A 229,316-nucleotide genomic window follows, 5' to 3' on the forward strand; every position below is an offset into this window, starting at 1 on the left:
GACCCGCGGCACCGGCATCGCGCACTCCATCTTCGAGGGCCACGAGCCGTGGTTCGGCGAGCTGCGCACCCGCAACAACGGTTCGCTGGTCGCCGACCGGTCCGGCGCGGTGACCGCGTTCGCGATGACCAACCTGCAGGAGCGCGGCGTGCTGTTCGTCGACCCGGGCACCGAGGTCTACGAGGGCATGATCGTCGGCGAGAACTCGCGCTCGGACGACATGGACGTGAACATCACCAAGGAGAAGAAGCTCACCAACATGCGGTCCTCGACCGCGGACGTGACCGAGTCGATCGTGCCGCCGCGCAAGCTCTCTCTGGAGCAGTCGCTGGAGTTCTGCCGGGACGACGAGTGCATCGAGGTCACTCCGGAGACCGTGCGCATCCGGAAGGTCGTCCTCGACCAGAAGGAGCGCGGCCGCGCGGCCGCACGCGCGAAGCACGCGTAGCGTGCACTTTTAGGGGCGCGGGGAACTGCGCGAGTAACCCTCCCCCAGAGCTTCGCATGGGAGGTGCCCCCAGCGGGCCGCAGGTCGTCACCGGCCCGGAGGGGCTGATCGGTTCGCTCCGGACCACCCGCCCGGTGGTGGGTTGCTCGCGAGGAGTCCCCTCTATGCGCACCATTGTACCGTCCGCAGAGGTCGCCCGATAGAGGTACGCGCCTTCTGACCTGCACAAACAGGCTCATGCGCGCCTCGGAGGAGGTGATGCGGCGCGCTGCTTCGGCCGGGCGTCACGAGGGAGGGGCCGCCCGATAGCCAGCCAGCACCAGGGGTCCGGCAGGCGGTCAAGAGTGAGCTTGCTCATCGCGTAGCGACGCCGTAGGCGCTCTTGAGGGCCTGGCGGAGCCCGTACCGTCAGAGAGAGGGCGGCCCCGGTCTGTCAGTTCGCAGGTTCCGCCGGGGCCCTGGGGAGCCAGCTCAGTCCCGGGCCGCTCCTTGGGGCCATACGACCCGGACGGGTACGGAGTGCTTCTGGGCGTAGCGGACGACGTCGGCGGTGCCGCCGTATCCGCGGGCGGGCTGTCCGTCCCAGACGGCGATCACCTCGTCAGCGAGGTCCACGAGGATCTCGCTGCCGGCCATGTGCGCACGGGAGTCGGAGTCCCGTAGCCCGGTGGCGTGTCGCTGTGTGGACCGGGTCAGCAGGTCGTCGTACGCGGCGTGGTGCCACTGCGGGAGGCAATCGCGGTACCCCTCGGCGGGGATGACGACCTCCAGGCTGCCTCCGTGGCTGAGGACGGCTTCCGCGAACCAGGTGTCGGGCCCGTCCGCGATGCAGGACACGCCGATGAGTTCCGCTGCGGGGTAGCTCGCGACGACCTCGTGGAGCGCCTGTTTCACCCGCGCCTCGACCTCGTTCGGCAGGCCGCGGTGCCCGGTGATTCCGACTCGCGTCACGTTCCCGTGCTCCTTCACATGTAGACGCCGTGCAACTTCTCGTCGAAGTCCCGGACGATCCTCGGCGGCGTGTGGGAGGAATAGGCGCGGCGGAATACGCGCGCGCGTTCCACGACCCGACCGGACCGGTATCGCAGCCCGGTCTCCACGGCCTGGGTGGCCAGAACATAGCCGACTTCGAGACGCCCTGCCGCCAAGTGTCCGGATGCGATGTCGAGTTGGAGCAGTGCGCGCTGCTTGGAGTGGGACGACGCACTGATTGCCGATGCCTCGTCGCCTCGGGTGAAGATCCAGCCGGGAATACCCAATCGCGCGCCGCAGGCAAGGCGGCAGGCCGCGACCTTGGCCTCGTTGAAGTTGAACACCCACGGCCACGGCGGGGGTTGTTCGTGGGAGATCCGCGTTACCGCTGCGCCGCTCCGGACGAGGGCGTGGTCGCATGCCCGTTCGTCGCCGACTGCGGCGTACGCGAGAGCTTCGACGGTGCACAACCAGGCGTCGGTCACCGCGTGAGCGCTGGCACCAAGCTGCCTTCTCGCGGAGTCCGCGAGGCTGAGTGCCTGCGCTCCGTTGCCTGTTTCGGCTTCCATCTGGGCGAGGCTACCGATCTGGTACGCCGCCAACAGCTTGTTCCTCGACCGATGCGCGGCTTTGATCGCTGACCCGTACCAGGTGCGCGCCGATCCCATGTCGCCCATGTCCCAGCTGAGCCAGCCGGCCAGGCTGGCGGCCTCACTGCCGACTGCGGCCAGGGCTTCGCGCTGAGCCTCGTCACCGGTGTCCCGGGCTACGTGTTGGATGAGCTTGAGATGGGCGAGTACAACATCGGACAGTTGACGGGCGGGGGTCGCGCCGTCCATGCGGCGAAAGGCGGTGGTGGCGACACGCAGGGTGTCGGCTTGGCCGGTCGTCTCGTGTTGTCGCCGGTTGGGCAGGGAGGCAAGGGCGGGGGCGGTCACCGCAGCCGCTGCCCCGGCCAGGAATTCTCGGCGTTCCACTGGGTCTTTCCCGTCCGTGCGTGCGGTTGCGGCCGCGGCTGAGTCGGCGAGGCCGACCAGGTGGGGTGGGATGCCCAGATAGGCGGCTGCTTTCGCCAGGGTGTTCATGTTGTAGGGGCCGGTCGTATGGGCTTCGAGTCGAGAGATGGCGGACTGGGTTATGCCGCACACTTCACCGAGTTGCCGTTGGCTGAGTCGTAAGTCCTTGCGGGCGAGCTGGATCACTCGTCCGTAGTTGCCGCCGCGTGATGCTTCGCGGATTGCCTGCCTCGGCACATTCATGCGTGTTGCTCTCCCGGACGGTAGGTCCATCGGCGCTGGTGGCCCATCACGTGTATGCGCAGCGCGCATACGTCGATGCGCTCTGCTCATCAAGTGTGGCCCAGACGCAGACTCCACGGCTTTGGTTCAGGCAGACAAGAACCCCCGCGACCGTGCGACCGGCCCGGGGGCATGGCCAACGCCTGCGAGGAGCGTCGACATGCAAGAGCCTAACCGTCATCCGTTCATGTATTCGGGGTCGGAGTGAAGACCCCCGCCGAGAGGGCGGAGATCGGCGAGGAGTGTCCGTCCGTCGTCCAGAAGTTGTGGCCGCCCGCTGCCCGATCCGTCGGAAGGGTACGCAAGTTGCTGGCACAGCACCTGGGCGTGTGGGGGCTCTCATCGGTCGCGGACAGCGCGGATGTCGTCGTCTCGGAGTTGGTGACGAACGCGATCACGCATGCGCATCCGCCGTACGGGAATCTGATCGCGACGCGGTTCGAGCGGTTGGCGGACGGGGTGCGGATCGAGGTGCACGACGCCGGGGACGGCAAACCCGAACCCCGCGATGCGTCGGTGGAGGAGGAGTCCGGGCGCGGTCTGGGCCTGGTGGACGCACTGACCCGCGGGGCATGGGGAGTCGCGGACCGGGACGGGCCCGGCAAGGTGGTCTGGGCGGTTTGCGCCGGGGATCAGAGTGAGGTGCGTTCGTGAAGTCCTCGGAGGACAGCGGGCGCGGATGCGGGCCGGGCGCGCGGGCGGCCCGTACGTGGGCCGTGTCGACCACCAACGGTGAGGTCGTGCGCGGCTATCTGCCGTGGTGGGCGGAGGACGACCCGAGCAGGAGCGGCGTGCGCCCGGAGCGGCTGCACCTGGAACTGGCTGCCATCGGGCATCAGGCCAACCGGGGTGGTCTGATCGTCCCGGTGACCCAGGGCGTGGACCCGGCGGTGGACGCGGGCGTGTTCGTCGTCACCATCGACTGCCGGCCGTTCGGCGAGGACGGTGATCCGGAGCTGCCGGTGGTCAACGTCCAGGTCGTGGACGACTGGTGGATCACCGATCTGGACCCGGCGGGCGTCGCCGACCTCGGCCGGCGGTTACGGGCCCTGGCCGACCACCTGACCGACTCCGTCGCCCCCGAACTCACCGCCGCCCGCGAGGACTGGGCCACCCGGCACCGCACCGACGACCCGACCGGCTGACCCTTTCCGACCGGGGGTGCGCTGTCGGGAGACTCGCCCGCACCAGGCGATAAGCCGTTGACGGCCGCCGACGTGTCATTCCATGCTCAATGCTTATCAGGATGAGTCGCGACCTAGTGAGTGGTTGCCTCGTCGTGCGCCGAGCGAAGGGACGATCAAGATGGTGGGTTCGCGTTCGCGGGACGGACTGCGCGCGCTCGTGCTGGCCGTGGTGCTTGCGGTTGTGGCCTTGTTGAGTGTGCAGGCGGCGTCGGCCTCGGGGCTGCCCGAAGTGGGGAGTCGTGCACCTGTCGCTGTGCCGCGCGTGGCGCGTGCTCCGTCGTACGGGGTGGCGGACAAGTCTCCGACGCGGGTGCAGTATTCGTCACCGCGCGTCAACGGGCTGCGGTTCCGCACGAAGTCCAACTTCCGCGGCTACGTGCGGGGGCAGTTGTACCGCGGCGACCGGGTGCAGGTGCTCGGGTGGTCGGGGCATTGGATGCACGTGCGGCTGACCAAGCGCAGCCACGGGGGTCTGCGGGCGGGATCGGCCGGCTGGGTCTGGAAGGGCTACCTGTATGGACCGGAGTGCCGCTCCTACAAGTCGTGGCCGTGCACGGCTTGGCGGTAGGAAAGGCAAGGTGAACACCGCGCGGCCCTCCTGTTGATTGGGAGGGCCGCGTCCGTGTCTGGGGCGTCAGCGCATGTGATTACCTGACGTTATCTCATACGGTAGGCAGTTCGTCATTCTGTGCTACTGTCGACGGTCCCTTATCTAGCGGAAGTGTCCTTGGCACGTGCCAAGCGGCGGAGGGTGCATGTTCCATGCACGATGACGACGAAGAACACCCGAGCCCCTGGGATCGGGAGTTGAGCGAACTCGACTGGTCGCCCGATGTGGATTACCTCGGGGACTGGAAACAAGCACGCGAACTAGCCGCGGAGTTGCGAGACACTCTGGTGAGCATGGGAGTTCCCGCCCAGGCGATCCAAGCCGAAGCAGGTACCGGTCCTGCTGGTGCGGGAACGGTGCGCATGGTCGCGAACCTCAAGCTGGTCCGCGGCATGATCAATGTATTGCAGCACCTCGATGTCGACTCCTTCCCGCAGATATGCGATCTGGGAGGCGGGAGTCGAGAAGTCGCAGCAGGCTTATGAGCGCTCGCCGTTGGTGCGGCGCTGGCGTCGAGACTGGCAGACCTCGGCTCGATCCTGGCTTACCGGTGTGGCCTCGCGTGAGGAAAGGTCTCGGGGTATGAAGCGCAAGACGGTTGGCCCGACCCTGCGGACACGTGGGCGCGGAAAGGTACGGGTCGAGGAAGACGACCGCGGTCACCAGTGGGTGACGTGCTCCGGCTGCCGCTTGAACGAGTTCGCGCCCGGTGTGACACCCGCGAAGTTCCGGGCTCGCCAGCACGCCGAAACCTGCACCCGTTGACTCCCTGAGCGCCCAAGCCCCCGCCGAGAGCGACCCGGCGGGGGCTTGGTGTCGTGCGGGGTGGTCGTGAGCGGTCAAGCGGTCCGGGCGCCCGGCCGGGACCGGCCGCCAGGCCGCAGCCCGGCCGGGCGCCCGGACCGCTTGGCGCGCCCGGCGAGCCCTTGAGGAAGTGAAGAAATTTCAGACCGCGTGGCCGCTCAGTCGCTCCTGCGTGCGGGGGCTCGTCCGGCGCTGTGGGGGTAGGCGAACCGGGCTTGGTCGGCGCTGGTGGCGAAGACTTCGAGGATCAGCGGATGGCCGTTGCTGTCGACGGTGACGCGGTGGACCACCAGGAGGATGGCGGGGTCCGTCGCCCGCAGGGTGGTGCGCTCGTCGGGTTTGGCAGGGCGAGCGCTGATGTCGTCGGCCCACGTGATGGTGTGGCCTGCGGCCGTGAGCAGGGCGTAGATGTCGGCGGGGTGGGTGTCGGGGTGTTCGGCCAGTTCCGGGATCTCGTCGGCGACATCGAAGGGGATCACGGTGCGGTGGGTGACGCGCAGCCCGGTGCCGGGGTCGAGTAGCAGGCGTTCGACGGTGAAGGCCGCGGCGTCTTCCCTTTGCAGCAGCACGGCTTCGGTGCCGGCGGTGTGGGTGCGGGTGATCTGGCAGTCCTCGACCTCGGTGAACTGGCGCTCGTGGGCGTGGTACTTCCTGCCGGCGCGGGTGATCGACTGGTCGATGGTGGCCGTGGGCTCGGTCCTGCGGCGTACGAAGCTGCCCTTGCCGTGCTGGCTCTCCACCAGCCCCAGGTTGCGTAGTTCGGCGACGGCGGCGCGGACGGTGGGCCGGGAGACGCCGTACCGCTCCATGAGTTGGGTCTCACTGGGCAGGACTTTGCCGGGTGCGTAGACGCCTTGTGCGATCTCGTCGGCGAGTCGTTCGGCGACCTGCCGGTACATGGGGGTGGGGCGAATGATGTCGTCCGCCATGGCTGCCCTTCCGCTGGCCCGGTTGTCGGCGGGTCGTGTTATAAGCACGTCTCCCGCGCACTCGACAGGATAAGTGCTGGCGTCGCCGGGTCAAGCTGCGTGATACTCGTGTCTCATCAGAATGAGTGATAACCGGACGTTGGTTCGGTGCTCTCGTTCGGTGTGGAGAGAGGACGTGGGGCCGTGCAGAACATCCCGGTGGACACGTCGCGGCTCGGACTGATCATGTGCGTGGTCGGTCCTGAGCCGCGGATGAACACGGAGACGGGGCAGGTGCGGACGGATCGGGACGGGACGCCGATGTACAGCGTCGGCGTTGTGGTCCGGCAGGTGGAAGGACGCCGGGCGGAGACGATCGAGGTGAGTGTCCCTGGTCAGCCGCAGGGCATCGCCGAGGGGATGCCCGTGACGATTCTCGGGCTGACAGCCATCCAGTGGCAGATGGGCGGCAGGAGCGGCACGTCCTTTCGGGCTGCGGCGATCACTCCGGCTGCGGGCCCGGTAGCCGGTTCCTCGGCCGGTGCAGCCTCGGCGGCCAAGGGGAAGCCCGCGCCGGGGGGTGAGGGGTGATGGCGGAGGAATGGCGGGATCTGTCGGGTCGCCGTGCGCCGGGGAGCGGGGCGCGCATGCCGGTGGAGGCGCACATCCTGGCGCAGCGGCTCGGTCGTGATCTGGACGCGCTGACCGGGGCGCGGCTGCTGATGGAGACGGTCGGGGACCGGGAGGTCACCGCGACCATGCTGCGGCTGGTGATCCGGCACGGGCAGACGGCGGCGATGCGTGCGCGGGCCCTGCTGGCGGAGTTGTCGGGCGAGGACGGCCGGGGTGAGCGGTGATGCCGTGGAACCTGGTCTTCTGGTTGTGCCTGGGCGGTGTGGCCGTGCTGGTCGTCGTCCAGCCGTCGTGGAACTACCCGGGTTCGGCGTGGGTCCGGCGGCTCAGTGATGGGCCGGTGCGCTGGTACCTGTTCGGGTTCCCGGCGACGGTGGTCCGGATGTTCTACACCTGGCGTCGGTTGTGCGTGGAGACCGGCCTGGCGGTGATGAAGCGGTCCAAGAGTGTTGTGCTCGGCGGTGATCTTCTGGTTTCCGGGGCGGAGTTGCGGCCGACCGTGCCGCGGCTGGGCATTCCGCGCCCGACGCCGACCGGTCTGAAGGTGCGGGTGCAGATGGAGCCCGGTCAGACGCCCGCGCAGTATCTCGCGGCGGCCGACGCGATGGCGCACGCCTGGCAGGCGCACGCGGTGCGGGTCGTCTCTCCGCGTCGTGGGTGGGTGCTGGCGACGATGACGGCGCGTGATCCGCTGACCGGGGACGGTGGTTCGCAGGTGCCGGGTCCGCCGCGGTTGCTCACGGCGGTCGTGGGCCGTACCGAGGACGGCGGCCCGTGGGTGATGGACTTCCGGATGGTGCCGCACTGGCTCGTGGTCGGAGCGACGCGTTCGGGGAAGTCCACTCTGATCGCGTCGTTGGTGTTCGCGCTGGCTCCGCAGGCGGTCGCGCTGGTGGGTGTGGACTGCAAGGGCGGCATGGAACTGTCCTTGTTCGAGCCGCGGTTGTCGGCTCTGGCCCGCGACCGCCGGGAGGCTGCGGCCCTGCTCCGGGCGCTGGTCGATGAGATCGAAGTGCGGATGGACACCTGCCGGGCGGTGGGTGCCCGTTCCATCTGGGAACTGGGCGACGGAGTACGGCCGGTGCCGCTCGTGGTCCTGGTCGATGAGGTCGCGGAGCTGTATTTGTCGGACGGGTCCCGCGAGGACAAGCAGTTGTCCTCGGCCTGTTCGACGGCGATGCTCCGGCTCGGCCAGCTCGGCGCGGCCCTGGGGCTGCATCTGGTCGTCGCAGGTCAGCGGGTCGGCTCGGAACTGGGGCCGGGCGTGACCGCGCTGCGCGCGCAGCTCGGCGGTCGGATCTGCCATCGGGTCAACGACGAACAGACAGCGTTGATGGTGCTCGGTGACCTGTCGCCGGATGCCGTCGCGGTCGCGCAGTCGATCGGGGAGGACGAACAGGGCGTTGCCGTCACGACCGTTGGCGGTGTGTGGATGCGGGCCCGCTCGACCCACACCACAGCGGAGCAGGCACGGCACACGGCCGGCACCTTCGCCAAGCGGACTCCCGGGCTGCCCCGGCTGGTGCAGGCGATACATCACGTGCGGGAGGCGGCGTGAGCACCGCAGGCGGCTCGCTGTCGCTGGTGGTCGTGCTGGCAATCGTCACGATCATGATCGTGCGGTCACGTGAAGTGCCTTGGTGGCAGGCCGCGTTGATCTTCCTGTTCGGGTTCTACGTGGCCCTGACCCCGGCGATGTACCTCGTCCTGGTCATCGTCCAGTCCATCACCGGACGCCTCTGACTCCCCTCGTGCCAGAGGGAGGCACCCCGCATGTCCGGATCGGACGAACCACGTTGCCCACAGTGCCTTCGGCCCCGCGAACGCGGCCGTGGCGGCCGCCTGTTGCGGTGCCGCTACTGCCGTCGCAGTCGTCGTCGGCGCAATCCCCGCTCGCGCCGTAAGCGTCGCCGCTGAGCACATCGGGCCGACCCCGACACATCCCAGACCTACCGCCGACCCATCGCATATCCCCTGAACGGAGGCGTACCCGTGACTTTCCGCACCTCGGTCTCTGCCCGCATCCGGGCGGCTCGATCGGCTGCCCGCCGCGAAAGGTCACCGCCTCATGACCGCTGCCCTCGACGGCACCACGGGGGCGCGGCGCTACGTTGCGCAAACGGCGGAGCGCACGCGCCGCCTGTCGGACCTCGACCGCGACCTGATCCGCCTCGCCTCCGAACCGGGATACCCGCGCTGGGTCGACCAGGTCAGGGCGACCGGCGGATGCGCTCGACCGGTCTACCTGGCCGGGCACACCACCACCTACGATCGGGCTACCGGCTCGGTCCTGCGCCACTACGACACCGCGAGCGAACCGGGCGGACGCCTGGCCGTGCGGTGCCGCAACCGCCGCGCATCGCGCTGCGGACCGTGCTCCCGCGAACACGCGGGCGACACCTTCCACTTGGTACGGGCCGGGCTGTCCGGCGGCAAAGGCACACCCGAAGCCGTCGCCGATCACCCGCGGCTGTTCGTCACGCTGACCGCTCCGTCCTTCGGGCCCGTGCACCGGGCCGGACCCGACCGGTGCCGCCCCCGCCGCGACGGCGAGACCTGCCCGCACGGCCGGGCGCTCGGTTGCGGTCGAACTCACCCGGACGACGATCCGGCGGTCGGTCAGCCGCTCTGCCAGGCCTGCTACGACTACACGGCGCACGTGCTCTGGCACGCCCACGCCGGGGAGCTGTGGAACCGCACCTGCCGTGCGATCCGCCGGCACCTCGCCACCGCCGCCGGGATCACTCAGACGCACTTCGCCCGGCACGCCCGCCTGGCCTTCGCCAAGGTCACCGAGTACCAGCGGCGCGGAGCGGTCCACTTCCACGCGGTGGTTCGCCTGGACGGCCCCGCGGGTCCCGGCACGCCCCCGCCCTCTTGGGGCACTGCCGACCTTTTGGCGGACGCCGTACGTGCTGCCGCTTCTGCTGCCCGCGTCACCCTCGACGCGTCCGCGGCTCTCGGCGAATACGCCTTCGGCTGGGGTGTGCAACTCGACGTCCGGCCGGTTCGGGCTTTTGGCGACGGCCCGGCGGTCACCGATGATGCGGTCGCCGCGTACGTCGCCAAGTACACCTCCAAGAGCGTCGGCGACTCCGGCGCCCTCGACCACCGGATCACCAGCCGCGCGCAGATCACGTACGCGGCCGTCAGCCCGCACCTGCGTACCCTCATGGCGGTTTGCTGGCGGCTCGGCGACCTGCCGCAGCTGGCACACCTGCGGCTGCGGGCCTGGGCACACACCCTCGGCTACCGCGGTCACTGCCTGACCAAGTCACGCCGCTACTCCACCACCTATCGCGCGCTGCGGGCCGCCCGCACCGCACACCGCGCGGGTCAGCCGCTGGCGCAGGGGCCGACCCTCGTGGTGGAGGCGGCCTGGCGATACGTCGGTTCGGGGCACACGGCCGGCGAAGCCGCCGTCGCCGCGGGCATCGCCGAAGACCTGGCCGAACTCCGCACGCTGCGCCGCGCCATGTCCGCCTCCGGGTGGCCCGATGGCTGAACCGACCGTCGGCAGCTTCCACTACACGCGTACCGACCACGGACGGACTACAGCCCTCGCCACGTGGCGTGTCACCACGACCGACGAGGCGATCGCCAACGCAGTTCGCGCCCTCGCAGGGGGAACGATCACGGTCACGGACGGAGGGTTCCTGGACGTGCAGACCGGCGCGACGGCCGTACGCGTGGCGATCCTCGACACGGACACGGCATGCCTGCGATTCCACCTGCGCGACCGCCCCACACTGGGCGTGTTCTCCTTCACCGCCCGGCCGTGGACCCTCGACGAGCTGACCCGCGACGGGCAGGGGCGACCGGGGGTGGGCGGGCGGGGCCCGGCGGACCTGGTGATCCGGGACGTGAACGTGACGACCCTGACCGGCCTGCACGTCCGGCACCTGGTCCCTGAGCTGCGCCTGCGGAGGCGTCCAGGCAGACCAACGCACGCAAACCCCGCCGCGTGATCCGGCGGGGCTCGCGTGCGCCCGGTCGGGTTACGCGGCCAGGTTCAGGAGGTCCTGCGCCGTGATGACGAAGCGCTCTGCGGCCCCCCGGGGGTAGATCAGCACCCGCACGCCGTAGGAGGTGAGGATCTCGCGTCGCGCGGCGTCGTCGTGCGCCTGCTCCCACTGGTCGGCGATGGTCTGGCCGGTCGGGATCATGCGCATCCCGGAGGGACGGTCCGGCAGGGACCGAAGATCGGCGATCTCCCGGCCCATCCGTGCGTACTCGACGCGGAACCACTCGGTGTCGTCGGGCGCGTCGTACAGTCCCGCCCGGCGGTCGTCGCGCAGCCTGGCCCGGTCGGCTTCCAACTCGGCGATGCGCTGGGCGTGGCCGGTGCCGGGGTCGAACTCGCGCCGCATGACCTGGCCACTGCCGTAGCGGTCCAGGAACCACCCGGTGACGGTGGCGTCCGCGACGCTTCCGGTGACCTGCGGCGCGGGCTTGCAGTCCGCCGACTCCGCCCACCCGGACATGCGTCCGATGCACCGGTACGTGTGCTCACCGCGCTTGTTGCCGACATACGCCCGCTGTCCGCACACACCGCACACCATCACCGCCGACAGCAGACGCTCCCCCTTGGGCGCACGCTGCTGCGTACCGGTCTCCTTCGGGGCCGTGGCGGTGATCAGCGCGCTGCGGGTGGTGCGGTCCCACAGCCCATCGGCGAGCCTCACCGGGTGCCCGTCCCTGCCCAGCACCGCCCGGCCACCGTGGATCAGGTAGCCCAACGCTGCCTCGCTGATCAGGATGTCCCGCAGCGTGCGGCGGTCCCACTTCACCCCGCGCGGCGCGCGCCCGTACATCACCGCACGGTGGTCACTGGGCGACAACACCCCCTCGCGGTTGAGCCGGGCGGCCTCGGTGTGCACGGTGATCTTCCCCGTGCGGTCGGTGAGAATCCTCTTCGCCACGTTGCGGATCACCTCCGCCGCAACCGGGTCGATCTCGACATGATCGACCTTTGCGGTCGGGAACAGCCGCACGAACCGGTACCCATAACTGTTCTTCTGCTTGGGCTCACCCGCCGCCCGCGCACGTACCGTGTCGTCCCGGTTCCGCTTCTGGATCGACCGAAGCTCCATCTGCGCCCCGAACGACTCCATGGACAACCGCATCTCGTCCATCGGGTCGTCCAGGTCCCACGGCCCGTCGTGCCCAAACGTGACCAGCAGCCGCCCCGACTCGTGGATCGCGTACGCGGTGTTCAACACGTCCCGCTGGTTGCGCCCGATACGGTCGACCGCCGCCCCGGCGATCCCCGAATACGGCCCCATCTCGTCCCGCAGCCATGGCCCCAGAGCAGGCCGAGTCCGCGGGTCGGTCGCCCCCGAGATTTCCCAGTCGTCCGCCCACGCGATCACATGCCCACCGATCGCGGACACCGCCGACAAGACCTGCTGCTCCTGCCGCTCCGGCGACGAGGTGGCATCCGACTTCCGACTCAGGCGGCGCACGCCCAGCATGCACTTCCCGCAGCCGCAGTACGCACCAACCATAGAATCCATGGTGAGCGCTCCATCCCCGCACGTCATGTGCGTTTTGCGGGGGCTCCCGGCGCAGTTCCCCGCGCCCCTGCGTGCTCACGCACGTCCGGATAGCGGACGTCTTACACCGGAAACCGGTGTCAGGTATCTCACAACGCACCGTGCGAACGTGTCTGCGTACGTTGCGGAATGTCCGGATTCCGGACGCCGGATCATGACCCATCGTGACCTTGCCGAGATCAGAGCGGTTCTGACCGCCTCCCACCGTGTCGGATTATGGGTGGAGTTGAGCTCGGGTCAATGGGTCTGGCCCTCCACCGGAGGCCGCCGACTCACGAGCCGGAGGACCGCGGTCGCTGTCAGGGGTGTCAGCACGCTGCCGGTCTTCCTTTCACGTACCGACAGTGACTCCTGAGGAGGCAACCCATGCGTGGTGCCAAGAGCGCCAAGTGGGTCGTGGGGGCGGCGGTCGTCGCCCTCGCAGCGACCGCCTGCGGTTCCGGCGAGAGCTCGGACACCAAGGCCGGCGGTTCGAACGACGGCATCGTCCGCGCGTGGTGGGGCGACCCCCAGAACCCGCTCGAGCCGGCGAACACCAACGAGGTGCAGGGCGGCAAGGTCCTGGACATGATCTTCATGAACCTCAAGGAGTACGACCCGCGGACGGGCAAGGCCAACCTGGAGGCCGCGGACTCCATCACCACCACCGACCAGCAGAACTTCACCATCAAGATCAAGCCGAACCTGAAGTTCTCCGACGGCACCCCGGTCACCGCCTCGTCCTTCGTGGACGCCTGGAACTACGGTGCGCTGGTCACCAACAAGCAGCTAAACTCCTACTTCTTCGCGGACATCGACGGCTACGACGCCGTGCACCCGGAGAAGGAGGGCACCGCGCCCACCGCCAAGACGCTGTCCGGGCTGAAGGTCGTCGACGACCACACCTTCACGGTCAAGCTGAACCAGAAGTTCTCCACCTGGCCGGACCGGCTGGGCTACAAGGCGTTCGCGCCGCTGCCCAAGTCGTTCTTCACCGACCACGCGGGCTACCTGAACAAGCCGGTCGGCGACGGCCCGTACAAGGTCGTGTCGTACACCAAGGGCAGCAGCATGAAGCTGGTCCCCAACCCGTACTACACCGGCCCGAGCAAGCCCAAGAACAAGGGCGTGCTGCTCAAGGTCTACACCGACAGCAGCACCGCCTACGCGGACCTGCAGGCCGGCAACCTCGACGTGCTGGACGACATCCCGGCCGAGGACCTCAGCCACGCCAAGACGGACCTGAACGGCCGCTACCTCAACCAGCCGGCCGGCATCATCCAGACCATCTCCTTCCCGCTGAACCAGAAGGCGTGGAACGCCCCCGGCATGGACAAGGTCCGGCTCGGCCTGTCGATGGCGATCGACCGCAAGACCATCACCCAGAAGATCTTCCAGGGCACCCGCACCCCGGCCGGCGACCTCACCTCCCCGGTGCTCGGCGCGGCCGGCGGCTACAGCGCGAACCTGGCCGGCGAGGCCACCACGTACGACCCGGCCAAGGCCAAGGCGCTCATCCAGCAGGGCGGCGGCATCCCCGGCGGTCACATGACCATCGGCTACAACGCCGACTCCGGCTCCCACAAGCAGTGGGTGGACGCGGTCTGCAACAGCATCAACAACGTGCTGGGCGACAACAAGGCGTGCGTCGGCGCCCCCACCGGCACCTTCGCGGACTTCCGCAACCAGATCACCAAGGGTGAGATGAAGCAGCCGTTCCGCTCCGGCTGGCAGATGGACTACCCGCTGATCGACGACTTCCTGACGCCGCTGTACGCGACCGGCGGCAGCTCGAACGACTCGAAGTACAGCAACCCGCAGTTCGACGCGCTGATCAAGCAGGCCAACGCGGAGCCCGACACCGCCAAGGCCGTGCAGACCTACCAGCAGGCCGAGAAGCTGCTCTTCAAGGACATGCCCGTGATCCCGCTCTGGTACCAGAACGGCGAGGCCGGCTGGTCCTCCCGGGTCTCCCACGTGACGGAGAACGCGTTCAGCTACCCCGTCTTCACGGACATCACCGTCAACAACGGCTGACGGACGCCCCGGCCGGGGCCCGACCACGGGCCCCGGCCGGCGTCTGCCCGATCCCTGGAGGGCACATGGGGCGCTACGTCATCCGACGACTGCTCCAGATGGTGCCGGTCTTCGTCGGCACCACCTTTCTGATCTTCATCATGGTGTACGCGCTGGGCGACCCGGTGGCCGCGATGTTCGGCGACCGCGCGCCGGACCCGGCGACCGCGGCCGCGATCCGGCACGCGATGTACCTGGACCACTCGCTGCCGGCCCAGTACGTCCACTACATGGGCCAGATCTTCACCGGCGACTTCGGCACCGCGGCCAACGGCCAGCCGGTCACCGAGGTCATGGGCACCGCCTTCCCGGTGACCATCCGGCTGACCCTGGTGGCGTTCGTCTTCGAGGCGGTCATCGGCATCGCGCTGGGCCTGCTCGCCGGGCTGCGCCGGGGCCGGCTGGCCGACAGCGGCGTGCTCGCGCTGACCCTGCTGGTGGTCTCGATCCCCACCTTCGTCACCGGCTACCTGCTGCGCTACTTCGTCGGCGTCAAGTGGGGCCTGGCGCACCCGACGGTCGCCGAGGGCGCGCCGATCGGCGACCTGGTCATGCCCGGCCTGGTGCTGGCGGGCGTGTCGCTGGCCTACGTGGCCCGGCTGACCCGCACCTCGGTGGCCGAGAACGGCCGCGCGGACTACCTGCGCACCGCCGTCGCCAAGGGCCTGCCGCGCCGCCGCGTGGTCACCGTGCACCTGCTGCGCAACTCGCTGATACCCGTGGTGACCTTCCTCGGCACCGACATCGGCGGCCTGATGGCCGGCGCGGTCGTCACCGAGCGGATCTTCAACATCCACGGCGTCGGCTACCAGCTCTACCAGGGCATCCTGCGGCAGAACCCGCCGACCGTGGTCGGCTTCGTCACCATCCTGGTGCTGATCTTCCTCGTCGCCAACCTGCTCGTCGACCTGCTCTACGCAGTCCTGGACCCGAGGATCCGGTATGCCTGAGACCACGCAGACTCCCGTGGCCGCCCAGCCCGCCGCGGCCCCCGCGCTGCCGGAGACCGCCGAGAAGTCCCGCAGCCTGTGGAACGACGCCTGGCACGACCTGCGCCGCAAGCCGGTGTTTTACATATCCGCGCTGCTGATTCTCTTCCTGGTGGTCATCGCGATCTGGCCCGGCTCGATCGCCACCCAGGACCCGCTGGCGTGCAACCTGTCCAACTCCCAGCTGGGACCGCGGGCCGGGCACCCGTTCGGCTTCGACACCCAGGGCTGCGACGTCTACACCCGCACGGTGTACGGCGCCCGCGCGTCGGTGTCGGTCGGCATCTTCTCCACCCTCGGGGTGGCGCTGCTCGGGTCGGTCTTCGGCGGCCTGGCCGGCTTCCTCGGCGGCATCTGGGACACCCTGATCTCGATGCTCGGCAACATCTTCTTCGGCATCCCGATCCTGCTCGGCGGCGTCGTCTTCCTGTCCGTGGTCAAGGGCGGCTCGGTCACCACCGTGTCGGCGTTCATGATCCTGCTGGGCTGGCCGCAGGTGGCCCGCATCGCCCGCGGCGCGGTGGTCACCGCCAAACAGCAGGACTACGTCCAGGCCGCCCGCGCGCTCGGCGCGAGCAACACCCGGATGCTGCTGCGGCACATCGCGCCCAACGCGCTGGCCCCGGTGATCGTGGTCTCCACCATCGCGCTGGGCACGTACATCTCGCTGGAGGCGACGCTGTCCTACCTGGGCGTCGGCCTGAAGCCGCCGGCGGTCTCCTGGGGCATCGACATCTCCGCCGCCTCCGAGCAGATCAACAACGCGCCGCACATGCTGCTGTGGCCGGCCTGCGCGCTGAGCATCACGGTGCTGGCGTTCATCATGCTCGGCGACGCGGTCCGCGACGCCCTCGACCCCAAGCTGCGCTAGGGAGGCGTACGTTGACTGTCATCGACGAGACTCCGGGCGCCGCCGCGCCCGCGGCCGGCACCGCACCGCTGCTGGACGTGCGCGACCTGCACGTGGAGTTCCACACCCGCGACGGCGTCGCCAAGGCCGTCAACGGCGTCAGCTACTCGGTGAACGCCGGCGAGACGCTCGCGGTGCTCGGCGAGTCCGGCTCCGGCAAGTCCGTGACCGCGCAGGCGGTGATGGGCATCCTGGACATGCCGCCGGGGCGCATCCCGCACGGCGAGATCCTCTTCCAGGGCCGGGACATGCTGAAGATGTCCGCCGAGGAGCGCCGCAAGATCCGCGGCCGGAAGATCGCGATGATCTTCCAGGACGCGCTGTCCTCGCTCAACCCGGTGCTGTCGGTGGGCTACCAGCTCGGCGAGATGTTCCGGGTGCACGAGGGGCTGTCCCGCAAGCAGGCCAAGGCCCGCTCCATCGAGCTGATGGACCGGGTGCGCATCCCCGCGGCCAGGGAGCGGGTGAACGACTACCCGCACCAGTTCTCCGGCGGCATGCGCCAGCGCATCATGATCGCGATGGCGCTGGCCCTGGAGCCGGACCTGATCATCGCCGACGAGCCGACCACCGCGCTGGACGTCACCGTGCAGGCCCAGGTCATGGACCTGCTGGCGGAACTGCAGCGCGAGTCCACGATGGGCCTGATCCTGATCACCCACGACCTCGGCGTGGTCGCCGACGTCGCCGACAAGATCGCGGTGATGTACGCGGGGCGGATCGTGGAGACCGCGCCGGTGCACCAGATCTACCGCTCGCCGGCGCACCCGTACACCAAGGGCCTGCTCCAGTCGATCCCGCGGCTGGACCGCAAGGGGCAGGAGCTGTACGCGATCAAGGGGCTGCCGCCCAACCTGCTGCACATCCCCTCCGGCTGCGCCTTCAACCCGCGCTGTCCGGTGGCGCGGGACGTCTGCCGCACCGAGGTGCCGGCCCTGCAACGGGTCGGCGAGGGCCGCGGCAGCGCCTGCCACTTCTGGAAGGAGACCCTCGGTGAGTGACCCGACGCAGGAGCCGATCCTCCAGGTGCGGAACCTGGTCAAGCACTTCCCGCTGACCCGGGGGATCGTGTTCAAGAAGCAGGTGGGCGCGGTCAAGGCGGTCGACGGGATCTCCTTCGACCTCTACCGGGGCGAGACGCTCGGCATCGTCGGTGAGTCCGGCTGCGGCAAGTCCACCGTCGCCAAGCTGCTGATGAACCTGGAGCAGGCCACGGCCGGCGAGGTCTTCTACAAGGGCGAGGACATCACCCGGCTGTCGGGCCGCGCGCTCAAGGCGGTGCGGCGCAACATCCAGATGGTGTTCCAGGACCCGTACACCTCGCTCAACCCGCGGATGACGGTCGGCGACATCATCGGCGAGCCGTTCGACATCCACCCCGAGGTCGCGCCCAAGGGGGACCGCCGCAAGCGGGTGCAGGAGCTGCTGGACGTCGTCGGCCTCAACCCCGAGTACATCAACCGCTACCCGCACCAGTTCTCCGGCGGCCAGCGCCAGCGCATCGGCATCGCCCGCGGCCTCGCGCTCAACCCCGAGGTGATCATCTGCGACGAGCCGGTCTCGGCGCTGGACGTCTCCGTGCAGGCGCAGGTGGTCAACCTGATGGAGAAGCTCCAGGACGAGTTCGGGCTGTCCTACCTCTTCATCGCGCACGACCTGTCGATCGTGCGGCACATCTCCGACCGGGTCGGGGTGATGTACCTCGGGCGGATGGCCGAGATCGGCACCGACGAGGAGATCTACGAGCACCCCACCCACCCGTACACCCAGGCGCTGCTGTCGGCCGTGCCGGTCCCCGACCCCGAGGCCCGCGAGCACCGGGAGCGCATCATCCTGGCCGGCGACGTGCCCTCCCCGGCCAACCCGCCGTCCGGCTGCCGCTTCCGCACCCGCTGCTGGAAGGCCCAGGAACGCTGCGCGAGCGAGGAGCCGCTGCTGGCGGTGCCCGAGGTGTTCGCTGGGCGGCCGACGCCCGCCGCGCACGAGTCGGCGTGCCACTTCGCCGAGGAGAAGCAGGTGGTTCCGGCGGCGTGACGCCGCGGCGCGGGATGACGACGCCGTGTCGTGACACTGTGGCCAACGCATTGGGTGTCGCGACACGGGTCTGAATAAGTGCGTATTAGTCCTCCTTGATGTGTCATGGGTGCAAAGTGGCATTTGTTACCCTTGAGGAGGCACCCGATGCGCGGAGCCACGCGCGTGAAGTGGGCCGTCGGCGTGACGGCGGTCGCCCTGACGGCTACGGCCTGCGGCGGCGGCACTGACAGCGGGAGCGGCGGCGGCAGCGGCGGCGGCATCGTCCGCGCCTCCTGGGGCGACCCGCAGAACCCGCTGGAGCCGGCGAACACCAACGAGGTGCAGGGCGGCAAGGTCCTCGACATGATCTTCCGGGGTCTGAAGAAGTACGACCCGAAGACCGCCAAGGCCGAGAACATGATCGCCGACTCGATCACCAGCAGCGACTCGCAGAACTTCGACATCAAGCTGAAGTCCGGCTGGAAGTTCAGCAACGGCGAGCCGGTGAACGCCGACTCCTTCATCAACGCCTGGAACTACGACGCGCTGCTGAAGAACGCGCAGCTCAACGCCTCCTTCTTCAGCTACATCGACGGCTACGACAAGGTCCACCCGGACGCCGCCGGCGCCAGCTCCAGCGCCACCAAGCTCTCCGGCCTGCAGAAGGTCAACGACCTGGAGTTCAAGGTCAAGCTCAATCAGAAGTTCTCGCTGTGGCCCGAGACCCTCGGCTACTCGGCCTTCTACCCGCTGCCCAAGGCGTTCTTCTCCGACCACGCCGCCTGGCTGAAGAAGCCGATCGGCAACGGCCCGTACGAGATCTCCTCGTACACCAAGGGCAGCCAGATGAGCCTGCGCAAGTGGGACGGCTACAAGGGTCCGGACGCGGCCCAGAACAACGGCGTGGACCTGCGGGTCTACACCGACAACAACACCGCGTACACCGACCTGCAGGCCGGCAACCTCGACCTGGTCGACGACATCCCGGCCAACCAGCTCAAGAACGTCAAGTCCGACCTCGGCAGCCGCTACATCAACGAGCCGGCCGGCATCATCCAGACCATCGCCTTCCCGCTGTACAGCGCCAAGTGGAAGCCGGCCAAGACCGCGCTGGTCCGGCAGGGCCTGTCGATGGCGATCAACCGCGAGCAGATCACCCAGCAGATCTTCCAGAAGACCCGCACCCCCGCCACCGACTGGACCTCCCCGGTGCTCGGCGCGGCCGGCGGCTACCAGGCGGGGGTCTGCGGCGACGCGTGCACCTACAACCCGACCAAGGCCAAGCAGCTCATCCAGCAGGGCGGCGGCCTGCCCGGCGGGAAGATCACCATCACGTACAACGCCGACACCGGCTCCCACAAGGAGTGGATCGACGCGGTCTGCAACAGCATCAACAACGCGCTGGGCAACAACAAGGCGTGCGTCGGCGCCCCGGTCGGCACCTTCGCCGACTTCCGGAACAAGATCACCAACAAGCAGATGACCGACCCGTTCCGGGCCGGCTGGCAGATGGACTACCCGCTGATCCAGGACTTCCTGCAGCCGCAGTACTACACCAACGCCTCCTCCAACGACTCGCACTACAGCAGCGCGGCCTTCGACAACCTGGTCAACCAGGCCAACGCCGAGTCGGACAGCTCCGCCGCCGTCGGCAAGTTCCAGGACGCGGAGAAGGTGCTGGCCAAGGACATGCCGGCGATCCCGCTGTGGTACCAGAACGGCAGCGCCGGCTACTCCAGCAAGCTCAGCAACGTGCTCCTCAACCCGTTCAGCGTCCCGGTCTACAACGAGATCAAGGTCAAGTGACGCCGGCCGGAGGCCGCACCGGGCACCCCCGGCGCGGCCTCCGCCCGCCTTCTCGGGAGGCTCCATGGGACGCTATGTGATCCGGCGGCTGCTCCAGATGATCCCGGTGTTCATCGGCAGCACCTTCCTGATCTTCTTCATGGTGTACGCCCTCGGCGACCCGGTGGCCGCGCTCTTCGGCGACCGGGCGCCCGACCCGGCGACCGCGGCGCAGATCAGGCACGACCTCTACCTCGACCACTCGCTGGGCGCGCAGTACCTGCACTACATGAAGAACATCTTCCTCGGCGACTTCGGCACCGCCTTCAGCGGACAGCCCGTCACCGAGCTGATGGGCCAGGCGTTCCCGGTCACCATCCGGCTGACCATCGTCGCCATCCTCTTCGAGATCGTCATCGGCATCGCGCTCGGCGTGATCACCGGCATGCGCCGCGGCAAGCCGGTCGACACCGGCGTGCTGCTGCTGACGCTGGTGGTCATCTCGGTGCCGACCTTCGTCACCGGCTACGTGATGCAGTACATCTTCGGCGTCCAGCTGAAGTGGACCGCCTCCTCGGTCTCGCCCAGCGCGCCCTTCAACGAACTGGTCCTGCCCGGACTGGTGCTGGCCCTGGTCTCGCTGGCCTACGTGACCCGGCTGACCCGCACCTCCATCGCCGAGAACACCCGCGCCGACTATGTGCGCACCGCCGTCGCCAAGGGGCTGCCGCGCCGCCGGGTGGTCATCCGCCACCTGCTGCGCAACTCGCTGATCCCGGTGGTCACCTTCATCGGCACCGACATCGGCGCGCTGATGGGCGGCGCCATCGTCACCGAGCGGATCTTCAACATCCACGGCGTCGGCTACAACCTCTACCAGGGCATCCTGCGCAACAACTCACCCACGGTGGTCGGCTTCGTGACCATCCTGGTGCTGGTCTTCCTGGTGGCGAACCTGCTCGTCGACCTGCTCTACGCGGTCCTGGACCCGAGGATTCGCTATGCCTGAACGCGGCACCCCCGGCGGCCCGGGCGCACCCGGCGGCCCCGGAGACCCCGGCAATCCGCTGGACCCGCAGCAGGGCGCGATCGCCCCCGGCGGCGGCTACGGCGGCAGCATGGACCTGGCCGCCGCCGAGGCCGACACCCTGGAGAAGCGCGGCGGCGACGGCCAGGCGGCCGGCGGCCCCACCGGCAAGCCGCGCAGCCTGTGGTCCGACGCCTGGCGCGACCTGCGGCGCAACCCGATCTTCATCATCTCCGCGCTGATCATTCTCTTCCTGGTCTTCATCTCCATCTGGCCCGGCGCCATCGCCACCCAGGACCCGCTGAAGGCCAACCTCGCCAAGTCCCAGGCCGGGCCCGCCCCCGGCCATCCCTTCGGCTTCGACGAGCAGGGCCGCGACGTCTACACCCGCGTCGTCTACGGCGCCCGCGCCTCGGTCACCGTCGGCGTCTGCGCGACGGCCGGCGTGGTCATCCTCGGCAGCGTGCTCGGCGGCCTGGCCGGCTTCTTCGGCGGCTGGTGGGACGCGATCCTCTCCCGGATCAGCGACGTCTTCTTCGGCATCCCGGTGGTCCTGGGCGGCCTGGTCTTCCTGTCCGTGGTCACCAACTCCACGGTGTGGCCGGTGGTCGGCTTCATGGTGCTGCTGGGCTGGCCGCAGATCGCCCGCATCGCCCGCGGCTCGGTGATCACCGCACGGCAGAACGACTACGTGCAGGCCGCCCGCGCGCTCGGCGCCGGCAACTCCCGGATGCTGCTGCGGCACATCGCGCCCAACGCGGTCGCGCCCGTCATCGTCGTCGGCACCATCGCGCTGGGCACGTACATCGCCCTGGAGGCGACGCTGTCCTACCTGGGCGTCGGCCTCAAGCCGCCCACCGTCTCCTGGGGCATCGACATCTCCGACGCGTCCAACCAGATCCGCAACGCGCCGCACATGCTGCTGTGGCCGGCCGGCGCGCTGAGCCTGACCGTGCTGGCGTTCATCATGCTCGGCGACGCGGTGCGCGACGCCCTCGACCCCAAGCTGCGCTGAGGAGCACGCGATGGCCACCAGTGCCGAGATGACCCCGGTCCCCGAGCAGGACCCGGTCGCCGAGGGCGGCCCGCTGCTGGACGTGCGGGACCTGCACGTGGAGTTCCGCACCCGCGAGGGCATCGCCCACGCGGTCAACGGCGTCAGCTACTCGGTGAACGCCGGCGAGACGCTCGCGGTGCTGGGCGAGTCCGGCTCCGGCAAGTCGGTGACCGCGCAGGCCGTCATGGGCATCCTCGACACCCCGCCCGGCTACGTCACCGGCGGCCAGGTGCTCTTCCAGGGCCGCGACCTGCTGACCATGTCGGCGGAGGAGCGGCGCAGGGTCCGCGGCGCCCGGATGGCGATGATCTTCCAGGACGCGCTGTCCTCGCTCAACCCGGTGCTGTCCGTCGGCGAGCAGCTCGGCGAGATGTTCCGGGTGCACCGCGGGATGTCCCGCAAGGACGCCCGCGCCAAGGCCGTGGAGCTGATGGACCGGGTACGCATCCCGGCCGCGCGCGAGCGGGTCAGGCAGTACCCGCACCAGTTCTCCGGCGGCATGCGGCAGCGGGTGATGATCGCCATGGCGATGGCGCTGGAACCCGAACTGATCATCGCCGACGAGCCGACCACCGCGCTGGACGTCACCGTGCAGGCCCAGGTGATGGACCTGCTCGCGGAACTCCAGCGCGAGTACAACATGGGCCTGATCCTGATCACCCACGACCTCGGCGTGGTCGCCGACGTCGCCGACAAGATCGCGGTGATGTACGCCGGGCGGATCGTGGAGACCTCCCCGGTGCACGACATCTACCGGGCGCCCGCCCACCCGTACACCAAGGGCCTGCTCGACTCCATCCCCCGGCTGGACCAGAAGGGCCAGGAGCTGTACGCGATCAAGGGGCTGCCGCCCAACCTGCTGCACATCCCGCCCGGCTGCGCCTTCCACCCGCGCTGTCCGCGCGCCCGGCAGGTGTGCCGGACCGACATCCCGCCGCTGTACCGGGTGAGCACCGAGCGGGCGAGCGCCTGCCACTTCTGGAAGGAGACGCTCGATGACGCAGGCGCCGACCAGGACTGAGCCGGCCGCGCAACCGGCGGCGGCCGGCCGCGAACCCGTCCTGCGGGTGCGGGGCCTGGTCAAGCACTTCCCGCTGACCCGGGGGATCGTCTTCAAGAAGCAGGTCGGCGCGGTGCAGGCGGTCGACGGCGTGGACTTCGACCTCTATCCGGGCGAGACGCTCGGCATCGTCGGCGAGTCCGGCTGCGGCAAGTCCACCGTGGCCCGGCTGCTGATGAACCTGGAGCAGCCGACCGCCGGCGAGATCATCTACAAGGGCGAGGACATCACCCGGCTGTCCGGGCGGGCCCTGAAGGCCGTCCGCCGCAACATCCAGATGGTGTTCCAGGACCCGTACACCTCGCTCAACCCGCGGATGACGGTCGGCGACATCATCGGCGAGCCCTACGAGATCCACCCGGAGGTGGCGCCCAAGGGGGACCGCAGGCGCCGGGTGCAGGAGCTGCTGGACGTCGTCGGGCTCAACCCGGAGTACATCAACCGCTACCCGCACCAGTTCTCCGGCGGCCAGCGGCAGCGCATCGGCATCGCCCGCGGGCTGGCCCTGCGCCCCGAGATCATCGTCGCCGACGAGCCGGTCTCCGCCCTGGACGTCTCGGTGCAGGCGCAGGTGGTCAACCTGATGGAGAAGCTCCAGGACGAGTTCGGCATGGCGTACATGTTCATCGCGCACGACCTGTCGATCGTGCGGCACATCTCCGACCGGGTCGGCGTGATGTACCTGGGCAAGATCGTGGAGCTGGGCGCCGACGAGGAGATCTACGAGCACCCCACCCACCCGTACACCCAGGCGCTGCTGTCGGCCGTGCCGGTGCCGGACCCGGAGGCCCGCGAGCACCGGGAGCGCATCATCCTGGCCGGCGACGTGCCCTCCCCGGCCAACCCGCCGTCCGGCTGCCGCTTCCGCACCCGCTGCTGGAAGGCCCAGGAACGCTGCGCCCTCGAAGAGCCGCTGCTCGCCGTCCCCGAGGTCTTCCGCGCCACCGCGGGCCCCGCGGAGCATCCCTCGGCGTGCCACTTCGCCGAGGAGAAACAGGTGGTCCCGGGGGACTGACCCGCCGGGCGCGCGAAACGGCCCGTACCCGGGGTGGTGCTGGGGTGTTCCGGGTACGGGCCGATCCGAGCGGAGGTCGAACTGAGCCCGGGTCAATGGGCGGAAGACGTCAGTCCTCCTCAGTCCGCTCCTCCTCGATCGCGGTGAGCGCGGGGTCGAGGACGATGTCCTCGTCGCGCGCCGCGACCGTCGGCTCCTCGGGGAAGTGGCACGCCGTCAGGTGCCCGTCGGCGTTGCCGCCGATCTGCACCAGCGGCGGCTCCTCCGTCGCGCACTTGTCCTGCGCCTTCCAGCACCGGGTGCGGAAGCGGCAGCCGGACGGCGGGTTGATCGGCGACGGCACGTCGCCGGCCAGCCGGATGCGCTCCTTGCCGTCGTCGTCCGGGTCGGCCTCGGGCGCCGCGGACAGCAGCGCGTGGGTGTACGGGTGCCGCGGCCGGGTGTAGATCGACTCCCGGTCCCCGATCTCCACGATCTTGCCCAGGTACATCACCGCGATGCGCTGCGAGAAGTGCCGCACGATCGCCAGGTCGTGCGCGATGAACAGGAACGCGATGCCGAGTTCCTTCTGCACCTTCTGCAGCAGGTTCACCACCTGCGCCTGGATGGAGACGTCCAGCGCCGAGACCGGCTCGTCCGCCACGATCAGCTTCGGGTCCAGGGCCAGCGCCCTCGCGACCCCGATGCGCTGCCGCTGGCCGCCGGAGAACTCGTGCGGGAAGCGGTTGTAGTGCTCCGGGTTCAGGCCGACGATCTCCAGCAGCTCGCGGACCCGCTTCTCCCGGCCGCCCGCCGGGTTGACGTCGTTGATCTCCATCGGCGAGGAGATGATCGTGCCGACCGTCTGCCGCGGGTTGAGCGAGGCATAGGGGTCCTGGAAGATCATCTGGATCTCGGACCGGATCGGCGCGAGCTGCTTGCGGTTGGAGTGGGTGATGTCCTGGCCCGCGTAGCTGACCCGGCCGGCGGTCGGCTCCAGCAGCCGGGTCACCAGCCGGCCGGTGGTCGACTTGCCGCAGCCGGACTCGCCCACCATGCCCAGCGACTCGCCGGCGTTGATGTGGAAGTCGATCCCGTCCACCGCGCGCACGTCGCCGACGTGCCGCTTGAAGATGAAGCCGCCGTTGATCGGGAAGTACTTCTGCAGGCCGGAGACCTCAAGCAGCTTCTCCCCGGTGCCGGGACGCGGCGTCGGGACCTTGTCCAGGGTCTGTTCACTCATTGCTGTTCCCTCGACTCCTGGTCAGCGCAGCCGCGGCTGGATCTGCTCGATGAAGATGTCATGCTTCTGGTCCGCCGTGAGGTGGCACGCCGCGCCCCGCCCGGCCGGAAGCAGTGGCCGCTCGGTGCGGCACCGGTCGCCCGGTACCTGGTCGCTGAAGGTGCACCGGGTGTGGAAGGGGCAGCCGGGCGGCGGGTTCAGCAGGCTCGGCGGAGAGCCGGGGATCGGCGCCAGCGGCACGTTCACATCGGCCGACAGCCGCGGGATGGAGCCCAGCAGGCCCCAGGCGTACGGGTGCTGCGGCGTCTTGAGGATGTCGCGCACCGTGCCGCGCTCGACCGCCCGGCCCGCGTACATCACCACGACGTCGTCGGCCGTGTTGGCGATCACGCCCAGGTCGTGGGTGATCAGGATGATCGCCGTGCCGGTCTCCTGCTGGAGGTCCTTGAGCAGGTCCAGGATCTGCGCCTGCACGGTCACGTCCAGCGCGGTGGTCGGCTCGTCCGCGATCACCAGGTCGGGATCGCAGACCAGCGCCATCGCGATCATCGCGCGCTGCCGCATACCGCCGGAGAACTGGTGCGGGTAGTCGTCCACGCGAGTCTGCGGCTGGGGGATGCCCACCCGGCCGAGCATCTCGATCGCCCGCGCCCTGGCCTCCTTCTTGGACGCGCCGGTGTGCTTCATGTACGGCTCGGAGATCTGCCGGCCGACGGTGTAGTACGGCGACAGGGCGGTCAGCGAGTCCTGGAAGACCATGGACATCTTCTTGCCCCGCAGTCGCTCCAGCTCCCTCTCCGAGGCGCCGGTCAGCTCCTGGCCGTCCAGCACGATCTCCCCGCGGATGGTGGTGTTGCGCGGGTTGTGCAGGCCGAGGATCGCGAGGTTGGTCACCGACTTGCCGGAGCCGGACTCGCCCACGATGCCCAGGGTCTTGCCCCGGTCCAGGTCGAAGGACAGCCCGTCCACGGCCTTCACGGTGCCGTCCTCGGTGGCGAACTGCACGTACAGATCGCGCACCGAGAGGAAGTGCTCGGATCCCTGAGGTGCGGGCTCGGCCTCGGGCTTCGTCAGAGTGGTCACGGCGGGTTCTCCTACCGGCTGGTGCGCTGGTGTTCGCGGCGGGGGGTGGCTGCCGCGGTCACGAGAGCCGGATCCGCGGGTCGATGATGGCGTATGCGGCGTCGACGATGATGTTGAAGACGACGATGGCGCTGGCGCTGACCAGCATCACCGCCATCTCCATCGGCAGGTCCTCCTTCTGGACCGCCCCGACCGCGAGGGTACCCAGGCCGTGCAGGTTGAAGGTGGCCTCGGTGATGATCGCGCCGCCGAAGACGCTGCCGAGGTCGATGCCGAAGATCGTGATGATGGACGCTGCCGCGCCGCGCAGGGCGTACCGGTAGAAGACGTACTTCGACCCCATGCCCTTGGCGCGCGCGGTTCTGATGTGGTCCTCGGACAACTGCTCGACCATCAGGGAGCGGGTCTGCCGGCTGTAGTTGGACCAGAAGATCACCGACATCACCAGACAGGGCAGGATCAGTCCGTTGATCGACGCGCCGGGATTGGACGTCCAGGTGGGGTCGGAACCGTTCTTCAGCCAGCCCAGGTTGTTCACGAAGAGCGCGATGGCCAGCGGGCCGATGAAGTAGATCTGCACCGAGTTGCCGAGCAGCGAGACGGAGCTGGCGACCCGGTCGAAGGACTTGCCCTGCTGCCAGGCCGACAGCATGCCCAGGCCGACGCCGATGATCAGGAACGCGGCGGAACCGCCGAGCGCCAGCGACAGCGTGGTGGGGTAGCGGTCCTTCAGCTCCGGCCAGATCATCTGGCTGTCGGCGAAGGAGTAGCCGAAGCACGGCGCCGGGCAGTTCTGGCCGTCGGGCATCTTGCGGCCGGTGAAGATGCCGCTCATGTAGTGCCAGTACTGCAGGTAGATCGGGTCGTCCAGGCCCATCCGGACCTTGATGTCGTGGACGACGTCGGGGTTGGCGCAGTTCTTGCCACAGGCCAGTTCCGCCGGGTTGGAGGGCAGAACGAAGAAGAGGAAGTACGTGACGGCGCTGATGGCCACCAGGATCACGATCGCGCCCAGAACGCGTCGTGTGAGGAAACGGAGCATCGGTGAGGCTCTTCCGTGGGGGCGCGGGCGGCGGCCGCGCGGTCAGGTCCGGGGGCGGCCGGTCCCGGCTGGTGCGCCGGGACCGGCCGCCCTTGCGGCGTGTTACTTCTTGACGTACACGGTGTTGGCGTTGATGACGCCGGTCACCGAGTTGTAGGTGACGCCGCCCAGGCCCTCGCCGTAGATGTTGAAGTACTTGTCGTACAGGAACGGCACCTGCGCGGTGTCCGTCTGCAGCGAGTACTCCGACAGCTTCTCCCAGTCGGCGGTCTGCTGCTTGAGGTCGGTCTCCGCCTTGATGCGGTCGATCTCGGAGTTGATGTGCGGGTCGTTCAGGAACGAGTAGTTGTTCGTCCCGTCCTGCAGGTTGCGGCCGTCCATGGTCGGCGGGACCACGGTCGAGGCGTTCGGCCAGTCCGCGCCCCAGCCGGTGCGGTAGATGTCGTACTGGTTGTTCACCTTGCCGACCACCGTGTAGTACGAGGTCGGGTCGATCGCCTTGCGCACGACCTGGAAGCCCGCCTTCTGCAGCGCGTTCGCGATGGTCAGCGAGATGTTCTGCCAGCGCGGGGTGTTCGCGTAGGCGAAGACCAGCTTCGGGTGCGGCTGGCCGGCCTCCTTCAGCAGCTCCTTGGCCTTCTCGACGTCACCGGTCGGCTTGTCGAGCTTGCCGAACGGGTCGAACTTCTTCCAGCCGGCGATGGTCGGGCTGAGCAGCGTGGTGCCGAGGTCGCCCTGGGCCGCGCCGCCGAACGCCTGCTGCACCTGCGACATCGGGAACGCGTAGGCGATCGCCTGGCGCACCTTCGGGTCGGTGATGCGCTTGGTGTTGATGTCGAGGGTCTCGACGTACGGCTGGTACTGGTTGATCGACCGCGACTTGTACTTCGGGTCGGTGACCAGCGACTGCATCACCGACGGGTCGGCGACACCGGACAGGTCGAGCGCGTACTTGTCCGAGCCGGCTCCGGCCTGCAGCCGCTGCGACAGGCTGGGCTGCTCGATGCCGAGCTGGAAGTTCCAGGTGTCGGGGTACGCGTTGCGGATCGGGTCGGTGGCCGGGTCCCAGTTGGGGTTCCGCTTGAAGACCAGCGACTTGCCCGGCTTGTACGACGCGATCTCGTAGGGGCCGGAGGAGACCGGGTGGTTGTTGTACGCGCCCTTGTCGTCCTTGGCCTTCGGCACCGGCGCGGTCACCGGCATCGCCATCGCGTACGGGGCGTCCGCGTGCGGCGTCTTGAAGTGGAAGACGATCGTCTTGTCGTCCGGCGTCGCCAGAATGGTGTCCGGGATCTCCTGGCCGGAGTACGGGCCCTTGTACAGCTTGCGGTAGTCAGGACCGTACAGCCACGACTGGATGTACTGCGGACCCTGCGTCTCGAAGTCGGCGAAGAGCCGCTCGATGCTGTACTTGATGTCCTTGGACGTGATCGCCGAGCCGTCCTGGAACTTGATGCCGTCCTTCAGCGTGTACGTCCAGGTCTTGCCGCCGTCCGACATCTTGCCGGTGTCGGTGGCGAGGTCGCCGACCAGCACGGTCTTGCCGCTGGTGGGGTCGATCTTGTAGCCGGTGAGCGTGCGCGCGTAGAGCACGGATATCGACAGCTGGTCGCTCACGTACTGCTGAGCGGGGTCCAGGTAGTCGTCGCCGGCCTGGTTCAGGTCGTTGACCGTTCCGCCCTTGACCGCCCCCGGGACGGCGGGCGCCGGGCCCTTGGAGTCCGCGGCCGTGCCGAGGCCGTAGTTCGGCACCGGAGCCTTGGTCGGAGCCGCACTGCCCCCCTTGGTGCCGGTGTCGCCACCGCCACCGCCGCCGCTGCTGCACGCCGCGGTCAGCGACAGTGCGCTGGCCGCCACGATGGCAGCCGCCAAGCGAGCTCTGCTGTTTCTCATGAATTCCTGCCTGTCAGTGGACTGAACTGCCATCGATGCCGAGGTCCGTGCCCGCAGGAGACCGGGCCGGTTCCGACGACCTGGACAACTTGATTCGAGCTAGCGCACTAGCGGAGGGTCTTGGGGTCGAGAGCGTCCCGGACCGAGTCCCCCAGCAGGTTGAAGGCGACCACGAACAGGGCCATCGCGATGCCGGGGAAGAACATGAAGGTGATGTCGCTCTGGTAGTACTCGGCGCCGGTCTGGAAGAGCAGACCCCAGTCCGGGGTCGGCGGGAGCATGCCGACGCCGAGGAACGACAGACCGGCCTCGGCGGTCACGAAGACCGGGAGCATCAGCGTGGTCTGCACCAGGATGGTGCTCCACAGGTTCGGCAACAGCTCCTTGGTGATGATCCGCCAGGAGGACGCGCCGCTGATCCGGGCCGCTTCGACGAACTCGCGTTCGCGCAGGCTCAGCACCTGCGCGCGCACCAGTCGGCCGATGCTCATCCAGCCGAGCAGGAACTGCACGCCGACCAGCACCACCGGGCGCACCCACCACGGCTCCTGATCGCCGACCCCGACGAACAGCGCGATGGCCACGGGGGAGAAGGCGATGAAGAACAGCTGCGACGGGAAGGACAGCATGAAGTCCGAGACCCGGCCCATGAAGAAGTCCGTCTTGCCGCCGAGGTAGCCCTGCGTCAGGCCGAACAGCACACCCACGACCACCGACAGCAGCGTGGTCGCCGCCGCGATCCCCAGGGAGTTGCGGATGCCGTAGAGCAGCAGGGTGAACACGTCGCGGCCGAGCTGGGGCTCGATGCCGAACCAGTGGTCGCCGCTGATGCCGCCGTTGGGCGCGATCGGCAGGCCGTAGCTGTTGAGCAGGCCGTCGTCCTGCCCGTACAGGTCGTAGGGGTTCTTGCCGTACAGCTTCGCGATCAGTGGTGCGCCGACCGCGATGACGATGAAGAACAGAACGATGAAGGCACACACGATGCCCGTCTTGTCCCGCTTGAAGCGCACCCACGCGAGCTGTCTCGGCGTACGTCCGGCGAGCTCCGGGGCGCCCTTCGCGCCCGGGCTGCCGGGCGTCCCCTCGGGCTCGAGGGTGAGGCCGCCGGTCTCGTCGGCAGCCTGGCTTGGACTCGTCATTGGTTACATCCCCCGGGACCGAGAGCGTGCGTTGCGACGCGTGTTGTGCGTCGCGGGTTGAGCGGACTTTCGCAATGGAATCAACTTCCAGTCAAGGGGGGACGGGAGGAAGAAACCTTGTTGTTTGGCATCTTGAGCGAAGGTTTGGCAGATCGTCCTCCATATGTGCTTGACATTGCTTCATCAGAACGGACAAAGGGGATATGTCCGTACGAAGCGCGTTAACATGTTGGCAACTTGACTGTCGTGACTCCGATATACGGACCGAGCAATCTGAACAACGTACGGCCGTGCGGGTGCCGTCGGCCGGCCGGAGCTCCTGTGGGGGGCTCCGCAGGCTCCTTGTGGCCCGGTTGGGCCCGGGAACGGACGAGCCCCGCACAGCGGAGGCTGTACGGGGCACGTATACGGCGCGCGGCCGGCGGCTGGCGCCCGCCCGGGACCGGCGCGCGGCGCGGCCCGGGATGCGGGTGGGGTACCAGTGGGGTACTAGAGGCCCAGGGAGCGCTTGAGGAAGTCGACCTGGAGCAGCAGCAGATTCTCCGCCACCTGCTCCTGCGGGGTCATGTGCGTGACGCCGGACAGCGGCAGCACCTCGTGCGGCCGGCCCGCCGCCAGCAGGGCCGTGGACAGCCGCAGCGAGTGGGCCACCAGGACGTTGTCATCGGCGAGGCCGTGGATGATCATCATCGGGCGGGCCGGCTCGGCGGCGCCGACCAGGCCGGCGTCGGAGATCAGCGAGTTGCGCTCGTAGACCTCCGGCCGCTCGGCCGGGTGGCCCAGATAGCGCTCCTGGTAGTACGTGTCGTACAGCCGCAGGTCGGTGACCGGGGCGCCGACCACGCCGGCCCGGAAGACGTCCGGGCGGCGCAGCACCGCGTTCGCCGCCAGATAGCCGCCGAAGGACCAGCCGCGGATCGCCACCCGGGCCAGATCCAGCGGATACTCCCCGGCCAGCGCGTGCAGCGCGTCGACCTGGTCCTCCAGCGACACCGCGGCCAGCTCGAACGCCACCGCCTTCTCCCACGCGGGGGACCGGCCCGGGGTGCCGCGGCCGTCCGCCACGATCACCGCGAAGCCCTGGTCGGCGAACCACTGCGAGACCAGGTGGGCGTTGTGCGCGCGGACCACCCGCTGGCCGTGCGGGCCGCCGTACGGGTCGAGCAGCACCGGCAGCGGGCCGTCGCCCTCGCGGTAGCCCTCCGGCAGCAGCACGGCCGCCGGGATGCGCCGCTCGCCGGCCTCCGTCAGCACCGGGCGCGCGGTCAGCGAGGGCGTCTCGGCGTGCGAGGCGATCACCGCGATCTCCCCGGAGTACGTCAGGTCGCCCGCGTGCGCGCGGGTGCCCGCGTCCTGCCCGGGGCCCTGCCGGCGGTCCTGTGCCGCGGCCCCGGGGTCCTGCCGGGGGTCCTGTGCCGCGGCCCCCGTGCTCTGTCCGGCGTCCCCCGCGGCCCCCGCGTCCTGCCCCGCCTCCCGCAGCACCCGGGTCCGGGTGCCCGGCCGCTCCAGCACCGCCGACGTCAGGACGGTCAGCCCGCCCGCCCGCACCGCGTTGTGCACGCCCGGCTCGGCGGAGACGCGGACCGCGCCCGCCTCGTCCACCCGGTACACGTGCACCTCGCCGATCTCCGGGTCGGCCGCCGCGGCCCCCGCGGAGGCCGTGACCAGGATGCCGGGGCCGCTCACGTCGAGCACCGCGCGGACGTGCAGCTCGGGCCCGGTCAGCGTGCGCTCGCCGACCTTCAGCACCCGGGCCGCGCCGGACCCGCCCGGCGGTTCCTCGTCGACGATCCGGACCAGCTCGCCGGCCGGCGTCCAGGCCGGGACGCCGCCGAAGAGATCCAGCCAAATTCGATCTTCGTCCACGGCGACCGTCGCCGTGGCGCCCTTCTCCAGGTCCACCGCCAGATACCGCGTCTCGCGCTGGTCGCGGCTCACCACCAGCAGCAGCGGCGGGCCGCCGGCCGACCAGTGCACGCGCGCGAGATACGGATACCGCTCGCGGTCCCAGCGGATCTCGCGCCGCGAGCCGTCCAGACCCAGCAGGTGCAGCGTCACCTCCGCGTTGTCGGTGCCGGCCAGCGGATAGCGCACCGCGGCCGGGGCCCGGTCCGGATGCGCGGGCTGGGCGATCCACACCTCGCGCACCGGCGCCTCGTCCACCCGCGCGGCCAGCAGCGCCGAGCCGTCCGGCGCCCACCAGAAGCCGCGGCTGCGGCTCATCTCCTCGGCCGCGACGAACTCCGCGAGCCCCCACGAGACCGTCGCCGCCGCACCGCCGTCCGTCGCCGCACCGCCGTCAGCGCCCGCGGCACCGCCGGAGCCGTCCGGGCCCTCCACCGGGTCGCCGGGCTCGGCCAGCGCCCGGTCGCCGGTGCCGTCCGCGTCGACCACCCGCAGCGAACGCCCGCTGACGTACGCCACCCGGCGGCCGTCCGGCGACGGCCGCGGGTCGATCACCGGACCCGGGACCGCCAACTCCCTCGCCCCGTGCGCCTCCCCAGGGCCCGCCGCGCCCGCCGGCCCCTCCAGCGAGGCCGTGAAGAGCCGCCCGGACAGCGCGAAGGCGGCCATGGAGACTGCCCGGTCCACCGCGAAGGCCACGATCCCCGCCGAGCCCTCCCGGCTGCGCTCCCGCCGCGCCCGCTCGGCCGCCGGCAGGTCCTCCTCCGCCCCGCCCAGCAGCACCGCGGGATCCGCCGCCACCCGCTCGCGGCCCGTGGCGACGTCCAGCACCCACAGCAGGTGCTCGGCCTGCGCGCCCGAGCGCGCCCGGGTGAACACGACCCGCCCGGCCGCCGCCCGGTCCGCTCCCTCCCGCGACCCGTCCTGCGGCGCCCCGCCGGACGGCGCCACGACGAAGCCGCGCGGCGCCCCCAGGGTGAACCGCTGCGTCCGGGCGTGCTGTCGTGGGAATGAGAGGTACGTCATAGTGGTGACCCTAGAGGGTGCCACCGACAACCGCCGCCGGATTACCTCCCGGTCCGGCCCCGCGCCCCGCCCCACCGCCGCTGACCTGCGGCACCCGCACCCCGCGCGGCGCGCGCCCGGCGGCCCGTCGCCGACCGGCCGGCCCCGCCGGATGGCTTGAACTGTTCATGCGCCCCCGCGTGCTTCCGTGCTCCGAGATATGCGGTGGCACGGAAAGTTATGATCCGTAGCCGAGGGTGGGTAATAAGCATGTGGCAACTGACTCGACCGACGACCGGTGCCATGACCGCTGCGCTACTGCCATGACCGACGTGACCGACGTGTCCCTGCGTACTGGGAGGTGAGCCGCTGTGGCACTTTCGATTTCGGCGGTGCTGCTGCTGCTGATCATCGTGGCCCTGCTGATCCGCAGGTCCGGACTGAAGCCGGGACATGCCGTCGCCTGTGTCCTGCTCGGCTTCTACCTCGCCGGTTCCTCGTGGGCGCCGCAGATCACGGATCTCACCAACAACGTGGCGGGCATGATCTCCGACATCAAGTTCTGAAAGCCACGGTCGCCGCCGCCCGGGTGCGGCCCAGGTCGTAGGCTCTCCACCATGACCGACGTCATGACCGACCTCCCCGCGCGACGGCTGCTGCTGGTTCACGCCCACCCGGACGACGAGACCATCGGCACCGGCGCGACCATGGCCAAGTACGCCGCGCAGGGGGCTCACGTCACCCTGGTCACGTGCACGCTCGGCGAGGAGGGCGAGGTGATCCCGGCGGAGCTGGCGCACCTGGCCGCCGACCGCGAGGACCGCCTGGGCGAGCACCGCATCGGCGAACTGGCCGCCGCGATGAAGGCGTTGGGCGTCACCGACCACCGCTTCCTGGGCGGCCCGGGCCGCTACCGCGACTCGGGCATGATGGGCGTCGCCACCAACGAGGCGCCGAACTGCCTGTGGCGGGCCGACCCGGACGAGGCGGCCGGCCACCTCGCGGACGTCATCCTGGAGATCCGCCCCCAGGTCCTGGTGACCTACGACTCCAACGGCGGCTACGGCCACCCCGACCACATCCAGGCGCACCGGATCGCGATGCGCGGCTACGAACTGGCCGCCGAGCGCGGCCACCGGGTGGACCGGGTCTACGAGATCTGCATGCCGCGCTCGGCGGTCCAGGCGGGCTTCGACGAACTCGCCGCCGAGGGCAGGACGTTCCCGTTCCACTCCCTCGCCACCGTGGACGACGTGCCGGGCGTGGTGGACGACGACGAGGTCACGGTCACCGTGGACGCCTCCGCGTACACCGACCGCAAGACGGCCGCGATGCGGGCGCACGCCAGCCAGATCGCCGTCGACGGCCCCTTCTTCGCGCTCTCCAACGACCTCGGCCAGCCCTACTTCGGCACCGAGTACTACCGCCAGGTGCACGGCGAGCCCCCGGCCGACCGCACCGACCTCTTCGGCGGCGAGAGCTACCCGCCCCCGCGGGCCGGAGCGTCCGCGTCGACCGCCGCCGCCCCCGGGGGCCACGCGTGAGGCCCGGCGCGCCGCGCATCGCGGCGTACGTCCTGCTGGCGGTCCTGGCCGCGCTGGTCGCCGCCGCCGGAGGGCTGGTCTCGGGCGGCCTGTTCCCCGGCGGCCTGCTGCTGGCCCTCGCGGGCTGCGTGGCCCTGTTCTACGGCGGGTTGAAGCTCACCGGGTCCCGGATCGGCGTCGCGGTGCCGGCCGGGGTGTGGGCGATCTGCGTGGTCCTGCTCAGCTCCACCCGGCCCGAGGGCGACTTCCTGTTCGCCGCCGGCATCGGCCCGTACGTCTACCTGCTCGGCGGGGCGCTGGCCGCCGTGATCTGCGCCACCGTCCCCCAACTGCCCACCCAGGGCCGCGGCACCGTCTGACGAGCGTGCGCGGGCCCGCCGGGGACCGCCGACTTGGCGGCCGGGGGCCCGCTCGTGGTTGGGTGAACGCAAGCGATCCGCCGTGCGGGGGCTGCCCTCCGGCGACGCTCGGTATGGTGGTCGCGCCGGCGAGCCGCCCGCGGAGAACCGCGCGGGGCGGCGAAGCTAACCGGGAGAGCCTGCTTTGAGTCGTGAATCTGACAGTTCGTCCTCGGCGTCCACGGGTCCGTCCTCCGGCCCCCAGAGCCGCGGCGGCGCCGCGTACCCGTCCGGCACCCCGCCGTACGGCACGCGCCCGTTCCCCTCGCTGCACCCCCAGGAGCGGCCGCGTCCCGCCGGGGAGCCGGAGCCTCCCGAGGCGGAGGCCGAGGCGGCCGCAGCGGCGGCCGAGCCGCGGACCGAGACCACGCTGACCACGCGCATCCGCATCAACATCCCCGGTTCCCGGCCGATCCCGCCGGTCGTCGTCCGCACGCCCGTCGAGGAGGGCGCCGTGCCCGCGGCCGATCCGGCCGCCGCGGAGCCGGACGCCGCGGGCGCCTCGCCCGCCGAGGCGGACGGCACGGGCGGCGCGGACACCTCGGGCGGCGCGGGCGGGTCGGGCGGGTCGGGCAAGAAGGAGACGAGCGACTGGTTCGCCCCGCGCAAGCCGGTCACCTCCCCGCCGCCGGGCGCCGATCCGGGCGCGGGCGCGCTGCCCGGGGCGGGTTCCGCTCCCGGCCTGGTCCCGGGTTCCGCTTCCGGCGCGGACCCGGGCTTCGGAACGGGCGGCGCGGGCACGGCCTTCGGCGCCGACCCCGCGTTCGGCACGGACCCGGCCTTCGGGACGGGGGGCGCGGGGACGGACTTCGGCGCCGACCCCGCGTTCGGCGCGGACCCGGGTTTCGGCGGCCAGGACTCCGACACCACCGCGACCACCGCGATGCCGGTCATCGGCGAGCCGGGCCCCGGCGGTTACGGCACCGGTCCCGGCACGGGTACGGGCGCCGGTACGGCCGCGGGCCGCGGTCCCGGCGCGGGCGCGCCCGGCGGGCCCGACCCCTACGTCGACCCGTTCGCCGAGGCGTTCACCTCGCCGCCGCTGGACCAGGGCGGCCCTGGCGGCGTTCCGGGGGCCCCGGGCGGCGCGCGCGGCGGTGTTCCCGGCGGCAGCCCGTTCGCCGACCCGGACACCGGCTCGACGCAGGTCCCGACCCCCACCCCGTACTTCGGCAGCGGCGACGCGGGACCGTCCGCGCGCGGCCCGCACGACACCCCGGCCGCCGGCACGCCCGTCTTCGGCACCGAGGACTTCCCGCCCGGTGTGCCGCGGCCGACCGACCCGTTCGCCGACCGGCCGGCTCCCGGCCCGGGCCCGGCCGGGCCCACCAGCGGCCCGGCGACCGGCCGGATGCAGGTGCCGCCGGTGGCCGGCGGAGCCGGCGCACCCGCGCGCCCCGGAGCCCAGAGCGGCCCCGCGGGCCCCGACGGCCAGGGCGGGCCCGGCGGCTTCCCGCCGCCCGAGGAGCGCGTCTCCGGCGACACCCTCGTCAGCGGCATCCCGCGCGTCCCGTCGGGCCCCGGCGACGGCCGCGGCCCGCGCCCGGCCCCCACGGGGAGCGGATCCCGACCGGCGGCCCGGCCGCCGCGTCGCAGGAGCAGGAGCAGCAGCAGAAGCCGGCCGCGGCGAGACCGGCGAAGAAGGGCCGCTCCAAGCTGGTGCTGCTGGCCGCCGGCATCGGCGTCATAGCGGCCGTCGCCTACGGCGCGGGCCTGCTGATGAACCACGCGGACGTGCCCAAGGGCACCACCGTCCTCGGCGTGGACATCGGCAACATGAACCAGGACGCCGCGGTGAAGTCCCTCGACACGTCGCTCGGCAACCGCGCCACCGCGCCGATCACGCTCACCATCGGCGGCAAGAAGGAGAGCCTGAAGCCGTCGGTCGCCGGGCTGTCCATCGACACCGACGCGACCGTGCGCAAGGTCGCGCACGCCGACTACAACCCGGTCTCGGTGATCGGCTCCCTCTTCGGCGGCAGCCGCGTCGCCGACCCGGTGTACCTGGTCGACAACGACAAGCTGAAGTCCGCGCTCAAGGAGATGGCCGGACGCGACAGCAGCGCCAGCGACGGCATGGTGAGGTTCGAGGACGGCCAGGCGATCGCCGTCCCCGGCAAGCCCGGCACCAGCTTCGACGTCGACTCCGCGGCCACCCAGGTCGCCGCCGCCTACCGCACCCGCGCCGAGACCGGCGCGGACCAGCCGGTGGCGCTCCAGGTGACGACCGTGCAGCCCAAGGTCACCCAGGCCGCCCTGGACAAGGCGGTCGACGGCTTCGGCAAGACCGCGATGGCCGGGCTGGTCACCGTCCGGGCGGGCGGCCACGAGATCCAGTTCGGTCCGAACAAGTCGCTTCCGAAGTTCCTGACGATGCTCCCGGACCAGACCGGCACGCTCCAGCCGCACATCGATCTGGACGTCATGAAGTCCCTCTACGGCAAGACCTTCGACGACGTCACCCTCAAGCGCGCGGACGGCTCCGTCACGCCGGTCACCCCGCAGGACGTGGCCACCGCCGTGATCAAGGCGCTCAGTTCGACCACCGACCGCGTCGTCACCCTGCCGGGCGTCGTCGGCTAGCCACCGCCGAACCCCACCCGCACGGCCGGGGGCCGCAGCGGCCCCCGGCCCTGCGTCGTCGGGGGACCGGGGCTCAACCCCGTTGCCACCAGCGGCGCTTGTGGCGCGGGGTGACCGCGTGGATGGCCGGGCGGAGCAGGTCGAAGGTGACGACGGTGGGGGCGGCAGCGGCCGTGGCGGCGTCGGCGGCCGGGTCGCCGGGCAGCGCGAGGCCGAGGCAGACGAGCTTGGCGCGGCCGTCCTCCATCGGCAGCACCGTGAACACCGGCGCGCCCGCGAGGCCCAGCGGGAACGGCCCGGTCCAGCGGACCGGTTCCGCGTCCTGACGCGACACCATGCCGGGCAGCAGCACCTGCGGCCGGTCCGCGTACCGGCCGCCCGGCTCCTCGTCCACCTCGTGCCCGAGCACGTACGCGGGCAGCGGCTCGGTCCCGATCAGCGCGATGTCGTCGGGCTGCGCGGCGAGGCCGGAGGTCACCTCGTCGGTGCTCCAGCTCCAGCCCTTGCGCTCGGCGTGGATGTGCAGGTCCGTGGTGGGCATCACGGCCACGCCCAGGTCGCCGAGCGCGGTCCACTTCTTCGCGAACGACGGCAGCACCAGCTCGTCCGCCGGCAGCTCGGGCTCGGCGAGGCCGTCCCGCAGCGTGAACTGCCCGATCTCGTACCGGGTGCGGGCCTGCGCCGTCACCAGATACTGCCGGATCACCTCGTGGTTCGCGTTCGTCGAGACCAGGTCGTTGTACCAGAACGCCGTGGCGAAACTCCGGTCCTGCCGGGCCGCCTGAAACGGCAGCGTGGCCCGCGCCGCGGCCCGCAGGATCGCCTCCTCGACGGAGCTGCCGGAACCGCCGGCGCCGTCGGAACCTTCGGGGCCGTCGCGGTCGTCCTCGTCGCCGGGCCCGGCTGCCGGGGATTCCGCTTCCGGGTCCGCGGCGGGTTCCGCTTCGGTCCGTGCCCCGGCCTCTGCCGCCGACTCGGCCGCCGGCTCGGCCACGGGCTCGCGGGAGGGGGAGGTCTCGGAGGTCTGCGGCGTCTCGGAGGAGGACGGGGAGGACGGGGAGGACGAGGAGGAGGACTCGGGCGTCTCAGGGCTCTCAGGCACGCCCCGGACCCTACTACCCCCGCGGCGCCGCCCTCGGCAGCCCCTGGGGCCCGCCGGACCCGCCGTCCCGCCCGCCTCCGGCTACCGCCCGCCGGGAGCGCCCGGCCGGCCCGGCGGGCCCGGCGCGGCCACCGGGGCCGGCTCCTGGTCCGCCGGGACGGACGCCGTCAGCCGGAAACCGCCGTCGCCCGCGCGTCCGACGTCGAGCGTGCCACCGGCGAGTATCAGCCTTTCTGCGAGCCCGGTCAGCCCGTTGCCCAGCCGGACCTCCGCGGCCCCGCCCGAACCGCTCTCCGAACCCCTTCCCGAAGCGCTCCCGGAAGCGCCGCCGCCCCTCGTGGCCGCGCCTGCGCCGGACGCCGCGCCGGACGCCGCGCCGGACGCCGCGCCGGACGCCGCGCCGGACGCCGCGCCGGACACACCGGCCGCCGTGTCCTGTGCGGTCCCCGCCGCCCCCGCCCCCGCCGCCGTCCCCGGCCCGCGCCCGTCGTCCGAGACCGTCAGCCGCGCCACGCCGTCCGCCACCGCGAGCGCCACCACGCACGTGGCCGCGCCGCTGTGCCGTACGACGTTGGTGACCGCCTCGCGCAGCGCCCAGGCCAGCGCCCCCTCGCCCTCCGGCCCGAGTCCGGGCGGCGGACGGTCGTCGACGTGCAGCCGCGCGGCGATCCCCGCGGAGGCGAGCGCGCTGCGCGCGGACGCCAGCTCGGCCGGCAGCGTCGGCCGCCGGTAGCCGCTGACCGCCTCGCGCACGTCGACCAGCGCCTGCCTGCTGACCTTCTCGATGTCCGCGACCTGCTGCGCGGCGTCGTCCGGCCGGTCCGGCAGCATCCGACCGGCCAGCTCGCTCTTGAGCGTGATCAGCGACAGCGAGTGCCCGAGCAGGTCGTGCAGGTCGCGGGCCAGCCGCAACCGCTCCTCGGTGGCCGCCAGGTGCGCCACCGTCGCCCGCGCTTCGCGCAACTCCCGCATCGCCTGGACCAGTTGCTTGACGCCGACCATCGCGTAGCCGCCGAGCAGCGAGGGGATCAGCAGCGCCGGGTAGAGGTCGCTGCCGGGGTCCGTCCACATCCCGACCAGGAACAGCAGCAGCGTGACCGCGGGCACCGCCCAGCGCGACTGCCGCGACGGCAGCGCCGCGCCGCACGCCACCGCGACGTACACGAACAGCACCAGCCAGTCCTTGCCGAGCGCCCCCGACAGCAGCAGCGACAGCGCGGTCTGCGCGACGAGCACCTCGTAGACCCACCGCTCCGGCCGCTGCCCGGTGTTGGTGCGCAAGAACACCAGCGAGAGGTACCCGGTGACGAAGACGGTGAGGCCGAGCGCGGCGCACGCGGTCACCACGCCGGTGTGGCGCCCGCCGGTCAGGTCGCTGACCGGCGAGCCCAGGTAGAGCAGCCAGATGGAGATCCAGGCGAGCTTGACCAGCGCCTGCTTGCGGTTCTCCGGCGCGCGGGCCATCGGCGTGTCGTCGGCGTCCTCGATCGCCCGCCGCCACGGCGGCCACAGCTCCTGCCGGGGGTACCGCGCCGCGCGCGCGTCCCGCCGCTCCCGGTCGCGCTGCCGGTCGTGCTCGCGGTCGTGCCCCCGGTCGTGCTCGCGGTCCCGACCCGCGTCCCGCCTCGCCATCGGCCGGCTCACGCCTTCCTGGTGTCCTTGCGGTACAGCCACGCCGCGGCGCCCGCGAAGAGCAGCAGGTAGACGACGAGCACGGTGACGTCCTTGGCGTGCGGGGCGTTCCCGGCCTCGATGGCCTGTCCGAGCGAGGCGTACGGCCGTCCCGGCAGGTAGTCGAGAACCTGCTGCACACCGTGCGGCCAACTGGTCAGCGGCCCCCACAGCCCTCCGAGGCCGGCGAGCGCGAAGTAGCAGATCATCGAGATCGGCCGCGCGGCGTCGGCGGTGGCGAGGTAGCCGATCGCGACGCCGAGCGCCGCGAAGACCAGACTTCCCGCCCAGGTGCTGAAGGCGAGCGCCACCCACTGCCAGGCGGCCATCCGGACGTCCTTCGCCGCGGCGCCGATCACCAGCACGATCAGGATGGACGGCAGGCTCACCGTGGCCGCCGAGGCGATCTTCGCGGCCACGTAGCCCCGGCCGGGCAGCGCGGTCAGGCGCAGTTGCCGCACCCAGCCGCGCTCCCGTTCCCGGGCGATGCGCTCGGCGTTGCCCATCAGCACCGCGGTCATCGCGCCGAAGGCGGCCATGGCGACCATGTAGTAGGCGACGTACGTGATGCCGAGCCCGTCGACCTTCTTGTCGGTGCCGATGCTGCCGGCGAAGACGGTGAAGAGGATCGCCGGGTACAGCACCGAGAAGAACATGAACTTGCGGTTCCGCAGGGTGCGGGTGATCTCCAGCCGGATCAGCGTCCTCATCGGTTCCCCGCCTTCCCGGCGCCGGCGGTCCCGGCCCCTCCCGTGGTGTCCGCCGCCGCGGTTCCCGCGGTTCCCGCGGTCTCCGCCGGCCCCGCCGCGTCCGTCGCCTCGGTGATCGCCAGGAACGCCTGCTCCAGGCCGAGCCCGGCGACCTCCAGGTTGCGCGGGTAGAGCCCGAGCCCGTACAGCGCGTGCACGGTCGCGTCCGCGTCGTCGGAGCGCAGCCGCACCGTGGGCCCGGTGACGTCGATGCCGACCACGTGCGGCAGCGCGGCGAGCTGCTCCTCGTCCGGGCCGCCGGTGCCGTCGGGCGCCGCGGGCAGGTCGAACGTGATCCGGCGGGCGCCGGCCCGCGCCTTGATCTCGGCCGCGGTGCCGTCGGCGATCAGCCGGCCGCGGTGCATGACCAGCACCCGGTCCGCGATCGCGTCGGCTTCCTCCAGGTAGTGCGTGGCGAACAGCACGGTCCTGCCCTGCTCGACCTGGCCGCGCATGGTCGCCCAGAACGCCTGCCGGGCGCTGACGTCCATGCCGGTGGTCGGCTCGTCGAGCACGATCAGGTCGTTCGCGCCCGCGGTGGCCAGCGCGAAGCGCACGCGCTGCTCCTGACCGCCGGAGAGCTTGTTGACCATCCGGCCGCCGATCCCGGTGAGGTCGGCCGCGGCCAGCACCTGGTCCACCGGGTACGCCTTCGGGTGCAGGTCGCAGGCCAGCGAGACCAGCTCGCGGACGGTCACCTCCTCCATCAGGCCGCCGCTCTGCAGCATCGCGCCGACCCGGCCGCGGGCGATGGCCTGCGCCGGGGTGCCGCCGAACAGGCGCACCGCGCCACGGTCCGGGTTCTTCAGCCCCAGCAGCAGGTCGAGCGCGGTCGACTTGCCCGCGCCGTTGGGCCCGAGCAGCGCCACGGTCTCCGCGGGGCGCAGCGTCAGGCTCAGCCCGGCGACCGCGCGTACGGCCCCGAAGCTCTTGTCCACGTCGGTGAAGCTCACCACGGCGGGCCCGTGGGCCCTGCCGCCCTCGGAGCCCTCGGCGTCCCCCGTGTCCCCTGTGCCGGGCTGCCCGGCCTTCGCGCGTGCGGTGGATGGTGCGGTCATGCCACTCAGGTTCGCCCACGAGCGCGGGCCTGTGCAGTGCGGGGGGTCGTGTTTTCCGGATGACAGATGTCATACGGCGGCAGCGTGCGTCGTACGGCCGCCGTGGGGCGGCCGGAGCCGGGTCGTGGCCGGCGCGGCGGCGGAGCCGCGGCGTGGCGGGTTGGCGGGTTGGCGGGTGGGGTGGGTGGGGTGGGTGGGTCGTGTCGCGACCGGTGGGGCGGGCGGGTCGCGCGTATAACGAAAGGCATGACCACCTCGCCGCCCCCGCTGCCCATTCCCGTCGCCGCCGCGCTCGAAGCGGCCAACGCGGGCAACACCGAGGACTTCCTCGCCGCGTTCGCCGACGACGGCGCCGTGGACGACTGGGGCCGCGTCTTCCGCGGGCGCGAGGAGATCCGCGGGTGGAGCGACGCGGAGTTCATCGGCAAGCAGGTCACGTTGGAGGTCACCGCGACGCAGACCGACGGCGACACCACCACGGTCACCGCCCAGGTCGGCGGCAACGGCTTCAACGGCCCGTCCACGTTCACCTTCCACCACCCGTCGCCGCGGCTGGCGCTGATGCGCATCACGGCGTGACGGGCGGCGCGGTGCGGACGGGCGGGGCGGCGTGACGCATGGCGTGAGGGGGGCGGCGCGGCGTGTGGGGCGGCCGGCCTGGCGGGTGCGCGGCCTGGCGGGGGGCACGGCCTGACAGGCGTCAGGACGTGCTCTGGCGCCAGGCGCGGTCGGCGAGCAGCCGCAGGCCGTTGAGGCCGACGACGACGGTGGAGCCCTCGTGCCCGGCGACGCCGAGCGGCAGCGGGAGGTGGCCCGCCAGGTCCCACACCACCAGGCCGGTGATGAACGCCCCGGCGATGACGAGGTTCTGCGTCACCAGCCGCCGGGCCCGCCGGGACAGGGCGACGGCGGCGGGCACGGTCGCCAGCTCGTCGCGGACCACGACCGCGTCCGCGGTCTCCAGCGCGAGGTCAGAGCCGGCCCGGCCCATCGCGATGCCGGCGTGCGCGGCGGCCAGGGCGGGCGCGTCGTTGACGCCGTCGCCGATCACCAGCACCTTGCGGCCCGCCGCTTCCAGCGCGCGCACCGCGTCCACCTTGTCCTGGGGCAGCAGCGCGGCGCGCACGTCGGCGATGCCGACCTCCGCGGCCAGGCGCGCGGCGGCGCGCGGGTTGTCGCCGGTGAGCAGGACCGGGCCCGCGCCGGTCAGTCGGGCGAGTGCGGCGACGGTGGCGGCGGCGTCGGGGCGCAGCCGGTCGGCGATGGCGAGGACGCCGACCGGGCGGCCGTCGCGCCGGACCAGCACGGCGGTGTGACCGCTGTCCTCCAACTCGGCGGCGATCGCCGCGGCGCGGGCCGCGGCGGCGTCGGTCGGGGACGTGGCGTCGGCCCTGGGCGCGGTGTCGGTCGGGGGCGGGGCGGGCAGCCGGGCCGGGGCGCCGACCGCGACGGTGGAGCCGTCGACCGTGGCGGTCACGCCGATCCCGGGCGCGGAGGAGAAGCCGGTCGCGGTCGGCAGGACGAGGCCGCGCTCCCGGGCGGCGGCCACGACGGCGCGGCCCAGCGGGTGTTCGCTGGCGTGCTCGGCCGCGGCGGCGAGGGCGAGCAGGGCGTCGGCGTCCGGGAGCTCCGCGTCCGGGGACTCCGTGCCGGCGGTGACGGGGGCGCCGACGTCCAGGGGTCCGGCGTCCGCGCCGGCGGCCTCCGGAGCAGCGGTCCCACCTGGGCCGGGCGCAGCAGCGTCCTCGTCCCGAGCCGGAGCGGCTGCCCCCTGCGCCGCAGCGGCTACGCCCCGCGCCGGAGCGGTCGGCGCCGCAGCGCCCGGCAGGCGGACCGCCGTGACGCGGGGCGTGCCCTCCGTCAGCGTGCCGGTCTTGTCGAGGGCCACCGCGTCCACCTGCCCGAGGCGCTCCATCACCACGGCGGACTTGACGAGCACGCCGTGCCGGCCGGCGTTGGCGATCGCCGACAGCAGCGGCGGCATCGTCGCGAGCACCACCGCGCACGGCGACGCGACGATCATGAACGTCATCGCGCGCAGCAGCGCACCGGACAGCGCCGCGCCGAACGCGAGCGGCACGGCGAACACCGCGAGCGTCGCCGCGACCATGCCGAGGCTGTAGCGCTGCTCGACCTTCTCGATGAACAACTGCGTCGGCGCCTTGGTCCGCGACGCCTCCTCGACCATGGCCACGATGCGGGCGATGACCGAGTCCGAGGGGTCGCGCTCGACCTTCACCCGCAGCGCGCCGGTGCCGTTGAGGGTGCCGGCGAAGACCTCGTCGCCGGCCCGCTTGGCCACCGGCAGCGGCTCGCCGGTGATGGTGGCCTGGTCGACCTCGCTCGCGCCGTCCAGCACCCGGCCGTCCGCGCCGACGCGCTCGCCGGGCCGTACGAGGACGGTGTCGCCGACCGCGAGCCGGGCGGTGGCGACGGTGGTCTCGGCGCCGTCGTCGCCGAGCAGGGTGGCGGTGGCGGGCGCGAGGTCGAGCAGGCCGCGCACGGCGTCCTGGGTGCGGGCGGTCGCCAGCGCCTCCAGGGCGCCGGAGACGGCGAAGATGACGATCAGCAGGGCGCCGTCCATGACCTGGCCGATCGCCGCGGCGCCGAGCGCGGCGGCGACCATCAGCAGGTCGACGTCCAGCGTCCGGTCCTTCAGCGCCCGCAGTCCGGCCCAGCCCGGCTCCCAGCCGCCGGCGGCGTACACGAGCGCGTACAGCGCCCCCCACGCCCAGGCCGGGGCGGCTCCGGTGAGCTGGAGCGGCAGCGCGATCAGGAACAGCGCGAGGGCGGCGGCGGCCCAGCGGGCCTCGGCCAGGGCGAGCACCCGGGTGCGGCGGCGCGGCGCGGCGTCGGCGGGCATGGCGGCGGTCCCTCCACGGGAAGACGGGGCGACCGCCCCACCGTAGCAGGAACGAATGAATAAGCGTTCATGTATTCATTATCTACGATGGGTGCCATGGGCCACGGAGCGAACACCCGGCACGACGGCGGCGACGACGGCGCGGCGCCGCGCACCCGCCTGACCGCGGCGAACGCCGCGCAGGTCGCCACCACGCTGCAGGCGCTGTCGACGCCCTCGCGGCTGCTGATCCTCGCCCGGCTGCGCGAAGGCCCGTGCGCGGCGACGGAGTTGGCCGAGACCGTCGGCATGGAGCAGTCCGCGTGCTCCCACCAGCTCCGGCTGCTGCGCAACCTCGGGCTGGTCACCGGCACCCGCCGGGGCCGCTCGGTCGTCTACGCGCTGCACGACAACCACGTGGCGGCCCTCCTCGACCAGGCGGTCCACCACATCGAGCACCTGCGCCTGGGCGTCACCGACCCGCCGGCCGCCGCGTCCGCCGGCGCCGGGTCCGACGCGTCCGCCGACGCCGACGCCGACGCCGACGCCGAACTCTCCCTGTCCTGAGCGCCGTGTCAGGCCCCGGTCAGAGCCAGCCCTTCTCGCGGGCGATGCGGACCGCCTCCGCGCGGTTGCGCGCGCCGGTCTTCTGGATCGCGGTCGACAGGTAGTTGCGGACCGTGCCCTCGGACAGCAGCAGCCTGCGGGCGACCTCCGCGTTGACCGCGCCGTCGGCCGCCGCGATGAGCACGTCGCGCTCCCGCGCGGTCAGCGGGTCCGCGCCCTCCGCGAGCGCCTCGGCGGCGAGCGTGGGGTCGATGACCCGCTCACCGCGCAGCACCCGCCGCACCGCGTCGGCCAGCTGCGCCGCGGGCGCGTCCTTGACCAGGAAGGCGTCCGCGCCGGACTCCATCGCGCGGCGCAGGTAGCCGGGCCGCCCGAAGGTCGTGACGATGACGACCTTGACGCCGGGGGCGTGCTCGCGCAGCTGCCCGGCCGCCTCGATGCCCGTCGTGCCGGGCATCTCGATGTCCAGCAGCGCGACGTCGGGGGAGTGCTCGCGCACCGCGTCCAGCACGAGGTCGCCACGCGCGACCTGCGCCACCACCTCGATGTCGTCCTCAAGGCCGAGCAGCGTGGCCAGCGCCTCCCTGACCATCGACTGGTCGTCGGCCAGCAGCACCCGAATCGTCCCCGTCACCCCGGCAGGGTACCGGCCGACCGCTCGCCGACCGCTGCCGCCTCGTACAGCGTCCAGCCGTCCACCTCGTCCGTACGGTCGCGGCAGGTCAGTCCGCCGCGGGACAGCAGCGCGTCGAGCAGGGCGCGCACGGTGCCGGGCTCGTGCAGGTTGAGCCACGGGCCGCGCCGGGTGCCGACCGCCCCGGACGGCGTCGCGCCGCCGTCCGGCACGAACCGGCCGGGCCCGCCGGCGAACACGATCCGCGCCACCCCGAGGGCCCCGGGCCGCCGCACGGTCAGCACCTCCCGGCAGTCGTCGTACAGCCGGCCGCATCCGTGCTCGCGGTGCTCCTGGTGCTCGTGCCGCACCGACCAGAGAAACGTCTCGCCGTCGACCACGAGGTGCCGCGGCGTCCTGCTGCTGCGGGTCATCTGTCGACTTTAAGCCCGTGCGCCCGCCGCCCTCCGCGCAAAACCGGCCACCCGCGCGGCCGACATCCGCTCCCCGCAAGACCGGCGGGCCGGCGGCTGGCGGCGCCGCCGGCCGCGGGCCGGGGGCCGGGGGGGCCGTCAGTTGAGGTTGGCGCGCGCGGCGCGGGCCTCGGCGCGCAGCACCTGCGCGGAGGGCGGGTCGAAGGTCGCGATCAGCTCGGCGTAGTCCTCCAGCTCGGCCGCGCCGCCCAGGAAGTCGCCCATCGCGACCAGCAGCCGGGCCCGCTCGTAGCGGAGCTTGGCCGGGTGCCGGGGCAGCAGCAGCGCGAGGTCGATCGACCACAGCTGCACCGCCCGGTGCTCCGGCCGGGTCGCCGCCCAGGCGCGGATGTTGTTCAGCACCCGCTGCACCGTGTCCAGCGGATCGGCCGGCGCCAGCATCGCCGGCGAGAACGGCGTGCCCGCCGCGCCCGCCACCAGCAGCTCCGCGTCCGCGTCCGTCAGGATCCGCCCGCTGTCGTACGGGTCGACCAGCACGTGCGGACCGCCCGCCTCGCCGAGCCCGACCACGAAGTGGCCCGGCAGCCCGACCCCGTAGACCGGCGCGCCGGCCCGCCGGGCCACCTCCATCCACACCACCGACAGCAGGATCGGCAGCCCGCGGCGGCGCCGGAGCACCTGTTGCAGCAGCGACGACTCCAGCTTCTGGTAGTCGGCCGCGGTGCCGTGGAAGCCGTGTTCCGCGCCGAGCAGCCGGCCCAGCGCCCGCGCCCAGTCCAGCGGCGCGGCCGGCCGGTACGGCAGCAGCCCCGCCAGCCGGTCCAGCTCGATCTCCGCCTCGTCCATCGCCGCGCCGTCCAGCGCCGGGTCCGCCTCCGCGCCGATCAGCAGGCACAGCCGCGCCAGGTCGGGTCGCTCCTCCCGCGCCTCGGCGGCGAAGCGCTCGCGTACCGGCGGTACCGGCTCGGGTCCGGTCATGCGCCGGGACGCCGGTAGCAGTACGTGTGGTGGTCGGTGAAGCCCAGCCGGTCGTAGAGGGCGCGCGCGGCCGTGTTGTCCGCCTCGACCTGGAGGTACGCGGCGGTCGCGCCCTCGGCGTACGCCTGCCGGGCCAGCGCGCCCATGATCGCCGTCGCCAGCCCGCGCCGCCGCAGCGCCGCCGGCACCTCGACCGCGCCGAACAGCGCCCAGCGCCCGTCCACGACGGCCCGCCCGATCGCCACGGCGCCCGCGCCCGCCTCCGCGCCCGGCGCCGCCTCCGCGCCCGGCGTCGCCTCCGCGCCCGGCGTCGCCTCCGCGCCCGGCGCCGCGACGCTCGCGAACCACACCGACGCCCCGCCCGTCACCACCTGCACCGCCGCCTCCGCCAGACCCCCGGTGAGGTGGTACGCCGCGAGCCACCGCGCGTCGATCTCCCGCGCCACCCGCACCGGCCCGAGCCCCGGGGACCGTATGCCCGGGCGGACCGCCCCGGACGCCGGCGCGGCTCCCGACGCCCCGGCTTCCGACGCCCCGGCTGCCGCTGCCGCCGCTCCCGCCTCGCCCGCGTCCGGCAACGACGTCAGCGGCGCCAGCGGCGCGACCCGCACCACCGTCTCCGCCTCCCGCGTCCACCCCGCGGCGTCCAAGTCCGGCCCGTACGGCGAGGAGTCGGGCACCTGGAGCCACGGCGTCAGCCCCCGCTCGCCGTACCAGGCCACGACACGCCGAAGCGCCTCCGCCGCCGGCACGCCCGGATCGCCCGCGACCAGCACCGAGTTGGCGCGCCGGGTGAACCCGCCGGCCGCCCGCAGTGTCCAGTCCCCGAGACGCTCGCTCTCCAGAGGCGGCCAGGCCCGCGCCGCGATCTCCTCCAGCTCCTCCGCGGCCACGGCGGGCACCGAGGGCCCCGGCCGCCGGGCCGGCGCGGCCGGCACGGTCTTGCCCGCGACCAGCGTGGACTCCTCGATCGTCACCGTCTCCCCGGTCCTGCGTGTGACCCGGAGCACACCGGCATCCCAAGATGCGAGAACTCCGATGGTGTCGGCAAACGTAGGATAACCGTCTGCAACACTGGTCAGCCGCCGTACCGATACACGTTTTCCCACGTCAGCGGGGGTGATCCGGACTTCGAGCCGTGCGCCGGCCGAGAATTCCGCTGGCATGGGGTGCCCCTCCTGTTCGGATCGTGCTCAGGAACGGAGATACTAGGTGCGGGCATCGACGACGCCGCGCTCCCGCGCGAGATGAGCCCTAACGAGGAGGAACGACAGCGTGACCTACGTCATCGCGCAGCCTTGTGTCGACGTCAAGGACAAGGCGTGCATCGAAGAGTGCCCGGTCGACTGCATCTACGAGGGCTCGCGGTCCTTGTACATCCACCCGGACGAGTGTGTCGACTGCGGCGCGTGTGAGCCGGTGTGCCCGGTCGAGGCCATCTTCTACGAGGACGACACCCCGGAGGAGTGGAAGGACTACTACAAGGCCAACGTGGAGTTCTTCGACGAGCTGGGCTCGCCCGGCGGCGCGTCCAAGCTGGGCCTCATCGAGCGCGACCACCCCTTCATCGCCGCGCTGCCCCCGCAGAACGGCTGACCACGGGCGCACGGCGCGCGGTGCGCAGGACGCTGCGACAACCGATCCCACCGGGCTCCGTACGGCCACGACGGCCGTACGGGGCCCGGCGTCCGTACCGCCCGAAAGCGCGTACCGCCTGAATCACCCGCATCACCCGCACGACGCAAAGCGAGAGTGAGCACGTTGAGCATCTCCGCCCGCCTCCCGGTCTTCCCGTGGGACCGCCTGGAGCCCTACAAGGCCGCGGCGGCGGCGCACCCGGACGGCGTGGTCGACCTGTCGGTGGGCACGCCGGTGGACCCGGTGCCCGAGGTGGTGCGGCAGGCGCTCACCGCCGCGGCCGACAGCCCCGGCTACCCGCTCACCTACGGCACCAAGGCGCTGCGCGAGGCCGCCGCCGGATATCTGCGGCAGTGGCACGGCGTGACCGGCGCCGACCCCGCGCACATCCTGCCGCTGATCGGCTCCAAGGAACTCGTGGCCTGGCTGCCGACGCTGCTCGACCTCGGCGAGGGCGACCAGGTCGGCTTCCCGCACCTGGCCTACCCCACCTACGAGATCGGCGCGCTGCTCACCCGCGCGCAGGCCGTCACCTACGACGACCCGGTCGCCGACCTCGACCCCGCGCGGGTACGCCTGCTGTGGCTCAACAGCCCGTCCAACCCGACCGGCCGGGTGCTCGCCGCGGCCGAGCTGCGCCGCATCGTGGCCTGGGCGCGCGAGCACGGCGTCCTCGTCGTCGCCGACGAGTGCTACATCGAACTGGGCTGGGAGGGCGCGGAGCCGGTCTCGGTGCTCCACCCCGACGTGTGCGGGGACGACCACCAGGGGCTGGTGGCCGTCCACTCGCTGTCCAAGCGGTCCAACTTCGCGGGCTACCGCGGGGCGTTCCTGACCGGGGACCCGGCCGTCGTCGCCGAACTGCTCGCGGTGCGCAAGCACGCCGGCATGATCGTGCCGCAGCCGGTGCAGGCGGCGATGACCGCCGCGCTCGGCGACCGCGCGCACGCGGTGGAGCAGAAGCAGCGGTACGCCCGCCGCCGCGCCGCGCTGCGCGACGCCTTCCGCGCGGCCGGCTTCCGCATCGAGCACAGCGAGGCGAGCCTCTACCTGTGGGCCACCCGCGGCGAGCCCTGCTGGGACACCGTCGGCGACCTGGCCAAGCTCGGCGTCCTGGTCGCCCCCGGCGAGTTCTACGGACCCGCGGGCGCGCAGTTCGTGCGGATCGCCTTCACCGCCACCGACGAGCGCGTCGCGGCGGCCGTCGCCCGGCTCGGCTAGCGGTTCGGGGTTCCGGGGGCGGCGGCGCCGCCCCCGGGCGACCTCGATCGCCGGCGGGCTCGGGGCCTGCTCAGACCAGTCCGCTGAGCGGGAGCCGGTCGGCAGCCGGGAGGGGAGGCAGCGCGCCGAGGTTGGGCACCAGCGAGGTGGTCGGCAGCGCCTGCGTCGCCGGCAGGTCGGCCGTCGCGGACTCGGCGGCGCCGCCGAGCAGCCGGCCCGCGGAATCCGTCGCGCCGCCGGCCGCGTCCCGGACGTCCGGCAGGGCGTCGTGCCCCGCGGTGCTCAGCACCTGGTCGGCGGTCGGCAGGGTCGTCTTCATCGCGTCCGTTCCCGCGTTCGCGGCCAGCACGGTGGTCTGGTGCGAGGCGTTCTCCACGGCGTCGCCGAGGCCGTCGCCGTCCAGCGCGGTCAGGCCGCCGAGGCCCGGTCCGGCCGGTGCGGCGGCCTCCGCGGCGTGCGCGGCGCCGGCCGCGAGCAGCGGCGCGGTGGCCGCGGCGCCCACGAGCAGGACGGTCCTGGCGAGGCGGCGTGGGAGGGAGAGGGACATGACTCCTCGTTTCGTCTGACGGCTTGCACTTCCCCCTGCCTACCGGTCCGACCGCCTCCGAGGTTGCGGCCGTTCGAGTGAAGCTCCGCGAAGTCCGCCCGCGTGGGTGAATCGGCGCCTGCCGCTGGGCATCGCCGGGGCCCCGGGCCGTGCGCCGCTCGGCCGCCCCGGCTGCGGGGACGGCTCGGCGCGCGGCGGTGATCGGAACGGCTCAGCGCGCGACGGTGATGCGGACGTCGTCCGGGGACGGGCGCGCGCCCGACGCGTGCGCGGACTGCTTCTGCTTCTGCCAGCCCTTGCCGGAGCGCGCCGCCTGCCAGCGCATGTCGCCGAAGGCGACCTCCTCCACCTTGAGGTCGTGCGCGTGGGCCACGGCCCACTGGGCGACCTCCCAGCCGCGGCGCGTCCCCGCGCCCTCCGCCGAACCGCCGGACGGCGCCGCCGGGACCGCGACGGTGCGCGGGCTGGCCGCGTCCTCCCGCGGCCGCACCCGCGTGCCGAACTCCCGGGTCAGCCGCGCCGTCACCTTCGCGGTGCTCCCGAGCCGGCCGCCCGCGCTGTACGGCGTGTCCGCGCCGGTGGTGCAGCTCAGCGCGCCCGCGTCCTGCCCGGTCAGCGCGCCCGACAGCAGCGTCGCGTCCGCCTCGTGCTTGGCGTACGCCTGCGGGTAGCCGCTCTTCTGCACCTTCTGCGCGGCCACCGTCAGCGGCAGCCGGGTGTAGCCGTCGATCTTCACCAGGCTGTCGAAGAAGGAGTTTGAGGAGTAGACGGGGTCGAGGATCTGCTGCGAGGTGCCCCAGCCCTGGGAGGGGCGCTGCTGGAACAGGCCCAGGGAGTCCCGGTCGCCGTGGTCGAGGTTCTCCAGGCGGGACTCCTGCAGCGAGGTCGCCAGCGCTATCGTCACCGCACGCTCGGGCAGGCCGCGGGAGGTCGCCACGGCGGCGATCGTCGCGGCGTTCGAGGCCTGTTCCGGCGTGAGCTTCAGGACGTCACCGTCGGCGGTCACCGTGCAGCCGGCCCCCTCGGGGGAGGTGCGGCTGAAGTGGTACGCGAGGAAGACGCCGAGGGCCAGCAGCGCGATCACCGCGGTGAGGAACGTGAGGCAGGCCCCGGGTTTGCTCTTCCCCGCGGGCCTGGACGACGTGGGCACGGCGGAAGGTTACCGTCCTCCGGCCCCCCGTCCGTCCCCCTCGACGCTGGGCGCCGGCCCATCAGGGGCGCGGCCCCTGTACGTCGGCTCAGCGCTGGGCGCCGGCCCATCAGGGGCGCGGGGAACTGCGCGCTCAGCCCTCCACCGGCGGGTGGTCCGTCTCCGGCAGGAACAGCCCCTTTGACAGGGGGGCGCGGGCCTGAAAAGCACGCCCGGCGTCGGGCCGGGCGGGTGGGGCCCGAGCGGGAGGCGACTAAGCTCGCGGGATGCGCAACGGACTGGATCTGACCGTCGACGCGGGGTCCCTGACCGCGCGCCTGGTGGACGTACCGTCCGAGAGCCGCCAGGAGAAGCCCCTCGCCGACCTGGTGGAGGGCGCGCTGCGCGCGGTCCCGCACCTGACGGTGGACCGCGACGGCGACGCGGTGGTCGCCCGCACCGCCCTCGGCCGCGCCGAGCGCGTCGTGCTGGCCGGCCACCTGGACACCGTCCCCGTCGCGGACAACCTGCCCTCCCGGCTGGACGCCGACGGCGTGCTCTGGGGCTGCGGCACCTCGGACATGAAGGCGGGGGTCGCCGTGCAGCTGCGGCTCGCCGCGACGCTGCCCGCGCCCAACCGCGACCTGACCTTCGTCTTCTACGACGCGGAGGAGATCGCCGCCGAGTTCAACGGCCTGCGGCGGCTGGTGGAGCGCCACCCCGACTGGCTCGCCGGGGACTTCGCCGTGCTGATGGAGCCGACCGGCGGCCGGGTCGACGGCGGCTGCCAGGGCACGCTGCGGGTCCGGGTGACGACCACCGGCCGCCGCGCCCACTCCGCGCGCAGCTGGCTGGGCGAGAACGCCATCCACAAGGCCGCGCCGATCCTCGCGCGCCTGGCCGCGTACCAGCCGCGCCGGGTGGAGATCGACGGCCTGGTCTACCCCGAGGGCCTGAACGCCGTACGGATCGAGGGCGGCCACGCGGGCAACGTGATCCCGGACTCCTGCGCGGTCACCGTGAACTACCGCTTCTCGCCCGACCAGAGCGAGGCCGAGGCGCTGGACCGGGTGCGCGAGGTCTTCGAGGGCTTCGCGGTGGAGCTGACCGACAGCGCGCCGGGCGCGCTGCCCGGACTGTCGCACCCGGCCGCGGCGGCGTTCGTCGAGGCGATCGGGACGCCGCCGGCCGCCAAGGAGGCGTGGACCGACGTCGCGCGCTTCTCCGCGCTGGGCATCCCCGCGGTGAACTACGGCCCCGGCGACCCCGCGCTCGCCCACACCCGCGAGGAGCACGTCGCCGTCGCCGCGGTGCTGGAGGCCGAGGAGAAGCTCCGCCGCTGGCTGACCGCCTGACCGCCTGACCGCCGCACCGCGCCGCCGGCCGGGCGACCGTACGCGGCCGGGCGTTCGTACGACCGTCCCCCGGCCGGGCGACCCGCCGCGCCCGTCCCCGGGGCCTCCCCGGTCACGCCCGCCTCCTGCGTTCCCGCCCCCTATGTCACACCCTCCGTGAGCAACCGAACTGGGGTGCGGAAGGGTCCTCCTACCCGGCATGGTGTGTGGTCGAGGGATCACGGGAGCACCTCCGCGCGGACGGACGCGGGGGGTGGCGGGACGAGGAGGGGGAGAGGCGCGTCGTGGGGCTGACCAGCACGTGGTTCACGGCGCTGCTGTTCGTCGCGGCCATCGCCGCGGTGGCGGGCGCGGTGCTGCTGTGGCAGCGGGTGCGCGGGCCGCGGCCCGTGCGGCTCGCCGCCCGGCTCGGGATGATCGTGATGTGCCAGCTCACCGCGATCCTCGTGGTCATGGTCGTGGTGAACAATCAGTACGGCTTCTACGCCTCCTGGGACGACCTGCTCGGCAGCGCCAACAGCGGCGGCCGGCCCACCGCCGGACCCGGCGCGCCCACCACCCCCGCGGTGCCGGACTACCGCGCGAAGTTCACCGCCTACTCGCAGGGCTTCGAGCGGGCCACCGTGCGCGGCTGGCACTCCGGCACCAAGGGCGACGTGATCGTGTGGCTGCCGCCGCAGTACGGCAAGAAGGAGTTCGCGCACACCCGCTTCCCGGTGATCGAGGTGCTGCACGGCATACCCGGCACGCCGCACAGCTTCCTGCGCGGGATGCGGCTCGGCCGGATCATGGAGGACCAGATCACCGCCGGGCGCGCCGAGCCCGCCATCCTCGTGCTGCCGACGATCACCCCTGACCGGGTGAACACCGGCTGCGCCGACGTCCCCGGCAAGAGCCGCGTCGCGACCTGGCTCACCGACGACGTGGTCAGGACGGTCAACCGCAACTTCCGTACCCTGCCCGCGCCGCGCGGCTGGGCGGTGATGGGGATATCCACCGGCGGCTACTGCGCGGCCCGGCTCGCCCTGGAGCATCCCGAGACCTTCGCGGCCGGCGCCGCGCTCGCGCCCGACGACCCCAGCCGCGGCGTCCGCTCCCCGGTGTGGCTGGCGCACCACACCGTGCCGGCCCCCGACGTGCAGCTGCTGGTCGAGTCCAGCGACCAGGACCCGGAGAGCCCGCCGAAGTTCGCCGCCGCGATCACCGGCGCGGTCTCCCCGCCCACGCACGTCACGACGATCCGGATCAGCAACGGCGGCCACAACTGGAAGACCTGGGGCCGGATGTTCCCCGAGGCGTTCACCTGGGTCAGCGGCCGGATCGAGGCGCCCAGGGTGGTCCCGCTCGCCCCCTCCGCCGCACCATGAGCCGTGCCCCGCGCCGACCCGCGGTGCGTACCCTGCCGGTATGACAGACGACGTGAAGGAACCACGCGACGGCCAGGACGACGCCTGGCAGGACGCGGCCGCGGCGGCGGCCGCCGCCGCGGAGGGGTACCCCGACGGACAGGGCTACCCCGAGGGCCGGGGCTGGCCCGAGCGGCACACCGGACCGGTGATCAGGAGGCGCGGCCAGGTGCAGTCGGGGACCACCGACCAGAGGCTGCTGGACAGCCGCGGCGAGACCGACTGGGTGCACAGCGACCCCTGGCGGGTGCTGCGCATCCAGTCCGAGTTCGTGGAGGGCTTCGGCGCGCTCGCCGAACTGGGGCCCGCGGTCAGCGTCTTCGGCTCCGCCCGCACCCCGGTGGACTCACCGGAGTACGAGGCGGGGGTGCGGATCGGCCGGGCGCTGGCCTCGACCGGGCACGCGGTGATCACCGGCGGCGGCCCCGGCGCGATGGAGGCCGCCAACAAGGGCGCGCTGGAGGCCGGCGGCGTCTCGGTCGGCCTGGGCATCGAGCTGCCCTTCGAGCAGGGGCTCAACCCCTACGTCGACATCGGCGTGAACTTCCGCTACTTCTTCGTGCGCAAGACAATGTTCGTGAAGTACGCCCGCGGGTTCGTGGTGCTGCCCGGCGGGTTCGGCACCCTGGACGAGCTGTTCGAGGCGCTGACCCTCGTGCAGACCAAGAAGGTCACCCGCTTCCCGATCGTGCTGTTCGGCGCCGACTACTGGGGCGGGCTCGCCGACTGGGTGCGCGGCACCCTGGTCGCCCAGGGCAAGGCGTCCGCCGCGGACGTCGAGCTGTTCCACCTCACCGACGACGTCGACGAGGCGGTCAAGCTGGTCACCAAGGAGTCCGCGTAGCGCGTGCCGCGGTCGCCGCCGCGAGCGGGGGCTCAGGCGAGACCCCGGCGGGCCACCGCCGGGGGCCGGTCGCCGCGGATCGCGGCGACCATGTCCAGCACCTGGCGCGTCTCGGCCACCTCGTGCACGCGGTAGACCCGCGCGCCGAGCCACGCCGAGACCGCCGTCGTGGCGAGCGTGCCGATCAGCCGCTCCTTGACCGGCCGGTCCAGCGTCTCGCCGACGAAGTCCTTGTTCGACAGCGACACCAGCACCGGCCAGCCGGTGGCCGCCATCTCCGGCAGCCGCCGGGTGGCCTCCAGCGAGTGCCGGGTGTTCTTGCCGAAGTCGTGGCCCGGGTCGATCAGCACCCCGTCCCGCCGCACTCCCAGCTCCACCGCCCGCTCGGCCAGCCCCACGGTGACGCGCAGGATGTCGGCCATCACGTCCTGGTAGCCGATCCGGTGCGGCCGGGTGCGCGGCCGGGCGCCGCCCGCGTGCGTGCACACCAGGCCCGCGCCGTGCCGCGCGGCGACCTCCGCGAGCGCCGGGTCGACGCCGCCCCAGGCGTCGTTGAGCAGGTCCGCGCCGGCCTCGCAGGCCGCCTCGCCGACCTCGTGCCGCCAGGTGTCCACGCTGATCACCACGTCCGGGTGGCGGCGGCGCACCTCGGCGACGAACCCCGCGGTGCGGCGGATCTCCTCCTGGGGCGAGACCTCCTCGCCCGGCCCCGCCTTGACCCCGCCGACGTCGATGATCTCCGCGCCCTCGGCCACCGCCCGCGCGACCCGCTCCAGCGCCGGCTCGTCGGTGAACGTGGCGCCCTGGTCGTAGAACGAATCGGGCGTACGGTTGACGATCGCCATGATCACCTGGTCCCGCTCGCCGAATTCCCGGCTGCCCAGCCGAAGTGCCACTGCCGCTCCTCATCTCAGACTCATGCGATCGTGGCACGATCGTGCCTGACACGTAGCACCCGCACCGCGGCACCCGCTCCACCGGCTCTGCCCCGCACCACCCGCAGCACCCGCTCGACCCCGCACCACCTGTTCCGCCGCTCCACCGCTGCACCGCGTTCCACCCGCCCGTAACCGCCCGTCCTTGAGTTCCTGGGGAGATCGACGTGTTCTGGTTCATGCTCATCGCGCTCGTCGCGGTGGTCGCCGCGGTGGCGATGGCCGTACTGGGCGACGGCGGCGCGCTGAAGGACGCCGACCCGGACCGCATCCACGACCGGCTGCCGCCGGACCGCCCGCTGGTGCGCGGCGACATCGACGCGGTCCGGCTGCCGACCGCGCTGCGCGGCTACCGGATGCTCGACGTGGACGAGGTGCTCGACCGGCTCGGCGCCGAACTGGCCGAGCGCGACGCGCGGATCGCCGAACTGGAGTCCTCGCTGGCCGGTGTGCACGCGCACGGCTCGACCCTCGCCGACGAACTGCCGCCGCCGGTCCACGGGGACGACGCGCATGAGTGAGCCGACCCCGGCCGCCCCCGCCGAGGGCCCGGCCGTCTCCGCCGAGGGCCCGGTCGCCGACGCCCCCGACGCGGCGGGACCGGTCGTCGGCGAGGACGGCGTGGCCCGCTGCCCGTGGGGGCTGTCCACGCCGGACTACGTCGCCTACCACGACGGCGAGTGGGGCAAGGCGGTGCACGGCGACGACGCGCTCTTCGAGCGGATCTGCCTGGAGGCGTTCCAGTCCGGGCTGTCCTGGATCACCATCCTGCGGCGGCGCGAAGGCTTCCGGGCCGCCTTCGACGGCTTCCTGATCGACAAGGTCGCGGCGTTCACCGACGCCGACCGGGCCCGCCTGCTCGCGGACCCGGGCATCATCCGCAACCGCGCCAAGATCGACGCCGCGATCTCCAACGCGGCCGCCGCGCGGCAGGTACGCGCCTCCTACGACGGCGGTCTCGACGCGCTGATCTGGTCCTACGCGCCCGACCCGGCCACCCGCCCGGCGCCGCGCACGCTCGCCGACGTCCCCGCGGTCACCCCGGAGTCGACCGCGCTGGCCAAGGACCTGAAGAAGCGCGGCTTCCGGTTCGTCGGCCCGACCACCGCGTACGCCCTGATGCAGGCGTGCGGCCTGGTCAACGACCACCTGGCGGGGTGCGGCGCGCGCTGAGAGCCGGGACCCGGGCTCCCAGGGCTCAGCGGCCCTCGAAGACCGGCTTCTCCTTGCGCAGGAACGCCTCCACCGCCGCCCGGTGGTCCGCCGAGGCGCCCGCCCTGTTCTGCAGCGTGTCCTCCAGCGCGAGCGCCTCCGGCAGCGTGTGCGACGCGGCGTGGGCGAGCGCGGACTTCACCGCCGCGTAGGCCAGGGTGGGCCCGGCGGCCAGCTTCCGGGCCAGCGCGAGCGCCTCGCCCGGCAGGTCCGCGTCCGGCACCACCCGCTGCACCAGGCCCAGCGACAGCGCCTCGGCCGCCCGCACCGGGCGCGGGAAGAGCAGCAGGTCGGCGGCGCGCCCGTAGCCGGCCAGCCGCTGCAGCGTCCACGACATGCCCGAGTCCGCGGCGAGGCCCACATCGGTGAAGGCCGTGGTGAACGACGCCGACTCCGCCGCCACCCGGTAGTCCGCCGCGAAGGCGAAGGCCGCGCCCGCGCCCGCCGCGACGCCGTTCACGGCCGCCACCACCGGCTTGGGCATGGTCGCGATGGCCAGCGCGATGGGGTTGTAGTGCTCGCCGACCGTGGTCATGCCGCCGCCGGCCGCCAGCACCTCGGCGTGCTCCTTCAGGTCCTGCCCGACGCAGAAGGCGCGCCCGGTCCCGGTGAGCAGCACCGCGCGCACGTCCTCGTCGCGCGCCGCCCCGGCCAGGGAGTCCCGCAGCGCCTCCTTGGTCCGCGTGTCGAGCGCGTTCATCGCGCCGGGCCGGTTCAAGGTGACGGTGGCGAGCCCGTCGACCACCTCGTACAGCACGCCGTCGGCCATGGCACTACCCCTTCGTCGCGGTGGGTGTCCCGGCCAGAATGCCCGACCCGGCCCGCGGCGCACCCCGCGCGGACCCGTGCGGCCCATGTGACGAACATCAAACAATCAGGTGTCGGCCGGGTCCCGCGCGGACCCCGCCCGCCGGGCCCGGCCGGTGAATTGGCCGGTTATGCGCAGGCCCGGCCGCGAACGGACCGCTCCGGCTATTGGTCATCGGGTCCCGGGATGCGGGATAATGGCCGAGAACCAATGTGTTCGAGTCCGAGCTGGTTTCAGGAAGGGGAACGAGCATGGCGGCCATGAAGCCGCGGACGGGTGACGGCCCGCTCGAGGTGACCAAGGAGGGGCGGAGCATCATCATGCGCGTTCCGCTGGAGGGCGGCGGGCGGCTTGTCGTCGAGCTGACCCCGGACGAGGCGGATGCCCTCGGCGATGCGCTGAAGAAGGCCATCGCCTGAGACCAGCTTCCCCGGAAACCCGACCGCGGCCACGCCCCGTCACCGTACGGGAAGCGTGGCCGCGGTCGTCGTGCTCGGTCGTCGTGTGCGGTCGTCGTGCGCGGGCGGCGGCCCAGGCGCGGCGCGGGCCCGGACGCGCCGCTCAGGGGCGGCGGCGGACCGCGCAGAGCAGGCCGTCGTCGGTGGGCAGCAGCACCGGGGACAGCCGGGGGCTGTCGCGCACCGCGCGCAGCAGCTCGCGCAGGTGCTGGGACTCTGCGTCCTGGTGGGAGGCGTCCAGCGCCCGGCCGCGCCCGAAGGCGCCCTCGAAGCACACCACGCCGCCCGGCCGCAGCAGCCGCAGCGCCTCGTCCAGGTAGTCCAGGTACTCCAGCCGGTCCGCGTCGCAGAAGACCATGTCGTAGCCGCCGTCGGTGAGCCGCGGCAGCACCGCGAGCGCCCGGCCGCAGATGAACCGGGAGCGGCTGCCGGTCAGGCCCGCCTCGGCGAACGCCTGCCGGGCCAGCTGCTGCCGGTCCGGCTCGGAGTCCACCGTGGTCAGCACCGCGTCCTGGCGCATGCCGCGCAGCAGGTGGATGCCGGAGACGCCGGCGCCGGTGCCGATCTCCACCACCGCCTTGGCGTCGCTGGCCGCCGCCAGCAGCCGCAGCGCCGCGCCGGTGCCGGGGGAGACCGGCCGCAGACCCTCGGCGTGCGAGCGCGCGCGGGCGCGTATCAGCACGTCGTCCTCGGCGACGAACGCGTCGGCGAACGCCCAGTCCGCCTGCCGGTTGCCGCTAATGGCCCTCTCCCCGATCCGTGGTACCGCCGCTGCGGTCCCGCCGGGGCGACTGTATCTGCTGCCGGTTCGCGGACCGTCGGGAACCTGCTGATGGGGCCGCGCGTTGGGCACAGAGAAGGCACACGGACGGGAGAGCAGAGGTGTTCACCCGTCTTCGGCAGCACTGCGAAAAGTACGACCACGAATGCACTGCGAGAGCTGCGAAAGCACTGCGAGCAGTACGTTTATCCGGAGCTAACGGGCGAGGTGGATATGGTAGGGGCTCTACTGGACACCACCAGAGCCGACAGGGGAGGTGCGGCTGCGGCCGGTGACCGGAAGGCGCTCATCCGCTTTCGCCGGTCGGCCGGACAGCCCAAATCCGTGACCAACACCGCTGACGACCGTTCACGCGACAACGGCGTGTCCCTCGAATCCGACGACGACGCCGCGAGCAGCGCCACCGCGACCTTCGCTGTCGACGGGGACGCCCAGTCGTGGACGCCTCCCTCCTGGGAGGAGATCGTCAGCACGCACAGTGCCCGGGTCTACCGGCTGGCCTACCGCCTGACCGGCAACCAGCACGACGCGGAGGACCTCACCCAGGAGGTCTTCGTGCGGGTCTTCCGATCCCTGTCCACCTACACGCCCGGCACGTTCGAGGGCTGGCTGCACCGCATCACGACCAATCTCTTCCTGGACATGGTGCGCCGCCGCCAGCGGATCCGCTTCGACGCCCTCGGGGACGACGCGGCCGAGCGGCTGCCCAGCCGCGAGCCGTCCCCCGCGCAGCACTTCAACGACACGCACTTCGACGCGGACGTCCAGCAGGCGCTGGACACCCTCGCCCCGGAGTTCCGTGCCGCCGTGGTGCTCTGCGACATCGAGGGGCTGTCGTACGAGGAGATCGCCGCGACCCTCGGCGTGAAGCTGGGCACGGTCCGCAGCCGCATCCACCGCGGCCGGTCCCACCTGCGCAAGGCTCTGGAACACCGGGCCCCGGCGGTCGCCGCTCGACCCGTCCCGGCCCCCGCACTCGCTGCCACCGCACCCAAACCTGGCCTGGAGGGCGGGAGAGCGTGAGCAGCAGCGGTTCTGGCGAGGCGCGTCCCCAACGCACCCAGCGTTCTGCGCCCGCCGAGCAGCACCTCGGAGACCGGCTCGCCGCGTTCGTCGACGGCGAGCTGACCGACGACAGCCGTGACCGGGTGCTCGCCCATCTGGCGACGTGTCCGCAGTGCAAGACGGCCGCCGCCGAACAGCGGCGGATGAAGTCGGTCATCGCGCAGTCCGAGCTGCCGGCCATCTCGGCGGGGCTGCTGGCGCGGCTCCAGGGGCTGCCCGGCATGGGCGCGGACACCGGTCTGCCCGGCGGCTCCGGCGGTCCCACGCTCCCCGGCGGACCCGGCGGACCCACGCTCCCCGGCGGCTCCGGCGGACCCGCCCTGCCCGGCGGCGGTCCGCTCCGCCCGGCCGAGGCGGACGACGACCGGGCGGCCCGCCACGGTCCGCTCGACGGCGGCCTGCTCGGCTCGGGCCCCGGGCTGTTCGGCGGCAGCCGCCGGGACGACTACTCCTACCTCGGCCCGGGGCGCGACCTGACCGCGCCCGCGGGCTCCCGCTCCCGCGGCTTCCGCGTCCACCAGGCGATCCGCGCGATCACCCCGGTCAGCCCGCTGGCCCCGGCGGCCGGCCGCGGCCGGCCGGTGGGCGCGGGGGCCGACACGCGCGGCGCCCACGGCGCGACCGCGGTGGGCGCGTCCGGCACGCCGGGCGGCTCCGGCGCCGGGAGCGCGCCCGCCTCGCGCGGCCGCAGGTTCGCCTTCGCGGCGGCCGGCGCCTTCTCGATGGCGGCCATCGCCATCGGCGGCGCCCTGCCGATGGAGGCCGCGGTCGACGGCGGCGCCCACCCGGACGACGGCCCCGCGGTCAGCCCGCTGGGCGCCAGCACCAGCACGGTCTCCGACACCCGCGGCGTCACCCCGCGCGGCATGCTCGACGCGGAGGAGCGGGCCGGCCGCCGCACCCCGGCCGCCGCGGTCCCCTCGACCTGGCCCGACGCGCCCCGGCCGCAGCCCTACCAGGCGGTGGTCAGGTCCTCCCCGTCCTCCCCGTACGCGCTGTCCGCGTCCTCGGTGGTCCTGCACTGAGGCCGCGCGCCGGGGGCCCGCCCGAGGACCCGCGCCGGGGCCCGGCACGGGGACCCGCGCCCGGCCCCACCCGCGATCCCGCCCGCGCACCCGCACGCGGGACCTGCTCCGAAGGGCGCGGCGAGGGGTCAACCTTTACCGCGCGGCGACGTAGTGTTGGCCTGGGCCACTCCCGCGCCCCGGGTGCGGGCGGGTACCGTAAGTCCGCCGGACTCTGCCCATCCGGGCGCACCCGGCCGTGGTCGTCCCAAGGAGCTGCAAGGTGTTCTTCGACATAGGCCCGCTTGAGCTGGTCGCGCTCGTGGTCCTTGCCGTGCTCGTCTTCGGCCCCGACAAGCTGCCGAAGGTCATCCAGGACACGATGGCGTTCATCCGGAAGGTGCGCGCGTTCTCCGACAGCGCCAAGGAGGACATCCGCCGCGAGCTGGGGCCGGAGTTCAAGGACTTCGAGTTCGAGGACCTCAACCCCAAGACGTTCATCCGCAAGAACCTGATGAGCGACGACGATGAGTACGGCCTGAACGAGCTGAAGGAACTGCGCGACAGCTTCGACCTGCGCAAGGAGATGGCCGAGGTCGCCGACCTGCGCAAGGACATGGCCGAGGTCACCGACGCGGTGAACGGCGTGGAGCCGGCCACCGCGACCGGGTCCTCCGGCGCGCGCGGAGCGTCGGGGTCCGCGGGGTCCGCCACGCCCGACCGGCTGACGAAGAAGGACCGGCTGGACCCGGGCGAGGCGCCGCCCTTCGACGCCGACGCCACCTGACCGGCCCCACCTCGGGTCACGCCCCCGCGGGGTCCGTCAACCCCATGGCCGCTTTTCATCCGTTCGGGTGCGGTTTGACCGTGTGTTCGCCGTCACCCCACGCCGTTTCTGGTCCCGAACCCCCCCAGGGTCGGGCAAGATGGCGAGTCGCCCATGTGTGGGCATGGAGGAGGCGCGACCCAATGGAGACGAAGACCGGCACGGCACAAGGGGCGGTCGACGGCTACCTGATGGCCGACTTTCCGTGGTACGGGCTGGACGAGGCCTTCACCGGCCCGCGCTGGCTCGGCGCGGTGGGCGTCAGCGCGGACGGCACGGTCGAGCACGGCTCGATAGGGCACGGCGACGAGCCTTCCCTGAAGGCGGAGGCCACCGAGCCCGAGGGGCAGCGGTTCGCGGTCGTGGTGACCGTCGCGCGCCTGCCGGCTGGCGCAGCGCGGACGGCACGGGGCTGCTGGAGGCGACCTCGGTCTCCTCGGCGGCCTGGCTGGCCGGCTCCGGCCTGCTGTCGTGCACGTGGCCCACGCACATGGAGCGGGCGCTGCGGCAGGACTGGATGGACCAGCAGACCGCGGCGGCGTGGGAGCTGGCGGACGACCTGACCGGGCCGAGCTGGTCGACGCTCACCCTTCCGGTGGACGGGGAGCCGACGGCGTTCCACTACCGCGAGTCGGAGTACGGCTGGGTGATGGCGGGCGCGGCGCGCGGGGTGCACCTGGGCGCGTACGGACGCGGGCTCAGCGCGTACGGGCTGGCGCTCAGCGTCGTGCGCGACCTCACGGAGTACGGGGCGGCATAGGGCCGTCCGGGCTGCCCCGTGCGGGTGCTGACGCCCGGCGTCAGCACCCGCAGCCGCGCCTCAGAACTTGTTGCGGGGGGTGATCCCCAGGGACATGCCCGCCAGGCCGCGGGCGCGGCCTCCGAGCTTGCCGGCGATGGTGCGCAGCGCGGCGCCCGCGGGGGAGTCGGGGTGCGAGAGCGTCACCGGGCGGCCGTCGTCGCCGCCCTCGCGCAGCCGCACGTCGATCGGGATGCGGCCGAGCACCGGCACGGTCGTGCCCGTGGTGCGGGACAGGCCCTCGGCGACCCGGTCGCCGCCCCCCGTGCCGAAGACCTCCACGATCTCGTCGCAGTGCGGACACGGCATGCCCGCCATGTTCTCCACCACGCCGACGATCTTCTGGTGCGTCTGCACCGCGATCGAGCCGGCCCGCTCGGCCACCTCGGCCGCGGCCTGCTGCGGGGTGGTCACCACCAGGATCTCCGCGTTCGGCATCAGCTGGGCCACCGAGATTGCGATGTCGCCGGTGCCGGGCGGCAGGTCCAGCAGCAGCACGTCCAGGTCGCCCCAGTAGACGTCGGCCAGGAACTGCTGCAGCGCGCGGTGCAGCATCGGGCCGCGCCAGACCACCGGCGCGTTGCCGGGGGTGAACATGCCGATCGAGATGACCTTCACGCCGTTCGCCGACGGCGGCATGATCATGTTCTCGACCTGGGTGGGACGGCCGTCCGCGCCCAGCATGCGCGGCACGCTGTGGCCGTAGATGTCCGCGTCGACGACGCCGACCTTCAGGCCGTCCGCGGCCATCGCCGCCGCCAGGTTGACCGTCACCGAGGACTTGCCGACGCCGCCCTTGCCGGAGGCGACCGCGTAGACCCGGGTCAGCGAGCCGGGCTTGGCGAACGGGATCTCCCGCTCGGCCTGGCCGCCGCGCAGCGACGACGCCAGCTCACGCCGCTGCTCGTCGCTCATCACGTCCAGCGTGACGCGCACCGAGCTGACGCCCGGCACCCGGCCCACCGCGGTGGACACCCGGCCGGTGATCTCGTCGCGCATCGGGCAGCCGGCCACGGTCAGGTAGACCGCGACCGCGACCGCGCCGTCCTCGGCGATGTCGACGGACTTGACCATGCCGAGGTCGGTGATCGGTCGGTGGATCTCCGGGTCGTCCACGGTCGCCAGCGCGGCGCGCACGGCTTCGTCGGTCGGCTTGGTGCCGGCAGGGGGAGTGGTCGTAGCCATAGGTCGATGGTACGGCGGTCCTACCCGCCGGTTCAGCGACCCCGGCCGTCGCTTTCGTCACCCGCGGGGCGCGGCCGGCCCGCGGGCGCGCGCGGGTGGGGCGCCGGCAGGCCGTGGTTCTGCCGCTCCTCGATCTCCTTGACCAGGTCCTGGAGTTCGGAGCGGATCCAGTCGCGGGTGGCCACCTCGCCGAGGTTCACCCGCAGCGCGGCGACCTCCCGGGTCAGGTACTCGGTGTCGGCGATGCTGCGTTCGTTCTGCTTGCGGTCCTGCTCCAGGTTGACCCGGTCCCGGTCGTCCTGCCGGTTCTGCGCCAGCAGGATCAGCGGGGCCGCGTAGGACGCCTGCAGCGACAGCATCAGGGTCAGGAAGATGAACGGGTACTGGTCGAAGCGCAGGTGCCGCGGCGCGAAGACGTTCCACGCCACCCACACCAGGATGACCACCGTCATCCACGCGATGAACCGGCCGGTGCCCAAAAAGCGCGCGATCCGCTCGGAGAACTTGCCGAACGCCTCCGGGTCGTACGACGGCAGCAGGCTGCGCCGCGGCGCGCGCGGCTGGTCCAGCCGGGTCCTGGACCGTCCGGTGGCGGTCGCGCCCGCCGGGTGGTGCCGGCCGCGCTCGCGGTCCCGCTCCTCAGCGGTCATCGGCGGCCTCCTCCACCGGACCGCGGCCCTCGTCGTCGGCGTCTTCAGCGTCCTCGGCGCCGTCCGGGCCCTCCCGCGGGCCGCCGTCCGCCCGGTCCCCGTCCGGGCCGCCCGCCGCGTGCGCGCCCACCGCGCCGTGCAGGTCGGTCTCCCGCCAGTCCTCGGGCAGCAGGTGGTCCAGCACGTCGTCCACGGTGACCGCGCCGAGCAGCGAGCCGCTGTCGTCCACCACGGGCGCGGACACCATGTTGTACGTGGCCAGGAAGCTGGTCACCGACGGCAGCGCGGTGTCCGGCGGCAGCGGCTGCAGGTCGGTGTCGACGATCGAGCCGACCAGCGTGAACGGCGGATCGCGCAGCAGCCGCTGGAAGTGCACCAGGCCGAGGTACTTGCCCGTCGGCGTCTCGTCCGGCGGCAGGCACACGTAGACCTGCGCGGCCAGCGCCGGCGACAGGTCGGGGTTGCGGATGCGGGCCAGCGCGTCGGCCACCGTGGCGTCCGGGCGCAGCACGATCGGCTCGGTGGTCATCAGGCCGCCGGCGGTCCGCTCCTCGTACGACAGCAGCCGCCGCACGCCGGCCGCGTCCTGCGGCCGCATCAGCGTCAGCAGCCGCTCCTGGTCGGCGACCGGCAGCTCGGCCAGCAGGTCGGCGGCGTCGTCGGGGTCCATCGCCTCCAGCACGTCGGCGGCGCGCTCCTCCTGGAGCTTGCCGAGGATCTCCACCTGGTCGTCGTCCGGCAGCTCCTCCAGCACGTCCGCCAGCCGGTCGTCGTCCAGCGCCGCCGCGACCTCGCCGCGCCGCTTGGGCGACAGGTGGTGCATGACGTTCGCCAGGTCCGCCGGGCGCAGCTGCTCGAACGTGGCCACCAGGTTCTCCGCGCCCTGGCCCTCCTCGGTCAGCCAGAACCCGCTGACCGCCGACCAGTCCACCGTCAGGGTGCCGCCGCGCCGTCGCAGCGCGCCCTTCTTGCCGCGCCGCACGAAGACCTTGTCGATCTCCCAGTCCCGGCGGGCCGGCAGCTGCACCATCGACACGTCCAGGACGGTGACCTCCTCGCCGCTGCCCTCGGCGCCGCGCGGCCCCTCCCCGGAGTCCTCCGCGACCAGCCGCACCCGGCGGTCCAGCAGCTCGCCCAGCACCAGCGTCTCGGTCTTGCGCTGCTCGAAGCGCCGCATGTTCACCACCCCGGTGGTGATCACCTGCCCCGACTCCACGCCGGTCACCCGGGTCATCGGCAGGAAGATCCGGCGCCGGCTGACCACCTCCACGACCAGCCCGAGCACCCGCGGCGGGCGCCCGCCGACCCGCAGCATCACCACGACGTCACGGACCCGGCCCACCTGGTCGCCGGTCGGGTCGAACACCGCCACGCCGGCCAGGTGCGACACGAAGACCCGCGGTGCGCCAGCCACCATCAGGGCCTCCCAGGGCTGCTCCGGTCCGCACCTCGTACCGCTGCCAGGCTACTCCGGGCCGATCTTGGCCGCCCTGCGGGGTGCTCCCCGGGGGTACGCTGCGGTAGCTTCTGCACCGCCCGCCCGCCACCCCACAGGAGGACGACCCGCCGTGCACTCCGGCCGCAGGACCGCCATCGCCGCCGTCGCCGTGCTCTGCGCGGGGCCCGCGCTCGGCGGCTGCCTCGGCATCGGCGGCGACCCGGACGCCGGCACCAACGGCGTCGGCAAGCTGCCCGCGGCCTCCATCGAGCGGCAGGCCAAGACCGCCGCGGCCGGCGCGCACGCGCTGCGGCTGGCCGGCACCGTGGTCAGCGGCGGCCAGTCCTACCGCCTCGACATGCGGCTGCGCGACAACGGCGGCGTCGGCGAGGTCTCCTCCAAGGCCGGCACCTTCCAGCTGCTGCGCGTCGGCGACGACCTCTACCTCAAGGCCGGCGCGGACTTCTACGGCGACGGCGACGACAAGGACAGCCAGGCCGCGGCGGCCAAGCTCAACGGCAAGTACGTCAAGGTGCCGCCCGGCGACCCGGCCTACCAGCAGTTCAGCGGCTTCACCGACAAGAAGGTCCTGCTCGCGGACCTCTTCGTGCTGGACGGCGAGGTCTCCGTCGGCGACCACCGCAAGGTCGACGCCGTCAAGACCATCGCGCTCAACGGCTCCCGGGGCGGCTCCCTCGACGTCTCCCTCAAGGGCACGCCCTACCCCCTGCGCTACGTCCGCGCGAACGGCGCGGGCACGCTCACGCTCTCCGACTGGGGCCAGGACTTCACGCTCGCCGCCCCCGCGAAGTCCCAGGTCGTGGACTACGGCTCCACGGTCGGCACCACGCCGAAGAAGTAGCCGGCCGGGTCAGCCCTTCCCGCGCCGCCGGGCCAGCAGCTTCGGCAGACCCGCGGGGATCGGCCGGCGCGTCGTCGCCCGCGTGGCCACCGGCGCGGCGGCCCCCGAGCCCTCCGGCATGGCCCCCGGATACTCCACCGGCCCTCCCACCGGGACCAGCCGGAACACCGAGCACTCCCGCGCCCAGCGCTCGGTGATCGCCTCGCCGTCCGGCGAGTTCAGCCGCTTCCCCTTCAGCTCCGCGGCGGCCACGCCCCACGCCTCCGCGTCCGGCGCGAGCACCTCCACGCGGGCGTTCCACGTCACCAGCCGCCCGCCCTTGTCCTTGCTGCGCGCCACCACGGACGCGGCCCCGCCGTCCACCAGTCCCGGCGCGGGCTGCTCGCCCGGTCCCGTGACCAGCACGACCGCGCCGTCCGCCCAGGCGTGCCAGACGGCCTGGCCGTTCACCCACACGAGCCCCGATTTCCGAGCGCTCTCCTCGACCAGCCCACTCACCACGTCACCCATCCCCCCACTTTAAGTTCCCTCGACGCTGCCCCTTTCCCGCTGTCGCCCTTGACGGACCGGCTGAGCGTCTGCCCCGTCCTCGCCGTCCCCGTCCAGCGGTCCGCTGTGGCTGGTGGGGGCACCTCCCGGACGGAGTCTGGGGGAGCAGTTCCCCGCGCCCCTGAAAAGCCGGCCGCCCGGCTGCCCCGAACAGTCCGTCCCCGTCCGCACCGCCGTCGTGGCTTGTCGCGCGGTTCCCCGCGCCCCTGATGTGAACGCTCAGCGTCCAGCCGACCAGAAGCCCCGCGACCCCGGCCTGCTGACCTCCGGCGCCACCGGGACGCAGAAAGAGACCCGCAGCGCACATGCGGCCCGAGGGGGCGGTCCGGGGGTGTCCCCGCAGGACTTCGAAAACAACACCGGCGGAAAGCAGGCAACGAAAGCCGCCACTTTCGAAGTCCGAGGAGATACCCCCGGGGCGACCCCGACCCGTACACGCAACGCAGCGCACCCGGCCGAGGCAACGCCCAGCGCCACGCCGACGCAGCCGCACCCGGCCGAGGCACCGCCGGGCGTCGGCGTCACACGCCACGCTTACGCTGGACGCGTGACCGTCCCCGCCTCGCACGCCGCGCCCCCCGCCGCGACCGCCCCGCCCCCCACCCCCACCCCCGCAGCGCCGCAGGCACCCCGCACGCTCGACCTCACCCTCCTCACCCTCGCCGTCGCCGGCGTCTCCCTCTCCGCCCCCCTGATCGCCGCCACCACCGCCCCCGCCCTGGCCATCGCCTTCTGGCGCAACGCCATCGCCGTCGGCGTCCTGAGCCCCGTCGCCCTGTGGCGCCACCGCACCGAACTGCGCACGATGGGCCGCCGCGCCACCCTGCTCTCGCTCGCCGCCGGCCTCCTCCTCGCCCTGCACTTCGGCCTCTGGCTGCCCAGCCTGGACATGACCTCCGTCGCGACGTCCACCGCGCTGGTCACCACCACGCCGATCTGGACCACGCTGATCCTGCGGCTGCGCGGCCACCGGCCGCCCGGCATGGTGTGGGCGGGCACCGGCCTCGCCGTGGCCGGCGTGCTGATCCTGACCGGGATCGACCTGTCGACGGACGGCCGCGCCCTGGAGGGCGACGCGCTGGCGCTGGCCGCGGGCGCGGCGGCCGCGGTGTACATGCTGCTGGGCTCGGAGGTGCGGCGGACCGCGAGCACCACCGCGTACACCTACGTCTGCTACTCGACCACCGCGGTCGCGCTGCTCGGCGCCTGCCTGGTGTCGGGCTCGGCGCTGGGCGGCTACGACGGCCGCACCTGGCTGAAGATCGCCGCGCTGACCGTGGCCGCGCAGCTGCTGGGGCACTCGCTGCTCAACCGGGTGGTGCGGGGCCTGGGCCCGTCGACCACGTCGACCGCGATCCTGCTGGAGACGCCGGGCGCGGCGCTGGTGGCCGCGCTGTGGCTGGGCCAGACGCCGCCGGCCGCCGCCTACCCCGCGCTCGGCGTGATCCTCGCGGGCCTGGCCCTGGTCATCCTCGCCGACCGCAGGAGGACCCCCGCCGTGGAGCCCGCGGCCTGAGCCGTACGGCCCCCGCGGGCTCCCGCCGCCCCTGCTGTCCCCGCTGTCCCCGCGACGCCTACAACCACCCGTTGCGCCGGAATCCCCGGTGGATCGCGTAGCAGATCGCGAGGATCGCGCAGAGCACCACCGGATAGCCGTACTTCCAGCGCAGCTCCGGCATGTGGTCGAAGTTCATGCCGTAGACGCCGGTGATCATCGTCGGCACCGCCAGGATCGCCGCCCACGCGGTGATCTTGCGCATGTCCTCGTTCTGGACGACCGTCGCCTGCGCGAGGTTGGCCTGGAGAATCGAGTTGAGCAGGTCGTCGAAGCCGGTGACCTGCTCGTGCACGCGGGCCACGTGGTCGGCGACGTCGCGGAAGTACTTCTGGATCTCCGGGTCGATCAGCCGCATCGGCCGCTCGCCGAGCACCTGCATCGGCCGCAGCAGCGGCGACACCGCCCGCTTGAACTCCAGGACCTCGCGCTTGAGTTGGTAGATCCGCCCCGCGTCGCCGCCGCGGGACGCCTTGCCGGGTCCGCCGCTGTTGCCCGCGGAGAAGACGTCGATCTCGACGTCGTCGATGTCGTCCTGGACCGCCTCGGTGACCGCGAGGTAGTCATCCACCACCTGGTCGGCGATCGCGTGGAGCACCGCGGAGGGGCCCTTGGCCAGCAGCTCCGGGTCGCCCTCCAGCCGGTGCCGCAGCGCCCGCAGCGAGCCGTGGCCGCCGTGCCGGACGGTGATGACGAAGTACCGGCCGGTGAAGACCATCACCTCGCCGCTCTCCACCACCTCGCTGGTGGAGGTGAGTTCGGCGTGCTCGACGTAGCGGATCGTCTTGAAGACGGTGAACAGCGAGTCGTCGTAGCGCTCCAGCTTCGGCCGCTGGTGGGCGTGCACCGCGTCCTCGACGGCCAGCGGGTGCAGGCCGAACTCCTCGGCGATGCCCGCGAACTCCTGCTCGGTGGGCTCGTGCAGACCGATCCACACGAAGCCGTCGCTGCCGTCGCAGCTCTCGGCCGGCCGCCCGCGGCGTACCGTCCGCAGCGCCTCGCGCAGCCCCGAGCTGTCGCAGCGGACCCCGTCGCGGTACACCGCGCAGTCCACCACGGCACTGGATGCGGCGATGTCCTGGGCCGGGCCGTAGTCGTACGAAGCGGTGGACTTGCGCAGCGCCGGGCGGACGACTGCGCGCAGATCACGGATCATCGACATGGCAAGCTCCTTCACGGACTGGCCGACGGCAACACGCCGCACTGGATTGCTGGTGGGGGGTGGCTGATCGCCATTGATCGCCGGTCGATCGCCAGGCAGTCCAGCAAGCTCCTCCGACGCGCGGCACTGCTCGCGCGGGTTCCCGGGAGCCCGGGGTTCACAGCAGGAGAATCCCGCGTTTCACGGTCCGGGGACCGGGTATGGAACGCGGAGGCTCAGACCGCGGAAGGGCGCCACGTGGAGGAGCTGCCGGTACTGCACGGTCGACTTCGATCCATGTCAGTCCCACCTCCTCCGGCCGTTCCCCGCTGAGGGATGACGTTGTGTGAACGCTCCACCTTAGCAAGACGGTGGAGCGCCGCCGTCGCGCTTTGCCGCTTCCATACGCGTTCTATGCTCGCGGCATGATCCGATCGGCCGATCTGCCCGCCCTGGTCGAGGAGCGGCTGTGCTCCGTCTTCGGCCCGCCCGACGCCCGCGCCGCGGTCACCTTCGTCGGCGCCGACCGCATCGAGGTGCTCCGCTTCGCCGACGGCGACCTGCTGCGCTACGCCACGCTGGGCATGTCCGCCCAGCCCATGGCCGACCCGCTGGCCACCGCCGTCGACCCGGTCCGCGGTCCGCGCGCCGAACTGCTGCTGAGCGTACGGGCCGGGGCCGTCGACACCGCGGGCGTGCTCAGACCGCTGGCCGTGCTGGCCGCGTCGCCGCAGGTGGAGGGTGTCGTGGTGGCGCCCGGCAACTCCCTGGACGTCGGCGAGCCGCTGTGGCCGGGCGCGCCGTTCTCCGCGGTGCTCGTCGGCGAGGGCGGCGGGCTGGTCGACGACCTGGTCCTGGCGGAGCCCATGGACCCGGTCCGCTTCCTGCCGCTGCTGCCGATGACCGCGAACGAGGCCGCGTGGAAGCGGGTGCGGGGTGCGGCGGCCCTCCAGGAGCGCTGGCTCGCCGCGGGCACGGACCTGCGCGATCCGCTGCGGGGGTCCGTGGCGCTGGACTAGGGCGTGTCGGGGCCTTGTCGCGGCCTGGTCGGGGCCTTGGCCGGGGCCTTGTCGCGGCCTGGTCGGGGCCTGTGGGGCCTGTGCGACGGCCGCGCTCGGGGACGCTTGCCGGACCCGCGGGAGCGTCCGCCGGACCCGTGCGCGGAGGCGGGCCCGGACGGGTGATCGTCCTTGACGCGGGCAGGGGCCAGGAGGACCGTTGAACCTTATGAGGGGCGAACCCAGGTGCCCGAAGTGCGGAGGCAGGGTCCGCGCGCCCGGACTCTTCGCCGACACCTGGCAGTGCGCCGTCCACGGCGCCGTGCACCCGCTCCAGCCGGTGGTGCCCCCCAGCGTCGAGGCGCTCGGCGTCGTCGTGAACCGCTCCCGGGTGCCGGTGTGGATGCCCTGGCCGCTCCCGGTCGGCTGGCTCTTCTCCGGCGTCGCGTCGGTGGGCGACGACCGCAGCGGGGGCCGCGCGACCGCCGTCACCTGCTCGGGACCCGGACCGCTCGGCGGGCCGGGGAGCTGATGCTGATCGCCGAGGAGCTGGGGGTCGGGCTCGGCGCCCGTTACGCCGGCATCGAGGGCCCCGACCCCGGCCCGGCGATGTGCCTGGACCGGCCCGCCCACGCCAAGGTCCTCGCCGCCGGGCGGCCCACGCCGCTGTGGCACGTGGACGGCGCCCCGGACGACCGCGTCGTCTTCGCGGGCGAGGCGCGCGGCCTGTGGCTGTGGGCGGTGGTCTGGCCGGAGGAGACCGGCCTGCTGATGTACGACGAGCTGGTCCTCACCGATCTGCGCGACGCCGGCGCGGAGGTCGACCTGCTGCCGTGCGGAGCGTTGTCGCCGCGCCTGCTGTAACTGCGGCGGGGGGGGGGCGGCCGGGGCAGCGGGGCGGGTGAGCGTCCGGGGCGGGGCGCGACCGGACGAGGCCCCGCCGGCCCGTGGCGTTATGCTGGCCGGGCGCGGGCCGGGCCCGCCTTTCCCGTCCCGCCGTCCCCCGTCAACGGAGTGCCCTCGTGCGAATCGACCTGCACACGCACTCCACCGCGTCGGACGGCACGGACACCCCCGCCGATCTCGTACGGGCCGCCGCCGCGGCCGGGCTCGACGTCGTCGCGCTCACCGACCACGACACCGTCGCCGGCCACGCCGAGGCGGCCCGCGCCCTGCCCGCGCTGGACCGGCCGCTGACCCTGGTCACCGGGGCCGAGCTGTCCTGCCGGATCGACGGCACGAGCATGCACATGCTCGCGTACCTCTTCGACCCCGCGGACCAGGACCTGCACCGCGCCCGCGAACTCGTCCGCGACGACCGGGTGCCGCGCGCGCAGGCCATGATCGCCAAGCTGCGCGACCTCGGCGTGCCGGTGACCTGGGAGCAGGTGGCCGCGATCGCCGGCGACGGCTCGGTCGGCCTGCCGCACATCGCCGCCGCCCTGGTCGACCTGGGCGTGGTGCCCTCGGTCTCCGACGCGTTCACGCCGCAGTGGCTGGCCGACGGCGGTCGCGCGTACGCGCCCAAGCACGAGCTGGACCCGTTCGAGGCGGTGCGCCTGGTCAAGGCCGCGGGCGGCGTCACCGTCTTCGCGCACCCCGGCGCGAGCAAGCGCGGCGCGACCGTGCCCGACCCGGTGATCGCGGAGCTGGTCGCCGCCGGGCTCGACGGCCTGGAGGTCGACCACGTCGACCACGACGCGCCGACCCGGGACCGGCTGCGGGCGCTGGCGAAGGACACCGGCGCGCTGGTCACCGGCTCCAGCGACTACCACGGCACCCGCAAGACCGTACGGCTGGGGGAGTGCGTCACCGACCCCGAGGTCTATGTGGAGATCGCCCGCCGCGCGACCGGCGCGCAGCCCATCTCCGCGGTCTAGCGCCCCCGCCTCCGCCCCTTCTCCGCATCCCCGCCCCCGCCCCCGCCCCCGCCTCCACCGGCGCACCGCCGGCCCCAGCCTGTCCCCGCGCCACCGCGCACCCACCCCACCCCGCTGCCACCGGGGCGCTCACCCCCGTCCGGAAAGACTCGCCATGTTCGACCTCACGCTGTTCGGCTCCGTGTTCGTCACGCTGTTCGTGATCATGGACCCGCCCGGGATCACGCCGATCTTCCTGGCGCTGACCTCGGGCCGCGCCACGAAGGTGCAGCGGCGGATGGCCTGGCAGGCCGCGTCCGTCGCGCTCGCGGTGATCACCGTGTTCGGCATCTGCGGCCAGCAGATCCTGGACTACCTGCACGTGTCGGTGCCCGCGCTGCGGGTGGCCGGCGGCCTGCTGCTCCTGCTGATCGCCCTCGACCTGCTCACCGGCAAGGCGGAGGAGCCGACCCAGACCAAGGACGTCAACGTCGCGCTGGTCCCCCTCGGCATGCCCCTGCTGGCCGGCCCCGGCGCGATCGTCACCGTGATCCTCGCCGTCCAGCACGCCGACGGCTTCGCCGCGCAGACCTCGGTCTGGCTGGCCATCATCGCGATGCACGCGGTCCTCTGGCTGACGATGCGCTACTCGCTGGCGATCATCCGCCTGATCAAGGAGGGCGGCGTCGTCCTCGTCACCCGCCTGTCCGGCATGCTGCTGTCCGCCATCGCCGTCCAGTCCGTGGCCAACGGAATCTTCGGCTTCGTCCACGGCGAGGGCTGAGCGGCCCCCGGGAAACGGCCCCGGCGAAACGGCCCCGGGGAAACGGCTCCGGGAAACGGCGCCGGGGATGCGAAAGCGCCCCGTACGTCCTTGCTGTACGGGGCGCCGTTGCGTGCGCCCGCGCGGGCGGTCGGGCCGCCGCGCGGAAGCCTTGGGGTCAGTCCGCGGGGCGGATGAGGATGCGCTGACCCAGTGCTGCGGCCTGCTGCACCATCTCGTCTACCGCGGAGGCGTCCACGACGGTGCTGTCCACAGCGTTGCCGTCGGCGTCGTCCAGTCGGAGGATCTCAAAGCGCATGGGGCTTCTCCCTTCGTCGCGCGTTACATGTGTGGTCAACGAACACCCCCTTCTAACTATTCCTTACGCTAAAGAAAAACTTCTTGCCCTGAACTACTTACCGGTAACGTCACCGGTGGCCCGCGGATCGCCGGCGGTGTCCCGGTCCGCGCCGGGGGCGGCGCCGCGGTGCGCGTCGGTCCAGAACGCGGCCAGCGCGGCGGCCGTCTGCGCGGGACGCTCGGCGTTCGGCGAGTGCTCGGCGCCCTCGATCACCACACGCCGGGCGCCCAGGCGCACCGCCATCTCGTCCAACTCCGGGACCGGCCACGCGTAATCCACCTGGCCGGAGAGTACGAGCTTCGGCAACGGTACGGCGGCGAGTTCGCCCACCCGGTCCGGTTCGGTCATCAACTGGCGCGCGGTGGCGATCAACTGCTCGGGGACCGTGGTCACCCAGCGGCGGTGCAGGAACTCCTGGAGCCCCGCCGGCTCGTCCGGGCCCGCGTCGCCGGCGTCGCCCGCCCCGCCGGCCTCGCCGGCCTCACCGTCCATGGACCGCAGCATCCGCCACGCGGTCTCCATGTCCGTGGTCGGCAGGAAGTCGATGGCCAGCTGGGTGCGGACCTGCTGCTCGGCGCTGATCGCCGCGGGGCCGGAACTCATCAGGGTCAGCGAGGCCCAGGGGCCGCGGCCGGGTTCCTCCAGCACCGCGGCCCGCACGATGTGGCCGCCCAGCGAGTGGCCGAGCAGGTGCACGGGGTGCTCCGGCGTCGCGCCGATCGCCGCGGCGACCGCGCGCACGTCGGCGGCCAGCTCCTTCTGCGCGTACGCCGCTTCGTCGCGCGGGCCGGACGTCTCGTGCTGGCCGCGGCCGTCGATCGCGACCACGCGGAAGCCCGCGGCGGCGAGGGGGGCGAGGAGGTCGAGGAAGTCCTCCTTGCTCCCGGTGAACCCCGGCACCAGCAGCGCGGTGCCGGCGGGGCGCCCCGCCGGGCGCGCCTCCAGCGCGGCGAAGGCGCCGCGTGCGGTGGTCAGCTCGTACGACGCCGCGTTGTCCGGCAGCGTCAGCCTTTTCGGTCGGCTCATGCGGGAAGGCTACGCGCCGCGTATGTCCCCCACGTTGCGCTCACGCTCGGCGTCGGTACATCAGGGCCCGGCCCCTCTCCGTCAGCTCAGCGCTGGGCGGTGCCTCAGCGCTGGGCGGTGCGCCCCGGGGGGCGCGGCGAGACGCTTCCCAGACTCCGTCCGGGAGGGGGTGTTCGGATCCGGTCCGGACCTCCCCAGAGCTTCGCCTGGGAGGTACCCCCAGCCGGAGGGGGGCTGAGCGCGCAGTTCCCCGCGCCCCTGAGGGCCGGCGCCGAGCGTCGTGCGGGGCGATGCCGGCGCGCCCGCGCGGCGCCGGCCGCATGTGGGACGCGGCCCCCGTCCCTGACGGCCGGCGCCGAGCGTTTTGTGGCTCAGCGCTCAGCGTTCAGCTCGGGTCGGAGGGGGCGGGGACGGCCGGCTTGCGGGTGCGGCGGCGGCGGGGGGTTTTCGGTGCCGCGTCGTCCGCCGAGGGGGCGGAGTCGGTAGCCGGCGCGGCGACCACGGCCTCGGGGACCGCCGCGGACTTGCGGGTCCGGGTCCGGCGGCGGGGAGCCTTCGGCGCGTCCTCGACCGAAGCCGAAGCCGAACCAGAACCGGAAGCCGCGGGCGACGACGCGGCCGGCACGGTCGCCGGGGCGTCGGACGCCTCGGGCGCGACCTCGGCCCCGCCGCGGGTGCGGCGCCGCTGCCGGGGCGTCCGGGTGCGCGCGGGCCGCTCCTGCACCGGCGCGGCCGCCTTGCGGCCGCCACGCCCGCGCCCGCCGCCCCCGCGCCCGCCGGTCTCGCCGAGGTCCTCGACCTCCTCCGCGTCCAGCCCCGCCCGGGTCCGCTCGGCCCGCGGCAGCACACCCTTCGTGCCCTCGGGGATGCCGAGCAACTCGTACAGGTGCGGCGACGTGGAGTACGTCTCCTCCGGGTCGTTGAAGGTCAGCTCCAGCGCCTTGTTGATCAGCTGCCAGCGCGGGATGTCGTCCCAGTCGACCAGCGTGATCGCGGTGCCGGACGCGCCCGCCCGGCCGGTGCGGCCGATCCGGTGCAGGTAGGTCTTCTCGTCCTCGGGCGTCTGGTAGTTGATCACGTGCGTGACGCCCTCGACGTCGATGCCGCGCGCCGCGACGTCCGTGCACACCAGCACGTCCACCTTGCCGTTGCGGAACGCCCGCAGCGCCTGCTCGCGCGCGCCCTGGCCGAGGTCGCCGTGCACCGCGCCGGCCGCGAAGCCGCGCTTCTCCAGCTGCTCGGCGACGTCCGCCGCGGTCCGCTTGGTGCGGCAGAAGATCATCGCCAGCCCGCGGCCCTCGGCCTGCAGGATGCGCGCGACCAGCTCCGGCTTGTCCAGCGAGTGGGCGCGGAAGACGTGCTGCGTGGTGTTCGCCACCGTCGCGCCCGTGTCGTCCGGCGCGGTGGCGCGGATGTGCGTGGGCTGCGACATGTAGCGGCGGGCCAGGCTGATGACCGCGCCCGGCATCGTCGCGGAGAACAGCATGGTCTGCCGGCGCACCGGCAGCATCGACATGATCTTCTCGACGTCCGGCAGGAAGCCGAGGTCGAGCATCTCGTCGGCCTCGTCCAGGACGAGGGTGCGCACGTGCTTGAGGTTGAGCTTCTTCTGCCCGGCCAGGTCCAGCAGCCGGCCGGGGGTGCCGACGACCACGTCGACGCCCTTCTTCAGCTGCTCGACCTGCGGCTCGTAGGCCCGGCCGCCGTAGATCGCGGCGACCCGGACGTTGCGCACCTTGCCCGCGGTGAGCAGGTCGTTGGTCACCTGCTGGCACAGCTCGCGGGTCGGCACGACGACGAGCGCCTGCGGGGCCTCGGTGAGCTGCTCGGGGGTGGCGCGGCCGGCCTCGACGTCGGCGCCGACGGTGACCCGTTCGAGCAGCGGCAGGCCGAAGCCGAGGGTCTTGCCGGTGCCGGTCTTGGCCTGGCCGATGACGTCGTTGCCCGCGAGGGCGACCGGGAGCGTCATTTCCTGGATCGGGAAGGGAGTGGTGATGCCGACGGCCTCAAGGGCCTCGGCGGTCTCGGCGAGGATTCCCAGGCTGCGGAAAGTCGTGGTGGTCAGGATGTTGCCTCTTCTGTGAGACGCGGCACTGTGCGGCAAGGGGGGTCGAGCAGCCGGTACGCCGGAAGGAAACGGCGCCGGTCACTGACCGCGCAGAGATACGTACGGCCGTTGGGTGGCCGCGAAGCGCGGGACCGCTGCCCTCGCTCATGCCGCGAGTGGGCCCCTCCCGATGGCGGGAGGGCGGTCGGTTCGGAGCCGATCGGGCCACCGACCGGGCATCCAGGTGCTGCACACGTCGCCCGCCGATGCGCCGGGACGCGCCACGGACGCGTCGGCTACCGACGGGTGCAATACCACTCTACCCCCGAAACGCGTAGTTGCACCCGATCAAATGTTTCGTTCGGGACGTCGCCGACCCCGCGACCGGGTGTTCCCGGCTCCGCGACCTGGTCGTACGGCCGTCGCGCCGACCGTGTCCCCGCCCCCGGCCCGGGCGTGGCCGGACTTGGCTATTGTGCGCAGCATGGAGACGCCAGACGAGACCGGGACCGCAGCCACGCCCGACGCCGACGCCGGGGCCGCGGCCGAGACCGCCCAGGAGACCGCCGCGACCGGGATCGCCGCCATGGACTGGGCCGCGGCCTCGGCCGAGCCGCAGTACCGCGCCGCCGTGGTCGACCTGCTCGGCGCGCTGGCGTACGGCGAGCTGGCCGCGTTCGAACGGCTCGCGGAGGACGCCAAGCTCGCGCCGACGCTGGAGGACAAGGCGGAGCTCGCGGCGATGGCCGCGGCGGAGTTCCACCACTTCGAGCGGCTCAGGGACCGGCTGGCCGAGATCGGCGAGGCCCCGCACCAGGCGATGCAGCCGTTCGCCGCCGCCCTCGACGGCTTCCACCGCCAGACCGCGCCGTCGGACTGGCTGGAGGGCCTGGTCAAGGCGTACGTCGGCGACTCGATCGCCTCCGACTTCTACCGCGAGGTCGCGGTCCGGCTGGACTCCGACACCCGCACGCTGGTGCTCGCGGTGCTCGACGACACCGGGCACGCCACCTTCGCGGTGGAGAAGGTGCGCGCGGCGATCGCCGCCGAGCCGAGGGTCGGCGGCAGGCTGGCGCTGTGGGCGCGGCGGCTGATGGGCGAGGCGCTCTCGCAGGCCCAGCGGGTGGTCGCGGACCGCGACGCGCTGTCCACGATGCTCGTCGGCGGCGTCGCGGACGGCTTCGACCTCGCGGAGGTCGGCCGGATGTTCTCGCGCATCACCGAGGCGCACACCAAGCGGATGGCGGCGCTGGGCCTGGCGGCGTAGTCCGTACGGCGCTCAGGGCACACGGGTGAGGTGCCCCGAGCACGTGGCGGGGTGCCCTGAGCACGCGGCGCACGCGAGCAGCCCCGGGCACCCAGGGCGGCCAGGGCACGCGGGACGCCCAAGGCGCCCGGGACGGCCAGGGCGCCCGGCGCTCACGCGCCGCTCAGGCGTTGGACGCGCGCACCTTGGAGTGCCGGCCGCGGGCCGGCGGCCGGGCCAGCAGGCTCAGCAGCGCGGCCGCGGTCCCGAACGCCGCCGGGAGCGTGGCCTCCGGGTGCCCGCCGCCCACGATGGTGTGCGTCACCAGCCCGCCGACCAGCCCCGCGACCGGGCCGGTGGCCAGCAGCAGCGGCCCGAACTGCAGCCGCGCGGAGAAAATCCGCCCGCCGGCGTACGCGGCGAGCAGCCCGAGCACGGCATACGCGACGCCTTCCCCATACAGCATCGTGACCCCTCCCGTGGTGCGGCGGTGCGACGGCTTGGACGGACCGGTCGGTTCGTACCGCTCCTACCCGCGCGACCGCCCACGCCAAACGGAAGGCTCGCCTCACGCCCCCTCAGGAGTGACGCACCACACGGCACTTCGCCCCCGGCCGCGGGCCTGCGTGAACCCCGCGGCGGACTTCGGGCAACAGGGGATGAGCGCCACGACCGGCGCTCGGCGACACCCGACCGAACGGAGTTGGAGAACGGCCGCAGGTCGGCACCCGTGGTGGTGGACACGGCCGGCACCGTGCCGGGCGGCGCGCGCTGGAAGCCGTACCCGCTGCCGACGCCCGGGCCGGTCGAGGGGCGCTGAGGCCGTCGGCCCGTCGCGCGGGGCAACGGGAAGGGGCGGCGCTCCGGCCGTGGGCCGGGGCGCCGCCCCTTCACCAGTGCTGCGTCAGGCGGGCGTCAGAGCGCCGCGCCGAAACCGACGCGGCGGGCGGCCGGCTCGCCGATCTCGACGTAGGCGAGGCGGTCGGCCGGGACCAGGACCTTGCGCCCGTGCTCGTCGGTGAGGGAGAGCAGCTTCGCCTGGCCGCTGAGCGCGTCGGCCACCGCCTTCTCCACCTCGTCGGCCGACTGCGCGCTCTCGATGCTGATCTCGCGCGGCGCGTGCTGCACGCCGATCTTGACCTCCACGGCTGGGATACCTCCGATGGTCGGGCGGTGTGCGCGGTCGATCGCGCCGTACGCAGCAAAGACTAGCCCCGCCGCGGGCGCGCGAATCGGCGGACCGCTGACGCCGTGAGCGAACACGGCGCGGTGCGCGCCGCCGCGCGTCGCCGGCTCACCGCGGGCGGCCGCTCAGTGGTGGCCCTCCGCGCCGTGCAGCGGGAAGCCCGCGATGCCGCGCCAGGCCAGCGAGGTCAGCAGCTGCACCGCGGTGTCGCGGGGCACGTCGCTGCCCGAGGCGAGCCAGTGGCGCGCGACCACCTGCGAGACCCCGCCCAGGCCGACGGCCAGCAGCATCGACTGCTCCTTGGCCAGCCCGGTGTCCTCGGCGATCACCTCGCTGATCGCCTCCGCGCACTCCAGCGAGACTTTGTCGACCCGCTCGCGCACAGCCGGCTCGTTGGTCAGGTCCGACTCGAAGACCAGCCGGAAGGCGCCGCCCTCGTCCTCGACGTAGGCGAAGTAGGCGTCCATGGTCGCCTCGACGCGCTTCTTGTTGTCCGTGGTGGACGCCAGCGCCGTGCGGACCGAGTGCAGCAGCGACTCGCAGTGCTGGTCGAGCAGCGCGAGATACAGCTCCAGCTTGCCGGGGAAGTGCTGGTAGAGCACCGGCTTGCTGACCCCCGCGCGCTCGGCGATGTCGTCCATCGCGGCCGCGTGGTAGCCCTGGGCGACGAAGACCTCCTGCGCCGCGCCCAGCAGCTGCTCACGCCGGGCCCTGCGGGGCAGACGGGTGCCGCGCGGCCGCGCCTGAGTCTGCTCGATGGCTGTCACGCCGCCTCCCAGTTCCTGATGAGGATGTCCGAAACCGACCGATCATCCGATCGACCGTGGAGCCGATCGTCCCACCGGTCGGCCTTGTGCGGGGGTGCCGTGTGCGGAACGCGCGACAGCACTGCGACGGCCATCGTACTTTTCGGTAACGACACCGCGCGCTGTGCGAGCGCACATTCTCACTTCCTGGGACCCGCGGCGAGCGCCCCTGCGGCGGCCGCACCGGCCTCAGCGGTGCCTCAGCAGTCCTCAGCGGTCCCCAGCGGTCCTCAGCGGTAATCGTCCTCGTCCTGGCCGACCACCCGCCGCTGCTCCGCGGCATCCGCCGGGTCCGCCCGGCCGACCGGGTCGGGTGCGGGCGGCTCGTCGTCCTCGGGGACCCAGTCGGCGCGCTGCTCGGCCGCGTCCGCCTCGGGCGTCTCCACGTCCAGGTCCACTTCCCGCTCCTCCTCCTCGTCCCGGTCCACCTCCGGCTCCCGCTCCTGCTCCGGGTCCTGCCCCTGGTCCGTCATGGCGCCTCCGTCCTCGATGGCCCCGGTACGCCGGGGGCGCGCGCACGTGTCCGCGCATCCACGGCTACGGGTAACCCGTGCTCGTCCCCGTACGCCCCGGGCCTGCGGAAAACCGGCCGATCGGACCGGTCCCGGCGGTCGTGTGCGTGGAACCCGCTCCCTTCCCAGCGTGCTCCCGTTCGCGCTTCTCACCACTTGTGGCGGTGAACACGCGGCCGGACACGTGATCGTCTCGTAACATCGGACCATGCCCTCGGCCGGATCCCCCTCATCCCACCCGACCGCGGCGGAGCAGGCGGCCGTGGCCCCCGCGACCGTGCCGCCGGGACCGGCGCTCGCGGCCGGGGAATCGGCCCGTACGGTACGGCTGCCGGGTCTGAGCCTGCTGGTCCGCTCGCTGGACGCCGGACCCGCCGACGCCGGCCGGCTGCGGGAGGGCCGGGCCGGACGCGAGCCCGCGCTGTTCGTGCACGGCCTCGGCGGCTCCTCGCAGAACTGGTCGGCGCTGATGGCGGCGCTGGCCGACACCGTCGCGGGCGAGGCCCTCGACCTGCCCGGGTTCGGGCACTCGCCGCCGCCGGACGACGGGAACTTCTCCCTCGCCGCGCACGCCCGCGCCGTGGTGCGGCTGCTGGACGCCGAGCGCCGCGGCCCGGTGCACCTGTTCGGCAACTCGATGGGCGGCGCGGTCGCCGTGAAGGTCGCCGCGGCCCGCCCGGATCTCGTCAGGACGCTCACCCTGGTCTCGCCCGCGCTCCCCGAGGTGCCGCCGCAGCGCACCGCCTGGCCGACCGCGCTCGCCGCGGTGCCGGGACTGCCGCGGCTGTATCTGCGGGCCACCCGCGACTGGAGCGTGGAGCGGCGCACCGCGGCGCTGCTTGAGCTGTGTTACGGCGATCCGTCGGTGGTAGGCGAGCCGGCCCGGCGCGCGGCGGTCGAGGAGTACCGGCGGCGCGCGGAGCTGCCGTACTTCTGGGACGTGATGGTCCGCTCCACCCGCGGCATCGTCAACGCGTACACCCTCGGCGGCCAGCACGCGCTGTGGCGGCAGGCCGAGCGGGTGCTGGCGCCGACGCTGCTGGTCTACGGCGGCCGCGACAAGCTGGTGTCGGTGAAGACCTCCCGCCGGGCCGCCCGCGCCTTCCGGGACGTCCGGATGCTGACCATCCCCGACAGCGGCCACGTGGCCATGATGGAGAATCCGGAGCTGGTCGCCCGCGCCTTCCACGACCTGCTCCACGAACTCGCGCACCGCGACGCGCGCGGTGGGGACGGCGCGGCGGGCACGGGAACGGGCGCGGGCGCGGGCATGAGCGCAGGCGCGGGCACGAGCACGAGCGTGGGCACGGGGACCGACGAGGACCCGGGCACGGACCCGGGTCCCACGAGCGCTGCGGCGACCGGGAGCTGATCGGGCGTGGGGAAGCACAGTGCGCGTGACGGCCACGACGGCCTGAACCCTCCGATACCGGGTGGCGGGCACGACGGCCGGCCGGTGCCGCCCTGGCCGGACGTACCGGGCGCACCCGGCGGCACCGGCGGCTTCGACACACACGGCGCCCCGGGCGCACCCGGCGGCCCCGGCGGCTTCGGCGCGCCCACCGCCCCGACCGGTCCCACCGCCCCGAGCGGCCCCGGCGCCCTCGGCACCCCCGGCACCGGGCGCCGCCGCCGCGGCGACTCGCCCGACGACACCGGCGGCTTCGCGGTGGTCCGCCCGCGCGACGGCTCCGGCCGCCCGACGCCGCACCCCGAGCACCGTGAGCACTCCGCGTGGGGCGGCTCCGGCGGCTGGGCGGGGCAGGTGCTCGGCAGGCCCGGCCGGATGCCCGCCGGGCCCGGCCCGTCCCTCGACCCGGTCGAGGAGTGGGCCGAGGACTGGGCGCCCTACGACGCGGCGACGCTGATGCGCTCGGTCAGGAACGGCACCACCGGCAGCCTGCCCGTCGCCGGCGGCACCGGCCCCGGACTGCCCGGCCTGCCGCCCACCCGGATCACCACGCCGGGCGGCCGGATCCCGCGGCCCCGGCAGGAGTTCCTGGACGCCTTCGACGCGCCGGCCGCGCCGCGCCCGGCCCACCCGGCGGGGACCGCGCACGCCGAGGACCGGCACCCGGCGGACCCGCGCCCCGCCCCACCGCACGCCGCCGACCCCGCCGCCGATCCCGCCGGCGGCGGTCCTTCCGCCGCGGACCGGCCCGGCCGGGGGAAGACCGCGGCCTCCGGCGGCAAGGGCCGCACCCTCAGCGGCGTGGCCGCCGCTGCCGTGGTCACCGTGCTCGCCGTGGTCGTGGCGGGACAGGCCGCGCAGGACCGGCACCACCCCGCGAAGGACACCGGCACCGGCGCGGACGACAACGCGCCCCGCGCCGACGACGGCGCCTCCCGCTCCCAGGAGCGCACCGCCGACCCGCTGCCGTCCGCGACCGCGACCGCCGCCGCCACCTCGCCGGTGACCGCCGCCGACTACACCCGGCTGATGGCGCAGCGCTTCCCGCTGCCCGCCGACCTGAGCCTGTCCGGCGCGTTCACCACCGTGCCGGGGCACCAGGCCGCGCCCGGCCGCGGCAAGGTGATGCGGTTCCGGGTCGACGTGGAGAAGGGACTGCCGCTGGACGCCCGGCTGTTCAGCGACGCCGTCTTCGCGACCCTGAACGACCCGCGCAGCTGGGGCCACGGCGGCACGATGACCTTCGAGCGGGTCTCCAGCGGGCCGGCCGACATCGTCATCACCCTGGCCAGCCCCGGCACCACCGCCAAGTGGTGTGCGAAGTCCGGCCTGGACACCACCGTCGACAACGTCTCCTGCGACGCCGCGTCCACCCCGCGCACCATGATCAACGCGTACCGCTGGGCGCAGGGCGCGGCGACCTACGGTCCGGACCGGATGCACGCCTACCGCCAGATGCTGATCAACCACGAGGTCGGCCACCGCCTCGGCCACGACCACGTCGGCTGTCCCCGGCAGGGCGCGCCCGCGCCGGTGATGATGCAGCAGACGAAGTTCCTGTCGCTGGACGGCGGCCCCACCTGCAAGCCCAACCCCTGGCCGTTCCCGTAGCCGATCGTCACACAGTGTCACATTAGAGGCGGTTTCGCCCCCGCGCATAAGTGATCCTTATCGCTTACCTTGATGCGACTTTGACAGCGAGGGCTCTTTCCCTGCACCCTTTTGACCATGTCGCAGCGCCTCGTCAGCCCCACCTTGCGCGTCAGCATCGAGCTGGCGCTCATCGGCGTGACCGCGCACAGCGTCGCCGACGTGCACTGTCGGTGATCACTTCGCGGTCCGCCGCGTAGAGGCCAGCCCCCCGGCCGCCTCCGCCCCGGCTCGCGCGGCCGCGCCCACCCGTGCGCCCCGCGCTCCCCTCCGGCGCCCCGGCGCCGTCCCCCTCGGCATGCCTGCGAACCAGGCCCGTGAAAGGTTCTACGATGCGTCACTTGTCCGCCCCGTCCCGCCGTCTGGGCGCGATCGCCATAGGTCTGGCCCTTGCCGGAGGGGCCGTCGCCTGCGGCCCCAAGAGCGGCGACGACGCGAAGTCCGGGGGCGGCGACGGCGCGCCGCACAAGGGCGGCACCCTCTACGTGCTCAACAACCAGGCGCAGGAGGACTTCGACCCGGCGCGCCTCTACACCTCCGGCGGCGGCAACATCCCCTCGCTGGTCTACCGGACCCTGACCACCCGCAACCGCGCGAACGGCGCGGCCGGCTCCAAGGTCGTCCCGGACCTCGCCACGAACACCGGCGAGCCCAGCGCGAACGCGACCGTGTGGACGTACCACCTCAAGGACGGCCTGACCTACCAGGACGGCAGCCCGATCACCACCGCCGACATCAAGTACGACATCGAGCGCTCCTTCGCGCCCGAACTCTCCGGCGGCGCCCCCTACCTGCGGGACTGGCTGGTCGGCGCGGCAAACTACCAGGGCCCGTACAAGGACCCGAAGGGCCTGGCCTCGATCCAGACGCCGGACGCGAAGACCATCGTCTTCCACCTGAACAAGCCCGAGGGCGAGTTCCCGCTGCTGGCCACCCAGACGTCCTTCGCCCCGGTGCCCAAGGCCAAGGACACCGGCACCAAGTACGCCGAGCACCCGGTCTCCTCCGGCCCGTACGTCGTGGTCAGCAACCAGAACAACGGCGAGCACATCGTGCTCAAGCGCAACCCGCACTGGTCGCCGGCCACCGACTCGCAGCGCAAGGCGTACCCCGACGTCATCGACGTGCAGTCGGGGCTGGACCAGGCCGTGATCAACCAGCGGCTGGCCTCCGGCGTCGGCAAGGACGCGGACGCGATCACCACCGACACCAACCTCGGCCCGGCCGAACTCGCCAAGATCACCGGCGACAAGGCCCTGGCCTCGCGGGTCGGCACCGGCCACTTCGGCTACACCGACTACATCGCCTTCAACCCCAAGGTGAAGCCGTTCGACGACATCCGGGTGCGCGAGGCCATCGCCTACGCGATCAACCGCACCACCGTCATCAACGCGCAGGGCGGCTCCTCGCTCAACGAGCCCGCCACCACCTTCCTGCCCCCGCAGGCGTCCTTCGGCTACACGCCCTACGACCCGTTCCCGGCCGGCCCGACCGGCAACCCGGCCAAGGCCAAGGAACTGCTGAAGCAGGCCGGTTACCCCCACGGACTGACCGTCAGCCTCACCCACGACGTCACCAAGGGCGACGAGCAGGGCCCGGAGGTCGCCACCGCCATCCAGGAGGCCCTGAAGGCCGCCGGCATCACCGTCAAGCTCGACGGCGAGGAGCACAACGCCTTCAGCGACAAGGTCCACAACGTCTCCACCGAGCCCGGCTTCTTCCTGGCCGGCTGGGGCGCCGACTGGCCGTCCGGCGGCCCGTTCCTCGGCCCGATCTTCGACGGCCGGCAGATCGTCAAGGACGGCGACAACTTCAACAACGCCCAGCTCAACGACCCTTCGGTGAACAGCGAGATCGACGCGATCAACAAGATCACCGACCTGAAGGCCGCCGCGGTCCGCTGGGGGGCGCTGGACAAGAAGATCGGCGCCCAGGCGCTGACCGTGCCGCTCTACCACCCGGTCTACAAGCGGCTGTTCGGCAAGAACATCAAGAACGTCGTGATCAGCGACTGGACCGGTGTGCTCGACGCCTCCCAGGTCGCGGTGAAGTGACGCCGTGACGCTCGAAGCGATATCCGCCGTCGAGGCGGGGGCGGGCGTCCAGGCGTCCGCCCCCGCCTCGGGGGCGCGGCAGGTCTGGCGGCGGCTGCGCGGCCGGCCCGCCGCGCTGGCCGGCGGCGCGGTCATCGTGCTGCTGGTCCTGGTCGCGCTGGGCGCGCCGCTGCTCGCCGCGATCGAGGGCCAGGACACCACCACCTACCACGCCGACCTGGTCGACTCCGCCTCCGGCGGCGTCCCGCTCGGCCACCTCGGCGGCATCGGCGGCAGCCACTGGCTGGGCGTCGAACCCGGCACCGGGCGCGACCTGTTCGCCCGCATCGTCTACGGCGCCCGGGTCTCGCTCGGCGTCGCGATCGGCGCGACCGTCCTCCAGGTGCTCATCGGCGTCGCCCTCGGCCTCGCCGCCGGGCTCGGCAACCGCTTCGTCGACGGCCTGCTCAGCCGGATCACCGACGTCTTCGTGGTGATGCCCGCGCTGATCCTGGCCATCGCGCTGCTCGCGGTGGTGCCCGGCAGCTTCCCCCGCCCGGTGCTGCTGACCCTGGTGCTGGGCCTGCTCGCCTGGGGCGGCTTCGCCAAGATCGTCCGGGCCCAGGTGCTCGCCCAGCGCTCGCTGGACTACGTGGCCGCGTCCCGGCTGGCCGGCTCCTCGCGCTGGCGCACCGCCCGCCGCGAACTGCTGCCCGCGCTCGTCGCGCCCGTGCTGACCTACGCGGCCGTCACGCTGCCCACCAACATCGTCTCCGAGGCGGGCCTGTCCTTCCTCGGCATCGGCGTCACCCCGCCCACGCCGTCCTGGGGCCAGATGCTCTCCAGCGCCACGACCTGGTACCAGGCCGACTCCGCGTACGTGATCATCCCGGCCGCGCTGCTGTTCGTGACCGTGCTGGCCTTCACCGTCTTCGCCGAGGGCGTGCGCGCCGCGCTCGACCCGCGCACCGCCAGCCGCGTCAACGTCGGCAGGAAGCGCACGCGGGCCGAGCGGCAGGAGACGGCGGCCGGCACGGCGGTCGGCACGGCGGCCGGCGACGCGTCGGCCGCGGGAAAGGGCGCCCGGTGATCCCGTTCGTGCTGCGCCGCGTCGTCCAGGCGGTGCTGGTCCTGCTGGCGCTCGCCGCCGTGCTCTACGCGGTCTTCTACCTCGCCCCCGGCGACTCCGCGCGGCTGGCCTGCGGACCCAAGTGCTCCACCGCCCAGGTCGACCAGATCCGCGTCCAGATGGGCCTGAACGACCCGGTCTACCAGCAGTTCTGGCACTTCCTGCAGGGCGTGCTGACCGGCCACACCTACAGCACCGGCACCGGCACCCTGCACTGCCCCGCGCCCTGCCTCGGCCAGTCCTACCGCAGCGGCGAACTCGTCACCCACATCATCGCCCAGAAGCTGCCGGCCACCGCCTCGCTCGCCGTCGGCGCGATGGTGCTGTGGCTGGTCATCGGCCTGGGCACCGGCATCGCCTCGGCGCTGCGCCGCGGCGGCGTCACCGAGCGGCTGCTCACCGGCTTCACGCTGGTCGGCGTCGCCACCCCGGTCTTCATCACCGGCATCGTGCTGCTGCTGGTCTTCTGCTCCTGGCTGCAGTGGCTGCCCTACCCGTCCTACGTCTCGCTCACCGACGACCCCCAGCAGTGGGCGTGGAACCTGCTGCTGCCGTGGCTCGCGCTGGCCCTGGTCGAAGCGGCCAAGTACGCCCGGCTGACCCGCTCGGCGATGCTGGAGACGCTCGCCGAGGACCACATCAGGACCTTCCGCGCGTACGGCGTCAGCGAGCGCGCGCTGGTCTGGCGGCACGCCCTGCGCGGCGCGCTCGCCCCGGTGATCGCGCTGTCCGCGCTGGACCTCGGCACGATCTTCGGCGGCGCGCTGCTCACCGAGACGCTCTTCGGCATCCCGGGCCTGGGCCAGCAGCTGGTGCAGGCCGTGCAGTCGAAGGACCTGCCCATCGTCGTCGGCATCGTGCTGGTGATGGGCCTGGCCGTGGTGGTGGCCAACGCCGTCGCCGACGTGCTCTACGCGATCGCCGACCGGAGGGTGGTGCTGGCATGACGACGCCCGAGGAGTCCCGCGGCGAGGTCCGCGAGCCCGCGGCCCAGTCCGCGGCCGAGGCCGCAGCCGGAGCGGCCGAGTCCGTGGCCGGACGGACGGCCGTGTCCGCGGCCGGGCAGGCGGCCGGGGCGGCCGAGGCCGCAGCCGGAGCGGCCGAGTCTGCTGCCGGGCACCTGGTCGAGGTCGCGGACCTGCGGATCGAGTTCCCGACCGAGAGCGGCCCGGTCACCGCCGTGGCCGGCCTCGGCTTCACCCTCGCGCCCGGCGCCGCGCTCGGCCTGGTCGGCGAGTCCGGCTCCGGCAAGAGCGCCACCGCCTACGCGCTGCTCGGCCTGCACCGCGGCACCGGCGCGAAGGTCACCGGCACCGTGCGGGTGGCCGGCACCGACGTGCTGGGCGCCTCCGACGCCGAGCTGCGCCGGCTGCGCGGCGGCACCGCGGCCATGGTCTTCCAGGACCCGCTGTCCTCCCTCGACCCGTACCAGGCGATCGGCGACCAGATCGCCGAGGTGCACCGCGTGCACCACCGCGTCTCCCGGTCCGCGGCCCGCGCCCGCGCGGTGCGGGTGCTCGACCGGGTCGGCATCGCCGACGCCGCGCGGCGGGCGCGGTCCCGGCCGCACGAGTTCAGCGGCGGCATGCGGCAGCGCGCGCTGATCGCCATAGCGCTGGCCTGCGAGCCGCGCCTCATCGTCGCCGACGAGCCGACCACCGCGCTCGACGTCACCGTCCAGGCGCAGATCCTGGACCTGCTGCACGAGCTGCGCGCCGAGGAGGGCGTCGGCCTGCTGCTGGTCACCCACGACCTGGGGGTGGCCGCGGGCAGCGTCGACGAGCTGCTGGTGCTGCGCGACGGCGCCCCCGTCGAACGCGGGCCGCTGGCCCGGGTGCTGGCCGCTCCGGCCGCCGACTACACGCGGGCGCTGCTGACCGCGGTCCCGCGGCTGGACGCGGGGCCCACGGGCCGTACCGGGGCGGACGCGGCGTCCGCGGGCCGTGCGGGGGGCGACGCGGGCGCCGAGGTGCGTGAGCCGGTGGGTGCGGCAAACACGAGTGCCGAGGTCCGCGAGTCGGCCGGCGCGGCGGACACGAGTGCCGAGGTGCGTGACCCGGTGGGCGCGGCCGGCGGCGGTGGCGGCTCCCGAGGGGACGAGCTGCTCGTGGTGTCGGGGCTGAGCCGGGAGTTCGGGCCGGCCAGGCACCGGGTGCACGCGGTCCGCGACGTGGACCTGACGCTGCGCGAGGGCGAGACGCTCGGCGTGGTCGGGGAGTCCGGCTCGGGCAAGACCACGCTCGGCCGGATGCTGGTCCGGCTGCTCGACCCCAGCGCCGGCCGCATCCTCTACCGCGGCCGGGACATCGCGCCGCTCGGCGACCGGGCGCTGCGCCCGCTCCGCCGCGAGCTGCAGATGGTCTTCCAGGACCCGGTCTCCTCGCTCAACCCCCGCCGCAGCATCGGCGAGTCCATCGCCGACCCGCTGCGGGCCGCGGGCGCGCTGACCGACAAGGAGATCCGCGCCCGGGTGCGGGAGCTGCTGGAGCGGGTCGGGCTCGACCCCGACTGGTACCGCCGCTACCCGCACGAGTTCAGCGGCGGGCAGCGCCAACGCGTCGGCATCGCACGGGCGTTGGCCCCGGCGCCGAAGCTGGTGGTGTGCGACGAGCCGGTGTCCGCGCTGGACGTGACCACGCAGGCCCAGGTGGTCGCCCTGCTCGGCGAACTGCAGCGCGACCTCGGCCTGTCGCTGATCTTCATCGCGCACGACCTCGCCGTCGTGCGCCAGGTCAGCGACCGCGTCGCGGTGATGCGCGGCGGCCGGATCGTGGAGACCGGGACGGCGGCGGAGGTCTACGACGCGCCGCAGGACCCGTACACCACGTCGCTGCTGGCCGCCGTGCCGGTGCTCGACCCGGCCGAGGCCGCGGCCCGCAGGACCGGCCGCGCGGAGCTGCGGAAGGCGACCGCAGCGGCACCATAAGCCGCCCCAACGCCCCGCGTTGGGAGAAGTTACGTCTCTTCACCCCTTTTGGTGGCGCGGCGGACAACCGTCCGTCGCGCCACCGTCGTTGCGGCATACGGTCGTCGCGTTCCGCCGGGATCGGGGCCGGAACCGGGTGTCGCACCCGGCGGCCCGGACCCGGACGCCGAATCAGCACCGGGTCCAGAACCCGGCACGCCGTACAGGAAGAGGGTGCACTCGTGCGCATCGCGCTGCTCACCGAGGGTGGCTATCCGTACGCGCGTGGTGAGGGCGGTGCGTGGTGCGACCGGCTCGTCCGCGGGCTGCCGCAACACGACTTCGACGTCTACGCGTTGAGCCGCTCAGCCGCGACCGAGGCGGGCGGCGCGGTCCCATCGCCGCGGAACGTGAAGCGGTTGCGCACCGCACGGTTGTGGGGACCGCCCGACCCCGCGGCGTCCGCCCCCGCGCCCGAGCGCGGCAGGGCCGCCCGGCGGGCCAGGACGGCGGCGTTCCGCTGGCACTTCGGCGAGCTCGCGGCGGCCCTCGCGGGTGGCGCGACCGAACGGGCCGAACGGGCCGACCGGTTCGCCGCCGGACTGTACGGACTGGCCGGCGCGGCGGCCGAACACGGCGGTCTGGCCGAGCAGTTGCGCGGCGACGACGCGATCGCCGCGCTGGAGGCCGCCTGCCGCGCACCCCGGGTGCGCCCGCTGCTCGCCGACATCACCGTCACCGAACTGCTCACCGCGGCCGACCTGTTGGAGCGCCAACTGCGACCGCTGGCGCTGCCCTGGTACGGCGACGGGGAGTTGGCCGCGGCCGACCTGTGCCACGCCGCGTCCGGGGGCCCCGCGGCCCTTCCCGGCCTGCTGGCCAAACGGTTCTGCGGTACACCGCTGGTGGTCACCGAGTACACCGTCCGGCTGCGCGAGGCGCTGCTGGCCCACCGCGCGGCCGGACTCACGCCCGCGGTACGGCTGCTGCTCGGCGACTACCACCGGCTGCTGGCCGGCGAGGTCTACCGGCGCGCCGCGCTGATCACCCCCGGCTCCACGCACGTCCGCCGCTGGCAGGAGCGGTGCGGGGCGCCGCGCGAGCGGATGCGGACCGTCCACCCGGGCATCGACGCGGCGCGGTTCGCCCGCGCGGGCGAGGCGGCCGAGGCGGAAGCGGCCGAGGCGGTGGCGCGGAGCGGACAGCCGGCCGACCCGCGCGCTCCCGTCGACCCCGTCCTGGTGTGGGTCGGCCGCCCCGACCCGGCGAAGGACCTCATCGCCCTGCTGCACGCCTTCCACGCGATACGCGCGGAGGAGCCGGGAGCGCGGCTGCGGATCTTCCTGCGCAGGGGCGGGGGAGCGGGGCCGGCGGCGCGCCGGCGGTCGTCGGCGGCGCGCCGGCGGTCGCCGGGGACGCGGCGGCGGGTGTCGGCGGCGCGGCCGGTGGCGGCGGGGCGCCGGCCGCCGGGACGGGCGCGGACGCGGACCCCGCGGCGCGGTACCTGGACCACTGCCGGGCGCTGGCCGCGCAGCTCTTCCCCGACGAGGCGGAGAGCGCGCACGCGGTGGGGGAGAGCCCGGTGACGTTCGAGGAGGTGGGCTCGCCCGCGGCGCCCGACCTCGCGGACGCCTACGCGGCGGGCGACGTCGTGGTGCTGTCCAGCAGCGCGGAGGGCTTTCCGCTGAGCCTGGTCGAGGCGATGTTCTGCGGGCGCGCGACGGTCTCCACCGACGTGGGCGCGGTGCGCGAGGTCATCGGCGGTACGGGGCTGGTGGTGCCGCCGCGCAACCCCCGGGCGCTGGCCGGTGCGGCGCTGTCGCTGCTGCGCGATCCCGAGCGGGCCGCCCGCCTCGGCGCGGCGGCCCGCGAGCGTGCGCTCGCGCTCTTCACGGTCACGCGCTGCGTGGAGGCGTTCCGCGAGGGCTACCTCGATGTCGTGGCCCACCACGCGGTCGCCCGCGAGCCGCTGACCGGCCCCGCGGGCGCGGCCCGCCCCTTCGCGGCCCCCGCGGAGTCCTGGTCGCCGACCCCCCTGGCTCCCCTCACCCGCCGCGCCGACGTCCCCGCTCCCACTCTCGAAGGTCCCCGCCGATGACCACGCACCCGACCTCTGCCGAATCGATTCCCCACGTCGCCCCGGCGCTCCCGCCGGCCCCGCCCCGGCCTCGACCGTGCCGCTCCCGGCCGCGCCGGAGGGGCGTGGTGAGGGATCGGCGCCCCTGTCGCGGGTGGCTGGGCGGGGGACGGCCGTGGGGGGCGAGGAGACCGGCTCGCGTGGAGCCGGTGAGCGGGGCGATGTCGGCCCCGGCGCCGGGCGTCGGGACGGAAGTCGGGGCGGCGTCGAGCGCGGCGCCGCGCGTCGGGAGGGGGAGCGGCTCGGCGTTCAGGGGACGCGGGGGCGCGGAGCCAGCGCGGGGGCCCGGCGCCGGGGTCCCGCCGACCCCGTGAGAGGCGTGATGCACGCCCACCGCGCCCTGCTGGCCCACGCCACCGACCCCTGGGAGATCACCGCCGGCCTCGAAGCCCAGGGCCTCACCGACACCGACGCCCACCGCCTGCGCCACCGCGACCTCTTCGGCCTCGCCGAGGAACTCTTCGCCCGCGCCCCGCGCTCGCGCCCACCCGCCCCGGCCGCCGGGCGCCCCGCGCCCGCCCCGGAGCGCGCCAAGCCCTGGCCGGCCGCGCGCACCGCCGCCGCCCACCTGCTGCCCGCCGCCGTCTGCGCCGCGGCCACCACCGCGCCGCACCCCCACCTGCTCGCCCCCCTCCTGCTCACCCCCGCCGCCGCGGCCGTCACCCGCCGCGGTCCGCTGCGCGCCGCCACCGGCCCCGGCGCGGCCTGGGCCGCCGCCCTGCTCGCCCTGACCCTGCCGCGGCTGAGCCGCCCCGACCTCATCGGCCTCGCCGCCACCCTGCTGCCCGCCGCACTCGCCGCACGCTGGTTCGCCGTCCGCGCCCGCGCCCAGCTCGCCCCCAGCCACGGCCTGTCCGACTTCGCCGACGCCGTCCGGCCGCGGCTGGCCGCCGCCCTCGCCGGGTACACCGCCGTGCTGCTCGCCGCGGTCGGCGCGAGTGCGCTGCCGCTCGCCCTGGGCGCGCTCCTGTTCACCGCCCGGCTGCTCGCCGTGCACCGCCGCCCCGCGCCGGCCGCCGCGGGCCTCGCCGCGGCGGCCGGCGTCGCCGTGCTGTCGGCGCTGGCCGGCCTTCTCGGCCTGCCCGGCGCCGGCCCCGCCGGGCCGGCCGCCGCCTGCGCCGCCGCGGCCGTCGCCCTGGCCGTCCGGGCCCTGCGCCTGCTGCCCCGCGCCTCGGCCCACCACCCGACCTGATCCACGCACCACCACATGGGAGAACGTCACATGAGAGTCCTGCTGCTCGGAGCCGACGGCTTCCTCGGCCGGCACGTCGCGGAGCGGCTGCTCGCCGACCCCGCCGTGCAGCTCACCGCGCTCGGGCGGAGCGACGACGCCGACGTGCGGTTCGACCTGGCCGGCGGCGCCCCCGGCGTCCTCGCCCGGTTCCTGGAAGCCGTGCACCCGGGCGTCGTGATCAACTGCGCCGGCACCACCCGGGGCAACGCCCGCGACCTGACCCGGCAGAACACCGTCGCCGTCGCGACCGTCTGCGAGGCGATGCGCCGCAGCTCCACCGCCGCCCGTCTGGTGCAGCTCGGCTGCGGCTCGGAGTACGGGCCGTCCCAGCCGGGCGCGTCCACCGGCGAGGACGCGATGCCGCGCCCCGGCGGCCCGTACGGCGTGAGCAAGCTCGCCGCCACCGAACTCGTCCTCGGCTCCGGCCTGGACGCGATCGTGCTGCGCGTCTTCAGCCCGGTCGGCCCCGGCACCCCGACCGGCGCCCCGCTCGGCCGCATCGCCGAGGCGCTGCGCCGGGCCATGCAGAACGGCGACGGCGAGCTGAAACTCGCCGGGCTCGCCGTGCAGCGCGACTTCATCGACGCCCGCGACGTCGCCCGCGCGGTGCACGCCGCCTCGCTGTCGGCCGCGCAGGGCGTGGTCAACATCGGCAGCGGCCGCGCGGTCCGGCTGCGGGACATGGCCGCCGCCCTCGCGCACGTCGCCGGCTTCGAGGGAGTCCTGCACGAGATCGACGAGGGCCACCCGCAACAGGGCCAGCCTCCGTACCCCGACGGATGCGGACTGTGGCAGCAGGCCGATGTCCGTACCGCCCGCGACCGGCTCGGCTGGCGCCCGCGGATCGGCCTGGAGGAATCCCTCGCCGACGTCTGGATGGAGGCGGCATGCCGCGTCTGATCCCCTCCTCGCTCCGCCCGCCCGCGCCGCCCTCCCGCGACCGCACCGGTTTCGGCGTGCCCGCCTTCGCCCACCCGCTGGTCGCGCCGGCCGAGTGGGCCGAACTCGCCCGGCCCGGCGCCCCGCTGCACTGGGCCGCCTTCGACGTGCACCGCGGCCCCGGCACCCGGGCCGACCCGGTCTACGCCGACGCCCTGGCGCGCATCCGTGAGAACCGCGTCCCGGTCCTCGGACTGCTGGACTGCGCGCACGGCACCCGGCCGTTCGGCGCGCTGGTCACCGACGCCTCCCACCACCTGGACTGGTACCAGGTCGACGGCTTCTACCTGGACCGCGCGCCCACGCTCCACTCGGAGCTGGCCGAGTGCCGCCGGGTGGTCAGCACGCTGCGGGCCATGCTGGACCGGGACCGCTCCCGCGAGCAGCGCGCCCCCGGCCCGGTCGTCCTCGCGCCGGGCGCCTACCCGCACCCCGGCTACGCGGAGGCCGCCGACCAGCTCGTCGTCTTCGACGGGCCCTGGACGCGCTACCGCTGGTCGGAGGCGCCCCAGTGGTCCGCGGCCTATCCGCCGTCCCGCTTCGCGCACCTGGTGCACGGGCTGCCGGTCACCCACCTCGACACCGCGCTGCGCATCGCCCGCTGGCAGGGCGCCGCGACGCTGTGCCTGACCGACCGCACCGACCGCGACGGCGCCGACCCCTGGGCGGGCCTGGCCGGCTACTGGCACGAGGCGGTCCGCCGCGTCACCCGCTGACCCGCACCGGCCCGGACGCGCCGCCGCCCAGCATGTGACCGGAAAGTGTCTCGGCCCTCGGACCGGGTGTCTTGGAATGAAGACGGCCGTGGCACTGTTGCAGAAGCAGGGCCTACGGGCTGCCGCCCGTTCGTACTGTCTGATGACCGACCAACCGTATTGCTGAGGTCTCTGTGTCGCTGCCACCCCTGGTCGAGCCGGCCTCCGAGCTCACCGTTGACGAGGTCCGCAGGTACTCGCGTCACCTGATCATCCCCGATGTGGGCATGGACGGGCAGAAGCGGCTGAAGAACGCCAAGGTGCTGTGCGTCGGCGCCGGCGGCCTCGGCTCGCCGGCCCTGATGTATCTGGCCGCGGCCGGCGTCGGCACGCTCGGCATCGTCGAGTTCGACGAGGTCGACGAGTCGAACCTGCAACGCCAGATCATCCACAGCCAGGCCGACATCGGCCGCTCCAAGGCCGAGTCCGCGCGCGACTCGGTCCAGGGCATCAACCCGTACGTGAAGGTCGTCCTGCACGAAGAGCGGCTCGAAGCCGAGAACGTGATGGAGATCTTCTCCCAGTACGACCTGATCGTGGACGGCACCGACAACTTCGCCACCCGCTACCTGGTCAACGACGCGTGCGTGCTGCTCAACAAGCCGTACGTCTGGGGCTCGATCTACCGCTTCGACGGCCAGGCGTCGGTCTTCTGGTCCGAGCACGGCCCCTGCTACCGCTGCCTGTACCCGGAGCCCCCGCCGCCGGGCATGGTCCCGTCCTGCGCCGAGGGCGGCGTCCTCGGCGTGCTGTGCGCCTCCATCGGCTCCATCCAGGTCACCGAGGCGATCAAGGTGCTGGCCGGCGTCGGCGAGCCGCTGGTCGGCCGGCTGATGATCTACGACGCCCTGGAGATGGCGTACCGCACGGTCAAGGTCCGCAAGGACCCCGACTGCGCGGTCTGCGGCGAGAACCCCACGGTCACCGAGCTGATCGACTACGAGGCCTTCTGCGGCGTCGTGTCGGAGGAGGCCCAGGAGGCCGCGCTCGGCTCCACGATCACTCCCAAGCAGCTCAAGGAGTGGATCGACGACGGCGAGAACATCGAGATCATCGACGTCCGCGAGCCGAACGAGTACGAGATCGTCAGCATCCCCGGCGCCAAGCTGATCCCGAAGAACGAGTTCCTGATGGGCTCGGCGCTGGAGCACCTGCCGCAGGACCGGCGGATCGTGCTGCACTGCAAGACCGGCGTGCGCAGCGCCGAGGTCCTCGCGGTGCTGAAGTCGGCGGGCTTCGCCGACGCGGTCCACGTCGGCGGCGGCGTGATCGGCTGGGTCAACACGATCGAGCCGCACAAGCCGGTGTACTGACCGGCACGGCGCCGTGACCGGCGCCCCGCGTGAACGGTAAGGGGCGGCCCCCATGGGGTGCCGCCCCTTACGCGTGCCGCGCGTCGTGCCCGTGCCTCCGGCCGGGTTCGCGCTCAGCGGTTCACGGACTGGTACTCGTGGACCGTCACCGGGCGCGGGTCGTCGATGACGCCCTCGGGCAGCGGATGCGGACCGCCGCCGTCGGAACCGGTCCACCGGACCGTCCACGTGGCCGTCACGTCGAGCGCGAACGGCGGCCGGTTGTCGGTCGAGCGCAGATACGTCACACCGCACGGCGGGTCGGCCTTCGCGTCGCCGCTGTACGGTGCGCCGACCGTGCCGTCCGCCGCGATGGCGCAGTCCCCGCCGGCCGGGAAGACCTTCGCGTCCGGCGTGCCCGGCGTGATGTGCACGCTGGTCGGCGTGGCGGTGGTCTGCGCCCAGATCTGCTGCCCGCCGCCGAGGTCCACGGAGGCGCGGACGGACACCGGGGAGTAGTTCTCCTTGAGCCACACCCACGTGGGCAGGTTCACGGTCTGCGTGTCGACCGGATTCGTCTCGATGGTCACCCCGGGCACGTGCGTGTGCGCATACGCCAGCTCGGACAGCATCTCCGGGGTGATGACGTGCTGCGTGCCCGCCGGCGGGCGATCCCCCGCGGCCACCCAGAACGGCAGCGTGCCGTTGCAGTCGAACCGGTGCGGGCTGTCGGAGTCGGGGTTCTCGACCGGGCCCCAGAACATGCCCTTGCCCTGCTGATCGAGGTTGAAGTCCTTGTACCCCTTGCCGCCGCCCTCCCAGGTGTAGTTGTCGGAGTAGTGCCGCCGCAGCTCGTCCATGGCCTCCAGCGCGTAGTTCGCCTGGCCGGGCACGTCGGTGTTCTTCACCTCGTCGAGGATCATCTGCTTGAACGACGCCGGGTCCGCGATCGGCCCGATCCAGCACGGCGGCGGGGTCCAGGAGACGTCCGTCGACACCAGCGGCTTCGCCGTGCCGTCGGGCTTGCCCGACGGGTAGGTGTAGGTCACGACCTGCGCCCTGGCGCCGAGGTCGCCCTTGCCGTCGCCGGTGCCGCCGCTGCCGGAGGAGTTCCTCGACGTGCCGGTGAAGGCGTAGCCGGGCCCGGCGGCGCACAGGATCGCGACCGCGGCGAGCACCAGCGCGCGCCGGACCACGGCGGAGGATCTCATTGCTTGCATGCGAGGGACTGCTCCTTCACGGTCACCGCGTGCGCCTGCCAGATCGCGTGCGCCGCCGGAAGCTTGACCATCACGATGTCGTAGGAGACGTAGTTGCGGTCGTCCGCGCCGGTCACGTGGACCTTCCCGGTGGCGACCTCCTTGCTGTACAGCTTCGACTGGTTCTCGCACAGCTTGACGTCCACGGAGCCGCCGCCGGAGACCGTGGTGAGCACCGGCTGGTAGTAGGCGTCGGTCCCGGTGACCGTCAGCTTCTCCTTGACGTTCTCCTGCACGAAGTTCTGCGCGTAGGCGAGCGCGTCGTCGGCCGCGTACGCCCGCAGCGGCGGGTCGTTCCTGTTCTGCTCGGTGACCGCGTGGTCGATCGCCTGGAGGTAGTCGGCGGCGGCCGACAGGGCCGCTGCCTGCGTGGCGTCGGCCGGCGTCGGCCAGGTGAAGGTCACCTTCAGGTCCGCCGGGAGTGCCAGCGCCGGGTCGATCTTCAGCGGCGCGGACGCCGATGTCGGCGTGGGCGCCGTGGTCGCCGGGGCGGCCGTCGCGGTCGGGGTCGGCGTCGCGATGGTGGCGGAGTCGTCGGAGCCGCCGCCCCCACCGCACGCGGTCAGCGTGAGCGCGGCCGTCGCCGCGAGCGCGGCAGTGGTCACAGCGGTACGGGCTCGCATCGTCGAAGGCTCCCGGTCGGTCGTCGAGGGAACCCGACGCGCCGGCGCGGCGCCGCAGCGGCTCTGGTCCCCGTATGCCAGAGCCCCCAGCCTAGCGAAGGGGCTTTGGCGCGGCGGTGTCCGGTGCGTGGGAATCTGGTCACGGGCATGTCACGTCCCGCGAGGACGCGGCACTCCGCGTCCGGCGTCACGTCCCGCGGGGAACGCCCGGAGCGCTCCCCGCGGGACGTGTGCCGCCGGCGCCGGCTGACCTCGGCCGAGGTGAGCCGACGCCGGCCGACCTCAGCTCACTTCAGTGCGCGCGCCGGGATCGAGTAGATCCCGCGGCCGTGCGTGGCCGCGTAGATCCGCCCGTCCGGGCCGGACTTGAGCTGGAGCACCGCCACCGCCGGCAGCCGGCCGACCCGCTGCCAGGCGCCGCGGTGCGGCGCGCGGTAGACCGTGCCGAGGTCGGTGGCCAGCAGCAGGCCGCCGTTCGGCAGCGCCAGCAGGCCGTTGGTCGGCACGTCGGGCAGGTTCGCCGAGACGTCCTTCCACGTGGTGCCCGCGTCGGTGGACTCGAAGACGTGGCCGACGCCCGCGCCGGGCCCCTCCGTCCACTGCCGCGAGAAGCCGTTGACGGCCAGGTAGACGTGCGAGGAGTTGGCCGGGTCGATCGCGAAGCCGGCCAGGTAGCGGTTGGGCACGGTGCCGTCCACCGGCAGCGCCACCTGGTGCCACCCCGCACCGTCCGCGTTCCCCACCGCGATGCCGCGGGTGAAGCCCTGGTTGTTGCACGGGCCGCACCACGCCGCGTAGACCTTGCCGCCCTGCGCGGCGACCGCCGTCGCGGTGTGGCCCTCGCCGAGGTCGAACGCGTCGGTCCACTGCGAGCCGCTGCGGATCGCGTAGCCCTGCGTCTGCACCCACACGTGCCGTCCGCCGGCGATCCACGTGTCGCCGTCCTTCGTGTCGACGGTCAGCGGCGCGGTGAAGCGCGCCTCGCCCGTCGCGTTGTCCGGCGGCGCCACGGCGTAACTCGTCGCCTTGGCCGGGTCGTCGACCCACGAGCCGTCGTTGACCGCGCAGTTCTGCGTGACGTTGATCGCCAGGTAGACGTACTCCTGGGCGATGTCGCAGCCGTTCGCCGGGTTGGTGAGCGTGTCGCCGCCGTCGCCGCCGAAGTTCGAGCCCATCACGCGGTCGCCGGGGCGCAGGATCGACTGGCCGTTGTCCTGGAGGCCGCCGTTCACCGCCACGCCGCGGCCGGAGGGGTCGGCGCCGACGCCCACCGAGTAGTACTGCAGCGTGTCGATGGTGCCGTCGTTGGTGGACACCCAGTCGGTGGCGTGTCCGTCGGCGTCCGCGGAGCCGTTCAGCGGCCGCTTGTACACTCCGCCGTCGTCGCCGACGTAGACGTACGACCTGCCGTGGTAGCTGCCGACGGCCACCGCGTGCTGGTCGGCGTGCGTGGTCGGGTGGCAGTCGCCGCTCTGCCGCGAGGGGTCGATGCTCCAGCACGGGAAGTCGAAGTTCCAGTACGGGCCCACCGCCGACCACGTCGCGCCGCCGTCGGTGGTCTCGAAGACCTCTTCGAGGCCGGCGTAGACGTGGTCCGGGTTCGCCGGGTCGACCTGGAGGAACTCGTTGTACCAGGCCTGCACGCCCGGCATGAAGCCCGGCTCGTCCAGCGCCGAGCCGGAGTCCGCGAGCTTCTCGGTGTCCGCCAGCTTCGTCCAGTTGCCGAACGGGTCGCCGGAGCGCGAGACGTAGATGCCGTCCAGATTGCTGTCCGGGTCGGTGTTCAGCAGCTCGGGCGACTGCACGACCGCGTAGTACCGCGAGCCGTCGCGGGACCGCGCGAAGGTGACGTTGCCGACGTCGTCCGCGCCGGTGGGCAGCGCGCCGAGGCCGGTCACCCGGGTCCAGGCGCCGTTCACCTTGCGGTAGTAGCCGTTGTAGTCGTCACCGCTGCGCCAGCCGATGGCCAGCAGGACCTTCGACGGGTCGCGCGGGTCGATCGCCACGTCGTTGGCGATGTTCTTGTACGGCGCGTCCGGGTCGGTGGCCTGCGAACCACCGGGCAGGAACGCCGGGTTGGGCGCGTACTCCAGCTTCCACGGCCCGCGCAGGTCCGTGGTGGAGTGGCTCCACACGCCGTGCGTGGTCGACGCCCACACCGTGTCGCCGCCGAACCGCAGGGTGTGGATCGACGTCGAGTCCAGCTCGCTGCCGCCGACCCGGTCGCGCTCGGTGAAGACGCCGTGCCGCGGGTCGGCGAGCACGTAGACGCCGCTGCCGAGGTACGCGTCCGCGTTCGTGGTCGCCTCGCCGGTGCCCAGCCACAGCCGGCCCCGGCCGTCGAGCGCGAGCGAGCCGGTGGCCTGCGCCGGCAGCGCGTCGCTGATCGGCTGCCAGTGCCCGCCGCCGGTGGCCGAGCGCCACACGCCGCCGCCGGCGCTGCCCTCGTACACATAGCCGTGGTCGTCGGCGGCCAGCGCCGCGGTCCGGCCGGTGACCAGACCGGCGCCGCCGCTGGAGTTGGAGTCGATGTCGCGGTAGCGCGGGTCGTCGGAGTTGTACGGCAGCCCGGTCACATGGGTCCACGAACCGCCGGTCGCCGGCAGCGCGTTGAGCTGGTTCCAGGCCGCGGTGTAGGCGCCCGGCCGCAGTGTGCCGGGCGAGGTGCGGGCCTCGGCGAACTGGTCGGCGCCCTCGGCGATCTCCTCGGCCTCGCCGCCGTCGTCGTCGCCCCCGCCGTCCCCGTCGGTCACCGCGGCGCGGACCGCGGCGTCGAAGGACCGGGGGTGGGTGGCCGGATGGCCGGGGACGCGCCGGCCGGCACGGCGATCAGCGCGGCCAGCGCGGTGACGGCCGAGACCGTCGCCCATCGTCCATGACGGGTGAGCCATCGTCTCTTACGGGTGAGCAGGTGCAACGGGACCTCCCCGAGCGAACACGGATTGAGCGGTTCGCACCGAAGCGGATCACGCGCCGCAAAGCAACTGTCCGGCGAAATCGCAGATTTGACGGAAATTTTGGCAAGGACCTGCCACGCTTGCCGGGCTCGGCGCGGCTACAGCCGCCCCTTGCGGGTCAGGTGCGTGAAGGACAGCCAGCCCGGCAGCACCGGCAGCCAGAAGGTCAGCAGCCGGAAGAACAGCACCGCCGGCGTCGCCACTTCCTTGGGCAGCCCCGCCGCGATCAGACCACCGGTCAGGGCGAGTTCGACCGCGCCGACCCCGCCGGGGGTGGGCGCCGCGGAGCCCAGCGCGTTGCCCGCCAGGAACACCACCGCGATCGCCGCGTAGCTCAGATGCCCGCCGAACGCCCGCACGCAGCCGTCCAGGCAGATCACGAAGCACACCGTCAGCATCAGCGTGCCGCCGATGCCCGTCACCAGCTTCGCCGGGCGCTGCAGCACGTCCAGCATCCGCGGCACCACGCCCGCGAACAGCGCCCGCACCCGCGTGGAGACGAACCGCCGCAGCGCCGGCACCGCCGTGACCACCAGCACCAGCACGCCCGCGGTCAGCAGCCCCGCCATCACCGTGCGCGAGGGCGAGAGCGTCGGCGTCTTCTCGGTGCCGGTGATGTAGCCGAAGGTCATCAGCAGCACCACGTGCGAGCCCAGCCCCACCAGCTGCGAGGCGCCGACGCTCGCCACCGCCAGGCCCGGCCGCACCCCCGCCTTCTGCAGGTAGCGGGTGTTGAGCGCCACGCCGCCGACCGCGGCCGGCGCCACCAGCTTCACGAACGACCCGGCGACCTGCGCCAGCACCGTCCGCACCAGCGACAGCCGCTCCGGCACGAAACCCGACAGCGCGCACGCCGCCGCCACGTAGCTCGCCGCCGAGCCGAGCACCGCGACCACCGCCCAGCGCCAGTCCGCGTTGAGGATCGCGTCGCCGATCGGCACCGAGCTGAGCTGCGACAGCAGGAAGTACGCGGCGAACGCGCCCGCGATCACCGTCACCAGCGTGCGCGGCTTGATCCGCTCCAAACGCACCGGCTCCACCGGCGCCTGCGGGCGGATCAACAGCACCTGCTGGCGGATGCGGGACAGCAGGTCCTCCTCGCGGACCTCCTCCAGCGCGTCCTCTATGGCCCGCTTCTGCGCCTTGTCCTCGGCCTTGCGTTCGGCCTTGGACGGCGCCTTGGCCCCGCCGGCCGCACCGGCGGCGCCCGCCTCCGTGGCCCCACCGGACGCGCCCGCCGCGGCGCCGGCCGCACCGTGCCGCGCGCCGGCGTCCGCGCTCCCGGCGCGGGCCGTCACCCGCTCCGCCCCGGCCGCGTGCGCCGCGGCCTCGGCGGTACGTTTCAGCTCCCGCGCCTCCTTCTCCCGCGCTGACGCCGCGAGCACCGCCTCGCGCTCGCGCTGCGCCCGCTCCCGGCCCAGCACCTTCAGCTCGCCGCGGGTCGAGCGGCTGAGCGCGATCGGCTGGAGCAGCGGCAGCGAGTCCGCCACCGCGTCCGGGCCCAGCACCGCGACGCCCGAGGCCACCGCGCGTTCCGGGCCCACCCGCAGCGCCAGCGTCGTCAGCAGCTGCGCGACGTCCATCCGCAGCACGATGTCGCCCGCCGCGATCTCGCCGCCGCGCAGATCGGTCAGGAAGACCCGGCCGTTCCGGTCCACCAGCAGCGACTCGCCCTCCAGCCGCCGGTGCGCGATCCGCCGCGACTGCAGCGCCCGCACCTGCGTCCACACCTCGCGCAGCAGCCCGTCGGTCAGCTCCTCGTCGGCCAGCGCGTCGAACCTGCGGCCGCCGATGTGCTCGTAGACCAGCATCACCGCGTCAGGGCCCAGCTCGGAGGTCGCGATCAGCTTCGGCGCGTTCGCGCCCGCCGCGATCGCCGCGTAGGCGAGCAGCGCCTCCTGCTCCAGCGCCTGCCGCAGCGACAGCAGGCTGCGCCGCTGGGTGATGCCGCCCACCAGCGACAGCCGCCGCCACGCCCGGTAGAAGAAGCCCTGCGCCTGCTGCTCGCGGTCCACCACCGTCACGTCCAGCGGCGGGCCGTCCTCCAGCGTGACCAGATACTCCCGGCCGCGGTCGGACTCGGGGTGCTCCGGGCCGGCGGCCGCGCGGTGCTCCACCCGCCGCGCGGTGAGCGGCGCGAACCCCACCCGGCGCAGCCCCGCCAGCAGTTGGTGCCCGGTCGGCCGCACGTTCGGCGACCCGACCGCGTAGATCGTGCCGTACGCGACGGTCCAGCCGATCAGCACGGTCAGCGCGATCGAGAACGGCGTGGTGTAGCCGCCGACCAGCACCGCGAAGGCGTCCAGCAGCAGCACGAACCACAGCGCCACCCGCCAGCGCGGGCGCTGCGCCATGCCGACCGCCGTCACGTACGCGATCACCGGCGCGAGGTAGCCGTGCACCGGGTCGGTCATGCCGGTGCCGCCCGGCGCGTTGTGGGACAGCGCCTCGCGGATCGGGGCGGGCGCGGAGTTGCTCACCCACAGGTCGGTGGCGAGCGCGGTGCCGTGCGCGAGCACGGCGGCCAGCACGCCGTCGGCGATCCGCAGCCCGTCCCGCTTGACCAGCCGCTCGACGGCGAACGCCACCGGCACGATCAGCACCGCCACGCTCGCGGTCAGCCCGGCGAACGACGACAGCGCGTCGGGCGCGTGGTCCGCGCCCTTGGTGATGTCGGTCTCCAGGCCGCTGGTCGTCGCGTGCGCGAAGCCCGCGATGGCCAGCACGACGGCCAGGCCGAGCAGGCCGAAGCAGAAGCGGACCAGGTCGGCGGGCCGGTGCACGCGGGCGGCGAGCAACGGCTCGTCGCCCGAGACCGGCATCCGCGTCGCACCGGATTCGCCCTCGCCCTCGCCGCCGGGGGACAGCCGTCCGGGTCGTCAGCGTCCCCCGGGCCGCCGGACCCGGAGCCGGGGGAGCCGGCGGAGTCGCCTGAGCGGCGGGATCCGCCGGGGCCGGTGGGGTCGGGGGAGTCGCCGGGGCCGGGGGCGGCGCCCGTGCTCGCCGGGGTGGTCGCGCCGCGCGTGCTGCCCGAGCCGTCCGTCCGCGGGCGGGCGCCGTGCGCTCCGGCGGGCGCGGCGTCCCCGGGCAGCACGCGGGAGGCGCCGGCGGCCTCCCCGGCCTCCTGCGCGCCCGTCGTGTCCCCCGTGGTCTCTTCTTGATCCCGTATCACCAGTCACCGCCCGGACGATGGTGGCACGCTCGGTCTCCGGATGGCACCGGAACCCCCTGGTGTCGGCGGTCTGGGGCAGGATTGTGCGGATGAGCGAGGAGTACGACCCTTCGGGGGGCGCGGCGCACGCCGGCGCGGGCGGGCCGGGCGGCGCGGACGGGCCGGACGGGCCGGGACGGACGGGTGAGACGGGCGAGACGGGTGAGACGGACGGCGGGGACGGGACGGACGGGCCGGGCGGGCCGGGCGGGATGGACGCGGGCGACGCGGAGGACGCCGTCGGCGTGCCCGATCCGTACGCCGAACGCGTGCTGGACGCCGTCGAGCTGATCCCGCCCGGGCGTGTCATGACCTACGGCGACGTCGCGGAATGGCTCGGCGAGGGCGGTCCGCGTCAGGTCGGCCGGGTCATGGCGCTCTACGGCGGCGGCGTCCCGTGGTGGCGTGTGGTCCGCGCGGACGGCAGGCTGCTGCCCGGCCACGAGCCCTCGGCGCTCGCCGAGTACCGTGCCGAGGGCACGCCGCTGCGCCCCGGCGGACCCGCCGCCGAGGGCCACGTGCCCCGCCTCGACATGCGGCGCGCCCGCTGGGACGGCCGGGACGGCGCCGGCGAGGGGTGACGGCCGGTAGGTCATGTCATCCAGCTTCCGCCATGGGGGCTGTGGGCATGCCGACGTCCGTCCGTACGGAGTACATTCCCTGACCACCACGAAACCGGCCAACCACGTGAAGCCCTCTTCCTCTTCCCCAGCCTCCCCGGCGTCGTCCTCCGCGCCGCGGACACCACCCGCGGGTGAGGCGTCCGCGGCGTCCGCGCCGTCTCCGGCGCCCGCGGCGGGCGACGCCCGCGCCGTCGGGGTGCCGCGGGCGCGGGCGGGGTCGGGGTCGGGCTACCGGCTGGTCCTGCCGCCGGTCCGCACCGCACCGCCCCCTGTGCTGGACGCGGCACAGCGCCGGGTGGTTGAGCACCCCGGCGGCCCGCTGCTGGTCCTGGCCGGACCCGGCACCGGCAAGACGACCACGCTGGTCGAGGCGGTCATGGCCCGGGTGCGGGCCGGCACCCCGCCGGACCGGGTCCTGGTCCTGACCTTCGGCCGCCGCGCCGCCGCGGAGCTGCGCGACCGGATGGCCGCGCGGGCGGCCGCCGCGGGCGGCGCCCAGCCGGGGGGCGGGGCGCCGACCGCGTCGGGTACGTCCTCCGGCTCGGGTACGTCCTCCGGCTCGGGTACGTCCTCCGGCTCGGGTACGGCGCCCGGTCCGCGGACATCCTCCGGTGCCGGCGCTGCTCCCGCCGTCGGGTCGCCGGTGGAGGCGCCGCGGGCGATGACGTTCCACTCCTTCTGCTACGCCCTGCTGCGCGCCGAACAGGAGCCCGAGGCGTACGCCGAGCCGGTCCGGCTGCTGTCCGGCCCCGAGCAGGACCTGCTGGTGCGCGAGCTGCTGGCCGGTGAGGCGGACCTCATCCGGTCGGGCCGCGCCGAGGTGCGCTGGCCGGAGGACCTGCGCGCGGCGCTGACCACGCGGGGGTTCGCCGACGAGGTGCGGGCGGTGCTGGCGCGCGCCCGCGAGCTGGGCCTCACGCCCGCGGACCTGGGCGCCTTCGCGCGCCGCGCCGGGCGCCGGGACTGGGAGGCGGCGGCGGGGTTCCTCGGCGAGTACCTCGACGTGGCCGACCTGATGGGCGTGATCGACTACACCGAGCTGGTGCACCGCGCGGTGCGGCTGGCCGAGCGGCCCGAGGTGCACGCGCGGCTGCTGGCGCGCTACGACGCGGTGTTCGTCGACGAGTACCAGGACACCGACCCCGCGCAGGTCCGGCTGCTGCGGGCGCTCGCCGGACAGGGCCGCACGCTGGTCGCGTTCGGCGACCCGGACCAGTCGATCTACGCCTTCCGCGGTGCCGACGTGAACGGCATCCTCGACTTTCCCGCCGACTTCCCCGGCCGCGACGGCCGCCCGGCGCCCGTGGTCGCCCTCACCGCGTCCCGCCGCTCCGGCGCCGTGCTCCTCGACGCCACCCGCCGGATCGCCGCGCGCATCCCGCTGCGTCGCCCGCCCGAGCACCGCGCGCTGCGCGCGGCCCGCCCCGGCGGCCGGATCGCCGTGCGCACCTACCCCACGCCCGGCGCGGAGGTCGACTCCATCGCCGACGTGCTGCGCCGCGCCCACCTGGAGGACGGCGTCCCCTGGGCCGACATGGCCGTCCTGGTCCGCGCCGGCGCCGCGATCCCCGCGCTGCGCCGCGCCCTGACCACCGCGGGCGTCCCCACCGACGTCGACACCCAGTCCGCCCCCCTCCACGCCGAACCGGCCGTCGTCCCCCTCCTCACCGCCCTCCGCCTCGCCGCGACCTGGCCGTCCGGCCCGGAGAACACCGCCCCCGGGGAGGCCGAGGCCTCCGGTGAGACCGAGGGTCCCGGCGAGGTCGCGGCTTCCGGCTCGGGAGAGGACCCGGCGACCGGCGCGTCGGGCTCGGACGGGCTCGGCTCCGGCGGCGTCGACGGCACGGGCGGCACCGGGAGCGGCACGGGGAGGGGGACGGGCGACGGCATGGGCGGCGGCACCGGGAGCGGCACGGGCGGCGGCACCGGGAGCGGCACGCGGGCGTGGCCGGGGAGCGTGGAGCAGGCGATCGAGTTGCTCGTGTCGCCGCTCGGGGGGATGGACTCCGCGGACCTGCGGCGGCTGGGGCGGGCGCTGCGGGAGGAGGAGCGGGCCGCCGGAGTCGCGGTGCCGCGGCCCTCCGACGTGCTGATCGCCGAGGCGCTCGCGCGGCCGGAAGCGCTGGTCGCACACGACCCGGCGTACGCCCGCGGCGCGCAGCGGCTGGCCCGGCTGCTGCGGCAGGCGCGTGACACGCTCGCCGCCGGCGGCACCGCGGAGGACGCGCTGTGGCGGCTGTGGGACGGCTCCGGCTGGGCCGCGCGGCTGGAACGGGCCGCGCTGCGCGGCGGCCCCGCCGGCCGCAACGCCGACCGCGACCTCGACGCGGTGTGCGCGCTGTTCGAGACCGCCGCGCGCGCGGAGGAGCGCACCGGAGGCCGCGGCGCCCTCAACCTCATCGAGGAGCTGTCCGGCTACGACATCGCCGCCGACACCCTCGGCGCCCGCGCCGTCCGCCCCGAGGCCGTACGCCTGATGACCGCGCACCGCGCCAAGGGCCTGGAGTGGCCGCTGGTGGTCGTGGCCGGCGTCCAGGAGGGCGTCTGGCCCGACCTGCGCCGGCGCGGCTCGCTGCTGGAGGCGGACCGGATCGGCCGCGACGGCATCGCGCCGCCGCTGAGCCAGGGCGCGCTGCTCGCCGAGGAGCGCCGGCTGTTCTACGTCGCCGCGACCCGCGCCCGCGACCGCCTCCTGGTCACCGCCGTGCGCTCCGCCGCGGACGACGGCGACCAGCCCTCCCGCTTCCTCGCCGAACTCGGCGTCGAGCCCGAGCACGTCACCCACCGCCCGCGCCGCCCGCTCGCCGTCGCCGCGCTCGTCGCGGAGCTGCGCGCCACCACCGTCGACCCGGACGCCGCGCCGGAGCTGCGCGAGGCCGCCGCCCGCCGGCTGGCCCGCATGGCCGCGCTGACCGACGACGGCCACCCGCTGATCCCGGCCGCGCACCCGGACCGCTGGTGGGGGCTGTACGAGCCGACGCGCTCCGCGGTGCCCCTGCGCGACCGCGACCAGCCCGTCGCGCTGTCCGGCTCCGCGCTCGAGCAGCTCGCCAACACCTGCGCGCTGCAGTGGTTCCTCGGCCGTGAGGTGCGCGCCGAACCCCCGGCCACCGCGGCGCAGGGCTTCGGCAACGTCGTGCACGTCCTGGCCGACGAGGTCGCCTCCGGCCGCACGCCCGCCGACCTCGACGTGCTGATGGCCCGGCTGGACTCGGTGTGGGACGCGCTGGCCTTCGACGCGCCCTGGAAGTCCCGCCAGGAGAAGGAGAACGCCCGCGCCGCGCTCGAACGCTTCCTGCGCTGGCACGTCATGGAACGCGGGCGCACACCGGTCGGCGCCGAGCACGAGTTCGCGGTCACCCTGGACGCGGGCGACGTCCAGGTGCGGGTGCGCGGCAGCATGGACCGCGTCGAGACGGACGCGGAGGGACGCGCGTACGTCGTCGACTTCAAGACCGGGCGGGCCAAGCCGACCGGAGCGGAGGTCGCGCGGCATCCGCAGCTGGCCGTCTACCAGCTCGCGGTGCGCGAGGGCGCGGTCGACCCGCTGTTCGGCGGGGAACGCCCGGCGGCGGGCGGCGCGGAGCTGGTGCAGCTGCGGATCGGCGCGGCGCGGCGCGACGGCGGGGACGCGCTGCCGGCCGTCCAGCGGCAGGAGCCGCTCGACGGCGACTGGGCCGGCGAGCTGCTCGCGTCCGCGGCGGGGCGGGTGCTCGACGAACGCTTCACGCCTTCCGCGGGACAGCACTGTGCCCACTGCGCCTTCCGCGCGGCCTGCTCGGCCCGCCCCGAGGGCCGCTCCACTGTCGACTAGCGCCGACCCCCTTCTCCCTCCTCAGCTCCGCGCTGTGCGTCGCCCCAGCCGGGCGCGGGGGCTGCGTTCGATGCACCGCTGGCGCCGCGTGGGTGGCCGGCCCGGCCCGGCCCCGTCTGCCCCTCCTCGCCGGTGGCGACCCGCGGGTCGTGTGTGGCTGGTCGCGCAGTTCCTCGCGCCCCTGGGGGGTGGGCGTTGAGCGTGTAGGGCCCGGCCCCGTCTGCCCCTTTGGGCCGGTGGCGACCCGCGGGGTCGTGTGTGGCTGGTCGCGCAGTTCCCCGCGCCCCTGGCGGGGCGTCGAGCGTGTAGGGACCGGCCCCGTCTGCCCCTTTGGGCCGGTGGCGACCGACGGGGTCGTGGGTGGCTGGTCGCGCAGTTCCCCGCGCCCCTGGGGGGTGGGCGTCGAGCGTGTAGGGAGCGGTCGGATCGGTCCCTTTGGGGTGGTGGCGGCCGTCCGGCGCTGTCTGAGCGCCTGAAGTCGCTCCGCGCACGGTGGGCGCTCACTTCAGGGGCGCGGGGAACTGCGCGACCAGCCGTCCACCGGGCGGGTGATCCGGGGCAGGCCGGTCGGCCCCTTCGGGGCGGTGGCCACCCGCGGGCGCGCGGTGGTGAGTCGCGATGGCCAGCGCCCAGCGCTTAGCGCCCAGCGCTTGGTCGAGTGTCCGGCCGGACGGATAGCCTCGGGGGGGTGGGAACGCGCATCGAGCAGGCCGAGGAGCTGAAGGAGCTGCTCGGCGTTCCGTTCACCCCGGAACAGCTCGCGTGCATCACCGCCCCCCTCACGCCCGGCGTGATCGTCGCCGGCGCCGGCTCCGGGAAGACCACCGTGATGTCCGCCCGCGTGGTGTGGCTGACCGGCACCGGCCAGGTCACGCCCGACCAGGTCCTCGGCCTGACGTTCACCAACAAGGCCGCCGGCGAGCTGGCCGAACGCGTCCGCGCCGCCCTCGCGAGAGCCGGCGTGACCCCGGGGGACGTGGCGGAGCCGGGCGCGGGCCCGGGCGCCGACCCCGACGCCGCCGCCGCGGAACCGACCATCTCCACGTACCACGCCTTCGCCGGCCGCCTGCTGAAGGACCACGGCATCCGCATCGGCCTGGAGCCGACCGCCCGGCTGCTCGCCGACGCCACCCGCTACCAGCTCGCCGCCAAGGTGCTGCGAGCCGCGCCGGGCCCGTACCCCGCGCTGACCAAGGGCATGCCCGCCCTCGTCGCCGACCTGCTCGCCCTCAGCGGCGAGCTGTCCGAGCACCTGGTGACCCCCGAGCGCCTGCGCGCGTACCACTCCGTGCTCACCGCCCACCTCGCCGGCCTCGATCCCGACCGCCGCGGCAACGCCTGGGTGCGCGACGTCGCCAGGGCCGCCGAGGCGCGGTACGACCTGGCCGGCCTGGCCGCCGCGTACCGCGACGAGAAACGCCGCCGCGAGCTCTTCGACTTCGGCGACCAGATCGCGCTGAGCGCCCAGCTCGCCCAGACCCGGCCCGAGGTCGGCGCGATCCTGCGCGAGCAGTACCGCGTGGTGCTGCTCGACGAGTACCAGGACACCTCCGTGGCCCAGCGGCTGCTGCTCGCCGGCCTGTTCGGCGCCGGCACCGGCCACGCGGTGACCGCCGTCGGCGACCCCTGCCAGGCGATCTACGGCTGGCGCGGCGCCTCCGTGGCCAATCTGGACGACTTCCCGCGCCACTTCCCGTACGCCGACGGCCGCCCCGCCGACCGCTACGCGCTGAGCGAGAACCGCCGCTCCGGCGGCCGGCTCCTGGACCTCGCCAACACCCTCTCCGCGGAACTGCGCGCACGCCACGAAGGCGTCCAGGCGCTGCGGCCCGCGCCCGGCGCCGAGCGCGACGGACTGGTGCGCTGCGCGCTGCTGCCCACCCAGCAGGAGGAGACCGCCTGGCTGGCCGACTCCATCGCTCACCTGGTGCGCACCGGCACCGCGCCGGGGGAGATCGCCGTGCTGTGCCGCACCGCGGGCCGCTTCCCGGAGATCCACGCCGCGCTGGTGGCCAGGGACGTGCCGGTGGAGGTGGTCGGGCTGTCCGGGCTGCTGCACCTGCCCGAGGTCGCCGACCTGGTCGCCACCTGCGAGGTGCTGCACGACCCGACCGCGAACGCCGCGCTGGTCCGGCTGCTGACCGGCCCGCGATGGCGGATCGGCGCGCGCGACCTGGCGCTGCTGGGCCGCCTGGCCCGGCAGCTGGTCCGCGGCGGCCGGCCCGCGCCCGGCGCCGATCCGCTGGCCGCGGCGGTGGAGGGCGTCGACCCGGCCGAGACGGTCTCGCTCACCGACGCGCTGGAGACGTTCCTCGACGGGACGATCGGCGAGGTCGCGGGCGCCGCGAGTGCTGGTGCCGCGAGCGCGGGTGCCGCGAGCCCCGGGGCGCCGAGTGCCGGGGCGCCGAGTGCCGGGGCATCGACTGCCGGCGCCGCCGCGGAGGGCGAGCGCGCGGTGGGCGCCGACCTGCCGTTCTCCCCCGAGGCGCGGGTCCGCTTCGCCCGGCTGGCCGCCGAGATAAGGGAACTGCGCCGCGCACTCGCCGACCCGCTGATGGACGTCCTGCACCGAGTGCTCGCCGTCACCGGCCTGGAGGTCGAGCTGTCCGCCTCCCCGCACGCGCTGGCCGCCCGGCGGCGCGAGACGCTGCACGCGTTCCTCGACGTCGCCGCCGGGTTCGCCGGCCTGGACGGCGAGGCGACACTGCTGGCCTTCCTCGGCTTCCTGCGCACCGCGGTCGAGTACGAGAAGGGCCTCGACAGCTCGCTGCCCGGCGGCGAGAACACCGTGAAGGTGCTGACCGCGCACAAGTCCAAGGGCCTGGAGTGGGACGTGGTGGCCGTGCCCGGCCTGGTCGAGCGGGGCTTCCCGAGCACCCGCGGCCGCGAGCTGTGGCCGCTGAACGCCAAGGTGCTGCCGCACGGCCTGCGCGGCGACGCGGCCACCCTGCCCGACGTCGCCGAGTGGACCCGCGGCGGCCTGGAGGGCTTCCGCGGCGCGATGAAGGAGCACCAGCGCGTCGAGGAGCTGCGGCTCGGCTACGTCACCTTCACCCGGCCGCGCTCGCTGCTGCTCGGCTCCGGGCACTGGTGGGGGCCGTCCCAGAAGACGCGGTTCGGGCCCTCGGACTACCTCCAGGCGCTGCGCGCGCACTGCGAGGCGGGCAACGGCGAGGTGGAGGTGTGGGCCGAAGAGCCCGCCGAGGACGCCGAGAACCCCTCGCTCGCGGGCGCGGTCGAGCCGCCGTGGCCGATGCCGCTCGACCCGGTCGCGCTGGAGCGCCGTCGGCAGGCGGCGAAGACGGTGCTGGCGCTGGCGGACGCGGCGTCCGGGGCGGGGAGGGGGCGGGGGCCGGGCCGGGCAGCGCGGGCGGCGCGGCCGGCGCGGGCGGCGCGGCCGGCGCGACCGGCGCGACCGAGGGGCCTGCGCCCGGGGATGTGCGTGCGCCTGCGCCGGGGGAGGGGCCTGAGCCTGCGCCGGGAGACGGGTCTGCGCTGGACGAGGAGCTCGCGCTGGTGCCGGAGGACGCGCGGCTCGCCGCGTCCTGGGACCGCGACCTGACCGCCCTGACCGGCGAGCTGCGGCGGGCCAGAGCCGCCGTGCACGACGTCCCGCTGCCGGCCTCGCTCACCGCGACCCAGCTGCTGCGGCTGGCCGCCGACCCCGACGGCCTGGCCCGGGAACTGGCCCGGCCGACGCCCCGCCCGCCGGCCCGGCCGCGCGCCGCGGCACCCGCTTCCACGCCTGGCTGGAGTCCCGCTTCGACGTACGGCCGCTGTTCGGCCCCGAGGACCTGCCGGGGGTCGGCGCAGGCGCCGGCTACGGGGACGACGGCGAGGCGCCCCCCGACATCGCCGACGAGCGCGACCTCGCCGCGCTCAAGGAGGCGTTCCTGCGCACCCCGTACGCGGACCGGACGCCGTACGCCGTCGAGCAGACCTTCCAGCTCGTGCTGGCCGGGCGGCTGATCCGCGGCCGTATCGACGCGGTGTACCGCGAGCCGGCGGGCGGCGGAGCCGGGGGAGGGGAGCCCGGGGGCGACCCGGGTCCGGGGACGACGGGGCGTACACGTACGAGGTGCTGGACTGGAAGACCGGGCACCCCGCGGTCAGCCCGGCCGACCCCCTGCAGCTCGCGGTCTACCGGGTCGCCTGGGCCGAGCGGGCGGGCGTGCCGCTGGAGCGGGTCAGCGCGGCGTTCCTCTACGTGCGCACCGGCGATCTCGTGCGCCCCCCGGACCTGCCCGACCGCGCCGCGCTCGAACGCCTGCTGGCCTGAGCGCGCCCCGGGCGGTGAGCGGGCGCGCGCCGTGACCGTGTGCGGGCCCGGGGCGGGCGCGCGCCGGGGGCGTGCGCCCGCCCGCGGCCGGGGGCCCGCCCGGCGCGGGACCGCGCACCGCTAGGCTGCTGGCAGAAGCTCTGCCTCGGACAGCGCCGTCCGCGCGCACGAAACGCACGACCCCCGTACGCACGGCCGGCGGGAGCGGGCCGACCGGCCCGCACCGCCGGTGCGCTGCCGGGCGACCGGGAATTTCCGGGACGTTCGGCGGTTGGCACTACCCGTGGACGAGCCGGCCCGCCCGCCGGCGCGCCGTACCCTGGCAACGATCGACGGGGAAGTAGGACACCACCTTGACCGGACCCGACGCGACCACCACCGGACTCGACCTGGCAGCGCGGCCCGTGGCCCTGACCCACGAGGGTGTGGACCGCGCCGCCGGCCACCGCCTGGACGAGGCGTGGCTCGCGGCGGCCTGGAGCCACCCGAGCACACGGGTGTTCGTGGTCTCCGGCGGCCAGGTGCTGGTCGAGGACACCCCCGACGGCGGCACCGAGCTGGTGATGACCCCGGCCTTCGACGCGCCCGAGACCGAGACCCACCGCTACTTCCTGGGCATCGACCCGGACGGCGTGCGCTATTTCGCGCTCCAGAAGGACTCGCTGCCCGGGCGGATGGACGACGCCGCGCGCCCGGCCGGGCTGCGCGAGGTCGGCGGGCTGCTGTCGCCGCTGGAGGCCGGGCTGATGGTGCACGCCGTGGCGCTGGAGAACTGGCAGCGCATGCACCGCTTCTGCTCCCGCTGCGGTGAGCGCACCGTCATCGCCGCCGCGGGCCACATCCGGCGCTGCCCGGCCTGCGGCGCCGAGCACTACCCGCGCACCGACCCCGCGGTGATCATGCTGGTCACCGACGACCAGGACCGGGCGCTGCTGGGCCGTCAGGTGCACTGGCCCGAGGGCCGCTTCTCCACGCTGGCCGGCTTCGTGGAGCCGGGCGAGTCCGTCGAGGCGGCGGTGCGCCGCGAGGTCGCCGAGGAGGTCGGCGTCACCGTCGGCGACGTCGCCTATGTGGCCAGCCAGCCGTGGCCCTTCCCGTCCAGCCTGATGCTGGGCTTCACCGCCCGGGCCACCGACCCGCGGATCACCGTGGACGGGGAGGAGATCCACGAGGCCCGCTGGTTCTCCCGCGACGACCTGCGCGCGGCCTTCGCCTCCGGCGAGGTCCTGCCGCCCTTCGGCATCTCCATCGCCGCCCGCCTCATCGAGCTCTGGTACGGCGCCCCCCGCCCCGCCCCGGCGTCCCCCGCTGATCCAGCGGATCGCGCACCCGGCCGGCGCGCCGCGAGGAGCGCCGGCCGGGTGCGGGCGGGGCGGGGGACCGGTCCGAACCGGGTCAGGCGGCGAGCTTCTGCTTGACCTGGGCGACGGAGGGGTTGGTGAGGGTGGAGCCGTCGGTGAACAGGACGGTGGGGACCGTCTGGTTGCCGCCGTTGGCGCTCTCGACGAACTTCGCGGACTCGGGGTCCTGCTCGATGTTGACCTCGTCGTACGCGATGCCCTCGCGGTCGAGCTGGGACTTCAGCCGACGGCAGTAGCTGCACCAGGACGTGCTGTAGATGGTCATCTTGGCCGACATCGCTGTTCGCTCCTCGTCCGGGGAATGTGGCGTCGAAGTTCGCTGTCCAGAACGTACCGGGCCGCCGGGACATTCCGTGCGGGCGGAGTGAGCGGCCTGTGGAAAACTCCGCGCCGGCGGGGTGGCCTGTGGACAACCCGTCCGGCCCGTCGGCGGGAAGTGGCACAGTGGCGGGGTGACTGCGACACTCCACGACTCGCTCTTCCCCGCGGTGCCCGAATCCGCGGACGCCGTGCTGGACGGACTGGACCCCGAGCAGCGCGCCGTCGCCACGGCGCTGCGCGGCCCGGTGTGCGTGCTGGCGGGCGCCGGCACCGGCAAGACCCGCGCGATCACCCACCGGATCGCGTACGGCGTGCGCGCCGGGATCCTGCAGCCCGCGAGCGTGCTCGCGGTGACGTTCACCGCGCGTGCGGCGGGGGAGATGCGCGGCCGGCTCCGCCAGCTCGGCGCCGGCGGCGTGCAGGCGCGGACCTTCCACTCCGCGGCGCTGCGCCAGCTCCAGTACTTCTGGCCGCGCGCGATCGGCGGCGAGATGCCGCGCCTGCTGGAGCGCAAGATCCAGCTGGTCGCCGAGGCCGGCGCGCGCTGCAGGATCCGCCTGGATCGCAACGAGCTGCGGGACCTCACCGGTGAGATCGAGTGGTGCAAGGTCACCCAGACCGTCCCCGAGGAGTACGCCGCGGCAGCCGCCAAGACCGGCCGCGACGTGCCCCGCGACCCGGCCGAGGTGGCCCGCGTCTACAGCACGTACGAACAGCTCAAGCGCGACCGCGGCATGATCGACTTCGAGGACGTGCTGCTGCTGACCGTCGGCGTGCTCCAGGACCGGCCAGACGTGGCGGACACCGTCCGCTCGCAGTACCAGCACTTCGTCGTCGACGAGTACCAGGACGTCAGCCCGCTCCAGCAGCGGTTGCTCGACCTGTGGCTGGGCGACCGGGAGGACCTGTGCGTGGTCGGCGACGCCTCGCAGACCATCTACTCCTTCACCGGCGCCACCCCCGACTTCCTGCTCGGCTTCCGCGCCCGCCACCCGCAGGCCACCGTCGTCAAGCTGGTGCGCGACTACCGCTCCACCCCCCAGGTGGTCGGCCTGGCCAACGGCCTGCTGGCCCAGGCCCGCGGCCAGGCCGCCGCCCACCGGCTGGAGCTCGTCTCGCAGCGCGAGCCCGGCCCCGATCCCTCCTACGCGGAGTACGCCGACGAGCCCGCCGAGGCCGAGGGCGTCGCCCGCCGGATCAAGGAGCTGACGCAGGCCGGGGTGCGGCCCAGCGAGATCGCCGTGCTCTACCGCATCAACGCCCAGTCGGAGGTCTACGAGCAGGCGCTCGCCGACGCGGGCGTGCCCTACCAGCTGCGCGGCGCCGAGCGGTTCTTCGAGCGGCCCGAGGTGCGCGAGGCGGGTCTGCTGCTGCGCGGCGCGGCGCGGGCCGCAGCCGATCCGGACCAGGCCGCGGCGAGCATCCCCGACCAGGTCCGCGCGGTGCTCAGCTCGCGCGGCTGGGCCTCGGAGCCGCCGGCCGGCTCGGGCGCGGTGCGCGACCGGTGGGAGTCGCTGGCCGCGCTGGTGCGGCTGTCGGAGGACTTCGCGGCGGCCCGGCAGGGCGCCACGCTGGCCGATTTCGTCGCCGAGCTGGACGAGCGGGCGAACGCCCAGCACGCTCCGACCGTCGAGGGCGTCACGCTGGCCTCGCTGCACGCCGCCAAGGGCCTGGAGTGGGACGCGGTGTTCCTGGTCGGGCTGACCGAGGGGACCCTGCCGATCACCTACGCCAAGACCGACGAGCAGATCGAGGAGGAGCGCCGGCTGCTGTACGTGGGGGTGACCCGGGCCCGCTTCCACCTGAGCCTGTCCTGGGCGCTGTCGCGTTCGCCCGGCGGCCGGGGCGGGCGGCGGCCGTCCCGCTTCCTGGACGGGCTGCGGCCCGGCTCGGCGCCGCGCGGCGCCCGGGGGCCGGCGGCGCGGGCGGCGTGGAGCGCGGACCGGGCGGTCGGCGGCGCCGCGGCCCGGTGCAGTGCCGGGTGTGCGGGCGCACCCTGTCCGACGCGGGCGAGATCAAGCTGATGCGCTGCGAGGACTGCCCCTCGGACCTGGACGAGGCGCTGTACGAGCGGCTGCGCGGCTGGCGGATGACGCAGGCCAAGGCGGTCGGCCACCCGGCGTACGTGGTGTTCACCGACCGCACGCTGATGGCGATCGCGGAGGTGCGTCCGTCCGACGAGGGGGAGTTGGCGCGCATTCCCGGAGTGGGCGCGCGGAAGCTGGAGAAGTACGGCGCGGACGTGCTGGCGCTGTGCGCCGGTAAGGAACCCGGGATTCCGGATTCCTCGGACGCCGCGGAGGACCCCGGTCCGGACGCGGCCGCCGCCGAAGACGCCACCGCCGAGGCCCCCGCCTTCGACCTCGACGATGCCTCTGACCTGCGCGAACAATCTCCTGAAGAAGAAGATGAAAAATAGTTTGCGCGAGTCGCCGACAGCCCCATAGCCTTCACGAGCGCGGTTGGGAACGGCCCTTCCAAGAGCCCGCCCCGCCGTGATGTAATAAGCGAGTACGTTCCACTGTCCTTACGAGACGCCGAGAGGAGGCGAGCCCCGATGATCAGCCAGATGACCACCATCACGATGACCGATCGCCCGGTCGCCGCCGCCTGCTCGCTCGACGTCTCGATGGTGGACGTCCTCATGCGGAACCTCGACATGCGGGACGCCGCTGTGCGTGGCACCGGTCTGTCCGTCTCCGCCGCTCTGCTGCCGGTCCTGCCGGCGCGTGAGCGCAGCGAGCGACCGACCGGGGCGCCCGCGGTAGCGGCGGCGAAGGCGCAGGCGTCGGCCTATGCCTTTGCGGCGGCGGCCAACGGCGCCGGCGCCACCAGCGCGCACGCCGACGGTACCGCCGAAGGCAGTGGCATCGCCAATGGCAACGGACAGCAGAAGAAGACGCAGCAGCACGGCAAGTGGGCCTTCCGCGGGCTCGAACCCTGGAGTGATCCAGCCTGACGAACGATCAGGTCGGTGCCTTCAGGGCCGCGGAATCCCAGACCGGGAACCGCGGCCCTTCTGTTTTCCCCGGACCTGAACACCAGACCTGAACCACCGAGATCCGGCCGGACCACCAGACCGGCCGAACGACAGACGAGGAACGAACCCACCGTGCACACCGCCTCGCACGCAACGTCCGGACCCAAGCCCGAACTCGGCCACCCGCCCGCAACGCCCCCTTCGGAGACCACCTTGCTGCCCCTCACCGAGCTCGACGACGAGATCGAGCGACTCGGCGTGCCCGTCCCGTGCCGGACCTACGACCCCGAGGTCTTCTTCGCGGAGTCCCCGGCCGACGTCGAGTACGCCAAGTCCCTCTGCCAGACCTGTCCGGTGCGCGAGGCCTGCCTGGCCGGCGCCAAGGACCGCCGCGAGCCCTGGGGTGTCTGGGGCGGCGAGCTGTTCATCCAGGGCGTGGTCGTTCCCCGCAAGCGGCCGCGCGGCCGCCCGCGCAAGAACGCCGTCGCGGCATGAACACCCGGCAGAGCACCTACCGCACCGCGCCCGGAACCATCGACGGTCCCCGGACGCACGACCCCAAGAATCAGGCCCCGATGACGCCCTCCCTCACCGAACTGCCCGCCCGCGCCTCCGACGCCATCGCGTCGCACCAGAACAGGAACCTCGAAATGCAACTCATGCCAGAAGCCCTGGCCCGTGCCCAAATGCAGGATCGCCTGCGCGAGGCCGAGCACGAACGCAGGTCGGCCCGCCTGATCGCGGCGCGCCGACTCCAGCGCCGTGCCGAGCGAGCCTCGCTGCGCGCCCGCCGCGCGCTCGCCATGGCCGTGATGCAGTAATCCCGCCGGCCGGGTCCGGGACCCGGAAGGCCGCGCCGGCCGGTGCCGGTGCACCCGCACCACCAGCAGGAACCATCCGCCTCAACCCCCGCGGGACCGGTCGACACCGACCGGTCCCGCGGTGCGTTCCGGCGGCGATCCCGGCCACCACGGAGGTATCGTCGCCCGGTGGATCACAAGACCTCTCAGACCACGGGTCGAAGCACGACGTGCGGCCGCTGCGGCGCCACGCACGAGGGTCTGCCGCTGACCTGGATCTGCTCGGTGGAGAACGGCCGGCGCGTCTATTTCTGCGAGGAGTGCGCCCGGCGGCATCTGCGCAGCATCGAAGGGCGGCTGGACTCCGCCTGGTGGTGACCGCCCCGGCTCACGCCGACTCCTCCTCGCCCTCCGCCGCGAACCCGGGCAGCCATTCCAGCAGCTCGTCGCGCAGCCGCACGGTCGCGCCCAGCTGGCACAGCACCCCGACGGTGCTCAGCGTCACCCGGTGGATCAGCAGGTACGACGGCGGCAGGTTGAGCTGCTTGCCCAGCTGGTGGGCGGGCGAGCGGGGGTCGGCGATCCTGGCCGCCTGCGCCCGCATCCAGGCGCGCTCGAAGAGGAAGTCCTCCCGGCCGGCCGGCTCGATGATCGGCCGCAGGTAGTCCAGCACCGCGTCGGCGTCCAGGGTGATCGTCGGCTTGACGAACCCCTCGGTGCGCAGCATCGCGTACACCTGCTCGGCCTCGCCGGCCAGCGCCAGTCGCAGCGCGGTGCCGATCGGCAGCGGCAGGCCCTCCGGCAGCCGGTCCACCGTGCCGAAGTCCAGCACGCCCAGCCGCCAGCCGGCGGCCGGGCCGTCGTCGGTGAGCAGCCGGAAGTTGCCCGGGTGCGGGTCGGCGTGCAGCAGCCCGGTGCGGGCCGGCCCGGCGAACAGGAAATGCGCCAGCAGCTGCCCCGCCCGGTCCCGCATCTCCTGGCTGCCCGAGGCGATCACCTCCGACAGCGGCACCCCGTCCATCCACTCGGTGATCAGCACCTGGTCGGCCTGGTGGACGACGTCCGGCACCTCCACGTCCGGGTCCCCGGCGAACTCCACCGCGTGCGTGTGCTGGGCCTCGGCCTCCAGGCCGTAGTCCAGCTCCTCGGCGACCCGCGCGCGCAGCTCCGCCAGCAGCGGCTTGACGTCCATCCCCGGGATGAGCGGCCCGAACAGTCTGGCCACCCGGCCCAGTTGGCCCAGGTCCGACAGCAGCGCGTCACCCGCCCCCGGATACTGGACCTTCACCGCGACCTTCCGCCCGTCGCTCCACACTGCGCGGTGCACCTGCCCGATCGAGGCCGCCGCGGCCGGCGCGTCCTCGAACTGCGCGAACAGCGACCGCCAGTCCCGGCCCAGCCGCTGCGCCAGCACCCGGTGCACCGTGCGGGCGGGCATCGGCGGAGCCGCCTCCTGGAGCTTGGTCAGCGCCGCGCGGTACGGGCCGGCGACGTCCTCCGGCAACGCCGACTCGAACACCGACAGGGCCTGCCCGAACTTCATCGCGCCGCCCTTCAGCTCCCCGAGCACCTTGAAGAGCTGCTCCGCGGTGCGCTCCTGCAACTCGGTGGCGACCTCGTCGGCGGGGCGACCGCCGAGCCGCTTGCCGAGCCCCAGGGTGGCCCGTCCGGCGAAACCCAGCGGGAGCGCCGCGAGCTTCGCGGTACGGGTCACCGCCTTGCGCGGAAGATCAGACATGCGCTCCTCATTTCCGGTCGGTCACATGGCCATTGTGCCTCCCTGCGACGAGGCGGCCGTGGGTGCTGCGGCCAAGACCCGGTCAGTTCCGCGCGGCGGCGACGCTTTGTCCCGCTCGTCCTGATCAGCGATTTCGCGCCCGCCACGGCCACGCGGCGGGCGGCCGCCGAGAGCCGCGGCCCCGCAGCCGCAGCCCGGGTGGCCCGGCACCGCCAGCACCCGCGGCGCCGGGCCGGCCGACGGCAGCTCCAGCCGCGCCCCGGTGCTCGGCGGCAGCCGCCCGTCCAGATGCGCCAGCACATGGCCGGCCGCGGTCCCCGCGACCGCGGTGGCCAGCGCGACGTCGCAGGCCGGGACGGCCTGCCGCCGACCGGACCGCAACTGCGCCAGCAGCCGTGGCCACGCCGGGTCCCGGTCGGCCAGCAGCAGCCCCAGGCACTCCCCGCACCCGGTGCGCCCGGGCAGCACCAGCGGGCCGACCAGGCCGGTGTCCTCCAGCACCCCCGCGTACAGATGCGGCACCCCCGCACCGACCAGCTCGCGCGCCTGCTCCTCGTCCGGCGCGAACGCGTACAGCCCGTCCCGCGGCGCCACCACCGCCAGCACGTCCACGCCCGGCGCCTCGCCGCCGGGAGCCGCGCCCGCGTCCGCGTCCACGCCCGGGCGCGTCACGGACCCGCCGCGGCCCGGGCCCGCGCCGGCGCGGGCGGCGCGGGCGCGGGTGCGCTCGACCGCCGAACCCGGCGGATGCGTCCCCGGCGGCCGTGCGCCGGGCGGACGGACGGGGGCCGCGCCCGCCGCGCGGCGGACCGCGCCGCGGCCCGCGGCGTCCCGCCGCTCGCCCGCGTGGTCGGCCGGGATGCCGCACGGCCCGGTGTCCCACGGCTCGACCCGTCCGCCGTCCACCAGGTCGACCGCGCCGACGCCCGCCGCCGACAGCACCGCGGCCAGCGCCGCGCCGACCCGCCCGGCTCCGAGCACCCGCACCCGCGACGCCCCGCGATGCCGTATCCGGGCAGGGCCCGCGCCCGGCGCCGGGTGGACCAGGGACAGGGCCGCCAGGTCGGGGCGGAGCCGGTCGAGCAGCGCCGACCGGTGGCGCACCGAGGCGGACAGCGCCGCGTGCGCCGAGGCGTCGTCCAGCACCCCGCCCTCCGCCAGCTCGCCGAGCAGCCGCCGCACCCGCTCGGGCCCGAGCCCCAGCGCCGCGGCGTCCGCGACCAGGGCGTCCATCCCCCGTGTGCCGTCCAGCAGGTCGAGGAAGCCGGCCGCCGCGCCGTCCACCGGCCCCAGCACCACCGCGTGCCTTCGGTCGACGCCGAACTGCACGCTCTCCGCGTCTCGCCAGCCGCGCCGCAGCGCGGGCTTCAGCATCGGGCGCATCGCCCTCACCCCTTTGTCTCTCCGTCATTGCCGTCGCTCGTCACCCGTCGACGCCGCGGGCCCGAGCGTCCGGGGCCCGCCCGGCGCGGGGCCCGACCAGCCGGTCCCGCGCCGCGGTCGGCCGATCACGCTCCGTCATCGACGCACTCAGCATGCCCTCCCGCGGGCCTGCCGCCGCGAAGTTATCCACAGGTTGTGGGGAATAGTCGTTCAATATGCGCACGATCTGAGGTGATTCGCGGGCCAACCGGCCCGGAGACGGGACTTCCCCCGCGGCCAGCAGGTAACGTCGAGGCGTGTCCGCCGACCCAGTGCGCGATCTCGCCGGTCAGCCGCCCGCCCGCGGCGGCGCGGTCGAGGTGCGCAGAAGCGCCCGCAGGCGCCGTACGGTCTCCGCCTACCGTGAGGGCGACCGGACCGTGGTGCTCATTCCGGCCCGGATGTCCACGGCCGAGGAGCAGCGCTGGGTGACCACGATGCTCGACAAGCTCGCCGCGCAGGAGAGCCGCCGGATGCCCGGCGACGACGAGCTCGCGGCGCGCGCGGAACGCCTGTCCGCGCAGTATCTCAACGGCCGGGCCCGGCCCGACACCGTGCGGTGGGTCACCAACCAGAACTCGCGCTGGGGCTCGTGCACCCCCGCGGAGGGCAGCATCCGCCTGTCCCACCGGTTGCAGGGCATGCCCGAGTACGTCATCGACTACGTACTGCTGCACGAACTCGCCCACCTGCTCGTCCCCGGCCACGGCCCGCGGTTCTGGAAACTGCTGGAGAGCTATCCGCGCACCGAGCGCGCCCGCGGCTTCCTCGAAGGCGTGGTCGCCGTCGGACGGCTGCCCAACGGCGCGGGTTCCGGCGAGGAATAGCCGCTGTCGGTTCGAACGGTTAGCCTGGCGCAACGTACGGAGCAACAGGGCGAGGGGGACGGTCGCACCATGGCCAGGGAATTCCAACGTGGCCACAAGGCCAAGATCAGCGATCTGACGGCCGGCACGGATCTCTACGTCGGAGTCCAGATCTCCGCGCCCGGGCTGACCTTCGACATCAGCTGCTTCGGCCTGGACGCGCGGGAACAGCTCTCCGACGACCGCTACTTCGTCTTCTTCAACCAGCCGAAGTCGCCCGAGGAGTCCATCCAGCTCCTCGGCCCGCAGGCCGGCGACACCGAGTCGTTCCGCGTCACCCTCGACCGCATCCCGGCGGCCGTGCAGAAGCTGGCCTTCACCGCGACCATCGACGGCGACGGCCAGATGTCGCAGGTCGCGCCCGGCTACATCAGGATCGTCGCCGGCGGCGAGGAGGTCGCGCGGTACGCCTTCACCGGCGCGGAGTTCAGCACCGAGCGCGCGGTGATGCTCGCCGACATCTACCTCAAGGACGTGTGGCGGTTCGCCGCGGTCGGCCAGGGCTTCGACGGCGGACTGGCCGCCCTGCTGCGGAACTTCGGCGGCGAGGTCGCCGAGGAGGAGCCCGCGCCCGAGGCGCCCGCGCCGCAGCAGTCCGCGCAGGCGGCGCCCGGTTTCGCACCCCCGCCGGGCCCGCCGCCCGCTCAGGCCCAGGCTCCCGCGCCGGCCCCGGCCCCCGGTTTCGCGCCCCCGCCCGGCGGCCCGGCCCCCGTGCCCGCGCAGCCCGCCGCGCCGCAGCCGCCCGCGCCGCAGCCCGTGGCCCACCAGCCCGGCTTCACGCCGCCGCCCGGCGCCGGCGACCCCGGCATCCACCAGGCGCCCACGATGATCGCGCCGCTCGCGCCGGCGCAGACCCCGCCGCCCGCTCCCGCGCCGGGCCCGCCCGGCGCCCCCGCCTTCCCCGGCCAGCCGGGCCCCGCGCCCGCCGGCTACCAGCAGCCGCCCTTCGGCAGCCCGCAGCCCGGCGCTGCCCCGCCCGGATACGCGCAGCCGCCCGGCCCGCCCACCCCGCCCGGATACGCGCAGCCCCCGGGTTTCGGCGCGCAGCCCGGCTACGCGCAGCCCGCCGCGCCGCCCACCGCCGGCGCCGGCATGGCGGCGGCCATGCAGAAGTACCGGGAGCTGCCCACCGGCCAGCGCTGGACGCAGCAGAACCCCAAGATGATGCGCGCCGACCTCGGCCAGGGCGGCGGCCAGCCGGTGCTCGCCCGCCAGGGCAGCATGGTGCTCTACCAGGGCAAGGTCGACTTCGGCTACAAGGGCGCCGGCTTCACCGGCCGGATCGTCGGCAACATGACCGGCCAGGAGATGCAGCTCATGCGCTGCACCGGCGGCGGCCAGGTGTTCTTCGCCGAGAACGCCTCCTACCTGCACCCGGTCGAGCTGCAGGGCGACGCCCTGTGCGTCTCCGCGGAGAACGTCCTGGCCTTCGACGAGGGACTGCAGTACGAGGTGCGCAGGATCGAGGGCCACGGCATCCCCGGCGGCGCCCTGTTCACCATGCAGTTCCAGGGCACCGGCACTGTGATCGTCAAGACCCACGGCACCCCGGTGGTGCTGCCCGTCACCCCCACCACCTACGCCGACAGCAACGCGATCGTCGCGTGGTCGGCCGCCGCCCAGGTGATCGTCTCCAGCCAGGTGCGGCTGCGCAGGAGCGCCTACCCCGGCCACAGCGGCGAGACCGTGAACCTCCAGTTCCGCGGCGCGCCCGGCAACTTCATCGTCGTCCAGCCCTACGAGGTGTGACCCGCCATGGACCAGCAGATGATCGCGGGCTACGCACCCACCCCGGTCGCCGCCCGGATGGAGAACCACGGTTCCTCGATGCTCAAGGTGGCCATGCAGACCGGCCACGACCTGTTCGCGCGCACCGGCTCGATGGTCGCGTACGAGGGCTTCGTGCAGTACGAGCCGAACCCGCCGGCGGTCCGGCAGATGGCCTCCGCGTGGCTGACCGGTGAGAGCGCGCCGCTGATGAAGTGCAGCGGAGACGGCCTGCTCTACCTCGCCGACTACGGGGCCGACGTGGTCTGCCTGAACCTGAACAACGAGTCCGTGTCGGTCAACGGCACCAACCTGCTCGCCTTCGACGCCCACCTGAGCTGGGGGGTGGAGCGGGTCAAGGGACTGGCGAAGTTCGCCGGCCAGGGCCTGTTCAACGTGGGGGTGTCGGGCGTCGGCTGGGTGGCCGTCACCTCCCGCGGCACGCCGATCGTGGTGGACTGCGGCAGCGGCGCGGACGAGACGTACGTCGATCCGGACGCGCTGGTGGCCTGGTCGTCCGGGCTGAAGATGAAGGCCAAGCGCAGTTTCAAGGCGTCGTCGCTGATCGGGCGCGGCAGCGGGGAGGCGTTCCAGATCGCCTTCTCCGGACAGGGCTTCGTGGTCGTACAGCCCAGCGAGGACAGCACCGACCGGCTCCGGATCCGGGGCTGAGGGGGGACCGACACACCATGCAGAGCCCGCTCTTCGCCTTCACCGAGGTGCAGAACCAGGACCACTACAGCCTGCAGAACTCCTATCTGCTGCGGGTCCGCCTGGACGGCAACACCGGACCCGACTGCCTGGCCCGCAAGGGGTCGATGGTCGCCTACCAGGGCATGATCGAGTTCGACGGCGAGTACCAGTCCCACCACCAGCGCCGTGCCCGCCGGCAGACCGGCGAGGGCCTGGAGCTGATGCGCTGCTCCGGCCAGGGCACCGTCTACCTGGCCAACCTCGCGCAGCAGATCCACATCCTGGACGTGGACCACGAGGGCCTGACCGTCGACAGCGCCTACGTCCTCGCGCTCGACTCGGGCCTGCACTGGGAGGTCATCGCGGTCGACAGCCAGTTCGGCCTGTCCGGGACCGGCCAGTACAACCTGAACATCTCCGGCAGCGGCAAGGTCGCCCTGATGACCTCGGGCAAGCCGCTGATGATGCCGGTGACCCCCGACAAGTACGTGTCGTGCGACGCGGACGCGGTCGTCGCCTGGTCCACCGGGCTGCGGGTGCAGATGCAGGCGCAGACCTCCAGCTCCTCGGTCTTCCGCCGCCGCGGCAACACCGGCGAGGGCTGGGAGCTGAACTTCGTCGGCCAGGGGCACGTGCTGGTGCAGCCCAGCGAACTGATGCCGCCGCAGAACGCGGCGATCCAGGGGCTGCGCGGCCAGTACGGCCTGGGCCCGCAGGGCCACGGCCAGAACCAGGGCAACATCTGGTCCAACCGCTGAGGCGCGTCGGCACCCGCCGCCCCCGCACCCGCCGCCCCCGTAGCCCTAGCCCCCGCACCCGCCGCGCGTGCTGTCCGGCGGGTGCTCGTACGGCCCGCGGGCCCGCCGTCACCGGCCGGCCGCCACGTGCCTACGCGTCGAGCAGCACGCGGGTGCGGGCGAGCAGGGACACCACCGAGGCGTCCGCGACCCCGGCGACCTCGTCGTAGCCGAACCAGCGCAGGTCCAGGGACTCGTCGCTGATCGCCGCGACCGCGCCCTCGGGCGCCGCCGCGGCGTACTGCACGTCCAGGTGCCAGGCGCAGGGCGTGAGGTGGCGGTCCAGGCGCACCGGCTCAGGGGTGATCAGCCGCAGGCCGTCGATGCCGGACTCCTCCGCGCCCTCGCGCAGCGCCGCGTTCGCGAGGGAGGCGTCGCCGGGCTCGCAGTGGCCGCCCATCTGCAGCCACATCTTCAGCTTGGCGTGCAGGGTCAGCAGGACCCGCCGCCGCGGCGGGTCCACGACCAGGACGCTGCCGGTCAGGTGCCCGACCCGGCAGGGCTTGTAGAGGCCGTCGGGATGCTCGGCCAGGTGCGCCAGATACGCGGTGCGCAGCTTCTCCTGCGCGGCGTCGGGCGCACGCCAGCCCTCAAGGACGCCGACGGCGTCCGCGTGCAGCGCGGTGCTCACTTGCCGGGGTCGCCCTCGCTCGTGCCGTCGGGGTCGCCCTCGGCGCCCGAGCCAGGGCCGGAGCCCGAGCCGGAGCCGGAGCCTGAGTCCGAGCCCTGACCCGCCTCGCCGGCGTCCTTCGCCGGGCCCTCGCCCGCCTCGCCCGCAGAACCCTTCGAGTCGTCCGCCGCGCTCTTCGCCGCGTCGCCCGCGCCGGCCGCCGCCTCCCCGAGGATGCGGTCCAGCTCGGAGAAGTCCACGCTCTCGCGGTGCACGAAGCCGTCCGGGTCGTCCAGGTCCGCGGCGGTCGGCAGCATGTCGGGGTGGCCCCACAGGCCGTCCCGCCCCTCCACGCCGCGCGCGTCGGTGAGGGAGGCCCACAGCCGCGCCGCGTCCCGCAGTCGCCGGGGCCGCAGCTCCAGCCCGATCAGCGTGGCGAAGGTCTGCTCGGCCGGGCCGCCGGTCGCCCGGCGGCGGCGCAGCGTCTCGCGCAGCGCACCGGCGGACGGCAGGTGGGGGCTCGCCGCGGCGTGCACCACCGCGTCCACCCACCCCTCGACCAGGGCCAGCGCCGTCTCCAGCCGGGCCAGCGCCGCCTTCTGCTCCGGCGTGTCCTCGGGCTGGAACATGCCCTGCTGCAGCGCCTCCTGGAGCTGCTCGGGCTGCGTCGGGTCCAGCTGGCCGACCGCGTCCTCCAGCCGGGCGGTGTCCACCTTGATGCCGCGCGCATAGCCCTCGACCGCGCCGAACAGGTGGGCGCGCAGCCACGGCACATGCGCGAACAGCCGCTGGTGCGCGGCCTCGCGCAGGGCCAGATACAGCCGCACCTCCTCCTGCGGCACGCCCAGGCCGTCGCCGAACGCCGCCACGTTCGCGGGCAGCAGGGCCGCCTTGCCGGCCGGGCCGAGCGGCAGCCCGACGTCGGTGGAGCCGACCACCTCGCCGGCCAGGGTGCCCAGCGCCTGTCCGATCTGCGAGCCGAACATCGCGCCGCCCATGGAGCGCATCATGCCGAGCAGCGGGCCGGTCATGGCCTGCATCTCCTCGGGCAGCACATCGCCCATCGCGCCGGCCACCCGCTCGGCGACCGGGTCCACCAGGTCCTTCCACACCGGGAGCGTCGCCTCGACCCACTCCGCGCGGCTCCAGGCCACCGCGGAGTTCGCGCCCGAGGGCAGCGAGGTGACACCGTCCAGCCACAGGTCCGCCAGCCGCACGGCCTCCTCGACCCAGGAGCGGTCGGCGCGGCCCACGGTCGCGTCCTTCACGCCGTCCGGGGTGCCCTGGGCGACGGTCTGCCGGGCGATGTCCTTGGCCATGTCCCAGTTCACCGGCCCGCCGTCGTAGGACAGCATCTGGCCGAGCTGCTGGAAGGCCGCGCCCAGGTCGCCGGGGCCCAGCGAGCCGAACATCGCGGCGAAGGGGTTGTCGCCGCCCGCGCCGAACGGGCCGCCGGCGCCGAAGCCGAAGGGTCCGGGCGGACCGCCCTGGCCCCCCTGACCGCCCTGGTCACCGCCCCTGCCGCCGCCCTTGCCACTGCCCCCTGACGGGGTGCCGTCGTCCCCGTCCCCGGGTTCCTCGGGAGGGACGCCGAATCCGAATGGGATGTCACTCACGGGAATTCCTCGGCTCTGTGTCGGTGTGGGGTGGTGTGATGGGCTGTACCTCCAGCCTAGACACGTGTCCGGCAGGATGGCTCGCGTACGTATCTGAGACAACCGTGGGAGACACCCGGTGAGTTCCCCAGAAGCACACGTTCGCCCAGAGCGGAGCGCCGGCCGGTCCGGGGCCGGCCCGGTGGTCGCGATCACCGGCGCCGCCTCCGGCGTGGGCCGGGCGCTGGCGCTCAGGCTCGTCTCGTCCGACCGGATCAGGAAGGTCGTGGCGATCGACGAGCGGCGCGGCGAGGTGCCCGGGGCGACCTGGCGGGTGCTGGACGTGCGGGACCCGGCGATCGCCGACAAGCTGCGCGGCGCGGACGTGGTGGTGCACCTCGCGCTCGACCTCGACCTGGAGTCCGATCCCAAGGCACGCTCGGCGTTCAACGTCCGCGGCACCCAGACCGTGCTCACCGCGTCCGCGGCGGCCGGCGTGCGCCGCGTGGTGCTGTGCACCTCGGCGATGGTCTACGGCGCGCAGGCGGACAACGACGTGCCGCTCGCCGAGGACGCGCCGCTGCGGGCCACCTCCGAGGCCAGCTTCGTCGACGACCTGCTGGAGATCGAGCGGCTCGGCCGCCGCGCCCCGCGCGCCCACCCGGGGCTCAACGTCACGGTGCTGCGCCCGGCGGTCCTGGTCGGCGGCACGGACACCGCGCTGACCCGCTACTTCGAGTCGCCGCGGCTGCTGGTGGTGGCGGGCAGCCGGCCCTGCTGGCAGTTCTGCCACGTCGAGGACCTGGTCTCGGCGCTGGAGTACGCCGTGCTGGAGAAGGTCGACGGCGAGATGGCGGTGGGCTGCGACGGCTGGCTGGAGCAGGAGGAGGTCGAGGAGCTGTCGGGCATCCGGCGGATGGAGCTGCCGCCGGCGATCGCCTTCGGCGCGGCGTCCCGGCTGCACCGGCTCGGCCTGACCCCGTCGCCCGCGGGCGACCTGGCGTACACGATGCACCCCTGGGTGGTCAGCGGCAGCAGGCTGTACGAAGCGGGCTGGCGTCCGCAGTGGACCAACGAGGAGGTGCTCGCGGAGCTGCTGGCCGAGGTGGAGGGGCGCAACTCGGTGGCCTGCCGCTGGCTCGGTCGCAAGGACGCCACGGCGCTGGGCGCGGCCGGCGCGACGGTGGCGCTGGTCGGCGCCGCGGCGGCGGTGCGCAGGGCGCGCAGGGCGCGGCGCGGGCTGTGAGCGGGAGCGGGCGGTGGTCCGGCGTCCGTCGTGCCGGTCGTGGGACGGCCGCCCGGACGTGCCGCGAAGGAACGGCGCCGCGAACGGAAGAGGGCGAACGGAAGAGGGCGAACGGAAGAGGCTTTCCGCATCGCGGGAGAGTGAGGCAGCATGAACACCATGGACGGCATGGAGAGCATCTACGAAGAGCGGGACGGCGACGGCCCGGTCCGGCTGCTGGCGATCCGCGACACCCCCCTGTCGGTGGACGAGGTCCACGCCGCGGTGGGTGACGACGCGGCGGGCGGCACCACTCTCTTCGTCGGCGCCGTACGCGACCACGACGGACGCCCCGGCGTCGCGGTGACCGGGTTGTCGTACTCCGCGCACCCCAGCGCGGGCACGCAGCTGCGCCGGGTTGCGGAGAAGGTCGCCGCGGACTATCCGGTGCGCGCGCTGGCCGCCGTCCACCGGGTGGGCGATCTGCGGGTCGGCGACATCGCGGTGGTCGTCGCGGTCTCCTGCCCGCACCGCGACGAGTCCTTCGCCGCGGCCCGCCGCCTGATCGACGACCTCAAGGACCAGGTCCCCATCTGGAAGCACCAGACCTTCGCGGACGGCACAGAGGATTGGGTCGGCGCGTAGCGCCTCGATGGGGGGTGGTGGTCGGGCGACGGGTGGGCTGGGTCGGCGCGTAGCGCCTCGATGAGGGGTGGTGGTCGGGCGACGGGTGGGCTGGGTCGGCGCGTAGCGCCTCGATGAGGGGTGGTGGTCGGGCGGGGACTCGGCGTGCGGGTCCGCGCGGCCCACTCCGATGACGTAACCGTCCGTTAGTGGGATTTCCGCATGCGTAACCCCGCGCCCCGTAGGACCGTTGTATCACTCAGCGGTTAATCTGCTGATACGTCTCAATGGTCCGTTTCGGGTACGGGGTCGGGAGTCCGCAGTGGCAGCACTCGCCTGGTTGATCATTCCGCTGATCGCTGCGGTCGCCGCCGCGATCTGGGGCCGCTGGGCCGGTCGGCGGCGGCTGACCGGGGACGGCGCCTCGCTGGCCGGCTACGAGCGCTTCCGCGTGGCCATGGAGGGCGCGGGAGAGGGCGAGGGAGGCGGCGAGGGCGGGGAGGATTCCCCCGCGGGCCGGTCGCCGGTCCCGTCCCTTAGGGTCGGACCCATGCCACGCCGGACGACGACGCTGATCGCCTCGACCCTGACGCTCATAGTGCTGCTGTGCGTGGCACTGCTGGTGCCGACGCCGTACTCGGAGATGTCACCAGGGCCGACCGTCAACACCCTCGGCACCTACGGCGGCGACACGGTGATCGACATCGGCGGCCACCCCACGTACCCCGCGACCGGTCATCTGAACATGACCACCGTCCGGGTCACCGGTGCGGACTACCACATCAACCTGGTCGAGTCCCTGATGGGCTGGCTGCGCCACGACGACAAGGTGGTCGAGCACGACACCCTGTACCCCAAGGGGCAGACCGCCGAGCAGGCCGACCAGGAGAACGCCGAGGAGTTCAGCCAGTCCCAGGACAGCGCCAAGGTCGCGGCGCTGAAGGAACTGAAGATCCCGGTCACGTCCCGGGTGATCGTGGCCGCCGTCGTCAAGGGCGGCGCCGCCGAGGGCACCCTGCACGCGGGCGACGTCATCAAGGCGGTGGACGGCACGGCGGTGACCGAGGCCGACCAGGTCGCCCAGCAGGTCACCAAGCACAAGCCCGGTCAGAAGGTCGTCTTCTCCATCGTCAGGGCGGCCGACGCGAAGAAGGCGTCGGCGCCGGTCCAGCGGCTGACGATCACCACCCGCGCGTCCGACGACTCCGGGCCGTCCCGGGCGGTCGTCGGCATCCAGGCGGGGATCGAGCACACGTTCCCCTTCACCATCGACATCAAACTGGCCGACGTGGGCGGTCCGAGCGCCGGCATGATGTTCGCGCTCGGCATCGTGGACAAGCTCACGCCCGGCAGCCTGACCGGCGGGAAGTTCGTCGCGGGCACCGGCACCATAGACGACGACGGCACGGTCGGACCGATCGGCGGCATCAGCCTGAAGACCATCGGCGCCCGCGACAAGGGAGCGCAGTTCTTCCTGACCCCCGCGGACAACTGCGAGGAGGCCGCCAAGGACACCCCCAAGGGCCTCACCCTGGTGAAGGTGAAGACCCTGGACGACGCCATGGCGGCCCTCGCCGACATCCGCTCGGGCAACGACAAGGCGCTGCCCTCCTGCAAGAGCTGACCGCGCCCCGACCGCTCAGGCGCGGGAGCCGACCCCGCCGCGACCGCTCAGGCGCGGGAGCCGACCGCGCCCGACCGCTCAGGCGAAGGTCGCGGTCAGCGCGTCCGCGAGGCCCGGCACCAGCTCGGGCCCGGTCAGCACCTCCGACGGCGTGTCCTTGGCGCGCAGCCGCACCGCCGACTCGCGGCTGCCGTCACGCAGCACCGCGACCGTCATCCGCACCTCCTGGCGCTCCGGGTGCCGCGCCACCCAGGACGCCAGCGCGGCGTCGTCCAGGTCCTCGGGCAGCGACGCCTCCGCCGACGGCGGCAGCATCAGCCGCTCCACCGTGAGCGCGCAGCCGGCGATCACATCCGGCCAGGCGATGGTGGCCAGGAACTCGTCCAGCGGCTGCCCCGAGGGCAGCTCGTCCTGTTCGATCGGGGTGAGCCCGCCGGACGTGTCGTCGCCGAGGCCGAGCTGCTCGGCGAGACCCGGCTCGCTGGCGCGCAGCCGCGCGGTGTCGACCAGGGCGAACAGCCGCGCGGGCTGGTCCCAGCCCTGCCCGGACGCATAGGTGTCGATCTCGAGGACGGCCCGGGTGAGGGGGGTCGCCGCGAGCGGCGCGCCGTCGGAAGCGATGTTGGACATGACCCACATCCTGCCCCTTCCGGCCCCGGAATCGGGAACCGGCCAAAGCGTAGTTAAGTTGCACCAGTGGGAGCCCGACCCGGGACACCCGCGGAAACCATGACATTTCGAGGTGCGCACCTTGGTATTCCAGCTGCCTGACCGCGGCGGAGGCCTGGCCCCACGGTCGGGTTTCGGCCGTCCCTCGCGGCGCGCGAGGACGCTGGTCGTCACGATCGGCGTCCTCGCCGTCGTGATGGCCGCGTTCATGGTGTTCGCCGGGTTCTGGACGGACCTGCTGTGGTACCGCTCGGTGCACTACTCCTCGGTCTTCACCACCACGATGTGGACCAGGGCCGGTCTGTTCGCCTCCTTCGGGCTGCTGATGTCGGCCGCGATCGGTGTGAACATCTACCTGGCGCACCGGCTGCGCCCGCCGCTGAGCGCGATGTCCCCCGAGCAGCAGGGCCTGGACCGGTACCGGATGGGGGTGGCGCCGTACAAGACCTGGGTGCTGGCCGGGATCTGCACGGTGGTCGGGCTCATCGCCGGCGGATCGGCGTCGACGCACTGGCGGCTGTGGCTGCTGTACGCCAACGCCACGCCGTTCCACCAGCGGGACCCGCAGTTCCACAAGGACGTGTCGTTCTACACCTTCGACCTGCCGTGGTACCGCTTCCTGCTGAACTTCGGCTTCGCGGCCGTGGTGCTCTCCCTGCTGGCCGCGACGCTGGTGCACTACCTATACGGCGGGCTGCGGCTGACCTCGGCCGGCGGCGGCAAGGCGACCGCCGCGGCCACCGGGCACCTGGCGGTGCTGCTCGGCCTGTTCGTGTCGCTGAAGGCGCTCGCCTACTGGCTGGACCGGTACGCGCTCGCGGTGAAATCCAGCAATCTGCGCGCCACCGGCTCCTGGACCGGCCTGCGCTACGTGGACGCCAACGCGTACCTGCCGGCCAAGACGATCCTGTTCTTCATCGCCTCGATCTGCGCGCTGCTGTTCTTCGCCACCTTGTGGCGGCGCTCGTGGACGCTGCCGCTGCTGGGCCTGGGCCTGATGGCGCTGTCCGCGGTCCTGATCGGCGGGCTGTACCCGGCGATCGTGCAGAAGTTCCAGGTGGAGCCGCACGAGGCGGCCAAGGAGGCGCCGTACATCCGGCAGAACATCGACGCGACGCGCGCCGCGTACCGCATCACCGGCGACACCGCCTCGGACTACAGCGGCACCAGCTCCGCCGACGCGCGCACCCTGCGCGCGGACACCGCCAAGGCCGCCGCGATCCGGGTGCTGGACCCCGAGGTGATGGCGCCGGCCTTCCAGCAGACGCAGCAGGGCAGCGGCTACTACTCCTTCCCCTCCACCCTCGACGTCGACCGCTACACCGTCGACGGCCGGGAGCAGGACACCGTGGTCGGGGCGCGCGAGCTGGACAGCAGCGGCATCCCGCACAAGGACTGGGTCGACGAGCACCTGAAGTACACCCACGGCTACGGCATCGTCGCGGCCAAGGGCACCGAGGTGACGGGCCCCGGCGGCTCCGGCGCCACCGGCGTCGCGGGCGGCGCCGACGCTCCCGGCGGCAAGGCCCCGGCGGGCGCGCCCGTCTACACCGAGGGCGACCTGCCGACCAGCGGCGACCTGGGCCCGTACCGGCAGCAGATCTACTTCGGCGAGCAGACCAAGCAGTACGCGATCGTCGGCGGCCCCACCAAGGAGGTGGACTACACCGCGGGCGGCAGTCAGACCACCACCTCCTACCGCGGCAGCGGCGGGGTGAGCCTGGACGACCCGGTGACGCGGGCGGCGTATGCGGTGATCTTCGGCGAGCCGCGGATCTTCTCCTCCAAGGCGGTCGGCCACGGCTCGAAGATCCTCTACAACCGCACCCCCGAGGGACGCGTCGAGGCGGTCGCGCCCTGGCTGACCGTCGACGGGGACCCGTATCCGGCGGTGGTGCACGGCAGGGTGCAGTGGATCGTGGACGCCTACACGACCAGCGACCAGTACCCGTACTCCACCCGCACCAGCCTGGGCGGCGCCACGGCCGACTCGCGCACCGACGGGCAGCACCGGATCTCCGCGGCGCAGGACCAGGTCAACTACATCCGCAACTCCGTCAAGGCGACGGTGGACGCCTACGACGGCACCGTGAAGCTCTACCAGTGGGACACCCAGGACCCGGTGCTCACCACCTGGATGAGGGCGTTCCCGCACACGGTGCTGCCCAGGAGCGAGGTCCCGGCGGACCTGCTGTCCCATCTGCGCTATCCGCAGGACCTGTTCAAGGTGCAGCGGGAGATGCTGACCGCCTACCACGTCACCGACCCCGGGCAGTTCTACCGGGGGGACCAGGCGTGGCAGGTGCCGGACGACCCGGCGTCGGCCTCGGGCAAGGCGGTGCCGCCGTACTACCTGAGCATGAAGATGCCCGGCCAGGACGCGCAGGCGTTCTCGCTGACCACCACCTTCACGCCGAGCGGCGGCGACACCCTCGCGGCGTACATGGCGGTGGACGCGGACGCCGCGAGCAAGGACTACGGCGCCATGCGCATCCTGCGACTGCCGCCCGGCACCCGGGCGGAGGGACCGCAACAGGCGCAGGACAACGCCGACTGCGCCTTCTCCGCCGACCTGGACGCGCTGAAACGCAAGGACTCCACGGTCCTGCGCGGCAACCTGCTGGCCGTGCCGCTGGACGGCGGGGTGCTCTATGTGCAGCCGGTGTACGTGCGCGCCGCGAACAGCGACTATCCGGTGCTGCGCAAGGTGATGGCCGACTTCGACGGGACCCGGGCGATGGGGGACACCCTGGACGGGGCGCTGGACGCGGTCTTCGGCACGGGGGCGCCGGCCGCTGGCCCGCCGGGCGCCACGATCAGGTCAGGCACGTCAGGTACGTCCAGCACGTCAGGTACGTCGGGCACGTCCGGCACGCGCGCCAAGGCACCGCCCGGGGACACCCCGGCACCCACCGCCGAGCTGAAGAAGGCGCTGGCGGACGCGATGGCGGCGGCCGGCGACGAGAAGGCGGCGACGGCCGAGGGCGACGAGAAGGCGTACGCCGACGCGCACGGCCGCCTCATGGACGCCCTGCGGCGCGCCGAGGCGGCGGAAAAGCGCTGATCTTGGCCACCCGCGCCGTGGTACGGTTGTCACACACGACGCGGGGTGGAGCAGCTCGGTAGCTCGCTGGGCTCATAACCCAGAGGTCGCAGGTTCAAATCCTGTCCCCGCTACTGCACGAAGAGGCCCGGAGTCAACCGACTCCGGGCCTCTTCGCTTGTTCGTGGGAAGATCGCGGAAGCGCGTTTGGTGTGACGCCTTGTCGGGAAGTCGACAAAACGCTGAAGTGACCGTGCCGGTTGCGGTATACCAGGTGTACGCCGGTATCAGGTGGTGCGACGATGGAGCTCATGGGGGATGGTGCACGACTGCTGAACGCTCGTCAGATCCGCGAAGGGCGCGGGTCCGCGAGCGGGTCGGCGACGCCCGGGGCGGGGGAGGCCAAGCCCCCGACCGTGGCGGAGCTGCTGCCCGCGCCGCGCGCCTCGCAGGACGCCCGCGACCGCGCCGCGGCGGCCCCCGGCGGCCCGCGGGCCGCCGTTCCCGCAACCGTCCTGGACGCGGCGGCCGGTGACAGGCCGTCGGGCGCCTACCCGCGCACCGCGGCGGACACCGGCGCGAGCACCGGTGCCGAGGGCGCCGCGCCCGTGCTGCTCAGCGAACTGCCCGACGAGGACACCCTCGCGCTGCGCGAGGAGGCCGAGATCGAGGCGCGGCACCGGCGCGCCGCCGAGCAGGGCGACCCGGCCGCGATGAGCGCGCTCGGCACGCTGCTGCTGCGCCGCGGCGACCTCGACGGCGCCGAGCCGTACCTGCGCGAGGCCGTGCGGTACGGCGACCGCGCCGCCGCCAACAACCTTGCCCTACTGCTGCACCAGCGCGGGTACGCCGACGAGGCGGCCGGCTGGTGGCGGATCGCCGCGGTGGCCGGCTCCGCGCCGGCCGCGCACGCCCTGGGCCGGCACTACCGCGAGCGCGGCGATGAGCCCGGCGCCGAGTACTGGCTGCGCCAGGCCGCCGAGTCCGGCCACACGCTGGGCGCGTACGCGCTGGCCGACCTGCTGGACCACCGGCGGGACGTCGGCGCCGAGCGCTGGTTCCGGGCCGCCGCGGAGCACGGGCACCGCGAGGCGTCCTACCGGCTGGCCAGGATCTGCGCGGAGCGCGGCGAGGACCGCGAAGCCGAGCAGTGGTACCGCCAGGCCGCCGCGCGCCGGCACCGCCGCGCCGCGCTGCGCCTGGGCACCCTCCTGGAGGAGCGCGGCGAGACCAAGGAGGCCAAGCACTGGTACCTGACCGCGGCGCGGGACGGCGAGGCGCGCGCGGCCTGCGCGCTGGCCTTCCTGCTGCGCGACGAGGGCGACGTCGACCAGGCCGCCACCTGGTGGCGCCGCGCCGCCCAGGCCGGCGACGGCAACGCGGCGAACGCGCTGGGCGCGCTGCACGCGCAGGAGGGCGAGACGCAGACCGCGGAGCGCTGGTACCGCACCGCGATGGAGGCCGGCGACGTCAACGGCGCGTACAACCTCGGCCTGCTGTGCGCGGGCCAGGGCCGCTCGGTGCAGGCCGAGCAGTGGTACCGCAAGGCCGCGTACGCCGGGCACCGCGAGGCGGCGAACGCGCTGGCGGTGCTGCTGCTCCAGCGCGGTGACGCGGCCGGCGCGGAGCCGTGGTTCTCCAAGGCGGCCGAGGCGGGCAGCATCGACGCGGCCTTCAACCTCGGCATCCTGCACGCGGGGCGCGGCGAGGAGGCGGCGGCGCGCGGCTGGTACGAGCGGGCGGCTGCGGCGGGGCACGCCGAGGCGGCGCTCCAGGTGGCCATAGCGCTGCAGCGCGAGGGCGACCTGCACGGCGCCGAGCGGCACCTGCGGTGCGCGGCCGGCGGCGGCAGCCCCGAGGCGGCGTTCCGGCTCGGCACGCTGCTGGGCGCGGCGGCGCGCGGCGAGGGCCGCGTCGGCGCCGGCGGTACGGCCGACGAGGCCGGTACGGGCCCGGGTACGGCTGCGGGCGCCGCGGCGGCGGTCGAGGCGGAGGAGTGGTACGAGCGGGCGGCCCGGCAGGGGCACCGCCGTGCGCAGGTCCGGCTGGGCATGTGCGCGGCGCGGCGCGGCGACGTCGAGGAGGCGGCGCAGTGGTACCGGCTCGCGGCGGAGGCGGGGTCGCGCAACGGCGCGTTCAACCTCGGGCTGCTGCTGGCCCGGCAGGGCAGCGAGCCGGAGGCGACGCTGTGGTGGACCCGTGCGGCAGAGGCGGGGCACGGCCGGGCGGCGCTGCGGCTGGCGCTGCTCGCGGCGCGGCGCGGGGCGCTGGCCGAGGCGCAGCAGTGGTGTGCGCGGGCCATCGCCAACGGCCCGGCCGAGGTGGCGGAGCGGGCGGCGCGGCTCACCGACGCGGTGGCGCACGAGCTGACGGCGTAACGCCGTCGGGTTGCGGGGCGTTCAGCATCTGCCCCGGTTCGCCCGTCGCGGTCTGCGGGTTCGTGGGTGGTTGGTGGCGCCGTTCCTCGCGCCCCTTGCGGGGTGCGTCTGCCCGGGGTTGCTTGTTGCGGTCTGCGGGTTCGTGGGTAATTGGTGGCGCCGTTCCTCGCGCCCCTTGCGGGTCGGGTCTGCCCCGGGTTGCTTGTTGCGGGCCGCGGGTTCGTGGGTGGTTGGTGGCGCCGTTCCTCGCGCCCCTTGCGGGTCGGGTCTGCCCCGGGTCGCTCGTTGCGGGCCGCGGGTTCGTGGGTGGTTGGTCGCGCCGTTCCTCGCGCCCCTTGCGGGGTGCGGGGATTTGGTGGTGAGGTGCGGGAGCACGTATGGTGGGGGCATCGACGCGGGGTGGAGCAGCTCGGTAGCTCGCTGGGCTCATAACCCAGAGGTCGCAGGTTCAAATCCTGTCCCCGCTACTGATGAGAGGGCCCGGAGGCACACGCTTCCGGGCCCTCTTCGCGTCGGGGAGGGCGTGGCGGCGCGCCGCGGAGCGCGGGCGCATCCGCGAGGTTGTCCTGGGTTCGGGTTGAATCCGGCAAAGTCGCGGTGAAGCCGCTTGGTCCGCGCCGACCGAGCCGAGATGCTGGACCCATGCTGCGCAGACCACGGGGGCCTGGCCGGGCCCGCGGTCCGGCCGATCCCGGCCGGTGGGCGGGCTGGTGCGCCGCCGCCCTGGACGGCCGTCCGGAGAGCGTCACCGCCCTGCTCGCCCACCTGCGCGCCGCGGACCGCGCCGCGCAGAGCCGTACCCACGACCGCGCCGCCGCCGTGGACGCGGTGGCCGCCGCGCCGGCCCGCCTGCTGCTGCTCCTGGACCGGTACGCGCGCCCCCGCGCGCCCGCGACCGGCCCGGCGGGTCCCCTGCACCTGCTGCTGACCTCGCTGGACGCGGACGGCCGGGTGCGCGAGCAGGCCGTCGTGGGTCTGGCGAGCACCGGCGGTCCGCTCGCCGCGGCGCTGCTGGCGCTGCGCACCGCCGACCACGTGCCGGAGGTCGGCGCGCGGGCCGCCGCCGCGCTGGCGCTGCGCACCGCCCCCGACGAGGTGGCCGCCGCCGTGCCGGTGCTGCTGGGCCTGGGCAGGCGGGTGCGCGGCGGGGCGGCGCTGGCCGCGTACCGCGCGGTGCTCGCCGAGCCGCCGCACCGGCGCGCGGTGCGCGCGCTGGCCGTCGCCGCCGACCCCGACACCCGCAGGTTCGGCGTGGAACTCGCCCTGGACCTGGGCGAGTACGTCCGCGGCGACCTGCTGCGCGCCGCGCTGTACGACCGCGACCAGGTGTGCCGCAGGCTGTGCGCGCAGCGGCTGCTGGAGATCGACCCGGAGCAGGCCGGACCGCTGCTCGGCGCCGGCGGCGCGGGCGTGCGGGAACTGGCGGTGGCGGCGCTGCCGGGCGACGTGCCGGCCAAGCGGCTGGTGCCGCTGCTCGCCGACCGCGCCCGGATGGTGCGGGCGCAGGCCCGCTGGCAGCTCTACCAGCGCGGTGAGCCGCCGGCCGGGGTGTACCGCAGGGAGCTGGAGAAGGCGCTGGCCGGCAAGGCGGGGGTGCGCACCCGGCTGCTCGCGGGGCTGGTGGCCGGCCTGGGGGAGTGCGGCGAGACCGCGGACGCCGCGCTGCTCGCCCGGCTGCTCGGCGACGGGCGCCCCGCGGTGCGCCGGGCCGCCGCCCGCGCGCTGACCAGGATCGCCAGGGCGGAGGACCTGCCGCCGCTGCTGGGACCGCTGGCCAACGACCCGGACCCGGGCGTGGCCCGCGAGGTGTTCGAGGGCCTGGCCAGGGCGCCGCACGGGGTGCTGCCGGAGACGCTGTGGATCGGCCGGACCCGTACCGAGCCGGCCGTACGCTCCCTGGCCGCGCGGATCGAGGAGCGGCAGCGGGCGGCCAGGGCCGCGGCGCCGGCGGCCGGGGACGTCTCGGGGACGTCCGGGGCCTCAGCGCCCGGCGGCGCCGGAGCACCGGCGGCCTCGGCCGGCGCGGGCGCTCAGCGGGCGCAGTCCGGGCACAGCCCCCGGTAGGTGACCTCGACCGCGGAGACGGTGAAGCCGAACCGCTCGGCGGCCGGCAGCGCGGCGAGCGGGTCGCCGTCCGGGTGGACGTCGCGGATCGCGCCGCAGGAGGAGCAGACCAGGTGCTGGTGCGGCCGGTGCGCGTTGGGGTCGTACCGCTTGGCGCGGCCGTCCGTGGCGACCTCGATGACCTCGCCGATGCCGACCATCTCGCCGAGCGTGTTGTAGACGGTGGCGCGGGAGATCTCCGGCAGCCGCGCGATGGCACGGGCGTGCACCTCGTCGGCGGTCAGGTGCACGTGCTCGCCGTCCAGGACCTCCGCCACGACACGCCGCTGCGCGGTCAACCGCCAGCCGCGTTCGCGCAGTCGTTCCAGCAGGTCGCTCATGCGTTCAGCGTAGCAGTGGTGCCCCGGCCGGGCTGATGTCGTCCGTTCTTGATCGGACTCTTGTCCTACTCGGACTCTTGACTTGGACTATGTCCAATGTACGATCTGCTCCGACGGCCGCCGCGGCCGAGGTTGCTCTCCGCGGCGGGCGCCGACCGCGGCAAGCGGCCGTCCGCCGCGCTTCCAGGCCCTGCGCGCCGGACGGACCGCTTGACCGCGAAGACTTGGCGGGCTACGCCGGGACCGCCGTGTGGGACGGGCTCCAGCAGCAAACGATGTCCCGTACGGAGACCACCCCGACCGGGTCGCGGCCGTCGAGGACGATCAGGTGGCGGAAGCCGCCGCGGACCATCGCGGCGGCGGCCTCGTCGAGGGTCCAGCGCGGGGCGGCGAAGACGACGTCGGTGGTGGTGTGGGCGTGGGCGGCCTCGGCGTCCGGGTCCAGGCCCGCGCCGATCGCGTTGAGCACGTCGCGCTCGGTCAGGATGCCGAGGCCGGCGGTGTCGGGGTCCAGGACGATGGCCGCGCCGACCCTGCGGGCGGACATCAGCTGGGCGGCCTGGCGGAGGGTGTGGGCGGGGCCGATGGTCAGAACCACTGTGCTCATCGCGTCGCGGACCAGCATGAGGGATACCTCCGTGAACGCATTCACAAGTTCACAAGCTCGGGCATTCTCATGTTCACATGCGTGACCCGGACCGGGCAAGGGGCGCGTAGGCACGAGCACGGGGCGCGCACCCCGCCGGTACGCCCCCGACTGCCGGCTCAGCCCCGGCCGAAGCGCTCGCCCCGGCCGGGACCGCCGCCTCAGCCCCGGCCGAGGTACCCGAGCAGATCCTCGTGCAGCAGCCCGTTCGAGGCCGCCGCGTTCGCTCCGAACGGGCCCGGTTCGCCGTCGAGGGAGGTGAAGCGCCCGCCCGCCTCGCGCACGATCACGTCGTTCGCCGCCATGTCCCACAGGCTCAGCTCGGGCTCCGCGCACATGTCCACCGACCCCTCGGCGACCATCATGTACGGCCAGAAGTCGCCGTAGCCGCGGGTCCGCCAGCAGTCCCTGGACAGTCGCAGGAACCCGTCCAGGCGGCCCTGCTCCTCCCAGCCGGTGAGCGAGGAGTACGCGAAGGACGCGTCCGCCACCCGCTCGACCCGGGAGACCCCCAGCCGGGTCGCCGAGGTGAGGCTGCGCCCGCAGAACGCCCCCGCGTCCTTGGCCGCCCACCAGCGACGGCCCAGCGCCGGCGCGGACACCAGGCCGACCACCACCTCGTCGCCCTGCTCGCCGCGCACCGCCAGCGCGATCAGCGTCGCCCACACCGGCACGCCGCGCACGTAGTTCTTCGTGCCGTCGATCGGGTCGACGATCCAGCGCCGCGCGCCGCCGCCCTCGCTGCCGAACTCCTCGCCCAGCACCGCGTCCCGGGGCCTGGCGCGGGCGAGGTGACCGCGGATCAGCTCCTCGGCCGCCTTGTCCGCCTCGGTCACCGGCGTCAGGTCCGGCTTCGTCTCGACCTTCAGGTCGAGCGCCCGGAAGCGTTCCATGGTCGCGGCGTCGGCGGCGTCGGCCAGCACGTGGGCCAGCCGCAGGTCGTCGTTGTATTCGGGCATGGCCGAACAGTAGCGGTACGGCGGCGCGGAGGGCCGGAACCGGCCGACGCCGGCCGCTGCGCGGGACCTTGACAGCAGCACCTGCCGCGTCAATTCTCCAACCACGGCGGCCGCGGCCTCGGTACGGCACCTCCCAGGACGAACGACGCACGGCGCGCGGCGGTTTGGAGGCGACGATGCCCACCGCACGCGAGTCGCTGCTCGACGCCGCCAGCGCGGCGCTCGGCAGGCGGCCCTGGACCGCCATCCGGATGGTCGAGGTGGCCGCCGCCGCGGGCGTGTCCCGGCAGACCCTGTACAACGAGTTCCGCAACAAGGACGGGCTGGCCAGGGCGCTGGTGCGGCGCGAGAGCGAGACGTACCTGGCCGGCGTTGACCGCGCCCTCGCGCTGGCCCGGCTCAGCGGCGCGGACGCCGGGGAGTGCTTCGCCGCGGCCGCCGGCTGGACGCTGCGCACCGCGCGCCGCAGCCCGCTGGTGCGGGCCGCGCTCGTCGGCGCCGGCGGCCCGCGGGACGCCGACCTCGTCGGCGCGTTCCAGCGCAGGGCCGTGGCCGCGCTGGAGGCGCAGTTCCCGCAGTTGCGCGGGAGCGCGACGCCGCCGCGCCCGGCGGACGCGCCCGGTTCGGACATCGCCTGGGCCTGTGAGGCGGCGGTGCGGCTGACGCTGTCCTACGTGGTCGCGCCGGGGCCGGCGGCGACGAGGCCGCGTGCCTGCGCGTCGCCCACCTCGTCCGCAGCCTGCTGGCCGGACCGCCGCACACCTGACGGGACGTCAGGAGCGGCGAGCCGGCGTCAGTGGCTGGAGCCGGAGATCTGCAGGCCGATCACGCCCAGGATCACCAGCGAGATCGACGCGAGCTTCAGCGCGGACACCAGGTCGCCGAGGAAGGCCATGCCGTAGATCGCGGTGCCGGCCGCGCCGATGCCGGTCCACACCGCGTACGCGGGGCCCACGTCCAGCTTCTTCAGCGACAGCGTCAGCATGCCGAACGAGCCCAGCGCGAACAGGCAGAACGCCACCGTCGGCCACAGCCGGGTGAAGCCGTGGGAGAGCTTGAGGCACACCGCGAACCCGGTCTCGAAGAGCCCCGCGACCACCACGAGGAGCCAGGCCATCGGTGCCTCCGTACCTCTGTCGGCGCCTGAGCCGACCTCTGTTGAACTTTGTCCCGCACGGCCCGCCGTACGCCTTTCCGCGTGCCCGCGCCGTTCTGCCGCCGTCGATCATCACACAGGTCGGTCCGCGGCGGACCGTCAGTCCCCCTCCCGGCGCTCCCGCGTCGCCAGCAGCCGCCGCAGCGAGTCCAGCCGGGCGGGCTCCGCGTGCCCGTCGGCGACCCACGCGTCCAGCGCGCAGTCCGGCTCGTCGTGGGAGCACGCCCGCGGGCACTCCTCGGTGCCCGGCTCCAGGTCGGGGAAGGCGTGGATGACCCGCGACGGGTCGACGTGCGCGAGCCCGAAGGACCGGACGCCCGGGGTGTCGATGACCCAGCCGTCGTCGTCCGGCAGCGGCAGGGCCAGCGCCGAGGTGGTGGTGTGCCGGCCGCGCCCGGTCACCGCGTTCACCCGGCCGGTGCTGCGCTGCCGCTCCACCAGCGCGTTGACCAGCGTGGTCTTGCCGACGCCGCTGTGCCCGACGAACGCCGTCACCCGCCCGGCCAGCCGCTGCCTGATCTGGTCCACGCCGCCGGTCAGGAAGTCGTCCCTGTTGGTCACCACGTGCTCCAGGTCCAGCGCGCCGTACGTCTCCAGCAGCGGTCCGGCCGGCGCCAGATCGGACTTGGTGAGCACCAGCAGCGGCTCCAGGCCCGCGTCGTAGGCGGCCACCAGGCAGCGGTCGATCATCCGCGGCCGCGGCTCGGGGTCGGCCAGCGCGGTGACGATCGCCAGCTGCTCGGCATTGGCGACCACCACCCGCTCGTACGGGTCGGTGTCGTCCGCGGTGCGGCGCAGCACCGAGCGGCGCTCCTCGACCCGGACGATCCGGGCCAGGGTGTCCTTCGCGCCGGACAGGTCGCCCACCACCGCGACACGGTCGCCGACCACCGCGGACTTGCGGCCCAGCTCGCGCGCCTTCATCGCGACCACCTCGCGGCCGTCGACCAGCACCGTCAGCCGGCCGCGGTCCACGGTGAGGACCATGCCCTCGGAGGCGTCCTCGTGCTTGGGGCGGATGCTGGTCCTGGGGCGGTTCCCCTTGGGGTTGGGCCGCGACCTGACGTCGTCCTCGTCGGGGTTCTTGCCGTAACGCCGCACCGCTTCCGCCCCGCGCCCTCAGCCCCGCGCCCGGACCGGGCCGCCGTCGGCGGCCGGCGCCGCGGGCTCGGCGAGCATCCCGGTCCACAGCTCGGTGAAGTCCGGCAGCGTCTTGCCGGTGGTCGCCACGTTCTCGATCTCCACGCCGGGCACGGCCAGGCCCAGTACGGCGGCCGCGGTGGCCAGCCGGTGGTCCTCGTAGGTGTGGAAGACGCCGCCGCGCAGCGGGCGCGGGCGGATGCGCAGGCCGTCCTCGGTCTCGGTGACGTCGCCGCCCAAACGGTTCAGCTCGGCGGCCAGCGCGGCCAGCCGGTCGGTCTCGTGCATCCGCAGGTGCGCGATGCCGGACAGCTGCGAGGGGCCGTCGGCGAGCGCGGCGACCGCCGCGACCACCGGCGCCAGCTCGCCCACCTCGTGCAGGTCGGCGGTCAGGCCGCGCACCCGGCCGGAGCCGGTGCAGGTCAGCCCGCGGTCGGTCAGCTCGCACGAGCCGCCCATCCGGGTGAACAGGTCGCGCAGCGCGTCGCCCGCCTGGGTGGTGCGGGCCGGCCAGCCGGGGACCGTCACCCGGCCGCCGGTGACCAGGGCCGCGGCCAGGAACGGCGCGGCGTTGGACAGGTCGGGCTCCACCGTCAGGTCGCGGCCCAGCAGGGCGCCCGCGGTGACCCGCCACACGTTCGCCCGGCCGCCGTCCTCCGGCGCGTCCACCTTGGCGCCGGCCTTGCGCAGCATGTCCACCGACATCCGGACGTGCGGCAGCGACGGCAGGCTGTTGCCGGTGTGCCGCAGCTCCAGACCCTTGTTGAAGCGCGGCCCGGACAGCAGCAGGGCGCTGACGAACTGCGACGACGCCGACGCGTCCACGTCCACCGCGCCGCCGGCCAACTGCCCCGCGCCGTGCACGGTCAGCGGCAGCGCGCCGCGGCCCTCGTCGTCGATCCTGGCGCCGAGCACCCGCAGCGCGTCGATCACGCCGTGCAGCGGGCGCTCGTACGCCCGCGCGTCGCCCTCGAAGCGGACCGGGCCGTCGGCGAGCGCGGCGACCGGCGGCAGGAAGCGCATCACGGTGCCCGCGTTGCCGACGTCGACGGTGGCCGGGCCGTGCAGCCCGGCCGGGATGATCCGCCACGCCTCGCCGCCGTCCGGGTTGACCGTCTCGTCGATCTGGACGCCCATCGCCCGCAGCGCCTCGGCCATCAGCATGGTGTCCCGGCTGCGCAGCGGGCGGCGCACCCAGCCGGGTTCCGTGGAGTGCGCGGCCAGCACCAGGGCACGGTTGGTCACCGACTTCGAGCCGGGGACGTGGACGGTCGCGTCCACCGCTGCGGCCGCGTGCGGCGCAGGCCAGAGGTCGTGCTGTGCGGTGCTGTCACTCATGGGCGCAAGCGTAGTGGCTCGGGTACGGGCGGATAAGTCGGCGAATCGGCCGAAACCTGCCGGAAACAGGATGTCATCCGCTTCCGGCCATGTCACCGGCGGGCAGCGGCGTGCACCGGTGGTCAGCGGGGTCAGCGGGGTCACCGGTGGTCAGCGGGGTCGGCGGGGTCGGCGGGGTCAGTGGCGCGTTCCGCCCTCACGCCCGCAGCAGCCAGCTCCCGCCGCCGAACAGCGAGCACAGCGCGACCGCGTAGAACAGCAGCAGCCACAGCGCCGCCGGGGTGTGGGTGAGCCGGGCCAGCTGGTCGGCGTCGGAGGAGCCGCCGCGCTCGCGCCGCCGGGTGCGCTGCAGCTCCGCGACCGGGCGGGCGCCGCCGAGCAGCAGGAACCACACCGCCAGATAGGCGAACGCCGCCTGCACCCGGGCCCCGGTCAGCCAGGACACCCCCAGGAACAGCGCGCACGCCACCACCACGGTCAGCGCGCCGTAGGCGTTGCGGATCATCACCAGCATGACCAGCAGCAGCGCGGTCGCCCCCCACAGCAGCGCGGTGATGTGCCCGGCGGCCAGCAGGCCCGCGCCGGCCAGGCCGAGCAGCGGCGGCGCGGTGTAGCCGGCCGCGGCGGTCAGCACCATCCCCAGGCCGTGCGGCTTGCCGCGGGAGACGGTCAGCCCCGAGGTGTCGGAGTGCAGGCGTATGCCGTCCAGGCGGCGGCCCGACAGCAGGGCGACCAGGCCGTGGCCGCCCTCGTGCGCGATGGTCACCGCGTTGCGGGTGACGTGCCACACCCCGCGGAAGGCGACCGCGCCCAGGGCGAGCAGCGCGGTCACCAGGACCAGCCAGCGCGAGGGGTCGGGCTGGGTCCCGGTGAGCCGGTCCCACATCTCGGTGATGCTCGCGACGTTCATGTGCCTGGCGCTCCCGGTCCGTCTCGTCCGTCTCGTACGTGTGCCGCGTGTGCCGCGTGTGCCGCGCGCACCGCGTCTGCCGCGTCTGTTGAATCCCGTCCGTGGTGTCGGCGGGTCGTGGCAGTGTGGCAGGCATGTGCGGTCGATATGCAGCGAGCCGGCGTCCCGAGGACCTCGCCGCGCTCTTCGAGGTCCGGCAGTGGGACACCGCGGAGGCCCTCGGCTCCGGCTGGGCCCCGGACTGGAACGTGGCGCCGACGAAGGAGGTCCCCGTCGTACTGGACCGCCCGGTGCGCGATTCCGGTTCCCCTGAGCCGGTCCGGCAGCTGCGGATGCTGCGCTGGGGCCTGGTGCCGTCCTGGGAGAAGAGCCCCGAGGGCGCCGCCCGGCTGATCAACGCGCGCGCCGAGACCGTGCACGAGAAGCCGTCGTTCCGCCGCGCGCTGACCGCCCGCCGCTGCCTGATACCCGCCGACGGCTACTACGAGTGGAAGACCGGGGCGCAGGAGCGGGAGCTGGAGGAGGAGGGCAGGAAGAAGCGCGCGCGCAAGCAGCCGTACTTCGTCACGCCCGCCGACGGCTCGGTCTTCGCCATGGCCGGCCTCTACGAGTTCTGGCGCGACCGGACGCTGCCGGACGACCACCCGGCCGCCTGGTGGACGACCTGCACGGTGGTCACCACGGCCGCGGAGACCACCGAGCTGGCCGGGTACGCGGGGCAGGGCCCGCGGTCGCTCTCCGAGCTGCACCCGCGGATGCCGCTGATGCTGACGGCGGACCGCTGGGACGCCTGGCTCGACCCGGCCACCACCGACCCCGACGAGGTGCGCGCGATGCTCGCCCCGCCGCCGCCGGGACTGCTGCGCGCCTACCCTGTCGGCGTCGCGGTGAGCAATGTGCGGAACAACGGGCCCGAGCTGGTCGAGGAACTGCCGGCGCCCGAGGAGGAGACGCTCTTCTGATGGCTTCCACCCAGCTCGTGGACACCCCCGCGGGCCCGGCGCGCATCACCTGGCACCGCCCGCCGGGCCGGACCACCGCCCGCAGCGTGCTCGCGCTCGGTCACGGCGCGGGCGGCGGCGTCGAGGCGCGCGACCTGGCTGCGCTGGCCGCGGCGCTGCCGCCGCTCGGCGTCACCGTCGCGCTGGTGGAGCAGCCGTGGCGGGTGGCCGGCCGCAAGCTCGCGCCCGCGCCGAAGACGCTGGACGCCGGGTGGACCGCGCTGTGGCCGCGGCTGGCCGGACCCGGGCTGCCGGTCGTCGCGGGCGGGCGCAGCGCCGGCGCGCGGGTCGCCTGCCGGACCGCCGCGGAGCTGGGCGCGGCGGCCGTCCTGCTGCTGGCGTTCCCGCTGCACCCGCCGGGCAAGCCGGAGAGGTCGCGCGCCGAAGAGCTGCTGGCCGCCGCCGCGGCCGTGCCGGTGCTCGCCGTCCAGGGCGGCAACGACCCGTTCGGCCGGCCCGCGGAGTTCCCGGCCGGCCACCTCCCCTTCGAGGTGCCGGAGGCCGACCACGGCTTCGCGGTGCCCAAGCGCGCCGCGCTCGGCCAGCAGGAGGCGCTCGACCTGCTGACCGAGGAGGTCGGCCGCGGGCTGGCCGGGCTCGGACTGGCCGCGGGCCGCCCCGGGGAATGACCGCGGCGACCGGAGTGTTGTGCGAGGCGACAGACGGCGCGACAACCGGTACGGCCGGGTGCGGCCAGGGGCGCGGTGAAGGGTCCCGAGGGCGGCACAGCCGGGTACGGCGGCGTCGACAGGGCGTCGGAACAGGGTGAGAAAGGCAGCCGCATGGTTTCAGCCGCATGCCGGCCACGGGCGCAGGACCCCGCAGCGGACGCGGGCGTGAGTACCGCGAGCGCCGCGAGCACGGCCACCGCACAGGCCGCCGCCAGGGCCCCCTACCTGGAGTGGGCAGCCGAGTGGTCCACCGAGGACCACGGCAAGGGCGGTTCGGGCGTGCCCGCCTCACGTGCAATATCCTCCCAGTCGAGCGTGTCCGCTTTGGGGCACGCAAGCGTCACTGAGGAGGTGGGTCAGGTCACCGGCACCGACGACAGCACGGCGGGCACCGCGGGTGCGTCCGGCCAGGGGCGGCAGGAGAGCGACGCGGAGCGCACCGAGCGCTTCGAGCGGGACGCCCTCGGCTTCCTCGACCAGATGTACTCGGCCGCGCTGCGGATGACCCGCAACCCGGCCGACGCCGAGGACCTGGTGCAGGAGACCTACGCCAAGGCGTACGCGTCCTTCCACCAGTTCCGCGAGGGCACCAACCTCAAGGCGTGGCTGTACCGCATCCTGACCAACAGCTTCATCAACTCCTACCGCAAGAAGCAGCGCGAGCCGCTGCGCAGCGGCTCGGAGGAGATCGAGGACTGGCAGCTGGCCAGGGCCGAGTCGCACATGTCGACCGGTCTGCGGTCCGCGGAGTCGCAGGCGCTGGACCACCTGCCCGACTCCGACGTCAAGGCGGCCCTGCAGTCCATCCCCGAGGAGTTCCGCATCGCGGTCTACCTCGCCGATGTGGAGGGCTTTGCCTACAAGGAGATCGCGGACATCATGGGTACACCCATCGGTACGGTGATGTCCCGGCTGCACCGAGGCCGTCGCCAGTTGCGCGAGCTGCTGGAGGACTACGCGCGCGAGCGCGGGCTGGTCCCGGCGGGCGCGGCGGATGAGAAGGGCGCGGATTCATGAGCTGCGGGAACGCACATGAGACGGACTGCTCGGAGGTGCTGGACCACCTCTACGAGTACCTCGACGACGAGATGTCCGACGACGCCTGCGCCAAGTTCAAGCAGCACTTCGACGAGTGCCACCCGTGCCTGGAGAAGTACGGCCTGGAGCAGGCGGTGAAGAAGCTCGTCAAGCGGTGCTGCGGCTCCGACGACGTGCCCACCGACCTGCGGTCGAAGGTGATGATGCGGATCGACCTGATCCGCTCCGGCGAGGCGGTGGTCGAGCCGGACCCGGCGGCCACGGTCGGCGCGTCCGAGGCGCCCTCGGCCTGACCCCGGCATTCTCGGCCTGACCCCGGCAATCTCGGCCTGATCCCGGGTCCGCGGGCGTTCGCGGGCCCGGAAGGGCCGCGTCACCCGTGCGGGTGAGCGGTGGGCGACCGGCCCTCACCACGACGGACGCGGCCCTATCCTCCTTGAGTCTCCGGCGGGCGCGGCGATGCCGAAGGGCCGCCCCCCGCGGGAGTCGTGCGAGGGGAGGCCGCCGCCGTGCCAGTCGCGTCCCGCCGCCCGCTGCCGCCCGCGGCGCGGGTCACGGTCGCCGCCGTGTGCGCCGCGGCAGCCCTGTGCGGCGCCCCGGCGCTGCGGCCCGGCACCCACTGGACGACGCTCGCGGTGCTGGCCGCGCTCTACGCGATGTGCGAGCCCGGCGTGCTGCCGGCCCGGGTGGCCGGGCGGCACCCGCCGTCCGAGGTCGGGCCGTTCCTGCCGGTGCTGCTGGCCGGCGCGCTGCTGCTGCCGCCGGCCGCGGCGGCCCTGGTCGGCGTGCCCGGCTCGCTGGCCAGGCCCGTTCCGTGGGTGCGGCGCTGCTGGCGGGCCGGGTACCTGGCGGTCGCCGCCTGGGCCGCGGCGCTGTGCTGCCGCGCGGTCGGCGGCCCGGCGGCGGTGCGCACGGCCGGACTGCCGTACGGCCTGCTGCCGGCCCTGTGCGCCGCGCTGTGCTTCTGTGCCACCGCGACCGCGCTCACCGGCGCCGTCCTGGTCACCGCGGAGCGGCGCGCGCCGGCCGCGGCCTGGGGCGAGCCGCTGCTCGCCGCGCTCGTGCCGTACCTCACCTACGGCCTGGTCGCGCTGATGACCGCGCTGCTGTGGCTGCGCGGCTACGGGGTCTTCGCCGCGGTGCTGGTGCCGCTGCCGATGTACGTGGCCTGCTGGGTGTTCGCGCGGTCCCGCCGGGAGCGGGCGGCGCACGGGGCGACGGTACGGGCGCTGGTGCACGCGGTGGACCTGAAGGACCCGTACACCCGCGGGCACGGCGAACGCGTCGGGCGGGCGTCGGCGATGATCGCCCGGGAGCTGGGGCTGCCCGAGGAGCGGGTGGACGCGCTGCGGCTGGCCGGGCTGCTGCACGACATCGGCAAGCTCGGCGTGCCGACGCGGGTGCTGCGCAAGGACGGGCCGCTGACCGAGGAGGAGCGGCGGGTCGTCCAGCGGCACCCGGAGTACGGCCACGACATGACCCGTGGCATCGCCTTCCTCGACGAGGCGCGCGAGGCGATCCTGCACCACCACGAGCGCCTGGACGGCACCGGCTACCCGCACGGCCTGTCCGGCGATCGGATTCCGCACTGCGCCCGCGTGGTCGCCGTCGCCGACGCCTTCGACGCGATGACCTCCACCCGGTCCTACCGCCCGGCCCGCCCGGTCGACGCCGCCCTCGCCGAACTCCAGCGCTGCGCCGGCACGCACTTCGACCCCGCGATGGTCGCGGCCCTCACCCGTGCGCTGACCTCGCCCTCCGGGCCCGCGGCCGCCCCGGCGCCGGAGGCCGCGCACGCGTCCGCGGGCGGCGCGACCGTTGTGGGGGAGGGGACGTGGCGGGTGGGCTGACGGCATGCCGGGTGGTGCGGGGCGGCGGGGGGCTGCTGGTGGCCGTCGCGGTCGGCTGGACGGTGTGCGGCGGGGTGCGCGAGCCGGCCGCCGCGGCGGCGTTCGGCGCGGTGATCGTGCTCGGCGAGGCGCTGCGGGTGCCGCCGGGCGCCGACCGCGAGGGCGCGCCGCTGGCCACCGCGGGCGCCCTCGGCTACGCCCTCGTCGCCCCCGGCGGCGCCGACGTCGCCCAGGCCGTCGCCCTCACCTTCGTCTGCGCGGCCCTGGCCGCCGCCGCGCGCACGGTCCTGCGACGCCACGCCCCGATCCCCACGCGCACGGTCCTGCGACGCCACGCCCCGATCCGCGCGCGCACGCGCCTGGGAGGGCGCGCCCCGACCCCCGCGCGCGCCGGCCCGCCCCGCGCCGCCCCCATCCCCGCCGCGCGGCGGCCCGGACCCGAGGCCGGGAAGGCCCGCGGGCACGGCCGGCACGCGCGGGGGCGCCGCGCGCCGGCCGCCGCCGGCGGAAGCGGGCAGCGGGCCGGCCTGGTGCGCGGCTGCGTGGCGGTCGCCTTCGCCGCGGTGTGCTGCCAGCCGCTGCACGACGGTGGACCGCGGGGCGCGCCGCTGGCCGCCGGATACGTCGCCGTGCTCGTCCTGGTGGGGCTGTGCGACGCGGCGGTGGCCGCGGCGCTGGGCGGCGCGCCGTTCGCCGCCGGGCTGCGCGACGAGGTCAGGGGGCTGGCCGCGATGGGTTCCGCGGTCTGCGCCGGCGGCGTCGTCCTCGCGCTCGCCGTCGACAGCGCCGGGCTGTGGGCGGTGCCCGTGGTGGCCGTACCGCTGCTGCTGACGCAACTGGGCCTGCGCGGGCACGCCGCCGTCCGCGCGACGTACCGGCAGACCGTGACGACGCTGGCGCGGGCCACCGAGGTCGCCGGGTACACGCCCGAGGGCCACGCCCGCCGGGTCGGCGACCTGGCCGCCGCCGTGGGCCGCGAACTGGGCCTGCCGCCGCGCCGCGTGCTGCTGCTGGAGTACGCCGCCCTGATGCACGACATCGGGCAGCTCTCGCTGGTCGACCCGGTGCCGCGCGGCGCCACCCAGCCGCTGGACGCCGGCCGCCGGCGGACCATCGCCGCGCTCGGCGGCGAGGTGGCCCGCGCGACCGGCGCGCCCGCCGAGGTCGCGCTGATCGTCGAGCGCCAGGCGCACCCGTACCGCGAGCAGCCGCTCGCCTGCCGGATCGTGCGCACGGTCAACGACTACGAGGACCTGACGGGTGACGGCGCCCCGGAGCACCGGCCGGCCGCCGTGGAGCGGCTCCGGCGGGACACCGCGCACACCTACGATCCGCGGGTCGTGGACGCCCTGACCAGGGTCCTCGCCCGCGAGCCGACCGGGGCATGGTTGGATGCCGTCGAGGATGGCAATGAGGGGGGTTGACGGCCGGGGCCGCCGACCGGTCTGCTGCTGTCAGGCTGAGACAACGGCCGAAGTGTGCAAGGTTGGTGTCGTAGGGGTTGCTACGGGGGGAGGCGGGAAACGACGGTGAGGATCTTCGGCAGAGTGCGGCACCGGCCGTCGCCCACGTGGCGGCAGGCCACCGACCGCGCGTTCTCGCTGATCGACGACGGCCGCTACGAGGACGCCGGCGCCCTGTTGACCCGCGCCGCGGACCTGGAGCCGTGGCTCTCGGAGTCCTGGTACAACCTCGCGCTGCTGCACAAGTTCCGGCACGACTGGGCACAGGCCCGGATCGCCGGCCTGCGCGCCGTGGCGCTGCTGGACCGCCCGGTCGGCGCACCCGACTGGTGGAATCTGGGCATCGCCGCGACCGCGTTGCAGGACTGGCCGCTGGCCCGCCGCGCCTGGCAGGCCTACGGGCTGCGCCCGCCGACCGGGACCGCCGCCGCGGAGCTGGCGGCCGGCGAGGAGTCGGTGCGGATGCCGCTGGGCAGCGCCGCGGTGCGGCTGTCGCCCGAGGGCGAGGCCGAGGTGGTGTGGGGGCGCCGGCTGGACCCGGCGCGGATGGAGGTGCTCTCCATCCCGCTGCCGTCCTCCGGGCGGCGCTGGGGCGAGGTGGTGCTGCACGACGGCGTCCCGCACGGCGAGCGGGCCACCGAGGGCGCCGCGCGCCGCGCGGTCTACCCGGTCTTCGACGAGATCGAGCTGTGGGCGCCGTCCCCGGTGCCCACGTGGCTGGTGCTGCTGGAGGCCGCCACCGAGGCCGACCGGGACGCGCTGGAGCGGCTGGCGGCCGACGCCGGCTACGCCGCGGAGGACTGGTCCTCCTCGGTCCGGCTGCTCTGCCGCACCTGTTCGGAGAGCCGGATGCCCACCGACGACGGCTCGGTGGTCACCCGCGACCCGCACGACCACGGCGAGCCCGGCCACCCCGGGCACCTGAGCCATCTGGGCCGCGGCGCCGAGGCGCTGCACTGGACGCCGGAGCGCGAGTGCGGCATCGCCGCGCCCGCCTCGCTGGTGCGCGGCCTGCTGGACAGCTGGGTCGCCGACAGCCCCGGCAGCCGGGACTGGCGGGACCTGGAAGAGGTGTGCTGAGCCGGCCGGGGAGTTTTCCCGCGGCCGCCCGGCGCCCCGTACCCTTGGAAAGGTTCACCCAAGGTTCCGGGAAGGCATACGGCGCAGATGTCCCAGCAGCAGACCGAGCAGGGCCAGGAGTTCCTCGACGACGTGACGGACGCCGAGGAGCGCGAGGCGGCGTACCGCGCGCGTGGCACGGTCCGCCCGATCACCGTGGTCGGCAATCCCGTGCTGCACCGCGAGTGCAAGGACGTGACGTCCTTCGACGACGAACTGGCCGCTCTGGTGGACGACATGTTCGCCTCGCAGCGCGCCGCCGAAGGCGTCGGGCTGGCCGCCAACCAGATCGGCGTGGACCTCAAGGTCTTCGTCTACGACTGCCCCGACGACGAGAACAAGCGGCACGTCGGCGTCATCTGCAACCCGGTGCTGGAGGAACTGCCCGCGGACAAGCGGCGGTTGGACGACTCCAACGAGGGCTGCCTGTCGGTGCCCGGCGCGTACATGGAGCTGGCCAGGCCCGACTACGCGGTGGTGCGCGGCCAGGACGCGCAGGGCAACCCGATCCGGGTGCACGGCACCGGCTACTTCGCGCGCTGCCTCCAGCACGAGACCGACCACCTCTACGGCCGGCTCTACATCGACCGGCTGTCCAAGCGCGACCGCAAGGACGTGCTGCGGCAGATGGCCGAGGCGACGCCGAAGTTCGAGACGGTGCCCAACGACTGAGCGGGCGGGGCCGAGCGGCCCGCGCCGGGCCGGGCGCCGTTCCCGCGCGCCCGGCCCCGCAGACCGCCGGCGGACGGACCGCCGGCGGACGGACCGCCGGCGGACGGACCGCCGGCGAGAAGTCCTCGTCCAGCGCCACCGTGCCCTCCACCGCGACCTGGTACGCGGACGGCCTGCGCTCGAAGAAGTTGGTCAGCTCCTGGACGCCCTGCAGCTCCATGAAGGAGAAGGGGTTGCGCGAGCCGTAGACCGGCGCGAAGCCGAGCCGGACCAGCCGCTGGTCGGCGACGCACTCCAGGTACGCGCGCATCGACTCGGTGTTCATGCCCGGCAGCCCGTCCCCGCACAGGTCGCGGCCGAACTGCAGCTCCGCCTCCACGGCCTCCTTGAGCATGTCGGTGACCTGCTCGCGCAGCCGGTCGTCGAACAGCTCGGGCTCCTCCTTGCGCACGGTGTCCACCACGTCGAAGGCGAAGCTCATGTGCATCGTCTCGTCGCGGAACACCCAGTTGGTGCCGGTGGCCAGGCCGTGCAGCAGCCCGCGGGAGCGGAACCAGTACACGTACGCGAAGGCCCCGTAGAAGAACAGGCCCTCGATGCACGCGGCGAAGCAGATCAGGTTGAGCAGGAAGCGCCGCCGGTCGGCCGCCGACTCCAGCCGGTCGATCGACTCCACCGAGTCCATCCAGCGGAAGCAGAACCGCGCCTTCTCGCGGATCGACGCGATGTTCTCCACCGCCGCGAAGGCCGCGGCGCGGTCGTCGGGATCGCGCAGGTAGGTGTCCAGCAGGGTCAGGTAGAACTGGACGTGCACCGCCTCCTCGAACAGCTGCCGGCTCAGGTAGAGCCGCGCCTCGGGGGAGTTGATGTGCTTGTAGAGGGTGAGCACCAGGTTGTTGGCGACGATCGAGTCGCCGGTGGCGAAGAACGCCACCAGCCGGCCGATCAGGTGCTGCTCCGCGGGGGTGAGCCTGGCCAGGTCCGCGACGTCGGAGTGCAGATCGACCTCCTCCACGGTCCAGGTGTTCTTGATCGCGTCCCGGTAGCGCTCGTAGAAGTCCGGGTAGCGCATCGGGCGCAGCGTGAGCTCGAAGCCCGGGTCGAGCAGGTTCTTGCGGGTCGTGGTGGTGGTGCTGGTCGTCACTGGCATGCCTCGCAGGACTCGGGGTTCTCCAGGGAGCAGGCGACGGCGTCGGCGTCGACGGCCTGCCGCACGGGTACGGGGGCGGGTCCGCCGGCCGGCACGGCCTCGTGGGCCCCGCCCTGGGCGGCGCGGGCGATCCGGGTGGCCGGCCGCGAGCGCAGGTAGTACGTGGTCTTCAGGCCCTGCTTCCAGGCGTAGGCGTACATCGAGCTGAGCTTGCCGATGGTCGGCGTCTCCAGGAACAGGTTCAGCGACTGGCTCTGGTCCAGGTACGGGGTGCGCGCCGCCGCCATGTCGATCAGGCCGCGCTGCGGGATCTCCCACGCCGTGCGGTACAGCGCGCGCACCTCGGCGGGCACCCAGTCGAAGCCCCGCACCGAGCCGTTGGACGCGCGCAGCGCCTCCCGCGACCGCTCGTCCCACGCGCCCAGCCGCTTGAGGTCGGCCACCAGGTAGGAGTTGACCTGGAGGAACTCCCCGGACAGCGTCTCGCGCTTGAAGAGGTTGGAGACCTGCGGCTCGACGCACTCGTACGCCCCGGCGATCGACGCGATGGTCGCGGTCGGCGCGATGGCCAGCAGCAGCGCGTTGCGCAGACCGGTCTCGGCGATCCGCCGCCGCAGCCGCTCCCAGCGCTCGGGCCAGGTGAACTCGACGCCGTAGTGGTCGGGGTGGAGCACGCCGTCGGCGGTACGGGTCTGGTCCCAGGCCGGCAGCGGGCCGCTGCGCTCGGCGAGGTCGCAGGACGCCTCGTACGCGGCGAGCATCACCCGCTCCGACAGCCGGGTGGACAGCTCGCGCGCCCCCGCCGAGTCGAAGGGCAGCCGCAGCTTGAAGAACACGTCCTGCAGGCCCATCACGCCCAGACCCACCGGCCGCCAGCGGGAGTTGGACCGGCCGGCTTCCTCGGTCGGGTAGAAGTTGATGTCCACCACGCGGTCCAGGAAGGTCACCGCGGTGTGCACGGTGGCGTCCAGGCGCTCCCAGTCGATGTCGCCCTCGGGGGTGACGAAGGAACCGAGGTTGACCGAGCCGAGGTTGCACACCGCGGTCTCGGAGTCGTCGGTGACCTCCAGAATCTCGGTGCACAGGTTCGAGGAGTGCACGGTGCGGCCGGGGCGCGCTGTCTGGTTGGCGGTGCGGTTGGCCGCGTCCTTGAACGTCATCCAGCCCTGGCCGGTCTGCGCCAGCGTGCGCATCATCCTGCCGTACAGCTCCCGGGCCGGCAGGGTCTTCCTGGCCAGGCCCGCGGCCTCCGCGCGGCGGTAGGCGGCGTCGAACTCCGCGCCCCACAGGTCGACCAGCTCGGGCACGTCGGCGGGCGAGAACAGCGACCACGGCAGGTCCGCCTCGACCCGCCGCATGAACTCGTCGGGCACCCAGTGCGCGAGGTTGAGGTTGTGGGTGCGGCGGGCGTCCTCACCGGTGTTGTCGCGCAGTTCGAGGAACTCCTCGATGTCGCTGTGCCACGTCTCCAGGTAGACCGCGGCGGCGCCCTTGCGCCGGCCGCCCTGGTTGACGGCCGCGACCGAGGCGTCCAGCGTCTTCAGGAACGGCACGATGCCGTTGGACAGGCCGTTGGTGCCGCGGATCAGCGAACCGCGCGATCGGATCCGGGAGTAGGACAGGCCGATGCCGCCGGCGTGCTTGGACAGCCGGGCGATCTGGGCGTAGCGGTCGTAGATCGAGTCCAGCCGGTCCAGCGGCGAGTCCAGCAGGTAGCAGGAGGACATCTGCGGGTGCCGGGTGCCGGAGTTGAACAGCGTCGGCGAACTGGGCAGGTACTCCAGGCGGTTCATCAGCCGGTAGAGCGCGGCGACCTCGTCGACCGCGCGGGCGGAGTCGTCCTCGGCGAGCCCGGCCGCGACCCGCAGCAGGAAGTGCTGCGGGGTCTCCACGACCTGCCGGGTGACCGGGTGCCGCAGCAGGTAGCGGCTGTGCAGGGTGCGCAGGCCGAAGTAGCCGAAGCGGTCGTCGGCGCCGTCGGCGAGCGCCTGCTCGACCAGCGCGTCCAGGCGCGCGGCGTGCAGCTCGGCGAAGGCGGCGGTGCGGTCGGCGATCAGACCCTCGCGGTGGCCGACCGCGATCGACGCGGAGAAGGACACCGCGCCCTGGCCGGCCGCCTCGGCGGCGATCGTACGGGTCAGCAGGCGCGCGGCGAGCCGCGAGTACGCCGGGTCCTCGGCGATCAGGCCGGCCGCGGCCTCGCAGGCCAACGCGCGCAGTTCGGCGGCGTCGGCGTGCGCGCTGCGGCCGCGCAGCGCGGCGGCGGCGACCCGGCCGGGGTCGGCGTCGGGCAGGTCGGCGGTCAACGCGAGCAGCTCGTCGAGCAGCGCCTTGCCGGCGGCGTCGGGGGCGGCGTCGGGACCGGTTCCGGGAGCGGGAGCCTGGGCGCCCCCGCTCCCGGGGGCTGTCCCGGGGGCTGTTCCGGGTTCGGCGGCGGTTTCGGCGGCCGGGGGAGGGGGCGCCGTCCGGTGGACGGTTCCGCTGGGCGCTCCAGCGGGTGCTGCGGCGGGCGCGATGGTCACGATGGGTGCTCTCTCCCTCGTACGCGGCGGCGGCCGCGCGGGAGGGGAGCAGCGGGCAGGGCGCCGTCACCCGGCGGGCGGGCAGGCGGCACCGCGTCCGCAGGCCCAATCCGCGAGGCCCGGACACAAGCGCGCGTCGACGCGGGGAACGCGTCGGGCGCGGCGCCGGCAGGCGATCGGGCTGTGCGGAGGCGTGCGGGGACGCCTGCCGCTCACCGTTGCGGGGCAGCGCCGGATTCGCACCGGCTTCCCCTGCGGGCAGCGGAGTTGAGCATACATCTTGTGTTCGGCTATCGAAGCACCACCACATGTTGTGTCTGTTGTGTCGGTGTGTCAGCTTCCGGAAGGGCCGGTCGGGGCTCGGCGGCGGCGTGGGCGGGCCCGGGGACCCGCGCGGCGGCGTGCGCCTGGCGGGCGGCGTGCGCCTGGCGGGCCGCGCGGGCCGCCCGGATCTCCCGGGTGATCCGGGCCTCGTGGCGCAGGCCGTGCAGCGGCACGGCGGAGAGGGCGGCGGCGAGAACGGTCAGAGCCGTGATGTCCAGGAGAACGGTCATGGGTCAAGCGTGCTCGCGCCGCCGACCCGGGGACAGTGGCAGGACTGTCGTACTACCGCGACATCCTGCCACATGGCATCCTCGGAGCCATGCTGCAGAACATCGCGGTGCTGCTCCTCGACGGTGTGCACCCGTTCGAACTCGGCGTCGTCTGCGAGGTCTTCGGCCTCGACCGCAGCGACGACGGCCTGCCCGTCTACGACTTCGCGGTGGTCTCCGCCGAGGGCTCCCGGCTGCGCACCCACGCCGGCTTCGAGCTGGCCGTCGGCGAGGATCTGGACCGGCTGGAGGAGGCCGACCTGATCGCGGTCCCGGCCGGCGACGCGTACGTGCGGCGGGACTTCCCGCCCCGGATGCTGGACGCGCTCACCCGCGCGGTGGAGCGCGGCGCGACGGTGCTCAGCGTGTGCTCGGGCGTCTTCGCACTGGGCGCGGCCGGGCTGCTGGACGGGCGGCGCTGCTCCGCGCACTGGCGGCACGCCGACCTGCTCGCCGCCCGCCACCCGCTGGCCCGGGTCGAGCCGGACGTGCTCTACGTGGACGACTCCGGCGTGGTCACCTCGGCCGGCACGGCCTCCGGCATCGACGCGTGCCTGCACCTGGTGCGCAAGGAGCAGGGCAGCGCGGTGGCCAACGGCATCGCCCGGCGGATGGTCGTACCGCCGCACCGCGAGGGCGGCCAGGCGCAGTACGTCGCCCGGCCGCTGCCCCGCGCCGCGGACGACACCGTGGCCGGGGTGCTGGGCTGGATGGAGCGCCACCTGGACCGCGAGGTGACGGTCGAGGAGCTGGCGGCCCGCGCGCACATGGCGCCTCGGACGTTTGCGCGGCGGTTCCAGCAGGAGACCGGGACGACGCCGTACCGCTGGCTGCTGGGGCAGCGGGTGCTGCTGGCGCGGGAGTTGCTGGAGGGGACGGACGAGACCGTCGACGCGGTCGCCTCCCGCGCGGGGTTCGGCAACGCGGCGACGCTGCGGCACCATTTCGCCCGGTGGACCGGCACGACCCCGCACGCCTACCGGCGTGCGTTCCGGGGATCGGGGCGCGCCCCTCGGGGGTTGACGTCTCAGGTCGGCTGAGCCCCCGAGGGGCGACGGGGTCGAACTGTCAGGTCAGGTCAAGCTCCCGCGGGTTCGGGGAGGCCGGGGACGCCGGGCTCGCCCTTCTCCGGGGCCGGGACGGCCTCCTCCTCGACCTCGGTGACGTAGTCCGCGCGGGACGTCTCGTCCGTGCCGGCCGGCGCCTTGAGGAGGTCGAGGACCACCGTGAGCACCACCGCCACCGCGAGGTTGAGCACGAAGGCGGTCATGCCGATGTAGCCGATCTTGTCCAGACCGGGGATGTTCGCCGAGTTCCCGCCGAAGTGCGACTGTGTAGGGCTCGCCTGGTCGTACGCCTTCCACGTGCCGTACGCCATGCCCGCCGCCCAGCCGGCCAGCAGCGCCCAGCGGTGGAACCACCGGGTGAACAGGCCGCCCACGATGGTCGGCACCGTCTGCAGAATCCAGATGCCGCCCAGCAGCTGGAAGTTGATCGCGACCGTCTTGTCCATCGACAGCACGAAGACCAGCGCGCCGACCTTGACCACCAGGGAGACGATCTTGGAGACCTTGGTCTCCTCGCTCGGCGTGGCCTGCGGGCGGATCAGGTCCTTGTAGATGTTGCGGGTGAACAGGTTCGCCGCCGCGATGGACATGATCGCGGCCGGCACCAGCGCGCCGATGCCGATCGCGGCGAACGCGACGCCGGCGAACCAGGACGGGAAGACGTTCTCGAACAGCTGCGGGATGGCCAGCTGGGCGTTGTAGCCCTTGATGCCCTTGCCGACGCCGTCGGCGACCGCCATGAAGCCGAGCATCGCCAGCAGGCCGAGCATCAGCGAGTACAGCGGCAGGATCGTGGTGTTGCGGCGGATCACGTTGCGGCTGCGGCCGGAGAGCACCGCGGTGACCGAGTGCGGGTAGAGGAAGAGCGCCATCGCCGAGCCGAGCGCCAGGGTCGCGTACGCCCACTGCGCCTGCGGGGCGGTCACCAGCGAGCCGCGCGGTTTGCCGGTGGCCGGGTTCTTCACCGCGTACGCCTGCTGCGCGTGGTGGAAGATGCCGTCGAACCCGCCGAGCTTGTACGGGATGTAGATGATCGCCACCGCGATGACGATGTAGATCAGCGCGTCCTTCACGAACGCGATCAGCGCCGGCGCGCGCAGCCCGGAGGAGTAGGTGTAGGCGGCCAGCACGCCGAAGGCGATCAGCAGCGGCAGGTCCTTGACGAACCAGTTGGTGGAGTCGCTGCCGCCGACGCCCATCACGTCCAGCACCGCCTGGATGCCGACCAGTTGCAGCGCGATGTACGGCATGGTCGCGACGATGCCGGTCAGCGCGACGGCCACCGACAGCGCCTTGGAGCCGTACCGGCCGCGGATGAAGTCCGAGGAGGTCACGTAGCCGTGCTTGCGCGAGACCGACCACAGCCGGGGCAGGAAGAGGAAGACCAGCGGGTAGGCGATGATCGTGTACGGCACCGCGAAGAAGCCGGCCGCGCCCGCGCCGTAGATCGCCGCGGGCACCGCGACGAAGGTGTAGGCGGTGTAGAGGTCGCCGCCGAGCAGGAACCAGGTGACCCAGGTGCCGAAGGTGCGGCCGCCCAGGCCCCACTCGTCCAGGTGCAGGGCGTTCTCCGCGCGCCGCCAGCGGGCGGCGAGGAAGCCCATCACGGTGACGGCGAGGAAGAAGAAGATGAAGACGCCGAGCGCGACGCCGTTGACGTCGTTGTTCACCGGGAGCCTCCGGCCTTGCGGTGCCGCTCGTCGAGCAGGACGAGCTGGTACGCGGTGTAGGTGAGCGCCGCGGCCACCGGGACCCAGGCGATCTGGTACCAGTAGAAGAACGGGATGCCGATGAACCGGGGGGTCATCCGCGCGTAGGAGTCCACCCACAGCAGGGCGACGAGCGGGATGACCAGGCACACGCCGGCCAGCACCCGTGGCACGGTGACCACGGGCGGTGCGGCCGGCCCGGCGTCACCGGGCGGTGTGGCGGTCTGCGGCGGTGTCTCTTCCGGCATGCGTGCTGCTCCGTCCCCTAGAGCGACCTTGCGGTGACCTGGTCGACCGTGGCCGACCTTGATCTCGGTGCCCAAGGAATCTAGGGGACGGGGCGGACGGGCGTCACTACCTGTGCGGGTGTGAGTCCCCGGAGGCCGGCGGGGACGCCAGGGCCGGTGGGGCCGGCGGGGCCGGCGCCGCGGGCGTCAGTCGGTGGGGCGGCTGAGGCGGGCGACGAACTTGTAGCGGTCGCCGCGGTAGACCGAGCGGACCCACTCCACCGGCTCGCCGGTGGTGTCGATCGAGTGCCGGGAGAGCATCAGCATCGGCAGGCCGACGTCGGTGCCCAGCAGCCCCGCCTCGCGCGGGGTGGCCAGCGAGGTCTCGATGGTCTCCTCCGCCTCGGCCGGCCGCACGTCGTAGACCTCGGCCAGCGCGGTGTACAGCGAGGTGTACTTGGCCAGGCTGCGGCGCAGCGCCGGGAAGCGCTTGGCCGACAGGTGGGTAGTCTCGATGGCCATCGGCTCGCTGTTGGCCAGCCGTAGCCGCTCGATCCGCAGCACCCGGCCGCCGGGCTTCATGTCCAGCAGCCCGGCCAGCCGGTCGTCGGCGGTGATGTAGCCGATGTCCAGCAGCTGGGAGGCCGGTTCCAGCCCCTGGGCCCGCATGTCCTCGGTGTACGAGGTCAGTTGCAGCGCCTGGGAGACCTTGGGCTTGGCGACGAAGGTGCCCTTGCCCTGGATGCGCTCCAGCCGGCCCTCGACCACCAGCTCCTGCAGCGCCTGCCGGACGGTGGTGCGCGAGGTGTCGAACTCGGTGGCCAGGGTGCGTTCCGGCGGCACCGGGGTGCCGGGGGGCATGGTCTGCGTGATGTCCAGCAGATGCCGCTTGAGCCGGTAGTACTTGGGCACGCGCGCGGTGCGGCCCGCGGTGCCGGTCCCGGTGGCCTCGGCCGCTGTGCCCGCGTCGCTGTCCATGACGTTCACTCCCGACTGCTGTCGTGCTGCCGTCACCGGCTTCCTCCCGTTGATTGCGGCTCACATGGTGGCACGCGCTGCCCTGGCCGAGGGAGGCGGTCGGTGGCTGATCCCTCTCAGGTGTCGGTCCGATAACAGACCCGACGGGTGTTCTTATACACCCTTGACACCCCCAAAGGTCTAGGCCAAGCTCCCCGTACTGGTCTAAACCATTAAGCCCGGGGAAGTGGACCAGTCCCAAGACCCACGAGCAGGACGCGGTTGCCGCATGTCGCGCGACAGCCGGCATTTCGGGCGGTGGGGGAGTTTCGGGCATCCTGAGGAGGGTGGCGTGAAGCGCAAGCTCATCGCGGCGGTCGGCGTCGCGACCATGATCGCCGGTGTCGCGGCCTGTGGCGGGTCGGACAAGAAGGACGACAAGTCGGCCGAGAAGCCGGCCGACCGCACCGGCACGGTGACGGTCTGGCTGATGGCGGAGTCGCAGACCGCCTGGCCCGAGCTGGTCAAGAACACCACGGCCCAGTTCAAGGCCAAGTACCCCAAGGTCAACCTGAAGATCCAGTACCAGCAGTGGAGCGACAAGGTCCAGAAGCTGGACGCGGCCCTGGCCGGCTCCAGCGCCCCCGACGTGGTCGAGCTGGGCAACACCGAGACCATGACGTACATCCTCAACGGCGCCCTCGCGCCGGTGGACAAGTCGCAGTTCGCCAACTCCGCGACCTGGATCAAGGGCCTTGAGGACACCTGCACCTACCAGGGCAAGCTCTACTGCGTGCCCTACTACGCCGGCGCCCGCGTCGCGATCTACAACGCCGACGACTTCAAGGCCGGCACCGGCTCGGACCAGTTCCCGGCCACCGAGGACGCGCTGACCGCCGCGCTGGACAAGATCGAGGCGAAGAAGGGCAGCGACAAGACGTACTCGCCGCTGTACCTGCCCGGCCAGTACTGGTACGCCGCGATGTCGTACGTCAAGGCGTACGGCGGCGCGATCGCCACCACCGACGGCACCAAGTGGACCGCCAGCCTGGAGACCCCGCAGGCGCAGCAGGGCATCCAGCACTTCATCGACCTGGTCAAGAAGTACAACCACGGCGACCAGACCAAGGACGAGGCCGACCACGCCAACGTGATGGCGCACGGCAAGGCCGGCGTGATCTACGGCAACGGCTGGGAGGCCGGCTCGGTCGTCACCCCGCCGACCGGCAACGCCAAGCTCAAGGACGCGATCAAGACCGCGACCATGCCCGGCCCCAACGGCAAGGCGCTGCCCTCCTTCATCGGCGGCTCCGACCTCGCGGTGATCAGCAAGTCCAAGGTGCAGGACCTGGCCAAGGAGTTCATCGCCGACTACACCGACGAGAAGAACGAGGCCGCGCTGGTCGCCAAGGCGACGCTGCCCAACAACACCACGCAGCTGGAGCCGATGAAGGCCGACCCGGCCACCGCCGCCGCGGCCAACGCGGTGCCGGACGCCTGGTTCACCCCGATCGCACCGGGCTGGGCGGCCATCGAGAAGCAGGGCATCCTCAAGACGATGCTGCTGGACATCCTCAAGGGCAAGTCCGTCGCGGACGCCACCAAGGCGGCCGACGACAAGATCAACTCGCTGATCAACAACGCCTCCTGACCAGGCGTTGGCCATCGGAGGCGGGCGGTCCGCTGCTGCGGGCCGCCCGCCCCGGTATCCCGGCATGACACCGAAGAAAGGTCAGCGCAGATGAGTGCCGCCGACACGCATGCCACCGAGCCGGTGACCGGAGGACGCCCGCTTGCCTCCCCGCCGGTCCCGTCCGGTCCCTCGGCCAGAGGCCGGGGCCGGGTCAGAAGGAACCGGCAGAGCAGAAGCCTGCCGTTCCTGCTCGTCGCGCCCGCGCTGGTCATCATGGCCGGCGTGCTCGGCTACCCGCTGGTCGACACGGTGATCCTGTCCTTCCAGGACGAGCGCCGCGGCAATCTGTGGATGCACACCTCGCCGCCGTGGGTCGGCTTCGACCAGTACCAGTCGGTGCTGGGCGACAGCCAGTTCTGGCACGTGGTGCTGCACACGGTGGTCTTCGTGGCCGGCTGCGTCGCCGCGACCATGCTGCTGGGCCTGCTGGTGGCGCTGCTGATGCAGCGGGTGTCCAACTGGGTGCGGATCATGATGACCAGCGTGATGATCGTGGTCTGGGCGATGCCGCTGCTGGTGTCGACCTCGGTCTTCAAGTTCATGTTCGACTCCGACTACGGCCTGGTCGACCAGCTGCTCACCCGGCTGCCCGGCGTCGACATGACCGGGCACAACTGGTTCCTCAACCCCACCACCGGCCTGTTCATCATCGGCGTGCTGGTGGTCTGGGGAGCGATACCGTTCATCGCGATCAGCCTGTACTCCGCCCTCACCCAGGTCCCCAAGGAACTGGAGGAGGCCGCCAGGATCGACGGCGCCCGGGGACTGGGGATCTTCCGCTTCGTCACCTTCCCGGTGATCAAGCCGGTGTTCGTGATGACCACCACGCTCTCGGTGATCTGGGACTTCGGCGTCCTCGGCCAGATCCTGCTGATGCGCAACAACATCCCCGAGCAGGACTACCAGCTGCTGGGCCTGTACTCCTACGTGCAGGCGTTCACCGTCAACTCCTACAGCCGCAGCGCGGCGATCTCCATCATCACGGTGATCCTGCTCTCCGGCTTCTCCGTGTACTACCTGCGCCAGCTCCTGAAGATCGGAGAGGTCGAATGAGCACGGCAGCCGACACCGCGGCCCCCGCCGCCGAGGCCCCCAGGGTCTACCACACCAAGAAGAAGAGCAGGGCCGGCTGGAACCTGCTGGGCCTGGGCGTCTTCGTGGTGATGGGCTTCCCGGTCTACTGGATGATCATCACCGCGCTGCGGCCCAGCCAGGAGATCCTCAGCTACCACCAGAAGCTCTACCCCAGCTCCGTCACGCTGGACCAGTTCAAGCGCGCGATGGACATGCCCAACTTCTGGGACAACGTCAAGAGCAGCGTGATCATCTCGGTGTTCAGCGTGGTCATCGCGATCGGCGTCGGGCTGCTCGCGGCCTACGCCATCGGCCGGTTCCGGTTCTGGGGCCGCCGCGGGCTGATGATCACCCTGCTGCTGGTCCAGATGATCCCGGCCACCTCGATGCTGGTGCCGATCTACATCCAGCTCAACGACATGGGCGGGCTCAACCAGTACTGGGGCGTGATCGCCGTCTACGCCGCCTCCACGCTGCCGTTCTCGGTGTGGATGCTGCGCGGCTTCATCATCAACATCCCGCGGGAGCTGGAGGAGTCGGCGATGGTCGACGGCTGCGGCCAGATGGCCGCCTTCCGCCGGGTGGTGCTGCCGCTGCTCGCGCCCGGCCTGGTCGCCACCGCCATCTACGCGCTGATGACGGCCTGGAACGAGTACCTGTTCGCGTACGTTCTGCTGCAGGACAACGACAAGTACACGCTCAGCATCTGGCTGCTGAAGTTCACCGGACAGCGCGGCACCGACTACGGCGCGCTGATGGCCGGCTCGATCCTGATCGCCCTGCCCGTGGTGTTCTTCTTCCTCCTGGTCCAGCGCAAGGTTGCCGCCGGCCTGACTGCCGGTGCGGTGAAGGGATGACCGTCATTACCGTCGACACCACCGCGCGGAGCCTGACCCGCGACGCGCTCACCGTCCTGCAGCCCGGCTTCCGCGGCACCACCGCGCCGGACTGGGTGCTGCGCCGGCTGGAGGAGGGCCTGGGCGCGGTCGCCCTGTTCTCCCGCAACATCCAGACCCCCGAGCAGGTCGCCGCGCTCACCGCGCGGCTGCGGGAGGTCAGCCCCGACCTGCTGGTCGCCGCCGACGAGGAGGGCGGCGACGTCACCCGCCTCGAAGTGCACGGCGGCTCGTCCTTCCCCGGCAACCTCGCCCTGGGCGCGGTCGACGACGTCAAGCTGACCCGGGCGGTGGCCGCCGAACTCGGCCGCCGGCTCGCCGAGTGCGGCGTGAACCTGGACTGGGCGCCGTCCGCCGACGTCAACTCCGACCCCGGCAACCCGGTCATCGGTGTGCGCTCCTTCGGCGCGGACCCCGAGCTGGTCGCGCGCAACACCGCGGCCTACGTCGAGGGGCTGCAGTCCGCGGGCGTGGCCGCCAGCGTCAAGCACTTCCCCGGGCACGGGGACACCGCGGTGGACTCGCACCACGCGATGCCGCGGATCGACGTGGACCTGGAGACGCTGCACGCGCGCGAACTGGTGCCGTTCCGGGCCGCGCTCGCGGCCGGCGCGAAGGTCGTGATGAGCGCGCACATCCTGGTGCCGGCGCTCGACCCGGAGCTGCCGGCCACGCTCAGCCCGGCGATCCTGGGCGGCCTGCTGCGCGCCCCGCGGTCGGCCGGCGGCCTCGGCTACGACGGCCTGGTCATCACCGACGGCATCGAGATGCAGGCGATCTCCGCCGCGTACGGCATCGCGCGCGGCACCGTGATGGCGCTCGCCGCGGGCTGCGACGCGATCTGCGTCGGCGGCGGGCTGTCCGACGAGCAGACGGTGCTGATGCTGCGGGACGCCATCGTGCAGGCGGTGCGCGACGGTTCGCTGCCCGCCGAGCGGCTGGCCGACGCGGCGGCCCGGGTGCGGCGGCTGGCGGCGTGGGCCGCCGAGCAGCGCGACGCCGCCCAGGGCATCGTGCCCGGCTGCGACGTCGGTCTGGAGGCGGCCCGCAGGGCGCTGAAGGTCACCCGCGGCGACGCCTTCACCCCGGTCACCGGGGCGCCGTACGTGGCGTCCTTCACCCCGGAGGCGAACATCGCGGTCGGCGACGTCACCCCGTGGGGCGTGGCGGCCGAGCTGGACCGGCTGCTGCCGGGCACCGAGACCGGCACGTACCGCGCCGCCGACGCCTCGGCCGTGCTGGCCGCGGCCGGCGACCGGCGGATCGTCGCGGTGGTCCGCGACGCCCACCGGCACCCGTGGATGGCCGAGGCGCTCGCCGCGCTGGTCGCCGCCCGCCCGTCCACGATCGTGGTCGAGATGGGCGTGCCGCAGTCGCCGCCGATCGGCGCGCTGCACATCGCCACGCACGGCGCGGCGCGGGTGTGCGGCGAGGCGGCGGCGGAGGCGATCGCGGGACGCGAGGCGTGACCGCGCCGGCGGACGCGGGCCGTCGCGCGTTGACCGCACACGCGGACGCGGGCCGTCGCGCGTTGACCGCGCCGGCGGACGCGGGCCGTCGCGCCGCGTGACGCGCCCGTGCCCCCGGCGGACCCGCCGGGTGCGCCGCGGGCGTGCGTGACCGGGGCGCCGTCGCGGCCGGGACCCTTCCCGTGGGGTCCCGCCGCACGGCGCCCTTCCGCGTTCCCGGCGCGGCCGCGGAGCACCTGACATATCGGCGGGCCGCCGCTGGCCCGGCGGCGCCGGGGCCGGACACGATCGTGCGCAGGGACGACCACCTGACGCACGAGTGACCGACGAGAGGCCGCCATGCTCACCAGAATCGACCACATCGGGATCGCCTGCTTCGACCTGGACGCCACCGCGGACTTCTACTGCCGCACCTATGGGTTCACCGTGGCGAGCGTCGAGAGCAGCGCGGAGATGGGCGTACGCGAGGCGATGCTGCGGGTCGGCGGCACCGACGACGGCGGCGCGCAGTGGATCCAGCTGCTGGAGCCGTACGGCGAGGGCGGCGCGGTCGCCGACTGGCTCGCCAAGCACGGCGAGGGCGTGCACCACATCGCCTTCGGCACCGCGGACGTGGAGGCGGCGACCGCGGCCGCGCGGGACCGGGGGGTGCGGTCGGTGTACCCGGCCGCGCGGCCCGGCTCGCGCGGCTCGCTGATCAACTTCCTGCACCCCAAGGACTGCCACGGGGTGCTGACCGAACTGGTCACCGCTGCCGGAGCGGACGGCGCGGCGACCGGCGACGGTCCGGCTCAGCCGGTCGTCCAGCGCGGGGTGCGGGCGTAGCGCGGCTGGAACACCCGCCGGTACAGCACCCGTACCGGCGGGGGCAGCAGCCCCAGCACGTGCTTGACCGTCGCCTCGGGCGCGTCGTCCAGCAGCCACGCCAGATACGCGCCGCCGCCCTTGAGGCCGTTGGTCTTGCGCATGTAGTCGGTGTAGTGGTCCCAGCCGGCCTGGCCGAGGTGGGTCTCCACCAGCGCCAGCGCCCGGTCCTCCTCGTGCTCCATGTGCGCGCCGAGCGCGTCGGCCAGCTCCCGGACCTCGGCCACCAGCTGCTCGCCGCCGCCGGCGCCGGAGCCCAGCACGGCGTCGATCGAGGCGAGCAGCGGGTCGATCCTGCCGTGCTCGGCCTCCATCAGGTCGAGCACCCCGATCTCCGCCGGGGAGGTGATCTTCTCCCGCAGCGGCGGCCACAGGGTGACGTCCTCGCCGACGTGGTGGACGTGCAGCTGGTGCTTGAAGGTCGCCCAGCCGTTGCGCACCGGCTGCTCGCCGGCCGGCCGGCGGTCGCGGCGGCGGTCAGCCGCCGCAGGTCGCGGGTGAAGGCGTCGTGCGAGAAGTACATCATCGAGAAGTCGATGACGCCGTCGGGCACGCTGCGCTGCCGGGGAGCGCTGCCCAGGCTGCCGTTGGTCATGACGAATCTCCCTAGAGGTCGGTTCCGTGTTCACCCCACCGCGGACCGTCACCGCGCGCAGGGAGGCTTGACCGCGATGCATTCAATCCACAATGTATCTTAGTCACTGAAATATCTGAAGTGCTATCGGGACGTGCGCGGTGACGGCGCAGGTCAGAGCGGCGCGTCGGCCGTCCCGGCCGGATCGAGGTCGGCCGGATCGCGGTCGGCCAGGGCGCGGTCGGCCAGGGCGCGGTCGACCAGGGCGGGGGCCGCGCCGGTGTAGCCGGCCGGGTCGCACAGCCGGTCCAGCTCGGCCGTGGTGAGCCGCCCGGCCAGCTCGGGGCGTCCGGCCAGCACCTCGGCCAGCGGCAGACCCGAGGCGGCGGACCGCGCCGACGCCTCGCTCAGCACCTGCTTGGCCGCCGCCCGGCCGAGCACCGGCGCCAGCACCGCGGCGATCCGCTCGGAGACCACCTGGCCGCCGGTCAGGCCGAGGTTGGCGCGCATCCGGTCGGCGCGCACCTCCAGGCCCGCCGCCAGCTCGGCCCCGGTACGGGCCGCGCCGCCGGTCAACCGCAGCAGCTCGCGCAGCAGTTGCCACTCGGCGTGCCACGCGCCCGCCGAGCGCTCGTCCTCCGCGAGCAGGCACTGCGTCAACCCCGCGGCGAGCACCGGCACTTGGAGCGCCGCACTGCGGATCAGCGTGGCCAGCACCGGATTGCGCTTGTGCGGCATCGCCGAGGACGCGCCGCGGCCCGCGCCGCCCGCGGGCTCGGCCACCTCGCCGACCTCGGTACGCGCCAGCGCCTGCACGTCCACCGCGATCTTGCCGAGCGCGCCCGCGGTGAGGGCGAGCGCGGCGGCCAGGTCCGCGAACGGCGTGCGCAGCGCGTGCCAGGGCAGCGCCGGCCGGGCCAGCCCGGTCTCCGCCGCGAACGCCTCGGCCAGCGCGTCCGCGTACGCGCCCGGGTCCACCGCGGGGTGGTCCGGGTCGGTGCGCGCCGCCGCACCGAACCAGCCGTCCACGCGGGCGTACTCGACGTAGCCGGCCAGCGTGCCCGCCGCGCCGCCCAGCGACACCGGCAGCCCGCCGTCCAGCAACCGGTCGATCCGGGCCACCGCGTCCAGCAGCGACCGCCGCCAGCCCGCGGCCTTCAGCCCGAACGTCGTCGGCACCGCGTGCAGCGCCAGCGTGCGGCCGGTCATCGGGGTGTCGCGGTGCCGCTCGGCGAGCGCGCGCAGCGACCGCGCGGCGTCCAGCAGGTCGGCCCGTACGATCCGCAGTGTGCGGTCGGCCACCAGCATCGCGCCGGTGTCCAGCACGTCCTGGCTGGTCGAGCCGCGGTGCACGTAGGGCGCCGCGGCCGGGTCGCGGGCGGCGACCTCCCGGGTCAGCGCCTGCACCAGGCCGACCACCGGGTTCGCGGTCTCCCGCGCGGCCAGCGCCAGGGCGCGCAGGTCCAGTGAACCGGCCCGGGCCGCCGCGCCGATCGCCTCGGCCGCCGACGGCGGCACCACGCCGAGTCGCGCCTGCGCGCGCGCCAGCGCGGCCTCCGCGTCGAGCATCGCCCGCAGCCACGCCGTGTCGCTCACCGCCGCCTCGGCCGCGGTCCCGGCCCGCACCGGCGACAGCAGCCCGGCGTCCACGAGCACGGGATCGACGAGCAGGGGGTCGGCGAGTACGCGGTCGCCGGGCCGCGGGGCCGCCGGGCGGCGGGCGGCCGGGGTGCTCACACGATCACGTCCGCGAGGCCGGGCGCCAGGGCCGCCGTCAGATCGGCGTCCAGGCCGGCGTCGAGGCCGCGCGACCTGACCGCGGCCGGCACCTGGCTGGCCACCGGCAGGCTCAGCACCGCCTGCGCGATGGCGTCGGAGTCGCCGAGCGTCACCGAGTCCACGCCCGGTCGGATGCCGGCCGCCGTCACCCAGTGCACGGACTCGGTCGGCACGCCGTACGCGAACCGCCGCGGGTGCTCCCGGCCGCGCGCGTCCAGCAGCCGGTACGGCCGCTCGCCGACCGCGAGGCCGCCGGTCTCGTACGCCGGGCCGCCGCCGGTCGCGATCCGGTACGGCGCCGCCTGCTCGGTGTTGAGCAGGTGCCGCAGCAGCGGGTCCTCGGTGCGCCGCAGATCGGTGTCCGGCAGCCGCGCCTCGATCAGCGCCCTGGCCCGTACCGGCGGACCCGGGACCACCGAGGACTGCGCGACGAACGACGGGTCGGCCGGGTCGAAGCGGATCAGGCTGCCCGGACCGGTCAGCTGCAGCACGCCCGCCTCGACCAGCGCGCGCATCTCCAGGATGCGGCGCACCGGCGGGCCGATGGACAGGAACGCGTTGAGCGGGGTGTACCAGCCCTCCAGGTCGTCGCGGTGCGAGTCGCCGTCCACCCCGCCGTGGTCGACCACCTGCCGGATCTCGTTGCGCAGGTCGCGCAGCACGTCCAGCGCGGCCTTCAGCGGACCCTCGACGTTGCCCGCGCGGGCGGCGTCGGCGTCCGCGGCCAGGTACCCGACCAGCCACTCCTGGAACTGCGCGCGGTCGGCGAAGGTCCGGCCGCCGACCGGGTCGGTCAGCCGCTCCCAGTCCCAGCGCTCGTCCGCGCCGATCCCGTAGACCTCCAGCAGCGCGTCCCGCTCCTGGCCCGGCGCGGCGGTCAGGTACCGCGCGGTCAGCCGCTCGGCGTCCTCGGCGTGGCCGCGGGCGCGCAGCAGCGTGCCGTAGTAGTGGCTCTCCACCTCGCCGCAGATCAGCGGCCACACGTCGGCGGTGAACCGCACCCGCTCGCCGTCGCGGTGCCGCGCCCGCAGCGCCGCGATGCGCTCCGGCGTCAGCAGCCGCGGGGTGTACCGCCCGTACGGGCCCTTCTGGTTCTCGCCGCGGGCGTGGTACGGCACGCCGCGCCGGGAGCTGGCGAACAGCTTCGGCTCGCGGCCCGAGGCGCGGTAGGCCAGCCGCCGCGGGTCGTCCGGGTGCGGCTCGAAGACGCCGCCGCGGCCGAGCGTGAACAGCGCCATGTAGTCGAAGAAGTTGAGCCCGAGGCCGCGCAGCAGCACGTTCTGACCGGGCGCGATGCCGCTGAGGTCGACGTCGGCCGGGTTGCTCGGGGTGACGTACGTCAGGTAGTGGATGCGGGCCAGCGCCGCGGTCCGCTCCTGCAACGGCGAGAGCCTGGCCGCCACATGGCCCTGCGCGAGCACCACCGCGTCCAGGTCGTGCAGCCGGGTGCCGTCCTCCAGCCGTACGCCCTGCGGGCCGCCCGGCACGCCGTGCAGGTCCGACAGCGCCACCGCGCGCGAGCGGTGCACGTGGATCTTCATGTGGGCGGGCGCGGCGGCGGTGATGGCCGCGAAGCTGTCCGCGAGGTAGCGGCCGTACAGCGCCCGCGAGGGGTAGTCGTCCGGGCCGAGCAACTGCGCCTCGGCGACGGCCTCCTCGTCGTAGCCCGACCCGCCGACGCCGACGCCGACGCCGACGCCGTCGCCGGGAGCCGGGCCGACGGACGGCTCGTCGGACGCGGTGCCCGCTGCCGTGCCCGCTGCCGTGCCCGACGCCGCGCCGGACACCGGATCGGCGACGGCCAGCGCCCGCGCCCACTCGTACAGGCTCGGGCCCGGCACGATCGGGCCCTCGATGCCGACGCTGTCGTCGGTGTAGACGGTCACCTGCGAGGCGACGGTGTTCATCAGCAGGTGCCGCGACTGGTCGGTGCGCCAGACCTGGCCCGCGCCCGGCGGCCGGGGGTCGACCAGGTGCACGATGACGGCGCCGCGCGAGGGCCGGGCGCGCTCCCGGGCGCACAGCCGCTCCAGCACGGACAGGCCGCGCGGACCGGCGCCGACGACGCAGATCTCGACGCAGCTCTCGGTCTTGGGACTCTCGGTCATGGGACTCCCCTGTGACGGTCGGACGACCCGACTCGATGCGTCCCGGATCGTGTCAGCGCGGCCCCGCGCGCGGCCAAGGGGGACGGCGATGATCCGTCAAGTCCCGGCAGGTCCGGGGCCTGACCTGACAGACCCTCGCGTGGTTTGCGCGGCCGCGCGCCGCCCCGGTGCCAGGCTGGCGAGCATGCGAGCGGCCTACATCGAGCACCTCGGGACACCCGACGACATCCGCTACGGCGACCTGTCGGCGCCGGTGCCGGGACCCACCGACGTCCTGGTCGACGTCATCGCCACCACCGTCAACCCGGTCGACACCTTCGTGCGCTCGGGGGTGTTCCGCACCCCGCTGTCCTTCCCGCACGTGATCAGCCGCGACCTGGTCGGCACGGTGGCCGCCGTGCCGCCGGCCGAGACCCGGTTCGCCGTCGGCGACCTGGTGTGGTCCAACAGCCTCGGCCACGGCGGCCGGCAGGGCCCGGCCGCCGAGCAGGCCGCGGTGCCGGCCGACCGGCTCTATCCGGTGCCCGCGGGGACCGACCCGGAGCAGCTGGTGGCGGTGGTCCACCCGGGCGGCACCGCCTACCTCGCGCTGTTCACCCACGCCAGGGTGCTGCCCGGCGAGACGGTGTTCGTCGCGGGCGCCGGCGGCAACGTCGGCTCGGCCGCGGTGGTGATGGCCGTCGAGGCCGGCGCCCGGGTGGTGGCGACCGCCTCGGCCGCCGACGCCGGCCACGTCCGCTCGCTGGGCGCGGCCGTGGTGCACGACTACCGCGACCCGGAGCTGGCCGAGAAGCTGGCCCGCACCGAGAGCGACCGGATCGACGTGTGGCTGGACTGCTTCGGCGCCAACGACCTGGCCGCCGCGGTCCCGCTGCTGGCGCCGCGCGGCCGGATCGTGCTGCTGGCCGGCGTCGCCGCCCGCCCCGAACTGCCCGTCGGCCCCTTCTACATGAAGGACGCGGCGATCCTCGGCTTCGTCATCTCGCACGCCACCACCGCCGAACTCGCCGCCGCCTCGGTCGCGATCAACCGGCTGGCGGCGGCGGGGAGGCTGCGCCCGCGCGCGGTCGAGCGGGCCCCGCTGAGCACGGCCGCCGACGCCCACCGGCGGATGGAGAAACGCGAACTGTCCGGCCGCAGGCTGCTGCTGCGCCCGGACCTGGACCGGCCCACGGAGTCGTCATGACAGCGCCCGGCACGTCCCCCTCGTCCCCCGCCCCCGAGCCCGCTGAGCCCGCTGAGCGCGACCGGCCCTTCGAGCCCGCCCGGCCCTTCGAGCCCGCCCGGCCCTTCGAGCCCGCCGAGCCCCTGGGGCCCGCCGAGCCCCTGGGGCCCGCCGAGCCCCTGGGGCCCGCCGAGCGCTCGGGGCGCTCCGCGCCCCCGGCGGCCACGCCCTCGCCGCTGCACGTCGCCGTCGCGGGCGGCGGCATCGGCGGCCTGGCCACCGCGCTCGCCCTGTCCCGCCGCGGCCACCGGGTCACCGTGCTGGAGCGCAACGAGGACTTCACCGAGTTGGGCGCCGGCATCCAGCTCGCACCCAACGCCTTCCACGCCCTGGACCGGCTCGGCGTCGGCGCCGACGTGCGCGACCTCGCGGTCTTCATCGGCGAACTGCGCCTGATGGACGGCACCACCGACGAGACCATCACCGCCATGCCGCTCACCGGCGCGTACCGCGAGCGCTACGGCAACCCGTACGCCGTCGTCCACCGCACCGACCTCTACCGGCCGCTGCTGGCCGCCTGCCGGGCCGCCGCGGACGTCGAGCTGCGCACCCGCGCGGCGGTCACCGGCTACCGCCAGGACGGCGAGGTCGCGGTGGCCGAACTCGCCGGCGGCGGGCGGGTCGAGGCGGACGCGCTGATCGGCGCGGACGGCATCCGCTCGGCGGTCCGCGCCCGGCTGGTGGGCGACGGTGAGCCGCGGGTGTCCGGCCACACCATCTACCGCTCGGTGATCCCGATGGAGCGCGTCCCGCGGGAGCTGCGCTCGGACGCGGTCACCCTGTGGGCCGGGCCCAAGTGGCACTTCGTGCACTACCCCATCAGCGGCGGCCGGGACCTGAACCTGGCCGCCACCCGCGACGACGGCGCCACCGAGGCGGTCGCCGGGGTGCCGGTGGCGCGCGACCTGGTCCTCGGCGCCTTCCCTGGCCTGGGCGCCATCGCCCGGCGGCTGCTGGAGCTGGGCGCCGACTGGCGCAGCTGGGTGCTGTGCGACCGCGACCCGGTGGACGGCTGGACCGACGGCCGGGTGGCGCTGCTCGGCGACGCCGCGCACCCGATGCTCCAGTACGCGGCGCAGGGCGCCTGCATGGCGCTGGAGGACGCGGTGCTGCTCGGCGACCTGCTGGACGGCCCGGCCGCCGCGGTGCCGGCCCGGCTGACCGCGTACAACGACGCGCGCCGCGCGCGCACCGCCAAGGCCCAGTGGATCGCCCGGGAGATGGGCCGGCAGGTCTACCACCCGGAGGGCGTCGCGGCCAAGGAGCGCAACGCGATGCTCTCCGCGCTGTCCGCCGACGACCTCTACCGCAAGGTCGACTGGGTGCACGGCGCGCGTGACTTCACCGCCGCGTGAGCGTTCGCCCCTGGGGCGCGCCCGCGGCGGCCCGCACCCATCGCTGACAACCGCCATGCCATGAGTCGAGAAGAGGGAAGTGCCATGACGCAGACCGAGGCCGGGACCGGCCAGCACCCGACCACGTTCCTGGTGCGCGCCGAGATCCACGTGGACGCCAGCCCGCAGGAGCTGTACGACGTGGTCAGCGACCTGCCGCGCAGCGGCGAGTGGAGCCCGGAGTGCAAGGGCGGCGAGTGGGTCGTGGGGGAGCCGGGCCAGGTCGGCTCCATCTTCCGCGGCGACAACCTGCGCAGCACCGAGGTGGTCCCCTGGGCGCCGGTGATCCGCGGCCCCTGGCAGACCGAGTCCGAGGTGGTCGAGGCGGTGCCCGGCAAGGTCTTCCGCTGGGTGGTCCTCAACAGCGCGCGCGGCCGCCAGGAGAGCGTGTGGTCCTACGAGATCGAGCCGGCCCCGGCGGCGGCTCGACCCTGGTCCACCACTACCGCCTCGGCCGCCTCACCGAGGGCCTGACCAAGATCTTCGAGAACCTCGACGACGCCGGCCGGGCGCGCTTCGTGCGCGAGTGGAACGCCAAGCTGTCCGACGAGGCCCGGGTCTCGGTCGAGGGCATCAAGAAGTACGTCGAGAGCGGCGCCGCCGCCCGCTGACCACGAAGGGGGGCCCGCACCGTCAGGTGCGGGCCCCCCTTCGCGTCGGACCCGGGCTCCGCGGCCCCGGGCCCCGCCGGTCAGCCGCGCGCCGCCGCCAGCGCCGCGGCCACCGACGCGATCCGCGCCCCGAGGTGGCGGGCCGTCTCCGCGTCGGCCTTGGTGACCGCCTCGGCGCCCTCGTCGACGTTGGCCTGCGCGCCGACGCCGAGGTAGAAGCCGAGCCGGTTCAGATCGTGCTCGGAGGCGGTGGAGGAGTTCCAGCCGGGCAGCAGGCCGAGGCTGACCCACACCATGCCGTGCTGCGCGGCCAGCACCGACAGCGCCTGGAGGGTGTTGAGCTTGTCGCCGCTCTTGGCGCCGGAGACGGTGAAGCCGGCCGCCGCCTTGCCGTCCCAGGCGCGCCGCGACCAGCGCGGCGAGGTCGCCTCGGCGAACGCCTGGAAGGCCGCGGCGGCGGCGCCCATGTAGGTGGGCGTGCCGAACACGATCCCGTCCGCGGCGTCCAGGAACTCCCAGTCCGCGTCCGTCATCGACTCCACCGCGACGGTGCGGACCAGCGCGCCGGACTCCTGCGCGCCGGCCCGCACCGCGTCCGCGAGCACCTCGGTGTGGCCGTACCCCGAGTGGTAGGCCACCGCGACCCGCGGCGCGGCCGCGGCACGGTCCGGGTCCGGCCGGCCGCCGCTCACCGCGTCCCCCCGTCCGCCGCCTGGTCCGCCTGGTCCGCCGGGCCCGCGGCCCGGACCGCGGCCGGCTCCGCCGCCGGGTCCTGCGGCGCCTTCCGCGGCAGGACCAGCTCCAGCTCCGCCGCCAGGTGCTCCAGGTCGTCCAGGTGGCCGTGCGCGGCGATGTGCCCGTCGGGCCGCACCAGGTGGTAGCCGCCGCGCCCGCAGCCGGTGGCCGACAGGGCTGCCGCGCGCGGCAGCCGTACCGTGCGCACCGGGCGGCCCTCGGTCAGCTCCGCCAGCCGCGCCGACCAGGCCGCCGCGCGCACCGCGGGCGGCACGGTCGCCAGCGTCCAGCCCGAGGGCTGGGCGTCGGGCCCGGCGAAGCCGTGCGCGAGGGCGAGGTCGCGCGGGAAGACCATGCCGGGGCGCAGCCGGCCCGGGGCGCGGCCGAGCAGTTCGCACGCGGCCCGGCCGCCGGGCCGCTGGGTCGCGCGCACCGGTTCGTAGCGCACCCGCCGCCCGGCCATCACCGGGAAGACCAGCCGCGGCACCAGGCCGGAGCGGTCGGCGGCGCGGAAGGCGGCGTCGCGCACGGTGATCCGGGCCGGGGTGTTCGCCATCCAGGCCCTGGTCTGCCGGTCGGTGTCGGCGATGATCCGGTCGGTGGCCGCGCGCCGCTCGGCGGTGTACTCCGCGAGCAGCGACGACGGCGACTGCCCGCGCAGCACCGCGGCGAGCTTCCAGGCCAGGTTGTACGCGTCCTGGATGCCGTTGTTCATGCCCTGGCCGCCGGCCGGGCTGTGCACGTGGGCCGCGTCGCCGGCCAGGAACACCCGGCCGCGCTGGTACTCGGTGGCCTGCCGGGCGTGCACCCGGTAGACGGTCTGCCACACCGGCTCGGTGATGGTCACCCCGCCGGGGCCGCGCGCGTCCAGCAGCTCCTGCATGGCCTCCACGGTCACCCGGTGGCCGGCCGGCGCGCCGCCGGGGATCACCGCGAGGATGCGGAAGACCCGGTCGGGCAGCGGCGCGATCATCAGGGTGCCGGTCGGGGCCTGGTAGTACAGCAGTCGGTCGGCCGGCAGCTCGCCGTCCACCCGCGCGTCCACCAGCGCGAACGCCAGCTCGTAGGTGCTGCCCTCGAAGCCCGCCCCGATCAGCCGGCGCACGATGCTGGACGCGCCGTCCGCGCCGATCACGAAGCGCGCCCTGATCCGCTCCAGGTCGGAGCCGTTCTGGGTGACGACTGCGGTCACCCCGTCGGTGGCGTCGATCCGGCCGCCGAAGTCCAGGTCGTCGAAGTCCAGGAGCCGCACGCCGTGTTCGGCCTTTCCGCCCAGCTCGTGCAGCCGCTCGGTGAGCAGCCGCTCGGTGTGCGGCTGCGGCAGGTGGCGGGCCTGCAGGGAGGCCGGGATCGCGAAGTCCGCCAGCTCCTTGCCGAGCGAGTAGTAGCGGAAGCCGGCCACCGGGATCGACGCGCGGTGCAGCCGCTCGCCGATCCCCAGGTCGGCCAGGATGTCCAGGGCGCGCGGCCACAGCGCGAGCGCCCGCGGCTGGTCGGCGGGCTGCTCCGCCCGGTCGATGATCCGCACCCGCACGCCGCGCCGCAGCAGCTCGCAGGCGGCGAACAGGCCGACCGGACCGGCCCCGACGACCAGCACCTCGGTGTCGTCGGGCCCGGTCATGCGCGGCTGCCCGACGCGTCGGAGGCGGCGCCGGCGTCGCCGGAAGCGGAGGCGCCGGCCGCGGCGTTGAGCCGGCGGGCCAGCGCGACCCGCTGCACCTTCATCGTCGCGGTGCGCGGCAGCTCCGACAGCGACATCTGGACCGGCTCCGCCATGTCCGGGAAGTCGCGCACCGCGTCCCGCCAGCGGCCGCGGTCCAGCGGCTCGTCGTTCTTGGTGCACACCACCGGCAGCGGCTCGCGGTCGGGCCCGGGCACCAGCACCAGCTCGATCAGCTCGGGCAGCCGGCCCAGCACGGTGTCCTCGACCTCCAGCGTGGAGTCGATCGTCGGGATCACGTCGACCAGCCGGTCCAGCAGGTGCACGCAGCCCAGCCGGGTGCGGTAGCCGACGTCGCCGGTGCGCCACCAGCCGTCGTGCAGCTCCTTCTCGTACCGCTCCTCCTCGGCGTGGTAGCCGACCGCGCGGCCGGGGGAGCGCACCTCGATCAGGCCGGGGTTCTGCTTGCTGATCGGCCGGTCGTTCTGCGGCACCACCCGCACATGGGTGACGCCGGGGATCGGGAAGCCCAGGCAGCGGCCGTTCGCCTTGTGGATGTTCTTCGGGGTGTACCAGCGGCCGGTCAGCGGGCCGCACTCGCTCTGCCCGTAGAACTGGAAGAACAGCGGGTTGGCGCGGCGCGAGGCCGACATCAGCTTGGCCATGGTCGGCGGGTGGATCGCGTCGAAGGTGCCGCTGAAGTACTTCACGTTGGACAGCGGCTTGAGCGGGTGGTCGACCAGCTCCTCCCACTCCATGTACGAGTTGGGGTGGGTCTCGACGAACCCGGGCCGGACCTTCGCGAACAGCGGCGCCACGTCCTGCGGCGCGCCGTGGTCGACCACCACCAGCGGCATGCCCTTGGGCAGCGCCACCGCGAGCGCCATGAACATCCGCGAGTGGACGAACGACACGTGCACCGCGTACGTCTCCCGGTCGCGGATCAGCGAGGCCAGCCGCGCCTGCGGCATCCAGCGCCCGCGCAGCGACCGCGCGGTGTGCACCACCAGCTTGGGGATGCCGGTGGTGCCGGAGGTGTGCGTCATCAGCGCCGGGCTGTCCTGGCCGAGCAGCACCGGCTCGACGCGCGGCGAGCCGGCCAGCGACGCCAGAAAGACGCTGTCCGGGCGCGGGAGGTCCTCGGCGGCGCGCGCGGCGTCGGCCTCCGCGCCGTCGGCGGCGCCGACCACGATCACCGCGGACGCGAGCTTCTCCAGCGGGCGGCCGGCCAGCGGGCCGTCCAGCTTGGCGGCGTCGGTGATCAGGTGCGGCCGGTCGAGCCGGTCGAACAGCGCGCTGACCGTCTCGCCGTCCAGCGCCGGCGACAGCAGCACCGGGGTGCCGCCGATCCGGGACGCGGCGCAGGCCAGCACGTAGATGTCGAAGTTGTGCGTCTTGTACAGCGCGACGTGGTCGCGCGGGCGCACGCCGGCCGCCCACAGCCGCCCGGCCATGTCGTCCACCAGGTCGGCCAGCCGGCGCTGGGTGAACTGCCGGCCCAGCTCCGGCGCCGCCGCCATGTCGTGGTCCAGCGTGATCGGCGCGTTCGGATGCAGGGCGGCGGCCTTCTCAGGGACCAGGCCCAGGTACAGCCCGTGCCGCTCGTTCGACGGCAGCTTCGGGAACGCCGGGAGCGAGGACGGCAGGGCGGACAGCTTGGGAAGCTTGGGGAGCTTCAGCGGGGAGGACGGGAAGAGCGCCATGGTGCCTCCTGGCGGCGGAAGGGAAGCTGCGGGACTGCGGGACTGCGGGACATGGCCGCGGCACCGGTCCGCGGTGCGGGCGCGGGACCGGTCCGGGGTGGCGCGCCGCGGCGGGACTGCGGAAGCCGCGGAGCGAGAACAGGGATGAAAAGGGGAATCAGGCGTCCGCGTGGCGGAGCCGCAGCCCGCGTACGTCCTCGTCGTCGAGTCGCAGGCCGAAGGCGCCGCGCAGTTCGGCGATGATTCGGTCGGCGTTCAATTCGATGTGCTCCGTCGTTCCGTCCGCGTGATGACGCGTCAAACGGCGGTCGTTGAGTACGTGCCACATCCGGTCGGCATAGCGCATCGCGATCGTTTTCCCGGTGAACGTGGAACTCTCGTGGTGGGCGGTGAAGTAGTTCGCCACCTCGAAATCCGGCGGGAAATGCCGTTCGGCGCGGAATGCGTAGAGATCGAACCAGCCGTCCGCGCGCAGCGACTGCACCACCCATTCGTCGCCCTGCCGCACCGCCCGCCAGGTCCATCCGTCGACGCCGACCCGGGCGCCGGACTCCAGCGGCAGCGGGGCCAGCGGGCCGTCGTCGCCGAAGCCGACGTCGCAGATCCACAGCCGGTCGTCGGCCTGCACGACGAGCACCGCGTGCGCCCGGTAGCGCACCTCGGGGCGGCCCCTGCGCACCCTGGCCAGCAGCCGGGTGACCGGGAAGCCGAGGCGCTGCAGCACCCCCGCGAACAGCAGGTTGTGCTCGAAGCAGTAGCCGCCGCGGCCGGCCGCGACCAGCTTGTCCTGCACCGCGTCCAGGCCCAGCCGGACCTCCCGGCCCAGCGCCACGTCCAGGTTCTCGAACGGGATCGCGTCCACGTGCGCGCGGTGCAGCGCGGTGAGCGCGGCGAGGTCCGCGGCGCGCGGGCCGGTATAGCCGGTGCGCCGGAAATACGCCTCCAGATCCACCAGTTCCGCGCCCCATTCGGCAAGCGGTGCGGCACCGGACGAGTCCTGCGGCGTACGTCCCGGGACACTTCCCGGCGTACTTCCGGCCGGACCCCCGGGCATGCGTGCGGGACCCGCGGACACACGGGCGGACAAGCTCTCGGACAGGGTCATGCCCGCAGCGTTTCCGGTGCCCTCCCCGGGGGTCAACGCGGGTCCCCGAACTCCGTCAGGTTCTGTCCCGCGCCAATTGCCGCCGGCCGCTGACCTGACGTATTCGCGGGTCACTTGACGGAGTTTCCGGCGGTCCTTTGGCCTGCCCGGAACGCCACCGCAGGATCAGCAGTGCCGCCGCACCGCAGCGCCGTCGCACCGCCCGGCCCGTACCGCAGGGCCCGCCCAGAAGGGGAGCACACCGCCCATGAAGATCGCAGCCCGGACCGGGACCGTCGTCGCGCAGACCGCGGCGGGGCGGGTGGCCGGCACCCGCGAGGGCGGGCTCGCGGTCTTCCGCGGCGTCCCCTACGCCGCGCCGCCGGTGGGACCGCTGCGGTTCGCCTCGCCGCGCCCGCCGCTGCCGTGGACCGGGGTGCGCGACGCGACCCGCTTCTCACCGCCCTTCGTGCAGTCCGGCGCGCCCGAGTCCGCCGAGGACGCGCTGTACGCCAACATCTGGACGCCGGACCCGGCCGGCTCCCGGCCGGTGCTGGTCTACGTGCACGGCGGCGCCTGGCAGGTGGGCTCGGGCAGCGTGCCGACCTTCGACGGCGCCCGCCCGGCCGCCCGCGGCGACCTCGTCGTGATCAACTTCAACTACCGGCTCGGCGCGTTCGGCTGGGGCCTGCACGACGACCTCGCCGACCCCGACACCGGCCACCTCGCCAACTGGGGCCTGCAGGACCAGATCGCCCTGGTGCGCTGGGTGCACGAGAACATCGCGGCCTTCGGCGGCGACCCGGACGACCTGACGCTGTGCGGCACGTCGGCCGGCGGCGCCTCGGTATGGCAGATGACCCACCTGCCCCAGACCAGGGACCTGGTCCGCCGGATCATCCCGATCAGCGCCGCGCACCCGCGGCAGCCCGCCTTCGGGCTCACCCCCGACGACTCCCGCACCGTCTACCGGGCGCTCGCCGCCCGCTTCGGCACCGACGTCCGTGGCCTGCGCGCGGTGCCCGCCGCTGACCTGCACACCGCCTGGCTCGACGTCTTCTCCGGCGACCCCGACCGGCGGCTGGTGGCCAGCGGGCGCGAGTACCGCGGCCCGGTGCTCGACGGCCGCCTGGTCACCGCCTTCGCCGGCGAACTGCCGCCGCCGCGGGTGCCGGTGCTCAGCGCGTACTGCGCCACCGAGGGCTCCTTCTTCACCGACCCGCTGTCCCCCTCCTACCCGCCGGCCCCGCCCGCCCCCACCGACGAGGCGGGGCTGCGCGCCGCCGTGCACCAGGTGCTCGCCAAGACCGCCGCGAAGGTGCCCGAGGCCCTGGCCGCCGAGTGCGTGGCCGCCTACCGGGCGGCCGCCCGCGCCGAGGGCCTGGCCGCCGACCCGCGCACCCTGTGGACCGAGGTTTGGGGCGACGCGCTGTTCCGCCACCGCATCGTGCGACTGGCGCAGCAGCACGCCCGCACCGCGGACGCCGGCCCGCTGTGGCTGATGGAGTTCGCGCACCCGGTGCGCGAGCCCAGCTACGGCACCCCGCACGACGCCACCTCCAAGTTCCTCTTCGGCTCCTACGGCGCGGAGCGCAACGTCCGCCAGTTCGGCGACGGACCGCTGGAGCGCCGCGTCTCCGACACCTTCATCGACCTGGTCGCCTCCTTCGTCCACCGCGGCGCCCCGGCCGCCCCCGGCGTGCCCGACTGGCCGGTGTACACCCGGGGCACGCCCAGCACCCTCATCCTCGGCGGACCCGGCATCGCCCGCGTGGCGGCCACCCGCAAGCAGGCGCAGCTGCGCTTCTGGGACGCGCTGCCGACCGCCGCCTGAGCCCCCGCCGCCTGAGCCCCCGCCGTCCGATCCCCCCGCCGTCCGATCTTCCCGCCGTCCGATCCCTCCGCCGTCCGATCCCCCCGCACACCGACCACCGCATCCGACGGACGCCGCAATGCCGACGGGCACCGCACTGCCTACCCGCGAGAGGAAACGCCCCGTGGACGACGTTCTGCTCGACATCCGCTCCCGCCCCGCCCGGCAGCAGCCGGGGTGGCCGCAGGACGAGGCGCTGCGGCGTACCGCGGGCGAACTCGCCACCCGCCCGCCGCTGGTCGAGGCCGCCGACCTGTGGACGCTGCGCACCCTGCTCGGCCGGGTCGCCGACGGCGAGGCCCAGGTGATCCAGTCCGGCGACTGCGCCGAGGACCCGGCCGAGTGCTCCAAGGGCTACATCGCCCGCAAAGCCGGCCTGCTGGACCTGCTGGCCGGCGCCATGAAGCTGGCCGCGCACCGCCCGGTGGTGCGCGTCGGACGGATCGCCGGCCAGTTCGCCAAGCCCCGCTCGGCCCCCCACGAGACCGTGGCCGGCGTCGAACTCCCGGTCTTCCGCGGCCACATGGTCAACAGCCCGGACCCCGACCCGGCCAGCCGCCGCCCCGACCCGCGCCGCTTGCTGCTCGGCTACCAGGCCGCCAGCGAGGCGGTCGGCCACCTCGGCTGGCGCGAGCACGGCGGCGGCCTGGCCATCGACCCGCGGGTGTGGACCAGCCACGAGGCGCTGCTGCTGGACTACGAACTGCCGATGCTGCGCCGCGACGCGCAGGGCCGGCTCTGGCTCGCCTCCACGCACTGGCCGTGGATCGGCAACCGCACCAACCAGGTCGACGGCGCGCACGTCGCGCTGCTGGCGAGCGTCATCAACCCGGTGGCCTGCAAGGTCGGCCCGGAGATGGACCGGGACGCGCTGCTCGCGCTGTGCGAGCGGCTGGACCCGGAGCGGGAGAAGGGCCGGCTGACGCTGATCGCGCGGATGGGCGCGGCGCTGACCGCCGACCGGCTGCCCGCGCTGGTCGCCGCGGTCCGCGCGGCCGGCCACCCGGTGGTCTGGCTCAGCGACCCCATGCACGGCAACACCGTCACCGCGCCCAGCGGCCTCAAGACCCGCTTCCTGGACACCATCGAGCGCGAGATCCAGGACTTCCAGTGCGCGGTGCGCACCGGCGGCGGCGTGATCGGCGGACTGCACCTGGAGACCACGCCGGACGAGGTCGTGGAGTGCGTCGCGCACTCCGTGGACGTCGACCAGGTCGGCGACAAGTACACGAGCTTCTGCGACCCCCGGCTCAACCCCTGGCAGGCGGTCTCCGTGATCTCCGCCTGGCAGGGCTGACCGCGCGGGTCCGGCAGACCCGCGACCCCGCACCCGAGCAGGCCCGCGACCCCGGACCGAGCAGGCACCGAGCCAGCGCGGAGCAGGCACCGAGCAGGCAGCACCGAGCAGGCACCGAGCGGACACCGAGCAGAAAGGCACCACGAGCCCATGGACGAGCACGGCAAGAAGGTCGTCATAGTCACCGGCGCCGCGGGCGGCATCGGGGCGGAAGTCGCCCGGGTGCTGGCCGAGGGCGGCAGCACGGTCGCCGCCGTCGACCTGCACGCGGAGCGGCTGCGCGAGACCGCGGAGAAGCTGGCCGCCGACGGCCTGGCGGTCACCGCCTTCCCGGCCGACGTGTCCGCGCCCAGCGAGGTCGACGCGCTGGTCGGACAGGTGGAGAGCACCCTCGGCGCGGTGGACCACCTGGTCAACGCGGCCGGTGTGCTCCGCCTCGGCCCGGTCGACGGTTACTGCTACGAGGACTGGGCGACCACCTTCGCGGTCAACGCCACCGGCGTCTTCCTGATGTCGCGCGCGGTGGTCGCCCGCATGGTGCCGCGCGGCGCCGGCGCGATCGTCACCGTCGCCTCCAACGCGGCCAACACCCCGCGCAGCGAGATGGCCGCCTACGCCGCCTCCAAGGCCGCCGCGACGATGTTCACCAAGAGCCTGGGCCTGGAGGTCGCCCGGCACGGCATCCGCTGCAACGTCGTGGCGCCCGGCTCCACCGACACCCCGATGCTCACCTCGATGTGGACCGACGAGAGCGGCCGCAAGGGCACCGTCGAGGGCCGCCCCGACGCCTACCGGGTGGGCATCCCGCTCGGCCGGATCGCCAGCGCCGCGAACATCGCCGACGCCGTGGACTTCCTGCTCTCCGACCGCGCGTCGCACATCACCATGCACGACCTGACCGTGGACGGCGGCGCGGGCCTCGGCGCCTGACCCCCACACCCCCGTCCCCGCCGGCCACCACCACACCAGGAAGCCGAACCCATGAGATTCACCGCCGGCATACCGGCCATCGACTCCTACCCCCTGCCCGCGGGGGACGACCTGCCCGCCAACGCCGCCGACTGGACCGTCGACCCGGACCGCGCGGTGCTGCTGGTGCACGACATGCAGCGCTACTTCCTGCGCCCGCTGCCCTCGCCTGGCCTGCGCGACCAGGTGATCGCCAACGCGGCGGCGCTGCGCGACGCGTGCGCCGCGCACGGCGTCCCGGTGGCGTACACCGCGCAGCCCGGCGGCATGTCGCAGCAGCAGCGCGGCCTGCTCCAGGAGTTCTGGGGCCCGGGGATGCGCGTCGACCCCGCCGACCGGCAGGTGGTGGACCCGCTCGCGCCGGCGCCCGAGGACTGGCTGTTCACCAAGTGGCGCTACAGCGCGTTCTTCCGCTCCGGCCTGCTGGACCGGATGCGCGCGGTCGGCCGCGACCAGCTCGTCGTGTGCGGGGTCTACGGCCACGTGGGCGTGCTGATGACGGCCGTCGAGGCGCACGCCAACGACATCCAGGTCTTCATGGCCGCCGACGCGATCGCCGACTTCTCCCGCGAGCACCACCTGCTGGCGCTGTCCTACGCGGCCGGCCGGTGCGCGGTGGTCTCGCCGGTCGCGGAGCTGACCGAGCAGATCGCGGCGGCGCGCGACACCGTGCGGGAACTCGCCGCGTGGGGGGCCGCGGTATGAGCGGCGGGAGCGCCGAGCGCGCCGACCTGCTGGCGCGGGTGCTCGCGCCGGGCGCCGGGCCGTTCGCGCTGCTGTACCGGCCGCAGACCGCGCCGGACGCCGTGGAGGTGCTCGCCGGCACCGTGTCCTACCCGGGCACGCTGGCCGAACTCCCGCTCCACCAGGGTCCGCAGGCTCCCGCCGGGCACGACGTGCTCGCGCTGCTGCCCTACCGGCAGATCGGCGAGCGCGGCTTCGCGCACGTGGACGACGGCACTCCGCTGGTCGCGCTGAAGATCGCCCGGCAGCAGCGGCTGCCGCTCGCCGAGGCGCTGGACCGGCTGCCCGACCTGCCGATCCGGCTCACCGAGACCGGCTTCGACGTCTCCGACGCGGAGTACGCCGAGCGGGTCCGGCGGGTGGTCGCCGACGAGATCGGCCGCGGCGAGGGCGCCAACTTCGTGCTGCGGCGCTCGTTCACCGCGGTCATCGAGGACTACGCGCCGCGCGACGCGGTGGTGCTCTTCCGCCGGCTGCTGGAGCGCGGCTCGGGCGCCCACTGGGTGTTCGTGGTGCACACCGGCGACCGCACGCTGGTCGGCGCCAGCCCCGAGCGGCACGTCAGCCTCGCCGCCGGCACCGCGGTGATGAACCCGATCAGCGGCACCTACCGCTACCCGGCCGGCGGGCCCACGCTGCCCGGCGTCATGGACTTCCTCGCCGACCGCAAGGAGGCCGACGAGCTGTACATGGTCGTCGACGAGGAACTGAAGATGATGGCCAGGATCTGCGAGGACGGCGCCCGCATGGAGGGCCCGTACCTCAAGGAGATGGCGCACCTCGCGCACACCGAGTACTTCCTGCACGGCGGCTGCGCGCGCGACCCGCGCGAGGTGCTGGCCGAGACGATGTTCGCGCCGACCGTCACCGGCAGCCCGCTGGAGAGCGCCTGCCGGGTGATCGCCACGTACGAGCCGGACGGCCGCGGCTACTACAGCGGCGTCGCCGCCCTGATCGGCCGCGACGGCGACGGCGCGCCGAGCATGGACTCGGCGATCCTGATCCGCACCGCGGACATCGACGCCCGCGGCGGCGTGCGGATCGGCGTCGGCGCCACCCTCGTACGCCACTCCGACCCCGACTCCGAGGTCGCCGAGACCGCCGCGAAGGCCACCGGACTGCTCACCGCGCTGCGGGCCAACGCGCCCGCGTCCGCCGCCCCGGCCGCGAGAGCCCGGGTCGCGCCCACCGCCCCGGCCGCGGGCACCGCCCCCGCCGCCTCGATCGCCGCGGCCCGCCCCGCGCCCGCCCTCGGCGAGCACCCCGACGTGCGCGCCGCGCTCGCCGCGCGCAACGCGACCGTCGCCGGCTACTGGCTCGGCGCCGACCCCGCGCTCACCGCGCCCGATCCCGAACTCGCCGGGCTGCGCGTGCTGATGGTCGACGCCGAGGACACCTTCACCGCGATGGTCCGCCGGCAGCTGGTCTCGCTGGGCCTCGACGTGACGCTGCGCCGTTACGACGAGCCGTACTCCTTCGACGACGGCCACGACCTGGTGGTGATGGGCCCGGGGCCGGGCGATCCGGCGCGGCTCGACCACCCCAAGATCGCCCATCTGCACGACGCGGTCGGCCGGCTGCTCGCCGGGCGCCGCCGCTTCCTCGCCGTCTGCCTCAGCCACCAGGTGCTCAGCCTGCGGCTCGGCTTCGAGCTGGTCCGCAAGGACCCGCCGAACCAGGGCCTGCAGCGCGCGGTGGACCTGTTCGGCACCGCCGAGCGGGTCGGGCTCTACAACACCTTCACCGCGGTCAGCGCCGAGGACAAGCAGGACGTCGAGGGCGTCGGCCCGGTCGAGGTGTGCCGCGACCCGGCGACCGGCGACGTGTACGCGCTGCGCGGACCGCACTTCGCGTCCACGCAGTTCCACGCCGAGTCGGTGCTCACCCAGCACGGTCCCGCCGTGCTGGCCGGCCTGCTGCGGGGCCTGCTGTGACCCCGCCGCCCACGACCGCCGTGCCGCCCACGACCGCCGTGCCGCCCACGACCGCCGCGCCGCCCACGACCGCCGCGCCGCCCACGACCGCCGCCGCGCCGCCCACGACCGCCGCCGCGCCGCCCACGACCGCCGCGCCGGCCACGGCCGTCGCCGCGCCGGCCGCGGCGGCCGACGCCGAGGCTCCCGGCAGCGTCGCCGAGATCCTCTCCGCCATCTTCCTGCGCCCCGCCCGCGGACCGGCCGGGGCGGGGGACGCCGCAGCACGGACCAGGACGCGTTCCGCACGGTCCGGTCAGAAACCGTCGCCCGGCCGGACCGGTCCGCCCGGTCTTCCGATGTACGCCACCCGGTAACAGGGAGCTGAACACCATGACCATCCTTGACCCCGTCGGCACGCCCGGCACCGGACGTCCGGGGGCCGCGGCCGGCAGCCTGCCCGAGATCCTCCGGGAGCGCGGCCGGACCCAACCGGACGACCTCGCCTTCTGCTTCCTCGACGGCGGTGAGGAACCGGGCCGCAGCCTCACCTTCCGGGGCCTGGACGAGGCCGCCCGCAGCACCGCCGCCGGGCTGCGCGCGGCCGGGGTGGCGGCCGGCCGGTCCGCGCTGCTGGTCCACCCCGCGGGACTGGACTTCGTCAGCAGCCTGATGGGCTGCATGTACGCGGGCGTGGCCGGCGCCCCGGTGCAGGTGCCCACCCGGCTGCGCGGCCTGGAGCGGCTGCGCCGGATCGCCGACGACGCGCAGGCGACCGTCCTGCTGACCGTCGCCGCGGTCCGCGACGAACTGCTCGCGAAGTTCGGCGACTCGCCGCTGCTGGACGGGCTGACGCTGCTGGCCACCGACGAGCTGCCGGCCGCCGACCCGGGGGAGTGGCAGGACGCGGCGCCGCTGCCCGAGGACATCGCGCTGCTCCAGTACACCTCCGGCTCCACCGGCGACCCCAAGGGCGTCATGGTCAGCCACGCCAACTTCCTGGCCAACGCCGCCGAGACCGACGACCTGTGGCCGACCGGCCGCGACGGCGTCTACGTGTCCTGGCTGCCGCACTTCCACGACATGGGCATGCTCTTCGGGGTGATCGTGCCGATCTACACGGGCGCGCCCTCGTACCTGATGTCGCCCGAGGCGTTCATCCGCCGCCCGGGCCGCTGGACCGAGGCGATCTCCCGGTTCGGCGGCACCCACTCGGCCGCGCCCAGCTTCGCGTACGAGCTGTGCGTGCGCGACGCGCGGGAGAAGGGCATCGCGCCGGGCACCGACCTGTCCCGGTGGCGGGTCGCGGCCAACGGCGCCGAGCCGGTGCGCTGGTCGGTGATCGAGGAGTTCACCCGGACCTTCGCCGCAGCCGGCTTCCGGCCCGAGGCCATGTGCCCCGGCTACGGCCTGGCCGAGAACACCCTGAAGGCCACCGGCAGCCCCGGCGACAAGGCGCCCGCGGTGCGCTGGGTGTCCGCGGACGCGCTGCGCGACGACCGGGTGGAGACCGTCGACCCCGCCGACCCGCAGGCCCTGGCCCTGGTCGGCAGCGGCGTGCCGGTCGCCGGCACCCGGATCAGGATCGTCGCGCCGGACACGCTGCGCCCGGTCGAGGAGGGCCGGGTCGGCGAGATCTGGATCAGCGGGCCGTGCGTGGCCGACGGCTACTTCGGCCGCGCGGTGGAGACCGCGCAGACCTTCGCCGCGCGCATCGCCGGCGAGGACCGCACCAGGACCTATCTGCGCACCGGCGACCTGGGTTTCGTGCACGACGGCGAGCTGTACGTCGCGGGCCGGCTGAAGGACGTCATCATCCGCAAGGGCCGCAACTTCTACCCGCAGGACATCGAGCTGACCGTCGAGCGCACCACCGAGGGCCTGCACCCGAACTGCTCGGCGGCCTTCTCGGTGGACGACGGCACCTCCGAGCGGCTGGTCGTGGTGGTCGAGGCGGACGGCCGGGTGCTGAAGTCCACCGGCGCGGAGGAGCTGAGCCGGCGGATCGAGGACGCGGTGCACGAGGGCCAGCGGCTGCACGTGGACGAGGTGGTGGTCACCCGGCGCGGCTCGCTGCCCAAGACCTCCAGCGGCAAGGTGCAGCGCCGGCTGACCCGCATCCGCTACCTGGACGGCGAGTTCGTGCCGGCCGGCGGCGGCGCGCGGACCGCGGGCGGTGCGGCATGAGCGCCCGGCTGCGCACCGCGGCCGCGGTCGGCGGCTCGCGCATCCTGGGCGTCGGCGCGTACCGGCCGAACCGGCTGGTGTCCAACGAGGAGGTGGCCGCGCCGATCGACTCCTCGGACGAGTGGATCCGCAAGCGCAGCGGCATCACCACCCGCCGGTTCGCCGCCGAGGACGAGTCGGTGGTCTCGATGGCCGCCGAGGCGTCGCTGAAGGCGCTCGCGCAGGCGGGCGTGGCGCCGGAGTCGGTGGACACCGTGCTGCTGGCCTCGATGTCCTACCTGGAGCAGTCGCCGGCCGGGGCGCCGCAGGTCGCGCACCTGATCGGCGCGAAGGAGCCGGGCGCGATGGACGTCGGCGCCGCCTGCGCCGGGTTCTGCTACGCGCTGGCCACCGGCGACGCGCTGGTCCGCTCCGGCACCTCGCGGCACGTGGTGGTGGTCGGCTCGGAGAAGATGAGCGACATCGTCTCGGGCACCGACCGCGGCACCGCGTTCCTGTTCGGCGACGGCGCCGGCGCGGTGGTGCTCGGCCCGTCCGACGAGCCGGGCATCGGCCCGGTGGCCTGGGGCTCCGACGGCGGCCGGCGCGAGCTGATCGCGCACGACCGGACCTGGCTGGACGTCAGGGACGAGGCCGGCCCGTGGCCGACGCTGCGGATGGCCGGACCCGAGGTGTTCCGCTGGGCGGTCGCGACCGCGCCGCGGGTGGCCCGGCGCGCGCTGGACCTGGCCGGGCTGCTGCCGCAGGACGTGGCCGCGTTCATCCCGCACCAGGCCAACGGCCGGATCATCGACTCGGTGGCCCGCGAACTGCAGCTGCCCGAGGGCGTCGCGGTGGCCCGCGAGGTCGTCTCGGTCGGCAACACCTCCGCCGCCTCGATCCCGCTGGCGATGGAGGACCTGCTCAACTCCGTCGCGCTGCCCAGCGGCAGCCCCGCGCTGCTGGTCGGCTTCGGCGCCGGCCTGGTGCACGCCGCCCAGGTGGTGGTGCTGCCGTGACGGAGACGGTGAACCGGCCCGGCGGGGCCCCCGCCGCCGGCACGGGCGCGCACGGCGACACCGACGCCGGCCGTCCGGTGGAGGGCAGCACCGCGCGCAAGATCGCCGAACTGGAGCGCCGCCGCGCCGAACTGGACGCCCAGTCGGCCGGCGCGCCGCGCGAGCGGCAGCACGGCAAGGGCAAGCTGACCGCGCGCGAGCGCATCGACCTGCTGCTCGACCCCGGCTCGTTCGTGGAGCTGGACGCGCTGGTCAGGCACCGCAGCCACACCTTCGGCATGGCGGACCACCGGCCGTTCGGCGACGGCGTGGTCACCGGCCACGGCACCGTCGACGGCCGCCGGGTGTGCGTGTACGCCGAGGACTTCACCGTCCTCGGCGGCAGCCTCGGCGAGGCGTTCGGCGAGAAGATCGCCAAGGTGATGGACCTCGCGGTGCGCATCGGCGCCCCGCTGATCGGCATCAAGGACTCCGGCGGCGCCCGCATCCAGGAGGGCGTGGTGGCCCTCGCCCACTACGCCGAGCTGGTCAAGCGGCACGTCGGCGCCTCCGGGGTGGTCCCGCAGATCTCGGTGATCGTCGGCCCGTGCGCCGGCGGCGCCGTCTACGCCCCCGCGCTCACCGACCTGGTGGTGATGGTCGACGGCATCTCGCACATGTACGTCACCGGCCCCGACGTGCTGCGCGCGGTCACCGGCGACGACGTCACCCACGAGGAGCTGGGCGGCGGCCACAGCCACAACGCGGTCAGCGGCGCCGCCCACTACCTCGCGCACGACGAGCGGGACGCCTTCGAGTACGTGCAGACCGTGCTCGGCTTCCTGCCGTCCAACAACCTCTCCGAGCCGCCGGTCTACGCCGCCACCGGGCCGGCCGGACCGACCGCCGCCGACCTGGCGCTGGACCGCCTGATCCCGGACCGCGCCCAGCAGCCGTACGACATGCGGCAGGTCGTCGAGACGGTGGTCGACGACGGCGAACTGGTCGAGGTGCACCCGCTGTTCGCGCCGAACATCCTGTGCGGGTTCGCGCGGGTGGACGGCCGCAGCGTCGGCGTGGTCGCCAACCAGCCGCTGGTGCTGGCCGGCGCGCTGGACTACGACGCCAGCGAGAAGGCGGCCCGCTTCATCCGGCTGTGCGACTCCTTCGGGGTGCCGGTGCTCACCTTCGTGGACGTGCCCGGCTTCCTCACCTCGGTGGACCAGGAGCGCGGCGGCATCATCCGGCGCGGCGCCAAGCTCATCTACGCCTACTGCGAGGCCACCGTGCCGATGGTCACCGTGATCACCCGCAAGGCGTACGGCGGCGGCTACGGCGTGATGGGCTCCAAGCACCTGGGCATCGACGTCAACCTGGCCTGGCCCACCGCCGAGATCGCGGTGATGGGCGGCTCCGGCGCGGTCAGCGTGCTGCACCGGCGCGAACTGAAGGCCGCCGCCGACCCCGAGGCGCTGCGCGCCAAGCTCAGGGCCGAGTACGAGGACACCATGTGCACCCCGTACATGGCCGCGGAGCGCGGCTACGTGGACGCGGTGATCATGCCGCACGAGACCCGTGAGCAGGTGTCCGCCGCGCTCCTGGCGCTGCGCCAGAAGAGCACGTCACGGCTGCCGCGCAAGCACGGGAACATCCCGCTGTGACGCCGGCAGGCTGGCCGCTGGCCGGCCCGCCGCGTCCCCCTCGCCGGGCCCGCCCGGTGACCTGACACACCGCGCTCCCTTTCGTTGGCGAGCGATCCGAATCCAAGAAGGATCGGGGCGGACGCAAGGCCCGTCCCGGTCGCACACGCGAAACACGCAGGGAGCCGCAGATGAGCACGGCCATCGGAATCCTGGGAACCGGCGCGTACTTCCCGTCCCACGTGGTGACCAACGAGGAGGTGGGCGGCCCGGCCGGAGTCACCGACGAGTGGATCAGGGCCAAGACCGGCATCCACAGCCGGCGCCGGGCCAAGCCCGACGAGGCCACCTCGGACCTGGCCACCTACGCCGCGCGCACCGCGCTGGAGGACGCCGGGGTGCGCGCCCAGGACGTCTCGCTGATCGTCGTCGCCACCACCACGCCCGACATGCTCGGGCCGGCCTGCGCGTGCATGGTGGCCGGCAACCTCGAATGCCCGGTCACCACCGCGGCGTTCGACCTGCACGCGGCGTGCAGCGGCTTCCCGTACGCGCTGTCGATGGCCGAGCGGCACATCAGGGCCGAGGGCGGCCACGCGCTGGTCATCGGCGCCGACACCTACACCCGCTTCCTCAACCCGGCCGACCCGCGCACCGTGGTGCTGTGGGGCGACGGCGGCGGCGCGGTGGTGCTCGGCCCGGTCCCCGAGGGGCGCGGTCTGATCAGGTCCCGGCTGATGAGCCACGGCGCCGAGTTCGGCCTGGCCACCATCCCGGGCATCGGCAGCCGCGAGCCGATCGGCGCCCGCACCCTCGCCGAGGGCCGGCACTACGTGCACATGAACGGCCGCCGGATCACCGAGATCGTCAAGGAGCGGGTGCCCGGCCTGGTCGCGGACTTCCTCGCCGAGGCCGGCGTGGACCGCACCGAGGTGGACCACCTGATCCCGCACCAGGGCAACGACATGATGGTCCGCAGCCTCGGCCCGATGTTCGGCCTGGACAACGCGACGGTGCACTCCACCTCCCGGGACTACGGCAACACCGGCTCCGCCTCCATCCCGGTGACCCTGGACCAGGCGCGCCGGGCCGGCGACATCTCCCCGGGCGACACCGCCCTGCTGGTCGCCTTCGGCGCCGGCATCACCTTCGGGTTCACCCTGCTGCGCTGGCAGTGACGCGGGCCCGTACCCACTGGCAACCACTCACGGGAGGGCGACGCTCCACATGACCGCCACCGACACCCACCCCATCGACGTCGACGCGTACCTGGACCGGATCGGTGCGGCGCGTCCCGAGCGGCCCACCTTCGAGGCCCTGTGCGACCTGCAGGAACGGCACATGATGACGGTGCCGTTCGAGACCCTGGACTTCGCGCTCGGCGGCATACCGAGCATGAAGGACGAGGACGTCTACGACAAGATCGTCCGGCAGCGCCGCGGCGGCGGCTGCGGCGAGCTGAACTCCGGCTTCGCCCTCCTGCTGCGCGCGCTGGGCTACCGGGTCAGCCTGCTCGGCGGCCGGGTGCTGCACAACGGCCGCGAGGCGTTCCGCGGCGTCCACAACGGCCACCTGGTGCTGCTGGTCGAGCTCGACCAGCCGTACGTGGTGGACGTCGGCTTCCGCTGGGCCGCCCGCAAGCCGCTGAAGCTGCACGAGCGGGGCGTCCAGCACGACGCGCACGGCGGCTACCAGCTGCAGTTCTCGCCGTACGGCGACATCGAGATGGTGCACGACGGCGTGCTGCGCTGGCAGGTGGAGACCCACCCGCGCGAGCTGGACGACTTCACCTCGGTGATGTGGTACTGCGCCACCTCGCCCGAGGTGCCCGGCAAGGGCCAGCTGTGGGCGTCGATCGTCACCGCCACCGGCCGGGTGTCGCTGTTCAACCGCATCCTCACCGAGCACGGCGAGGGCGCCAAGGAGTCCCGCGAACTGACCGACGACGCCGAGTTCCTCAAGGAGTTCGAGCACCGGTTCGGCATCACCCTGGACGCCGTGCCCGAGCTGGCCCCGGTCCCGGCCGCGGGCTGAGCCCCCGGCCGGACCCCCGACCACCCGCACCACCCCCCTGACCGGACGTACTGAGAACGGAAGAGGTACCCACACGTGAGCAAGGTGCGCTGGGGACTCCTGGTGACCGGCGGCTACGCGGACGTCGCGATGCTGGCCAACGCCGAGTCGGAGACCACCGAGTTCGTCGCCGTCGCCGCGGGCGACGCCGAGGAGTCCAAGAAGTACGCCGAGGCCCGCGGCATCCCCGCGAGCTACGCGAGGTACGAGGAACTGCTGGCCGCCGAGGACATCGACGCGGTGTTCGTCGCGCTGCACCCGGTCGACCACGCCGACTGGGCGGTCAAGGCGCTGCGGGCCGGCAAGCACGTGCTGGTGGAGAAGCCGCTGGCGCTGACCGCGGCCGACGCCGAGCGGGTCTTCGACGCGGCCGAGCAGGCCAGGCCGGCAGGCCGTCGAGGGCGTGATGTTCCGCCACCACCCGCAGACGCTGCTGGCCCAGCGGCTGGTCGCCGAGGGCCGGATCGGCGAACTGCGCTACATCTACGGCAGCTGCACCGCCACGCTGCCGCCGGACTACTTCCGCCGCGACCGCGCGCTCGGCGGCGGCGCCCTGCTGGACCTGGGCGTCTTCCCGCTGACCGCGATCCGCCTGTTCGGCGGCAGCCCGCAGCGGGTGTACGCCGAGGAGGTGCGCCGCGGCGAGAGCGCCGCCGACCACAACTACTCGGCGGTGCTGCGGCTGCCGAACGACGTGCTGGCGCAGTTCGAGGCCGGCCAGGAGGTCGCGCGCGGCGACGTGCTGCACATCGTGGGCACCCTGGGCCGGGTCATCGTGCCCGACCCGTGGCTGGGCCGCGCCGAGAAGGTCGAGCTGAGCCTGCAGGGCCCGCCGCCGCACGGCGACCCGGTCGCGGAGTTCTTCGACGTCGACCCGGACGGCTCGCTCGGCGCCGGGAAGCCGTTCGCGATCTCCCGGCTGCAGTTCGACGCCGTCTCCGCGGCCTTCGCGGGCGGCGAGCCGCTGCCCTTCGGCCGCGCGGACGCGGTCGAGCAGGCCCGGGTGCTGGAGGCGCTGCTGGCCTCCAGCGCGCGTGCCGAGGCGGTCGTGCTGGACGCCTGAGAGCCCGGCCGCCCCCCCGCACCGGCCGTTCCCGCACCCCTCCCGCACCCCTCCCGCGGCCCCGGCGACGCATGTCGCCGGGGCCGCGGTGCGTCCGGGGCCCGCGGGGTCCGGCGCGGCGCCGGTGGCAACAGTGCGGTGGTGTGGTGACGGCACACCCGTCGGTGTGGCGGGAGACATACGGGCGTCACGGTAGGGGCCCCAGGAGTGCTTCAAACCCACATCCGGGGCCCAAGTGGGTGCCCGGGGGACCTTGGGGCGCGGGCGCGGTTCGTCGGAGGGTTGAGGCGCACACAAGAGCCACGCGGGCACCACGCGAACTCAACGATCACCGCAGTTCGCAGCGGACGCGCACCACCGTGCGCACGCTCACCGCGCGGCACTTGCCATCGCACATCGACCAGCCATTCGGGGGATGGATGAGCATCGACGACGCGTTGATGACCTTGCCGGCCGATCAGCGCCCGCCGGTCACGGCGGCGCAGCAGCACACCTGGGACGACGGATCGCTCGACGAGCTGTCCGAGGTCCTGTTCGCCTCGCTGGTCCGCAGCGACCAGCGGCGGCGCGGCAACGACTACCTGCGCGGCCTGCTGCGGGCCCAGGGGCGCAGGTCGATCCGGAACATCGCGACGGAACTGGGGGGTTCGGCCACCGAGCAGAGCCTGCACCACTTCATCTCCAGCTCCACCTGGGACTGGGTGCCGGTGCGCCGCGCCCTGGCCCGCCACCTGGACGACAACGTGCCGCCGCTGGCCTGGGTGGTGCGTCCCATGGTGATACCCAAGACCGGCGAGAACTCCGTCGGCGTGGAGCGGCAGTACATACCCGAGGCCGGCCAGGTGCTCAACGCGCAGCGCGCGGTCGGCGTCTGGGCGGCCACCGAGCAGACCAGCACGCCGGTCAACTGGCGGCTGCACCTGTCGCCGGCCTGGCTGAACGACGCCGAGCGGCGCCGCCAGGCGTCGGTGCCGGACGACCTGGTGGCCCAGGCGCCGGGCGAGAGCACCGTGGACGCGGTGCTGGAGGCGGCCGGCTGGGGCCGGCCGGACGCCCGGTGGTGCTGGACGCCCGGGGCATGGACATCCCGGTGCTGGTCCGCCGGTTCCGCGCCGCGGGCGTGCCCTTCCTGGCCCGGGTGGGCAGCGCCTTCCGGCTCGGCGTGACCGACCGGGCGCTGGTCAGCCGGCGCACCGAGCCGCTGCCCGCCGGGCAGATCGTGGCGATGGCCAGGGACCGGCTGCGGCCGGTGATGTGGCGCGACCACACCGCCGCGCGGATGCGCTGCAGCCCGGCCACCGCGGTGCGGGTGCGGCTGCCCGGCGGCGAGCGTGAGACGCCGCGCGGCGCGGCCCACGCCGACCTGGCGCTGCTCGGCGTCACCGAGGACCGCAGGCGGCTGCCGGCCGACCTGTGGATCACCGACCTGGTGCGGACGCCGCCGGCGGTGCTGGTGAGGCTGCGCCGGCTCACCGGGCGGGTGCAGCGCAACTTCGAGGAGACGGCCGACCAGTTGGGCATCCGGGACTTCACCGGCCGCTCGTACCACGGCTGGCACCGGCACATGACGCTCGCCTCGGCCGCCCACGCGGTGGCGATGCTGCGCGCCGCCCGCCGCACCGGCTGACCGGACGCGCCGCGCGCCGCGCGGGCGCCGGCTGCACCGCGAGGGGCCCGGACGCCTCGCCGCGTCCGGGCCCCTCCGCGTGGTCCACCCGTGGCTCACATCTTGCGCAGCCGCTCCACCGTGGCCTCGGCGACCTTGATGCTGCTCTCCAGGTACGTGACGATCGCGGCCAGCTCCTCCTTGGAGTAGTTCAGCGCCAGCTGGAGCTGGGCCTCGACCATCGGCTGGAAGACTCGTCCGATGGTCACGGCGGCCTCGGTCGGCACCACGATCACCTTGCGGCGGTCGACGGTGTCGCGCTCCCTGCGGACGTAGCCGGCCTTCTCCAGCCGGTCGATCACCCCGGTGATCGCGCCGGTGGTGAGTCCGGTGAGCTTGGCCAGCTCGCCGGGGCTCAGCGGCGAGTCGGCCGGCAGCGTCTGCACGTAGGAGATGATCCACGCGTCCGTGGGGTGGGTGCCGATCGCCTTGGCCGCGGCGGCGTTCAGCGCGAGCAGCCCGAGGCCCAGCTCCCGGCCGGCGGTCGCCACGCGCTGGAGCAGCAGGTCGCGCTCGGCGTCCCCGGTGCTCTTGCGGTGGTACCCGCCGGTCTCCGTCGCCGACGACCCGCCGGCGTCGTGCGGCGCCCGCTCGTAGGGGTGGCCCAGGCCGGTGGCGCCGCCGGCCGCGGGGCCACCCGTACCGCCCGAGCCGCCTGTGCCGTCCGCGCCGTCGGCGTCGCCCTTGCCGTCGCCGCTCGCTGTCCCCGCCATACCGCCCGCCTTTCGCGCGTCGTCCACGGATCTGTCGCTCCTTGACACCTCGACCGCCTGTCTCTTATCGTCATTATATCTTGGTGACTAAGAGACATCATTAATGAGATACCTCGTTGGTGCAAAGATACTCCACTGAAAGAGGGGTCGAGCCGAAGTGAGCTTGCCCACCGATGAATCGCCCGCCGTGGCCGGCACGGCGGAGGACGCACCGGACCCCAAGCGCTGGGCAGCACTGGCCATCGTTCTGCTCGCCGCCTTCATGGACCTGCTGGACGTGACGATCGTCAACGTCGCGGTCCCCAGCATCCAGACCGACCTGCACGCCGGCTACTCCGCCATCGAGTGGGTCACCGCCGGCTACGCCCTGTCCTTCGCCGCGCTGCTGATCAGCGGCGGCCGCCTCGGCGACATCTTCGGCCGCAAGAAGCTGCTGATGATCGGCATGGCCGGCTTCACCGTCGCGTCGCTGCTGTGCGGCGTCGCGGTCAGCCCCGGCATGCTCATCACCGCGCGCGTCCTCCAGGGCTGCATGGCCGCCCTGATGGTGCCGCAGGTGCTGGCCATCATCCATGTCGCCTTCCCCGCCTCCGAGCGCGGGAAGGTCTTCGGCATGTACGGCAGCATCGGCGGCCTCGCGGTGCTCTCCGGCCCGATCCTGGGCGGCGTGTTCGTCAACGCGAACCTGTTCGGCTGGGACTGGCGCCCGATCTTCCTGGTCAACATCCCGGTCGGCGTCCTCGGCTGCGTCGCCGCCGCCTACTACGTCTCGGAGTCCCGCTCGCCGAACGCGCCGCGGCTGGACGTCGTGGGCGTGGTGCTGGCCACCGTCGCCGTGCTGCTGCTGGTCTACCCGCTCACCGAGGGCCGCGACCGCGGCTGGCCCGCCTGGATCTTCCTGATGATGGGCGCCTCGGTCGTCATGACGGTGGTCTTCGTGCTCTACGAGCGCCGGCTCACCGCCCAGGGCAGGACACCGCTGATCGTGCTGAGCCTGTTCAGCGCCCGCAGCTTCGCCGGCGGCTTCAGCGTCAACCTGCTGTTCAACCTCACCTACGGCACCTTCTTCCTGATGTCCGCGCTGTACATGCAGGTCGGCCTCGGCTGGTCCGCGCTGCACGCGGGCCTGACCGGGGTGCCGTTCTTCCTGGGCCTGGCGATCTCCGCGGGCGCGGCGGTGCAGTTCCTGACGCCGAAGTTCGGCCGCAAGGTGATGTTCGCCGGCGGCATCCTGCTGGTGGCGGGAACTCTCGTCTACATCCTCGCCGTCAACCGGTACATGATCGGCATCCACTCCTGGGAGATGGGTCCCGCCCTGTTCGTGATGGGGCTGGGCATGGGCCTGGTCGTGGCGCCGCTGGTCGACTTCGCGCTCACCGACGTGCCGCACGAGTCGGCCGGCTCGGCCTCCGGCGTGCTCAGCACCACCCAGCAGCTCGGCAACTCCATCGGCATCGCCCTCGTCGCGGCCCTCTTCCTGGCCCCGCTCGCGGGACAGGCCGCGGCGGGGGTCGACTCGGTGGCCCCGCAGATCCGGCACGAGCTGTCGGCGGCGGGCCTGTCCCAGCCGGCCCAGTCCGCGGTGATCAGCAGCTTCAAGGTGTGCGCCAAGGACCAGGCGGCCGAGAAGGACCCGGCCGTGGTGCCGGCCAGCTGCAAGGCCGGGCCGCCGCCGGGCACCACCCCCGAGCAGGCCGCGGTCGTCGCCAAGTCGATGCGGGACCACTCGCCGGCGGTCACCGCCGACACCTTCTCCCGCTCGTTCAGGAACGGCCTCGGCTGGGTGGCGGGACTGCTGGTGCTGGTCACCCTGCTGATGGTCACCATGCCCAAGTTCGCCCGGCCACAGGAGGTGTGACCCGCGCCCGGATCGACGGGCGGGCGCGAGGACGATCGCGGCACCGGAGTTCGGCACAGCGGTCACTTGCCCGCCACCTGCCCGTGACTGATGATCAATCCGACGAGCACACCCTGCAGATCCGGGCTCCTGAGCAGCCCGCCGGGCGCAACCCCCGAGCCCCGGCGGGCCTCGGCCCGAAGCGCGGCGCCGAACGGCGCCGCGCGGACCGGCCCGGCGACCGCGACGAGGCGGCCGCCGGCGGCACGACGCAACGGTGCGACCCCCGACGGCACGCACGTGCCGGCGCAGACGATGCGAGCAACCTGCAGGTGAGGATCAGATCCGACCGAGATGACGGCGGCCCCGCGGGAGCTGCCTGACACGTTACGGAGAGCCGATGTCACTGCTGGACGCACCCTGCGGCGAGAGCACCCTCCTGGGGCTGCTCGTCGGGAAGGCGTCACCCTCCGCGTTCGAGGAGCTGCTGTTACGCACCAGGCAAGGGGGAGCCTCACCGGAGGACATCCGTGAGACCGAGCTGGCGGTCGAGATGGCGATGCGGCTGGACAACCGCATGCGCCGGCTCGACCAGCGGCGGGTGGAGCTCGCGGAACTCGTCGACGCGGTGAGGGAGTTCGGGGAGCAGCAGAATCTCGACGCGCTGCTGCGCACGGTGGCCCGCAGGGCCCGCCGGCTGATCCACGCCGACGCCGCCTACGTCGCCCTCGCCGACCGCCAGGGCGGCGTCGCGGTGGTGGCCGGCGACGGCGCGATCTCCGCGGTGTCCACCGAGGTACGGGTGGCGCACGGCCACGGCATGTCCGGCGAGTCGGTCAGCTGCCGCGCCCCGGTGTGGACGGCCGACTACGCCCACGACGAGATGGTCGCCCGCTCCAAGGACCTGGACCAGATGGTCGAGGCCGAGGGCATCTCGGCGCTGCTCGCGCTGCCGATGCGCAACGGCGACCAGGTGATCGGCGTGCTGCTGGTGGCCGAGCGCAGCGTGCGCTCGTTCACCGCTGACGAGGTCGCCTGGACCAACTCGCTCGCCGACCACGCGGCCGGCGCCATCGCCCGCACCCGGGCGCTGGACGAGACCAGGACCCGGCTGGCCTACGCCACCGCCGTCCAGGACCGGCTGCGCGCGGAGTTCCAGGCCGAGCGCGAGGCCGCCGACATCGGGCAGCGGATGGTCGAGGCCGCGCTGTCCGGCGGCACCGCCGAGGACCTGGCCGCCTCGGCGGCCCGCGCCCTGGCCGGGGCCGTCATGATCCGCGACGACCAGGACGCCACCGTGGCGCACTACGGCGATCTCGCCTCCTTCCCCGAGGCGGACATCGCGGAAGCGGTGCTGGAGGCCCGGCTGGACGACCGTCGGGTGCACCGCGACGGCGGCATCACCGTGCTGCCGGTGCGCTCCGGCGAGGAGGACCTGGGCGCGCTGGTGCTGTGCGGACCGCGCACCCTGGACGACACCGATCTGCGGCTGCTGCGCCACGCGGCGTCCGCGGCCACGGTGCTCGCGCTGGCCCGCCGGCGCTCCGGCTCCGGCCTGCGCGGCCGCGACCAGCTCCTGGAGGAGCTGCTCAGCGCCCCGCCGCGGGAGGAGCGCCAGGGCAGACCCTGGGCCCGGCGGCTCGGCCTCGACCCGGACCGCGCGCACTGCGTGGTGGTGGCCCGGGTGGAGAACGGCACGCGGGGCCGGGCGGCGATGTGGGCCGCGGGGCACGCCTCCCGCCGCGGCGGGGTCAAGGTGGTCCGCGACGAGCACGTGGTGCTGCTGCTGCCCGGCGAGGACGCGGGTCAGGAGGCCCGCAGGGTCGCGCTGGAGATGGGCAGGGCGCTGGGCGGCCCGGTCAAGGCCGGGGGCGCGGGGGTCGTCGGCGGGCCGTGCGAGGGCGTCTCCCGGGCGTACCAGGAGGCGCTGCGGTGCCTGGAGGCGCTCACCGCGATCGGCGGCGACGGCGCCGCGGCGACCGCCGAGGACCTCGGCTTCGTCGGCATGCTGCTGGGGGAGAACCGCGACGTCAGCGGCTTCATCGACGCCACACTCGGCCCGGTGCTCGCCTACGACAAGGAGCGGTCCACCGACCTGGAGGGCACCCTGGCCGCCTACTACGCGGTCGGCGGCAGCCCGACGCACGCCGCCGAGGCGCTCCAGGTGCACCCGAACACGGTGGCCAGACGCCTGGAACGGGTCTCCCAGCTGCTCGGGCCCGACTGGCAGCGGTCCAGCTCGGCGCTGCAGATACAGCTGGCGCTGCAGCTGCAGCGGGTGCGGCACTCGCTCGACGACCCCGATCCCGCCGCGGAGGCGGAGGCGTCCTGAACCGGCCGCGGCCGGGACAGGACGCCTTTTCCCTGTGAGGGCCGTGTGACGCACGCGCCGGATGGTACGGAGCGGGCCGCGCGGGGCAGTCGCTGCCCCGCGCGGCCCCTCCTACAGCCCCTGCCAGGTGGGCTTGGCCGCGTAGGTGGCCCGGAAGTACGGCGCGAGCTTGAGCTTGGACGCCGCCGCCTCGTCGGCCACCACGGTGGCGTGCGGGTGGAGCTGGAGCGCGGAGGCCGGCACGACGGCCGCGACCGGGCCCTCCACGGTCTGCGCCACCGCCTCCGCCTTGCCCTCGCCGGTGGCCAGCAGCACCAGGTGCCGGGCCTCCAGGATGGTCCCGATGCCCTGGGTGATCACGTGGTGCGGCACCTGGTCGATGTCACCGTCGAAGAACCGCGCGTTGTCCACCCGGGTCTGCTCGGTGAGCGTCTTGATCCGGGTGCGCGAGGCCAGCGACGAGCACGGCTCGTTGAACCCGATGTGCCCGTCGGTGCCGATGCCCAGCAGCTGGAGGTCCACGCCGCCGGCCGCCGACAGCGCCGCGTCGTACGCCTCGCACGCCGCCTGCACGTCGGCCGCGGCGCCGTCCGGGCCCATGAAGGACTTCGCGGACAGGCCCAGCGGCTCCACCACCTCGCGCAGCACCACCGAGCGGTACGACTCCGGGTGGCCGGCCGGCAGGCCCACGTACTCGTCGAGCTGGCAGACCCGGGCGCGGCTCGCGTCGACCGCGCCGGAGCGCACCTTGGCGGCCAGCGCCTGGTAGATCGGCAGCGGGGTGGAGCCGGTGGCGACGCCGAGCAGCGCGTCGGGCTTGCGGCGCAGCAGGGCCGCGATGGCCTCCGCGACGAGTTCGCCGCCTGCCGCGGCGTCGGGGACGATGACGACTTCCACGCTGGGCCCGCCGTTTCTGAGAGATGAGTGTGGTATAGACCAATCTAGCAGAGCGGGGGTCGGCCGCGGCAGGCCCGCGAGGACCTTCTCCCGGCCGTCCACGGCTGTCCCCGGCCGTTCAGCCGCCGTTCACACGGCGTCCCGCGCTGCTGGTGCGCGGCGCCGGGTCCTGTGGTCGACTGGTGAGGTTCGGCGGCCGGGACCAGAGCCGGAGGCGGGTGGACCGGATGGATGCGGTGGGAACGCCGGGCCCGGCGGCCCCGCGCCGGGGCGAGCCCGGCTGGATCATGTGGGGCGAGACGGCGGAGCAGCCGGAAGTGTTGCGCCGGGTGCTGGAACAGGGCGCGCCCGCGATCCGCGAGACCGCGCGCGCCATCGCCGCGCGGCGGCCCCGGTTCGTGCTGCTCAGCGCGCGCGGCACCTCCGACCACGCGGCGCTCTACGCCAAGTACCTGATCGAGGTGGAGCTGGGGCTGCCCTGCGGGCTCACCTCGATGTCCACCACCACCGCTTACGGCGCCGAGCCGCGGCTGCGCGACGTGCTGGTGGTCACGGTCAGCCAGTCCGGCGGGTCGCCGGACCTCGCGGCCTCGACCCGGGCCGCCCGGGAGGCCGGCGCGGTGACCCTGGCGGTGACCAACAACCCGGACTCGCCGCTCGCGGAGGTCGCCGAGTTCCACCTCGACCTGCTGGCCGGCGCGGAGAAGGCGCTGCCGGCCACCAAGACGTACACCGCGGAACTGCTCGCGCTCTACCTGTTCGTGGCGGGCCTGAAGGAGGGCGAGGACCCGGCGGCGGCCGGGCAGGCGGTGAGCGCGGCGCAGGCGCTGCCGGACCTCGCGGCGCGGGTGCTCGGCCGCGGCGAGGAGGTGCGGCAGCTCGCCGGCCGCTACCGGTTCGCCGAGCGGATGGTCGTCACCTCCCGCGGCTACGGCTACCCGACCGCGAAGGAGGCCGCGCTGAAGCTGATGGAGACCAGCTACATCCCAGCGCTCGCCTACTCCGGCGCGGACCTGCTGCACGGGCCGCTGGCCATGGTCGACAACGTCTCGCCGGTCATCGCCGTCGTCACCGAGGGGCGCGGCGGCCAGGCGCTCCAGCCGGTGCTCGACCGGCTGCGCGGGCGTCGCGCGGACCTCGTGGTGGTCGGCCCCCGCGCCCAGGTGGCCGCGGCCTCCGCGGGCTTCGCCCTCCCGGAGGGCCGTCTCCCCGAAGCCCTCCAGCCGGTCCTGGAGATCCTCCCGCTGCAGAAGCTCGCCTGGGAGGTCGCGATCGCCCGGGCCCAGGACCCCGACGCCCCCCGCGCCCTCGCCAAGGTCACCGAGACCCGCTGAGGCGACTGGAGGCGACTTGAGGTGACAAGGGCCGACAACGGCTCGAAAACACTTCGGGCCGCGGTGCCGGGAGAGGACCCTCAACCTCTCCAGCACCGCAGCCCGGAGCTGCTGCCGACGCCGTGGCCGGCGGGGTGTGCGGTCCCCGCGGGCCCGATAGGGCCGACCGGGAGGCCCGGCGTAGTCAGGGCAGAGAACGCCGGCCTCGTCCGCCCTCCTGTGCGGGGAGTGCGGAGCTTGGTACAGCGTCATTGTGGACTAGACCATTAGCCCGTGTCCATACGCCGAGGCCGCCGATTTCCGGCCCTCCCGCGACCGGCGCGTCGCCCCCCGGCCTGCGCGGCTGCTCCCCGCCCGCCGCGTCACGGGCGCCCGCGCGCGGTGCGGGTACGCTCGCAGGCGTGCCCTCCATGAACGACCTCGTCCGCGAGCACACCGACCTCGACGAGTCGGACCTCGAATGGCTCCACCTGCTCGTCTCGGAGTGGCAGCTGCTCTCCGACCTGTCCTTCGCCGACCTCGTGCTGTGGGTCCCCACCCGCGACGGCTCCCGCTACGTCTCCGTCGCGCAGATGCGGCCGAACACCGGCCCCACCTCGTACCAGGACGACATGGTCGGCCACCTGGTGCCGCGCGGCCGGCGGCCGTTGCTGGACGCCGCGCTGGACGAGGGCCGGATCGTGCGCGAGGGCGACCCGGAGTGGCGCGAGGAGGTCCCGGTCCGGGTCGAGTCCATTCCGGTGCGCCGGGACGGCCGGGTGCTCGGCGTGATCGCCCGCAACACCAACCTGCTCACCGTGCGCACGCCCAGCCGGCTGGAGCTGACGTACCTGCAGAGCGCCTCCGACCTGGCCCAGATGATCGCGGCCGGCTCCTTCCCGTTCCCCGCCGAGCAGGTCGACATGGACGCCTCGCCGCGGGCCGGCGACGGCCTGATCCGGCTCGACGCCGACGGCATCGTGCAGTACGCCAGCCCCAACGCGCTGTCCGCCTACCACCGGCTGGGCCAGGCCGCCGACCTGGTCGGCCACCACCTGGGCAAGGCCACCGCCGAACTCGCCCCGGAGCGCGGCCCGGTGGACGAGGCCCTGGTCAAGCTGGCCAGCGGCTGGGCGCCCCGGGAGTTCGAGGTCGAGGGCGGTGACGGCGTGATCCAGCTGCGCGCCATCCCGCTCAAACCCAAGGGCGTGCACACCGGTTCGCTGGTGCTGCTGCGCGACGTCACCGAACTGCGCCGCCGCGAACGCGAGCTGATCACCAAGGACGCGACCATCCGGGAGATCCACCACCGGGTGAAGAACAACCTCCAGACGGTCGCCGCGCTGCTGCGGCTGCAGGCCCGCAGGATCGAGTCCGAGCGGGGCCGGGAGGCGCTGGAGGAGGCGGTCCGCCGGGTCGGCTCGATCGCCATCGTGCACGAGACGCTCTCCCAGAACCTGGACGAGCGCGTGGAGTTCGACGAGATCGCCGACCGGGTGCTGGCGATGGTCGCGGAGATCTCACCCGGCCGGGTGACCACCCGCCGCACCGGCCGGTTCGGCATCCTCACCGCCGAGATGGCCACCCCGCTGTCCATGGTGCTCACCGAGTTGGTGCAGAACGCCCTCGAACACGGCTTCGGCCCGGGGGAGTCGGGCACCGTCGAGGTCACCGTGGTGCGCGGCCGGGAGCTGCTCACCGTCGCCGTCCAGGACGACGGCCGCGGCCTGCCCGCCGGGTTCGACGCCCAGCACGCCGGCAACCTCGGGCTGCAGATCGTCCGCACGCTCGTGGTCGGCGAGCTGTCCGGCGCCTTCGACATGCTCCCGGGCACGGACGGCGGCACCCGCGTGGTCCTCGAACTCCCGCTGGACGCCTAGGGTCTGTCGGCCGAACGGCGAGAGCCCCCGTACCCATCCGGTACGGGGGCTCCGAGCTGTGTGCTGCGCGTATGAGGCAGGTGCTGCGCGCTGCGGTTCGGGGGAAGCCTGAGTGTGTCAGGCGCTGGCGTTACGGGCCCTGTTGCGGGCGGCGCGGCGCTTCATCGCGCGGCGCTCGTCCTCGCTGAGGCCACCCCAGACACCGGCGTCCTGGCCGCTCTCCAGCGCCCACTGCAGGCACTGGTCCATGACGGGGCACCGGCGGCAGACGGCCTTGGCTTCCTCGATCTGCAGCAGCGCAGGACCGGTGTTGCCGATGGGGAAGAAGAGCTCGGGGTCTTCCTCGCGGCAAACGGCGCGGTGACGCCAGTCCATGGCTGCTCCAACTCCTTGTGTGACAAGCACGTTGCTTGTGAATGTGAACGCTTTCACGAATCCCCCCACAGGGAACGGGACGCCACCCAGCCCTCGCTGGTGCGGTCCCGCTGGTGTGAGAGTGAGGATTCGGGCTCTCATGGGGGCTGCTCTCCGCGGCCCGTCCCGATCGCCAGTTAGAGGTTCGCAAACCTCGGCTGGAGATACAACCCCTTCAGGAAAGTTTTTTTGGAATCCTCGGTGTCGCGTCGATCACAGCCCTACAACCTTCGGGTACAGCCCAGCCTAAACGTTCGAGTAAAAGGACTTTAGGCTCTTCGACTTACACAATCACACGCAGTGCCCGGCGTACGCCTGTGAAGGTCGCGCTCGTACGCAGCCCCAGGTGGTCACCGTCCACCTGAAAGGGCAGTGGCGCCTGCGAATGCAAGGTGAAGTCCGTCAGATCGTGCAGCGAGACGGTGTGCTTTCCCCGGGGTCCCCGCTCCGGGGTGGAGCGGAGCAGTTGCGCGGCGTAACGCGTACCTGACAGCGCCGACATCTTGGTGACGCCCAGCACGTCCAGCGCGGTGTCGAAAGACGCTTCCGGTGAGGCGTACACGGGTCGGTTGCCGAGATACGTCCACGGCGAGGTGTTGCAGATTATCGCCGTCATCAGACCCTCGACCGGGCCGGTGTCCTCCGCGCTCCCGGAGGCCGGCAGCTCCAGGGTGATGGTGCCGTGCCGCCGGTGCGGGTCGCCCATGAACTGCCGGGCGACCTGGCGCAGGTACAGCGCGTGGGTCGAGCGCTTGCCCAACTCCCGCTGCTGCTCGACCCGTCCGACCACGCCGGCGTCGAACCCCAGGCCGGCGCAGAAGGTGAACCAGCGCGCCGGCACCCCCTCGTCCTCGGTGCCCGGGGTGCCGCTCGCCAGCCCCAGGCCGACCGTGCGGGAGGAGCCGGCGCGCAGCGCGTCCAGCAGCGCGCCGGTGGCCTCCACGGCGTCGTTCGGCAGCCCGAGCGCGCGGGCGAAGACATTGGTCGACCCGCCGGGCACCACGGCGAGCCGGGGCAGCGCGTCCGGGTCGGGGCCGTGGTGCAGCAGACCGTTGACGATCTCGTTCACCGTGCCGTCGCCGCCCAGCGAGACCACCAGCTGGACCTCGCCGCCCTCCGCGGCCCGCCGGGCCAGGTCGCGCGCGTGGCCGCGGTACTCGGTGGTGGCCACCTCCAGCTTCAGGTCGCTGGCCAGCGCTGTGCTGATCACGTCGCGGACCCGCGCGCTGGTGGTGGTGGCGGCGGGGTTGACCACGAGAAGAGCACGCATGGTCGACAGCGTACCCAGGCGATTTCGCCCGGGGCTACGCTGAACGGTGTGAGCCAGACCCCGAAACGCCGTGCCGCCGCGTCCCCGCGTCCGTCCTCCCCGGGCGCCTCCCGGGCCATGTCCTCGGACCCGTCCGCCCGCCCGACCGAGGGCCCGGCGGCGGGGGCCGCGGAGGGCGCGCCCGCCGGACCGCCGCCGCTGCGGCTGAACGTGGCGGCGGGCGTGGCTGGCCTGGAGGGGCTCGCGGTCGCCGCGTGGGGCGTGACGATGTGCTTCACCGGCGGCGACAAGGGGGTGCTGGCCGGGCTGCTGGTGCTGGTGCTGGCCGCGCTGCCGCTGGGGGCGGCGTACGGGCTGCGCAGGGCCCGCAGCTGGAGCCGCGGGCCCGCGCTGATCATGCAGCTGCTGTGCCTGCCCATCGCGTGGACGATGCTCAAGAGCGACGGCGCGGTGGTGGCCGCGGGCGCGGTGCTCGGCGTGCTCGCGCTCGCCGGGCTCGCGGTCCTCGTCCACCCGGCCACCACCGACGCACTCGGCATCCGCCGTCGCACGCTCACATAGCGCTGGACCGGGAGGGGCTACTCCTCGATCAGGAGTTTGTCGCGGAGCTGCGCCAGGGTCCGGGCGAGCAGCCTGGAGACGTGCATCTGCGAGATGCCCACCTCCTGCGCGATCTGCGACTGCGTCATGTTCCCGAAGAACCGCAGCAGCAGAATCGTCTTCTCCCGCGGCGGCAGCTGCTCCAGCAGCGGCTTGAGCGACTCCCGGTACTCCACCCCTTCCAGCGCCTCGTCCTCGGAGCCGAGGGTGTCCGCGACCGCCGGCGACTCGTCGTCGGTGTCCGGGACGTCCAGCGACAGCGTGCTGTACGCGTTGGCCGACTCCAGCCCCTCCAGGACCTCCTCCTCGGAGATCTTCAGGTGCTCCGCCAGCTCGTGGACGGTGGGCGCGCGGCCGTGCCGCTGGGACAGCTCGCCGGTCGCGGTGGTGAGCGACAGCCGCAGCTCCTGGAGCCGGCGCGGCACCCGTACCGCCCAGCCCTTGTCCCGGAAGTGCCGCTTGATCTCACCGACCACCGTCGGCGTCGCGTAGGTGGAGAACTCCACGCCGCGCTCGACGTCGAACCGGTCCACCGACTTGATCAGGCCGATCGTGGCGACCTGGGTCAGGTCGTCCAGCGGCTCGCCGCGGTTGCGGAACCGCCGGGCCAGGTGCTCGACCAGCGGCAGGTGCATCCGCACCAGCTGGTTGCGCAGCTCCGCCCGCTCCGGCGAGCCGTCCGGCAGCCGTCTCAGCTCCACGAACAGCGCGCGGGCGCCGGAACGGTCCTGCGGGTCGTGCGGACCGGCGTGCCCGGCCTGGTCCCCGTCCCCGGCCTGCCGGCCGTGCTCGGGGCTGTGCTCCGCGCCCGTGCTGTGCTCGGCGCTGGTGACCTGTTCGTGCTGCTCCATCGGCTCCGCCTGCTCCGCCGCGTCCATCGCTTCCCTACGGTCCGTACGCCTACCGGTCTCGGGGTGCGGTCGCGCCGTGTGCCGCCGCCCGGCGGGTACGGGTCCCGGGCTGGCCGGGCCGGTCTGCTGGGCGGGGACGGAGGCGCGGCCGCGGGCCGCGGGCGCCTCGGGCTCCGCGGGCGTACCGGTGTTGTCAGCCGATCTCACGACCGCGGCCTCATGACAGCCCGGGAACGGCGCCGCGCTTCTTGTGCAGGCTGATGCTCACCGCCCGGTCCTCGTCCACCGTGGAGTCCACCTCACCGGCCAGCGCGGACAGCACCGTCCAGGCGAAGGTGTCGCGCTCCGGCGCCCGGCCGTCGGTGGTGGGCGCGGAGACGGTGACCCACAGCGAGTCCCCGACCAGCCGGAACACGCAGCTCAGCACCGAGCCCGGAACGGCCTGTTGCAGCAGGATCGCGCACGCCTCGTCCACGGCGATCCGCAGATCCTCGATCTCGTCCAGGGTGAAGTCCAGCCGTGCGGCGAGTCCGGCCGTGGCCGTACGCAGCACCGACAGATAGGCCCCCGCCGCGGGCAGCCGGACCTCGACGAAGTCCTTCGACCCGGGCTCGCCTGCGATCTGGGACACCCACACCTCCAAGGTGGCACACAGTGATTGCGCTGGTTCGCATGGTTCGCTGCGACGCTATCGCGATCCGTCCCCCGGTGTCGCCCGGACGGAGCACGGGCGCCGCCCGTTCCTGTCACCCATGGTAAGCGCTCGGGCACGGACGGTGGAGGGGAATCCGGATCTCGATTCGTATGCGAATCCGTACCGACTCGGGCGAGGTCCGGTCGGCTCCGGTCGGCTGCTGTCGGGTCCGGTCCGATGTCGGTCCTCGGCCGGTCCCCCGCCGTCCGGGCGCGGGCACTTGCGTGCCGGGTGCAGGCATCCAGCGTACGCAGCGCGGGGTAAAGGCGGGGTCAGCCGGTGATCACGACCGCGACGCGGCTGCCGCGCGCGAACGCCCCCGCGTCCGTCAGCTCCAGCGCCGCGTACAACGCCTTGGCGACGTACACCGGTTCCGGGCGCAGCCCGTGCCGGCGCGCGAAGCCGGCCGCGAAGGCGTCGAGCTCCGGCGGGGTGCGGGCGTAGCCGCCGTGGTGGAAGCCGTCCTCGACCCGCCACCGGCCGCGCCGGCCGCCGTACGCCGCGTGCTGCAGCCGCAGCACCTCCTCGCCCAGGAAGCCGCCGCGCAGCACCGCGACGCCGACCGCCTCACCGGGGAAACCGGCCGCGAGCCCGGCCAGGGTGCCGCCGGTGCCGCAGGCGACCACCGCGACGTCCGCGCGCCCGGCCAGTTCGCGCCCCAGGCCCGCGCAGCCGCGCACGGCCGCGGCGTTGGAGCCGCCCTCGGGGAGCACGTACGCGGGGCCGTACGCCGCCAGCAGCGCGACGAGTTCACGCCCGGCCGCCCGCCCCTCCTGCTCCTCCTGGCCCACCTGCCCCTCCGACGCGTGCCGCCCGGTCCGCGCGGCATGCCCGGTCAGGCGGCGGTAGGCGCCGCGTTCGACGAAGTGCAGCCGCATGCCGTCCGCGGCGGCCGTGGCGAGCGAGGGGTTGAGCGGGCGGCCGGCCAGCTCCTGGCCGCGGACCACGCCGACCGTGCGGAAGCCGTACAGCCGGCCCGCCCTGGCGGTGGCCCGCAGGTGGTTGGAGTAGGCGCCGCCGAAGGTCAGCAGCGTGTCGTGGCCCGCGCGCCGGGCCTCGGCCAGATTCAGCAGCAGCTTGCGGTACTTGTTGCCGACCAGCTCGGGGTGGACCAGGTCGTCCCGCTTCAGCAGCAGTCGCACGCCCCGGCGGGCCGCCCGCGGTTCGTCGACCTCGACTAGCGGGGACGGCGCGACATCCTCGGGCAGCGGCCCGTACGCCCCCGGCGGCGCGGGGGCGGGGCGGGGGTTCGCAGGGGGGCCGGAAGGCGCGGTCACCGGACCATTGTCGCCCGCGGGGCGCCCCGCGCGGGGCCCGTCTGTCACCCGGCGGCAGGACAGCCGCGGGCCGCCCGGCGCCGCCCCGCGCGCCCGGAGCGCGCCCGGCGGGCGGATCGCGGCGGGCGCGGATTGCGCCACGCCGGTGTCGTACGGGGGACTTCCGGTGCATCCTGTCTCCCGTGCACGAAGAACACGCCGTCACCACCCCCCGGCCGGAGCGGGTGGGACCGGGGATCGCCACTGCGGCCGGTGACACGACGGACGCGCTCACCGCGACCGTCCGCGGACTGCTGCCGTCGCTCACGCCCGCCGCGGCGCGGATCGCCTCGCTGATCGTCGAGGACCCGGCGCAGGTCGCGCGGAGCACCATCTCCGAGCTGAGCGCGCTGGCCGGCACCAGCGAGTCGTCCATCGTGCGCACCGCCCGCGCGCTGGGCTTCGCCGGCTATCCCGAACTGCGCCTGGCGCTCGCCGCGTCCGCCGCCCGCCAGGCCCCCCGCTCCACCCTGACCTCCGGCATCACGCCGGACGACTCGGTCGCCGAGGTGGTCGCCAAGCTGGTGCACACCGAGTCCCAGGCGGTCCTGGAGACCGCCACGCAGCTGGACGCCGAGCAGTTGGCGGGCGCGGTCGCGGCGATCTGCGGCGGCGGGCAGCTGCACATCGCCGGGGTCGGCGCCTCCGGGCTGGTCGCCCAGGACCTCCAGCAGAAGCTCGCCAGGATCGGCCGGCCCTGCCACGCGCACGGCGACTCCCAGTCCGCGCTGACCAGCGCGGTGCTGCTCGGCGAGGGCGACGTCTTCCTCGCCGTCTCCCACTCCGGCGAGAGCCGGGACGTGCTGGCGCCGCTGCGCCGGGCCGCCGCCCAGGGCGCGACCACCGTGGTGATCACCAACCACCCGCTGTCCACCGCGGCCCGGCTCGCCGACCACGTGCTGGTCTCGGCCGGCCGCGAGACCACCTTCCGGCCCGGCGCGATGGCCAGCCGGATCAGCCAACTGGTCGTGGTGGACTGCCTGTTCGTCTGCGTCGCGCAGCGCACTTTCGACACCTCGAGCCGCGCCCTGCGGGTGACCCACGAGGCCCTGGAGATCGACCGCAAGGGGTAGGGCGGCCGGGCCCGACCCCTTGCGGCCGCCGGCGGCTCAGCCGGCCGGGATCACGTCGACGTCCGCGGCGTTCACGAACGCCATCCGGTGGTTGTAGACGATCTCGTAGACCTTCGTCGTGCCGATGAAGTCGTGCTGGTCGTACGGCGCCGAGCCGTCGTAGTAGATCGCGAAGTAGGAGTCGGTGTTCACCGCCGGGCCGCCGGTGACGTAGGACTGGCCGGCCGCGATCGTGTACTTGGCGCGGGCCAGTTGGGCGCGCGGCGCGGTGCCGCCCTCGAAGGCGACGAAGTCGGGCGGGTAGACCGACGCCTCGGGGTAGGCCGTGGTGTAGACGGGGATCGAGGTCCTTCCGGGCTTCGGGGTGATCCGCGCGGCCTTCACCGGCACCGTCGCCGGGCGGGTCGCGGAGTCCTGGAGCCACGCCTTCGTGCCGCCCCACCAGATCGCCGTCCAGCCGGGCTGCCGGCCCGCCACCGCGTACTCCTCGCCGGCCGGGGCCTTGTCGCCCCAGTCGTTCATCGCGTTCGTGCCGGTGCCGGTCGGGTGCAGGTAGGGGTCGGCGACCAGCGGCGCCGAGGTGCTCGGCGCGGTGTACAGCGGGACGAAGTTCGCGGGCGCGTCCGCGGAGGTCACCGGGCAGTCGAAGCTGCGGTAGGGCCCGGGGAACTGCTTGTAGCCCGGCACGTCGTCGCAGTACGTGGTGGTCTGCCGGTTGCGGGCGTACCCGGGCTTGATCGCCACGACCGGGCTGCCCTGGGCCGCGGTGGCGTGGATGGGCGCGCCGAGCAGGTCGAAGAAGTGCTCCCAGTCCCAGCCGGGTCCGGGGTCCCAGTGCTGGGTGGCGACGCCGCTCTCGGTGCCGCCGGGGACGTTGTCGTGGCCCAGGATGTGCGCCCGGTCCAGCGGGATGTGGTACTCGGCGGCCAGGTACTTCACCAGCGTGGCGGTCGAGCGGTAGAGGTCCTCGCTGAACCAGGCGGCGCCGTGGGTCGCCCACGCCTCCTGCTCGATGCCGATCGAGTGCTGGTAGAAGGAGCGGTTGGCGCTGTCCCAGGCGATGTCCTGGTCCGGGATCATCTGCGTGACGTGGCCGTCCTCGGACCGCACGACGTAGTGGGCGCCGGCCGCGTAGGTCGGGTCGCGGAACAGGTCGAGGGTGCCGTCGTAGGTCTCGTCGGTGGTGTGCAGCGTGATGTAGCGGATGTCCAGGCCGCCGTGCGGGCGGTCGGCGAGGTCGTGGCTGCCGTAGTCGGCCAGGTCCGAGGGGTCGAGCAGGGTGTACGCGCCCGGGATCACGTCGCAGTGCAGCGAGGCCGGGCACTGCGGCTCGGCGTCGCTCCTGGGCGGCGTCACCTCCTTGAGCCCGAGCTTGCGCACGTCGCCGCGGTCGGGGTGCAGCCGCGGCACGGGCGCGAGGGTGACCGTCTGCCCGTCCTGCGTGGTGCGCGAGGCGCCGGTGCGCAGGATGTCCCACACGCCGTCGGCGAAGGCCTGGGCGACCTTGTCCTCGGTCGACCGGCTGTAGCGGGCGGCGGCGGCGTACCAGCCGTCGGTGGTGCGCGGCAGCCGTCCGTGGCCGTAGCCCCTGGCGTACGAGGCCAGGAGCGCGGCGCCGCCGCGGATGTTCTGCGCCTCGTCGCCCTCCACGGCGGCCACGTCGGCGCCGGTCAGCGCGGCGGCAGCGGCGGCGGTGTGCTCGGCCGGGGCCTTGAGCAGGTCGGCGTAGCGCGGCGACTGGGTGCTCAGCCCGTCCGCGTCGAGCGTGGCGGCGGTCAGGTCGGTGAGGTTCATCGGGCCGTCGCCGGCCTCGGCGTTCTGCTGCCCGGCGTGCGCCTCCCACCGGGTCTCGTAGTACGACACCGCTTCGAGGACGGACTGCGGTACGCCGAACTCGTGGGCGGCGGCGGCGAACTCGGCCTGGCGGGTGCCGGCGGCCGCGGCGGGCGTACCCGCGGCCGTCACCGCGGACCGGTCGACCGGCGCGGTGGCGGCGTGCGCGGCGGCGGTCCCCGCGGTCACCGAGACGCCGGCCAGCAGGGCCAGCGCCGCGGCCAGGGTCGTCGTCCTGCGCTGTCCGCGCTGTCTGTGTGGGCGGTGCATCCAGGCTCCTCGCGTCGTGCCGTTCGAAGGGGGGCCGCAGGGGCGTGCGGCAACTGCTGGGCGCAGCCTGACGATCCGCCCTGGCAATGAGCAACCACCACGACGTAAATCCTGGAACTTTTTGCCAACCGGAGGGGACGGCTCACGCGGGCGGGGGAGCCCCCGGCGCCGGCACGGCGCCGCGGACACGCGTCAGGGGCGCGGGGGAGAGCCGAGGAGGAAGGGGTGTGCGGAGGCGGGCTCGCGGCCCGGCGCGGTGTGCCAGTAGTCGCGCGTCTCGGCGGCCAGCCCCTCGGGCGTGAAGCGGACGAAGACGCAGCCGGCCAGGGTGCTGGAGCGCGGCCCCGCCGCGCCCGACTCCTCCGCGGTGACGTGGAACTCCGCGACCGCCAGGCCCCCTTCGCCCACCAGGGGGTCGCTGAACCGCACGGACAGCGGGAGTTCGTCGGCGAACGACCAGCGCAGGTACGTCGCGAGCGCGGCCCGCCCGATGTGCGGCGGGCGGAACGGCATCGAACGGTGCACGCAGTCCTCGGTGTAGAGGGCCAGGATCGCCTCCACGTCGTGGGCGGCCCAGCCGGACTCCCAGACGCGCACGAATCGTTGCGCTGCGGCTGCGGTCTCCATGGCCATGGCTCGTCTCCTGCTCGGCGCCTCGTGGGGGGCGGGCGTCCGCCGGCCCGGCGGGGGCGTCCACCCCCCGAAGTGGATGTCCCTGACTGAGACTTATGGAACCGGGAAACGATCGGCTACTTCCACCGTGACACCTGTCACATCACCCCCGGTGATCCCATCCCCACCACTACCGCCGCGAATCCGGCGCACCTCCGCGCCCCCCGGCGCACCCCCATGCACCCCGGCGCGGCCCGGTTGCGGACCCCGGCGCGGCCCAGCCCGGCCCGGTTGCGGACCCCGGCGCGGCCGAGGCCGCCCGGCGTCCTCCCCGCGGGGAGCGCGCCGGGCGGCCTCGGCCATCGGAGCGCCGGGCGCGGGTTCGCGCCCGGCCGTGCAGGAGCGTCAGCGCCGCGCGACGCCCTCCGCCCGCGCTGCCGCGGCGACCGCCGCCGTGACCGCGGGCGCCACCCGCGGGTCGAACGGGGACGGGATCACCCGGTCGGCGGCCAGCTCGTCGGCGACGACCGCGGCCAGCGCCTCCGCGGCGGCCAGCTTCATGCCCTCGGTGATCGCCGAGGCGCGCACCTGGAGCGCGCCGGCGAAGATGCCGGGGAACGCCAGCACGTTGTTGATCTGGTTCGGGAAGTCGCTGCGGCCGGTGGCGACCACCGCGGCGTACCGGTGCGCGACCTCGGGGTGCACCTCCGGCGTGGGGTTGGCCATCGCGAAGACGAAGCAGCCCTCGGCCATCGTGGCGACCGCGGCCTCGGGGACGGTGCCGCCCGAGACGCCGATGAAGACGTCCGCGCCGGCCAGCGCGTCGGCCAGCGAACCGGTCAGGCCGGCCTTGTTGGTGTACGACGCCAGCTCCCGCTTGACCGGGTTGAGGTCGTCGCGGCCGGCGTGCACCACGCCCTTGCGGTCGGCCACCGCGACGTCCCCGACGCCCGCCTCGACCAGGATGCGGGCGATCGCGACGCCCGCCGCGCCCGCGCCGGAGACCACCGCGCGCAGCTCGCCGAGCGCGCGCCCGGTCAGCCGGGCGGCGTTGCGCAGCGCCGCGAGGGTGACCACCGCGGTGCCGTGCTGGTCGTCGTGGAAGACCGGGATGTCCAGCCGCTCCTTCAGCCGGCGTTCCACCTCGAAGCAGCGGGGCGCGGAGATGTCCTCCAGGTTGATCCCGCCGAAGGACGGCGCGAGGCGGACCACGGTCTCCACGATCTCGTCCACGTCCGTGCAGTCCAGCGCGATCGGGACGGCGTCGACCCCGCCGAACTGCTTGAACAGGATCGCCTTGCCCTCCATGACCGGCAGCGACGCCCGCGGGCCGATGTCGCCCAGGCCCAGCACCGCGGTGCCGTCGGTGACCACCGCGACCACCTGGGAGGTCCAGGTGTAGTCGTGGACCAGCTCCGGCCGCTCGGCGATCGCGGTGCACACCTGGGCGACGCCCGGCGTGTAGGCCAGCGACAGGTCGTCGGCGTCGCGCACCGGCACGGTCGCGGCGACGGCCAGCTTGCCGCCGCGGTGCAGCGCGAACACCGGATCGACCGGATCGACCGGATCGACCGGATCGGCGTCGACCGCACCGGCCGGATCGGCCGGATCAGCGATGTCGCTCAGTGGATTGACGATCTCCGTTGCCACGTGTGACCCCTTTGTCGGAATGTTGAGGGAGAGTGCTCCACCCGGCCGCGGCAGGTGCGGCAACCGCGCCGCTCGCGGGAACGGCGCAGCGCGCGGACGGGGGGAGGTGGGCTGGCGCCTGGGCCGCCGGATGAGAGTGAGCGCGGCGGCAGCCGGACGCCTGACGCGCCGCACGCGCGTCGTGGGCCCCGGGATGAGGGGTGAGGAACCGTTCTACCGGAAAGACCATCCGGGTGCCGAACGGAATGTGGTGCGGAAGGTGACGTCGGTTACGGCTGTGACGTCCGTGATGGCCGTGATATAGGGCACGCTCCACCGCGATCCGGCCTTGGTGGACCGGCGGGGTGGGTGCCCGGGGATCGCCCGTTATCCGATTTTGACACAACGGCGACCCTGTCGGGGGCTGTCCGGATGGCAAGATGCACAGATCACACAGCGTGGCGGTATTCGAAGACGCATTCCAGGCCGCGCGGCCCTGCACCACCTTCGTCTCGCAGGAGGACACAGCGATGACCGCAGGCACCAGTCGGTGTACCACCCCACGTTCGCGGCTCGCCGCGGTCGCCGCACTCGCGGTCGCCGGCGCCCTGGTGCTGGCCGGGTGCGGTGACCAGACCAAGAAGGACTCGGGGTCCGATAACGGGACGACCCCCTCTTCCAGCACGTCGCAGGCCCCCCTGTTCGCCAAGCTGCCGAAGAAGTACCAGGACTCCGGTGTCATCAACGTCGGGACCGACGCCTCGTATGCCCCGATGGAGCAGACGCAGGGCGGGACGATCGTCGGCATCGACCCGGACCTGGGCAACGCGCTGGCGCAGCAGCTCGGCGTGAAGTTCAAGTTCACCAACGGCACCTTCGACGGGCTGATCACCTCGCTCTACACCGGGCGCGAGGACATCGTGATGTCCGCTATGAGCGACACCAAGGCCCGCCAGCAGGGACTGGACGACAAGGGCAAGAAGACCGGCAAGGGCGTCGACTTCGTCGACTACTACATGTCCGGCTCCTCGCTGCTGGTCAAGAAGGGCAACCCGGAGCACATCACCTCGCTGGCCGACGTGTGCGGCAAGACGGTCGCGGTCCAGCGCGGCACGATCTACCAGGACGCCTTCAACAAGCAGAAGAAGGCGTGCGGCGCCAAGGGCCTGACCATCCAGCCCTTCGACACCGACGCCGAGGCGCAGACCCGAGTCAAGGCCGGCGGCGCGGTCGCCGACCTCAACGACACGCCCGTGGCCGCGTACATCGCGCAGAAGTCCAACGGCGCCTTCGAGGTGGCCGGCTCCCCGGCCGACGCCGGGCCCTTCGGCATCGCGCTGGACAAGAGCAACACCCAGCTGCGCGACGCGCTGAAGGAGGCGCTGGACGCGATCATCGCCGACGGCACCTACGCCAAGGTGCTGGCGAAGTGGAACGCCACCAGCGGCGCCATCAAGACGGTCACCCTCAACGGCGGCTCCTGACCGTGGCCGGCAAGCTGGACAAGAACCCGGCGGGCCCGCGGGACGCGGCGCCCGCCGCGGCGGCCACCACCCCGTACGAGGCGATCCGGGCGGTGCCGGTGCGGCACTACGGGCGCTGGGTCAGCGCCGTGGTGGTCGTGGCGCTGCTGGGCTGGCTGGCCTACGCGTTCTCGCAGGGCAACATCCTGTGGGGGACCGTCGGCGACAAGCTCTTCGACCAGACGGTGATGAAGGGCGCCTGGCACACCGTGCTGATCTCGGTGTGCTCGATGGCGCTCGGCCTGGTGCTCGGCGTGCTCTTCGCGGTCATGCGGCTGTCGAAGAACCCGGTGACCGGCGCGGTGGCCTGGCTCTACATCTGGTTCTTCCGCGGCACTCCGGTGTACGTGCAGCTGCTGATGTGGTTCAACCTCTCGTTGATCTTCCCGGTGATCAACCTGATGCCGCTGTACAAGAACAACACCGTCGCCGTCATCACGCCGTTCGTGGCCGCGCTGCTGGGCCTCGGCCTCAACGAGGGCGCGTACATGGCGGAGATCGTCAGGGCCGGCATCCAGTCGGTGGACGAGGGCCAGACCGAGGCGGCCCACGCGCTCGGCATGACCGGCGCGCGGACCATGAGCAGAATCGTTCTGCCGCAGGCGATGCGGGTGATCATCCCGCCGACCGGCAACGAGTTCATCAACATGCTCAAGACCTCCTCGCTGGTGTCGGTGGTGCAGTACACCGAGCTGCTGCGGGCGACGTCGAACATCGGCAGCGACACCACCGCGGTCATGGAGATGCTCTTCGTGGCCTCGATCTGGTACCTCGCGCTGACCAGCGTGTTCAGCGTCGGCCAGTTCTACCTGGAGCGGCGGTACGCACGGGGTTCGCTGCGCACCCTGCCGCTGACGCCGTGGCAGAAGGTCAAGGCGAACCTGTCCACCCTGCGGCGACCGAAGGCGGCCTGAGCGATGAGCGACTCGACAGGATCCCCGAAGGCGGCCGGCACCGCGTCCGGCGCCCAGCCCATGGTGAAGGCCGAGGCGGTGCACAAGTCCTTCGGGGCCGCGCACATCCTCAAGGGCGTGGACCTGGAGGTGGCGCCGCGGGAGGTGTTCTGCCTGATCGGCCCGTCCGGCTCGGGCAAGTCCACCTTCCTGCGGTGCATCAACCACCTGGAGCAGATCAACGCCGGCCGGCTCTGGGTCGACGGCGAGCTGGTCGGCTACCGCGAGCACGGCGGGCGGCTGTACGAGCTGCGCGACCGCGAGGTGGCCGCCAAGCGCCGTGACATCGGCATGGTCTTCCAGCGCTTCAACCTCTTCCCGCACATGACCGCGATCGAGAACGTCATGGAGGGCCCGGTCCAGGTCAAGCGGGAGACCAAGGCGGTGGCCAGGGAGCGCGCGCAGGCGCTGCTGGACCGGGTGGGGCTGGCCGACAAGGGCGGCAACTACCCCAGCCAGCTCTCCGGCGGGCAGCAGCAGCGGGTGGCCATCGCGCGGGCGCTGGCCATGGAGCCCAAGCTGATGCTCTTCGACGAGCCGACCTCCGCGCTCGACCCCGAGCTGGTCGGCGACGTCCTGGACGTCATGCGGAGCCTGGCCGAGGACGGCATGACGATGATCGTGGTCACCCACGAGATGGGCTTCGCCCGCGAGGTGGGCGACGCCCTGGTCTTCATGGACGACGGTGTGGTGGTCGAGTCCGGCCACCCCCGCGACGTGCTCGGCAACCCGCAGCACGAGCGCACCAAGGCGTTCCTGTCCAAGGTGCTGTGACCGCCTCGCGCGGTGCCGCCGCCGCGGGCGGCACCGCGCGACGCGTCGCCCACCCGGCTCAGCGCAGCGCCAGCACCATCGCGTCCGACGGCGAGGACCACACCGTGCGGGCCTCGGCGAAGCCCGCGTCGAGCAGGGTCCGCACGTGCCAGTCGGCCGGCGGGGTCTCGCCCTCGGCGTGCTCGCCGTAGATCCGGAAGCGCTCGGCGGTGGGCCCGGCCAGCGCCGGGTCGGCCGCCGCGAGCTGCCACCACTGCGCCCAGTCCAGCGCGCCCTGCCGCTTCGCCTGCTCCATGCGGGCGTGGCGCAGGGCGTGCTCGGCCGCGTTGATCCGCGGTGTGGCGGGGCTCGGCATGTGGTCGGCGTTCAGGAACACCCCGCCGGGGCGGACCAGGCCGGCCAGCTGCCCGTACAGCGTTCGCAGCGGCTCGGCGCGCAGCCAGTGCAGGGCGGTCGCGGTCAGCACCGCGTCGTAGCGGGCGTGCGGGAGCGAGGCGGTCCAGTCGGGGGCGGTCAGGTCGGCGGTGACCAGGGCGACGCGGGGGTCGCCTGCGAAGGTGCCCTCCGCGATGGCCAGCAGCGCCGGGTCGAGGTCGACGCCGGTGCTGCGCGCCCCGGGGAGCCGGGTCAGCAGCCGGTCGGTGATGCTGCCCGTCCCGCAGGCGAGGTCCAGTACGGTGGGCGTGTCGCCGACGGTCGCCTCGACCATGTCGCATCACCCGAAAGCGTTCCTCGCGATCGGGCATGTACCACTCCTGCTGGCGGTCCCAGCTCTGCTGCCACATCCGCCAGTCGGAGCCGGGTCGGCCGGGCCGGGCGTCAGGTGTCACCGCAGGCATACGTCGTCCTCCGATTCGTAATACCCTGGACGTAGCTTTGGGCATTACCGAGACTAGACCGCGTCGCGTAAGGACCACAAGTGGAACTGGCTTATTACTCGGAGTACGCCGTCCGTCTCGTCAACAGCGAGCAGCCGGACCGCGGCACCGACGCTTTGACCTCGGTGGAGGCGGCGCGGGAGCTGTTCGGGCCGGGGACGCAGAGCGCGGCGCGGGTGGTGGAGGCGGACGTGGCCCGGCTGCGGGCGGTGCGCACCCGGTTGCGCGGTGTGTTCGAGGCGGCCGACGAGGGCGACCAGGTCCGCGCGGTCGACCTGCTCAACCAGCTGATGCTGGAGTTCCCGGTCAGCCCGCAGATCTCCGGCCACGACCACCTGGACGCCGACGGCCGCCCCGACTGGCACATGCACCTGGCCGACCACGCGGCCAACGCCACCGCCGGCTACTCGGCCACCGCCTGCATGGGCCTGGCCTTCCAGCTCACCACGCTCGGCGCCGACCGCCTGGGCATCTGCGAGGCCGTGCCCTGCCGCAACGCCTACGTCGACACGTCGACCAACCGGTCGCGCCGCTACTGCTCCGACCGCTGCGCGACCCGTGCGAACGTGGCCGCCTACCGCGCCCGCAAGCGCCTGGAGAGCGAGCGGTCCGCGCGCAGCGGCCTGACGCAGGACGCCGCCCACGAGGCCCAGGAGGCGACCCCGGCCAGCGAGCGCTGAACCTCGCGGGCCTGCCGGAACCGGCCGCGCGCCTTGGCCAGCACCAGTTCGTCCGGCACCGTGCCGAACTCCCGGCTGTCGTTCTCCACGAAGGTGTTGTCGCCCAGCACCCACCAGCCGCCCTCACGACGCTCCACCGCGCGCTTGACGATCAGCAGATCCTGCTGGAGCGGATGCCGCAGCACCACGACGTCCCCCTCCCGTACCTGCTCGGAACCGTTGCTGATCCGCTGGATCAGCAGCCAGTCACCGTGCAGCAGCGTCGGCGCCATCGACGGACCGGTGACCTCGACCACCTGCCACGACAGCCTGCCGGCCCCTGCTCCCGCATCCTGTGCCTCCCGGCTCGTTTCTCCACCGCCCCCAGGGTGACACCAGACTTTTGGCCTAAGCCACCTGGGGCACCCGAGAAAACGACTCGTCCAGGGAGTAATGTCCCACCTGAAAGACGATCACGAGGAAGGACAGCCATGTTCACTCGCCTGTTCGCGCCCAAGGTGAAGGTAAGCGCACACTGCGACCTGCCCTGCGGCGTGTACGACCCGGCCCAGGCCCGAATCGAGGCCGAGTCCGTCAAGGCGGTCCAGGAGAAGTACCAGGCCAACGAGGACGCGGACTTCCGCACCCGGGCCATCATCATCAAGGAGCAGCGCGCCGAGCTCGCCAAGCACCACGTGTCGGTGCTGTGGAGCGACTACTTCAAGCCCCCGCACTTCGAGAAGTACCCGCAGCTCCACCAGCTGGTCAACGACACGCTGAAGGCGCTGAGCGCGGCCAAGGCCTCCAACGACCCGGCGACCGGCCAGAAGGCCCTCGACCTGATCGCCGAGATCGACAAGATCTTCTGGGAGACCAAGAAGGCGTGAGCGGGTTCCGCGCCGGCCCCGCGCCGGCGCGGGGCGCGTCGGGTCCGCCCCGCGGTGTGCGTCACACCGCGGGGCGGTTCCGTACCCGCGGGTAGGGGCCGTAGGGTCGGGCCATGTTTGCTGTCTACGCCGCGCGTACGGATGCCGAACAGCCGTTGTCCGCACTGGAGCTGGGGGAGCGGCCGGCCCCGGAGGAACGCGAGGGCTGGAGCACCGTCACGGTGCGCGCCGCCTCGCTCAACCACCACGACCTGTGGTCGCTGCGCGGGGTGGGCCTCGGCCAGGAGAAGCTGCCGATGATCCTCGGCTGCGACGCCGCCGGGACCGACCCGGACGGCAACGAGGTCGTCGTCTACCCGGTGATCGGACTGAGCGGCCACGGCGTCGGCCCGAAGGAGCCGCGCTCCATCCTCACCGAGCGCTACCAGGGCACCTTCGCCGAGCAGGTCGCCGTGCCCACCTGGAACCTGCTGCCCAAGCCCGCGGAGCTGAGCTTCGAGGAGGCGGCCTGCCTGCCCACCGCGTGGCTGACCGCCTACCGGATGCTGTTCACCAACGCCGGGGTCAAGCCCGGCGACTCCGTCCTGGTGCAGGGCGCCGGCGGCGGCGTCTCCACCGCGGCGATCGTCCTCGGCAGGGCGGCGGGCCTGCGGGTCTACGCCACCAGCCGGGACGAGGCCAAGCGCAAGCGGGCGCTCGACCTGGGCGCGCACGGCGCCTTCGAGCCCGGCGCGCGGCTGCCGCAGCGGGTGGACGCGGTGATCGAGACGGTCGGCGCGGCCACCTGGTCGCACTCGGTGAAGTCGCTGCGGCCCGGCGGCACGCTGGTGATCTCCGGCGCGACCAGCGGCGTCAACCCGCCCGCCGCCGAGCTGAACCGGATCTTCTTCCTGGAGCTGAAGGTGGTCGGCTCCACCATGGGCACCAAGGAGGAGCTGGCCGGACTGCTCGACTTCTGCGCGGTCACCGGCGTGCGGCCGGTGATCGACTCGGTCCTGCCGATGGAGCGCGCCCGCGAGGGGTTCGAACGGCTCGCGGCCGGGGACGTCTTCGGCAAGATCGTGCTCACGCGCTGAGCACCTGAGTCGCTGAGCCGCCGGGGGCGCGGGGCGCGGCGCCGTCAGTGTTCGCCGCGCCGGCTGAGGGTCGCGACCACGTGGGCGGTCGTCTCCTTCAGGCGGCGGCGGATCTCGCGGACCTGGCGGTCGTCCACGCCGTGGTCCCGGGCGGCGTCGCGCACGTCGTCCCGGAAGCGGTCGAGCAGGCGCTCCAGGTCGCGGAACGGATCGCCCGAGGCCGGCTCGGCGTCCTCGGTGTCCGTGTCCCTGCCGCTGTGCGTGTGCGTGTGCGTGCCGAAGCCTTCGGCGGTCCCGGCGGACGCAGCCGCCCCGGCGTCCGCGGCGCCCTTCACGCCGCCCCGCGCCGTGTCGCCGCCCGCCGCCGCGCCCGCGTCGTCCCCGGCCGGGTGCGCCGCGGTCGTCGCCCAGCCCCGGCCGGAGGTCGGCGCGTCCATCCGCCCGCCGACCGTACCGGCCCCGAACTGCCCCAGCTCGCGGGTGAGTTCGGCCAGCCCCTCGCGCAGCCCGGTCTGCCAGTCGCCGGTCCGGGAGTACGTCTGGACCTGCTCCTGTACCTGCCGGGCGATCCGCTGCACCTCGTCGCGCGCGCTGTCCATGGCGTCGCGGGCGGCCTTCGCCTGGCGGCGGGCGTCGCGGGCCTCCTCCTTGGCGCGCCGGCTCTCCTCCTTGGCCCGCCGTGCCTGCTCCTTCCAGCGCTGCTTGCTGTTCTCGGCGTCGTCGGGCCCGGGGGCGGTCCTGGCCTGCCGGGCCGCCGCCCGCACCTCGGCCCGCAGGTCGCCCGCCGCGCCGCGGACGTCCTCGCGGATCTCCGCGGCCAGCGACGACACCGACTCGCGGATCTCCCGTTCGAGACCGGAGATCTCCGCCGCGCGCGAGGCCAGCTCCGCACGGCCCTCGTCGGTCAGCGCGTAGACTTTGCGGCCGCCCTCGGTGGAGTGGCTGACCAGTCCCTCCTTCTCCAGCTTGGCCAGCCGCGGGTAGACGGTGCCGGCCGAGGGCGCGTACAGGCCCTGGAAGCGCTCCTCCAGCAGCCGGATCACCTCGTAGCCGTGTCGCGGCGCCTCGTCCAGGAGCTTCAGCAGGTAGAGCCGGAGACGGCCGTGCGCGAAGACGGGGGGCATGTCAGACGTCCTTCCGAAGGGAGCCGGCGCCGGGGGCCCGGCCGGGACCGGGCGACGGGTCCGGGTCCGGCGCGGTTCCGGGGCCGGTTCCCGGGCCTGTTCCCGTTCCCGGGCCGGCTCCGGTTTCCGGGCCGGCGGCGGGGCCGTCCGCGTCGAGGCCGGGGTCGACGTCCTCCAGCGGCGGTCGGCGCAGCAGCGCGATCGCCCCGGAGACGGTGGTGGCCTTCAGCCGGGCGCCGCCCGTCCCCATCCGCCCGGTGATCCTCTTGGCCCCCCACTGGCCGGTGACCTTCAGCTCGTCGAAGGCACAGGAGACGCTGCCGCTGGTGGTGTTGGCGTCCACCTCGGCGTCGGCCGGCTCCGGGATGCGGATGGCGATCTCGCCGGAGACGGTGGTCAGCCGCACGTCGGCGCCGGCCGAGGGGTCCAGGTCCAGCACCATGTTGCCGCTCACCGAGTCCGCCTTGACCTGTGGGCCGCTGCCCTCGACCACGGTCAGGTCGCCGGAGACGGTGCTGAACTGCAGCTCGCCGGCGACCGACTGGGCCTCCACGCTGCCGGCCACCGTGCTGGCCCGCACCGGCCCGGTCAGCCCGACCAGGGTGGTGTCGCCGTTCACGCCCTTGACGGTGGTCGCGCCGGTGACGCCGGAGACCACCGCGTTGGCGCCGACCACCCCGACCTCGACCCGGGTGCGCGCCGGGACCGCCAGCGAGACCACCGCGTGCCGCTGCCAGCCCTTGCGGTCCAGCCACTTCAGCAGGCCCTTCCACGGCAGGTCGTCGTAGCTGACGGTCAGCGAGGAGCCGTGCAGCCGCACCTTCAGCGGCGGGCCGTCGATCTCGCTGATCTCCACCCGGGCGGGGCCCTCCTCGACGCCCACCACGTTGACCGCGCCGTTGACCAGGCGCACCGAGAGGGTGTCCACGGGCCCGTCGCACACGATCTTCTCCGGTTCGGTGACCGACCACTCCGACGTGCCGCTCATGGGTGCCCCTCCTCGGCTACGGCGCAACGCAACATATCGCGTCTACTGAAAGACACGATATATCGCGTGCCGGGGAAGTCAAGCGGCCCTCGGCGCCGGGCGCCGCGGCGGTTACTCGTCGTCGTCCTCGTCGTCCAGCCGGGCGAGCCACGTGGCCAGCCGCTCGACCGGAACCTCGAACTCCGGGTTGAGGTCGACGAATTCGCGCAGGCGGTCGGCGAGCCACTCAAGGGTGACCTCCTCCTCGCCGCGCCGGTCGGCCAGTTCCTCGATTCCTCGGTCGGTGAAGTACAAGATCTGCTCCGGAACAGGGGTGGGGCGGGTGGCGGACGGGCAGGAACAGCGGTGAACGGGTGGTGACGGAGATCGCACGGACGGGCGACGGGCGCCCACGAGGTGTACCCGGCAAGGATAGGCAGTGCCTGCGACGTCTTCCCGAAGTGCCTCGCGCGAGCGGCGCGCGGGAGGCTAGCCTTCTGGAGGACCTGGCCAGTGGGGGGAATGAGGGCGTGCGGACGGCGGCGGCTGCGGAGGCGCTCTCGGCGCCCGGCGCACGGGTCCCGGGAGGCGCGCGGTGATGCCCGGCGACAGCCCGGAATCGCGGGCCGACGCCGCCGAGATCCTCAACCCGCTGGTGAGCGCGGCGACCGTGCGCATCCACGCCGCCGACGCCGGCGCCCGGCTGCTCGGCAGCGGCTTCTTCATCGCCCCCGGCTGGGTGCTGACCTGCGCCCACGTCGCCCTGGAGGGCGCGGCCCGCGGCGACGGACGCGGCCCGGTCCCGGTTCCGCGCGCACCCGGCTCCGGAGGGCCGCGCCCGGCGGACGCCGGCCCCGACCTGGCCGCCGGCCGCCCGTTCGGCCCCCCGACCCCGTTCGGCCCCGCGACCCCGCTCGCCGGGCCGGTGCCGCCGGCCGCGGGGTTACCGCCCTCGGCGCCGACGCCGCCGTCGACGCCGCCTTTCGGCTCCACCACGCCTTCCGCGGCCACGCCGCCGGTGCCGCGCCCGCTGCCCGGCCCGATCCCGCGCCCGGCGCCGGCCGCCGGCTCCGGTCCGGCCCCGCGCCCCGGCGCCGCGGCCGCCCCGCCCGCCGCCGGTTCCGCTTCGCCTTCCGCTTCCGGCGCCGTGCCCGCGGTTCCCGCGCCCCCCGCCGCGCCCGCGGGCTCCGCGGCGCCCACCGTGCCGGCGCCCACCGTGCCGGCCCCGCCGACCGGCCCGCGGGTCTCGATCGGCTACGGCGACCGGCTGCTGGGCGGCGTCGTCGAGTGGTCCGAGCCCGCGGCCCCCGCGTCCGGCGGCTCCTGGCCCGCGCCCGACCTCGCGCTGATCCGGCTGCTCGACCCGGTCGACCACCCGTGCGTGTGGATCACCGAGCGCACCGCCAAGAGCTACACCACCAACCAGGTCGCGTTCTTCGGCTGGGTGCCGATGGACGGCGAGCACGTCGCGTACAGCGGCCGCTGCACCATCAGCGGCCAGCTCGCCGCGGGCAGCGGCGGCATACTGCGGCTGGGCAACGAGGACGAGATGCCGCACGGCCTGTCCGGCGGCCCGGTGGTCGACCTGGTGCGCGGCGAGGTGATCGGCGTGGTCAAGGCCCGCCGCAAGGGCCACGACGGCGGACTCGCGGTCGGCATCCAGCAGTTGCGCCGGCTGCCCGACCTGCCGGGCCCCGACGGCGACCTGTACGACCGGGTGATGAGCGCCCACGACCTCTACCACGCCGACCAGCACCAGTCCGTGCACGGCGGGGAGTTTACCTGGACCGACGCGCACAGCGAGATCGGCGCCGCGGCCGGCCGCGCGCTGACCCCCGGCCAGCGCACCCGATTGCTCGGCATGCTCGCCCAACTGCCGCCGCCGGTCGGCGCGCGCGGCGTCCA

At 73.8% G+C, this 229,316-nt stretch carries 200 protein-coding genes, 2 tRNA genes, 8 pseudogenes and 1 riboswitch (2 of these 211 only partly in view); of the genes and pseudogenes, 128 read left to right on the top strand and 82 right to left on the bottom strand.

The window, feature by feature from the left end:
- A protein-coding gene (gene typA / locus VSR01_RS25925) for a translational GTPase TypA (protein ID WP_326451522.1) crosses the window boundary here: on the top strand, positions 1–448 show its end. It extends 1,421 nt beyond the left edge of the window; the window shows 448 of its 1,869 coding nt (coding positions 1,422–1,869); the start codon falls outside the window, past its left edge; its stop codon occupies positions 446–448.
- Between the two features lie 471 nt (positions 449–919).
- Here the strand turns inward: typA and VSR01_RS25930 are convergent, their stop codons facing one another.
- Together VSR01_RS25930 and VSR01_RS25935 are read right to left on the bottom strand one after the other, a co-directional pair.
- Positions 920–1,399 (bottom strand): hypothetical protein, encoded by a 480-nt coding sequence (locus tag VSR01_RS25930; protein WP_326451523.1) that lies wholly within the window; start codon positions 1,397–1,399, stop codon positions 920–922.
- A gap of 14 nt (positions 1,400–1,413) precedes the next feature.
- Complete coding sequence (locus tag VSR01_RS25935; RefSeq protein ID WP_326451524.1) at positions 1,414–2,679, bottom strand: helix-turn-helix domain-containing protein; 1,266 nt, start codon at positions 2,677–2,679, stop codon at positions 1,414–1,416.
- A gap of 243 nt (positions 2,680–2,922) precedes the next feature.
- Between VSR01_RS25935 and VSR01_RS25940 the strand changes: the two genes are divergently transcribed.
- From VSR01_RS25940 to VSR01_RS25955, 4 genes are all read left to right on the top strand, one after another.
- Positions 2,923–3,372, top strand: a complete 450-nt coding sequence (locus tag VSR01_RS25940; protein ID WP_442785540.1) for an ATP-binding protein — start codon at positions 2,923–2,925, stop codon at positions 3,370–3,372.
- Positions 3,369–3,863 carry a DUF6907 domain-containing protein gene (locus tag VSR01_RS25945; protein WP_326451525.1) on the top strand — a complete coding sequence of 165 codons (495 nt, stop codon included), beginning with the start codon at positions 3,369–3,371 and terminating at the stop codon, positions 3,861–3,863. The genes VSR01_RS25940 and VSR01_RS25945 overlap by 4 nt, the downstream gene beginning before the upstream one ends.
- A gap of 82 nt (positions 3,864–3,945) precedes the next feature.
- On the top strand, positions 3,946–4,473 hold the full coding sequence (locus VSR01_RS25950; RefSeq protein ID WP_326451526.1) for an SH3 domain-containing protein: 528 nt from the start codon (positions 3,946–3,948) through the stop codon (positions 4,471–4,473).
- 194 nt (positions 4,474–4,667) lie between these two features.
- Positions 4,668–5,000 carry a hypothetical protein gene (locus VSR01_RS25955; protein WP_326451527.1) on the top strand — a complete coding sequence of 111 codons (333 nt, stop codon included), beginning with the start codon at positions 4,668–4,670 and terminating at the stop codon, positions 4,998–5,000.
- A 477-nt stretch (positions 5,001–5,477) separates the two neighbouring features.
- On the opposite strand, the gene VSR01_RS25960 is transcribed toward VSR01_RS25955, so the two are convergent.
- Positions 5,478–6,248, bottom strand: a complete 771-nt coding sequence (locus VSR01_RS25960; RefSeq protein ID WP_326451528.1) for a GntR family transcriptional regulator — start codon at positions 6,246–6,248, stop codon at positions 5,478–5,480.
- A gap of 183 nt (positions 6,249–6,431) precedes the next feature.
- On the opposite strand from VSR01_RS25960, the gene VSR01_RS25965 reads away from it, so the two are divergent.
- From VSR01_RS25965 to VSR01_RS25990, 6 genes are all read left to right on the top strand, one after another.
- The gene (locus VSR01_RS25965) at positions 6,432–6,818 is read left to right on the top strand and encodes an SCO3933 family regulatory protein (protein ID WP_326451529.1); all 387 of its coding nucleotides are present in this window, start codon (positions 6,432–6,434) and stop codon (positions 6,816–6,818) included.
- 56 nt (positions 6,819–6,874) lie between these two features.
- Positions 6,875–7,084: a hypothetical protein gene (locus VSR01_RS25970; RefSeq protein ID WP_326451530.1), complete on the top strand. Its 210-nt coding sequence runs from the start codon at positions 6,875–6,877 to the stop codon at positions 7,082–7,084.
- Complete coding sequence (locus VSR01_RS25975; RefSeq protein WP_326451531.1) at positions 7,084–8,418, top strand: FtsK/SpoIIIE domain-containing protein; 1,335 nt, start codon at positions 7,084–7,086, stop codon at positions 8,416–8,418. Before VSR01_RS25970 ends, VSR01_RS25975 begins: the two co-directional genes overlap by 1 nt.
- Positions 8,415–8,603 (top strand): hypothetical protein, encoded by a 189-nt coding sequence (locus VSR01_RS25980; RefSeq protein WP_326451532.1) that lies wholly within the window; start codon positions 8,415–8,417, stop codon positions 8,601–8,603. The genes VSR01_RS25975 and VSR01_RS25980 overlap by 4 nt, the downstream gene beginning before the upstream one ends.
- A gap of 325 nt (positions 8,604–8,928) precedes the next feature.
- On the top strand, positions 8,929–10,365 hold the full coding sequence (locus VSR01_RS25985) for a replication initiator (RefSeq protein ID WP_326451533.1): 1,437 nt from the start codon (positions 8,929–8,931) through the stop codon (positions 10,363–10,365).
- Positions 10,358–10,828: a hypothetical protein gene (locus VSR01_RS25990; RefSeq protein ID WP_326451534.1), complete on the top strand. Its 471-nt coding sequence runs from the start codon at positions 10,358–10,360 to the stop codon at positions 10,826–10,828. The genes VSR01_RS25985 and VSR01_RS25990 overlap by 8 nt, the downstream gene beginning before the upstream one ends.
- 30 nt (positions 10,829–10,858) lie before the next feature.
- Here VSR01_RS25990 and VSR01_RS25995 read toward each other — a convergent pair whose 3' ends face one another.
- Entirely contained in the window at positions 10,859–12,376 is a 1,518-nt protein-coding gene (locus VSR01_RS25995; RefSeq protein WP_326451535.1) for a recombinase family protein, read from the bottom strand.
- A 405-nt stretch (positions 12,377–12,781) separates the two neighbouring features.
- Between VSR01_RS25995 and VSR01_RS26000 the strand changes: the two genes are divergently transcribed.
- From VSR01_RS26000 to VSR01_RS26045, 10 genes are all read left to right on the top strand, one after another.
- Positions 12,782–14,431 (top strand): peptide ABC transporter substrate-binding protein, encoded by a 1,650-nt coding sequence (locus VSR01_RS26000; protein ID WP_326451536.1) that lies wholly within the window; start codon positions 12,782–12,784, stop codon positions 14,429–14,431.
- Between the two features lie 65 nt (positions 14,432–14,496).
- Positions 14,497–15,420 (top strand): ABC transporter permease, encoded by a 924-nt coding sequence (locus tag VSR01_RS26005; protein ID WP_326451537.1) that lies wholly within the window; start codon positions 14,497–14,499, stop codon positions 15,418–15,420.
- Entirely contained in the window at positions 15,413–16,330 is a 918-nt protein-coding gene (locus VSR01_RS26010) for an ABC transporter permease (RefSeq protein ID WP_326451538.1), read from the top strand. The genes VSR01_RS26005 and VSR01_RS26010 overlap by 8 nt, the downstream gene beginning before the upstream one ends.
- Before the next feature lie 11 nt (positions 16,331–16,341).
- Positions 16,342–17,370: an ABC transporter ATP-binding protein gene (locus VSR01_RS26015; protein WP_326451539.1), complete on the top strand. Its 1,029-nt coding sequence runs from the start codon at positions 16,342–16,344 to the stop codon at positions 17,368–17,370.
- Complete coding sequence (locus VSR01_RS26020; protein WP_326451540.1) at positions 17,363–18,403, top strand: ABC transporter ATP-binding protein; 1,041 nt, start codon at positions 17,363–17,365, stop codon at positions 18,401–18,403. The genes VSR01_RS26015 and VSR01_RS26020 overlap by 8 nt, the downstream gene beginning before the upstream one ends.
- Positions 18,404–18,550: 147 nt before the next feature.
- Positions 18,551–20,191, top strand: a complete 1,641-nt coding sequence (locus VSR01_RS26025) for a peptide ABC transporter substrate-binding protein (protein ID WP_326451541.1) — start codon at positions 18,551–18,553, stop codon at positions 20,189–20,191.
- Positions 20,192–20,255: 64 nt separating this feature from the next.
- The gene (locus tag VSR01_RS26030) at positions 20,256–21,179 is read left to right on the top strand and encodes an ABC transporter permease (RefSeq protein ID WP_326451542.1); all 924 of its coding nucleotides are present in this window, start codon (positions 20,256–20,258) and stop codon (positions 21,177–21,179) included.
- A gap of 109 nt (positions 21,180–21,288) precedes the next feature.
- Complete coding sequence (locus tag VSR01_RS26035) at positions 21,289–22,212, top strand: ABC transporter permease (RefSeq protein WP_326453819.1); 924 nt, start codon at positions 21,289–21,291, stop codon at positions 22,210–22,212.
- Positions 22,213–22,240: 28 nt separating this feature from the next.
- The gene (locus tag VSR01_RS26040) at positions 22,241–23,275 is read left to right on the top strand and encodes an ABC transporter ATP-binding protein (RefSeq protein ID WP_326453820.1); all 1,035 of its coding nucleotides are present in this window, start codon (positions 22,241–22,243) and stop codon (positions 23,273–23,275) included.
- Positions 23,250–24,329 carry an ABC transporter ATP-binding protein gene (locus VSR01_RS26045; RefSeq protein ID WP_326451543.1) on the top strand — a complete coding sequence of 360 codons (1,080 nt, stop codon included), beginning with the start codon at positions 23,250–23,252 and terminating at the stop codon, positions 24,327–24,329. Before VSR01_RS26040 ends, VSR01_RS26045 begins: the two co-directional genes overlap by 26 nt.
- A 109-nt stretch (positions 24,330–24,438) precedes the next feature.
- On the opposite strand, the gene VSR01_RS26050 is transcribed toward VSR01_RS26045, so the two are convergent.
- From VSR01_RS26050 to VSR01_RS26075, 6 genes are all read right to left on the bottom strand, one after another.
- The gene (locus VSR01_RS26050; protein ID WP_326451544.1) at positions 24,439–25,551 is read right to left on the bottom strand and encodes an ABC transporter ATP-binding protein; all 1,113 of its coding nucleotides are present in this window, start codon (positions 25,549–25,551) and stop codon (positions 24,439–24,441) included.
- Positions 25,552–25,572: 21 nt separating this feature from the next.
- Positions 25,573–26,634, bottom strand: coding sequence for an ABC transporter ATP-binding protein (locus VSR01_RS26055; RefSeq protein ID WP_326451545.1), 1,062 nt, complete (start codon positions 26,632–26,634; stop codon positions 25,573–25,575).
- A gap of 58 nt (positions 26,635–26,692) precedes the next feature.
- Positions 26,693–27,676, bottom strand: a complete 984-nt coding sequence (locus VSR01_RS26060; protein WP_326451546.1) for an ABC transporter permease — start codon at positions 27,674–27,676, stop codon at positions 26,693–26,695.
- A gap of 102 nt (positions 27,677–27,778) precedes the next feature.
- On the bottom strand, positions 27,779–29,533 hold the full coding sequence (locus VSR01_RS26065; protein WP_326451547.1) for an ABC transporter substrate-binding protein: 1,755 nt from the start codon (positions 29,531–29,533) through the stop codon (positions 27,779–27,781).
- 143 nt (positions 29,534–29,676) lie between these two features.
- Positions 29,677–30,708: an ABC transporter permease gene (locus tag VSR01_RS26070; protein WP_326451548.1), complete on the bottom strand. Its 1,032-nt coding sequence runs from the start codon at positions 30,706–30,708 to the stop codon at positions 29,677–29,679.
- A 489-nt stretch (positions 30,709–31,197) separates the two neighbouring features.
- Positions 31,198–33,639 carry a prolyl oligopeptidase family serine peptidase gene (locus tag VSR01_RS26075; RefSeq protein WP_326451549.1) on the bottom strand — a complete coding sequence of 814 codons (2,442 nt, stop codon included), beginning with the start codon at positions 33,637–33,639 and terminating at the stop codon, positions 31,198–31,200.
- A 350-nt stretch (positions 33,640–33,989) separates the two neighbouring features.
- Here VSR01_RS26075 and VSR01_RS26080 point away from each other — a divergent pair, with 350 nt between their 5' ends.
- The 5 genes from VSR01_RS26080 (at position 33,990) to VSR01_RS26100 (ending at position 38,143) form a co-directional block, all read left to right on the top strand.
- Positions 33,990–34,184, top strand: coding sequence for a hypothetical protein (locus VSR01_RS26080; RefSeq protein WP_326451550.1), 195 nt, complete (start codon positions 33,990–33,992; stop codon positions 34,182–34,184).
- A gap of 63 nt (positions 34,185–34,247) precedes the next feature.
- On the top strand, positions 34,248–35,162 hold the full coding sequence (gene mshB / locus VSR01_RS26085) for an N-acetyl-1-D-myo-inositol-2-amino-2-deoxy-alpha-D-glucopyranoside deacetylase (protein WP_326453821.1): 915 nt from the start codon (positions 34,248–34,250) through the stop codon (positions 35,160–35,162).
- Positions 35,159–35,521 carry a DUF6113 family protein gene (locus VSR01_RS26090; RefSeq protein ID WP_326451551.1) on the top strand — a complete coding sequence of 121 codons (363 nt, stop codon included), beginning with the start codon at positions 35,159–35,161 and terminating at the stop codon, positions 35,519–35,521. Before mshB ends, VSR01_RS26090 begins: the two co-directional genes overlap by 4 nt.
- A gap of 184 nt (positions 35,522–35,705) precedes the next feature.
- Positions 35,706–37,250 (top strand): hypothetical protein, encoded by a 1,545-nt coding sequence (locus VSR01_RS26095; protein WP_326451552.1) that lies wholly within the window; start codon positions 35,706–35,708, stop codon positions 37,248–37,250.
- Positions 37,220–38,143, top strand: a complete 924-nt coding sequence (locus VSR01_RS26100; protein ID WP_326451553.1) for a hypothetical protein — start codon at positions 37,220–37,222, stop codon at positions 38,141–38,143. The genes VSR01_RS26095 and VSR01_RS26100 overlap by 31 nt, the downstream gene beginning before the upstream one ends.
- A 73-nt stretch (positions 38,144–38,216) precedes the next feature.
- Here the strand turns inward: VSR01_RS26100 and VSR01_RS26105 are convergent, their stop codons facing one another.
- The 4 genes from VSR01_RS26105 to VSR01_RS26120 all read right to left on the bottom strand — a co-directional run bounded on the left by VSR01_RS26105 (position 38,217) and on the right by VSR01_RS26120 (position 42,723).
- Complete coding sequence (locus VSR01_RS26105) at positions 38,217–39,245, bottom strand: hypothetical protein (protein WP_326451554.1); 1,029 nt, start codon at positions 39,243–39,245, stop codon at positions 38,217–38,219.
- An 81-nt stretch (positions 39,246–39,326) separates the two neighbouring features.
- Complete coding sequence (locus VSR01_RS26110) at positions 39,327–40,709, bottom strand: sensor histidine kinase (RefSeq protein ID WP_442785706.1); 1,383 nt, start codon at positions 40,707–40,709, stop codon at positions 39,327–39,329.
- 176 nt (positions 40,710–40,885) lie between these two features.
- The gene (locus VSR01_RS26115) at positions 40,886–41,626 is read right to left on the bottom strand and encodes an ABC transporter permease (protein WP_326451555.1); all 741 of its coding nucleotides are present in this window, start codon (positions 41,624–41,626) and stop codon (positions 40,886–40,888) included.
- Positions 41,623–42,723 (bottom strand): ABC transporter ATP-binding protein, encoded by a 1,101-nt coding sequence (locus VSR01_RS26120; protein ID WP_442785541.1) that lies wholly within the window; start codon positions 42,721–42,723, stop codon positions 41,623–41,625. Before VSR01_RS26120 ends, VSR01_RS26115 begins: the two co-directional genes overlap by 4 nt.
- Before the next feature lie 246 nt (positions 42,724–42,969).
- On the opposite strand from VSR01_RS26120, the gene VSR01_RS26125 reads away from it, so the two are divergent.
- Entirely contained in the window at positions 42,970–43,302 is a 333-nt protein-coding gene (locus VSR01_RS26125; protein ID WP_326451556.1) for a nuclear transport factor 2 family protein, read from the top strand.
- Positions 43,303–43,423: 121 nt separating this feature from the next.
- Here VSR01_RS26125 and VSR01_RS26130 read toward each other — a convergent pair whose 3' ends face one another.
- Entirely contained in the window at positions 43,424–45,586 is a 2,163-nt protein-coding gene (locus VSR01_RS26130; protein ID WP_326451557.1) for an HAD-IC family P-type ATPase, read from the bottom strand.
- A gap of 96 nt (positions 45,587–45,682) precedes the next feature.
- Between VSR01_RS26130 and VSR01_RS26135 the strand changes: the two genes are divergently transcribed.
- A complete protein-coding gene (locus tag VSR01_RS26135; protein WP_326451558.1) occupies positions 45,683–46,132 on the top strand; it encodes an ArsR/SmtB family transcription factor in 450 nt (149 codons plus the stop codon).
- Positions 46,133–46,151: 19 nt separating this feature from the next.
- Here VSR01_RS26135 and VSR01_RS26140 read toward each other — a convergent pair whose 3' ends face one another.
- From VSR01_RS26140 to VSR01_RS26155, 4 genes are all read right to left on the bottom strand, one after another.
- The gene (locus VSR01_RS26140) at positions 46,152–46,766 is read right to left on the bottom strand and encodes a response regulator transcription factor (RefSeq protein ID WP_326451559.1); all 615 of its coding nucleotides are present in this window, start codon (positions 46,764–46,766) and stop codon (positions 46,152–46,154) included.
- Positions 46,763–47,179: a hypothetical protein gene (locus tag VSR01_RS26145; protein ID WP_326451560.1), complete on the bottom strand. Its 417-nt coding sequence runs from the start codon at positions 47,177–47,179 to the stop codon at positions 46,763–46,765. The genes VSR01_RS26140 and VSR01_RS26145 overlap by 4 nt, the downstream gene beginning before the upstream one ends.
- Positions 47,180–47,317: 138 nt before the next feature.
- Positions 47,318–48,157 carry a transglutaminase-like domain-containing protein gene (locus VSR01_RS26150; protein WP_326451561.1) on the bottom strand — a complete coding sequence of 280 codons (840 nt, stop codon included), beginning with the start codon at positions 48,155–48,157 and terminating at the stop codon, positions 47,318–47,320.
- A complete protein-coding gene (locus VSR01_RS26155; RefSeq protein ID WP_442785542.1) occupies positions 48,154–49,323 on the bottom strand; it encodes a GNAT family N-acetyltransferase in 1,170 nt (389 codons plus the stop codon). The genes VSR01_RS26150 and VSR01_RS26155 overlap by 4 nt, the downstream gene beginning before the upstream one ends.
- 109 nt (positions 49,324–49,432) lie before the next feature.
- On the opposite strand from VSR01_RS26155, the gene fdxA reads away from it, so the two are divergent.
- Positions 49,433–49,753, top strand: coding sequence for a ferredoxin (gene fdxA / locus VSR01_RS26160; RefSeq protein ID WP_003985062.1), 321 nt, complete (start codon positions 49,433–49,435; stop codon positions 49,751–49,753).
- Positions 49,754–49,918: 165 nt separating this feature from the next.
- A complete protein-coding gene (gene dapC / locus VSR01_RS26165; protein ID WP_326451563.1) occupies positions 49,919–51,016 on the top strand; it encodes a succinyldiaminopimelate transaminase in 1,098 nt (365 codons plus the stop codon).
- A 70-nt stretch (positions 51,017–51,086) separates the two neighbouring features.
- Here the strand turns inward: dapC and VSR01_RS26170 are convergent, their stop codons facing one another.
- Together VSR01_RS26170 and VSR01_RS26175 are read right to left on the bottom strand one after the other, a co-directional pair.
- Complete coding sequence (locus tag VSR01_RS26170) at positions 51,087–51,563, bottom strand: hypothetical protein (RefSeq protein ID WP_326451564.1); 477 nt, start codon at positions 51,561–51,563, stop codon at positions 51,087–51,089.
- Positions 51,564–51,774: 211 nt separating this feature from the next.
- Entirely contained in the window at positions 51,775–52,713 is a 939-nt protein-coding gene (locus VSR01_RS26175) for a heavy metal transporter (RefSeq protein WP_326451565.1), read from the bottom strand.
- A 266-nt stretch (positions 52,714–52,979) separates the two neighbouring features.
- On the opposite strand from VSR01_RS26175, the gene dapE reads away from it, so the two are divergent.
- The 3 genes from dapE (at position 52,980) to VSR01_RS26190 (ending at position 56,297) form a co-directional block, all read left to right on the top strand.
- Positions 52,980–54,047, top strand: coding sequence for a succinyl-diaminopimelate desuccinylase (dapE, locus tag VSR01_RS26180; protein ID WP_326451566.1), 1,068 nt, complete (start codon positions 52,980–52,982; stop codon positions 54,045–54,047).
- 284 nt (positions 54,048–54,331) lie between these two features.
- Positions 54,332–55,414 carry an alpha/beta hydrolase gene (locus VSR01_RS26185; RefSeq protein ID WP_326451567.1) on the top strand — a complete coding sequence of 361 codons (1,083 nt, stop codon included), beginning with the start codon at positions 54,332–54,334 and terminating at the stop codon, positions 55,412–55,414.
- A 40-nt stretch (positions 55,415–55,454) separates the two neighbouring features.
- The gene (locus VSR01_RS26190) at positions 55,455–56,297 is read left to right on the top strand and encodes a TIGR00730 family Rossman fold protein (protein WP_326451568.1); all 843 of its coding nucleotides are present in this window, start codon (positions 55,455–55,457) and stop codon (positions 56,295–56,297) included.
- Positions 56,298–56,329: 32 nt separating this feature from the next.
- On the opposite strand, the gene folP is transcribed toward VSR01_RS26190, so the two are convergent.
- Positions 56,330–57,142, bottom strand: coding sequence for a dihydropteroate synthase (gene folP, locus VSR01_RS26195; protein WP_326453823.1), 813 nt, complete (start codon positions 57,140–57,142; stop codon positions 56,330–56,332).
- Between the two features lie 257 nt (positions 57,143–57,399).
- Here folP and VSR01_RS26200 point away from each other — a divergent pair, with 257 nt between their 5' ends.
- Both VSR01_RS26200 and VSR01_RS26205 read left to right on the top strand, forming a co-directional pair.
- Complete coding sequence (locus VSR01_RS26200) at positions 57,400–57,753, top strand: DivIVA domain-containing protein (RefSeq protein WP_326451569.1); 354 nt, start codon at positions 57,400–57,402, stop codon at positions 57,751–57,753.
- On the top strand, positions 57,746–58,405 hold the full coding sequence (locus tag VSR01_RS26205) for a DNA-3-methyladenine glycosylase I (RefSeq protein ID WP_326451570.1): 660 nt from the start codon (positions 57,746–57,748) through the stop codon (positions 58,403–58,405). The genes VSR01_RS26200 and VSR01_RS26205 overlap by 8 nt, the downstream gene beginning before the upstream one ends.
- A 25-nt stretch (positions 58,406–58,430) precedes the next feature.
- On the opposite strand, the gene VSR01_RS26210 is transcribed toward VSR01_RS26205, so the two are convergent.
- Complete coding sequence (locus VSR01_RS26210) at positions 58,431–59,213, bottom strand: enoyl-CoA hydratase-related protein (protein ID WP_326451571.1); 783 nt, start codon at positions 59,211–59,213, stop codon at positions 58,431–58,433.
- Between the two features lie 290 nt (positions 59,214–59,503).
- On the opposite strand from VSR01_RS26210, the gene VSR01_RS26215 reads away from it, so the two are divergent.
- Positions 59,504–59,671, top strand: a complete 168-nt coding sequence (locus VSR01_RS26215; RefSeq protein ID WP_069464762.1) for a DUF3117 domain-containing protein — start codon at positions 59,504–59,506, stop codon at positions 59,669–59,671.
- 142 nt (positions 59,672–59,813) lie between these two features.
- Here the strand turns inward: VSR01_RS26215 and VSR01_RS26220 are convergent, their stop codons facing one another.
- Complete coding sequence (locus VSR01_RS26220; RefSeq protein ID WP_326453824.1) at positions 59,814–60,467, bottom strand: O-methyltransferase; 654 nt, start codon at positions 60,465–60,467, stop codon at positions 59,814–59,816.
- Positions 60,468–60,704: 237 nt separating this feature from the next.
- Here VSR01_RS26220 and sigE point away from each other — a divergent pair, with 237 nt between their 5' ends.
- From sigE to VSR01_RS26240, 4 genes and pseudogenes are all read left to right on the top strand, one after another.
- Positions 60,705–61,514 carry an RNA polymerase sigma factor SigE gene (gene sigE, locus VSR01_RS26225; protein WP_326451572.1) on the top strand — a complete coding sequence of 270 codons (810 nt, stop codon included), beginning with the start codon at positions 60,705–60,707 and terminating at the stop codon, positions 61,512–61,514.
- Positions 61,511–62,581, top strand: coding sequence for an anti-sigma factor (locus tag VSR01_RS26230; RefSeq protein WP_326451573.1), 1,071 nt, complete (start codon positions 61,511–61,513; stop codon positions 62,579–62,581). Before sigE ends, VSR01_RS26230 begins: the two co-directional genes overlap by 4 nt.
- A gap of 262 nt (positions 62,582–62,843) precedes the next feature.
- Positions 62,844–63,347, top strand: a complete 504-nt coding sequence (locus VSR01_RS26235) for a sec-independent translocase (protein ID WP_326451574.1) — start codon at positions 62,844–62,846, stop codon at positions 63,345–63,347.
- Between the two features lie 182 nt (positions 63,348–63,529).
- Positions 63,530–64,146, top strand: a pseudogene (locus tag VSR01_RS26240) (hypothetical protein).
- 60 nt (positions 64,147–64,206) lie between these two features.
- Here the strand turns inward: VSR01_RS26240 and VSR01_RS26245 are convergent.
- From VSR01_RS26245 to VSR01_RS26255, 3 genes are read right to left on the bottom strand one after another with little or no spacing between them, the layout of a single operon-like run.
- Positions 64,207–65,370, bottom strand: a complete 1,164-nt coding sequence (locus VSR01_RS26245) for an Mrp/NBP35 family ATP-binding protein (protein ID WP_326451575.1) — start codon at positions 65,368–65,370, stop codon at positions 64,207–64,209.
- A gap of 32 nt (positions 65,371–65,402) precedes the next feature.
- Complete coding sequence (locus tag VSR01_RS26250; protein WP_326451576.1) at positions 65,403–66,020, bottom strand: DUF1003 domain-containing protein; 618 nt, start codon at positions 66,018–66,020, stop codon at positions 65,403–65,405.
- On the bottom strand, positions 66,010–67,437 hold the full coding sequence (locus VSR01_RS26255) for a magnesium transporter MgtE N-terminal domain-containing protein (RefSeq protein WP_326451577.1): 1,428 nt from the start codon (positions 67,435–67,437) through the stop codon (positions 66,010–66,012). Before VSR01_RS26255 ends, VSR01_RS26250 begins: the two co-directional genes overlap by 11 nt.
- A gap of 151 nt (positions 67,438–67,588) precedes the next feature.
- On the opposite strand from VSR01_RS26255, the gene VSR01_RS26260 reads away from it, so the two are divergent.
- Positions 67,589–68,320 carry a hypothetical protein gene (locus VSR01_RS26260; RefSeq protein WP_326451578.1) on the top strand — a complete coding sequence of 244 codons (732 nt, stop codon included), beginning with the start codon at positions 67,589–67,591 and terminating at the stop codon, positions 68,318–68,320.
- A gap of 9 nt (positions 68,321–68,329) precedes the next feature.
- Here the strand turns inward: VSR01_RS26260 and VSR01_RS26265 are convergent, their stop codons facing one another.
- Positions 68,330–68,830, bottom strand: coding sequence for a hypothetical protein (locus tag VSR01_RS26265; RefSeq protein WP_326451579.1), 501 nt, complete (start codon positions 68,828–68,830; stop codon positions 68,330–68,332).
- 586 nt (positions 68,831–69,416) lie between these two features.
- On the opposite strand from VSR01_RS26265, the gene VSR01_RS26270 reads away from it, so the two are divergent.
- Positions 69,417–70,385 (top strand): DMT family transporter, encoded by a 969-nt coding sequence (locus tag VSR01_RS26270; protein WP_326451580.1) that lies wholly within the window; start codon positions 69,417–69,419, stop codon positions 70,383–70,385.
- Positions 70,386–70,443: 58 nt separating this feature from the next.
- Here VSR01_RS26270 and VSR01_RS26275 read toward each other — a convergent pair whose 3' ends face one another.
- The gene (locus VSR01_RS26275) at positions 70,444–71,586 is read right to left on the bottom strand and encodes a magnesium and cobalt transport protein CorA (RefSeq protein WP_326451581.1); all 1,143 of its coding nucleotides are present in this window, start codon (positions 71,584–71,586) and stop codon (positions 70,444–70,446) included.
- A 404-nt stretch (positions 71,587–71,990) separates the two neighbouring features.
- Between VSR01_RS26275 and VSR01_RS26280 the strand changes: the two genes are divergently transcribed.
- From VSR01_RS26280 to VSR01_RS26295, 4 genes and pseudogenes are all read left to right on the top strand, one after another.
- Complete coding sequence (locus VSR01_RS26280; RefSeq protein WP_326451582.1) at positions 71,991–72,584, top strand: suppressor of fused domain protein; 594 nt, start codon at positions 71,991–71,993, stop codon at positions 72,582–72,584.
- Between the two features lie 208 nt (positions 72,585–72,792).
- A pseudogene (locus VSR01_RS26285) lies at positions 72,793–73,427 on the top strand (DUF6758 family protein).
- A gap of 158 nt (positions 73,428–73,585) precedes the next feature.
- The gene (locus VSR01_RS26290; RefSeq protein ID WP_326451583.1) at positions 73,586–74,443 is read left to right on the top strand and encodes a PHP domain-containing protein; all 858 of its coding nucleotides are present in this window, start codon (positions 73,586–73,588) and stop codon (positions 74,441–74,443) included.
- A gap of 154 nt (positions 74,444–74,597) precedes the next feature.
- On the top strand, positions 74,598–75,206 hold the full coding sequence (locus VSR01_RS26295; protein ID WP_326451584.1) for a MarC family protein: 609 nt from the start codon (positions 74,598–74,600) through the stop codon (positions 75,204–75,206).
- A 157-nt stretch (positions 75,207–75,363) separates the two neighbouring features.
- On the opposite strand, the gene VSR01_RS26300 is transcribed toward VSR01_RS26295, so the two are convergent.
- The 3 genes from VSR01_RS26300 to VSR01_RS26310 form a co-directional block, all read right to left on the bottom strand.
- Positions 75,364–75,504, bottom strand: coding sequence for a hypothetical protein (locus VSR01_RS26300; RefSeq protein WP_326451585.1), 141 nt, complete (start codon positions 75,502–75,504; stop codon positions 75,364–75,366).
- Positions 75,505–75,597: 93 nt separating this feature from the next.
- The gene (locus VSR01_RS26305) at positions 75,598–76,572 is read right to left on the bottom strand and encodes an alpha/beta hydrolase (RefSeq protein WP_326451586.1); all 975 of its coding nucleotides are present in this window, start codon (positions 76,570–76,572) and stop codon (positions 75,598–75,600) included.
- 385 nt (positions 76,573–76,957) lie between these two features.
- Positions 76,958–78,676, bottom strand: coding sequence for a DEAD/DEAH box helicase (locus tag VSR01_RS26310; RefSeq protein ID WP_442785543.1), 1,719 nt, complete (start codon positions 78,674–78,676; stop codon positions 76,958–76,960).
- Between the two features lie 427 nt (positions 78,677–79,103).
- Between VSR01_RS26310 and VSR01_RS26315 the strand changes: the two genes are divergently transcribed.
- Positions 79,104–79,886 carry a ferritin-like fold-containing protein gene (locus tag VSR01_RS26315; protein ID WP_326451587.1) on the top strand — a complete coding sequence of 261 codons (783 nt, stop codon included), beginning with the start codon at positions 79,104–79,106 and terminating at the stop codon, positions 79,884–79,886.
- A 163-nt stretch (positions 79,887–80,049) separates the two neighbouring features.
- Here VSR01_RS26315 and VSR01_RS26320 read toward each other — a convergent pair whose 3' ends face one another.
- From VSR01_RS26320 to VSR01_RS26335, 4 genes are all read right to left on the bottom strand, one after another.
- Entirely contained in the window at positions 80,050–80,331 is a 282-nt protein-coding gene (locus VSR01_RS26320; protein WP_326451588.1) for a hypothetical protein, read from the bottom strand.
- Positions 80,332–80,780: 449 nt separating this feature from the next.
- Positions 80,781–81,011, bottom strand: a complete 231-nt coding sequence (locus VSR01_RS26325; protein ID WP_326451589.1) for a DUF3107 domain-containing protein — start codon at positions 81,009–81,011, stop codon at positions 80,781–80,783.
- 165 nt (positions 81,012–81,176) lie between these two features.
- Entirely contained in the window at positions 81,177–81,818 is a 642-nt protein-coding gene (locus tag VSR01_RS26330; protein WP_326451590.1) for a TetR/AcrR family transcriptional regulator, read from the bottom strand.
- Between the two features lie 269 nt (positions 81,819–82,087).
- Positions 82,088–82,330 carry a hypothetical protein gene (locus tag VSR01_RS26335; RefSeq protein WP_326451591.1) on the bottom strand — a complete coding sequence of 81 codons (243 nt, stop codon included), beginning with the start codon at positions 82,328–82,330 and terminating at the stop codon, positions 82,088–82,090.
- Between the two features lie 247 nt (positions 82,331–82,577).
- On the opposite strand from VSR01_RS26335, the gene VSR01_RS26340 reads away from it, so the two are divergent.
- The 12 genes and pseudogenes from VSR01_RS26340 (at position 82,578) to moeZ (ending at position 97,875) form a co-directional block, all read left to right on the top strand.
- A complete protein-coding gene (locus VSR01_RS26340; protein WP_326451592.1) occupies positions 82,578–83,741 on the top strand; it encodes an alpha/beta fold hydrolase in 1,164 nt (387 codons plus the stop codon).
- Positions 83,742–83,825: 84 nt separating this feature from the next.
- Positions 83,826–85,391 (top strand): DUF3152 domain-containing protein, encoded by a 1,566-nt coding sequence (locus tag VSR01_RS26345; RefSeq protein WP_326451593.1) that lies wholly within the window; start codon positions 83,826–83,828, stop codon positions 85,389–85,391.
- A gap of 117 nt (positions 85,392–85,508) precedes the next feature.
- A complete protein-coding gene (locus tag VSR01_RS26350; RefSeq protein ID WP_326451594.1) occupies positions 85,509–85,607 on the top strand; it encodes an Ms4533A family Cys-rich leader peptide in 99 nt (32 codons plus the stop codon).
- Between the two features lie 155 nt (positions 85,608–85,762).
- Positions 85,763–87,484, top strand: a complete 1,722-nt coding sequence (locus VSR01_RS26355) for an ABC transporter substrate-binding protein (protein WP_326451595.1) — start codon at positions 85,763–85,765, stop codon at positions 87,482–87,484.
- A gap of 4 nt (positions 87,485–87,488) precedes the next feature.
- The gene (locus VSR01_RS26360; RefSeq protein WP_326451596.1) at positions 87,489–88,553 is read left to right on the top strand and encodes an ABC transporter permease; all 1,065 of its coding nucleotides are present in this window, start codon (positions 87,489–87,491) and stop codon (positions 88,551–88,553) included.
- The gene (locus tag VSR01_RS26365) at positions 88,550–89,539 is read left to right on the top strand and encodes an ABC transporter permease (RefSeq protein WP_326451597.1); all 990 of its coding nucleotides are present in this window, start codon (positions 88,550–88,552) and stop codon (positions 89,537–89,539) included. The genes VSR01_RS26360 and VSR01_RS26365 overlap by 4 nt, the downstream gene beginning before the upstream one ends.
- On the top strand, positions 89,536–91,518 hold the full coding sequence (locus VSR01_RS26370) for an ABC transporter ATP-binding protein (RefSeq protein WP_326451598.1): 1,983 nt from the start codon (positions 89,536–89,538) through the stop codon (positions 91,516–91,518). Before VSR01_RS26365 ends, VSR01_RS26370 begins: the two co-directional genes overlap by 4 nt.
- Positions 91,519–91,739: 221 nt before the next feature.
- A pseudogene (locus tag VSR01_RS26375) lies at positions 91,740–93,595 on the top strand (DUF3492 domain-containing protein).
- A gap of 349 nt (positions 93,596–93,944) precedes the next feature.
- Entirely contained in the window at positions 93,945–94,826 is an 882-nt protein-coding gene (locus tag VSR01_RS26380; protein WP_326451599.1) for a hypothetical protein, read from the top strand.
- Positions 94,827–94,856: 30 nt separating this feature from the next.
- Positions 94,857–95,768 (top strand): NAD-dependent epimerase/dehydratase family protein, encoded by a 912-nt coding sequence (locus VSR01_RS26385; RefSeq protein ID WP_326451600.1) that lies wholly within the window; start codon positions 94,857–94,859, stop codon positions 95,766–95,768.
- The gene (locus VSR01_RS26390) at positions 95,756–96,523 is read left to right on the top strand and encodes a spherulation-specific family 4 protein (protein ID WP_326451601.1); all 768 of its coding nucleotides are present in this window, start codon (positions 95,756–95,758) and stop codon (positions 96,521–96,523) included. The genes VSR01_RS26385 and VSR01_RS26390 overlap by 13 nt, the downstream gene beginning before the upstream one ends.
- Positions 96,524–96,696: 173 nt before the next feature.
- On the top strand, positions 96,697–97,875 hold the full coding sequence (moeZ, locus tag VSR01_RS26395; RefSeq protein WP_326451602.1) for an adenylyltransferase/sulfurtransferase MoeZ: 1,179 nt from the start codon (positions 96,697–96,699) through the stop codon (positions 97,873–97,875).
- Between the two features lie 113 nt (positions 97,876–97,988).
- Here the strand turns inward: moeZ and VSR01_RS26400 are convergent, their stop codons facing one another.
- From VSR01_RS26400 to VSR01_RS26415, 4 genes are all read right to left on the bottom strand, one after another.
- Positions 97,989–99,074, bottom strand: a complete 1,086-nt coding sequence (locus VSR01_RS26400) for a hypothetical protein (RefSeq protein ID WP_326451603.1) — start codon at positions 99,072–99,074, stop codon at positions 97,989–97,991.
- Complete coding sequence (locus tag VSR01_RS26405) at positions 99,062–99,718, bottom strand: hypothetical protein (protein WP_326451604.1); 657 nt, start codon at positions 99,716–99,718, stop codon at positions 99,062–99,064. The genes VSR01_RS26400 and VSR01_RS26405 overlap by 13 nt, the downstream gene beginning before the upstream one ends.
- A gap of 305 nt (positions 99,719–100,023) precedes the next feature.
- Positions 100,024–102,489, bottom strand: coding sequence for a glycosyl hydrolase (locus VSR01_RS26410; protein ID WP_326451605.1), 2,466 nt, complete (start codon positions 102,487–102,489; stop codon positions 100,024–100,026).
- Between the two features lie 302 nt (positions 102,490–102,791).
- The gene (locus tag VSR01_RS26415; protein WP_326451606.1) at positions 102,792–105,515 is read right to left on the bottom strand and encodes a lysylphosphatidylglycerol synthase transmembrane domain-containing protein; all 2,724 of its coding nucleotides are present in this window, start codon (positions 105,513–105,515) and stop codon (positions 102,792–102,794) included.
- A 439-nt stretch (positions 105,516–105,954) separates the two neighbouring features.
- Between VSR01_RS26415 and VSR01_RS26420 the strand changes: the two genes are divergently transcribed.
- The 6 genes from VSR01_RS26420 (at position 105,955) to nudC (ending at position 116,038) form a co-directional block, all read left to right on the top strand.
- Entirely contained in the window at positions 105,955–106,485 is a 531-nt protein-coding gene (locus VSR01_RS26420) for an MGMT family protein (RefSeq protein WP_442785544.1), read from the top strand.
- Between the two features lie 277 nt (positions 106,486–106,762).
- The gene (locus VSR01_RS26425) at positions 106,763–110,341 is read left to right on the top strand and encodes an ATP-dependent helicase (protein WP_442785707.1); all 3,579 of its coding nucleotides are present in this window, start codon (positions 106,763–106,765) and stop codon (positions 110,339–110,341) included.
- Positions 110,342–111,029: 688 nt separating this feature from the next.
- Positions 111,030–113,903, top strand: a complete 2,874-nt coding sequence (locus VSR01_RS26430) for an ATP-dependent helicase (protein WP_442785545.1) — start codon at positions 111,030–111,032, stop codon at positions 113,901–113,903.
- On the top strand, positions 113,858–114,310 hold the full coding sequence (locus VSR01_RS37940; RefSeq protein WP_442785546.1) for a hypothetical protein: 453 nt from the start codon (positions 113,858–113,860) through the stop codon (positions 114,308–114,310). The genes VSR01_RS26430 and VSR01_RS37940 overlap by 46 nt, the downstream gene beginning before the upstream one ends.
- Positions 114,311–114,419: 109 nt before the next feature.
- Complete coding sequence (locus VSR01_RS37945; protein ID WP_442785547.1) at positions 114,420–114,620, top strand: hypothetical protein; 201 nt, start codon at positions 114,420–114,422, stop codon at positions 114,618–114,620.
- Between the two features lie 353 nt (positions 114,621–114,973).
- Positions 114,974–116,038 carry an NAD(+) diphosphatase gene (nudC, locus tag VSR01_RS26435; protein WP_442785548.1) on the top strand — a complete coding sequence of 355 codons (1,065 nt, stop codon included), beginning with the start codon at positions 114,974–114,976 and terminating at the stop codon, positions 116,036–116,038.
- Here the strand turns inward: nudC and VSR01_RS26440 are convergent.
- Complete coding sequence (locus tag VSR01_RS26440) at positions 116,016–116,258, bottom strand: mycoredoxin (RefSeq protein WP_326451608.1); 243 nt, start codon at positions 116,256–116,258, stop codon at positions 116,016–116,018. The two genes, nudC and VSR01_RS26440, sit on opposite strands and share 23 nt — an antisense overlap.
- A 175-nt stretch (positions 116,259–116,433) precedes the next feature.
- On the opposite strand from VSR01_RS26440, the pseudogene VSR01_RS26445 reads away from it, so the two are divergent.
- The 5 genes and pseudogenes from VSR01_RS26445 to VSR01_RS26465 form a co-directional block, all read left to right on the top strand.
- A pseudogene (locus VSR01_RS26445) lies at positions 116,434–118,595 on the top strand (ATP-dependent DNA helicase UvrD2); the annotation flags it as partial.
- 264 nt (positions 118,596–118,859) lie between these two features.
- Positions 118,860–119,261 (top strand): hypothetical protein, encoded by a 402-nt coding sequence (locus VSR01_RS26450; RefSeq protein WP_326451609.1) that lies wholly within the window; start codon positions 118,860–118,862, stop codon positions 119,259–119,261.
- Between the two features lie 153 nt (positions 119,262–119,414).
- Complete coding sequence (locus tag VSR01_RS26455; protein ID WP_326451610.1) at positions 119,415–119,777, top strand: WhiB family transcriptional regulator; 363 nt, start codon at positions 119,415–119,417, stop codon at positions 119,775–119,777.
- Positions 119,774–120,103 (top strand): hypothetical protein, encoded by a 330-nt coding sequence (locus VSR01_RS26460; protein ID WP_326451611.1) that lies wholly within the window; start codon positions 119,774–119,776, stop codon positions 120,101–120,103. Before VSR01_RS26455 ends, VSR01_RS26460 begins: the two co-directional genes overlap by 4 nt.
- Before the next feature lie 168 nt (positions 120,104–120,271).
- Positions 120,272–120,460, top strand: a complete 189-nt coding sequence (locus tag VSR01_RS26465) for a hypothetical protein (protein WP_326451612.1) — start codon at positions 120,272–120,274, stop codon at positions 120,458–120,460.
- A gap of 10 nt (positions 120,461–120,470) precedes the next feature.
- Here the strand turns inward: VSR01_RS26465 and VSR01_RS26470 are convergent, their stop codons facing one another.
- Positions 120,471–121,820 carry an ABC1 kinase family protein gene (locus VSR01_RS26470; protein WP_326451613.1) on the bottom strand — a complete coding sequence of 450 codons (1,350 nt, stop codon included), beginning with the start codon at positions 121,818–121,820 and terminating at the stop codon, positions 120,471–120,473.
- Between the two features lie 21 nt (positions 121,821–121,841).
- Positions 121,842–123,203 carry a ThiF family adenylyltransferase gene (locus VSR01_RS26475; protein WP_326451614.1) on the bottom strand — a complete coding sequence of 454 codons (1,362 nt, stop codon included), beginning with the start codon at positions 123,201–123,203 and terminating at the stop codon, positions 121,842–121,844.
- A 296-nt stretch (positions 123,204–123,499) separates the two neighbouring features.
- Here VSR01_RS26475 and VSR01_RS26480 point away from each other — a divergent pair, with 296 nt between their 5' ends.
- The 4 genes from VSR01_RS26480 to VSR01_RS26495 all read left to right on the top strand — a co-directional run bounded on the left by VSR01_RS26480 (position 123,500) and on the right by VSR01_RS26495 (position 127,326).
- A complete protein-coding gene (locus VSR01_RS26480; protein ID WP_326451615.1) occupies positions 123,500–124,069 on the top strand; it encodes a M48 metallopeptidase family protein in 570 nt (189 codons plus the stop codon).
- A gap of 69 nt (positions 124,070–124,138) precedes the next feature.
- On the top strand, positions 124,139–125,857 hold the full coding sequence (locus VSR01_RS26485; protein WP_326451616.1) for a TerD family protein: 1,719 nt from the start codon (positions 124,139–124,141) through the stop codon (positions 125,855–125,857).
- Positions 125,858–125,863: 6 nt separating this feature from the next.
- Entirely contained in the window at positions 125,864–126,547 is a 684-nt protein-coding gene (locus tag VSR01_RS26490) for an AIM24 family protein (protein ID WP_326451617.1), read from the top strand.
- Positions 126,548–126,564: 17 nt separating this feature from the next.
- The gene (locus VSR01_RS26495) at positions 126,565–127,326 is read left to right on the top strand and encodes an AIM24 family protein (protein ID WP_326451618.1); all 762 of its coding nucleotides are present in this window, start codon (positions 126,565–126,567) and stop codon (positions 127,324–127,326) included.
- A 130-nt stretch (positions 127,327–127,456) separates the two neighbouring features.
- Here the strand turns inward: VSR01_RS26495 and VSR01_RS26500 are convergent, their stop codons facing one another.
- Both VSR01_RS26500 and VSR01_RS26505 read right to left on the bottom strand, forming a co-directional pair.
- Positions 127,457–127,996 carry an NUDIX hydrolase gene (locus VSR01_RS26500; protein ID WP_326451619.1) on the bottom strand — a complete coding sequence of 180 codons (540 nt, stop codon included), beginning with the start codon at positions 127,994–127,996 and terminating at the stop codon, positions 127,457–127,459.
- Positions 127,993–129,591, bottom strand: coding sequence for a zinc-dependent metalloprotease (locus VSR01_RS26505; protein ID WP_326451620.1), 1,599 nt, complete (start codon positions 129,589–129,591; stop codon positions 127,993–127,995). The genes VSR01_RS26500 and VSR01_RS26505 overlap by 4 nt, the downstream gene beginning before the upstream one ends.
- A gap of 118 nt (positions 129,592–129,709) precedes the next feature.
- Between VSR01_RS26505 and VSR01_RS26510 the strand changes: the two genes are divergently transcribed.
- The 3 genes from VSR01_RS26510 to VSR01_RS26520 all read left to right on the top strand — a co-directional run bounded on the left by VSR01_RS26510 (position 129,710) and on the right by VSR01_RS26520 (position 133,043).
- Positions 129,710–130,816: an SDR family oxidoreductase gene (locus tag VSR01_RS26510; RefSeq protein WP_326451621.1), complete on the top strand. Its 1,107-nt coding sequence runs from the start codon at positions 129,710–129,712 to the stop codon at positions 130,814–130,816.
- Between the two features lie 150 nt (positions 130,817–130,966).
- Positions 130,967–131,440, top strand: a complete 474-nt coding sequence (locus VSR01_RS26515) for a molybdenum cofactor biosynthesis protein MoaE (RefSeq protein ID WP_442785549.1) — start codon at positions 130,967–130,969, stop codon at positions 131,438–131,440.
- A gap of 529 nt (positions 131,441–131,969) precedes the next feature.
- A complete protein-coding gene (locus VSR01_RS26520) occupies positions 131,970–133,043 on the top strand; it encodes a YlbL family protein (RefSeq protein ID WP_326453828.1) in 1,074 nt (357 codons plus the stop codon).
- Between the two features lie 78 nt (positions 133,044–133,121).
- On the opposite strand, the gene VSR01_RS26525 is transcribed toward VSR01_RS26520, so the two are convergent.
- On the bottom strand, positions 133,122–133,673 hold the full coding sequence (locus VSR01_RS26525; protein WP_326451622.1) for a PPA1309 family protein: 552 nt from the start codon (positions 133,671–133,673) through the stop codon (positions 133,122–133,124).
- Positions 133,674–133,785: 112 nt separating this feature from the next.
- On the opposite strand from VSR01_RS26525, the gene VSR01_RS26530 reads away from it, so the two are divergent.
- From VSR01_RS26530 to VSR01_RS26550, 5 genes are all read left to right on the top strand, one after another.
- On the top strand, positions 133,786–136,776 hold the full coding sequence (locus VSR01_RS26530) for a UPF0182 family membrane protein (RefSeq protein ID WP_326451623.1): 2,991 nt from the start codon (positions 133,786–133,788) through the stop codon (positions 136,774–136,776).
- A 39-nt stretch (positions 136,777–136,815) separates the two neighbouring features.
- Positions 136,816–136,889, top strand: a tRNA-Met gene (locus tag VSR01_RS26535).
- 579 nt (positions 136,890–137,468) lie between these two features.
- Positions 137,469–139,133, top strand: coding sequence for a tetratricopeptide repeat protein (locus VSR01_RS26540; protein WP_442785708.1), 1,665 nt, complete (start codon positions 137,469–137,471; stop codon positions 139,131–139,133).
- 393 nt (positions 139,134–139,526) lie between these two features.
- Positions 139,527–139,600 (top strand) — tRNA-Met (locus VSR01_RS26545).
- Between the two features lie 175 nt (positions 139,601–139,775).
- The gene (locus VSR01_RS26550; RefSeq protein WP_326451625.1) at positions 139,776–141,197 is read left to right on the top strand and encodes a HEAT repeat domain-containing protein; all 1,422 of its coding nucleotides are present in this window, start codon (positions 139,776–139,778) and stop codon (positions 141,195–141,197) included.
- Here the strand turns inward: VSR01_RS26550 and VSR01_RS26555 are convergent.
- From VSR01_RS26555 to hisN, 3 genes are all read right to left on the bottom strand, one after another.
- Positions 141,164–141,577, bottom strand: coding sequence for a Fur family transcriptional regulator (locus VSR01_RS26555; RefSeq protein WP_326451626.1), 414 nt, complete (start codon positions 141,575–141,577; stop codon positions 141,164–141,166). The two genes, VSR01_RS26550 and VSR01_RS26555, sit on opposite strands and share 34 nt — an antisense overlap.
- Before the next feature lie 232 nt (positions 141,578–141,809).
- Positions 141,810–142,202: a CBS domain-containing protein gene (locus tag VSR01_RS26560; protein WP_326451627.1), complete on the bottom strand. Its 393-nt coding sequence runs from the start codon at positions 142,200–142,202 to the stop codon at positions 141,810–141,812.
- A gap of 182 nt (positions 142,203–142,384) precedes the next feature.
- A complete protein-coding gene (gene hisN / locus VSR01_RS26565) occupies positions 142,385–143,182 on the bottom strand; it encodes a histidinol-phosphatase (protein ID WP_326451628.1) in 798 nt (265 codons plus the stop codon).
- A gap of 176 nt (positions 143,183–143,358) precedes the next feature.
- Between hisN and VSR01_RS26570 the strand changes: the two genes are divergently transcribed.
- Entirely contained in the window at positions 143,359–144,084 is a 726-nt protein-coding gene (locus VSR01_RS26570; protein ID WP_326451629.1) for a TetR/AcrR family transcriptional regulator, read from the top strand.
- On the opposite strand, the gene VSR01_RS26575 is transcribed toward VSR01_RS26570, so the two are convergent.
- From VSR01_RS26575 to VSR01_RS26590, 4 genes are all read right to left on the bottom strand, one after another.
- Positions 143,976–144,299 (bottom strand): DMT family transporter, encoded by a 324-nt coding sequence (locus VSR01_RS26575; RefSeq protein ID WP_326451630.1) that lies wholly within the window; start codon positions 144,297–144,299, stop codon positions 143,976–143,978. The genes VSR01_RS26570 and VSR01_RS26575 overlap by 109 nt on opposite strands.
- Before the next feature lie 138 nt (positions 144,300–144,437).
- A complete protein-coding gene (gene rsgA / locus VSR01_RS26580) occupies positions 144,438–145,439 on the bottom strand; it encodes a ribosome small subunit-dependent GTPase A (RefSeq protein WP_326451631.1) in 1,002 nt (333 codons plus the stop codon).
- Between the two features lie 18 nt (positions 145,440–145,457).
- A complete protein-coding gene (gene aroA, locus VSR01_RS26585; RefSeq protein WP_326451632.1) occupies positions 145,458–146,816 on the bottom strand; it encodes a 3-phosphoshikimate 1-carboxyvinyltransferase in 1,359 nt (452 codons plus the stop codon).
- A gap of 196 nt (positions 146,817–147,012) precedes the next feature.
- A complete protein-coding gene (locus VSR01_RS26590; RefSeq protein ID WP_326451633.1) occupies positions 147,013–147,726 on the bottom strand; it encodes a M50 family metallopeptidase in 714 nt (237 codons plus the stop codon).
- Positions 147,727–147,860: 134 nt separating this feature from the next.
- On the opposite strand from VSR01_RS26590, the gene VSR01_RS26595 reads away from it, so the two are divergent.
- The 8 genes from VSR01_RS26595 (at position 147,861) to def (ending at position 155,540) form a co-directional block, all read left to right on the top strand.
- Positions 147,861–148,688, top strand: coding sequence for an SOS response-associated peptidase (locus VSR01_RS26595; RefSeq protein ID WP_326451634.1), 828 nt, complete (start codon positions 147,861–147,863; stop codon positions 148,686–148,688).
- Positions 148,688–149,356: an alpha/beta family hydrolase gene (locus tag VSR01_RS26600; RefSeq protein ID WP_326451635.1), complete on the top strand. Its 669-nt coding sequence runs from the start codon at positions 148,688–148,690 to the stop codon at positions 149,354–149,356. The genes VSR01_RS26595 and VSR01_RS26600 overlap by 1 nt, the downstream gene beginning before the upstream one ends.
- A 393-nt stretch (positions 149,357–149,749) precedes the next feature.
- Positions 149,750–150,415: a sigma-70 family RNA polymerase sigma factor gene (locus VSR01_RS26605; RefSeq protein ID WP_442785709.1), complete on the top strand. Its 666-nt coding sequence runs from the start codon at positions 149,750–149,752 to the stop codon at positions 150,413–150,415.
- Positions 150,412–150,729: a mycothiol system anti-sigma-R factor gene (gene rsrA, locus VSR01_RS26610; protein WP_326451636.1), complete on the top strand. Its 318-nt coding sequence runs from the start codon at positions 150,412–150,414 to the stop codon at positions 150,727–150,729. Before VSR01_RS26605 ends, rsrA begins: the two co-directional genes overlap by 4 nt.
- Positions 150,730–150,945: 216 nt before the next feature.
- A complete protein-coding gene (locus VSR01_RS26615; protein ID WP_326451637.1) occupies positions 150,946–152,286 on the top strand; it encodes an HD-GYP domain-containing protein in 1,341 nt (446 codons plus the stop codon).
- Positions 152,271–153,710, top strand: a complete 1,440-nt coding sequence (locus tag VSR01_RS26620; RefSeq protein WP_326451638.1) for an HD-GYP domain-containing protein — start codon at positions 152,271–152,273, stop codon at positions 153,708–153,710. The genes VSR01_RS26615 and VSR01_RS26620 overlap by 16 nt, the downstream gene beginning before the upstream one ends.
- A 105-nt stretch (positions 153,711–153,815) precedes the next feature.
- Positions 153,816–154,829, top strand: a complete 1,014-nt coding sequence (locus VSR01_RS26625) for a tetratricopeptide repeat protein (protein ID WP_326451639.1) — start codon at positions 153,816–153,818, stop codon at positions 154,827–154,829.
- An 87-nt stretch (positions 154,830–154,916) separates the two neighbouring features.
- Positions 154,917–155,540 (top strand): peptide deformylase, encoded by a 624-nt coding sequence (gene def, locus VSR01_RS26630; protein ID WP_326451640.1) that lies wholly within the window; start codon positions 154,917–154,919, stop codon positions 155,538–155,540.
- Between the two features lie 118 nt (positions 155,541–155,658).
- Here def and VSR01_RS26635 read toward each other — a convergent pair.
- From VSR01_RS26635 to VSR01_RS26645, 3 genes and pseudogenes are all read right to left on the bottom strand, one after another.
- A pseudogene (locus VSR01_RS26635) lies at positions 155,659–156,690 on the bottom strand (ribonucleotide-diphosphate reductase subunit beta); the annotation flags it as partial.
- Positions 156,681–159,017 carry a ribonucleoside-diphosphate reductase subunit alpha gene (locus VSR01_RS26640; protein WP_326453830.1) on the bottom strand — a complete coding sequence of 779 codons (2,337 nt, stop codon included), beginning with the start codon at positions 159,015–159,017 and terminating at the stop codon, positions 156,681–156,683. The pseudogene VSR01_RS26635 and the gene VSR01_RS26640, both read right to left, overlap by 10 nt.
- A gap of 393 nt (positions 159,018–159,410) precedes the next feature.
- Positions 159,411–159,465, bottom strand: a riboswitch (cobalamin riboswitch).
- A 37-nt stretch (positions 159,466–159,502) separates the two neighbouring features.
- Positions 159,503–159,766, bottom strand: coding sequence for a hypothetical protein (locus VSR01_RS26645; RefSeq protein WP_326451641.1), 264 nt, complete (start codon positions 159,764–159,766; stop codon positions 159,503–159,505).
- A gap of 89 nt (positions 159,767–159,855) precedes the next feature.
- Here VSR01_RS26645 and VSR01_RS26650 point away from each other — a divergent pair, with 89 nt between their 5' ends.
- Positions 159,856–160,845, top strand: a complete 990-nt coding sequence (locus VSR01_RS26650; protein ID WP_326451642.1) for a GlxA family transcriptional regulator — start codon at positions 159,856–159,858, stop codon at positions 160,843–160,845.
- Positions 160,846–160,883: 38 nt separating this feature from the next.
- Here VSR01_RS26650 and mctP read toward each other — a convergent pair whose 3' ends face one another.
- The 3 genes from mctP to VSR01_RS26665 all read right to left on the bottom strand — a co-directional run bounded on the left by mctP (position 160,884) and on the right by VSR01_RS26665 (position 163,786).
- A complete protein-coding gene (mctP, locus tag VSR01_RS26655) occupies positions 160,884–162,542 on the bottom strand; it encodes a monocarboxylate uptake permease MctP (protein ID WP_326451643.1) in 1,659 nt (552 codons plus the stop codon).
- Positions 162,539–162,829, bottom strand: a complete 291-nt coding sequence (locus tag VSR01_RS26660) for a DUF3311 domain-containing protein (protein WP_326451644.1) — start codon at positions 162,827–162,829, stop codon at positions 162,539–162,541. The genes mctP and VSR01_RS26660 overlap by 4 nt, the downstream gene beginning before the upstream one ends.
- A 186-nt stretch (positions 162,830–163,015) precedes the next feature.
- The gene (locus VSR01_RS26665; RefSeq protein ID WP_326453831.1) at positions 163,016–163,786 is read right to left on the bottom strand and encodes a GntR family transcriptional regulator; all 771 of its coding nucleotides are present in this window, start codon (positions 163,784–163,786) and stop codon (positions 163,016–163,018) included.
- A gap of 331 nt (positions 163,787–164,117) precedes the next feature.
- On the opposite strand from VSR01_RS26665, the gene VSR01_RS26670 reads away from it, so the two are divergent.
- The 5 genes from VSR01_RS26670 (at position 164,118) to mce (ending at position 169,722) form a co-directional block, all read left to right on the top strand.
- Entirely contained in the window at positions 164,118–165,416 is a 1,299-nt protein-coding gene (locus tag VSR01_RS26670) for an extracellular solute-binding protein (RefSeq protein ID WP_326451645.1), read from the top strand.
- Positions 165,417–165,506: 90 nt separating this feature from the next.
- Entirely contained in the window at positions 165,507–166,511 is a 1,005-nt protein-coding gene (locus tag VSR01_RS26675) for a carbohydrate ABC transporter permease (protein WP_326451646.1), read from the top strand.
- Positions 166,508–167,389: a carbohydrate ABC transporter permease gene (locus VSR01_RS26680; RefSeq protein ID WP_326451647.1), complete on the top strand. Its 882-nt coding sequence runs from the start codon at positions 166,508–166,510 to the stop codon at positions 167,387–167,389. The genes VSR01_RS26675 and VSR01_RS26680 overlap by 4 nt, the downstream gene beginning before the upstream one ends.
- Positions 167,386–168,897 (top strand): glycoside hydrolase family 3 protein, encoded by a 1,512-nt coding sequence (locus tag VSR01_RS26685; protein ID WP_326451648.1) that lies wholly within the window; start codon positions 167,386–167,388, stop codon positions 168,895–168,897. The genes VSR01_RS26680 and VSR01_RS26685 overlap by 4 nt, the downstream gene beginning before the upstream one ends.
- 339 nt (positions 168,898–169,236) lie before the next feature.
- Positions 169,237–169,722 carry a methylmalonyl-CoA epimerase gene (gene mce, locus VSR01_RS26690; RefSeq protein ID WP_326451649.1) on the top strand — a complete coding sequence of 162 codons (486 nt, stop codon included), beginning with the start codon at positions 169,237–169,239 and terminating at the stop codon, positions 169,720–169,722.
- Here the strand turns inward: mce and VSR01_RS26695 are convergent.
- From VSR01_RS26695 to VSR01_RS26705, 3 genes are all read right to left on the bottom strand, one after another.
- Complete coding sequence (locus tag VSR01_RS26695; RefSeq protein WP_326451650.1) at positions 169,689–170,438, bottom strand: hemerythrin domain-containing protein; 750 nt, start codon at positions 170,436–170,438, stop codon at positions 169,689–169,691. The two genes, mce and VSR01_RS26695, sit on opposite strands and share 34 nt — an antisense overlap.
- Positions 170,439–170,509: 71 nt before the next feature.
- Positions 170,510–172,006 (bottom strand): lyase family protein, encoded by a 1,497-nt coding sequence (locus VSR01_RS26700; RefSeq protein ID WP_442785710.1) that lies wholly within the window; start codon positions 172,004–172,006, stop codon positions 170,510–170,512.
- Between the two features lie 62 nt (positions 172,007–172,068).
- Entirely contained in the window at positions 172,069–174,222 is a 2,154-nt protein-coding gene (locus VSR01_RS26705) for an FAD/NAD(P)-binding protein (RefSeq protein ID WP_326451651.1), read from the bottom strand.
- A gap of 184 nt (positions 174,223–174,406) precedes the next feature.
- On the opposite strand from VSR01_RS26705, the gene VSR01_RS26710 reads away from it, so the two are divergent.
- The 4 genes from VSR01_RS26710 (at position 174,407) to VSR01_RS26725 (ending at position 177,452) form a co-directional block, all read left to right on the top strand.
- On the top strand, positions 174,407–175,408 hold the full coding sequence (locus VSR01_RS26710; protein ID WP_326451652.1) for an NADPH:quinone reductase: 1,002 nt from the start codon (positions 174,407–174,409) through the stop codon (positions 175,406–175,408).
- On the top strand, positions 175,405–176,802 hold the full coding sequence (locus VSR01_RS26715; RefSeq protein ID WP_326451653.1) for a 3-hydroxybenzoate 6-monooxygenase: 1,398 nt from the start codon (positions 175,405–175,407) through the stop codon (positions 176,800–176,802). The genes VSR01_RS26710 and VSR01_RS26715 overlap by 4 nt, the downstream gene beginning before the upstream one ends.
- An 84-nt stretch (positions 176,803–176,886) precedes the next feature.
- The gene (locus tag VSR01_RS26720; protein WP_326451654.1) at positions 176,887–177,315 is read left to right on the top strand and encodes an SRPBCC family protein; all 429 of its coding nucleotides are present in this window, start codon (positions 176,887–176,889) and stop codon (positions 177,313–177,315) included.
- Positions 177,231–177,452 (top strand): hypothetical protein, encoded by a 222-nt coding sequence (locus tag VSR01_RS26725; RefSeq protein ID WP_326451655.1) that lies wholly within the window; start codon positions 177,231–177,233, stop codon positions 177,450–177,452. Before VSR01_RS26720 ends, VSR01_RS26725 begins: the two co-directional genes overlap by 85 nt.
- Before the next feature lie 80 nt (positions 177,453–177,532).
- Here VSR01_RS26725 and VSR01_RS26730 read toward each other — a convergent pair whose 3' ends face one another.
- The 4 genes from VSR01_RS26730 to VSR01_RS26745 form a co-directional block, all read right to left on the bottom strand.
- Complete coding sequence (locus VSR01_RS26730) at positions 177,533–178,144, bottom strand: flavodoxin family protein (RefSeq protein ID WP_326451656.1); 612 nt, start codon at positions 178,142–178,144, stop codon at positions 177,533–177,535.
- Positions 178,141–179,808, bottom strand: coding sequence for an FAD-dependent monooxygenase (locus VSR01_RS26735; protein ID WP_442785550.1), 1,668 nt, complete (start codon positions 179,806–179,808; stop codon positions 178,141–178,143). The genes VSR01_RS26730 and VSR01_RS26735 overlap by 4 nt, the downstream gene beginning before the upstream one ends.
- Positions 179,805–181,550, bottom strand: a complete 1,746-nt coding sequence (locus VSR01_RS26740; RefSeq protein ID WP_326451657.1) for a class I adenylate-forming enzyme family protein — start codon at positions 181,548–181,550, stop codon at positions 179,805–179,807. The genes VSR01_RS26735 and VSR01_RS26740 overlap by 4 nt, the downstream gene beginning before the upstream one ends.
- A 157-nt stretch (positions 181,551–181,707) precedes the next feature.
- A complete protein-coding gene (locus VSR01_RS26745; protein ID WP_326451658.1) occupies positions 181,708–182,502 on the bottom strand; it encodes an arylamine N-acetyltransferase family protein in 795 nt (264 codons plus the stop codon).
- A 400-nt stretch (positions 182,503–182,902) separates the two neighbouring features.
- On the opposite strand from VSR01_RS26745, the gene VSR01_RS26750 reads away from it, so the two are divergent.
- The 14 genes and pseudogenes from VSR01_RS26750 (at position 182,903) to VSR01_RS37955 (ending at position 198,997) form a co-directional block, all read left to right on the top strand.
- Positions 182,903–184,468 (top strand): carboxylesterase/lipase family protein, encoded by a 1,566-nt coding sequence (locus VSR01_RS26750; protein ID WP_326451659.1) that lies wholly within the window; start codon positions 182,903–182,905, stop codon positions 184,466–184,468.
- Positions 184,469–184,631: 163 nt separating this feature from the next.
- Positions 184,632–185,804, top strand: coding sequence for a 3-deoxy-7-phosphoheptulonate synthase (locus VSR01_RS26755; RefSeq protein ID WP_326451660.1), 1,173 nt, complete (start codon positions 184,632–184,634; stop codon positions 185,802–185,804).
- A 150-nt stretch (positions 185,805–185,954) separates the two neighbouring features.
- Positions 185,955–186,734, top strand: a complete 780-nt coding sequence (locus VSR01_RS26760; RefSeq protein WP_326451661.1) for a 2,3-dihydro-2,3-dihydroxybenzoate dehydrogenase — start codon at positions 185,955–185,957, stop codon at positions 186,732–186,734.
- 51 nt (positions 186,735–186,785) lie between these two features.
- Positions 186,786–187,478 carry an isochorismatase family protein gene (locus VSR01_RS26765; protein ID WP_326451662.1) on the top strand — a complete coding sequence of 231 codons (693 nt, stop codon included), beginning with the start codon at positions 186,786–186,788 and terminating at the stop codon, positions 187,476–187,478.
- A complete protein-coding gene (locus tag VSR01_RS26770; RefSeq protein WP_326451663.1) occupies positions 187,475–189,451 on the top strand; it encodes an anthranilate synthase family protein in 1,977 nt (658 codons plus the stop codon). Before VSR01_RS26765 ends, VSR01_RS26770 begins: the two co-directional genes overlap by 4 nt.
- A gap of 20 nt (positions 189,452–189,471) precedes the next feature.
- Positions 189,472–189,807 carry a hypothetical protein gene (locus VSR01_RS26775; RefSeq protein WP_326451664.1) on the top strand — a complete coding sequence of 112 codons (336 nt, stop codon included), beginning with the start codon at positions 189,472–189,474 and terminating at the stop codon, positions 189,805–189,807.
- Between the two features lie 16 nt (positions 189,808–189,823).
- On the top strand, positions 189,824–191,617 hold the full coding sequence (locus tag VSR01_RS26780) for a fatty acyl-AMP ligase (protein ID WP_326451665.1): 1,794 nt from the start codon (positions 189,824–189,826) through the stop codon (positions 191,615–191,617).
- The gene (locus tag VSR01_RS26785; RefSeq protein ID WP_326451666.1) at positions 191,614–192,615 is read left to right on the top strand and encodes a beta-ketoacyl-ACP synthase III; all 1,002 of its coding nucleotides are present in this window, start codon (positions 191,614–191,616) and stop codon (positions 192,613–192,615) included. Before VSR01_RS26780 ends, VSR01_RS26785 begins: the two co-directional genes overlap by 4 nt.
- 77 nt (positions 192,616–192,692) lie before the next feature.
- A complete protein-coding gene (locus tag VSR01_RS26790; protein ID WP_326453833.1) occupies positions 192,693–194,255 on the top strand; it encodes an acyl-CoA carboxylase subunit beta in 1,563 nt (520 codons plus the stop codon).
- A gap of 170 nt (positions 194,256–194,425) precedes the next feature.
- Positions 194,426–195,412, top strand: a complete 987-nt coding sequence (locus tag VSR01_RS26795; RefSeq protein ID WP_326451667.1) for a 3-oxoacyl-ACP synthase III family protein — start codon at positions 194,426–194,428, stop codon at positions 195,410–195,412.
- Positions 195,413–195,461: 49 nt separating this feature from the next.
- Positions 195,462–196,268, top strand: coding sequence for an arylamine N-acetyltransferase family protein (locus tag VSR01_RS26800; protein WP_326451668.1), 807 nt, complete (start codon positions 195,462–195,464; stop codon positions 196,266–196,268).
- A gap of 129 nt (positions 196,269–196,397) precedes the next feature.
- Positions 196,398–196,628 (top strand): annotated as a pseudogene (locus VSR01_RS37950) (Gfo/Idh/MocA family oxidoreductase); the annotation flags it as partial.
- An 85-nt stretch (positions 196,629–196,713) separates the two neighbouring features.
- Positions 196,714–197,370, top strand: a complete 657-nt coding sequence (locus VSR01_RS26805; RefSeq protein WP_326451669.1) for a Gfo/Idh/MocA family protein — start codon at positions 196,714–196,716, stop codon at positions 197,368–197,370.
- Between the two features lie 440 nt (positions 197,371–197,810).
- A pseudogene (locus tag VSR01_RS37955) lies at positions 197,811–198,997 on the top strand (IS701 family transposase).
- 95 nt (positions 198,998–199,092) lie between these two features.
- On the opposite strand, the gene VSR01_RS26820 reads toward VSR01_RS37955, so the two are convergent.
- Positions 199,093–199,776, bottom strand: a complete 684-nt coding sequence (locus tag VSR01_RS26820) for a MarR family winged helix-turn-helix transcriptional regulator (RefSeq protein WP_326451672.1) — start codon at positions 199,774–199,776, stop codon at positions 199,093–199,095.
- A 130-nt stretch (positions 199,777–199,906) separates the two neighbouring features.
- Here VSR01_RS26820 and VSR01_RS26825 point away from each other — a divergent pair, with 130 nt between their 5' ends.
- On the top strand, positions 199,907–201,607 hold the full coding sequence (locus VSR01_RS26825; RefSeq protein WP_326451673.1) for an MFS transporter: 1,701 nt from the start codon (positions 199,907–199,909) through the stop codon (positions 201,605–201,607).
- 62 nt (positions 201,608–201,669) lie between these two features.
- Here VSR01_RS26825 and VSR01_RS26830 read toward each other — a convergent pair whose 3' ends face one another.
- Positions 201,670–201,972: a hypothetical protein gene (locus VSR01_RS26830; protein WP_326451674.1), complete on the bottom strand. Its 303-nt coding sequence runs from the start codon at positions 201,970–201,972 to the stop codon at positions 201,670–201,672.
- A 14-nt stretch (positions 201,973–201,986) separates the two neighbouring features.
- Between VSR01_RS26830 and VSR01_RS26835 the strand changes: the two genes are divergently transcribed.
- A complete protein-coding gene (locus VSR01_RS26835; protein WP_326451675.1) occupies positions 201,987–203,918 on the top strand; it encodes a helix-turn-helix domain-containing protein in 1,932 nt (643 codons plus the stop codon).
- Between the two features lie 111 nt (positions 203,919–204,029).
- Here the strand turns inward: VSR01_RS26835 and nagB are convergent, their stop codons facing one another.
- Entirely contained in the window at positions 204,030–204,815 is a 786-nt protein-coding gene (gene nagB / locus VSR01_RS26840; protein ID WP_326451676.1) for a glucosamine-6-phosphate deaminase, read from the bottom strand.
- Between the two features lie 227 nt (positions 204,816–205,042).
- Here nagB and VSR01_RS26845 point away from each other — a divergent pair, with 227 nt between their 5' ends.
- Together VSR01_RS26845 and VSR01_RS26850 are read left to right on the top strand one after the other, a co-directional pair.
- A complete protein-coding gene (locus VSR01_RS26845) occupies positions 205,043–206,149 on the top strand; it encodes an SIS domain-containing protein (RefSeq protein WP_326451677.1) in 1,107 nt (368 codons plus the stop codon).
- A gap of 410 nt (positions 206,150–206,559) precedes the next feature.
- Positions 206,560–208,008 (top strand): PAS domain-containing sensor histidine kinase, encoded by a 1,449-nt coding sequence (locus tag VSR01_RS26850; protein WP_326453834.1) that lies wholly within the window; start codon positions 206,560–206,562, stop codon positions 208,006–208,008.
- Between the two features lie 117 nt (positions 208,009–208,125).
- Here VSR01_RS26850 and VSR01_RS26855 read toward each other — a convergent pair whose 3' ends face one another.
- A complete protein-coding gene (locus VSR01_RS26855) occupies positions 208,126–208,383 on the bottom strand; it encodes a WhiB family transcriptional regulator (RefSeq protein ID WP_037913060.1) in 258 nt (85 codons plus the stop codon).
- Between the two features lie 322 nt (positions 208,384–208,705).
- A complete protein-coding gene (locus tag VSR01_RS26860; protein WP_326451678.1) occupies positions 208,706–209,692 on the bottom strand; it encodes a diacylglycerol/lipid kinase family protein in 987 nt (328 codons plus the stop codon).
- Positions 209,693–209,740: 48 nt separating this feature from the next.
- On the opposite strand from VSR01_RS26860, the gene VSR01_RS26865 reads away from it, so the two are divergent.
- Positions 209,741–210,253, top strand: a complete 513-nt coding sequence (locus VSR01_RS26865; RefSeq protein ID WP_326451679.1) for a hypothetical protein — start codon at positions 209,741–209,743, stop codon at positions 210,251–210,253.
- A gap of 17 nt (positions 210,254–210,270) precedes the next feature.
- Here VSR01_RS26865 and VSR01_RS26870 read toward each other — a convergent pair whose 3' ends face one another.
- From VSR01_RS26870 to VSR01_RS26880, 3 genes are all read right to left on the bottom strand, one after another.
- The gene (locus VSR01_RS26870; protein ID WP_442785551.1) at positions 210,271–211,170 is read right to left on the bottom strand and encodes an RNA polymerase sigma factor SigF; all 900 of its coding nucleotides are present in this window, start codon (positions 211,168–211,170) and stop codon (positions 210,271–210,273) included.
- A gap of 190 nt (positions 211,171–211,360) precedes the next feature.
- The gene (locus VSR01_RS26875; protein ID WP_326451680.1) at positions 211,361–211,774 is read right to left on the bottom strand and encodes an anti-sigma regulatory factor; all 414 of its coding nucleotides are present in this window, start codon (positions 211,772–211,774) and stop codon (positions 211,361–211,363) included.
- Between the two features lie 335 nt (positions 211,775–212,109).
- Complete coding sequence (locus VSR01_RS26880) at positions 212,110–213,114, bottom strand: 1-aminocyclopropane-1-carboxylate deaminase/D-cysteine desulfhydrase (protein ID WP_442785552.1); 1,005 nt, start codon at positions 213,112–213,114, stop codon at positions 212,110–212,112.
- Positions 213,115–213,296: 182 nt separating this feature from the next.
- On the opposite strand from VSR01_RS26880, the gene VSR01_RS26885 reads away from it, so the two are divergent.
- Positions 213,297–214,226 (top strand): MurR/RpiR family transcriptional regulator, encoded by a 930-nt coding sequence (locus VSR01_RS26885; protein ID WP_326451681.1) that lies wholly within the window; start codon positions 213,297–213,299, stop codon positions 214,224–214,226.
- A gap of 36 nt (positions 214,227–214,262) precedes the next feature.
- Here the strand turns inward: VSR01_RS26885 and VSR01_RS26890 are convergent, their stop codons facing one another.
- From VSR01_RS26890 to VSR01_RS26900, 3 genes are all read right to left on the bottom strand, one after another.
- Positions 214,263–216,329, bottom strand: coding sequence for an N-acetylmuramoyl-L-alanine amidase (locus VSR01_RS26890; RefSeq protein ID WP_326451682.1), 2,067 nt, complete (start codon positions 216,327–216,329; stop codon positions 214,263–214,265).
- Positions 216,330–216,521: 192 nt separating this feature from the next.
- The gene (locus VSR01_RS26895; protein ID WP_326453837.1) at positions 216,522–216,956 is read right to left on the bottom strand and encodes a YybH family protein; all 435 of its coding nucleotides are present in this window, start codon (positions 216,954–216,956) and stop codon (positions 216,522–216,524) included.
- A gap of 390 nt (positions 216,957–217,346) precedes the next feature.
- On the bottom strand, positions 217,347–218,591 hold the full coding sequence (locus VSR01_RS26900; RefSeq protein WP_442785553.1) for an NAD(P)-dependent malic enzyme: 1,245 nt from the start codon (positions 218,589–218,591) through the stop codon (positions 217,347–217,349).
- Between the two features lie 509 nt (positions 218,592–219,100).
- On the opposite strand from VSR01_RS26900, the gene VSR01_RS26905 reads away from it, so the two are divergent.
- Genes VSR01_RS26905 through VSR01_RS26915 form a run of 3 tightly spaced genes read left to right on the top strand, consistent with a single transcriptional unit; the run spans position 219,101 to position 221,820 of the window.
- Positions 219,101–220,054: an ABC transporter substrate-binding protein gene (locus VSR01_RS26905; protein WP_326451683.1), complete on the top strand. Its 954-nt coding sequence runs from the start codon at positions 219,101–219,103 to the stop codon at positions 220,052–220,054.
- Between the two features lie 2 nt (positions 220,055–220,056).
- Complete coding sequence (locus VSR01_RS26910; protein ID WP_326451684.1) at positions 220,057–221,007, top strand: amino acid ABC transporter permease; 951 nt, start codon at positions 220,057–220,059, stop codon at positions 221,005–221,007.
- Between the two features lie 60 nt (positions 221,008–221,067).
- A complete protein-coding gene (locus VSR01_RS26915) occupies positions 221,068–221,820 on the top strand; it encodes an amino acid ABC transporter ATP-binding protein (RefSeq protein WP_326453839.1) in 753 nt (250 codons plus the stop codon).
- A 58-nt stretch (positions 221,821–221,878) separates the two neighbouring features.
- Here VSR01_RS26915 and VSR01_RS26920 read toward each other — a convergent pair.
- A pseudogene (locus VSR01_RS26920) lies at positions 221,879–222,659 on the bottom strand (class I SAM-dependent methyltransferase).
- Positions 222,660–222,739: 80 nt separating this feature from the next.
- Between VSR01_RS26920 and VSR01_RS26925 the strand changes: the two are divergent.
- A complete protein-coding gene (locus VSR01_RS26925; RefSeq protein WP_326451685.1) occupies positions 222,740–223,378 on the top strand; it encodes a CGNR zinc finger domain-containing protein in 639 nt (212 codons plus the stop codon).
- On the opposite strand, the gene sodX is transcribed toward VSR01_RS26925, so the two are convergent.
- Positions 223,273–223,686 carry a nickel-type superoxide dismutase maturation protease gene (gene sodX / locus VSR01_RS26930; protein ID WP_326453840.1) on the bottom strand — a complete coding sequence of 138 codons (414 nt, stop codon included), beginning with the start codon at positions 223,684–223,686 and terminating at the stop codon, positions 223,273–223,275. The genes VSR01_RS26925 and sodX overlap by 106 nt on opposite strands.
- Positions 223,687–223,848: 162 nt before the next feature.
- On the opposite strand from sodX, the gene sodN reads away from it, so the two are divergent.
- Together sodN and VSR01_RS26940 are read left to right on the top strand one after the other, a co-directional pair.
- Positions 223,849–224,244, top strand: a complete 396-nt coding sequence (gene sodN, locus VSR01_RS26935) for a superoxide dismutase, Ni (RefSeq protein WP_326451686.1) — start codon at positions 223,849–223,851, stop codon at positions 224,242–224,244.
- 113 nt (positions 224,245–224,357) lie between these two features.
- Positions 224,358–225,320 (top strand): zinc-binding dehydrogenase, encoded by a 963-nt coding sequence (locus tag VSR01_RS26940; RefSeq protein ID WP_326451687.1) that lies wholly within the window; start codon positions 224,358–224,360, stop codon positions 225,318–225,320.
- 44 nt (positions 225,321–225,364) lie between these two features.
- Here VSR01_RS26940 and VSR01_RS26945 read toward each other — a convergent pair whose 3' ends face one another.
- The 3 genes from VSR01_RS26945 to VSR01_RS26955 all read right to left on the bottom strand — a co-directional run bounded on the left by VSR01_RS26945 (position 225,365) and on the right by VSR01_RS26955 (position 227,726).
- Positions 225,365–226,444, bottom strand: coding sequence for a PadR family transcriptional regulator (locus VSR01_RS26945; protein ID WP_326451688.1), 1,080 nt, complete (start codon positions 226,442–226,444; stop codon positions 225,365–225,367).
- Position 226,445: 1 nt separating this feature from the next.
- On the bottom strand, positions 226,446–227,432 hold the full coding sequence (locus VSR01_RS26950) for a DUF4097 family beta strand repeat-containing protein (protein WP_326451689.1): 987 nt from the start codon (positions 227,430–227,432) through the stop codon (positions 226,446–226,448).
- A 111-nt stretch (positions 227,433–227,543) separates the two neighbouring features.
- Positions 227,544–227,726 carry a DUF6104 family protein gene (locus VSR01_RS26955; protein WP_326451690.1) on the bottom strand — a complete coding sequence of 61 codons (183 nt, stop codon included), beginning with the start codon at positions 227,724–227,726 and terminating at the stop codon, positions 227,544–227,546.
- 283 nt (positions 227,727–228,009) lie between these two features.
- On the opposite strand from VSR01_RS26955, the gene VSR01_RS26960 reads away from it, so the two are divergent.
- On the top strand, positions 228,010–229,316 hold the 5' portion of the coding sequence (locus VSR01_RS26960; RefSeq protein ID WP_326451691.1) for a VMAP-C domain-containing protein. It continues 1,015 nt past the right edge of the window; 1,307 of the gene's 2,322 nt are visible here — the first part of the coding sequence; it begins with the start codon at positions 228,010–228,012; its stop codon lies beyond the right edge, outside the window.

This window comes from Actinacidiphila sp. DG2A-62 (assembly GCF_035825295.1).
Classification (GTDB): Bacteria; Actinomycetota; Actinomycetes; order Streptomycetales; family Streptomycetaceae; genus Actinacidiphila.

Excerpts from the sequence above, each read along its gene's own strand:
- VSR01_RS25935 (WP_326451524.1), bottom strand. The coding sequence starts at position 2,679 with ATGAATGTGCCGAGGCAGGCAATCCGCGAAGCATCACGCGGCGGCAAC.
- VSR01_RS25950 (WP_326451526.1), top strand. The coding sequence starts at position 3,946 with ATGCTCAATGCTTATCAGGATGAGTCGCGACCTAGTGAGTGGTTGCCT.
- VSR01_RS25955 (WP_326451527.1), top strand. The coding sequence starts at position 4,668 with ATGCACGATGACGACGAAGAACACCCGAGCCCCTGGGATCGGGAGTTG.
- VSR01_RS25960 (WP_326451528.1), bottom strand. The coding sequence starts at position 6,248 with ATGGCGGACGACATCATTCGCCCCACCCCCATGTACCGGCAGGTCGCC.
- VSR01_RS25970 (WP_326451530.1), top strand. The coding sequence starts at position 6,875 with ATGCCGGTGGAGGCGCACATCCTGGCGCAGCGGCTCGGTCGTGATCTG.
- VSR01_RS25975 (WP_326451531.1), top strand. The coding sequence starts at position 7,084 with ATGCCGTGGAACCTGGTCTTCTGGTTGTGCCTGGGCGGTGTGGCCGTG.
- VSR01_RS25985 (WP_326451533.1), top strand. The coding sequence starts at position 8,929 with ATGACCGCTGCCCTCGACGGCACCACGGGGGCGCGGCGCTACGTTGCG.
- VSR01_RS25990 (WP_326451534.1), top strand. The coding sequence starts at position 10,358 with ATGGCTGAACCGACCGTCGGCAGCTTCCACTACACGCGTACCGACCAC.
- VSR01_RS25995 (WP_326451535.1), bottom strand. The coding sequence starts at position 12,376 with ATGGATTCTATGGTTGGTGCGTACTGCGGCTGCGGGAAGTGCATGCTG.
- VSR01_RS26000 (WP_326451536.1), top strand. The coding sequence starts at position 12,782 with ATGCGTGGTGCCAAGAGCGCCAAGTGGGTCGTGGGGGCGGCGGTCGTC.
- VSR01_RS26005 (WP_326451537.1), top strand. The coding sequence starts at position 14,497 with ATGGGGCGCTACGTCATCCGACGACTGCTCCAGATGGTGCCGGTCTTC.
- VSR01_RS26010 (WP_326451538.1), top strand. The coding sequence starts at position 15,413 with ATGCCTGAGACCACGCAGACTCCCGTGGCCGCCCAGCCCGCCGCGGCC.
- VSR01_RS26025 (WP_326451541.1), top strand. The coding sequence starts at position 18,551 with ATGCGCGGAGCCACGCGCGTGAAGTGGGCCGTCGGCGTGACGGCGGTC.
- VSR01_RS26030 (WP_326451542.1), top strand. The coding sequence starts at position 20,256 with ATGGGACGCTATGTGATCCGGCGGCTGCTCCAGATGATCCCGGTGTTC.
- VSR01_RS26035 (WP_326453819.1), top strand. The coding sequence starts at position 21,289 with ATGGACCTGGCCGCCGCCGAGGCCGACACCCTGGAGAAGCGCGGCGGC.
- VSR01_RS26040 (WP_326453820.1), top strand. The coding sequence starts at position 22,241 with ATGACCCCGGTCCCCGAGCAGGACCCGGTCGCCGAGGGCGGCCCGCTG.
- VSR01_RS26045 (WP_326451543.1), top strand. The coding sequence starts at position 23,250 with ATGACGCAGGCGCCGACCAGGACTGAGCCGGCCGCGCAACCGGCGGCG.
- VSR01_RS26050 (WP_326451544.1), bottom strand. The coding sequence starts at position 25,551 with ATGAGTGAACAGACCCTGGACAAGGTCCCGACGCCGCGTCCCGGCACC.
- VSR01_RS26060 (WP_326451546.1), bottom strand. The coding sequence starts at position 27,676 with ATGCTCCGTTTCCTCACACGACGCGTTCTGGGCGCGATCGTGATCCTG.
- VSR01_RS26070 (WP_326451548.1), bottom strand. The coding sequence starts at position 30,708 with ATGACGAGTCCAAGCCAGGCTGCCGACGAGACCGGCGGCCTCACCCTC.
- VSR01_RS26075 (WP_326451549.1), bottom strand. The coding sequence starts at position 33,639 with ATGACGTACCTCTCATTCCCACGACAGCACGCCCGGACGCAGCGGTTC.
- mshB (WP_326453821.1), top strand. The coding sequence starts at position 34,248 with ATGACCGACCTCCCCGCGCGACGGCTGCTGCTGGTTCACGCCCACCCG.
- VSR01_RS26110 (WP_442785706.1), bottom strand. The coding sequence starts at position 40,709 with ATGGCCCGCGCGCCGGAGAACCGCAAGCAGGCGCTGGTCAAGCTCGCC.
- VSR01_RS26115 (WP_326451555.1), bottom strand. The coding sequence starts at position 41,626 with ATGAGGACGCTGATCCGGCTGGAGATCACCCGCACCCTGCGGAACCGC.
- VSR01_RS26120 (WP_442785541.1), bottom strand. The coding sequence starts at position 42,723 with ATGACCGCACCATCCACCGCACGCGCGAAGGCCGGGCAGCCCGGCACA.
- VSR01_RS26125 (WP_326451556.1), top strand. The coding sequence starts at position 42,970 with ATGACCACCTCGCCGCCCCCGCTGCCCATTCCCGTCGCCGCCGCGCTC.
- VSR01_RS26130 (WP_326451557.1), bottom strand. The coding sequence starts at position 45,586 with ATGCCCGCCGACGCCGCGCCGCGCCGCCGCACCCGGGTGCTCGCCCTG.
- VSR01_RS26135 (WP_326451558.1), top strand. The coding sequence starts at position 45,683 with ATGGGCCACGGAGCGAACACCCGGCACGACGGCGGCGACGACGGCGCG.
- VSR01_RS26145 (WP_326451560.1), bottom strand. The coding sequence starts at position 47,179 with ATGACCCGCAGCAGCAGGACGCCGCGGCACCTCGTGGTCGACGGCGAG.
- VSR01_RS26150 (WP_326451561.1), bottom strand. The coding sequence starts at position 48,157 with ATGACCGGACCCGAGCCGGTACCGCCGGTACGCGAGCGCTTCGCCGCC.
- VSR01_RS26155 (WP_442785542.1), bottom strand. The coding sequence starts at position 49,323 with ATGCCAGCGGAATTCTCGGCCGGCGCACGGCTCGAAGTCCGGATCACC.
- VSR01_RS26170 (WP_326451564.1), bottom strand. The coding sequence starts at position 51,563 with ATGTCCCTCTCCCTCCCACGCCGCCTCGCCAGGACCGTCCTGCTCGTG.
- dapE (WP_326451566.1), top strand. The coding sequence starts at position 52,980 with ATGCGCAACGGACTGGATCTGACCGTCGACGCGGGGTCCCTGACCGCG.
- VSR01_RS26190 (WP_326451568.1), top strand. The coding sequence starts at position 55,455 with ATGACAGACGACGTGAAGGAACCACGCGACGGCCAGGACGACGCCTGG.
- folP (WP_326453823.1), bottom strand. The coding sequence starts at position 57,142 with ATGGCGATCGTCAACCGTACGCCCGATTCGTTCTACGACCAGGGCGCC.
- VSR01_RS26205 (WP_326451570.1), top strand. The coding sequence starts at position 57,746 with ATGAGTGAGCCGACCCCGGCCGCCCCCGCCGAGGGCCCGGCCGTCTCC.
- VSR01_RS26210 (WP_326451571.1), bottom strand. The coding sequence starts at position 59,213 with ATGGCCGACGGCGTGCTGTACGAGGTGGTCGACGGGCTCGCCACCGTC.
- VSR01_RS26215 (WP_069464762.1), top strand. The coding sequence starts at position 59,504 with ATGGCGGCCATGAAGCCGCGGACGGGTGACGGCCCGCTCGAGGTGACC.
- sigE (WP_326451572.1), top strand. The coding sequence starts at position 60,705 with ATGGTAGGGGCTCTACTGGACACCACCAGAGCCGACAGGGGAGGTGCG.
- VSR01_RS26245 (WP_326451575.1), bottom strand. The coding sequence starts at position 65,370 with ATGGCTACGACCACTCCCCCTGCCGGCACCAAGCCGACCGACGAAGCC.
- VSR01_RS26250 (WP_326451576.1), bottom strand. The coding sequence starts at position 66,020 with ATGACCGCTGAGGAGCGGGACCGCGAGCGCGGCCGGCACCACCCGGCG.
- VSR01_RS26255 (WP_326451577.1), bottom strand. The coding sequence starts at position 67,437 with ATGGTGGCTGGCGCACCGCGGGTCTTCGTGTCGCACCTGGCCGGCGTG.
- VSR01_RS26265 (WP_326451579.1), bottom strand. The coding sequence starts at position 68,830 with ATGGGTGACGTGGTGAGTGGGCTGGTCGAGGAGAGCGCTCGGAAATCG.
- VSR01_RS26275 (WP_326451581.1), bottom strand. The coding sequence starts at position 71,586 with ATGTCGATGATCCGTGATCTGCGCGCAGTCGTCCGCCCGGCGCTGCGC.
- VSR01_RS26280 (WP_326451582.1), top strand. The coding sequence starts at position 71,991 with ATGATCCGATCGGCCGATCTGCCCGCCCTGGTCGAGGAGCGGCTGTGC.
- VSR01_RS26295 (WP_326451584.1), top strand. The coding sequence starts at position 74,598 with ATGTTCGACCTCACGCTGTTCGGCTCCGTGTTCGTCACGCTGTTCGTG.
- VSR01_RS26300 (WP_326451585.1), bottom strand. The coding sequence starts at position 75,504 with ATGCGCTTTGAGATCCTCCGACTGGACGACGCCGACGGCAACGCTGTG.
- VSR01_RS26305 (WP_326451586.1), bottom strand. The coding sequence starts at position 76,572 with ATGAGCCGACCGAAAAGGCTGACGCTGCCGGACAACGCGGCGTCGTAC.
- VSR01_RS26315 (WP_326451587.1), top strand. The coding sequence starts at position 79,104 with ATGGAGACGCCAGACGAGACCGGGACCGCAGCCACGCCCGACGCCGAC.
- VSR01_RS26320 (WP_326451588.1), bottom strand. The coding sequence starts at position 80,331 with ATGCTGTATGGGGAAGGCGTCGCGTATGCCGTGCTCGGGCTGCTCGCC.
- VSR01_RS26335 (WP_326451591.1), bottom strand. The coding sequence starts at position 82,330 with ATGACGGACCAGGGGCAGGACCCGGAGCAGGAGCGGGAGCCGGAGGTG.
- VSR01_RS26340 (WP_326451592.1), top strand. The coding sequence starts at position 82,578 with ATGCCCTCGGCCGGATCCCCCTCATCCCACCCGACCGCGGCGGAGCAG.
- VSR01_RS26350 (WP_326451594.1), top strand. The coding sequence starts at position 85,509 with ATGTCGCAGCGCCTCGTCAGCCCCACCTTGCGCGTCAGCATCGAGCTG.
- VSR01_RS26355 (WP_326451595.1), top strand. The coding sequence starts at position 85,763 with ATGCGTCACTTGTCCGCCCCGTCCCGCCGTCTGGGCGCGATCGCCATA.
- VSR01_RS26370 (WP_326451598.1), top strand. The coding sequence starts at position 89,536 with ATGACGACGCCCGAGGAGTCCCGCGGCGAGGTCCGCGAGCCCGCGGCC.
- VSR01_RS26385 (WP_326451600.1), top strand. The coding sequence starts at position 94,857 with ATGAGAGTCCTGCTGCTCGGAGCCGACGGCTTCCTCGGCCGGCACGTC.
- VSR01_RS26390 (WP_326451601.1), top strand. The coding sequence starts at position 95,756 with ATGCCGCGTCTGATCCCCTCCTCGCTCCGCCCGCCCGCGCCGCCCTCC.
- VSR01_RS26400 (WP_326451603.1), bottom strand. The coding sequence starts at position 99,074 with ATGCAAGCAATGAGATCCTCCGCCGTGGTCCGGCGCGCGCTGGTGCTC.
- VSR01_RS26415 (WP_326451606.1), bottom strand. The coding sequence starts at position 105,515 with ATGCCGGTCTCGGGCGACGAGCCGTTGCTCGCCGCCCGCGTGCACCGG.
- VSR01_RS26420 (WP_442785544.1), top strand. The coding sequence starts at position 105,955 with ATGAGCGAGGAGTACGACCCTTCGGGGGGCGCGGCGCACGCCGGCGCG.
- VSR01_RS26440 (WP_326451608.1), bottom strand. The coding sequence starts at position 116,258 with ATGTCGGCCAAGATGACCATCTACAGCACGTCCTGGTGCAGCTACTGC.
- VSR01_RS26450 (WP_326451609.1), top strand. The coding sequence starts at position 118,860 with ATGATCAGCCAGATGACCACCATCACGATGACCGATCGCCCGGTCGCC.
- VSR01_RS26460 (WP_326451611.1), top strand. The coding sequence starts at position 119,774 with ATGAACACCCGGCAGAGCACCTACCGCACCGCGCCCGGAACCATCGAC.
- VSR01_RS26470 (WP_326451613.1), bottom strand. The coding sequence starts at position 121,820 with ATGTCTGATCTTCCGCGCAAGGCGGTGACCCGTACCGCGAAGCTCGCG.
- VSR01_RS26475 (WP_326451614.1), bottom strand. The coding sequence starts at position 123,203 with ATGCGCCCGATGCTGAAGCCCGCGCTGCGGCGCGGCTGGCGAGACGCG.
- VSR01_RS26485 (WP_326451616.1), top strand. The coding sequence starts at position 124,139 with ATGGCCAGGGAATTCCAACGTGGCCACAAGGCCAAGATCAGCGATCTG.
- VSR01_RS26490 (WP_326451617.1), top strand. The coding sequence starts at position 125,864 with ATGGACCAGCAGATGATCGCGGGCTACGCACCCACCCCGGTCGCCGCC.
- VSR01_RS26495 (WP_326451618.1), top strand. The coding sequence starts at position 126,565 with ATGCAGAGCCCGCTCTTCGCCTTCACCGAGGTGCAGAACCAGGACCAC.
- VSR01_RS26515 (WP_442785549.1), top strand. The coding sequence starts at position 130,967 with ATGAACACCATGGACGGCATGGAGAGCATCTACGAAGAGCGGGACGGC.
- VSR01_RS26520 (WP_326453828.1), top strand. The coding sequence starts at position 131,970 with ATGCCACGCCGGACGACGACGCTGATCGCCTCGACCCTGACGCTCATA.
- VSR01_RS26525 (WP_326451622.1), bottom strand. The coding sequence starts at position 133,673 with ATGTCCAACATCGCTTCCGACGGCGCGCCGCTCGCGGCGACCCCCCTC.
- VSR01_RS26540 (WP_442785708.1), top strand. The coding sequence starts at position 137,469 with ATGAGCGCGCTCGGCACGCTGCTGCTGCGCCGCGGCGACCTCGACGGC.
- VSR01_RS26550 (WP_326451625.1), top strand. The coding sequence starts at position 139,776 with ATGCTGCGCAGACCACGGGGGCCTGGCCGGGCCCGCGGTCCGGCCGAT.
- VSR01_RS26555 (WP_326451626.1), bottom strand. The coding sequence starts at position 141,577 with ATGAGCGACCTGCTGGAACGACTGCGCGAACGCGGCTGGCGGTTGACC.
- VSR01_RS26560 (WP_326451627.1), bottom strand. The coding sequence starts at position 142,202 with ATGCTGGTCCGCGACGCGATGAGCACAGTGGTTCTGACCATCGGCCCC.
- hisN (WP_326451628.1), bottom strand. The coding sequence starts at position 143,182 with ATGCCCGAATACAACGACGACCTGCGGCTGGCCCACGTGCTGGCCGAC.
- VSR01_RS26570 (WP_326451629.1), top strand. The coding sequence starts at position 143,359 with ATGCCCACCGCACGCGAGTCGCTGCTCGACGCCGCCAGCGCGGCGCTC.
- VSR01_RS26575 (WP_326451630.1), bottom strand. The coding sequence starts at position 144,299 with ATGGCCTGGCTCCTCGTGGTGGTCGCGGGGCTCTTCGAGACCGGGTTC.
- aroA (WP_326451632.1), bottom strand. The coding sequence starts at position 146,816 with ATGAGTGACAGCACCGCACAGCACGACCTCTGGCCTGCGCCGCACGCG.
- VSR01_RS26590 (WP_326451633.1), bottom strand. The coding sequence starts at position 147,726 with ATGAACGTCGCGAGCATCACCGAGATGTGGGACCGGCTCACCGGGACC.
- VSR01_RS26595 (WP_326451634.1), top strand. The coding sequence starts at position 147,861 with ATGTGCGGTCGATATGCAGCGAGCCGGCGTCCCGAGGACCTCGCCGCG.
- VSR01_RS26600 (WP_326451635.1), top strand. The coding sequence starts at position 148,688 with ATGGCTTCCACCCAGCTCGTGGACACCCCCGCGGGCCCGGCGCGCATC.
- rsrA (WP_326451636.1), top strand. The coding sequence starts at position 150,412 with ATGAGCTGCGGGAACGCACATGAGACGGACTGCTCGGAGGTGCTGGAC.
- def (WP_326451640.1), top strand. The coding sequence starts at position 154,917 with ATGTCCCAGCAGCAGACCGAGCAGGGCCAGGAGTTCCTCGACGACGTG.
- VSR01_RS26645 (WP_326451641.1), bottom strand. The coding sequence starts at position 159,766 with ATGACCGTTCTCCTGGACATCACGGCTCTGACCGTTCTCGCCGCCGCC.
- VSR01_RS26650 (WP_326451642.1), top strand. The coding sequence starts at position 159,856 with ATGCTGCAGAACATCGCGGTGCTGCTCCTCGACGGTGTGCACCCGTTC.
- VSR01_RS26660 (WP_326451644.1), bottom strand. The coding sequence starts at position 162,829 with ATGCCGGAAGAGACACCGCCGCAGACCGCCACACCGCCCGGTGACGCC.
- VSR01_RS26665 (WP_326453831.1), bottom strand. The coding sequence starts at position 163,786 with ATGGACAGCGACGCGGGCACAGCGGCCGAGGCCACCGGGACCGGCACC.
- VSR01_RS26675 (WP_326451646.1), top strand. The coding sequence starts at position 165,507 with ATGAGTGCCGCCGACACGCATGCCACCGAGCCGGTGACCGGAGGACGC.
- VSR01_RS26680 (WP_326451647.1), top strand. The coding sequence starts at position 166,508 with ATGAGCACGGCAGCCGACACCGCGGCCCCCGCCGCCGAGGCCCCCAGG.
- VSR01_RS26685 (WP_326451648.1), top strand. The coding sequence starts at position 167,386 with ATGACCGTCATTACCGTCGACACCACCGCGCGGAGCCTGACCCGCGAC.
- mce (WP_326451649.1), top strand. The coding sequence starts at position 169,237 with ATGCTCACCAGAATCGACCACATCGGGATCGCCTGCTTCGACCTGGAC.
- VSR01_RS26695 (WP_326451650.1), bottom strand. The coding sequence starts at position 170,438 with ATGCATCGCGGTCAAGCCTCCCTGCGCGCGGTGACGGTCCGCGGTGGG.
- VSR01_RS26705 (WP_326451651.1), bottom strand. The coding sequence starts at position 174,222 with ATGACCGAGAGTCCCAAGACCGAGAGCTGCGTCGAGATCTGCGTCGTC.
- VSR01_RS26710 (WP_326451652.1), top strand. The coding sequence starts at position 174,407 with ATGCGAGCGGCCTACATCGAGCACCTCGGGACACCCGACGACATCCGC.
- VSR01_RS26715 (WP_326451653.1), top strand. The coding sequence starts at position 175,405 with ATGACAGCGCCCGGCACGTCCCCCTCGTCCCCCGCCCCCGAGCCCGCT.
- VSR01_RS26720 (WP_326451654.1), top strand. The coding sequence starts at position 176,887 with ATGACGCAGACCGAGGCCGGGACCGGCCAGCACCCGACCACGTTCCTG.
- VSR01_RS26735 (WP_442785550.1), bottom strand. The coding sequence starts at position 179,808 with ATGACCGGGCCCGACGACACCGAGGTGCTGGTCGTCGGGGCCGGTCCG.
- VSR01_RS26740 (WP_326451657.1), bottom strand. The coding sequence starts at position 181,550 with ATGGCGCTCTTCCCGTCCTCCCCGCTGAAGCTCCCCAAGCTTCCCAAG.
- VSR01_RS26750 (WP_326451659.1), top strand. The coding sequence starts at position 182,903 with ATGAAGATCGCAGCCCGGACCGGGACCGTCGTCGCGCAGACCGCGGCG.
- VSR01_RS26760 (WP_326451661.1), top strand. The coding sequence starts at position 185,955 with ATGGACGAGCACGGCAAGAAGGTCGTCATAGTCACCGGCGCCGCGGGC.
- VSR01_RS26765 (WP_326451662.1), top strand. The coding sequence starts at position 186,786 with ATGAGATTCACCGCCGGCATACCGGCCATCGACTCCTACCCCCTGCCC.
- VSR01_RS26770 (WP_326451663.1), top strand. The coding sequence starts at position 187,475 with ATGAGCGGCGGGAGCGCCGAGCGCGCCGACCTGCTGGCGCGGGTGCTC.
- VSR01_RS26780 (WP_326451665.1), top strand. The coding sequence starts at position 189,824 with ATGACCATCCTTGACCCCGTCGGCACGCCCGGCACCGGACGTCCGGGG.
- VSR01_RS26785 (WP_326451666.1), top strand. The coding sequence starts at position 191,614 with ATGAGCGCCCGGCTGCGCACCGCGGCCGCGGTCGGCGGCTCGCGCATC.
- VSR01_RS26795 (WP_326451667.1), top strand. The coding sequence starts at position 194,426 with ATGAGCACGGCCATCGGAATCCTGGGAACCGGCGCGTACTTCCCGTCC.
- VSR01_RS26800 (WP_326451668.1), top strand. The coding sequence starts at position 195,462 with ATGACCGCCACCGACACCCACCCCATCGACGTCGACGCGTACCTGGAC.
- VSR01_RS26805 (WP_326451669.1), top strand. The coding sequence starts at position 196,714 with ATGTTCCGCCACCACCCGCAGACGCTGCTGGCCCAGCGGCTGGTCGCC.
- VSR01_RS26835 (WP_326451675.1), top strand. The coding sequence starts at position 201,987 with ATGTCACTGCTGGACGCACCCTGCGGCGAGAGCACCCTCCTGGGGCTG.
- VSR01_RS26845 (WP_326451677.1), top strand. The coding sequence starts at position 205,043 with ATGGATGCGGTGGGAACGCCGGGCCCGGCGGCCCCGCGCCGGGGCGAG.
- VSR01_RS26850 (WP_326453834.1), top strand. The coding sequence starts at position 206,560 with ATGAACGACCTCGTCCGCGAGCACACCGACCTCGACGAGTCGGACCTC.
- VSR01_RS26855 (WP_037913060.1), bottom strand. The coding sequence starts at position 208,383 with ATGGACTGGCGTCACCGCGCCGTTTGCCGCGAGGAAGACCCCGAGCTC.
- VSR01_RS26860 (WP_326451678.1), bottom strand. The coding sequence starts at position 209,692 with ATGCGTGCTCTTCTCGTGGTCAACCCCGCCGCCACCACCACCAGCGCG.
- VSR01_RS26870 (WP_442785551.1), bottom strand. The coding sequence starts at position 211,170 with ATGGACGCGGCGGAGCAGGCGGAGCCGATGGAGCAGCACGAACAGGTC.
- VSR01_RS26890 (WP_326451682.1), bottom strand. The coding sequence starts at position 216,329 with ATGCACCGCCCACACAGACAGCGCGGACAGCGCAGGACGACGACCCTG.
- VSR01_RS26895 (WP_326453837.1), bottom strand. The coding sequence starts at position 216,956 with ATGGAGACCGCAGCCGCAGCGCAACGATTCGTGCGCGTCTGGGAGTCC.
- VSR01_RS26905 (WP_326451683.1), top strand. The coding sequence starts at position 219,101 with ATGACCGCAGGCACCAGTCGGTGTACCACCCCACGTTCGCGGCTCGCC.
- VSR01_RS26915 (WP_326453839.1), top strand. The coding sequence starts at position 221,068 with ATGGTGAAGGCCGAGGCGGTGCACAAGTCCTTCGGGGCCGCGCACATC.
- sodN (WP_326451686.1), top strand. The coding sequence starts at position 223,849 with ATGTTCACTCGCCTGTTCGCGCCCAAGGTGAAGGTAAGCGCACACTGC.
- VSR01_RS26940 (WP_326451687.1), top strand. The coding sequence starts at position 224,358 with ATGTTTGCTGTCTACGCCGCGCGTACGGATGCCGAACAGCCGTTGTCC.
- VSR01_RS26945 (WP_326451688.1), bottom strand. The coding sequence starts at position 226,444 with ATGCCCCCCGTCTTCGCGCACGGCCGTCTCCGGCTCTACCTGCTGAAG.
- VSR01_RS26950 (WP_326451689.1), bottom strand. The coding sequence starts at position 227,432 with ATGAGCGGCACGTCGGAGTGGTCGGTCACCGAACCGGAGAAGATCGTG.